185 protein-coding genes and 7 pseudogenes (2 of these 192 only partly in view) are annotated in these 230686 nt (G+C 66.1%); 87 read left to right on the top strand and 105 right to left on the bottom strand.

Annotated elements, in window-relative coordinates; genetic code table 11:
• The 8 genes and pseudogenes from F1640_RS24430 to manD form a co-directional block, all read right to left on the bottom strand.
• Positions 1–720: pseudogene (locus F1640_RS24430) on the bottom strand (IS3 family transposase); its annotated part reaches 448 nt to the left of the window's first position; the annotation flags it as partial.
• A 184-nt stretch (positions 721–904) separates the two neighbouring features.
• Positions 905–2161, bottom strand: a complete 1257-nt coding sequence (locus F1640_RS24425) for a histidine-type phosphatase (RefSeq protein ID WP_194922009.1) — start codon at positions 2159–2161, stop codon at positions 905–907.
• Positions 2162–2172: 11 nt separating this feature from the next.
• Positions 2173–4953 (bottom strand): TonB-dependent receptor, encoded by a 2781-nt coding sequence (locus tag F1640_RS24420; protein ID WP_194922006.1) that lies wholly within the window; start codon positions 4951–4953, stop codon positions 2173–2175.
• 118 nt (positions 4954–5071) lie between these two features.
• Complete coding sequence (locus F1640_RS24415) at positions 5072–6052, bottom strand: FecR family protein (protein WP_194922005.1); 981 nt, start codon at positions 6050–6052, stop codon at positions 5072–5074.
• A complete protein-coding gene (locus F1640_RS24410; RefSeq protein ID WP_309229356.1) occupies positions 6018–6617 on the bottom strand; it encodes an RNA polymerase sigma factor in 600 nt (199 codons plus the stop codon). The genes F1640_RS24415 and F1640_RS24410 overlap by 35 nt, the downstream gene beginning before the upstream one ends.
• Positions 6618–6715: 98 nt before the next feature.
• Positions 6716–9118 (bottom strand): TIM-barrel domain-containing protein, encoded by a 2403-nt coding sequence (locus F1640_RS24405; protein WP_194922003.1) that lies wholly within the window; start codon positions 9116–9118, stop codon positions 6716–6718.
• Between the two features lie 3 nt (positions 9119–9121).
• Positions 9122–10384 carry an MFS transporter gene (locus F1640_RS24400; RefSeq protein WP_194922001.1) on the bottom strand — a complete coding sequence of 421 codons (1263 nt, stop codon included), beginning with the start codon at positions 10382–10384 and terminating at the stop codon, positions 9122–9124.
• Positions 10385–10461: 77 nt separating this feature from the next.
• Entirely contained in the window at positions 10462–11670 is a 1209-nt protein-coding gene (gene manD / locus F1640_RS24395; protein ID WP_124809537.1) for a D-mannonate dehydratase ManD, read from the bottom strand.
• A 99-nt stretch (positions 11671–11769) separates the two neighbouring features.
• Between manD and F1640_RS24390 the strand changes: the two genes are divergently transcribed.
• The 3 genes from F1640_RS24390 to F1640_RS24380 are packed head-to-tail and all read left to right on the top strand — an operon-like array spanning position 11770 to position 15367.
• Positions 11770–12525 carry a FadR/GntR family transcriptional regulator gene (locus tag F1640_RS24390; RefSeq protein WP_124809536.1) on the top strand — a complete coding sequence of 252 codons (756 nt, stop codon included), beginning with the start codon at positions 11770–11772 and terminating at the stop codon, positions 12523–12525.
• A 38-nt stretch (positions 12526–12563) separates the two neighbouring features.
• Entirely contained in the window at positions 12564–13979 is a 1416-nt protein-coding gene (uxaC, locus tag F1640_RS24385) for a glucuronate isomerase (RefSeq protein WP_124809535.1), read from the top strand.
• 17 nt (positions 13980–13996) lie between these two features.
• Complete coding sequence (locus tag F1640_RS24380; protein WP_124809534.1) at positions 13997–15367, top strand: mannitol dehydrogenase family protein; 1371 nt, start codon at positions 13997–13999, stop codon at positions 15365–15367.
• A 17-nt stretch (positions 15368–15384) separates the two neighbouring features.
• On the opposite strand, the gene F1640_RS24375 is transcribed toward F1640_RS24380, so the two are convergent.
• From F1640_RS24375 to F1640_RS24365, 3 genes are all read right to left on the bottom strand, one after another.
• Positions 15385–16470 (bottom strand): LLM class flavin-dependent oxidoreductase, encoded by a 1086-nt coding sequence (locus tag F1640_RS24375; protein ID WP_124809533.1) that lies wholly within the window; start codon positions 16468–16470, stop codon positions 15385–15387.
• A 25-nt stretch (positions 16471–16495) separates the two neighbouring features.
• On the bottom strand, positions 16496–17410 hold the full coding sequence (locus tag F1640_RS24370; protein ID WP_124809531.1) for an aldo/keto reductase family oxidoreductase: 915 nt from the start codon (positions 17408–17410) through the stop codon (positions 16496–16498).
• Between the two features lie 233 nt (positions 17411–17643).
• Positions 17644–18408 carry a phytanoyl-CoA dioxygenase family protein gene (locus F1640_RS24365; RefSeq protein ID WP_124809529.1) on the bottom strand — a complete coding sequence of 255 codons (765 nt, stop codon included), beginning with the start codon at positions 18406–18408 and terminating at the stop codon, positions 17644–17646.
• Positions 18409–18503: 95 nt separating this feature from the next.
• On the opposite strand from F1640_RS24365, the gene F1640_RS24360 reads away from it, so the two are divergent.
• From F1640_RS24360 to F1640_RS24340, 5 genes are all read left to right on the top strand, one after another.
• Positions 18504–19433, top strand: coding sequence for a LysR substrate-binding domain-containing protein (locus F1640_RS24360; protein WP_124809527.1), 930 nt, complete (start codon positions 18504–18506; stop codon positions 19431–19433).
• A 174-nt stretch (positions 19434–19607) separates the two neighbouring features.
• Positions 19608–21929 (top strand): TonB-dependent receptor, encoded by a 2322-nt coding sequence (locus tag F1640_RS24355; protein WP_124809525.1) that lies wholly within the window; start codon positions 19608–19610, stop codon positions 21927–21929.
• 84 nt (positions 21930–22013) lie between these two features.
• Entirely contained in the window at positions 22014–23657 is a 1644-nt protein-coding gene (locus F1640_RS24350) for a long-chain-fatty-acid--CoA ligase (protein ID WP_124809523.1), read from the top strand.
• Positions 23647–25656 carry an alpha-glucosidase gene (locus tag F1640_RS24345; RefSeq protein ID WP_124809521.1) on the top strand — a complete coding sequence of 670 codons (2010 nt, stop codon included), beginning with the start codon at positions 23647–23649 and terminating at the stop codon, positions 25654–25656. Before F1640_RS24350 ends, F1640_RS24345 begins: the two co-directional genes overlap by 11 nt.
• A gap of 694 nt (positions 25657–26350) precedes the next feature.
• Positions 26351–26908, top strand: coding sequence for a hypothetical protein (locus F1640_RS24340; protein ID WP_124809519.1), 558 nt, complete (start codon positions 26351–26353; stop codon positions 26906–26908).
• Here F1640_RS24340 and F1640_RS24335 read toward each other — a convergent pair.
• A complete protein-coding gene (locus tag F1640_RS24335) occupies positions 26899–27525 on the bottom strand; it encodes a TetR/AcrR family transcriptional regulator (protein ID WP_190287245.1) in 627 nt (208 codons plus the stop codon). The genes F1640_RS24340 and F1640_RS24335 overlap by 10 nt on opposite strands.
• Positions 27526–27636: 111 nt before the next feature.
• Here F1640_RS24335 and F1640_RS24330 point away from each other — a divergent pair, with 111 nt between their 5' ends.
• Positions 27637–28908 (top strand): cytochrome P450, encoded by a 1272-nt coding sequence (locus F1640_RS24330; RefSeq protein WP_124809515.1) that lies wholly within the window; start codon positions 27637–27639, stop codon positions 28906–28908.
• A 15-nt stretch (positions 28909–28923) separates the two neighbouring features.
• Complete coding sequence (locus F1640_RS24325; protein ID WP_124809513.1) at positions 28924–29103, top strand: rubredoxin; 180 nt, start codon at positions 28924–28926, stop codon at positions 29101–29103.
• A 41-nt stretch (positions 29104–29144) separates the two neighbouring features.
• On the opposite strand, the pseudogene F1640_RS24320 reads toward F1640_RS24325, so the two are convergent.
• The 3 genes and pseudogenes from F1640_RS24320 to F1640_RS24310 all read right to left on the bottom strand — a co-directional run.
• Positions 29145–29375, bottom strand: a pseudogene (locus F1640_RS24320) (LysR family transcriptional regulator); the annotation flags it as partial.
• Between the two features lie 122 nt (positions 29376–29497).
• The gene (locus F1640_RS24315) at positions 29498–30283 is read right to left on the bottom strand and encodes an SDR family oxidoreductase (protein ID WP_004213209.1); all 786 of its coding nucleotides are present in this window, start codon (positions 30281–30283) and stop codon (positions 29498–29500) included.
• On the bottom strand, positions 30280–30831 hold the full coding sequence (locus F1640_RS24310) for a recombinase family protein (RefSeq protein WP_004213210.1): 552 nt from the start codon (positions 30829–30831) through the stop codon (positions 30280–30282). Before F1640_RS24310 ends, F1640_RS24315 begins: the two co-directional genes overlap by 4 nt.
• Positions 30832–30970: 139 nt before the next feature.
• Between F1640_RS24310 and F1640_RS24305 the strand changes: the two genes are divergently transcribed.
• Complete coding sequence (locus tag F1640_RS24305; RefSeq protein ID WP_031286087.1) at positions 30971–33928, top strand: Tn3 family transposase; 2958 nt, start codon at positions 30971–30973, stop codon at positions 33926–33928.
• Between the two features lie 50 nt (positions 33929–33978).
• Here F1640_RS24305 and F1640_RS24300 read toward each other — a convergent pair whose 3' ends face one another.
• Entirely contained in the window at positions 33979–34650 is a 672-nt protein-coding gene (locus tag F1640_RS24300; protein WP_194921999.1) for a LysR family transcriptional regulator, read from the bottom strand.
• A 106-nt stretch (positions 34651–34756) separates the two neighbouring features.
• Here F1640_RS24300 and F1640_RS24295 point away from each other — a divergent pair, with 106 nt between their 5' ends.
• Positions 34757–35776, top strand: a complete 1020-nt coding sequence (locus tag F1640_RS24295) for an alpha/beta fold hydrolase (RefSeq protein ID WP_124809509.1) — start codon at positions 34757–34759, stop codon at positions 35774–35776.
• Between the two features lie 89 nt (positions 35777–35865).
• Positions 35866–36660 carry a haloacid dehalogenase type II gene (locus F1640_RS24290; protein WP_124809508.1) on the top strand — a complete coding sequence of 265 codons (795 nt, stop codon included), beginning with the start codon at positions 35866–35868 and terminating at the stop codon, positions 36658–36660.
• Positions 36661–36827: 167 nt separating this feature from the next.
• Here the strand turns inward: F1640_RS24290 and F1640_RS24285 are convergent, their stop codons facing one another.
• The gene (locus tag F1640_RS24285) at positions 36828–38021 is read right to left on the bottom strand and encodes a cytochrome P450 (RefSeq protein ID WP_206694949.1); all 1194 of its coding nucleotides are present in this window, start codon (positions 38019–38021) and stop codon (positions 36828–36830) included.
• 149 nt (positions 38022–38170) lie between these two features.
• On the opposite strand from F1640_RS24285, the gene F1640_RS24280 reads away from it, so the two are divergent.
• Positions 38171–39067, top strand: coding sequence for a helix-turn-helix domain-containing protein (locus tag F1640_RS24280; RefSeq protein ID WP_194921998.1), 897 nt, complete (start codon positions 38171–38173; stop codon positions 39065–39067).
• A gap of 21 nt (positions 39068–39088) precedes the next feature.
• Here the strand turns inward: F1640_RS24280 and F1640_RS24275 are convergent, their stop codons facing one another.
• The 9 genes from F1640_RS24275 to F1640_RS24235 form a co-directional block, all read right to left on the bottom strand.
• Positions 39089–40312 (bottom strand): DUF1501 domain-containing protein, encoded by a 1224-nt coding sequence (locus F1640_RS24275; protein ID WP_124809505.1) that lies wholly within the window; start codon positions 40310–40312, stop codon positions 39089–39091.
• A gap of 4 nt (positions 40313–40316) precedes the next feature.
• Complete coding sequence (locus F1640_RS24270) at positions 40317–41930, bottom strand: DUF1800 domain-containing protein (RefSeq protein WP_124809503.1); 1614 nt, start codon at positions 41928–41930, stop codon at positions 40317–40319.
• 196 nt (positions 41931–42126) lie between these two features.
• Complete coding sequence (locus F1640_RS24265) at positions 42127–43707, bottom strand: serine hydrolase (RefSeq protein ID WP_124809501.1); 1581 nt, start codon at positions 43705–43707, stop codon at positions 42127–42129.
• A complete protein-coding gene (locus F1640_RS24260) occupies positions 43704–44837 on the bottom strand; it encodes a hypothetical protein (protein WP_124809499.1) in 1134 nt (377 codons plus the stop codon). Before F1640_RS24260 ends, F1640_RS24265 begins: the two co-directional genes overlap by 4 nt.
• A complete protein-coding gene (locus F1640_RS24255; protein ID WP_370449686.1) occupies positions 44834–45898 on the bottom strand; it encodes a DUF1611 domain-containing protein in 1065 nt (354 codons plus the stop codon). The genes F1640_RS24260 and F1640_RS24255 overlap by 4 nt, the downstream gene beginning before the upstream one ends.
• Positions 45885–48155 carry a TonB-dependent receptor gene (locus tag F1640_RS24250; RefSeq protein ID WP_194921996.1) on the bottom strand — a complete coding sequence of 757 codons (2271 nt, stop codon included), beginning with the start codon at positions 48153–48155 and terminating at the stop codon, positions 45885–45887. Before F1640_RS24250 ends, F1640_RS24255 begins: the two co-directional genes overlap by 14 nt.
• Positions 48156–48288: 133 nt before the next feature.
• Positions 48289–49578 (bottom strand): peptide MFS transporter, encoded by a 1290-nt coding sequence (locus F1640_RS24245; RefSeq protein ID WP_194921994.1) that lies wholly within the window; start codon positions 49576–49578, stop codon positions 48289–48291.
• Positions 49575–50585 carry a dipeptide epimerase gene (locus tag F1640_RS24240; RefSeq protein WP_194921992.1) on the bottom strand — a complete coding sequence of 337 codons (1011 nt, stop codon included), beginning with the start codon at positions 50583–50585 and terminating at the stop codon, positions 49575–49577. Before F1640_RS24240 ends, F1640_RS24245 begins: the two co-directional genes overlap by 4 nt.
• Positions 50585–52582: a serine hydrolase gene (locus F1640_RS24235; protein ID WP_194921991.1), complete on the bottom strand. Its 1998-nt coding sequence runs from the start codon at positions 52580–52582 to the stop codon at positions 50585–50587. Before F1640_RS24235 ends, F1640_RS24240 begins: the two co-directional genes overlap by 1 nt.
• 128 nt (positions 52583–52710) lie before the next feature.
• On the opposite strand from F1640_RS24235, the gene F1640_RS24230 reads away from it, so the two are divergent.
• Entirely contained in the window at positions 52711–53397 is a 687-nt protein-coding gene (locus F1640_RS24230; RefSeq protein ID WP_194921990.1) for a helix-turn-helix domain-containing protein, read from the top strand.
• Between the two features lie 168 nt (positions 53398–53565).
• Here the strand turns inward: F1640_RS24230 and F1640_RS24225 are convergent, their stop codons facing one another.
• Complete coding sequence (locus tag F1640_RS24225) at positions 53566–54915, bottom strand: IS1380 family transposase (RefSeq protein WP_194917264.1); 1350 nt, start codon at positions 54913–54915, stop codon at positions 53566–53568.
• A 349-nt stretch (positions 54916–55264) separates the two neighbouring features.
• The gene (locus F1640_RS24220; protein ID WP_194921989.1) at positions 55265–56656 is read right to left on the bottom strand and encodes an ISNCY family transposase; all 1392 of its coding nucleotides are present in this window, start codon (positions 56654–56656) and stop codon (positions 55265–55267) included.
• 292 nt (positions 56657–56948) lie between these two features.
• Here F1640_RS24220 and F1640_RS24215 point away from each other — a divergent pair, with 292 nt between their 5' ends.
• A complete protein-coding gene (locus F1640_RS24215) occupies positions 56949–57728 on the top strand; it encodes an enoyl-CoA hydratase/isomerase family protein (RefSeq protein ID WP_124809487.1) in 780 nt (259 codons plus the stop codon).
• Between the two features lie 48 nt (positions 57729–57776).
• Here F1640_RS24215 and F1640_RS24210 read toward each other — a convergent pair whose 3' ends face one another.
• From F1640_RS24210 to F1640_RS24190, 5 genes are all read right to left on the bottom strand, one after another.
• Positions 57777–59201 carry an efflux transporter outer membrane subunit gene (locus tag F1640_RS24210; protein ID WP_124809545.1) on the bottom strand — a complete coding sequence of 475 codons (1425 nt, stop codon included), beginning with the start codon at positions 59199–59201 and terminating at the stop codon, positions 57777–57779.
• A 12-nt stretch (positions 59202–59213) separates the two neighbouring features.
• Positions 59214–62402 (bottom strand): efflux RND transporter permease subunit, encoded by a 3189-nt coding sequence (locus F1640_RS24205; RefSeq protein WP_194921988.1) that lies wholly within the window; start codon positions 62400–62402, stop codon positions 59214–59216.
• A gap of 40 nt (positions 62403–62442) precedes the next feature.
• Entirely contained in the window at positions 62443–63726 is a 1284-nt protein-coding gene (locus F1640_RS24200) for an efflux RND transporter periplasmic adaptor subunit (protein WP_124809485.1), read from the bottom strand.
• A 479-nt stretch (positions 63727–64205) separates the two neighbouring features.
• Entirely contained in the window at positions 64206–64814 is a 609-nt protein-coding gene (locus F1640_RS24195; protein WP_124809484.1) for a TetR/AcrR family transcriptional regulator, read from the bottom strand.
• A gap of 53 nt (positions 64815–64867) precedes the next feature.
• Positions 64868–65368, bottom strand: coding sequence for a DUF159 family protein (locus tag F1640_RS24190; RefSeq protein WP_124809483.1), 501 nt, complete (start codon positions 65366–65368; stop codon positions 64868–64870).
• A gap of 168 nt (positions 65369–65536) precedes the next feature.
• On the opposite strand from F1640_RS24190, the gene F1640_RS24185 reads away from it, so the two are divergent.
• Positions 65537–67144 carry a hypothetical protein gene (locus F1640_RS24185; protein ID WP_124809482.1) on the top strand — a complete coding sequence of 536 codons (1608 nt, stop codon included), beginning with the start codon at positions 65537–65539 and terminating at the stop codon, positions 67142–67144.
• Here the strand turns inward: F1640_RS24185 and F1640_RS24180 are convergent.
• From F1640_RS24180 to F1640_RS24170, 3 genes are read right to left on the bottom strand one after another with little or no spacing between them, the layout of a single operon-like run.
• A complete protein-coding gene (locus F1640_RS24180; RefSeq protein WP_124809481.1) occupies positions 67119–68525 on the bottom strand; it encodes an efflux transporter outer membrane subunit in 1407 nt (468 codons plus the stop codon). The two genes, F1640_RS24185 and F1640_RS24180, sit on opposite strands and share 26 nt — an antisense overlap.
• Entirely contained in the window at positions 68525–69646 is a 1122-nt protein-coding gene (locus tag F1640_RS24175; protein WP_124809480.1) for an HlyD family secretion protein, read from the bottom strand. Before F1640_RS24175 ends, F1640_RS24180 begins: the two co-directional genes overlap by 1 nt.
• On the bottom strand, positions 69643–71343 hold the full coding sequence (locus tag F1640_RS24170) for an MFS transporter (protein ID WP_223806633.1): 1701 nt from the start codon (positions 71341–71343) through the stop codon (positions 69643–69645). Before F1640_RS24170 ends, F1640_RS24175 begins: the two co-directional genes overlap by 4 nt.
• Positions 71344–71543: 200 nt before the next feature.
• On the opposite strand from F1640_RS24170, the pseudogene F1640_RS24165 reads away from it, so the two are divergent.
• The 9 genes and pseudogenes from F1640_RS24165 to alr form a co-directional block, all read left to right on the top strand.
• Positions 71544–71696, top strand: a pseudogene (locus F1640_RS24165) (DUF1427 family protein); the annotation flags it as partial.
• A gap of 77 nt (positions 71697–71773) precedes the next feature.
• Positions 71774–73621 carry an amidohydrolase gene (locus F1640_RS24160; RefSeq protein WP_124809478.1) on the top strand — a complete coding sequence of 616 codons (1848 nt, stop codon included), beginning with the start codon at positions 71774–71776 and terminating at the stop codon, positions 73619–73621.
• A 24-nt stretch (positions 73622–73645) separates the two neighbouring features.
• Positions 73646–74542: a glyoxalase gene (locus tag F1640_RS24155; protein WP_124809477.1), complete on the top strand. Its 897-nt coding sequence runs from the start codon at positions 73646–73648 to the stop codon at positions 74540–74542.
• 1 nt (position 74543) lies between these two features.
• Complete coding sequence (locus F1640_RS24150; RefSeq protein WP_124809476.1) at positions 74544–74963, top strand: DoxX family protein; 420 nt, start codon at positions 74544–74546, stop codon at positions 74961–74963.
• 1 nt (position 74964) lies between these two features.
• Entirely contained in the window at positions 74965–76335 is a 1371-nt protein-coding gene (locus tag F1640_RS24145) for an alginate export family protein (RefSeq protein ID WP_194921987.1), read from the top strand.
• A gap of 19 nt (positions 76336–76354) precedes the next feature.
• Positions 76355–77062, top strand: coding sequence for a YoaK family protein (locus F1640_RS24140; RefSeq protein ID WP_124809474.1), 708 nt, complete (start codon positions 76355–76357; stop codon positions 77060–77062).
• A 143-nt stretch (positions 77063–77205) separates the two neighbouring features.
• Positions 77206–78474, top strand: coding sequence for an MFS transporter (locus F1640_RS24135; protein ID WP_124809473.1), 1269 nt, complete (start codon positions 77206–77208; stop codon positions 78472–78474).
• 137 nt (positions 78475–78611) lie between these two features.
• Entirely contained in the window at positions 78612–80150 is a 1539-nt protein-coding gene (locus F1640_RS24130; RefSeq protein WP_124809472.1) for an amidohydrolase family protein, read from the top strand.
• Positions 80150–81424, top strand: a complete 1275-nt coding sequence (alr, locus tag F1640_RS24125) for an alanine racemase (protein WP_124809471.1) — start codon at positions 80150–80152, stop codon at positions 81422–81424. The genes F1640_RS24130 and alr overlap by 1 nt, the downstream gene beginning before the upstream one ends.
• Before the next feature lie 2 nt (positions 81425–81426).
• Here the strand turns inward: alr and F1640_RS24120 are convergent, their stop codons facing one another.
• The 3 genes from F1640_RS24120 to F1640_RS24110 all read right to left on the bottom strand — a co-directional run bounded on the left by F1640_RS24120 (position 81427) and on the right by F1640_RS24110 (position 84869).
• Entirely contained in the window at positions 81427–82011 is a 585-nt protein-coding gene (locus F1640_RS24120) for a TetR/AcrR family transcriptional regulator (RefSeq protein ID WP_124809470.1), read from the bottom strand.
• Between the two features lie 167 nt (positions 82012–82178).
• Positions 82179–83741: an ISL3 family transposase gene (locus F1640_RS24115; protein WP_194917272.1), complete on the bottom strand. Its 1563-nt coding sequence runs from the start codon at positions 83739–83741 to the stop codon at positions 82179–82181.
• Between the two features lie 78 nt (positions 83742–83819).
• On the bottom strand, positions 83820–84869 hold the full coding sequence (locus tag F1640_RS24110) for a sterol desaturase family protein (protein WP_194921986.1): 1050 nt from the start codon (positions 84867–84869) through the stop codon (positions 83820–83822).
• 136 nt (positions 84870–85005) lie between these two features.
• On the opposite strand from F1640_RS24110, the gene F1640_RS24105 reads away from it, so the two are divergent.
• Positions 85006–88362 carry a DUF2339 domain-containing protein gene (locus tag F1640_RS24105; RefSeq protein WP_124809468.1) on the top strand — a complete coding sequence of 1119 codons (3357 nt, stop codon included), beginning with the start codon at positions 85006–85008 and terminating at the stop codon, positions 88360–88362.
• A gap of 2 nt (positions 88363–88364) precedes the next feature.
• Here the strand turns inward: F1640_RS24105 and F1640_RS24100 are convergent, their stop codons facing one another.
• The gene (locus tag F1640_RS24100; protein WP_124809467.1) at positions 88365–89846 is read right to left on the bottom strand and encodes an NAD-dependent succinate-semialdehyde dehydrogenase; all 1482 of its coding nucleotides are present in this window, start codon (positions 89844–89846) and stop codon (positions 88365–88367) included.
• The gene (gene gabT / locus F1640_RS24095) at positions 89846–91129 is read right to left on the bottom strand and encodes a 4-aminobutyrate--2-oxoglutarate transaminase (protein WP_124809466.1); all 1284 of its coding nucleotides are present in this window, start codon (positions 91127–91129) and stop codon (positions 89846–89848) included. The genes F1640_RS24100 and gabT overlap by 1 nt, the downstream gene beginning before the upstream one ends.
• Before the next feature lie 138 nt (positions 91130–91267).
• Here gabT and F1640_RS24090 point away from each other — a divergent pair, with 138 nt between their 5' ends.
• The 3 genes from F1640_RS24090 (at position 91268) to F1640_RS24080 (ending at position 93246) form a co-directional block, all read left to right on the top strand.
• Complete coding sequence (locus tag F1640_RS24090) at positions 91268–92224, top strand: LysR substrate-binding domain-containing protein (protein ID WP_124809465.1); 957 nt, start codon at positions 91268–91270, stop codon at positions 92222–92224.
• A gap of 133 nt (positions 92225–92357) precedes the next feature.
• Positions 92358–92810: a MarR family winged helix-turn-helix transcriptional regulator gene (locus F1640_RS24085; protein ID WP_124809464.1), complete on the top strand. Its 453-nt coding sequence runs from the start codon at positions 92358–92360 to the stop codon at positions 92808–92810.
• 34 nt (positions 92811–92844) lie between these two features.
• The gene (locus F1640_RS24080; protein WP_124809463.1) at positions 92845–93246 is read left to right on the top strand and encodes a DUF1398 domain-containing protein; all 402 of its coding nucleotides are present in this window, start codon (positions 92845–92847) and stop codon (positions 93244–93246) included.
• A 90-nt stretch (positions 93247–93336) separates the two neighbouring features.
• On the opposite strand, the gene F1640_RS24075 is transcribed toward F1640_RS24080, so the two are convergent.
• The 4 genes from F1640_RS24075 to F1640_RS24060 are packed head-to-tail and all read right to left on the bottom strand — an operon-like array spanning position 93337 to position 97922.
• Positions 93337–94608, bottom strand: coding sequence for an MFS transporter (locus F1640_RS24075; protein ID WP_124809462.1), 1272 nt, complete (start codon positions 94606–94608; stop codon positions 93337–93339).
• Positions 94605–95651 carry an amidohydrolase family protein gene (locus tag F1640_RS24070; RefSeq protein ID WP_124809461.1) on the bottom strand — a complete coding sequence of 349 codons (1047 nt, stop codon included), beginning with the start codon at positions 95649–95651 and terminating at the stop codon, positions 94605–94607. The genes F1640_RS24075 and F1640_RS24070 overlap by 4 nt, the downstream gene beginning before the upstream one ends.
• On the bottom strand, positions 95648–96949 hold the full coding sequence (locus F1640_RS24065; protein ID WP_124809460.1) for a fumarylacetoacetate hydrolase family protein: 1302 nt from the start codon (positions 96947–96949) through the stop codon (positions 95648–95650). Before F1640_RS24065 ends, F1640_RS24070 begins: the two co-directional genes overlap by 4 nt.
• A complete protein-coding gene (locus tag F1640_RS24060) occupies positions 96939–97922 on the bottom strand; it encodes an MBL fold metallo-hydrolase (RefSeq protein ID WP_124809459.1) in 984 nt (327 codons plus the stop codon). The genes F1640_RS24065 and F1640_RS24060 overlap by 11 nt, the downstream gene beginning before the upstream one ends.
• A gap of 79 nt (positions 97923–98001) precedes the next feature.
• Between F1640_RS24060 and F1640_RS24055 the strand changes: the two genes are divergently transcribed.
• Positions 98002–98643 (top strand): TetR/AcrR family transcriptional regulator, encoded by a 642-nt coding sequence (locus F1640_RS24055; RefSeq protein ID WP_124809458.1) that lies wholly within the window; start codon positions 98002–98004, stop codon positions 98641–98643.
• Here F1640_RS24055 and F1640_RS24050 read toward each other — a convergent pair.
• Genes F1640_RS24050 through F1640_RS24035 form a run of 4 tightly spaced genes read right to left on the bottom strand, consistent with a single transcriptional unit; the run spans position 98640 to position 104138 of the window.
• Positions 98640–99608, bottom strand: a complete 969-nt coding sequence (locus tag F1640_RS24050; RefSeq protein WP_194921985.1) for a fumarylacetoacetate hydrolase family protein — start codon at positions 99606–99608, stop codon at positions 98640–98642. The genes F1640_RS24055 and F1640_RS24050 overlap by 4 nt on opposite strands.
• 34 nt (positions 99609–99642) lie before the next feature.
• The gene (locus tag F1640_RS24045; protein ID WP_124809456.1) at positions 99643–100758 is read right to left on the bottom strand and encodes an FAD-dependent oxidoreductase; all 1116 of its coding nucleotides are present in this window, start codon (positions 100756–100758) and stop codon (positions 99643–99645) included.
• Complete coding sequence (locus F1640_RS24040) at positions 100755–101663, bottom strand: VOC family protein (RefSeq protein WP_124809455.1); 909 nt, start codon at positions 101661–101663, stop codon at positions 100755–100757. Before F1640_RS24040 ends, F1640_RS24045 begins: the two co-directional genes overlap by 4 nt.
• Before the next feature lie 36 nt (positions 101664–101699).
• The gene (locus F1640_RS24035) at positions 101700–104138 is read right to left on the bottom strand and encodes a TonB-dependent receptor (RefSeq protein WP_124809454.1); all 2439 of its coding nucleotides are present in this window, start codon (positions 104136–104138) and stop codon (positions 101700–101702) included.
• 214 nt (positions 104139–104352) lie between these two features.
• On the opposite strand from F1640_RS24035, the gene F1640_RS24030 reads away from it, so the two are divergent.
• Positions 104353–105624 carry a Rieske 2Fe-2S domain-containing protein gene (locus F1640_RS24030; RefSeq protein WP_190287244.1) on the top strand — a complete coding sequence of 424 codons (1272 nt, stop codon included), beginning with the start codon at positions 104353–104355 and terminating at the stop codon, positions 105622–105624.
• Positions 105625–105734: 110 nt separating this feature from the next.
• On the opposite strand, the gene F1640_RS24025 is transcribed toward F1640_RS24030, so the two are convergent.
• On the bottom strand, positions 105735–106181 hold the full coding sequence (locus tag F1640_RS24025) for a DoxX family protein (RefSeq protein WP_124809452.1): 447 nt from the start codon (positions 106179–106181) through the stop codon (positions 105735–105737).
• 74 nt (positions 106182–106255) lie between these two features.
• Entirely contained in the window at positions 106256–106519 is a 264-nt protein-coding gene (locus F1640_RS24020; protein WP_124809451.1) for a DUF2282 domain-containing protein, read from the bottom strand.
• Between the two features lie 175 nt (positions 106520–106694).
• Between F1640_RS24020 and F1640_RS24015 the strand changes: the two genes are divergently transcribed.
• The 6 genes from F1640_RS24015 (at position 106695) to F1640_RS23990 (ending at position 111330) form a co-directional block, all read left to right on the top strand.
• Positions 106695–107234: a sigma-70 family RNA polymerase sigma factor gene (locus F1640_RS24015; protein ID WP_124809450.1), complete on the top strand. Its 540-nt coding sequence runs from the start codon at positions 106695–106697 to the stop codon at positions 107232–107234.
• A complete protein-coding gene (locus F1640_RS24010) occupies positions 107231–107872 on the top strand; it encodes a DUF1109 domain-containing protein (protein ID WP_124809449.1) in 642 nt (213 codons plus the stop codon). Before F1640_RS24015 ends, F1640_RS24010 begins: the two co-directional genes overlap by 4 nt.
• A gap of 77 nt (positions 107873–107949) precedes the next feature.
• Positions 107950–108219, top strand: a complete 270-nt coding sequence (locus F1640_RS24005; protein WP_124809448.1) for a hypothetical protein — start codon at positions 107950–107952, stop codon at positions 108217–108219.
• Positions 108220–108291: 72 nt separating this feature from the next.
• Positions 108292–109128: a DUF692 domain-containing protein gene (locus tag F1640_RS24000; RefSeq protein ID WP_124809447.1), complete on the top strand. Its 837-nt coding sequence runs from the start codon at positions 108292–108294 to the stop codon at positions 109126–109128.
• Positions 109119–109898: a DNA-binding domain-containing protein gene (locus F1640_RS23995; protein WP_124809446.1), complete on the top strand. Its 780-nt coding sequence runs from the start codon at positions 109119–109121 to the stop codon at positions 109896–109898. Before F1640_RS24000 ends, F1640_RS23995 begins: the two co-directional genes overlap by 10 nt.
• Before the next feature lie 133 nt (positions 109899–110031).
• A complete protein-coding gene (locus F1640_RS23990; protein ID WP_375336211.1) occupies positions 110032–111330 on the top strand; it encodes a chloride channel protein in 1299 nt (432 codons plus the stop codon).
• Here the strand turns inward: F1640_RS23990 and F1640_RS23985 are convergent.
• The 3 genes from F1640_RS23985 to F1640_RS23975 are packed head-to-tail and all read right to left on the bottom strand — an operon-like array spanning position 111327 to position 113994.
• The gene (locus F1640_RS23985) at positions 111327–111644 is read right to left on the bottom strand and encodes a 2Fe-2S iron-sulfur cluster-binding protein (RefSeq protein WP_124809444.1); all 318 of its coding nucleotides are present in this window, start codon (positions 111642–111644) and stop codon (positions 111327–111329) included. The two genes, F1640_RS23990 and F1640_RS23985, sit on opposite strands and share 4 nt — an antisense overlap.
• Before the next feature lie 27 nt (positions 111645–111671).
• The gene (locus F1640_RS23980) at positions 111672–113096 is read right to left on the bottom strand and encodes an aldehyde dehydrogenase family protein (protein WP_124809443.1); all 1425 of its coding nucleotides are present in this window, start codon (positions 113094–113096) and stop codon (positions 111672–111674) included.
• Positions 113097–113103: 7 nt separating this feature from the next.
• On the bottom strand, positions 113104–113994 hold the full coding sequence (locus F1640_RS23975; RefSeq protein WP_124809442.1) for a fumarylacetoacetate hydrolase family protein: 891 nt from the start codon (positions 113992–113994) through the stop codon (positions 113104–113106).
• 123 nt (positions 113995–114117) lie between these two features.
• Between F1640_RS23975 and F1640_RS23970 the strand changes: the two genes are divergently transcribed.
• From F1640_RS23970 to F1640_RS23940, 7 genes are all read left to right on the top strand, one after another.
• Positions 114118–114921 (top strand): acetoacetate decarboxylase family protein, encoded by an 804-nt coding sequence (locus tag F1640_RS23970; RefSeq protein ID WP_124809441.1) that lies wholly within the window; start codon positions 114118–114120, stop codon positions 114919–114921.
• Positions 114922–115377: 456 nt separating this feature from the next.
• Positions 115378–118191 carry a TonB-dependent receptor domain-containing protein gene (locus F1640_RS23965; protein WP_124809440.1) on the top strand — a complete coding sequence of 938 codons (2814 nt, stop codon included), beginning with the start codon at positions 115378–115380 and terminating at the stop codon, positions 118189–118191.
• The gene (locus F1640_RS23960) at positions 118178–119716 is read left to right on the top strand and encodes an MmgE/PrpD family protein (RefSeq protein ID WP_194921983.1); all 1539 of its coding nucleotides are present in this window, start codon (positions 118178–118180) and stop codon (positions 119714–119716) included. The genes F1640_RS23965 and F1640_RS23960 overlap by 14 nt, the downstream gene beginning before the upstream one ends.
• 67 nt (positions 119717–119783) lie before the next feature.
• On the top strand, positions 119784–121244 hold the full coding sequence (locus F1640_RS23955; RefSeq protein WP_124809438.1) for a carotenoid oxygenase family protein: 1461 nt from the start codon (positions 119784–119786) through the stop codon (positions 121242–121244).
• Positions 121234–122562, top strand: a complete 1329-nt coding sequence (locus F1640_RS23950) for an MFS transporter (protein ID WP_190287242.1) — start codon at positions 121234–121236, stop codon at positions 122560–122562. The genes F1640_RS23955 and F1640_RS23950 overlap by 11 nt, the downstream gene beginning before the upstream one ends.
• Positions 122559–123416, top strand: a complete 858-nt coding sequence (locus tag F1640_RS23945) for a hypothetical protein (RefSeq protein ID WP_194921982.1) — start codon at positions 122559–122561, stop codon at positions 123414–123416. Before F1640_RS23950 ends, F1640_RS23945 begins: the two co-directional genes overlap by 4 nt.
• 27 nt (positions 123417–123443) lie before the next feature.
• Positions 123444–124250 carry an alpha/beta fold hydrolase gene (locus F1640_RS23940; RefSeq protein WP_194921979.1) on the top strand — a complete coding sequence of 269 codons (807 nt, stop codon included), beginning with the start codon at positions 123444–123446 and terminating at the stop codon, positions 124248–124250.
• On the opposite strand, the gene F1640_RS23935 is transcribed toward F1640_RS23940, so the two are convergent.
• Positions 124235–124783: a MarR family winged helix-turn-helix transcriptional regulator gene (locus tag F1640_RS23935; RefSeq protein ID WP_255530705.1), complete on the bottom strand. Its 549-nt coding sequence runs from the start codon at positions 124781–124783 to the stop codon at positions 124235–124237. The two genes, F1640_RS23940 and F1640_RS23935, sit on opposite strands and share 16 nt — an antisense overlap.
• On the opposite strand from F1640_RS23935, the gene F1640_RS23930 reads away from it, so the two are divergent.
• Together F1640_RS23930 and F1640_RS23925 are read left to right on the top strand one after the other, a co-directional pair.
• The gene (locus F1640_RS23930; protein ID WP_124809433.1) at positions 124728–125414 is read left to right on the top strand and encodes a DUF3237 domain-containing protein; all 687 of its coding nucleotides are present in this window, start codon (positions 124728–124730) and stop codon (positions 125412–125414) included. The genes F1640_RS23935 and F1640_RS23930 overlap by 56 nt on opposite strands.
• Positions 125414–125866, top strand: coding sequence for a DUF3237 family protein (locus tag F1640_RS23925; protein WP_194921976.1), 453 nt, complete (start codon positions 125414–125416; stop codon positions 125864–125866). The genes F1640_RS23930 and F1640_RS23925 overlap by 1 nt, the downstream gene beginning before the upstream one ends.
• Positions 125867–125898: 32 nt before the next feature.
• Here the strand turns inward: F1640_RS23925 and F1640_RS23920 are convergent, their stop codons facing one another.
• Genes F1640_RS23920 through F1640_RS23910 form a run of 3 tightly spaced genes read right to left on the bottom strand, consistent with a single transcriptional unit; the run spans position 125899 to position 129978 of the window.
• Complete coding sequence (locus tag F1640_RS23920; RefSeq protein WP_124809431.1) at positions 125899–127356, bottom strand: aldehyde dehydrogenase; 1458 nt, start codon at positions 127354–127356, stop codon at positions 125899–125901.
• Between the two features lie 14 nt (positions 127357–127370).
• Positions 127371–128666 (bottom strand): glutamine synthetase family protein, encoded by a 1296-nt coding sequence (locus F1640_RS23915; protein WP_124809430.1) that lies wholly within the window; start codon positions 128664–128666, stop codon positions 127371–127373.
• 43 nt (positions 128667–128709) lie between these two features.
• Positions 128710–129978, bottom strand: a complete 1269-nt coding sequence (locus F1640_RS23910) for a cytochrome P450 (protein WP_124809429.1) — start codon at positions 129976–129978, stop codon at positions 128710–128712.
• Between the two features lie 131 nt (positions 129979–130109).
• On the opposite strand from F1640_RS23910, the gene F1640_RS23905 reads away from it, so the two are divergent.
• The gene (locus F1640_RS23905) at positions 130110–130967 is read left to right on the top strand and encodes a catechol 1,2-dioxygenase (RefSeq protein ID WP_124809428.1); all 858 of its coding nucleotides are present in this window, start codon (positions 130110–130112) and stop codon (positions 130965–130967) included.
• Between the two features lie 66 nt (positions 130968–131033).
• On the opposite strand, the gene F1640_RS23900 is transcribed toward F1640_RS23905, so the two are convergent.
• Both F1640_RS23900 and F1640_RS23895 read right to left on the bottom strand, forming a co-directional pair.
• A complete protein-coding gene (locus F1640_RS23900; RefSeq protein WP_223806632.1) occupies positions 131034–131345 on the bottom strand; it encodes a hypothetical protein in 312 nt (103 codons plus the stop codon).
• A gap of 103 nt (positions 131346–131448) precedes the next feature.
• The gene (locus F1640_RS23895) at positions 131449–131955 is read right to left on the bottom strand and encodes a MarR family winged helix-turn-helix transcriptional regulator (protein ID WP_124809427.1); all 507 of its coding nucleotides are present in this window, start codon (positions 131953–131955) and stop codon (positions 131449–131451) included.
• Positions 131956–132069: 114 nt separating this feature from the next.
• Between F1640_RS23895 and F1640_RS23890 the strand changes: the two genes are divergently transcribed.
• Positions 132070–132243 carry a hypothetical protein gene (locus F1640_RS23890; protein WP_190287240.1) on the top strand — a complete coding sequence of 58 codons (174 nt, stop codon included), beginning with the start codon at positions 132070–132072 and terminating at the stop codon, positions 132241–132243.
• Positions 132244–132245: 2 nt separating this feature from the next.
• On the top strand, positions 132246–133919 hold the full coding sequence (locus tag F1640_RS23885; protein WP_124809426.1) for a CocE/NonD family hydrolase: 1674 nt from the start codon (positions 132246–132248) through the stop codon (positions 133917–133919).
• A gap of 156 nt (positions 133920–134075) precedes the next feature.
• On the opposite strand, the gene F1640_RS23880 is transcribed toward F1640_RS23885, so the two are convergent.
• Positions 134076–136445 carry a TonB-dependent receptor gene (locus F1640_RS23880; RefSeq protein ID WP_124809425.1) on the bottom strand — a complete coding sequence of 790 codons (2370 nt, stop codon included), beginning with the start codon at positions 136443–136445 and terminating at the stop codon, positions 134076–134078.
• A 246-nt stretch (positions 136446–136691) separates the two neighbouring features.
• On the bottom strand, positions 136692–137195 hold the full coding sequence (locus F1640_RS23875; RefSeq protein ID WP_190287239.1) for a MarR family winged helix-turn-helix transcriptional regulator: 504 nt from the start codon (positions 137193–137195) through the stop codon (positions 136692–136694).
• A 180-nt stretch (positions 137196–137375) separates the two neighbouring features.
• Between F1640_RS23875 and F1640_RS23870 the strand changes: the two genes are divergently transcribed.
• The 6 genes from F1640_RS23870 (at position 137376) to F1640_RS23845 (ending at position 146189) form a co-directional block, all read left to right on the top strand.
• On the top strand, positions 137376–138572 hold the full coding sequence (locus tag F1640_RS23870) for a cytochrome P450 (protein ID WP_194921974.1): 1197 nt from the start codon (positions 137376–137378) through the stop codon (positions 138570–138572).
• Between the two features lies 1 nt (position 138573).
• Positions 138574–139911: an MFS transporter gene (locus tag F1640_RS23865; protein ID WP_124808612.1), complete on the top strand. Its 1338-nt coding sequence runs from the start codon at positions 138574–138576 to the stop codon at positions 139909–139911.
• A gap of 22 nt (positions 139912–139933) precedes the next feature.
• Positions 139934–141646: a dihydroxyacetone kinase subunit DhaL gene (gene dhaL, locus F1640_RS23860; protein ID WP_124808611.1), complete on the top strand. Its 1713-nt coding sequence runs from the start codon at positions 139934–139936 to the stop codon at positions 141644–141646.
• A 315-nt stretch (positions 141647–141961) separates the two neighbouring features.
• Positions 141962–143644: an ABC transporter transmembrane domain-containing protein gene (locus F1640_RS23855; RefSeq protein ID WP_124808610.1), complete on the top strand. Its 1683-nt coding sequence runs from the start codon at positions 141962–141964 to the stop codon at positions 143642–143644.
• Positions 143641–144711 carry an HlyD family secretion protein gene (locus F1640_RS23850; RefSeq protein ID WP_124808609.1) on the top strand — a complete coding sequence of 357 codons (1071 nt, stop codon included), beginning with the start codon at positions 143641–143643 and terminating at the stop codon, positions 144709–144711. Before F1640_RS23855 ends, F1640_RS23850 begins: the two co-directional genes overlap by 4 nt.
• Positions 144711–146189, top strand: coding sequence for a TolC family protein (locus F1640_RS23845; RefSeq protein WP_370449671.1), 1479 nt, complete (start codon positions 144711–144713; stop codon positions 146187–146189). Before F1640_RS23850 ends, F1640_RS23845 begins: the two co-directional genes overlap by 1 nt.
• Before the next feature lie 107 nt (positions 146190–146296).
• On the opposite strand, the gene F1640_RS23840 is transcribed toward F1640_RS23845, so the two are convergent.
• From F1640_RS23840 to F1640_RS23825, 4 genes are read right to left on the bottom strand one after another with little or no spacing between them, the layout of a single operon-like run.
• A complete protein-coding gene (locus F1640_RS23840) occupies positions 146297–147439 on the bottom strand; it encodes a hybrid sensor histidine kinase/response regulator (protein ID WP_206694947.1) in 1143 nt (380 codons plus the stop codon).
• Positions 147440–147459: 20 nt separating this feature from the next.
• Positions 147460–148035 (bottom strand): chemotaxis protein CheB, encoded by a 576-nt coding sequence (locus tag F1640_RS23835; RefSeq protein WP_124808607.1) that lies wholly within the window; start codon positions 148033–148035, stop codon positions 147460–147462.
• Entirely contained in the window at positions 148032–148862 is an 831-nt protein-coding gene (locus F1640_RS23830; RefSeq protein ID WP_124808606.1) for a protein-glutamate O-methyltransferase CheR, read from the bottom strand. Before F1640_RS23830 ends, F1640_RS23835 begins: the two co-directional genes overlap by 4 nt.
• A gap of 4 nt (positions 148863–148866) precedes the next feature.
• A complete protein-coding gene (locus F1640_RS23825; RefSeq protein ID WP_194921972.1) occupies positions 148867–152286 on the bottom strand; it encodes a response regulator in 3420 nt (1139 codons plus the stop codon).
• Between the two features lie 594 nt (positions 152287–152880).
• On the opposite strand from F1640_RS23825, the gene F1640_RS23820 reads away from it, so the two are divergent.
• The 3 genes from F1640_RS23820 (at position 152881) to F1640_RS23810 (ending at position 156118) form a co-directional block, all read left to right on the top strand.
• Positions 152881–153447 carry a PilZ domain-containing protein gene (locus F1640_RS23820; protein WP_190287180.1) on the top strand — a complete coding sequence of 189 codons (567 nt, stop codon included), beginning with the start codon at positions 152881–152883 and terminating at the stop codon, positions 153445–153447.
• On the top strand, positions 153401–154483 hold the full coding sequence (locus tag F1640_RS23815; protein WP_124808603.1) for a DUF5694 domain-containing protein: 1083 nt from the start codon (positions 153401–153403) through the stop codon (positions 154481–154483). Before F1640_RS23820 ends, F1640_RS23815 begins: the two co-directional genes overlap by 47 nt.
• 117 nt (positions 154484–154600) lie before the next feature.
• Positions 154601–156118, top strand: coding sequence for a cryptochrome/photolyase family protein (locus F1640_RS23810; RefSeq protein ID WP_124808602.1), 1518 nt, complete (start codon positions 154601–154603; stop codon positions 156116–156118).
• 62 nt (positions 156119–156180) lie between these two features.
• Here F1640_RS23810 and F1640_RS23805 read toward each other — a convergent pair whose 3' ends face one another.
• From F1640_RS23805 to F1640_RS23790, 4 genes are all read right to left on the bottom strand, one after another.
• Positions 156181–156894: an SDR family NAD(P)-dependent oxidoreductase gene (locus F1640_RS23805; protein ID WP_124808601.1), complete on the bottom strand. Its 714-nt coding sequence runs from the start codon at positions 156892–156894 to the stop codon at positions 156181–156183.
• A gap of 407 nt (positions 156895–157301) precedes the next feature.
• Positions 157302–158690 carry an MFS transporter gene (locus F1640_RS23800; protein WP_194921971.1) on the bottom strand — a complete coding sequence of 463 codons (1389 nt, stop codon included), beginning with the start codon at positions 158688–158690 and terminating at the stop codon, positions 157302–157304.
• Positions 158691–158816: 126 nt separating this feature from the next.
• A complete protein-coding gene (locus F1640_RS23795; protein ID WP_206694946.1) occupies positions 158817–159734 on the bottom strand; it encodes a ketopantoate reductase family protein in 918 nt (305 codons plus the stop codon).
• 55 nt (positions 159735–159789) lie between these two features.
• Positions 159790–160737: a LysR family transcriptional regulator gene (locus F1640_RS23790; RefSeq protein ID WP_190287179.1), complete on the bottom strand. Its 948-nt coding sequence runs from the start codon at positions 160735–160737 to the stop codon at positions 159790–159792.
• Between the two features lie 92 nt (positions 160738–160829).
• Between F1640_RS23790 and mdlC the strand changes: the two genes are divergently transcribed.
• The 5 genes from mdlC to F1640_RS23765 all read left to right on the top strand — a co-directional run bounded on the left by mdlC (position 160830) and on the right by F1640_RS23765 (position 167479).
• Positions 160830–162386: a benzoylformate decarboxylase gene (gene mdlC / locus F1640_RS23785; RefSeq protein ID WP_124808598.1), complete on the top strand. Its 1557-nt coding sequence runs from the start codon at positions 160830–160832 to the stop codon at positions 162384–162386.
• A gap of 43 nt (positions 162387–162429) precedes the next feature.
• Complete coding sequence (locus tag F1640_RS23780; RefSeq protein ID WP_124808597.1) at positions 162430–163776, top strand: SRPBCC family protein; 1347 nt, start codon at positions 162430–162432, stop codon at positions 163774–163776.
• Positions 163773–164267, top strand: coding sequence for an aromatic-ring-hydroxylating dioxygenase subunit beta (locus F1640_RS23775; RefSeq protein WP_223806524.1), 495 nt, complete (start codon positions 163773–163775; stop codon positions 164265–164267). The genes F1640_RS23780 and F1640_RS23775 overlap by 4 nt, the downstream gene beginning before the upstream one ends.
• A gap of 165 nt (positions 164268–164432) precedes the next feature.
• Positions 164433–165917, top strand: coding sequence for a DUF4139 domain-containing protein (locus tag F1640_RS23770; RefSeq protein ID WP_124808595.1), 1485 nt, complete (start codon positions 164433–164435; stop codon positions 165915–165917).
• A gap of 5 nt (positions 165918–165922) precedes the next feature.
• Positions 165923–167479 carry a DUF4139 domain-containing protein gene (locus F1640_RS23765; protein WP_124808594.1) on the top strand — a complete coding sequence of 519 codons (1557 nt, stop codon included), beginning with the start codon at positions 165923–165925 and terminating at the stop codon, positions 167477–167479.
• Between the two features lie 61 nt (positions 167480–167540).
• On the opposite strand, the pseudogene F1640_RS23760 reads toward F1640_RS23765, so the two are convergent.
• A pseudogene (locus F1640_RS23760) lies at positions 167541–168621 on the bottom strand (citrate synthase).
• 50 nt (positions 168622–168671) lie between these two features.
• Here F1640_RS23760 and F1640_RS23755 point away from each other — a divergent pair.
• Complete coding sequence (locus tag F1640_RS23755) at positions 168672–169859, top strand: citrate synthase family protein (protein ID WP_206694944.1); 1188 nt, start codon at positions 168672–168674, stop codon at positions 169857–169859.
• A gap of 200 nt (positions 169860–170059) precedes the next feature.
• On the opposite strand, the gene F1640_RS23750 is transcribed toward F1640_RS23755, so the two are convergent.
• Positions 170060–170899: a type 1 glutamine amidotransferase gene (locus F1640_RS23750; protein WP_194921969.1), complete on the bottom strand. Its 840-nt coding sequence runs from the start codon at positions 170897–170899 to the stop codon at positions 170060–170062.
• Positions 170900–170908: 9 nt separating this feature from the next.
• Positions 170909–171910: an AraC family transcriptional regulator gene (locus F1640_RS23745; protein WP_190287178.1), complete on the bottom strand. Its 1002-nt coding sequence runs from the start codon at positions 171908–171910 to the stop codon at positions 170909–170911.
• A gap of 217 nt (positions 171911–172127) precedes the next feature.
• Here F1640_RS23745 and F1640_RS23740 point away from each other — a divergent pair, with 217 nt between their 5' ends.
• The 3 genes from F1640_RS23740 (at position 172128) to F1640_RS23730 (ending at position 177594) form a co-directional block, all read left to right on the top strand.
• The gene (locus F1640_RS23740; protein ID WP_124808591.1) at positions 172128–173285 is read left to right on the top strand and encodes an MFS transporter; all 1158 of its coding nucleotides are present in this window, start codon (positions 172128–172130) and stop codon (positions 173283–173285) included.
• A gap of 149 nt (positions 173286–173434) precedes the next feature.
• Positions 173435–175819 carry a TonB-dependent receptor gene (locus F1640_RS23735; RefSeq protein ID WP_255530702.1) on the top strand — a complete coding sequence of 795 codons (2385 nt, stop codon included), beginning with the start codon at positions 173435–173437 and terminating at the stop codon, positions 175817–175819.
• A gap of 254 nt (positions 175820–176073) precedes the next feature.
• Positions 176074–177594 carry a TonB-dependent receptor gene (locus F1640_RS23730; protein WP_255530701.1) on the top strand — a complete coding sequence of 507 codons (1521 nt, stop codon included), beginning with the start codon at positions 176074–176076 and terminating at the stop codon, positions 177592–177594.
• 22 nt (positions 177595–177616) lie between these two features.
• On the opposite strand, the gene F1640_RS23725 is transcribed toward F1640_RS23730, so the two are convergent.
• Positions 177617–179179 (bottom strand): ISL3 family transposase, encoded by a 1563-nt coding sequence (locus F1640_RS23725; protein ID WP_194917272.1) that lies wholly within the window; start codon positions 179177–179179, stop codon positions 177617–177619.
• A gap of 104 nt (positions 179180–179283) precedes the next feature.
• Here F1640_RS23725 and F1640_RS23720 point away from each other — a divergent pair.
• The 4 genes and pseudogenes from F1640_RS23720 to F1640_RS23705 all read left to right on the top strand — a co-directional run.
• Positions 179284–180123 (top strand): annotated as a pseudogene (locus F1640_RS23720) (TonB-dependent receptor domain-containing protein); the annotation flags it as partial.
• A 46-nt stretch (positions 180124–180169) separates the two neighbouring features.
• The gene (locus F1640_RS23715) at positions 180170–181879 is read left to right on the top strand and encodes an amidohydrolase (RefSeq protein WP_124808590.1); all 1710 of its coding nucleotides are present in this window, start codon (positions 180170–180172) and stop codon (positions 181877–181879) included.
• A 3-nt stretch (positions 181880–181882) separates the two neighbouring features.
• On the top strand, positions 181883–183838 hold the full coding sequence (locus F1640_RS23710) for a pyrroloquinoline quinone-dependent dehydrogenase (RefSeq protein ID WP_124808589.1): 1956 nt from the start codon (positions 181883–181885) through the stop codon (positions 183836–183838).
• A 4-nt stretch (positions 183839–183842) separates the two neighbouring features.
• Positions 183843–184508 carry an HD domain-containing protein gene (locus F1640_RS23705; protein WP_190287177.1) on the top strand — a complete coding sequence of 222 codons (666 nt, stop codon included), beginning with the start codon at positions 183843–183845 and terminating at the stop codon, positions 184506–184508.
• Positions 184509–184680: 172 nt separating this feature from the next.
• On the opposite strand, the gene F1640_RS23700 is transcribed toward F1640_RS23705, so the two are convergent.
• Entirely contained in the window at positions 184681–185139 is a 459-nt protein-coding gene (locus tag F1640_RS23700; protein ID WP_194921967.1) for a hypothetical protein, read from the bottom strand.
• Between the two features lie 198 nt (positions 185140–185337).
• Positions 185338–186348 (bottom strand): AraC family transcriptional regulator, encoded by a 1011-nt coding sequence (locus tag F1640_RS23695; protein ID WP_168196151.1) that lies wholly within the window; start codon positions 186346–186348, stop codon positions 185338–185340.
• A gap of 168 nt (positions 186349–186516) precedes the next feature.
• Here F1640_RS23695 and F1640_RS23690 point away from each other — a divergent pair, with 168 nt between their 5' ends.
• Together F1640_RS23690 and F1640_RS23685 are read left to right on the top strand one after the other, a co-directional pair.
• Positions 186517–188253 carry an amidohydrolase gene (locus tag F1640_RS23690; protein ID WP_223806521.1) on the top strand — a complete coding sequence of 579 codons (1737 nt, stop codon included), beginning with the start codon at positions 186517–186519 and terminating at the stop codon, positions 188251–188253.
• Positions 188250–189362 carry a class II histone deacetylase gene (locus F1640_RS23685; RefSeq protein WP_194921965.1) on the top strand — a complete coding sequence of 371 codons (1113 nt, stop codon included), beginning with the start codon at positions 188250–188252 and terminating at the stop codon, positions 189360–189362. Before F1640_RS23690 ends, F1640_RS23685 begins: the two co-directional genes overlap by 4 nt.
• Positions 189363–189502: 140 nt before the next feature.
• Here the strand turns inward: F1640_RS23685 and F1640_RS25635 are convergent, their stop codons facing one another.
• Positions 189503–189895: an aldo/keto reductase gene (locus F1640_RS25635; RefSeq protein ID WP_124808584.1), complete on the bottom strand. Its 393-nt coding sequence runs from the start codon at positions 189893–189895 to the stop codon at positions 189503–189505.
• On the opposite strand from F1640_RS25635, the gene F1640_RS26120 reads away from it, so the two are divergent.
• Positions 189810–190019 carry a hypothetical protein gene (locus tag F1640_RS26120; protein ID WP_370449670.1) on the top strand — a complete coding sequence of 70 codons (210 nt, stop codon included), beginning with the start codon at positions 189810–189812 and terminating at the stop codon, positions 190017–190019. The two genes, F1640_RS25635 and F1640_RS26120, sit on opposite strands and share 86 nt — an antisense overlap.
• Here the strand turns inward: F1640_RS26120 and F1640_RS23675 are convergent.
• Positions 189929–190840 (bottom strand): LysR family transcriptional regulator, encoded by a 912-nt coding sequence (locus F1640_RS23675; RefSeq protein WP_124808583.1) that lies wholly within the window; start codon positions 190838–190840, stop codon positions 189929–189931. The two genes, F1640_RS26120 and F1640_RS23675, sit on opposite strands and share 91 nt — an antisense overlap.
• Before the next feature lie 96 nt (positions 190841–190936).
• Here F1640_RS23675 and F1640_RS23670 point away from each other — a divergent pair, with 96 nt between their 5' ends.
• Together F1640_RS23670 and F1640_RS23665 are read left to right on the top strand one after the other, a co-directional pair.
• Positions 190937–191266: a nuclear transport factor 2 family protein gene (locus F1640_RS23670; protein ID WP_190287176.1), complete on the top strand. Its 330-nt coding sequence runs from the start codon at positions 190937–190939 to the stop codon at positions 191264–191266.
• Entirely contained in the window at positions 191263–192051 is a 789-nt protein-coding gene (locus F1640_RS23665) for an SDR family oxidoreductase (RefSeq protein ID WP_124808582.1), read from the top strand. The genes F1640_RS23670 and F1640_RS23665 overlap by 4 nt, the downstream gene beginning before the upstream one ends.
• 82 nt (positions 192052–192133) lie before the next feature.
• Here F1640_RS23665 and F1640_RS23660 read toward each other — a convergent pair whose 3' ends face one another.
• Positions 192134–192451 (bottom strand): group 1 truncated hemoglobin, encoded by a 318-nt coding sequence (locus F1640_RS23660; protein WP_124808581.1) that lies wholly within the window; start codon positions 192449–192451, stop codon positions 192134–192136.
• A 265-nt stretch (positions 192452–192716) separates the two neighbouring features.
• Here F1640_RS23660 and F1640_RS23655 point away from each other — a divergent pair, with 265 nt between their 5' ends.
• The 3 genes from F1640_RS23655 (at position 192717) to F1640_RS23645 (ending at position 195815) form a co-directional block, all read left to right on the top strand.
• Positions 192717–193343: a hypothetical protein gene (locus tag F1640_RS23655; RefSeq protein ID WP_124808580.1), complete on the top strand. Its 627-nt coding sequence runs from the start codon at positions 192717–192719 to the stop codon at positions 193341–193343.
• Positions 193344–193477: 134 nt separating this feature from the next.
• Positions 193478–194485, top strand: coding sequence for a LacI family DNA-binding transcriptional regulator (locus F1640_RS23650; RefSeq protein WP_124808579.1), 1008 nt, complete (start codon positions 193478–193480; stop codon positions 194483–194485).
• 88 nt (positions 194486–194573) lie between these two features.
• Entirely contained in the window at positions 194574–195815 is a 1242-nt protein-coding gene (locus F1640_RS23645) for an MFS transporter (protein ID WP_124808578.1), read from the top strand.
• A gap of 30 nt (positions 195816–195845) precedes the next feature.
• On the opposite strand, the gene F1640_RS23640 is transcribed toward F1640_RS23645, so the two are convergent.
• From F1640_RS23640 to F1640_RS23630, 3 genes are all read right to left on the bottom strand, one after another.
• On the bottom strand, positions 195846–196169 hold the full coding sequence (locus F1640_RS23640) for a hypothetical protein (protein ID WP_194921963.1): 324 nt from the start codon (positions 196167–196169) through the stop codon (positions 195846–195848).
• Positions 196170–196368: 199 nt separating this feature from the next.
• Positions 196369–197718 (bottom strand): IS1380 family transposase, encoded by a 1350-nt coding sequence (locus tag F1640_RS23635; protein ID WP_194917264.1) that lies wholly within the window; start codon positions 197716–197718, stop codon positions 196369–196371.
• A gap of 64 nt (positions 197719–197782) precedes the next feature.
• Complete coding sequence (locus F1640_RS23630; protein ID WP_194921962.1) at positions 197783–198820, bottom strand: MFS transporter; 1038 nt, start codon at positions 198818–198820, stop codon at positions 197783–197785.
• A 73-nt stretch (positions 198821–198893) separates the two neighbouring features.
• On the opposite strand from F1640_RS23630, the gene F1640_RS23625 reads away from it, so the two are divergent.
• Positions 198894–199733, top strand: coding sequence for a sugar phosphate isomerase/epimerase (locus F1640_RS23625; RefSeq protein WP_124808576.1), 840 nt, complete (start codon positions 198894–198896; stop codon positions 199731–199733).
• Between the two features lie 21 nt (positions 199734–199754).
• Here F1640_RS23625 and F1640_RS23620 read toward each other — a convergent pair whose 3' ends face one another.
• The 3 genes from F1640_RS23620 to F1640_RS23610 are packed head-to-tail and all read right to left on the bottom strand — an operon-like array spanning position 199755 to position 204201.
• The gene (locus F1640_RS23620) at positions 199755–201185 is read right to left on the bottom strand and encodes an FGGY family carbohydrate kinase (RefSeq protein WP_124808575.1); all 1431 of its coding nucleotides are present in this window, start codon (positions 201183–201185) and stop codon (positions 199755–199757) included.
• The gene (locus tag F1640_RS23615; RefSeq protein ID WP_190287175.1) at positions 201178–202581 is read right to left on the bottom strand and encodes an FAD-binding oxidoreductase; all 1404 of its coding nucleotides are present in this window, start codon (positions 202579–202581) and stop codon (positions 201178–201180) included. Before F1640_RS23615 ends, F1640_RS23620 begins: the two co-directional genes overlap by 8 nt.
• Positions 202582–202620: 39 nt before the next feature.
• The gene (locus F1640_RS23610; RefSeq protein WP_124808573.1) at positions 202621–204201 is read right to left on the bottom strand and encodes a glycerol-3-phosphate dehydrogenase/oxidase; all 1581 of its coding nucleotides are present in this window, start codon (positions 204199–204201) and stop codon (positions 202621–202623) included.
• Between the two features lie 67 nt (positions 204202–204268).
• On the opposite strand from F1640_RS23610, the gene F1640_RS23605 reads away from it, so the two are divergent.
• Positions 204269–205153, top strand: coding sequence for a LysR family transcriptional regulator (locus tag F1640_RS23605; protein WP_124808572.1), 885 nt, complete (start codon positions 204269–204271; stop codon positions 205151–205153).
• Here F1640_RS23605 and F1640_RS25630 read toward each other — a convergent pair.
• From F1640_RS25630 to F1640_RS23555, 11 genes are all read right to left on the bottom strand, one after another.
• Positions 205150–205707, bottom strand: a complete 558-nt coding sequence (locus tag F1640_RS25630; RefSeq protein ID WP_255530698.1) for a hypothetical protein — start codon at positions 205705–205707, stop codon at positions 205150–205152. The two genes, F1640_RS23605 and F1640_RS25630, sit on opposite strands and share 4 nt — an antisense overlap.
• A 39-nt stretch (positions 205708–205746) precedes the next feature.
• Complete coding sequence (locus tag F1640_RS23600; protein WP_255530697.1) at positions 205747–207036, bottom strand: FAD/NAD(P)-binding protein; 1290 nt, start codon at positions 207034–207036, stop codon at positions 205747–205749.
• 87 nt (positions 207037–207123) lie between these two features.
• Positions 207124–207576: a MarR family winged helix-turn-helix transcriptional regulator gene (locus F1640_RS23595; protein ID WP_124808571.1), complete on the bottom strand. Its 453-nt coding sequence runs from the start codon at positions 207574–207576 to the stop codon at positions 207124–207126.
• Positions 207577–207620: 44 nt separating this feature from the next.
• Positions 207621–208316: a L,D-transpeptidase family protein gene (locus tag F1640_RS23590; protein ID WP_124808570.1), complete on the bottom strand. Its 696-nt coding sequence runs from the start codon at positions 208314–208316 to the stop codon at positions 207621–207623.
• A 96-nt stretch (positions 208317–208412) separates the two neighbouring features.
• Positions 208413–209156 carry an SDR family NAD(P)-dependent oxidoreductase gene (locus F1640_RS23585; RefSeq protein WP_223806519.1) on the bottom strand — a complete coding sequence of 248 codons (744 nt, stop codon included), beginning with the start codon at positions 209154–209156 and terminating at the stop codon, positions 208413–208415.
• Positions 209153–209647, bottom strand: a complete 495-nt coding sequence (locus F1640_RS23580) for an aromatic-ring-hydroxylating dioxygenase subunit beta (protein WP_124808569.1) — start codon at positions 209645–209647, stop codon at positions 209153–209155. Before F1640_RS23580 ends, F1640_RS23585 begins: the two co-directional genes overlap by 4 nt.
• A complete protein-coding gene (locus tag F1640_RS23575) occupies positions 209644–210897 on the bottom strand; it encodes a Rieske 2Fe-2S domain-containing protein (RefSeq protein ID WP_124808568.1) in 1254 nt (417 codons plus the stop codon). Before F1640_RS23575 ends, F1640_RS23580 begins: the two co-directional genes overlap by 4 nt.
• 42 nt (positions 210898–210939) lie before the next feature.
• Entirely contained in the window at positions 210940–211299 is a 360-nt protein-coding gene (locus F1640_RS23570; protein ID WP_124808567.1) for a hypothetical protein, read from the bottom strand.
• Between the two features lie 37 nt (positions 211300–211336).
• Positions 211337–212494 carry an acyl-CoA dehydrogenase family protein gene (locus F1640_RS23565; RefSeq protein WP_124808566.1) on the bottom strand — a complete coding sequence of 386 codons (1158 nt, stop codon included), beginning with the start codon at positions 212492–212494 and terminating at the stop codon, positions 211337–211339.
• On the bottom strand, positions 212494–213642 hold the full coding sequence (locus F1640_RS23560) for an amidase (RefSeq protein ID WP_124808565.1): 1149 nt from the start codon (positions 213640–213642) through the stop codon (positions 212494–212496). Before F1640_RS23560 ends, F1640_RS23565 begins: the two co-directional genes overlap by 1 nt.
• Positions 213643–213839: 197 nt before the next feature.
• Entirely contained in the window at positions 213840–215321 is a 1482-nt protein-coding gene (locus tag F1640_RS23555) for an NAD(P)/FAD-dependent oxidoreductase (RefSeq protein ID WP_124808564.1), read from the bottom strand.
• 260 nt (positions 215322–215581) lie between these two features.
• On the opposite strand from F1640_RS23555, the gene F1640_RS23550 reads away from it, so the two are divergent.
• From F1640_RS23550 to F1640_RS25625, 4 genes are all read left to right on the top strand, one after another.
• Positions 215582–217984: a TonB-dependent receptor gene (locus F1640_RS23550; protein WP_124808563.1), complete on the top strand. Its 2403-nt coding sequence runs from the start codon at positions 215582–215584 to the stop codon at positions 217982–217984.
• On the top strand, positions 217972–218784 hold the full coding sequence (locus F1640_RS23545) for an SDR family oxidoreductase (RefSeq protein WP_206694941.1): 813 nt from the start codon (positions 217972–217974) through the stop codon (positions 218782–218784). The genes F1640_RS23550 and F1640_RS23545 overlap by 13 nt, the downstream gene beginning before the upstream one ends.
• A gap of 164 nt (positions 218785–218948) precedes the next feature.
• Entirely contained in the window at positions 218949–219710 is a 762-nt protein-coding gene (locus tag F1640_RS23540; protein ID WP_309229355.1) for a hypothetical protein, read from the top strand.
• Positions 219641–219976, top strand: a complete 336-nt coding sequence (locus F1640_RS25625) for a helix-turn-helix domain-containing protein (protein ID WP_309229354.1) — start codon at positions 219641–219643, stop codon at positions 219974–219976. Before F1640_RS23540 ends, F1640_RS25625 begins: the two co-directional genes overlap by 70 nt.
• Here F1640_RS25625 and pcaD read toward each other — a convergent pair.
• The 5 genes and pseudogenes from pcaD to F1640_RS25735 all read right to left on the bottom strand — a co-directional run.
• Positions 219969–220754 (bottom strand): 3-oxoadipate enol-lactonase, encoded by a 786-nt coding sequence (gene pcaD, locus F1640_RS23535; RefSeq protein ID WP_370449672.1) that lies wholly within the window; start codon positions 220752–220754, stop codon positions 219969–219971. The genes F1640_RS25625 and pcaD overlap by 8 nt on opposite strands.
• A gap of 103 nt (positions 220755–220857) precedes the next feature.
• The gene (gene catA, locus F1640_RS23530; RefSeq protein WP_124808561.1) at positions 220858–221787 is read right to left on the bottom strand and encodes a catechol 1,2-dioxygenase; all 930 of its coding nucleotides are present in this window, start codon (positions 221785–221787) and stop codon (positions 220858–220860) included.
• 27 nt (positions 221788–221814) lie between these two features.
• On the bottom strand, positions 221815–222105 hold the full coding sequence (gene catC / locus F1640_RS23525) for a muconolactone Delta-isomerase (protein ID WP_124808560.1): 291 nt from the start codon (positions 222103–222105) through the stop codon (positions 221815–221817).
• Positions 222106–222233: 128 nt separating this feature from the next.
• Positions 222234–222368: pseudogene (locus F1640_RS25930) on the bottom strand (muconate cycloisomerase); the annotation flags it as partial.
• Positions 222369–222481: 113 nt separating this feature from the next.
• Positions 222482–223195: pseudogene (locus F1640_RS25735) on the bottom strand (enolase C-terminal domain-like protein); the annotation flags it as partial.
• Between the two features lie 174 nt (positions 223196–223369).
• Here F1640_RS25735 and F1640_RS23515 point away from each other — a divergent pair.
• Entirely contained in the window at positions 223370–224266 is an 897-nt protein-coding gene (locus F1640_RS23515; protein ID WP_124808558.1) for a LysR family transcriptional regulator, read from the top strand.
• Between the two features lie 159 nt (positions 224267–224425).
• On the opposite strand, the gene F1640_RS23510 is transcribed toward F1640_RS23515, so the two are convergent.
• The 4 genes in view from F1640_RS23510 to F1640_RS23495 are tightly spaced (at most 19 nt apart) and all read right to left on the bottom strand, a layout consistent with a single transcriptional unit that may run on beyond the window.
• Positions 224426–225865 carry a TolC family protein gene (locus F1640_RS23510; protein WP_206694940.1) on the bottom strand — a complete coding sequence of 480 codons (1440 nt, stop codon included), beginning with the start codon at positions 225863–225865 and terminating at the stop codon, positions 224426–224428.
• 19 nt (positions 225866–225884) lie between these two features.
• Positions 225885–227012, bottom strand: coding sequence for an ABC transporter permease (locus F1640_RS23505; protein ID WP_124808557.1), 1128 nt, complete (start codon positions 227010–227012; stop codon positions 225885–225887).
• Positions 227009–229759, bottom strand: coding sequence for a ribosome-associated ATPase/putative transporter RbbA (rbbA, locus tag F1640_RS23500; protein WP_148092135.1), 2751 nt, complete (start codon positions 229757–229759; stop codon positions 227009–227011). The genes F1640_RS23505 and rbbA overlap by 4 nt, the downstream gene beginning before the upstream one ends.
• A 2-nt stretch (positions 229760–229761) precedes the next feature.
• Positions 229762–230686, bottom strand: partial view of an HlyD family secretion protein gene (locus F1640_RS23495; RefSeq protein WP_124808556.1) — the 3' portion only. 53 nt of this gene lie beyond the right edge of the window; the window shows 925 of its 978 coding nt (coding positions 54–978); its start codon lies beyond the right edge, outside the window — the gene reads right to left on this strand; the stop codon is at positions 229762–229764.

The raw sequence follows: 230686 nt of genomic DNA, 5'->3' as shown, positions 1-230686 counted from the left end.
ATCGACAGGATGCGGAACTTGCGGCCATCGTGCGTGCGCCCTTCGACGAAGTCGTAGGACCACACGTGCCCCGGATACTCGGGCCGCAGTCGGATGCACGATCCGTCGTTGAGCCAGAGCCTTGCCCGCTTCGGTTGCTTCTGCGGCACCTTGAGGCCCTCTCGTCGCCAGATGCGCTCCACCCGCTTGCGGTTCACATGCCAGCCAGCATCGCGCAGCAGGGCTGTCACCCGGCGATAGCCAAAACGGCCATACTGCCTGGCCAAGGCGATGATGTCCTCGGTCAGGGCGGCTTCGTCATCTGCCCCGCGTGGCGGCTTGCGCTGCGTCGATCGATGCTGGCCGAGCACACGGCACACCCGCCGCTCGGAGACAGCCATCATTGCCCGGATGTGATCTATACAGCGCCGCCGCCTTGCAGGGCTCAGAAGTTTAGCTGCGCTGGCCTTCGGCTCCCCGCGCAGCCTCCTGCAGGATCAGCTTGTCGAGCGTCAGATCCGACACCGCCCGACGAAGCCGCGCGTTCTCTTTCTCAAGGTCCTTCATCCGCCGCGCCTGATCCATCTTCAGGCCGCCATACTCCTTGCGCCAACGGTAGTAGCTCTGCTCGGTGACACCGATCCGGCGGCACGCATCCGCCACCGTCCCGCCCTGCGCCAGCACGATCTCGGCCTCACGCAGCTTGCTGATGATCTCTTCCCGCTTGTGCTTCCTCGCCATTCCATTCCTCCTTCGTGGCAAAATCTAAAACAGATTCTAGGCCACTCAGAAGGGGGCAGATCACGCTAATGGTATCCGGTGGTTCAAGACCGCTCCAAATGGGATACCTATACCACAAAAACCCTTAGAAATCCGCCGGTACTGGCACTTCCTGCAACCCTCTGGGAAAGAGAGTTGGTGCCCCCTATTGTCCCTCGATCCGTTTCAGGAACTCATCGAGCGGGCACAAGCCCTTGATCCCGCGCGCTTCGCAGCCCGGAACGGGTAGAATCGGCGCGGATGGCGGCGAAGCCGTGGTCAACGGCCTGGCGTTGCGGATCTGGGAAAGCGATTGCGAGCGATAGCGCACCCGCACGAACAGCGCGCCATCGGCCGCGCGCAACCGTTCCAGCACCAGCGCGCCGCCGGGCGAGGGATCGTCGGCGGCCATGCCGGGCGCCTGCCAGTGGACGTCCAGCAGCCCGCCGAGATTGGCGACGTTGGTATCGTGTCCCGAAATCATCGTGACGCGGGCTTCGCCCGTCAGACCTTCGCGCACGATCGGCGCCAGCCCGGCGAAGTTCGCCGAGGCGACATAGCGGGGACGGGCAAGCAGCCGGAATTCGAGTGCGTGGAACGCCGAAAGGCGGCCGATGTCGGCGGCGCTGGCACGGCCCCAGCCAACCTGCGCCAGCGGCTTGCCTTCGGCATATTCGAGCAGCAGGATTTGGGCTGCCGTCGATGCCCGGTCGAGCGCGCCAGACAGTTTGGGGCGTCCATTCGCCTTTGCCGGCACCAGCGCGGTCGGTTGCGCGGACACGCCACAGGCTGCCCGGCGCGCGCCGCACAGGATCGCGTCCAGACGGGCGAGCAGGGGGCGGTGGGCGGCGGCTATCGCGCCGACGCCGTCGGGGGCGGTAGCGGCCCGCACGGCGGCGTCCGCTTGCGTGGCATCGTAGGGCGAAAGGCCGGCTTCGATCGCGTTGAAGCGCGGGTCCGATTCGTCCTGCGGCCTGTGATCGATCGACAGCCCGCATCCGGGAGCCAGCGCGTCGCTCCAGCTTTGCGCCGTGGCGATCGTACGCTGGTCGCTGTCGGCGACGACGCGGACGGCGGCGGCCCGTGGGCAGCCGTGTGCCGGCATCAGGCCTGCGGCGCGAAGCTGCGCCCCGTCCCATGCCCCGAGACGCAAAACCGCAAGCGCGCCGTGCGGCGTCAGCCAGCCGGGCTGGACCGGCCATTCGGGCCAATGTTCGGGCGTGACATCGGCGGGCATCGCCGGGGCCTTGGTGGGCGGACGCACGCCGTGGCGCATGACCAGTACCACCCGGTCCACCACCAGCGGTGCGGCAGCGGGCGGGCGATGCGCGTGCCGGCGCGGCGCTGCCTCGACCATCGGGGCTAACGCGAGGGCAAGCGTCGTTCCCGCCACCATCGCCAGAACTAACCGCTTCGGGACCATCGGATGCCTCATCAGAAGTGGACCTGCACGCCGCCGCGAAGTTGCGCGCCGTAATGCTCGCGCTCGACGAGGTAGGGCTTGCTGCCGATATAGCGCCGCCAGGGCGCGTCGGTAAGATTGATCGCATCGCCGAACACGGTCACCTGGGGCACGACCTGGTAGCTGACATGAAGATCGAGTTGCCCGTTGGCGTCGGTGTACTGGTCGGTGGCGGCGCTGCCGCCCAGCGTATCGAGATAGGCCGAGCGGTAGTTGAAGGCGAGCCGCGCCGAGAGGCCGTACTTTTCGAAGAACAGTTGCACGTTGCCGAGGTCGCGCGACTGGTAGCCCAGCGGGATGGTGCCGGGGCGGATGGCGTTGGCCGTGGCGTGGCCCCAGACGTGGGTATAGTTGGCCGAAACGCCGAAGCCGCCGAAAAAGCCGGGCAGGCTGGTGAACTGCGTCTGGAGGTTGAATTCCACGCCGCTCACGGTCTCGCGGTCGGTGTTGACCGGCTGGGTCACCGTCGCCGCTGCATAGGTCACGCCGCCGGCGGTGATGTTGGTGCCTTGGCGGAAGGCCGAATAGATCGGGTTGTCGACGTCCTTGTGGAAGAAGCCGGCCGAGAAGATCGCGCCGGCGGTGGGGTAGTATTCGATCGAGAGATCGTAGTTGCGCGCCCGGTAGGGCTTGAGATCGGGGTTGCCCAGCGCGATCGCGGCCAGCGCCGGGTTCGAGGTGTCCACGCTGACGAACGGCGCCAGCGTGCTGTAGTTGGGCCGCCCGATCGACGTGGTCACCGCCCCGCGCAGCACGAGGTTGCGCGCGGCATCGAGGCGCGCGTTGAGGCCGGGAAAGGCATCGGTATAGCTCTTCGCGCCGAAGCTGTTGAAGCCATCGTTGAGCGTCGATGCGGCGTTGACGATCTTGGCCTTGGTCCGATCACGCGTGTGTTCCACGCGCACGCCGGGCACCAGCGTCAGCGCGCCGATGCGCAGCGTGGCCATGGCATAGCCGGCAATGATCTGCTCGCGCACGTCGTAGTCCGAAGCGAGCGTTGCGGAAAGCGAGCCGGCCGCATCGAGTTTGCCCACGGCGGGATTGGCGAGGAAATAGGCCCGCGCCGCGTCGTAGTCGATGCGGTTGCCGAACGTGAACTGGCTGCCATAGAAGCTGGTGTCGCCGGTGGCGGCGACGTTGCCGATCGTCCAGGGGGTGCTGCCCGCGGTGTAGTTGGTGCGGTCGCGGTCGTCCGCCTTGTGCCGGTCGAGCACCTTGAAGCCGACCTTGATCGAGGAATCGTCTCCCAGCGCCAGCGGATGCGTGTAGTCGGCGCGACCCTGCCACAGTTCCTCGTAGGCGTGGCGGGTCTCGAAATTGACCTTGCTGAAGGTCAGCGAAGGGTCGGTGAAGGCCGCCGTCGTCGGGACCAGTGTATAGGGTTCGGTCGACGGGTCGTAGTTGAGCGTCAGCGCGCCCTTCTTGGCGGTGAAGGTGAACTCGCTGCGGATAGGGTCGGTCTTCACCGCCTTGGTCCAGTTGGCCGACAGTTCCAGCGTGCCGCCACCGAGGTTGGAAAACTCGCCGCCCAGCGTGGCCGACTTGGTGTTGTCGTTCTCCTCGCGGTGGCGCACCAGGATCGTGCCGGTGCCTTTCAGCGTCGGGGTATAGGCGGTGACGGCCAGGCGGTTCTGGTCGCGCGTCTCGTGGTCCTCGAACTTCGAATAACTGGTCTTGAGGTAGAGCTTCACGTCGCTGCTCGGGCGCCAGTCGAAATTGCCCACCACGCCCAGCCGCGTGCGCGTCAGGTTGTAATCGCGCAACCCGTTGCCATCGGGCACGCCCGCGCCGTTGTAGTTGGTCGAGCCCTGGAAGTTCTCGCTTTCGATCGGCCGGCGCGAATAGTTGACCGACACGATCGCGCCGAACTGTTCGCCCGCGCCGAAGCGGCCGCCCACGGTGCCGTCGATTTCGTAGGGCGACTTCCCGTTGAGATCGTAGCGGCCCACCGAGGCGCGCCCATCGAGGAAGAACGGCTTCTTGCTGTCGAAGCCGGTGCGCGTGCGGATCGCCACTTCGCCGGCGATGGCGTTGGCGTCCTGGCTTGGCAGCAGCGACTTGGTGACCGCGACCGACTGGATCATCGCCGAGGGCAGGTCGTCCAGCTTCACCTGGCGGCCGTCCGGTTCGGGCGCGGGCAGCGTCTGGCCGTTGAGCGTGACGTTGAGCAGGCCCGGATCGATGCCGCGGATGATCGCGTAGCGGCCTTCGCCCTGGTCGTTGGCGACGGACAGGCCAGGCAGCCGCTTGATCGCTTCGGCCACGTTCTGGTCGGGCAGCTTGCCCACGTCGTTGGCGTGGAGCGTTTCGATGGTGTTGGTCGCCGCCTGCTTTTCGGCGGCAGCCTCGCGCTGCGCCGCGCGCACGCCGGTGACGATGATCTCGGGCTGTGGGCCGCTAGTGCCCGCGCCGGGCTCCCCCGGCACGGTGGGCGCCGTCTCGCCATAGCGGCCCGCCACGATCACGTAGATGCCCTCGCCCGTGCTGCGCGCGGTGAGCCCGGTATCGGCCAGCATGTGCGCCAGCGCCTGGTCGACGGTCATCCGCCCCGCGATGGCGCGGGTGCGGCGACCGCGCGCAACGCTGCCCGAAACCACGATCTGGACGTTGGCCTGCTGGGCGATCTGGCGGACGGCGCTGCCCACGTCCTGCGCGGGGACATCGAAGGTGACCGCCTGCGCCAGCGCGGGAAACGAGACAAGGCCGGCCGCGACGAACGCGACGGCGGAAACCTGACGGAACTTCGGCAGCATTGAGAGACCCCCATCGGCGCCCGGAAAAAGGCGCGTCTGGAGCCCTGACGGGGCAGCACGGCATTTCCTTATCCGTCGCCGCGTTTTTTTGGTGTCGGATTGTTTTGCCGTCCTGACCCTAGGGGGCGGAAATGACGATGCCGTCTTCGTGGATGGTGGCGGTGCCCTCCACGCTGGCCGCGACGGCACGGGCGAAGCCGATCGGATCGTTCAGCCGGAACGCGCCATAGAGCGGTTCGCCGGCCAGGCGGGCCGGATCGGCCAGCCGGACCTGCAGATGGTTGTGCCGGTTCATTTCCGACACGGCCTCCCCGATCGGTTCGCCGTCAAGTTCGAGCTGGCCGCTGGTCCAGCCCAGAGCCCGGTCCATCGCGGCGGCGGACATCGTCTGGATAGGGGAGACAGGTGCCTTGCTTGCGGCGCGGGGAAAGCGGGCGCGGTTTCCGGCGACCAGCCGCGTGCGCGCGCCGCCCGCCTCCACGTCGACCGCCCCTTCGCTCACCAGCACGTCGACGAAGCCGGCCTCGGCATCGTCGGTCACCTGGAAGACCGTACCGATGTCGGTGATGGTCACGTCGCCCACGATCACGCGAAACGGCTTGCCGGGGTCGTGCGCGACATGGAACAGGGCCTTGCCGCGCACGAGGCGGGTGACGCGCGTGTCCTTGCCAATGCGCACGTCCACGCGGCTGCCGGCGTCGACCGAGACGGCCGATCCGTCACGCAGCGCCAGCGCGCGGACTTCGCCCCGATCGGCTTCGAAGGTCTCGTCCCGGGGCAGGTCGAGGAAGGCCAGAGCGGCGAGCGAGGCGGCCAGGCCCACGGCCCCGGCAAGCCAGCGCCAGCGCTTGCGCGGGACGCTCCCCGCATCTTCGGCCGGCTTTGTTGTTTCCGATGGCGCGCGCGTGTCTTCGAGAGAACCGCCGCCCAGCATTGCCAGCGCGGCCTGCGCGCGCAGCAACGCGCCGGCCCGCGCGGGGTCGGCCTTCAGCCATTCTTCCAGTCCGGGATGCGCAGCGGATGGTGCCGCATCGATCCGGGCCGCCCAGGCGGCAGCCTCGTCTTCAACCGTAAACCCCGAATCTCCGCCGCTCGTCAACGTCCGTAAAATCCTTCTCGCGCGGGCTGTCGCCGGGGCCGCATTCGGGTTCCGCGCGCAACGCCCGCTGGATCGCGCGCAGCGCCTTCTGCACGTCGTTCTCCACCACGCTTTCGCTGACGCCAAGCCGTTTCGCGATTTCCCGTTGGGATAACCCTTCCATCCGTTTCAGCGTGAAGATCGTCCGGCACCGGTCGGGCAGGTCCGCCAGCAGCCGGCCCACCAACCGGAGCTGCTCGCGCGCCGCGACCGTCGCTTCGACGCCAACCGCTTCATGCTCGACGAACAGGTTGGCATTTTCCGTAACGTCCTCGAACCGGATGATCCGTTCGCGCCGCAGCCGGTCGCGCCGCAGGTTCTTGACGATCTGCATGAAATAGGCGCCGGGCCGGTCGATATGATCGATGCTGCGCAGGGTGGCGAGCCGGCAATAGGCATCCTGCACCAGATCGTCCGCGTCGGCATCGCACACCCCCGCGCGGCGCAGGGCGGCGCGAATATGCTGTTCCTGCGGCACCACGTAGAGGGCCACCCAGCGAATGATGTGAGACGGAGCTGCTGGCACGGTGCGATCTTTTCCGGATCACCGCGCTATGTTGTATTTGCGTAATCTTCATGACAGCGGCCGGCCGGGCAGGCCGCCGCCTTTCAGATTAAATGCGTTCAGAACAGCAGGCGCTCCACGCCCATGACCGTCTGCCGCACAGGCACGGCGTCCACGCCGTTCAGCCGCACCGTCCGCGCCTCCGCGAGCGGTAGCACGATGCGCAGGCCCGCTGCCGGTTCCGGCGCGGCGCCATCCCACCGCGACACGATGTCCAGCCCGTCCGCGCTGGCTGTGACGGTCACGCGCCACAGCGGCGGGCGGGAAGCGTCGGGCCAGCCTTCGCTTTCGTCGAGGAAGCCTGCCCATTGCAGCGTTCCCGTGGCCGGGGGATAGAGCAGCACCGCCGGTTTCATCGGCCTCGGCGCGAAACCGCCGGGCGCGATGTCGAGGAACACGCCGCTGCCTTCGCGCGCCAGGATCGGCGGCAGGCCTTCCAGCGGCGCGGGCAGGACATGGGACTGGCCACCCGCATGGCGGCGGTCATCGCGCAAGTCGAACCAGTCGGTGCCGGCCGGGCAATAGACCGCGCGCTCGGCCAGGCCCTTGTCCATCGCCGGGGCGACCAGCAGATCGGGGCCGAGCAGGTAGTCGTCGCCATCGGTCCACGCGGCGGGATCGGACGGGAAATCATGCCACAGGGGGCGCGTGACCGGCTCGTAGTGGGCATGATGGCGCCAGAGCAGGTGGCCAAGCTGCGGGATCAGCGCCTGCCGCAGCGCCATCAGCCGCACGATCGCCGGGGTCGTCTCCGGATACATCCACGGTTCATTGACCGTGCGATCGGTGTTCCAGCTGTGGATCGAGAAACGTGGCATGAGGATGCCCGCCTGCACCCAGCGCAGCAGCAGTTCGGGTTCGGGCGCGGGACCCGCGAAGCCGCCGATATCGTGGCCGTGGTTGGATACGCCTGACAGCGCCAGGCCAAGGCCCATCTTCAGGTTGAAGCGCAGCGATTCCCAGCTGGTGTTGTTGTCGCCCGACCATGTCTGCGCATAGCGCTGCATGCCCGCCATGCCCGATCGCGTGACCACGTAGGGCCGGTGCCGCGGATCATGCGCCCGTTGCGCCTGGCGCGAGGCCCGCATCATCAGCAGGGTCTGCACCGGCCGTTCGGCGGCGGCCGGGCGGGGCGCGCCGAAACCGTCGATGCGCGCGCGGCGATCCCATATCTCGTATTCGTTGTTGTCGTTCCAGGTGGAGGCGATGCCGTAGTCGAGCAGTTGCGCCGTCACCTGCCCGCGCCACCACGCGGCCGCATCGGGGTTGGTGAAATCGACGTAGGCGCCCAGCTCGTCCCAGAACTGGCATTCGATCGGATCGCCATCGGCGTCCTTCACGAACCAGCCTTTCGCCGCAAGATCGGCGTAATGCGGGTGATCGCGCAGCAGCGCGGGCTTGATGTTGGGCACCAGCCGCACGCCCGCCTCGGCAAAGCTGCGCACGAAGCCTTTCGCGTCGGGGAACTTGTCGGTGTTCCAGTGGAACACGTAGCGCTTGTCGCCGATCGAGGTGTAGCCCGACGACAGGTGGAACGAGGTGCAGCCGATGTCATGCTCTTCCAGCTTTGCCAGGAATTGCCCCATCTGCCGCTGCGCGTCGGGCGCGTCGGTATAGGTCATCGTCGAACCGGAATAGCCGAGCGCCCAGCCGGGCATCAGCGCCGGGCGACCAGTCAGCCAGGTGAAGCGCCGCGTGACCTCCGCCGCGTCCGGCCCGGCGATCATGTAGTAATCGAGATCACCCGATTCCGCGCGCATCGTGCGATAGGCGCCGTGGTAGTTGTCGTATTCCTGCCCCAGATCGAACACCGGATCGGCGGTGGTGTCATAGAACACGCCGTGCGCGCTGCCGTCTCCGGCGACCACCAGCAGATAGGGGATGGCCTTGTAGAGCGGGTCCGAAGACCGCGCGTCATAGCCCATGGGATCGAGGTTGGTCAGCCGCAGGCGGCGCCCGGCGCGGTCCATCGGGCCGGAGCGTTCGCCCAGGCCAAAATAGCGCTCGCCTGGCTGGCGCGCGACATAGTGATAGGTCGCTTCGTCCCACCACCCGAAATTGTAGGGCTGGGTCGGGCGGTCGGCGCTGATCACCGTCCAGTCCGCACCCGATCGCCGCGACCACGTGCTCAGGAATCCGGTGCGCGTGATCGCAAGCCGCAGGCGGGGCGTCTCGACGACGATGTGGTGCTCGTCCTCGCTTACGCTAAAGCCCGGCGTCGCGAAGCCCGATGTGTCCATGCGGTCGCGCCCGGGTTCGGCCACGTCCTCCTGCCCCGGCGCGACGGCCCAGCTGGGCGGGGACGTGACGGTCCCCTGCGCCAGCAGCAGCACGCGCACGATGTCCTCCTCCAGCACGAAGACATGCGCCACCGCGCCCGTATCGGCGTGCAGCGTCACACGCGTGCTGTCGCGCTCCGCGATCGAGAAGCGGGGAGGGTGGGACAGGCGTGGCTTGGGCATCGATCAGGCCTTTGCGGGGAGGGTGAGGTGGCGGCGCAGCGCGATCAGCCAGATGGCGCCGATCAGGTCGAACAGGCCGAGGCAGGCGAACAGCGGCGCATAGCCGACCGTGTCCGCCAGTTGCCCGATCGCCAGCGAGAACAGCAACCCGCCCGTCCACCCGGCCATGCCGACCAGGCCGTTGGCCTTGGCGACATCGGAGCGGGGAAAGACGTCGGCGGAAAGCGTGTTGATCAGAACCGAGATCATCTGGTGCGCGAAGCCGCCGACCGACAGCAGCGCGATGGCCAGCAGCGGATGCGCGACCAGACCGACCAGGCCAGGCCCGATCATCAGCACCGCACCCAGGCAGATGCCCGCAATGCGCGAAGACTCCAGCGACAGGCCCCAGCGGCGCTGGAACAGCGGCGCCAGGTACCCGCCGATGATGCCGCCCGCGTCCGCCGCCAGAAACGGCAGCCACGCGAACATCGCGATCTGCGTCAGGTCCATGTGCCGCTCATTCGCGAGATAGAGCGGAATCCAGAAGCTGAAAGTCTGCCACGCCGGCTCCGCCAGAAAGCGCGGCACCGCGATGGCCCAGAAGCGCGGCGCGCCGATGATGGCGCGGATCGTAACCTTGGCAGCGTCCGCGTCCACCACGCGCTGCCCGTCCGCGATCAGGCGCCGTTCCTGGTCGGTGAGAACGCGCGATTGCGCCGGCGGGCGATAGAGGCGCCACCACGCGAGCGCCCAGACCAGCCCGATCGCGCCGGTGACGAAGAAGCCGGCCTGCCAGCCCCATTGCTTGGCGATCAGCGCCACCACCACGGGCGCGAGCGCGGCGCCGGCGGCGGTGCCGGCGTTGAACCAGCCGGTCGCGATCGACCGTTCGCGATCGGGAAACCATTCGGCGATGGCTTTCATCCCCGCCGGGATCGTCGCCGCTTCCGCCATGCCCAGCAGGCCGCGGAACACCGCTAGCGAAAACCACCCGCGGGCAAAGGCATGGGCCATGTTGGCCAGCGACCAGGCGATGGCGAACAGCGCGAAGCCAGCGGTCAGACCGATTCGGTCGATAACCATCCCCGCGACCGGTTGCATCACCGTGTAGGCGATCTGGAAAGCGCCGACGATGTAGCTGTACTGCTGCGTCGATATCGACAGTTCCAGCTTCAATTGCGGGGCCAGCACGCCCAGCGAATTGCGCGCGAGATAGTTGATGACGGTTCCGACCATCACCAGCAGCAGGATGCGGACGCGAACGGCGCGCCAGTTGATCGTCATGGGCCTCTCCGGGATTTGCGGACGCGCATTTCTCCGCGCGCCCGCTTCGCATCATCGCGGCAGTATCGGCATGCGTCTCACCAGTTCCACATCGTGCCGTCCGCAAGGCGGGCGACGGGCAGGTAGGCCGGCTTGTAAGGGTATTTTGCGGCGAGATCCTCGTCGATGTCGACGCCATGGCCTGGTGTTTCCCCGCACAGCAGGAAACCATCGGCGAAGGTATAGTCGTGCGGGAAGACCGCGTCGGTTTCCTCGGTGTGGCGCATGTATTCCTGGATGCCGAAGTTGGGCACCCAGGTATCGAAATGCAGCGCGGCGCCCATCGTCACTGGCGACAGATCGGTCGCGCCATGGCAGCCGGTGCGGACCTGGTAGAGCGCGGCGAGATCGGCCAACCGGCGCAGGTGCGTCACCCCGCCCGCGCCGACGATGGTCGCGCGGATGTAGTCGATCAGCTGGTTCTGGATCAGGTCCCGGGCGTCCCAGATCGTGTTGAAGATTTCGCCGACGGCCAGCGGCGTGGTGGTGTGCTGGCGCACCAGCCGGAACGCTTCCTGGTTCTCCGCCGGGGTGCAGTCTTCCAGCCAGAACAGGCTGTAGGGCTCCAGTGCCTTGCCTAGCTGCGCCGCCTCCAGCGGGGTATAGCGGTGGTGGCCATCGTGCAGCAGGTGGTAATCGAAGCCATAGGTTTCGCGCAGCTTGTCGAACAGCTTGGGCACGTAGTTGAGTGCCTTGCGCGTGTCCCATCCGGTCACGGAGGGCAGCGCGGCGTCGGCCGGTTCGTAATAGAGCTTGCCACGCCCCACGCCATAGGCATCCTTGATCCCCGGCACGCCGGTCTGGGCGCGGATCGCCTTGTAGCCGAGGTCGATGTACTGGCCCACGGCATCGACCGTTTCGGCGATATCGGCGCCGTTGGCGTGGCCATAGACCATCACCCCATCGCGGCTGCGCCCGCCCAGAAGCTGATACAGCGGCATCCCCGCCATCTTGGCCTTGATGTCCCACAGCGCGACGTCCACCGCCGCGATCGCGCGCATCGTTACCGGTCCGCCGCGCCAGTACGCGCCGCGATAGAGGTATTGCCAGATGTCTTCGATCCGGCGCGGGTCCATGCCGATCAGGCACGGAATGACGTGGTCTTCCAGATAGGACACGACGGCCAGTTCGCGCCCGTTCAGCGTGGCATCGCCGATGCCGTACACGCCCTGGTCGGTCACGATCTTCAGCGTGACGAAGTTCCGCCCGGGGCAGGTAACAATCACCTTGGCGGCTTCAATTTTCATGGAATCCCTCGCGATATGGCGGCCATATTGGTATGACGACTTGACGGGTCCAATTTGGTCTGTCAAGTTTTTTGAAATTGGTAAAGCCACGGAGGCGGCATGAGTTCGACGGGATCGGCGCAGGAACGGCTTTATCAGGATCTGGCGCGGGCGCTGCTGGATGAACTGGCATCGGGCAAGTACCCCGTTGGCGCGCGCTTGCCGGCCGAGCGCGAACTGGCAGTGCGTTACAACGTCAGCCGGCCGACCGTGCGCGAGGCGATCATCGCGCTGGAAGTGCAGGGACTGGTGGAAGTGCGCGTGGGCTCGGGCGCCTATGTGGTGCGGCTGCCCGGCGGCGATGACATGCCCGGCTTCAACGTCACCGCTTTCGAGCTGACCGAGGCGCGCCTGCTGGTGGAAGGTGAAACCGCCGCGCTGGCGGCAACCCAGATCACCGACGAGGAAATCGCCGAGCTGGAGGAACTGCTGCGGGCCATCGCGCGCGAAAACCTCGATCCCGCCGGATCGGACAAGGCCGATCACAGTTTCCACGTCGCCATCGCCCGGGCCACGCGCAACAACGCCATGATCGAGATCGTCGAGCGGCTGTGGAATCAGCGCTACACCTCGCCCGAAGCCTCGCTGCTGCACGAAAAGGCACGCACCGCGAACATCAAGCCGGTGGTCGACGAACATACCGCCGTGCTGGAGGCGTTGAAGCGCCACGATCCGTCCGCTGCCCGTGCGGCGATGCGCGCGCACTTGTCGGCCGTGCTGGAAAGCCTGCTGTTCGCCACCGAGGAACGCGCCGTGGCCGAAGCCCGCCGCGCGGTGCAGGCCAAGCGCGATCGCTACGCGCGCGCCACTGCCTGAAAATACTGGCTGAAGCCCAGAAAGACATAACGCAACCCATGCCAAGATCGCTTGAACTGCATCCCGACCGCCTGCTGCCGGCCGACCCTTCGGTCCGCGCCCTGGCGCGCGCCCTGTATGCCGATATCGCGGACCTGCCGATCGTCAGCCCGCACGGGCATACCGATCCCCGCTGGTTCGCCGACAACGCGCCGTTCGGCAATGCCACCGATCTGCTGCTGGTGCCCGATCACTACGTGTTCCGCATGCTCTATTCGCAGGGCGTCGCGCTCGAGGATCTGGGCGTGCGCAATCCGGGCGTCGATCCGCGCGCGGCATGGCGGCTGTTCGCCGAACGCTATACCCTGTTCCGGGGTACGCCATCGCGCATGTGGCTCGATTGGGTCTTTGCCGAAGCCTTTGGCATGGGCGTGCAACTGGAGGCCGAGACCGCCGACCTCTATTTCGACACGATCACCGAAATGCTCGCGACCGACAGCTTCCGTCCGCGCGCGCTGTTCGACCGCTATGGCATCGAAGTGATCGCCACCACCGAAAGCCCGCTCGATACGCTGGAGCACCATGCGGCGATCCGCGCCGAGAATGCACGGGCGGGCGGCTGGCAGGGCCGGGTGATTACCGCCTATCGCCCGGACCCGGTGGTCGATCCCGAATTCGAAGGCTTTTCCGCCAACCTCGATGCGCTGTCCGCCCTTACCGGCGAGGACTGCCGCACCTGGCGCGGCTATCTGGCCGCGCATCGCCAGCGCCGCGCCTTCTTCGCGCAGATGGGCGCCACCAGCACCGACCACGGCCATCCCACCGCGCAGACCGCCGATCTTTCGCCGGCCGAGGCCGAAGCGCTGTTTGGCAAGGTCTCGACCGGAGCATTCACCCCGGCCGAGGCGGAACTGTTCCGCGCCCAGATGCTGACCGAAATGGCAGGGATGAGCTGTGACGACGGGCTGGTCATGCAGATTCACCCCGGATCGTTCCGCAACCATAACGCGCAGCTGTTCGAACGCTTCGGCCGCGACAAGGGGGCGGATATCCCGACCCGCACCGACTACGTCCACGCGCTCAAGCCGCTGCTCGACCGCTTCGGCAACGCGCGCGATCTGTCGATTATCCTCTTCACGCTGGATGAAAGCGCCTATGCCCGCGAACTGGCGCCGCTGGCGGGGCATTACCCTTGCCTCAAGCTCGGCCCGGCGTGGTGGTTCCATGACAGCCCGGAAGGGATGCGCCGCTTCCGCCTGATGACCACGGAAACCGCCGGCTTCTACAACACCGTGGGCTTCAACGACGATACCCGCGCGTTCCTGTCGATCCCGGCGCGGCATGACGTGGCCCGTCGCATCGATTGCGGCTTCCTGGCGCAGCTTGTGGCGGAACATCGCATCGAGGACTGGGAAGCCGCGGAGCTGGCGCGCGATCTCACCTACACTCTCGCCAAGCGGGCCTACAAACTCTGACCTGACGGGATCGCTTGATGAGACTTTCCACCACTGCCGCCAGCCGCCTGTCCGCCGATGTCGTCCGTCCCGGCTACGACCGCGCCGCGCAGGCGGTGGGGATCGTCCACTTCGGCATCGGCGCGTTCCACCGCGCGCATCAGGCGTGGTACACCGACCGTGCCATGGGGCAGGGCGATCGCGACTGGATGATCACCGGTGTTTCGCTGCGTTCGGCCGATGTCGCCACGCAGATGAATCCGCAGGATGGCCTTTACACGCTGAGCGAACGGTCCGCCGCAGGCATCGGGGTGCGACTGGTCGGATCGGTGCGGCGCGTGCTGGTGGCCAGCGAGCAGCCGGAGGCGGTGATTGCCGAACTGGCCGCGCCGTCCACGCGGATCGCCAGCTTCACCGTGACGGAGAAGGGCTATTGCCGCGCGGCGGACGGGTCGCTCGACTTCAACCTCGCCCATTCGCAGAGCCTCTATTACTTCGTGACGCAGGGGCTGCGCCGCCGCCGCGATGCCGGATTGCCGGGGCTGACGCTTCTTTCCTGCGACAATCTTGCCGACAACGGGCGTCAGCTGGAGGCGCTCATGCAAGCCTATATCGCGCGGCACGAACCGGACATGGCCGCCTGGTTCGCGGACAACTGCACCTGCCCGGCGACGATGATCGACCGGATCGTGCCCGCCACGACCGACGCCGACCGCAAGGCGGTGGCGGGGGTGTCTGGGCTCGACGATGCCGCCGCCGTCGTCACCGAGCCGTTCAGCCAGTGGGTGATCGAAGACCGCTTCGCCGGGGCGCGTCCGCGCTGGCACGTGGTGGGCGCGGAACTGGTGGCCGATGTCGCCCCCTACGAAACGGCCAAGCTGCGTATGCTCAACGGCGCGCATTCGGCCCTCGCCTATCGCGGGCTTATGGCGGGTTACAGCTATGTCCACGAGGCGATCGGCGATCCCGACCTGCGCGCCATGGTCACGCGCCTGATGCTGGAGGAAGCCGCGCCCACGATCGCCGCAGCGCCGGGGCAGGATTTGTCCGCCTATGCCGCCGCCCTGATCGAGCGCTTCGCCAATCCGGCGCTCAACCACCGGCTGATCCAGATCGCGATGGATGGCAGCCAGAAGATTCCGCAACGCTGGCTGGAAACGCTGGCCGCGAACCAGCGGCAGGGCCGGTCCTGCCCGGCGATCCTGTCCGCGATCAACGCCTGGATGAACCATGTGCGCGGCGACAATGTCGCCGCCTGGGGGCCGGTGGACGATCCGATGGCCGATCGCCTGCGCGCCGTGTGGCAGGCAGGCGATCGCTCCGCTGTCGCGCGGGCGCTGTTCGGCGCGGGCGGACTGTTCGCGCAGACCTGGACCGCCACCGACAACGATCTCGCGGCCCTTTCGTAGACGATCCCTTCCCGACTTCAGATCGCCAGCGGGCCGTGTGCGATATGCGGCAGGACATGGCGCGCGAACAGGTCGGCTTCCTGCGCGTGCGGATAGCCCGAAAGGATGAAGGCCTCGATCCCTTCGGCCTGATAGGCGCGCAGCTTGGCCAGCACCTGATCGGGCGTGCCGACGATGGCCGCGCCGCAACCCGATCGCGCCCGGCCGATCCCGGTCCACAGGTTGTCTTCCACGAAGCCATCGCCGCCGGCCGCGCCGCGCAGCTCGCTTTGGCGCTGGACGCCGTAGTTCGCGGCATCAAGCGACTTTTCACGGATCGCCTTGCCGGCATCGTCATCCAGCTTCGAGAGCAGGCGATCGGCATAGGCGCGCGCCTCTTCCTCCGTCTCGCGCACGACCACATGCGCGCGATAGCCGAAGCGCAGAGTGCGCCCGAAACGGGTTGCGCGCGTCTTCATGTCGGCAATGGTTTCGCGCACCTTGTCCATGGTATCGGGCCACATCAGGTAGACGTCGCAGCCTTCGGCCGCGCATTCGCGCGCGTCTTCGCTCAGTCCGCCGAAATAGAAGGCTGGGCAGCGGCCGGAAAGCGTCGCGATGCGCGGTGGATCGAGCTTGAGCTTGTAGAACTCGCCGTCGAAATCCAGATGCTCCCCGTTCAGCAGGGTGCGGACGATCTTCATCACCTCGGTCGCGCGGCGATAGCGCGGACCCGACGCCAGCGTTTCGCCGGGCATGTCGGACGAGATGATATTGACGTTCAGCCGTCCGCCCGTGCCGGCCGCGTTGGGGCCGAGGATGCGATCGAGCGTGGCGATGCGGCGCGCAAGCTGCGGCGGCCAGTCTTCGCCGATACGGGTCGCCCAGAGCAGCTTGATCTTGCGGACTTGCGTGGCCACCGCGGCGGCAAAGGCGGTCGTGTCCAGCCCGAGCTGATAGCCGGAGGGCAGGAGGATGTTGTCGAAGCCGCCTTCCTCCGCCCGCAACACGATGTTGCGGCAGTGTTCCCAGCTCGATTGCAGATAGGGATCGGGAACGCCCAGGAACTCGTAGTCATCATCGCAAAGGGCGGAAAACCAGGCGATTTCGCATTGCTGGGTCATTGTCTTGCCTCCTCAGCGCTGCCCTTCAGGGCAGTCTCTCTCCACGCGCGGCAACCAGCACCGCGTACCATTCCTCGCGCGTCCAGCGCACATGCGCCGCCTGCGCGGCTTCCCTGATCCGGTCGGCCTGCTGCGATCCCACGATCGGCACGATTCCGGCGGGATGGGCCATCAACCAGGCAAAGGCCGCGACCGTGCGCGACACGCCTTGCGCCTTGGCGACCTTGTCGAGTGCGGCGGCGACGGCGTGCGCGCGTTCGTCGGCCGGCGCGGCCAGGCGTCCCCCGCCCAGTGGCGACCAGGCGAGCGGCACCAGCCCCATCGTCATCGCCTGATCCAGCTCGCCGTTCTCGAAGCAGGCGATGCGCAGGGGGCTGATTTCGGGCTGGGTCGCGACCAGCTTGTGGCCGAGGAAGTGCTGCAGCGCGGCGATCTGGTGGATGGTGAAATTCGATACGCCCAGCGTCCGGATCTTGCCCGCGGCCACGGCGTCGTCCAGCACGCGCGCCACTTCCAGCGGATGGGCGAGGATGTCGGGCCGGTGGACCTGCCACAGATCGATCACATCGGTGCGCAGGCGGCGCAGCGAGGCATCGATCGCCGCGTTCAGGTAGGCCGCGCTCTGGTCATAGGGCAGCGGCGGCAGGATTCCGCCCTTGGTGGCGAGCACCATCCGCGCGCGCAGGCCGGGTTCGGCCGCAAGCACTTCGCCCAGCAGCGCTTCGGCATCGCCGAAACCGCCGGTCCCGTCGAAGCCATAGATGTCCGCCGTGTCCAGCAGGGTGATGCCGGCATCGAGCGCGGCATGGACCAGCCGGGCGGCGTCGGCCGCAGTGCGGCCATCCTCGGCCAGCCGCCACATGCCCCATGCCAGTGGAGAGATGGAAAGGCCGCTATCGCCCAGCGGGCGTGATGCGGCGGGAAGGGGAAGCTGGCTCATGCAGATGTCCTGGGTGCTGCTGCGTCAGGGATGCCGGGACCGGGCCGCGCCCGATCCTCCTCTCGGTATCGATTATTCGATATGACAACGTGAGCCATATACGGACGAATGCGATCGCGCAAGGGGCAGGCTGCCGGATGCCGTGATCGCTCGAACGTTAGACATGCGATTCCGGTTCAAGGTGGCGCCAGACCTAATCGATCTGGCGCCTTGAGCGTCGGTGCGTCGGCGGCTCAGTTGAAAGTGACCTGACGCCCGCCGCGCAGGAACGCGATGGCGTTGCGGCGCAGATGGTTGGAGCCGGGATTGATGATCGGCTCGGGCGAATATTGCGCCAGATAGACGCGGCGCATGTTCGGCGTGGAGTTGGAGCCCGTCGCATGAAGCGCCAGACTGGAGAACGCCACGACGCTGCCCGCCGGCACTTCCAGGGTCACGCCTTCGGCATCGCCGGCGTAGCCAACCAAGTCGTTGCTGCCTTCCTGGCGGATATGCGGCACGATGCCGTCGCGCGTTTCCGGCGCCTGCGAGAACGGCAGGATGCGTACAGTGCCGTTGGCGACGGTGGTGTCGTCCAGCGTGCACCAGCAGGTGAGGTACGGCTTGTGGTCCGCCGGGCCGCCGTTGCCGACGACATAGCCCGAATCCTGGTGCCAGCTGAACGGCATGCCCTTGGAAGCGCCCTTCACGACATACTGGTCATAGAAGAAGTAGGCATCGTCACCCAGCGTCGCGCGACAGATGTCGGCCATGGTTTCGCTGAACAGCATGTCGCGCAGTTCGGGCTGCACGCGCTGGCATTCGCCGGCGAAATAGCGTTTGCCCTTGTGGCTGATGCCATCGACTTCGACGCCAAGCGCATCGAGCCGGGCATCCTCGCGTTCGATCACGCGGGCGCATTCGTTGCGCAGCAGGTCCAGCAGCGGTCCTTCCAGAACCCGCTCGAACACGGCGTATCCCTCGCGCTCGAATTGGGCGCGTTGCTCGGCAAACCTCATTGGACTCTCCCGGTGTCGTGTGGTTGACCCGTTCGTAGAGCGCGATCGGCCATCGCATCCAATCAAATTGCGCTAGCTAATCATACGCCTATACTATGACCATGCGTATGCGACAGGTTGAGGCGTTCCGCGCCGTGATGATGAGCGGGGGCATTACAGCCGCCGCGCAGATGCTCAATGTCAGCCAGCCGTCGGTTAGCCGGCTGATCGCCGATCTGGAGCGGGCGGTGGGATTCCGCCTGTTTGACCGGCGCGGCGCGCGCGTACACCCCACCGAGCAGGCGCAGATGCTGTTCGAGGCGGTGCGGCGCAGCTACACCGGTCTCGACCTGCTGGATCAGGCGGCGCGGCGCATCCGCGCGCATCCCGTCGGCACGGTGCGGATTGCCGCGCTGGCAGCGATCGCGATGTCGATTCTGCCGGCGGTGATCCAGCGCTTTCGTATCCTTTATCCCGACATCAAGGTCACGGTGGAGTCGCTGGGGCAGCGCGGCATCGAGGAACGCGTGTTTCTGGGGCAGGCCGACCTCGGCGTGGGCGTGGACATTCCCCCGCGCGAAGGCATCCGCACGACCAGCGTGGCGCGGGCGGAATATGTCTGCATCCTGCCTTCGGGGCATCCGCTGGCGCAGCGCGGCAGCCTGGCTGTGGCGGATCTTGCCGGCGAGGAATTCATCGGCCCGATGCATGAGGCTGATGCCTTGTGGAATGGCATCGACGCGGCGCTCGCCTCTTCGGGCGTCGCGGTTTCCCGCCGGCTCGAAACGCAGCATTCGCAGATTCTCTATGCCTTTGTCGAAGCGGGCCTGGGCATCTCCATCGCCGAGCCGTTCAGCGCACCCCTGTTTCACCGGGTGGGGGTGGCGATCCGCCCGATCACGCCGCCGGTCTATCTCGATTTCGCCTTGCTCGAGCCGGATATCGGGCCGACACCCGAGATCGTGAGCTGGCTGCATGTTGAAATCATGCGCGAAACGGCGGCCTGTCTCGATCATGTCCACAAGCTCATCGCCACAAGGCCATAGCATTTGGACATAGCATACCGATTTTTCTCGATTGGACTGCAATGACCAAATTGCGCACTCCATGACGTAGACGGTCGACATGCACGCCATCCGACAACGGAGCGGGTGTCGATCTCCAGCCTGCGTCGCTTAATCGGGCGCGGTCCGCTGGATGACTGTTGGGGAGGATTGAGTATGCAAACGAAAGCGAAGCTGTGCCTTGCGTTGTCGACCGCGCTGGGCATGTCCTTGTTCGCCGCGCCGGCTATTGCCGCCGAGGCGCAGTCGCCGGCCGGTGAAGAGAACGGCGGCATCGGCACTGGCGAAATCATCGTTACCGCGCAGAAGCGCGCGCAGAACCTGCAGGATGTGCCGCTGGCGATCTCGGTGGTTTCGGGCGCGCAGCTCGAACGCGCCAACGTCAATTCTGCGGAGCAGCTGTTCCAGCGCGTGCCGACGCTCACCTTCCGCAAGGGCAACACCAACAAGGATTCGGCGCTGTCGATCCGCGGCGTTGGCACCATCTCGTTCGCTTCGGGCGTCGAGCCTTCGGTTTCGACCGTGATCGACGGCGTGGTTTTCGCGCGTACCGGCCAGCAGACCTCTGACTTCCTCGACGTCGAACGCATCGAAGTGCTGCGCGGCCCGCAGGGCAGCCTGTTCGGCAAGAACGCTTCGGCCGGCGTCATCAACATCATCACGCGTGATCCGCCGAAGGCGTTCGGCGGCTATCTGGATGCGGCCTGGTACGAAGGTAACGAATTCCGCGTGCGCGGCAGCGTCGGCGGGGCGCTGGGCGAAGGACTGACGGCCTCGCTGACCGGCTTCTACGCCAAGTATGACGGCAACGGCGTGAACGTGTTCAACGGGCACAAGATCAACGGCTACGAACACTGGGGGCTGCGCGGCAAGGTCGTCTATCAGCCCAACGACACGTTCAAGCTGACCGTGATCGGCGACTACGCGCAGAACAACGACAACGGTTATGCCGACAGCATCGGCCAGGTCTTCCCCGGTGCCTACACCACGGGCGTGTTCATTCCGTCGCTGGCGCCGCTGACGCTGAACGACCGCAACAAGAACATCGACAACGATCTCGATCCGCTAACCAGGGACCGCAACAGCGGCGTTTCCGCGCAGATGGACATCGATCTGGGCAGTGCCACGCTGACCTCGATCACCGCCTACCGCCACTGGTACAACTATCAGCAGCGTGACGGCGATTTCCGTTCGGATGCGCCGAAGTATGTGGCCGCCGGCGCCGCCGCGAGCGACGTGTTGTCGCACGACCGCGGCGATCTGAAGTTCGACCAGTTCACGCAGGAACTGCGCGTCGCCTCGTCGGGCAAGCAGTTCCTCGAATACGTGGCCGGGCTCTATTACTACCACACCAAGGAAGTCGATTTCTTCAATCGCACGGTCAAGGCCTGCACGGCCTCGACACTGGCGCCGGTGAACGGCCTGACGCCATGCGATGCAAGTTCGACCTACCTGACGCAGCAGGGCAACGCGGATTTCACCACCAAGCTGACCAGCTATTCGGCCTTCGGCCAGGCGACCGCCAACTTCACGCCCACGTTCCGCGGCATCATCGGATCGCGCTATACGCATGACAAGGTGGCGTTCGACTTCAGCCGCCGTTCCACTTCCGCCACGGCCTTCCCCGGCGTGAACCCAGCCTTTGCCTCGACCGGGGCCACCGCAAAGGATGGCTGGTCGGGCAATGTCGGCCTGCAGTACGACGTGGACAAGGATGTCATGGCCTATGGCACCTATACCCGAGGGTACAAGGGGCCGGCGATCAACGTGTTCTTCAACATGCTGGCGCGCGATACCGGGCCGATCGCTCCGGAAAAGTCAGACGCCTATGAAATCGGCCTCAAGACGCGGCTGTTCGACCGCCGCCTGACGTTCAACATCGCGGCGTTCTACGCCAAGTACAACAACTACCAGGCGAACTTCCTCGATCTGGTGGCGGGCCAGGTGGTTACGCGCCTGACCAATGCGGGCAGCGTTTCGACGCGCGGTGTGGAAGTCGATTTCAATGCCTCGCTGACCGACAACTTCTCGCTCAACGGTGGTTTCAATTATACCGACGCGCACATCAACAAGTTCAACTGCCCGACTGGCGCGGCAGTGACGTGCGCCGATGCCATCAACGGCAAGCCGCTGCCCTTCGCGCCGAAGTACAAGGGCACCGTCACCGCCGACTGGCGCCTGCCGCTGGGCCTGGAAGCGTTCAACGTCGATCTGAACACGTCGGTGGTCTATCAGAGCAAGACCAGCTTCGACATCAACCAGAACCCCTATGCCATCCAGACCGCCTATGCGCTGTGGGACTTGGGCGTGACGGTGCGGACCAAGGACGACAAGTACAGCGTCTCGTTCATCGCCAAGAACCTGACCGACAAGCACTTTGTCATCCAGCGCATTCCGAACGGCACGGCGTTCATGCGCCAGATCACGCCGCGCGATGCGCAGCGCTATTTCGGCGTCTCGGCGCGCATGAACTTCTGATCGGGTCGCAGAGCCGCCCCGGTTTCGCGCCGGGGCGGCACACCCGTTACGCAAAAGACCGCAACCTCGCGAAAGGCCCATGCGATGCGCGGGTTGATGCAGGACTGGCCGTTGACGGTCGACCGGATCGTCGACCATGCTGCCGACTGGGACGGGGATCGCCCCGTCGTCAGCCGCCAGGCCGACGGCTCTCTCGAACGTACCGACTATGCCGCGATCCGCGCGCGGGCACGGCGCTTGTCCGCCGCGCTCACCGCCCTGGGCATCGGGCGCGGCGACCGGGTCGCCACCATGGCCTGGAACAATGCGCGCCATCTCGAAGCGTGGTTCGCGATCATGGGCATGGGCGCGGTGTGCCACACGCTCAATCCGCGCCTGTTCGCCGACCAGCTCCGCTATATCGTCGACCATGCGGATGACCGTGCGATTCTGGTCGATCCCTGTTTTCAGCCGCTTCTGGCCGAGTTCCTGAACGGAACGGCCTTCAACGGCGCGGTCATCGTGCTGGGCGATGCCGCTGCCGTCGATGCCGGGGTGCTGCCCGGTGCGGTCCCGGTCGAAGCCCTGATCGCGGAAACCCCGGACGACGGGCGCTGGGGCGATTTCGACGAAGAGACCGCCTGCGCGCTCTGCTACACCAGTGGCACCACGGGCAACCCGAAAGGCGTGCTCTATTCGCACCGTTCAACGGTGCTGCACATGCTGCTGACCCTGCAGCCGGACGTGTTCGGCCTTTCGATCAACGACGTGGCCATGCCGATCGTGCCGATGTACCACGCCAATGCCTGGGGCATGCCGCTGTCGACGGCGGCCGTCGGCTGCAAGCTGGTGCTGCCCGGCGCGCAGCTTGATGGCGCGTCGCTTCACGCCCTGATCGAAAGCGAGGGCGTGACGTTCTCCGCCGCCGTGCCGACCGTGTGGCAAGGCCTGCTCCACCATCTCGATACCACCGGCGGCCGTCTGACCAGCCTGCGCCGGGTCATTATCGGTGGCGCCGCGCTACCCGAAAGCCTGGTCCGCCGCCTGCGCGAACACGGGGTGGAGACGGCGCAGGGCTGGGGCATGACCGAAACCTCGCCCATCGGCACGCATGGCAAGCTGACGCCCGAAGTCGCGGCCCTTCCGTTCGAGGAGCAGCTGCCGATCCGGCTCAGGCAGGGCCGCCCGCCCTTCGGCATCGAACTGAAGATCGTGGACGATGCCGGCGCGCACCTGCCGCACGATGGGGTGACGCCGGGCAGGCTGCATGTGCGCGGCCCGACGGTGGCGTCCGGCTATCTCGGCGGCGCGGCGGGCGAGATCCTGGACGGCGAGGGCTTCTTCGATACTGGCGATATCGCGACGATCGACGCGCAAGGCTACATGGCCATCGTCGACCGCGCCAAGGACGTCATCAAGTCCGGCGGCGAATGGATCAGCTCGATCGAGATCGAGAACATTGCGGCCGGCCACCCCAAGGTGGCGCTTTGTGCGGTAATCGGCGTTCCGCATCCGCGCTGGGATGAACGTCCGCTGCTGGTCGCGGCGTTGCATCCCGGCGAAGAGGCGACGGCGGAAGAGCTGCTCGCTACGCTCGAAGGCCGTATCGCCCGCTGGTGGATGCCGGATACGGTGGCCTTCATCGACGCGATGCCGCTGGGGGCGACGGGCAAGATCGACAAGAAGGCATTGCGCGCGCGCTTTGCCGCGATGACAGATAGCAAAAGGACTGCAAACCATGGCGCCTGACGCGCTCGATACCGGCTTCGCGATCCGCCTCGGCGGAACCACCATCCTGTCGCACGCGGCGGGGGCGCCCTGCATCGCGGTGGGGCGGGGGCATGCGCATGTTGCCGCGCGCCGGGGGCATTTCGATGTTTCGCAGAGCGATGTCGAACGGATCGCGCTGACCCACGCCGAGGCCGATGGCGACTGCATCCGGTTGGCGGAGCACGCGGGTGGCCCGTGGCTGCTCGAACTTACCGTTTCCATCACCGGCGACGATGCGGTGATCATGCCCAGGGCGCTCGATCCCACGCTCAACCGGCTGTGGCTGCGCGTGCCGGCCGAAGCGGACGAGCACGTGTGGGGCGGTGGCGAGCAGTTTTCCTATTTCGACCTGCGCGGCCGCCATTTTCCGCTGTGGAGTTCCGAACCCGGCGTCGGCCGCGACCCCGAAGCGACGCTGTTCCAGCAGGTGGAGGTGCTCGCCAAGGGTGGCGGCGGTACCTCTGCCCACACCAACTATCCGCAGCCGACTTACATCAGCTCGCGCCGCTATGCGCTGCACATCGACAGCTATGCCTATGCTGCGTTCGATTTTCGCGATGCTGCCTTCCACGAGGTCGAGGTCTGGGAGATTCCGGCCCGGATCGAACTGTGGGCGCGCCCGCGCTTTGCGGACATAGTAACCGCACTGGCGGATCGCTTCGGCAAGCAGCCGCCCTTGCCCGAATGGCTCTACAAGGGCGCGGTGATCGGGCTGAAGGACGGCGCGGAAAGTTTCACGCGGCTCAAGCGCTATGAGGAGGCCGGCGTCGCCGTCTCGGGCCTGTGGTGCGAGGACTGGGTGGGGCTGCGCATCACCAGCTTCGGCAACCGACTGTTCTGGGACTGGAAGTGGAACACCGAACGCCATCCCGATCTGCCTCGCCATATCGCGGAACTCCGGGAACGTGGCATCCGCTTCCTGGGCTACGTAAATCCTTATCTGGCGGTCGACGGTGAACTTTACGCTCACGCGGCGGAGCACGGCTATCTCGTCATGCGGCCCGATGCGGACGAACCCTATGTCATCGACTTCGGCGAGTTCGATTGCGGCCATGTCGATTTCACCAACCCGGCGGCGGCCGACTGGTTCGCCGAGGCCGTGATCGGCCGCAACATGCTCGATTTCGGGCTGTCGGGCTGGATGGCCGATTTCGGCGAATACCTGCCCGTCGACGTCCGTCTGGCCAATGGCGAAAGCGGGATGACCGCGCACAACCGCTGGCCCGCGCTGTGGGGCGAAGTCAACGCCAAGGGCGTCGCCGGGCGCGGCAGGACCGGCGATGTGATGTTCTTCATGCGATCGGGCGCGGCGGGCGTGCAAAGGCATTGCCCGATGCTGTGGGCCGGGGACCAGGCGGTGGACTTCAGCCGGCATGACGGGATCGGCACGGTGATCTGCGCCGCACTCTCGGCCGGTCTGCTGGGCAACGCGCACCATCACAGCGACACCGGCGGCTATACCAGCCTGTTCGATACCACGCGTTCGCCGGAACTGGCGATGCGCTGGGCGGAAATGGCGGCCTTCACATCGATGATCCGCACGCACGAAGGCAACCGGCCGCGCGCCAATACGCAATACGACGACAGCCCCGAACTGCTCGCCCATTTCGCGCGGATGACGCGCATCTACGCGCATCTCGCGCCCTATCTGCGCACGTTATCGCACGAGGCGGCGGACACGGGCCTGCCAATCCAGCGCCCGCTGTTCCTGCATTTCGAGGACGATCCGAAAACCTATGCCATCCAGACGGCCTATCTGCTCGGCCCCGACCTGCTGGTCGCGCCGGTGATCGAGCAGGGGAGGATGGACTGGACCACCTATCTGCCCGCCGGCACCCGCTGGGTGCATGTGTGGAGCGGCGAACAGTATGAAGGGGGAAGGGACGTGACCGTGCCCGCGCCTTTCGGCCAGCCGCCGGTATTCTATCGTGCGGGCGCGGCAGAGGCCGATCTGTTCGGGGCTCTGGCCGGGCTCTGACTTCACGGAGCTATAGAGAGCATAGGGGTGCGGATTGCCAAATCCCATCCGTTCGTCCTTCGACAGGCTCAGGACGAACGGGGTTTCCGTAAGCTCAACGTTCGCAATCGCATCGTGTCCGGAAAGGCGCGTTCGGCCGGAATGGTGGATTTCCAAACCTTGCAAATCCTCCTCGCCCATCTAAGCTTCTCGGGTGTCACTCTACCGCAGATCGTGGCTATTCATGCTGTGGACCGTGCTGGTCTTCTTCACCTCAGGTTGGTGGCTTTTCGGTCCTTTCATCAAGTGGGGGCCGTTGGCCGCACTGCCCGGCATGGCCTTTTGGCTTGCCCATGGTGTTGCGACTGTATGGGTCTCCGCTGTCCCGAATGCGGATGTTCCGCATTTGCGAGCGGCAAGGGTTGGTTCGCAGTCTACACACCCTGGCCGCACAAGACGTGCCATAACTGCGGCTTAGATCTCCGCGAGGCAAACGTCCGCTAGATTGTCGAATCCGGAAAGACCGTTCTTCAAAAAAGCGTCGGATAGCGGCCGGGCCGTCCGAGCCGAAGTCTGTCCAAGCCGCTAAAGTACCAACAATGTCACTTTACCAAGGTGCTTCGGTAAAGTGACACAGATGGAAAAAGTGCAGTTGTTACAAGGCGCCTGCACTTTCACGATTCACACGGAGTCCGCTTTGTGCTTGATTCGTTCCATGTTGGAATTGCCTTTCAGTTCGGTGCCCAAACCCGTTGCCGTCGCCAGCGAGCGGCCGCTTGACCTGCCCGGCATCATGCGCGCCATCGCCGATCATTCGGCGCGGCCACGTTATACCTTCATGGTGCTCGACTTGATCGCCCGCGCCGCCGGGCGGGGTGGCGCGGCTGGCCCTTATGTGCGCGAAGGGGAGCAGCTCGTGCCGATCCGCGAATGGCTGTCCGCCGCGATCGCACCCACCGCCGCGCGGCACCACTATCGCCGCGTCACGGTGGGCAAGGTGCGCCAGGCGCTGGAGGAGCAGGGGCAGTTGCCCGATGACGCGGCCGCATGCGAGCGCGTGGTGGAGGAGGAAATCGCCAACCGCCTGCGCGCGTCAGGCATGACGGCGGTCAGCCGCGCGGTGTCGGAACTGGTCAAGGCCGGCCTCGTCAAGCGCCACTATCAGGGGTATCGCGTCGATCACGAAAACCGGGGCGCGCAGCGGCTAGCGGTCTATACCGTGCCGCCGTTCGTCCGCGCCGTCCTCGACCGTGGCTATGCTGTTCAGCCCTGATCGCGCGCAACGCCCAGCGCGCCCTTGAGCATTACCGCCAGGTGCGTGCGGATCGGACCGCTCTCCATCTCGGTACCCATCGCCGCCTCGATCGCCAGCCCGGCCTGAAGGCTGCCCACCACATAGGCCGCCGTCAGCGGGTCCAGTGCTGCACTTATTTCGCCGGCCGCCTGGCCTTCGGCGATCATGGCCTGAAGCCTCTCGGCATAGCGGTCCTGCACCTCCTGAAACACCACCCGCGTTTCCAGCCGGTTGGCCAGCATGGCGCTGAACAGTACGAAATAGGCGCGGACGGAGATGTCGGTGGACATCAGGTCGGTGAACCGGTCGATCATCGTCAGCAGTCGGTCGAGCGGGCGGGAGACATCGGCCACGGCCAGATCGAGCTGGGCATGAACATGATCGGACACGCGCCGGATAACGGCTTCGATCAGGCCATCCTTCGATCCGTACTTGCGGCTGGCGAGCGCGCGGCTGAAGCCGGCCCGATCGCCCACGCGCTCCAGCGTGGCGGCCGTATAGCCATCCTCGGCGATGATCGCCGCCGCCGCTGCCAGCAGGCGGTTTTCCGAATCCTCGCTGCGTTCGCGCTGCGTCCGGCGCGCGGGACGTTCCACGTCGTGACTCTCCAATTTATTTGTTGACCAACAACCAACATAAAAATAGCTTCCCGGTCAAGATATACGAGTCTCCGCCCCGACGCGGAAAGGCAAGAGGAGAGGATAGCCATGGCGCTGGAACAGACGCTCGCGGAAACGGTCATCAACGCGCAGGCCTATGCCGACGGAGACAGGGTGGATGCCGCGTTCCGGCGTATCCGCGCCGAAGCGCCGCTCGACGTGGCGGAACTGGAAGGCTTCGATCCGTTCTGGGTGGTCAGCCGCCATGCCGACATCAAGGATATCGAGCGCCAGCCCGACCTGTTCCACAACGGCGATCGGTCAACTTTCATGTCCAGCCGGGAGAACGAGGCCAAGGTCAAGGCGCTGACCGGTGGCGATCCCAACCTGATCCGCAGCCTCGTTTCGCTGGACGGGCAGGAACACAAGGACCTGCGCGGCATCCTGTTTCCGCACCTGACGCCCCGCGCGATCCGCCCGCTGGAGGAACAGGTCCGCAAGATCGCGCGCGAATTCGTCGATCACATGCTGGCGAAGGGCAGCGAATGCGACTTCGCGATGGATGTCGCCTTCCTTTATCCGTTGCGCGTGATCATGACGGTGCTGGGCGTGCCGCAGGAAGACGAACCGTTCATGCTCAAGCTGACGCAGGAGCTGTTCTCGAACGCCGATCCCGAACTGAACCGTTCCGGCAAGGAGCAGACGCCGGAGGAAATCCTCAAGTCGCTGTGGGAAACCACGATGGAGCTGGAAGCCTATTTCGGCGCCGTGACCAAGCGGTTCCGCGAAAGCCCCAGCACGGAAGTGAACAGCCTGATCGCCAACGCGAAAGTGAACGGCGAATACCTCAACCACCGGCAGATCATGGGCTATTACATCATCGCCGCCACGGCGGGGCACGACACCACCTCCAACACCACGGCGGGGGCGATGTGGGCGCTGGCCGAACGGCCGGAACTGCTTGGGCAGATGCAGGCGGATCCCTCGCTCATTCCCGCGTTCGTCGAGGAATCGATCCGCTGGGTCGTCCCGGTAAAGCACTTCATGCGGTCGGCCGTGGCGGATTGCGAGATCGGCGGGAAGCGGATCGCCAAGGGCGACTGGCTGATGCTGTGCTACCAGTCCGGCAACCGCGACGAGACGGTGTTCGACGATCCCTTCGATTTCCGGCTGGACCGCGGCACCAACCCGCAGATCGCCTTCGGTTATGGCGTCCACGTCTGCCTTGGCCAACACCTCGCGCGGATGGAAATGCGCATCCTGTGGGAAGAGCTGTTCACGCGGCTCAAGGCCGTGGAAATGGCCGGCACGCCCTCGCGCACGATTTCCAATTTCGTGTGCGGGCCAAAGCACGTGCCGATCCGCTTCACCGCGCAGTAAGGGAAGGGCAGGCGCATGGGCACCCCTTCACGCCGCTGGCGCTGCCGGAGCTGCGGCTACATCTACGACGAAGCGCTGGGCCTTCCCGAACAGGACATCGCGCCCGGCACGCGGTTCGAGGACGTGCCGGAGGATGCGTTCTACTGCCCCGACTGCGGCACCGAGAAGCAGGACTTCGAACTGATGGATTACTGAGGCGGGCACGCCTCCCCGCTCGGGCCTGCCGAGGATTATCCTTACGTATCCTGCGGTATCCTTGCCCGCAGGCGTGGCGCGGCGAAATCCCAGAACGCGCGCAGCTTCAAGGGCAGGATCGCCTGACCGGTGTGGACCAGGTGAACCGGCGAAGGTTCCGGCTCGAACGCGCCCAGCAGGCGTACCAGCTGCCCGGCCTCTATCGCCTCGCGCACCTGATAGCTCAGCAGCCGGATGATCCCCAGCGCGCCGCACGCCGACGCGATCGCCGCTTCGGCCGAATTGGGGTGACTACACGAAAGTGACGTATCTGCACGCTAAGGGCGAACAAATCCGGTACGATGCCAGCAGATGCTATTCGCAGGCTTTCCTGCCCCTTTTATGTGGTGCCGCCCTACGGGCGCCGATATGGGAGGGCGGCAATCCGATTGACCAACGATCGAGGTAGAACCCTGCTCGCCAAATATGTGAGCTGGTTGCCCATCCCCGGTATGGCGAAGGATTGCCGATAAACCAGAGCGTGGACTGCATGGGCCGCGCACCGGTCAACGTCCATCAAACCCAACCTCCCCCACTTCAAATCGCTGAGGGCAGCCATGTCTGTGTCGATTCCACCGGGTGCAAAAGACCCAACACTCACTCCCGTCCCGGCAAGCTCCACGGAAAGCGCTCGCATGAGGGTGCTCACATAGGCTTTCGACGCGCCGTAGACCGCTTGGAAGGGCACGGATGTTTCGCCCGCCAGGCTCGACACGGCGATTACTGAGGATTCAAACGGCTGCTCCCTGAAAATCGCAATCAGGCGAGCCAGCAAATCCGTGAAACCGAGTATGTTTGTTTCAATTACCTCGGCATAAGTGTCGGCACGGCCTGCATCAAATGAACCAACGCTCGTCATTCCGGCAACCAACAAAGCGGCTGTTACTTGCAATTCTGCAACCTTAGCCGCGATTTTCTCCCTGCCCTCGATTTCACGTTGATCAGCCACTATAATCTCGCACGGCACATTGAACCGCTCGTCAATTTCGGTCTGTAGCTCCCGCAAGTTGTCGAGCCTTCGTCCAACAATCAGGGGCTTGGCCTGGTACGATGCCGCCAAGCGGAGGGCGGACGCTCTGCCCAAACCGGTCGAAGCCCCTGTGACCAGCACCCACGAGTTCTTGATCGCCAGCGGTTTCACGCGTTTTCCAGAGCCTTGTATAGGGCGGTTTTGCCGATCTTGAGCCGGGCCGCCGCCTCACGAACAGTGAGGCCCGCTGCGATATGCGCCCGCGCTTTACGTAGTTTGTCGGGGGTAACGACAGGCCGGCGACCACCCTTGTTGCCCCGCTCGCGTGCGGCCTTGAGGCCGGCATGAGTGCGTTCACGGATCAGGTCACGCTCGAATTGGGCCAGCGAGCCGAAGATGTTGAACACCAGCATGCCGCCCGAAGTGGTGGTGTCGATATTCTCGGTGAGTGAGCGGAACCCGATGCCGCGCGCCGCAAGCTCGCCGACCTTCTCGATCAGGTGGCTCATCGAGCGGCCGAGGCGGTCGAGTTTCCAGACCACCAGCGTGTCGCCGGGGCGCAAATAGGCGAGCGCTTCGGTTAGGCCAGGCCGATCGGCTTTTGCCCCGGATGCGTGATCGTCGAATATACGGTCGCACCCGGCAGTGTTCAGCGCGTCAAGCTGGAGCGACAGCTTCTGGTCTGCGGTCGAGACGCGCGCATAGCCGATCAGCGCCACATGATGCCCGATCCTGTCCGTTTTCCCGTCATTATGCGATCTTGTCCGAATCGCCGTTACAGGTCCAGAGTTAACGGACATATTCCTGTTGGCCGCCAGAGGACCGTCTGACGGACACGCAAAGCGAAGGAGATGATGCTTGGCGAGACGGCGACTGGTGAGCCTGGAAATCTGGGCGAGGCATTATGGCGCGCCGCTCGATGAGCGCGAGATCGCGCGTCATTATACGCTGACCAGCGACGACCTGGAAATTGTCGGCCGCCGTCGCGGCGATGCCACCCGGCTCGGCTATGCGATGCTCATGCTATATATGAGATGGCCTGGCCGTGCGCTGGAAGCGGGCGAAGTCCCGCCCGCTCCTGTGCTCGCCTATGTGGCGCAGCAACTCGGCGTCGCGCCGGCAGCCTTCGCGGATTATGCCCATCGGGACCAGACCCGTCGCGAGCATCTCGTCGAAATCCGACGATCGCACGGGTTCAGGATTTTTGACCGCAACGCTTTCCGTGAAGTTGTCGCCTTCTCGGTCCCAATCGCGCAGACCATCATACACCCCGGCCAGATGGCAGACGTCATCGTCGATGAACTCCGGCGCCTGCAGATCCTCCTGCCTTCTCCGTCGATTCTCGAAGCGGTGCTGCGGCGGGCGCGCCAGCAAGCCGAACAGCTTACCTATGAAGTGCTCACGAATGGCCTGCTGCCTGACACCCTTCAGGGCCTGGACGATTTGCTGGCCCGACGACCGGGGCAGGTCGCGACATGGCTATCCTGGATGCGCAATGCGCCACAATCGCCGGCAGCGCGCAACATCCTGCGCCTGATCGAACGGCTCGCCTATATCCGCGCGCTGGGCCTCGATCGCGCCCGTGCCGACATGATCCCGGCTTTGACTTTTGACAGGCTGGCGGACGAAGGCAGCCGCATCACACCCCAGCACCTTGGCGAACTCAATGCCCTGCGCCGCCATGCGACGCTGGCGGCAACCGGCATCCGGCTTGAGGAAAGCCTGACCGACGCCACCCTGACGATGTTCGACAAGCTGTTGGGCAGCATGGCGCGCCGCGCCGAGAACCGGACCCGCGACAAAGCCCTCAAGACGGTGCGCGAGTTGCAAGGCCACCTCCGGACGCTCACGGGGTCTTGCCGCCTCCTCATCGACGCGCGCAGCAAGGGCGTGGATTCTCTGGCGCAGATCGAGGCGCTGGACTGGCAGCACTTCGCCGTGGCCGTCGAGCAGGCCGAAGTGCTCGGGCGACCGGAAACCGTCGATCGCACCGCCGAATTGATCGAGCGGCATCGGACGGTGAAGCTCTTTGTCGGCGCTTTTCTCAACGCCTTCGAGTTTCGCGGCGCCGGCGCGGTTCAGGGGCTCCTGTCAGCGCTGGCCATCATCGCGGAGCTATATCGGACCGGCAAACGGCGCTTGCCTGATCGCGTGCCGCTACGCTTTGTGCCGCCCGCATGGCGCCCGTTCGTCCTGCGGGATGGCATCGTTGATCGTGCCGCTTATGAACTATGCGCCTTGTCGCAACTACGCGAGCGGTTGCGAGCCGGGGATATATGGGTCGCGGGAAGCCGGCAGTTTCGCGATTTCGACAGCTATCTCATACCGCCGGCGACCTTTGCGGCGCTGCGCGAGAAGGGGCCGTTGCCGCTCGCCATCGAAACGGATTTCGAGCGCCATATCGAGGAACGGCGCACCAGGCTCGACACGGCGATCGAGCAGGTAACGGTCCTTGCACGGCAAGGGGAGCTGCCCCAGGTTAAGCTTGACGAAAACGGTCTCATCATCTCGCCGCTGAAGGCGGCAACACCGCCCGCCACCGAGATTGCCCGTCGCGCCGCCTATGATCGACTGCCGCGCGTGAAGATCACCGATCTTCTGCTGGAGGTCGATGCCTGGACCGGGTTCAGCGAATGCTTCATCCATCGTCGTTCGGGCCGGGAAGCCGACGATCGCAATGCGCTGCTCACGGTCATCCTCGCCGATGGCATCAATCTCGGCCTCACACGCATGGCGGAAACCTGCCGGGGCGCAAGTCTGCGTCAGCTCGCCCATCTTCACGACTGGCACATCAGCGAAGCCGCCTATGGCGAAGCGTTGGGAAGGCTGATCGACGCCCATCGCGCCATGCCGCTCGCCGCGCTGTGGGGAGACGGCACCACTTCGTCGAGCGACGGACAGCAATTTCATGCCGGGGGCCGTGGGGCCGCGATCGGCGACATCAACGCGCGCAGCGGCAACGAACCAGGCGTTGCCTTCTACACCCATGTCTCGGATCGATATGACCCCTTCGCAAGTCGGGTGATCGCGGCGACCGCTGGCGAAGCGCCCTATGTGCTGGATGGCTTGCTGTATCACCAGACCGGCCTGACGATCGAGGAGCACTACACCGATACGGGCGGGGCATCGGACCATGTGTTCGGCCTCATGCCCTTCTTCGGCTACCGCTTCGCGCCGCGCCTGCGCGACATCAAGGAGCGTCGTTTACACCTCCTTCCCGGCCAAGAATCCGGCCCCTTGCTTGCCGGCATGACGGCCGAACCGATCGCATTGGGTCATGTCGCGGCGCATTGGGACGAACTGCTGCGGTTCGCCACGTCGATCCGCACCGGCACCGTCACTGCTTCGGCAATGCTGCGCCGCTTGTCCGCCTATCCGCGACAGAACGGACTGGCCCTCGCACTACGCGAGCTGGGCCGCCTCGAACGCTCCATTTTCATGCTCGACTGGCTGCGCGACATCGACCTGCGCCGGCGCACCCAGGCGGGCCTCAACAAAGGCGAAGCCCGCAACGCGCTCGCCCGCGCGCTCTTCTTCAACCAGCTCGGCGAACTGCGCGATCGTCGGTTCGAGAACCAGACCTATCGCGCCTCCGGCCTCAACCTGCTCGTCGCCGCCATCATCTTGTGGAACACTCGCTATCTCGAAATGGCGCTGGCGGACATCGGCACAGCCGACGAAATCGCACGCCACATCGCGCCATTGGGCTGGGAGCATATCTCGCTGACCGGTGACTATAGCTGGAATGTTGAAGATCAACCCGATCCGGACGCCTTGCGACCGCTGCGCGCCGTCAACTCCCTACTTGCCGCGTGACGTTCGCTATCCGTTCGCCCTTTCCGTGCAGATACGTCACTTTCGTGTAGTCACCCCGAATTGACCGAGAGGCGGGGCTTTACCGTCACGGCCTGAGCATCCTTGCCCCGGCCAAAGCGCCACACGTTCGTTCCATATATGCCGTCAAACAGCACGCAATCGTGCTGTGATACATCCTCGGGCGCGACAGGCGCGCCCCGCGCGGCAATGTAGGCAGGGCTGGCGCAGACCCGCCAGACCACCTCGCCCAGCCGCGTCGCCACCATCGTGCTGTCGGGCAGCGCGCCGATGCGCACGGCGGCATCGACGCGATCATCAATCAGGTTCACCACATAGTCGGCCAGCACCAGCCGCACGTCGATTTCGGGATAGGCCTGCAGGAATTCGCGCACCACGGGTTCGACATGGAGCCGTCCGAACATCAGCGGGGCGGTGATGGTCAGGTGCCCGCGCGGCGCGCGGTATTCGCCCATGGCCAGGCGCTCCGCTTCCTCGACGTCATCGAGAATGCGGCGGGCGCTGGCGACGTAATGCGCCCCGGCCTCGGTAAGCTGCAACCGCCGCGTCGTGCGTACCACCAGGCGCGTGCCGAGATGGCTTTCCAGATCGGAAATCTTGCGGCTGACCGTGGCCAGCGGCATGCCGAGGGCGCGGGACGCGGCGGTCAGGCTCCCGCCTTCGATGGCGGCCAGCAGCGTTCGCATGGCATCGAACCGGTCCATCAAACTCTTCCATAATTTAGAACAATGCTTCCTGAATTGGCAGGATACTCCATCATATCGGGATTACATAGATCATTCCCATCGCCCCTAGCCGATGAGGAATTCCATGTCTGATACTTCCCCGACAGCGTCCCGGATCGCCGGACGCATCGCTGGCGTCGCACTGACCGGCGCGGTTGCCGTGGCCGGCCTTGCCGCGCCCGCGCTGGCCGCCGGAACGCTCGAACACCCGATTACCACCGTCGCCGATCCGGCACAGGTACGCTACGGCACGGTCCCCGTGGACGGGCTGAACATCGCTTACCGCGAAGCCGGAGACGCCAGCCTTCCCAATCTGGTTCTGCTGCATGGCTGGCCGTCGTCCTCGCACCAGTTCCGCGATATGATCCCGCTGCTTGCACGCCGCTTCCATGTAATCGCTCCCGACTACCAGGGCTTCGGCAACAGCGACGCCCCCGATCCCGTGAGCTATGCCTACTCGTTCGAGGGCATTTCCCGCACGATCGAAAAGTTCCTGGCGGCCAAGGGCTTCGACCACTACGGCCTGTTCGTGCAGGATTATGGCGGCCCGGTGGGCTTCCGCATCGTTTCGCGCAATCCGGCGGCGCTGGACTGGCTCGTGGTCCAGAATTCAAACGCTTACGAGGAAGGCTTCTCGCCCGCGTGGGACGGCTTCCGCAATGCGCTGTGGGTCAACCGCAATGCCGAAACAGAAAAGCCGCTCGCCGCGTTCAACACGCCGGAGGGGATCAAGGGCGTCTATCTCGCTGGCGCGGGCCACCCGGAGCTGGTCAGTCCCGATGCCTGGCTCAGTGACAGCGCCTTCGTCGCCCGCCCCAACAACCTGCGTATCCAGCTCGACCTGTTCTACGATTACCGGACGAACCCGCCGCTCTACCCGGCGTGGCAGAAGCTGCTGCGCGACCGCCAGCCGAAGACGGTGATCTTCTGGGGCCAGCACGATCCGTTCTTCCTGCCTGCCGGCGGCGAAGCCTTCCTGCGCGATTTGCCCAAGGCGGAAATGCACCGGCTGAACGCGGGGCATTTCGCGACCGAGGACAACCTCCCCTACATCGCGGGGCACATGATCGATTTCTACGATCGGCAGGTCGCCAAGGCCCGCTGAGGCATCGTCCGGCCTTCGGGCCGGTGGCAGCCGGTGCTCCCCCTCCGCACCGGCTGCCCTGTACCATGCGGAGCGGAGCAGGTCCCGAGATGAGCGATTTCCAACGGTTTCCGAAGCGCCGCCATTTCCTGAGCCTTGCGCTTGGCGGCATGGCCGCCTTTTCCGCCGTGCGCAGGGCCGTCGCGTCTCCCTTGCGAGGCGCGCCCAATGGGGAGGCGCGACCGATCCGTGCCCTTGCATTCGATGGCTTCACGATATTCGACCCGCGCGCCGTCTCCGCGGCGGTGGTGTCGGCCGTGCCGGACCGGGGCGCGGCTTTGGCTGCGGCATGGACGAACAAGCTGTTCGCGCTGTCATGGCTGGAAACGGCGGCAGGCCGCTACAGCGGGTTCGGTCGGTTGGCCGATGCCGCGCTGGATTTCAGCGCGCAAGCCATGGGCATCCCGCTGACGCCAGCGATCCGGCGCGATCTGGTGGCGGTGTTCGGGCAGCTTCCGGCCTGGCCCGATGCGGCAGCCGCGCTTGAACGGTGGCGCAGCGCCGGCATCCGTCTTGCCTTCCTGTCCAATCTCGAAGCCGAAGTGCTGATCGCGAACACGCGCCGGAACGGATTGGGCGGTCTGTTCGAGACGCCATTGAGCACCGACCGGGTCCGGGCATTCAAGCCATCGCCCTGCGCCTATGCGATGGGGCCGGCGCATTTCGGCCTGACGGCGCAGGAGATCGGCTTCGTCGCGTTCGGAGGGTGGGATGCCTTGGGCGCGAGCTGGTTCGGCTACCGTACCGCCTGGATCAACCGCCTGAGCGTGCCGGAAGAAACGCTCTCGCCGCATCCCGACAGCGCCGGACCGGATCTTGAGGCTGTCGACCGGCTCGTCCGATAGCCGAAGTTATCGCTTGCGAAAAAAGAAAGGCCAGCACGAAGGCTGGCCTTGGAAAGTTTGGGAGAGGATGCCTGAAAGGCCCGTTCTCTAAAGCGGTCTGACCACCTTCCTGCAAGTGCGAAGAACGGGGTTCGGCTTGCATGAATTGCAAGTTGCTGACAACGGCGTCAGCCGCGCGTCAGCGGCAGGGCCTTGGGGCTGCGGAAATTGGACGAGGGCACCCAGTCCAGCACGGCTTGCGTCCGGGCAAATTCCGGTATCCGCGCCAGCAGTTCCTCGTAGGCGATCTGCGTCGCCAGGCGGCCGATCATCGAGCCGAGGCAGGCGTGAACGCCGCCGCCGAAACCCAGATGCCGCTTTGCGCGCCGGGCGATGTCATAGACATCGGGGTTATCGAACATGCGTTCGTCGCGGTTGGCGGCGCCATAGGCCAGGATTACGAAATCTCCGGCCTTCATCGTCTGGCCATGCAGATCCACATCGCGCGTCAGGCACCGCTTGAACCGCTGGGCCGATGTATTGAACCGCAGCGATTCCTCGATCGCATCGGGGATCAGCGCCGGATCGGCGACCAGCGCGCGCCGCGCTTCGGGATAGTCCGCCAGGTTCAGCCCGAACATCGCCATGAAGCCGGAAAGGCTTTCGATCCCGGCCATGATCAGCGTCGTCACCGTCAACTGCACTTCCCGGTCGAGCAGCTTCTCGCCGTCGATTTCGGCGGTGATGAAGTTCGACAGCAGATCCTCGCCCGGTGCCTTCTTGCGCGCCTGCACCAGCCGTTCGGCATAGTCGGCCATCCAGCGGAACGCCGAGAGGTGCGCCTCGGTCTTCTGCCGGGTGACGGGATCGGTCTGCACCATCAGCACCGCATTGTCGCGGACCTGGTCCGCCCCTTCGGCCGGAAGCGCGAAAAGGTGGAACAGGAGATCGACCGTTACCTTCCCGGTATAATCGTTGACCAGATCGAACACCGGCCTGCCTTCCAGCGCGGCTAGGTGCTTGCGGCACGAGGCGCGCGTCGGTTCGATGATGTGCTCAAGCGCCCGTTTCGTCACGGCGGACTGGATCAGCGCGCGCAGCCGGTCATGGCGCGGCGGATCGCTGCTGCCCAGCGTGGCCCCGGCACGGCCGGGAAACTCGTTGACCAGGTTTCCCTTGGCCGAACTGTAGGTGCGCCAGTCCTGCAGGGCGTTCAAGACGTCCTGATAGCGCGACAGCACCCACATTCCCGCCTCTTCCGACCAGAAGCAGGGGTATTCGTCGCGCAGCGTCTTGTAGGCGGGAAATGGATCGGCATCGATCGCGGGAGAATAAGGGTCGAAACGGAACGCCGCGCGCTCCATCACCGGGGCATCGTTCATCGCGCTATCCTCTCTCGGCAACTTCTCTCGTGCCTTGTGGCACAGGCCCGCATCATGCCCCGCGCGGATCGCCGCTGCCACGCAGCTTTGCGGCAATTTCTTGCACTTTTCGCGCACTCTGGCCATCTTGGTGAAGGAAGGGGCCTGTCATGCGCGGCAAGGAAGTGAAGCGGTTCACGCTCTATGGCGAGGATGGCCGCACCATCGGTCCGGAGTTTGTCCATATCGAGCGGATTGCCGATCGCTCCAGCCTGCACGATTGGACCATCGCGCCGCACAGCCATCCCGGCATGGCGCAAGTGCTGATGATCGAAACCGGAACTGTCGATGTCGCCAGCGATGGTTCGGCGCGCAAGATCGCGGCGCCGGCCTGCATGATCGTGCCCAGCGGGTGTGTTCACGCCTTTCGCTTTGCTGTCGCGGCTGAAGGCTGGGTCCTTTCCATGGCCATCGCGCTTTTGCACGATCCGCGCATCGCCGGTCTGCTGGAAGGACTGGGTCTCGATGGCGGCGGCCTGCGCGTGATCCCGCTGGAGACGGAAGACCGGCAGCGCGCCCGGCTGAGCTGGCTGCTCGCCGATATGGCAGACCGGCTGGAGCAGGGGCTTCGCGCCACCCCGGCGCTGATCGCGCAGCTTGGCCTCGTTCTCGCCACGCTGGGCGAAACGCTGGCCGCATCCCTGCCGCAGGATGCCGGAAAGGACCGCCGCGCGGTTCTGGTGGGCCGCTATCGTGGAATGATCGAAGCGCAGTATCGCGATCACTGGCCGATCGAGCGGTACGCCTACGCCCTTGGCGTCACCTCATCGACCCTGACGCGAGCGTGCAGGGCTGTCGTGGACAAGTCCCCGGGCGATCTCCTGCACGATCGCCTGGCATTGGAAGCGATGCGCTTTCTGGCCTTTACCGGAATGGGCATGGCGCAGATTGCGCATCGTCTGGGCTTCGAAGATCCCGCCTATTTCGCCCGGTTCTTCAAGAATCGCACCGGCGAAACGGCCAGCGCCTTCCGCGCGCAAAGGGCATGGGAAGGGTTGGAACGGTGATGGAATGGCACGGAATGTCGGTTAAACGAGGCCCAGGTCCACCGGCGGCATTTCCGGAAAAACCGCTGCCACCTGCCGGGCGCTGAGACCATAGAGCCGCGCGAAAATGCCGCCGAGCATCGCCCGGTAATCCGTCAGGACCGGAAAATCGCGCTGTTGGTTGAGCGTGTCGGCCGAAACGCGCACTTGCGGGCCGACCATGCGTCCGCCCCGCACATTGCCGCCCAGCACCCAATAGGTGCTGCCATGCCCGTGATCGGTGCCCTTGTTGCCGTTTTCGCGAAAGGTGCGGCCGAATTCGGAAATGACGATCACCGTGGTATTGGTCCATTGCGGCCCGCTGGCCTCAGCGAAAGCGGCCAGGCCCCGCCCCAGATCGCCGATCCGGTTGGCCAGTGCGCCATCGGCCGCGCCCTGGTTGGTGTGCGTGTCCCACCCGCCGACATCGAGGAACGCGAGGTTGAAGCGGTCCAGCATTAGCGCGGCGATGCGCCGGGCCTGCGCCTCGAAGCCGCGCGGGTTGATCGCTCCGCGACTGGCCTTGGCCATTTCGTCCTGCAACGCGCCATAGGCGTCTTCGCGCACGCTGAACCCTTCGGTCACCGCGACTTGCGGGGCCAGGGCCTGTGCCGTTGGCGTGGCATACATCGCCTCGATCAGCTTTTGCTGCCGCGCGTCGAAGCTGGGCTTGGTGACGGTGTTCACCGCCAGGTTCGGCACTTGGAGACTGGCCGAGTGGAACGCGATGGGCACCTGGTTGCTAAACGCGATCGGATGGCATCCTGCTACCGTGGCCGCAAGCCGCCCGAGAAAGCCCGAACGATAGTCCCGGCTGCCCGCAAGGGGCTGGCCAAGCTCGATGGTATCCTGCGTCTCGAAGTGGCTGCGGCTCATGTCGTCGGTGCCGGCGAAGGGTACGAACGCCAGCTGGCGCTTCTGCCAGAGCGGGTAGAGGCTCTCCGCCAGTGCGGGATGCAGGCCCCAGTCGCCATCGAGCGGCAGTGCGGCCTTGGGATTGGCCGGATCGGGACGGGCGATCGCGATCGTGGGTCGCGCGGCGTAGTAGAAATCGCTCGACACGGGAACGACGATATTGGCGGCATCGTAAGCGCCGCGCAGAAACACCACGAGCAGGCGTTGCGATCCCAGCGCGGGCACCGCCAGAACGCGCGAACTGGCTGCGAGCGCTCCGCCGGCCAGACCGGCAGCGAGCAACGCGCGGCGGGAGAACGGGAATGCGGTCATGGTGCTATCTCCCCATGAAGTCGGGCGAGGCAAGGAACAGGATATTCCATTCCTGCGGGCTGGCGGCCTGATCCAGCGCGGTACGCGTGGCTGGCGACAACTGCTTGTCCAGCCCGCCGTAATAAAGCGCGCCCTGCAGCACCGGAAAGGCCTGGCGCGGGGCGCTCGACGGCGCCTCGCCCTTGAACAGCCCGGCGGAGCCGTTGCCGATCGCCTGCGCGATCTCGAACCGTTGTTCGATCTGCCCCGGGCCGTTCCACGCGGTACGTTCCAGCGGATAGCCGTCCGGGGTGAGATGACCGTAGAAGGGTTGGCCCAGCCGGTTCAGCCAGTTCACGATCGGCTGCGTATTGGCGATCAACCGGTCGTCGTAGGCCATCCGCACCGCCGAGAGCACGAAGTGCTGCGGGTCCTTTAGCAGCGGTCGGGATAGCGAGGCCTGAAATTCGGGGCTGTGGAACAGCAGGTCCAGCACCGCCGCGATGTCGCCCCCGCTTTGCGCCCAGCGCGCCGCCATCCGCTCGATCAGCGCCGGGGGAGGGTTGTCGGCGACGAAATACTGCGCCAGCTGGCGCGAGACATGCCGGGCGGTGGCGGGCTGGGCGCACAGGATATCGAGCGCCTGGCGCACCTCGTCATAGCCCGATCCCTTGATGACATGGCCGAGGAAGACCTTGTCGCCCATGTCGTGGCGGCCGGGATAGAAGGCGAACATTCCATCGCGGATCGCCGCGGGGTTGGTGGGGCTCGGTCGCTCCGGCCGTTCGGGGTTGACGATGCCCACCCCGGTCAGAATGCGCGCGAGTTCCTGCACGTCCTTCTGGGTATAGCCCGAGCCCACGCCCATGGTGTGCAGTTCCATGATTTCGCGCGCGTAGTTCTCGTTGATGCGGCCCTTGGCGTTCTGGGCGTTGTCGAGATATTGCAGCATGGCCGGGGAGCGCAGCGTCGCCTCCAGCAGATCGCGGAAGCGCCCAAGGGCGTGCGGGCGGATGGCCTGATCCTCGTAATCCCGCACGAACAGCCGGATTTCAGCCTTGTCGGTATAGACGTTGAAGTGGTTGAGCCAGAACGCGGTGAGCTGCTCGCGCAGCTGATTGGGCGAATAGAGCGCTCGCAGAATCAGCCTAGTCTGGTCCTGCTTTAAGGCCTCGCCGAGAAAGTCGCGGCGTACGTCCTGCGGGGTGGGCGCAGGCGGTGTCGCCGCGGCACCCAATGGCCCGGCCTGCATCGGGTTCGGAGCGGCCGGACCGTCGGAGGCAACGCCTTGACCCGGCGGCGACATTGTCGCCTGCGCCGCCTTCGCCGCTGTTACCTGTTCGCGGAAATCGCGCACCAGAGCGACGGTGCTTTGGCCGCGCATCGGCAAGGCATCGACCATGGCCTGGGCTGCGGGGGGCAATCGTTCTGAAGCGGGTGGATGCAGCTCCGCCTGCAACCAGGCTTCCGCACCCATCGCCCGCATGCGCTGCACTTCGGCTGAGGTTGCCCCCCAGGTCAGCCGGTTGACCAGGGCCAGGTCGAAATCGGGGGACGGCTTGTCCTCGGCGAGCGCCGGTCTTGCGACCAGCGCCAGGGCAAGGGCGGCCAAATTCTGTCCGAGCAGCGAGCGACGCATCGGGTGGCTCCGTTCCGTATCGTCACGGTTCCATGATCCGTGCGCCCTTGCGCGGAGATGAATAGTGCGGAACGGTCATACCGATGACCGATATTTCATCAAATAGATAATATATTACAATTTGTTACCGCAGCATCTTGAGGTCCGGTCGCCGGTGGGCTAACCGGCTCCGCAGCGACGGAACCGGCTTGTCCGATCACTTGCGCGGTTCGGGCGCGGGGGTGAACAGCAGGTCTTTGTAGTCGAAGCTGAAATCGGCAATCGGCGAGACTGGCTTCGCGGAAATGGACGATACCTTGCCGTCGGCATCGAGCTGGAAGGTGAGATAGGCCTTTTCGATCCCCGGATCGTCGAACTGGGCGATGAACGTATCGTACTGGTAGTGGACGAGGCGCCCGCTCATACCGGCCGTGGGCACGAAGCTGACCGTCAGCCCCTTGGCGTCCGAACCCACCGCGAGCTTGCCATACCAGGGATCGCTGTAGGTCCCGGCATAGCGATCGAGCGGCAGCGAAGGGCCAACCTGCGCCGGCGTGGCCGCCGCCTGCTTCATCGCCGCAACGGCATCGACGATGCGCTTGGCGCGATAGTCGTGGAAGCGCTGCGGCCAGTCCTGCCGGGGCAGGCCCAGGTAATGATCGATCAGTTCGTACATCAGCCCGTGGCGCGGCTCGCTCTCCTCGGCATTCACCTCGATGGCAAAGCCGACGTTCTTTTCGGGAATGAGGCACACGATCGAGGTGAAGCCGAGCAGCCCGCCGGCGTGCCAGACGATGCGCGTGCCGTGGTAGTCACGCACTTCCCAGCCCAGCGCATAGGCATCGAACGTCGGCGTGGTCGCCGCGATCGGTTGGGGCGCCGGGGTGATCGGGATCGGCGTGACCGGCGACCACATCTCCTTGCCGGCCGCCGCGCTGAACAGGCGGCCGCCTTCGGGCAGCGCGCCGCCGGCGAGCTGGATCTGCAACCAGCGCGCCATGTCGTTGGCGCTCATCGCGATCAGGCCCGCCGGGGCCATCGCCCGACCCAGCTGGTCGCGCTCGTCGAGCACCACTTGCGGGCCATCGCCGCGCACCATGCCGACCCGGCCATGCGGCTGCGCGCGATTGGGCGCGGAGGTCTGCGTCCTGAAGTCGGCCGCCGCATCGCGCATCCCGGCCGGCGCGAAGATATGCGCCTTCATGTAATCTTCCCAGGTCTGCCCACTGACGCGCTCGATCAGCAGCCCCGCCACGCCGTAGAGGATGTTGTCGTAGGCATAGCCGCTGCGAAAGCTCGTTGCCGGCTTGATGTAGCGCAGCCGGCGCATCAGGTCGTCGCGCGAGATCGCGCCGCGCGGCACGGTGAGCAGGTCTCCCGCTCCCAGCCCCAGCCCGCTGCGATGCACCAGAAGGTCGCGGATCGTCATCTCGCGCGTGACCCAGGCGTCAAACATCTGGAAATCGGGGATGTGGTCGATGACCTTGTCGTCCCAGCCGATCTTGCCGGCATCGACCAGCGTGGCGAGCGCGGCGGCGGTCAGGGCCTTGCCGGTCGAACCGATCATGAAAATCGTGTCCGCGTCCACTTTCGCGGGCGCGCCAAGCCGGCGTTCGCCATAACCCCTGGCGAGCACGACCTTGCCGTTCTCGACGATGGCGACGGCCATGCCCGGCGTGCCCGAGGACTGGCGGATTGCCTCGATCCGCGCGTCGATGTCTGCCGGTGGCGCGGCAAGGGCAGCGTGGGGAACGGAAGCGGCAAGGCAAAGCCCTGCCAGCAGGGACAGACGTTTCATCGGGCTTCTCCTGGGGCGAGCTGGCCATTGCGGAACCGCCAGAGACCGATCGTCAGCAGCGGCAGGATGTAAAGGGCAAGGAGCACGAAGGCGAGCGCGCGATAGCCGTTGGCAATCAGCGCGATCAGTCCGACGCGGTCGGCCACCACCATGCACAGGACCAGCAGCGCGATCGTGATCGCGGCCCGCCACGGCACCGTCGGCGGGGCGCCGCGGTTGTGCCGCCAGGCTGCGGCGATGCGCTCGTTGATCGCATGGACGGCACCCGTGCCGCTTTCGAGCAGCGCGGAGAAGATCATCAGCTGGAACAGCACATGGAACAGGGGCTGGCCAAGCTGGCGCAGCAGAAAGTCCGAAGGCAGCGCCTCGCCGGCGATGCCGGGCAGGAAGGCGGCCATGCACACGAAGAACATCAACGCGGGCAGCATCGCCAGCGGCCCGGCGATCGCCCCGGCAATCACCGCGTCGCGGTTGCTGGCGAGGTGGCGGGTGACCGGCAGGATCACGATCGCGCCGATGATGTTGTAGCTGGCATATGTCAGCCCGCCCCCGAACCAATCGGCAAACCAGCCGTGACCGGCCGGCGCGCCTTGGGCAAAGGCGGCGGCGATGCGGTCTCCGAAGCTCGACAGCGCGAGGACGAGGAACACCGCATAGACGCCGTAGAGCAGCACCGAAACCCAGGTGAACAGCCGCTCGACCGCCGTGTTGCCGAAGGCGGCGAAGCCGGCGATGCCGGCCATCAGCGCAACCGTGCCGGCCATCGGCGGTAGGCCGGTGGTGTGAACGATCTCGCCCGCCGCCGCGCCGAACACAGCGAGCAGCAGCATCACGAACAGCGCATAGGCGATCTCGAACAGGATCCAGCCACGGCCCAGCAGCACTTTGAAGAAGGCGCGATAATCGCGCGCCCGCGCCGCACGGGCGACAAGGAAGGTCGCCACGCAGACCGCGCTCCAGATCGCCGTTGCCAGCGCGATCGCGGCGATCCCGCCCCAGGCGCCGGCCGGCAGGAAGAACTCGGCGATCTCGCGCCCGGTGGCATAGCCGCCGCCGATCACGACGGCCTTGAACGATAGCCCCGGCAGGAGGAGCCGCTTGAACCAGCTCTCCGGAGCGGCTTGGCTCATCCGGTGCAGGCGTCGAGCAGGCGCTCGAACGCCATGCCGCCGCGGATCGGATCGGCAACGGGCAGGCCTAGACGCGCGGCCACGGCGGCGATTTCCGCTGCCGCCGCGTCCTCGCTCATGCCCGCAGTGTTGAGGCTGACACCGGCGCAGCGGATCGCCGGATTGGTCAGCCGGCCCAGCGCGATCGTCTGCGCGATGACATCCTCGATCGCCGGAACGGCATAGTCGGGCATGCCGAGGATGCGTTCGCGACCAGGCTGGTGGCAGACGACGAAGAGATCGGGTTGGCTGCCGTGAAGCAGGCCGAGCGATACTGCCGCATAGGCGGGGTGATAGAGCGAACCCTGGCCCTCGATGACGTCGATATGCGCCGGATCGGCCGCGGGAGTCAGCGCCTCGGCGGCACCGGCGACGAAATCGGCCACGACCGCGTCGATCGGGATACCCGATCCCGCGATCATGATCCCGGTCTGCCCGGTCGCCCGGAACGTGGCATCCAGCCCGCGCTCCTGCAGCCCCCGGGCGATGGCCAGCGCCGTGTATTTCTTGCCGAGCGCGCAATCAGTGCCAACGGTCAGCAGGCGCCTGCCCGAACGCTTGCGGCCGGTCGCCACACTAACGCCCTCTGGCGGGGTGCGGACATCGACGAGCCGGCGGCCGTTGTTTTCGGCCAGGCTGCGCAGTTCGGGAATGGCGTTCAGCTTCACATGCATGCCGGCGACGATGTCGAGCCCGGCATCCAGCGCGGCGAGCAAGCTCGGCACCCAGTGCGGCGGGATTGCCCCGCCGGGACTGGCGACGCCGATCAGCAATGCACGGGCGCCACGGGCATAGGCCTGCTCCAGCTCGAGCCGTGGAAGGCCGGTGGATACTGCCGCACCCGGCAGCACGAATTCCCCGACGCAGCGGTCTGGCGCCCAGTCACGCAATCCGAACGCGGTCTTGGCAAATCCCGGTTCGGTCGTGTCACCGAGAAAGAGCAGGTAAGGGCCGGGCAGCGTCAGGCTGCCCGACGCCTTGGCGGCCGGTTCGGCGGCCAGTGGAAAATCAGTATTGAGCACTGAGCGAAAGTCCGAATGTGCGCGGGCGGATAACGCCGGTGATGATCGCCCCGCCCGGGTTCAATGGCAAGCCATTCGCGGTCAGCGCGCCGGTCGAGGTCTTGCCTTCCGCATCGGTCAGGTTGCGGACGTAGGCCTCGATGCCGAACTTACCGAAATCCAGGCCCGCGCGCAGATCGACGGTGGCGTAGGAAGGAAGCTGGCGCTGCCGGCCGTTGGCGGCGCGGAAGGCGGCGTCGAAGCTGCCGCTCTGCTTGGAGAGATAGCGCAGCGAACCGCCGATGAAGGCCTTGGTGGTTCCGCCCAGATCCCAGTCGTAATCGCTGTTGAGCGAGATGGCATACTTCGGCGTGAACGGCAGTTGATCACCCTTGCGGCCGCCCACCAGCGCCGGCGCGTCCGCCTTCAGCTTGGCGTCGGTATAGGCGCCGTTGAACGAAACCACGAAGCCCTTGGTCGGCCGCATGGTCAGGGTGAATTCGGCGCCCTGGCTTTTTGCGCCGGCGCCATTGATGTTCACGCCGAAGCCGTTGACCACCGTCAGGAGCTGGATCTTGTCCCAGTCGATATGGAACACCGCCAGGTCCAGCCCGAGGCTGCGATCCGCCGTCTCGCCCTTGAAGCCTACTTCGTAGCTGACGGCCGTGTCCGGATCGAAGCTGGACGGCGTTCCCGCTGGGGCGTTCGGCGCGATCACGTTGGGGCCGCCCGGACGATAGCCCTTGGCGACGCGGGCATAGAGCGTCGCGCGCTCGCTGATCTTGAACTTGGGCGCCACCGAATAGGTGAAGACGTTGTCGGACGAGCGCAGGTTGCTGTTGACCGGCACATTGCCGGCAAGGACGCCGCTCGCCGCCTGGCTGGCGACCTGCTTGTTGTGGCTATAGCGCCCGCCGAAATCGATATCGAACATGGTGCCGAGATGCAGGGTCAGGTTGGCGAAGCCCGCATATTCCTTGTACTTGGATTGCAGGTCGACATGGCCCAGCACGAAGGGGAAGACGATCGGCGTCGTCGTGCCCGGCGTATAGGCGGTGTAGTCCTGCAGCAGCAGGCCCTTTTCATCGTTGTAATAGCCGCCGATCAACCAATCGAGGCTGTTCCCGACCGCACCGGCGAGCCGCAATTCCTGCGTCCACTTGCGCGTGTTGACCTTCTGGTTGAGCACGAAATCGTTGGCCGGCGCGCCCAGCAATGCCTGCACGATGCCGCTGAGATTGAACGTCGCGTCGTCGCGGAAGGTCTGCTTCTGCGTCGCGTAGCTGGTCGCGCTGGTCAGGGTGGCGAAACCGAGGTCGGCGGTGATCGTGCCGCTGTAGACCCGATAATTGACATTGGTGAATTCGGGCGAGAACTGCGACTGGGTGGGGCGGCCATAGAGCGTGCGCAGCGTGGCCGGATCGCTCTCCACCGACGAGTCCGCATTGGCGCGGATGTTCTGGAGATAGGCCGTTAGACGGACGTCGAACATCTCGTTCGGCTTGAACAGCAGCGAAGCGCGGCCGCCATAGACCTTGGAGTCGTTGATGTTGCTGGCGACGTCTGAGGTGACCGGGCTGGCGAACGACGTGCCCGATGTGCCGATGGAATCGATCCATCCGCCGTTCTTGTGGTAGAAGCCCGATGCGCGGAACGCGAGCGTCTCGCCCAGTGGCAGGTTGATCATGGCGTTGCCGTGGTACGACATCGCGCCGCCCTTGGTCGCCTCAGCCGCGCCGCGCACCGCGCCTTCGGTGGCGCCGAGCTTGGGCGCGTTGGTGACGTACTTGATCAGGCCGCCCAGCGTGGAGGCGCCATAGAGCGTGCCCTGCGGCCCGCGCAGCACTTCGACGCGCGCGATGTCGAAAGTATCGAAATCGCCGGCCAGCACCGCGCCGTTGGCGAGGGCCGTCGACGAGCCGAACGGCGTTTCGTCGACATAGACACCCACCGTCGAGGCGACGCCGCCGGTGTTGAGGCCACGCAGCACCAGACGGCCCGCGCCGGGTGTGGCCTGATTGAGCTGAAGGCCCGGGACGTGGTTGAGAAAGTCCTGGAAGTTGTTGGCCTGCGATCGTTCGAGGAGGTCGCCCGAAACCACCGAGATCGATTGCGGCACGTCGATCAGGGTCTGTTCTCGCTTCTGCGCGGTCACGACGATTTCATCGTCGCCGAACGTGCCCTTGTCGGAATCGGTCGCCGACTGCGCCAGGGCAGGGCCGGATGCGATGGCCGCCAGGCAAGCGGTCATCAGCAAGGTGGTGCGAGCTGGTCTCATGGTATTCCTCCCGAATTCGGGTCCGTTGGGACAAGGCGTGCCGGAAGGGCCCTATGTGAACCCCAAACCCGTCCGGAACGCCGCGTGACATTATTATCCTGATAAGGACGTTATTGTCTCAATAGGAAAACTGTCAATCCATTTCGGCCGATTTGTGCACATTCTGCGCTGTCCGTTGTTCGATCGTCTCTGTCGGGGCGCTCAGAAGGCGCAGGAGCAGGGCGGACAGGCAGGCCAGCCCGGCAAGGACGAGAAAGAACGGCGCGGGAGCGAGGCGGCTCCACAACGTGCCGACCATGCCGGCGCTGAGGCTGCCGGTGAAGGTGATGAAAAACCACGCCGCGACGGTGGTCGCGCCAAGGCTCAGGGGCGCCAGGCGCGCGAACAGGCCCAGACCGGTCGGCAGGATGAACAGTTCGCCGAAGGTGAAAATCAGGAAGAACGCGGCAAGCCACATCCAGTTGGCCCGCGCCGGTCCGGTCGTCCAGGCGATGGTGGCGAGCATCGCGTAGGCACCGGCGACGATCAATGCGCCCATCGCCATGCGGTGCAGCGGCGCGGTATCGCCCGCGGCTTCCGCCCGGCGGCGCCAGAAGTGGAGAAGGGGCGGGGTCAGCAGCATGACGAACAGCGGATTGAGCGACTGGAACCACGTCATCGGTATGGCAAGGCTGCCCGCGCTCCGATCGATCCCGCTGTCGGCCCACAGGGCAACGGTGTTGCCCACCTGTTCGTAGGCGGAGCGGAACAGCGTTACCGCCAGACCGATGCCGAGCAGGACGGCGGCCACTTTCGGATCGAATGCGAGCGGCCGCGTCTCGGTGGCGCGGGCGGGCTTGCGTTCGGGGGGCAGGTGGCGCTGGCCGGACAGGTAGATCACCAGCCCCAGTCCCATCCCGATCCCAGCCACGCCGAAACCGTAATGCCAGCCATAGACTTCGCCCAGCGTGCCGCAGATCAGCGGCGCCAGGAAGCCGCCGATGTTGATGCCGACGTAATAGACGTTGTACGCCCAGCCACGGCGTTGATCGTCGGGCTTGTAGAGATCGCCGACCTGGCTTGGCAGGCAGGGCAGAAACAGGCCGTTCCCGATCGCGATCGTGGCGAGCGCGGCATAGAACAGCGGCTCGAAGGTCATCATGAAGTGCCCGGCGCACATGATCGCGCCGCCCAGCACGATGGCGCGGCGCTTGCCGAGCAGCCGGTCGGCGATCAACCCGCCAAGGATCGGGGTGAAATAGGCGCCGGCGGTGTACGTGCCGTAGATGAACGACGCGTGCGCCTGGCCCAGCAGGAGCTGCTTGGTCATGTAATAGACCAGCAGCGCCCGCATGCCGTAGTACGAGAACTGCTCCCACATGTTGGTCAGGAACAAGACGGTCAGCCCGCGCGGCTGCCCGAACCAGGTCTGTTCCGGCATCATGCGGCGACGGGCGCGCCCGATCCCCACACGGCCGGGTCGGCGAAAATGTCGCCGTTGGCATAGGTGACGCCCGGCACCCGGTCGCGGGCGAGGAAGGTCGGTCCGTCGAGGTCGACGACGTCGCAAAGCTGGCCCAGCACGAAGCCCGGCGCCATCGCCAGGCTGGTGCCGACCATGTTGCCCACCATCACGTCGAGACCGAGCGCGCGCGCTTTTTCCGCCATGAGCAGGCCTTCGGTAAGCCCGCCGCACTTGTCGAGCTTGATGTTCACGACCTGATAGCGCCCGACGGCGCCCGGGATGTCCTCGAGCGAGAGAATGCTCTCGTCACCGGCGATCGGGATGGGCGAGGCGAGCCCCTCCAGATCGGCCTCGCGTCCGCGCGCCACCGGTTGTTCGAGCAGCGAAACCCCCTCGGCGACCAGCACTTCGATCAGCGGTCCGAGATCGGCCGCCGCAAAGCCCTGGTTCCCGTCCACTCCCAGCCAGACATCCGGCCGCGCGGCCCGGATGGCCCGTACCCGCGCGCTATCGAGGTCCAGATCGCCGGTGAGCTTGACCTTGATCGCGCGCGCTTCCGCATAGTTCACCGCGCCTTGCGCCATGACCGCGGGCGTATCCGCGCCGAGCGTGAAGGTTGTCCGCAAGGCCCGCGGGCTGGACTGCCCGGCAAGCTGCCACACCGGCACGCCCGCCCGGTTCGCTTCGAGTTCCCACAGCGCGCAATCCACCGCGTTGCGCGCGCCGCCCGGTGGCATGATCGCGCGCAGTTCCTCGCGCCCGATCCCGCTTTCGATAGCGGACCGCGCCGCCGCGATTCCGGCAAGCATATGCGGAACGTCATCGCCCAGGAAGAACACGCCGCCGCCTTCGCCGCGCCCGGTGTGATCGCCATCGTCCAGGGTTACGACAATCACCTCGGAGCATTCGAACACGTGGCCCGCAATGCGGAAGGGTTGCGCCAGCCGCAGCGTCTCGGTCGCGACCGTGAGCGTGAGGGCGGCCATCAGTAGGCCACCGTCATCGCCACCAGCCCGAAGGTGACCGCGAAGTAGAGCACCATCAGCGAGGCGAGCAGCAAAAGAACGGCCCACAGCTTGCTGAACCAGCCGCGTTTGCCCTTCCACGCTTGCCAGGCATTCCAGGCGGCGATCGGCACCGCGCCGAAGAACGCGATCAGGCCAAGGATCTGCAATACCCACAGCCAGGGATCGAGCCCGCCCGCCAGGAAACTGGCGCTTTCCAGCAGGAGCGAGAAGGCCACGACCCAGCCGATCAACACGGCAACGGATACGGCACTGACGACGCGCACCGCCCGGTATGCCTTGAGAGCACCGCGTTCGAGGCCAAAGGCCGCCTTGTAGCGCCGCCGCGTGAACCAGCCCCATGGCCAGGCGATGAGCGTCAGCACGAGTACGCCAAGGCTGGCGTAGAGCGCCGGCAGGATCCACGTGGTCGACCGGCTGGCGGGCACGCGATCGAACACTTCGAACGGGGAAAAGAAGTCCATCGACCAGCGGACGACCTTGCCGTCCACCACCTTGGCGGCCAGGCGATCATGGCCGAACTTGTCGCGCCAGAGGAAGGGCGCGATCTCGACCCATTCGCGCGGGCGGCCGTTCGGACCCTTCAGGCCGGGGATGACCAGCTCGCCCTTGTCATCGGTGGCGACCTTGAACTGGCCGAGCAGGTTCACCACGGAGAAATAGTTGGTCTGCCACCGGCGGCTCGCATCCCAGCTGCCCGCCATCATCTTCGCGTGTTCTTTCGCCGTTGCGGCATCGACACGTCCGTCGGCCGGGCCGGCATAGGGCAGGTAGCGATCGGCGAAATCCATGAACAGCGCGTTGCGCAGGTCGCCCGAAGCGCCCTGCCGCCCGCCGCTGTTGAACGAGACGTAGAAGCCGATCCCGTCCTTCATGAACAGGTGCAGCGAGGTGTGGAAGGCCTCGGTATCGCCCAGATGCCCGATGACCTCGCGCCCGTTGACGTTGGTTTCGAAGAACCCGAGTTCCATACGGTTGAGCGGCGGGACCAGCGAGAAGGGGTCCACCTTGGCGAGCGGGCTGTTGTGCATCATGTCCGCCGTTTCCGGTTTCAGGACGCGCTGGCCGTCGATCTCGCCCCGCTGCAGGTGGGCGATCATGAAGCGGCCCATGTCCGTGCCCGATGCGGACAGGGAACCCGCCGGCCACGGCCCCAGAATCTCGAAGCCCTCGGTCGGCTTGCCATCCTTGTAGCCAATCGACATGTCGGGCACGAGCCGCTGGGGCAAGGGCTGGCGCATCGACGACTGGCGCATCCCGATCGGACCCAGAACGTGCCTTTCGGTATAGGCGAAGAAGTCCTCGCCCGAGGTGCGTTGCACGATATAGCCGGCGAGGGCGGTGCCCCAGTTCGAATAGGCGGGGGTCGAACCGGGCGCGAAGATGCGCACGGGGATGGCGCGCTTCAGGTAATCCCCCAGCGGCATGTCCCACTTCTTGTCGTAGAAGATGATGCCCTTGCCGGTTTCCTCGAAGCCACCGGTATGCGTCATCAGCTGGCGCATCGTCACCGGCTTGCCCTGGTACGGCGGAATCCGGAAATCGAGATAGGCGTTGACGTCGCGGTCCAGGTCGATCTTGCCCTGTTCGACCTGCTGCATCACCGCGGTCCAGGTGACCAGCTTCGATACCGAGCCGGGCCGGAACAGCGTGCGTTCGGGATCCACCGGCTTGCGCGTGGCGACATCGGCATAGCCGAACCCGCGCGCGGTCAGGATCTTGCCGTCCTTGACCACGGTGACCACCGCGCCGGGAATATCCCCGCTGCGCAGCGCTTGCGGCATATAGCCATCGAGCCAGGTATCCACATCCGATTTGGTGAGCACGGCCGGCGCCGGCTGCGCCGTGGGTTGGGGTGCCGCGCCAGCGACAGTGGGAGAGGGGGCCTGTCCCTGGATCAACCCACCGCCGCACAGCAACAAAAGTCCGCCGACTATGGCCTTGCGCCATGTTCGCATGATCCTGAACTCCCTTGATGCTCACCGGGATTGCTCTGGCCACGCCAGACCAGTACAGTGTGCAAATGCTCCAATTGGGATTACTTTATCCTGATTGGAAAATCAGTCAACGAATAAGGATCGTCCGGATGTCCGCAGCTACTCCCACACTCGGCGCGCTGGTACGCGGATTGCGCAGCCGTAACGGGTGGACGCTCAAGCAAATGAGCGAGAAGGCGGGCATTCCGGTCTCCACCTTGTCGAAGGTCGAACACGATCGGCTTACGCTGACCTACGACAAGCTGCAGCAGATCAGCCAGCGGCTTGGCTTGCGGATGTCCGAACTGTTCGCCGAAAGCAGCCGCGAGGAAACGCCGGCCGCGCAGGTCACCGCCCGGCGCAGCAAAGGTCTCCTGAACGAAGCGCTGCGCGTCGAAACGCCCAATTACGACTACTATTATCTCTGCACCGAGCTGCGGCGGAAGCGCATGATCCCGGCGATCACCAAGATCCGTGCCAAGACGCTGGAACAGTTCGGCGATCTCGTGCGCCACGCGGGCGAAGAGTTCGTCTATGTGGTCAGTGGCAGCGTGGTGGTCGTGACGGAGTTCTATGACGCGATGGTGCTTAACGAGGGGGAATCGCTCTACATCGATTCCAGCATGGGCCATGCCTATCTCGCCGCGGAAGGCTGTGATGAGGCCGAGGTGCTTGGCGTGATGTCGAGTAGCGATGCCGAGCTGCTGGATTCCCTGCTCGACATTCACGAGGAACAGCTCGGTGGCGCGCCCGAGAAGCGGCAATCCCGCAAGGCCATGGCTTTGCCGCGCCTCTAGCCCGGCCTATTCATGAGACTGAGGTTCCGGGCTTGTTGGGTGGCGATGCGTTTTCGGTGATGTGATCCGGACGAGCGCCTCTGGCGGTGTTTTTCACCGCGGTGGGATCGATGGGCTTTTCGGGGTTAATGGAGGGGGGCTTGCGGTTCGGCGGCACGGCCGCGCGGGCTATGTAGGAGCAGGCCGAAGGTTGGTGGCGACGGCCTTGAACGTGGCGGCATCGGGGCATGCTGACGCGAAGGCGATGCGGATGCGCGTTGCGGATTCAATGACGCGGGCGGCGACCTTGAGCAACCGGAGGCGGATCGTTGCGAACTCGGCGACGGCAAGCGCGGCAGATTTTGGGATTTCTTGCTGGATCCGCCACAGGAGCCAGTAGGCGGCGGTGTGCAGAATGAGGCGCATCTGGTTGGCATTGGCCGAGCGGCACGAGGTGCGATCGCTGGCGAGCTGGGTCTTGTGCCGCTTGATCAGGTTTTCGGCCTGGCCGCGGGCACAGTAGAGCGTGTCGTAGATGTGCTCGGCCGAGCCTTGGGTCAGCGAAGTGACGACATAGCGGATGTCCATGCCCAGCGTGCTGGCCTCGATCCGGGCGACGACGCGGCGCTGGCCCTTCCAGCTTTTGGCGCCGTAGCGGGTCTCGGCATAGTTTCGCAGGATCACACGCTGCTCCTCGGCCCGCTTGACCGCGCAGGTATCGGCGACGGCGACGATGGCGGGATCGGCCCGCAGCGCAGCGTTGGTTGGCAGGCCGAACACGTAATCGATGCCGTACGCCTCGCAGAACGCCATGACCTCGGGGCGGCCATAGTGCCCGTCACCGCGGATGGTGAGGTGGGTATCGGGCCAGTGCCGGCGGATGTGACGCACCAGACGCCGGATGTGGCCAGCAGCTTCGGCGCCAGATGGCGTCTTGCCGGTGCGAAGCAGCATCGCCACCGGCCGGCCACTGGCGGTGTCGTAGACGTGGATCGGCAGGAAGCAGCGCTCGCCATGGTGCCCGTTCCAGAACGAGAGCTGCTGATAGCCGTGGACGACATCGCAGGTGTCATCGATATCCAACGTCACCGCCGCCGGCGAAGTGGGATAGCTGGCGCAGTAGATATCGATCATGGCGGCCATCAACTTCGCCAGTTCGCGCGTGGTCGGCGCGTTCTCCCAGCGGCTCATCGTGGGTTGGCTCGCAAGCCCGGCACCGGAGCCCGGCAGCTTGCCCAGCGCCAGGCGGAAGCCGGGATCGTCGCGAAGGGCGTCGAGATCGTCGGCATCCTCGTATCCGCAAGCGATCGCGAACACCCGGGCGCGCAGGATGTCGGGCAGCGCATGGATCACCCGGCCAGGGTCACGCGGGTCGGCTATGCAAGCGGCAAGCCGACGGCAGATGCCCATCGCGCGCTCAGCCTGTGCCAGTAGCAGGACGCCGCCGTCCGAGGTCAGCCGACCACCATCAAAGGCGGCTGTGACTTTCCGGCTGCGCACTGCTGGGAATCGGAATGGGTTTGCAGTATCGTCGGTCATGGCGGGGTGGCCTGTGGCATCTTCTGCCCTGCGGCAGGTTCGGCTTAGACACCCAGTTCCTAATTCAGATCAGAGGCTTATGCCACTCCCGCCAACCCTCTCGGCCCAACGCGGTGAATAAGCCGGGATAGAGGTTTCGGCCGCATGGAAACGGGCCTTGGCGCCGGTCCCGGAAGGCGTTCATGTTCTAGCTATTTAGAGAAGACACTATTTTCGCCAGATAGAGATGACACTGTCCGAGGCAGCAGGGGCTGTGCGGAACCCTTCGGGCTTGTGCAGCACAGCCCCTGCTGGTGCGCCGATCTCGGGGTGATGGCGCCCGGACCCACTGCGACAGCAGTGGGCTTTCTCAGCATGTCTCGAGGCGGTGAGCTGAGTCCGCCGGTTTGATCCGGCGAAGGGGAGGGCGTCCGCGTGGGCGCTTGATCGGGGTCCCGTCCGGCCCGATCGGGGCAGGAAACAGGTGCGTGGGTTGCGACCTTCGGCACGGCTCGTTGTTGTTTCGTTTCCTCGGCGTCAACTGCTCCTGCATCAGCCTGGCCATCAGCAGTGCCGCATCGAGGTGCTTGTTCTCGACAATCGCCGCCTGGTTCACTTGCCGGATCTTGTCGTGCATCCGGTAGGGGAGGGTATGGTCCCCGTGGCGGATCTCGAAAGAGCCATCGGGGTACTCGCAGACCTCGACCCGTTTGCCGACCAGTTCCTCGCTGATGGCGTTCGGCTCAAGCAGGAAGAGCGCCTTGTTGTAATGCAGCGCCAGCGCCTTCGACACCGTCCGCCATTCGCGCCAGACCAGTTCGGTGCGCAGGTCCTCGTGCGCCGCCAGGGGACGATGCAGGTCGCGCGGATCGAACGCCGGCTTTGCGAACCGGTGGTTGTGCCGCTCCATGTACCCCGGCAGGAACGCGTTCGCTTCAGCAATCGTCGCGATCCCCGCAAGCCGCATCGCCTTCACCAGGCGGTCCTGCAGCGTCAGGTTGGCCCGCTCGACCCGACCCTTGGCCTGAGGGGAATTGGCGCAGATGATTTCAATGTTGAGCGCCTCCATCGCCCGTCCAAAGTGGGTCATGCCATCGCCGTTGGCGCTGGCGCGGTTGTTGCGGAACACCGAGTGCTTGTCCGAGTAGAACGCCACCGGCTTGCCATGCCGCTCGATGTACTCGCGCGTCGCATCCATGTAGGCAAAGGCGTTCTCGCTCTCGACCATCTTCAGGTGCATTAGTTCGCTGGTGGCATCGTCGATATAGACCAGCAGCGTGCACTGCGGGCCGCGATCCTCGAACCACCAATGCTTCGAGCCATCGATCTGGATCAGCTCGCCGCGGCAGTCACGGCGATACCGAGGCTGATAAGGTCGTGGCCGCCGGGCATCGCGGTCCTTCCACAAGCCGGCCGCGATCATGATCTGGCGAAGCGTCTCGCACGCGACCGTGATGCCATGACGTTCGATCAGGTACTCACGTGCCAACGTCGGTCCGAAATCCGCGTAGTGCTCGCGCAAGATCGCAATGATCTGCTCGCGCATCGCATCGCTGTACCGCCGGTTACTCGGCCGGCCGCGCTTGCGCGAGACCAAGCCAGCGGCACCATCCGATCGCAACCGGTCCAGCAACCGGAATACCTGCCGGCGCCTCAATCCCAGCACCGCCGCTGCATCATCGACCCGCAGTTCGCCGCGCTCCACCCGCATCAACGTATCGAACCGCGAAAGCTCTTCATGGCTCATCGCCAACACCGTCATAAGCGCGTCCTCCCGACCGACGGGAGAACCATGCCACCTTTGCTCCGCAAACAACGCCAGACAGTGTCATCTCTATCTAGCGGAGGGGTGTCATTTCTATCTGGCGCTTACAGTTCATAACGGTGATAATAGAGATTATGTAAAATCTCCATCCGCGCGAGTGCGTGCCTGTCATTGCGCGATACGCTTGTATCCGCCATCGTTGCCGGCAACGGACGAAGGCCGCGCGGTTTGCGGTGGCCAGGATCCGCAGAAGTCCGGCCACCACGCCTGGAAAGCGAGAGGAAAACGCATGAAGACCGTGTTCGATGGCGTCACCATCACCAGGCAGGATGCCGTCGCGATCGTCAGCTTTTCGCGCCCGCCGCTCAACTATTTCGATGTCGATCTGATCAATGCGCTGGCCGATGCGCTGGAAGAAATCGATCGTACCGACGATCTGCGCGCGGTCCTGCTGCGTTCCGAAGGCAAGGTCTTCTGCGCCGGCGCGAGCTTTTCCGGCCGCGAAGGGTCTGGCCAGGGCGAACTGGCCGATCCGGGCGACCTCTATCGTCAGGCGGTCCGCTTGTTCCGGACGCGCAAACCCATCGTTGTCGCGGTTCAGGGCGCCGCCATTGGCGGAGGGCTTGGCCTCGCCATGGTGGGTGACTTCCGGATCGCCGCGGAAGACGCCCGGTTCGCGGGGAATTTCGTCAAGATCGGCATCCATCCCGGCTTCGGGCTGACCCATATCCTGCCGCGCGTGATCGGCCATCAGAACACCGCGAAGCTGTTCTACACCGGCCGCCGATACACCGGAGCCGAAGCCGCGGCCATGGGCCTGGTGGACGAGGTGGTGCCCGCCGAGCACCTGGCGCAAGCCGCCCTCGCCTTTGCCACCGAGATCGCCGAAGGCGCGCCTCTCGCGGTCGAAGCCACGCGCGCCACGCTGCGCCACGGGCTTGCCGATGCGGTGGCCGCGCAGACGGAACGGGAATGCCGCGAACAGATCGCGCTGTTCGCCAGCGCGGACTTCAAGGAAGGCGTACAGGCGGTCGCCGAACGCCGGCCGGGGCGCTGGCAGCGGCGTTAGGGGCCTGACCCCAAAGCCGCAGTGTCGGCGCTGTCCGGATTGCCTGTCTCAAGCGCGGGGCGGTGAAGCCGCTTCCCAGCCACCGCCCAGAGCGCGGAACACGTCCACTTGCGCGAAGGCCACAGCGCGCTTGGCCGCTGCGAGATCGGCGTCGGCGCTTGCGAGTGTGCGCTGCGCATCGAGCAGCGTCAGGAAATCGATCCGCCCTTCCCGCTGCCGCGCGACGCTGATCGCCGCCGCGCGGGCCGCCGCATCGCGCGCCGCTGTCAGGGTTTGTTCGCGTTCCAGCGCGTGGCTGTAGGATGCCAGCGCCCGCTCGGTTTCCTCCAGCGCGCGCAGCACGGTGCCATCGAATTGCGCCAGCGAGGCCGCGCTGTCGGCCTTGGCCGCCGCGATCCGCGCCCGCACCGGTTCCTGGTTGGGGAACGACCAGTTGATCAGCGGCCCCAGCAGCCAGCGGAACGGTCCGCCGGTGAACGGGTTCGCGCTGCCCAGCGCCGTCGCGCCGATCGATCCGCCCAGCGTGATCCGGGGATAGAGGTCGGCGGTGGCTACGCCCACACGCGCCGCATCGGCCGACAACCGCCGTTCCGCCGCCTTGACGTCGGGCCGGCGCGCCAGCAGCGCCGCGCCGTCGCCCACCGGGATCGGCTGCGCCAATGCAGGCGTGACCGTGCCGGCATTGGCGATCTCGGTCGGCAGCGCCTGCGGCGTCCGGCCGGTCAGCGTCGCCAGCCGGAACAGCGCGGCATCGCGGTCCGCCTGAAGCGCAGGAATCTGCGCCTGCTGCTGATCGCGCAGCGCGGTCACGCGGATCACGTCGAGCCGGTCCGACCGGCCCACCTCGAACCGTGCGGAGGTGATGCGGATCGACCGATCGAGCAGCGCGACGGTCTGCTGCGCCACGGCCAGCCGCTCGGCGGACGTGGTCACATCGAAATAGGCGCGCACCGTATCCGCGATCACCGCCACGCGCACGGCGGCGGCATCCGCTTCGGCGGCTTCCAGATCGCCGCGCGCGGCGGTGATCCCGCTTTTCACGCGGCCGAAGAGATCGACTTCGTAGGAGACATCGAGACCGCCATCGAACGTCCAGCTTTCGCGGTCCACGCCAACGGGCGTCTGCGCGGCGGCCGAGCGGCCATAGTCGGCCGAGGTGGTGACGCCGGTTTGCGGCAGCCTTTGCGAGCGCGCGCCGCGCAGCTGCGCCCGCGCCCGCTCGATCCGTGCCACGGCCACGCGCACGTCGGTATTCTGCGCCAGCGTATCCTCGACCAGGCGATCCAGCCGGGCATCATGATACAGCGTCCACCAGCGGTCCGCCGTCGCCGTCGTGCTGACGGTTGGCGAGGCGCTGCCCAGGAACGGCCCGGCGGCCGCCTGCGGCGCGGCGGGGGGCGTGTAGGCCGGCACCGTGGCGCAGGCGCTGAGCGCCGTGGCGCCCAGCAACAGGGGGAGAAGTTTCCGGATCATCATCGCAGTTCCTTATTCGGCCGGCTGCGGCGCATAGGCGGCAGCGGCGCGGCGGCCACGGCCCAGGCGTTCGCCCAGGCCCCGGCAGACCACGTAGAAAGTGGGCGTGAACAGCAGCCCGAACGCGGTGACCCCGGTCATGCCGAAGAATACCGCCGTGCCCAGCGCCTGCCGCAGTTCCGCCCCTGCCCCGCTCGCCACCACCAGCGGCACCGCGCCGAGGATGAAGGCGAAGCTCGTCATCAGGATCGGGCGCAGCCGCGCGCGGGCGGCGTGGACCGCCGCTTCCACGGGCGACAAGCCGCGTTCCTCTTCCGCCTGCTTGGCGAACTCGACCACCAGGATCGCGTTCTTGGCGGCCAGCGCGATCAGCACGACAAGGCCGATCTGGGTCAGGATGTTGTTGTCCATCCCCCGCAGGTTCACGCCCAGCATCGCCGCGAACAGGCACATCGGCACGATCAGGATGATCGCCAGCGGCAGCGTCAGGCTTTCATACTGCGCCGCGAGCACGAGGAAGACAAAGAACACGGCCATGGCGAAGACCACGCCGGCGGTATTCCCGGCGGTCTTCTGCTGAAAGGCGATGTCGGTCCATTCGCCGCCATAGCCGGCGGGCACGGTCGATGCGGCGAGCTTCTCCATCGTCGTCAGCGATTGCCCGGTCGAATAGCCCGGCGCGGTGCTGCCGTCGATTTCGACCGCCGGCATCAGGTTGTAACGGACCACGCGATAGGGTCCGGTCTTGTCGCGGAAGGTGGAGACCGATCCGATCGGCACCATCTGCCCGGAGTTCGAACGGGTCTTGAGGTTGGCGATGTCCGCCACCGAGCCGCGATGGTCCGCATCAGCCTGAGCCGTTACGCGATAAGTCCGCCCCAGAAGATTGAAATCGTTGACGAATGCGGAGCCGAGATAGACCTGCATCGCTTCGAACACCCGTTCGGGCGGCACGCCCAGCAGATCGGCCTTGCGGCGGTCGACATCCGCGAACACGCGCGGGGTGCCGACATCGAACAGCGTATAGACCTGGCTGAGGCCGGGCTTCTGATTGGCCTTGGCGATCACGTCGCCGGCCACCTTGTTCAGCGCGTCGTAGCCCCGGCCTTCGCGATCCTGCAGCATGTAGCGATAGCCGCCGGCCGCGCCGATGCCCTGGATGACCGGCGGCGGCACCAGCAGGATGCGCGCCTTGTCATAGCCTTCGACGGCCTTGCCCGCCTGCTCCATGATGCCGGCATAAGTCACGCCTTCCGCGCCGCGTTCGGCAAAGCTCTTGAACGGGAAGTAGATCGCGGCCGAATTGGGAGCGGACGTCTGCGACGGGCCGTGGAAGCCGGCGAACATCACCGCGCCGCGCAGGCCCTTGATCGGCAGGATCTTGGCCGCGACCTCGCGCGTCACCGCGTCGGTGCGCTCCAGCGAGGCTCCGGGGGGCAGTTGCACCACCGCCAGGAAGTAGCCCTGATCCTGCGCCGGAATGAACCCGCCGGGCGTCGCCCAGAACAGGCCGATCGTGGCGACGATCAGCGCGGCATAGGTCGCGAGCACCTTCTTGCGGCGGGCCAGCAGCCAGCGCGTGAGGCGGCCATAGCGATCGGACAGGCGATCGAAGCCGGCGTTGAAGCGATCGCCGGCTTGGGCCAGCACGCGCTTCCACTTGGGGGCGGTGGGATCGTCGGCGGCAGACCCGTGCTTGGGGCGCAGCAGCAGCGCGGCGGCGGCCGGAGACAGGGTCAGCGACAGCAGCAGCGAGATCACCGTCGCGGTAGAGATCGTCACGGCGAACTGCTGGTAGAACGCGCCCGAAATGCCGGTGATGAACAGCGTCGGCACGAACACGGCGCACAGCACCAGCACGATCGCGACCAGCGCGGCCGCGACCTCGTCCATCGAGGTGCGCGCGGCCTCCAGCGGGCTCATGCCGTGCTCGATGTTGCGTTCCACGTTCTCCACCACGACGATGGCATCGTCGACGACGATGCCGATCGCCAGGACGAGCCCGAACAGCGAGAGGGAATTGAGCGAATAGCCCACGGCGGCCAGCATCGTTGCCGTGCCGATCAGCGAGACCGGGATGGCGATGATCGGGATGACCGCCGCGCGCCAGTTCTGCAGGAACACCAGGATGACGATGACGACCAGGATCACCGCTTCGAACAGCGTGTGATAGACCGCGTCGATCGACTGGCTGATGAACTCGGTGGGGTTGTAGATCACGCTGTATTCCAGCCCCTTGGGGAACTGCTTGGACAGCGTGTCCATCTCCGCCTTGACCTTGTTGGCGGCATTCAGCGCGTTGGAGCCGGGGCGCTGCATCACCGCCACAACGACGGTGGGCTTGTTCGACAGGTAGGTGTTGATGCCATAGTCCTGCGCGCCAAGCTCCACGCGCGCCACATCACGCACGCGGACCTGATGGCCATCGGCGTCGCTGCGGATGACGACATCGGCGAACTGCTGCGGATCGGTGAGCCGGCCCTGCATCTCCACGCCGATCTGGAAGGCTTCACCACGATTGTAGGGCGGCTGGCCGATAGAACCGGAGGAAACCTGCACGTTCTGCGCGCGCAGCGCCGCGACGATCTCGCCAGCCGTCAGATTGAGTTCGGCCGCGCGACCGGGATCGATCCAGATCCGCATGGCATAGTCGCGCGCGCCGAAAAGCTGCACGTCGCCCACGCCGTCCAGCCGGGCCAGCCGGTCGCGCACTTGAGTCAGCGCATAGTTCGACAGGTAATCGCGGTCGAACGTGCCGTCGGGCGACTGAAGGTTGACCACCATCAGGAAGTTCGGCGTGGTCTTGCGCGTCACCACGCCCAGCCGCTGCACTTCCTCGGGCAGGCGCGGCGTCGCCACGGCGACGCGGTTCTGCACGAGCACCTGCGCGGCATCGAGATCGGTGCCGATCTTGAACGTGACGGTGATCGTAACCTTGCCGTCGCCGGTCGACTGGCTGCTCATGTAGAGCATGTTGTCGACGCCGTTGATCTCCTGCTCGATTGGCGCGGCCACGGTCTGGGCGACGGTTTCGGCGGAGGCGCCGGGGTACTGCGCCGCGACGGTCACCGTCGGCGGCACGATGTCGGGATACTGGCTGACGGGCAGGCCGATGAACGCCAGCGCGCCGACGACCGAGATGATCACCGCGATCACCGCCGCGAAGATCGGCCGGTCGATGAAGAAGCGCGAGAAACGCATGGAATGGGATTCCTGGGAAAGGAGAAACGGGGCGCGCGGATCAGCGGGCGAACGTCGCCTGCGACGCGGCCGGCGGCGGCGAGCCCCCGGCCTGTGCGGCGGGCGCTTTCGCGGCCTTGATCGGCGCGGCACGGGTCAGGACCTTGGTGCCCGTCGCGGCCGCCTGGGTGTTGGAAACGATCACCCGGTCGGTAGGCGCCAAGCCGGAACGGATCACGCGCAGGCCATCGACCACGGGGCCGAGTTCCACCGGCTTGGCCGCCACGACGCCGTCGGTTCCAGCCACCAGCACGACCTTGCGCGCCTGATCGGACTGGATCGCCTCGTCGGGGACCAGCAGGGCATCGACCTCACCCCCGTTCGACAGGCGCATGTTGCCGAACATGCCGGCGGTCAGGAACAGGTCCGGGTTGGACAGCACGGCGCGGCCGCGAATGGTGCCGGAGCGCGGATCGAGGCCGTTGTCGGTGAAATCGAGCCGGCCCTTCCAGCGGAAATCGCCTTCGTCCTGAAGGCGGATCTCCACCTCGCCGCCGCCCTTGCCTTCAGCGCGATCGCGCTGGGTCTTCAGGAACAGCGCTTCCGAGGCATCAAAGGTGAAGTAAATCGGATCGAGCGCGTTGATCGTGGTCAGCAGCGTGGCATTGGCCGCGTCCGCTCCCGAAACCAGGTTGCCGACATCGATCCGGCGGTCCGAAACCCGCCCGGTGATCGGTGCGCGCACCACGGTGAATTCCACGTTGAGCGCCAGCTGCCGCACCCGCGCGTCGGCGGCGGCCAGCGCGGCCTGCGCGGCCTGCAGCCGGGCGCGCAGCGAATCGACTTCGGCGGCGGAGACGGCCTCGTCGCCACTCAGGCGGCTGACGCGCCCGTAGTCGGCCTGCGCCAGCCGCAGGGCGCTGCGCGCGCTGGCGGCGTTGGCGCGCGCTTCGGCCAGCGCGGCCAGGAACGGGCGCTGGTCGATGGTGAACAGCGGCTGCCCCTTGCGCACGATATCGCCGTCATGGAAATGCAGCGCCACGATCTGCCCGGACACGCGCGGGCGGACTTCCACCGCCTGGCTGGGCGCGAAACGGCCGACGTAATCGTCCCACAGCACCACCTTGCGCACCAGCGGCACGGCAACGCCGACGGTCGGCTGCGGCATCACGGCGGCCTCGGCCTGAGGCCGGTCGAACGCCTTCCAGCCGGCACCACCCGCCAGCGCCAGCCCGATCGCGACCAGCGCAGCCGTCCGCCAGCGGCGGCGGGGGCGGCGTTCCTTGCCGGGCGCTTCCACGGGGATGGTCGGCATTTCGGCCTGGATGCGTGAGACCATGTTCATTGCAAGACTCCGTCATTGGCAGACGCGCCCGCGCAACGCCGGATGCGCCCTGCACCGGCTTGACGGACACGAAAATGGGAACGCCGTTCGCACGCGGGCGAAGCGGACGGGGCTGCGCGGCTCGCGCCACGCAAAGGATGCAGCCGGCTCCGGCACGTGGGCGGCATGCGCACGCGCTCGCGACGCCGGAACCGGCTGCGGGAGGAGCGGAAGGGCACGCCGACCGGGGTGAGATTCGGCGGGCGTCTTCCGCAGGGGCTGATGGGCACGCCCCGCCCCAGAGAGCGAAGTGTGCGGCTATTCTAGAAAATCGGGCTCAACAGATCGGTTGGACACAACCCCCTCCCGGATGCCTCTGCTTTATTCCATACCATGCGGTATATAATATGGAGCGATGGGGCGCCAACCGGAATTTTGTACCGATTAGTAGATTAAATGAGGGAATGCAAAAAGATTTGCTTTTCCAGCGGGTTGATCACCTATCGACCGGGCCACACAGCCAGCGTCATATCCACCAGTTGCGCCAGTTGCTCGGGCGTGGCGCCCGCGCCCGCCTGGACGCCCATGCCCTGCATCACGGCATTGAGATAGGCTGCCAGAGCTGCCGGATCGATGCTTTCGGGAAAGTCCCCTTCCGTCTTCGCGCGCTCCAACCGTTCCACCAACGCCTGTTCCGACGAGGCGCGGCGCGCGATCACTTCTTCCTTGATCGTATCGGCGTGAGTCGTGCAGGCCACCATGCTGATCACGCCGAGGCAAGCGCGCGGATCGGGCTCGCCCGTCTGCAGGGCCAGCGCGCCGCGCAGCAGCTTTTCCGCCACTGCCTTTGCCGTAGGCTCCTGAAGCGCGGATTTCACGTAGCAGAGCTTGTCCCGCTCGTAGAGATCGAGCGCCTTGCGGAACAACGCCTCCTTGTTGCCGAAGCAGGCGTAGAGGCTGGGCTTGGTAATGCCCATCGCCTCGGTCAGCTCGGCCATGGACGCGCCTTCGTATCCGCGCAGCCAGAACACCTGGAGCGCGGCGGCCAGCGCTTCTTCGGGATCGAACTCCCGGGGGCGGCCCCTGCCGGATTGAACTGCCATTTCCATACCGGGCGGTATATAGATACGGGAAGCGGTCTCGTCCAGAGGCCGGCCGAGATTCAGCGCAGAGACTCCTCGATCAGGAGACGGGCAATCTTGATGTCGGCCCGCAGCCAGACGTCGTATGTTTCGGGCCGCAGGATGACGGGCAGCGGGGCGGGCGTGCCCGAAGTCAGGATGGCAAAGCTTGGAATTTCGGAATCCCGCCATATGCCGGCCACGGCAAGCAGCGGCGCCGCGGGATCGGTGAACCAGCTATCGCCCTGGCGATAATGCGTCATGGGAACAAGGCAGCGAAACTGCGTGTGCCGCAGCGTGCCTATCCAGAACGGGCTGTCCAGGTTGCGGACGAAAGGGATCAGGTGTTCGCCGCGTGGAGGAGGCGGGACACCCCACTGACGCGGGACGAGGTGGCGCCCTTTCTCCCGGGTGGTCACGATCACCGGCGCGTAGCCGCCGGGTTCGACCATACCACCCTGCCAAACGTCTCCGTCGATATCGGCACCCAGATCCTTTGCGATCTGCTGCGCCGAAGCATCGATACGATAGGCCGGCGCCATCGCGGCTAGCCCAGCCTCAGTCCGAGTTCGGCAATCAGTTGCCCGGCCGTCAGTGCGACTATATCGACGCGCGCCAGCCTTACTCGATCAGCCGTCCCGACGGGGTCTGTGTTGGAAATCATCATTCCTGATAGGACTTTGTTCCGATCTTGGTAAAGACGCCGCACCATGACAATGACGCACCGATGGCAGGCTTGGCGGAGATTTTCCGAGCGTAGAAGCAGCCATGCCGACGGTCGTTCCACCGCCAAGTGGTTCGGCACCTGGCTCGACTGGCTCCTGATCCCGGTCTTCCTCCTGTTCTTCACGACCCGTCTCGTGCCCGAACCCGTGGCGGACCGGTCGCTCTATCAGTCCGTTGCCGAGCGGATGCTGGCCGGCGATCGGCTCTATGTCGATGTGATCGATAACAAGGACCCGCTGTTCTACTACGCCATCGCGGTGCAGCGCCTGATCGGTCCTCTTGCGGAATACGGCTTCGAGCTGGCTTGCGTGGGCGGGGCCGCGCTGATCGCTGCGGCCCTGGCGCGGCGTTTCCATCCCGGATGCGTTCTGGGCCAGCGACTGGTCCTCGTGGCATCGGCCTTCATGCTGACCGGGCCGATGTACGATCGGGGCGGCAGCATTCCGCCGGGAATCGTGCTGACGCTGGCGACCATCGGCCTTGCCACGTCAGGACGCAGCATCGCCACCGGCGTGGCGCTGGCGGCCCTGCTGCTCACCAAGCTGATCTACGCGCCGATCGCGCTGGCGTTTGTGCTGGTTCACGCGATTGCCCGATACACCCCGCGCGAACCGGCCGCCGGGTTCCTGTGGCGATGCGGATCGGCCTGCGCGCTCGCTTCGGCCATCGTTCTGGCGGGTCTGGCCATGCGCGGGGAACTGCACGGCTATCTGGCAGCCCAGCAGGCGAATCTGTTCTATTCGCAAAGCAACGTCTTTTCCGCGCCGACGCTGATCGGCAACATCGGGAATCACGCGCTTACCGCGCTGTATTTCGGCAAGGCGATACTGGCGCTGTCGCTCGCGGCGTTCCTGTTCCTGCTGGTCCGGTTCCTGCGCGCGCCGGCAGGTGACGCGCTGCGCCCGTTTCTGGCGGGATGCCTCGCGATCTACCCCGTTTCGCTTGCCGTGATCGGCCTGACGGCCATCTGGGGGCCGCACCTCGCCGTGCTCCATGTCTTTCTGGCGCTGGCGGCGGCAGTGGCGATCCCGGACCTGCTGGCCAGCTACGGCCCGCTCATCGCCTTGCCGGTGATCCTCGGGGCGGCAGGGGTGCTGTCCTTTGCCGGCGCGGAGACTTGGACAGACGACAGCCCGCTGGACTTCTTCGACCGCCTGGAGGAACTCGATGCCGACCCGCCCGAAGCCATCGCGCTTCACCAGGTGGCGGGGCCGGCTCCGGTCCGCTACGCGCGGCTGGGCTCCGACAATGATCTACATCATGCTTCGGGCACGCGGTCGGACCGGCTCGTCTGCCCGCGCTTCTTCCAGTACCGGTTCACCGACGCCAAGGTGCTCGATGGCATATTGGCCTGCGCCGTGAAGGCGGATTACCTCATCGTGGATTTTCCCGAGGATCAGCCGCTGGTACCGGGCACTTTCGTGACGCCCGTTGCCGATTTTGCCGAACTCAACCGGCGCTGGCAGGGCTTCACCGCGGCCGCCGAAGCGATGCTGCAACGCGGGTTCCACTGCGTGAGCGCAGGCGATACCATCCGGATATGCCGGCGCACGAACCGTCCTGCGGTCACTTCCGGTTCTGGGGATCGGTAGCCGCTCTTTCGGGCATCCATCCCCCACCCAGTGCCTGGAACAAGGCCACGCGCGCCGTCAGCGCGTCGGATTGGGACTGGATCAAGGCCAGTTCCGCGGCGAGCAGGCCGCGCTGGGCATCGAGCTGTTCGAGATAGGGCGAATAGCCGGACGCATAGCGCGCGCTGGCATGCCGGTATGCCCGTGCCAGCGCATCGCGTTGCGCGGTCAGGATGGCGGCCTGCTCGTCGGTGCGAACAACGGTAACCAGCGCATCGTTGACTTCGCGGAAGGCGTTGAGCGCGACCTTGCGATAGGCGAACGCGGCCGCATCGCGCTGCGCCGCCGCACTTTCCGCGCCGGCGCGCAGGCGGCCGCCTTCGAACAGCGGCGCCAGCACGCTGCCCCCTGCCGCCCAGATCGTGATCGGATCGGCGAGCAGTGTCGACAACGCCGCTCCCGCCGAAGCCGAAAGCCGCACTTGTGGCAGGAAGCGCTTGCGCGCCGCCGCCAGAGCATGATCGGCCCCGGCCAGCTGCCATTCCGCCTGTGCGACATCGGGACGGCGGCGCAGCAGGTCGGACGGCAGCGCCTCGGGGATTGCCGGCTCGTGCAGCGCGGCCAGCGTGGTGCCGCGCGCGACATCGCCGGGAAGATCGCCCGCCAGCACGCGCAATCCGTTTTCCTGCCGGGCAATGCCCTGTTCGATCGCCGGGATGATCTGCGCGGCAGACTGGTATTCGGCTTCGGCCTGCGCCAGTTCCAGCCGCGAGGCATAGCCGGCGTCGGTCCGGCGCCGGATCAGGCCCAGCGCCTGTTCGCGCGCGGCGAGCGTCGCCCGCGCAACCTCAAGCCGGGCATCCAGCGCGCGCAGCGTGATATACCCGCTCGCCACCGCCGACGCGATCGACAGATGCACGGCATCACGCGCCGCCTCGCTGGCGAACCACGCGGACCGGGCCGCCGACGCCTGATCGGACAGGCGGCCGAACAGATCGACTTCCCATGCCACCTGCAGCTGCGGTTGCGCGGCGGTCTGCTCGGCCGGCTTGCCGAAGGCATTGACGCTGCGCGATTGGGCCGCCGCGCCGGTGGCGTCCAGGGTGGGCAGCAAGGCGGCGCGCGCCGCCATCTCCTGCGCCTTCGCATCGCGCACGCGCGCGGCGGCGATGGCGATATCGGGATTGCCGGCCAGGGCATGATCGATCAGCCCCGTCATCACCGGGTCCCCGAATGCCTGCCACCAGGCCGGTTCGACCAGGCCGGACTGCGCGGTATCGACCCGCCATTCCGCCGGCGGCACCACGGGCGCCACCTGAGCCGTCTCGATACGCGGGCCGGCGCAGGCTGCCAGCGCGGCACAGAGCGCCACGGGAAGCGGATGGATCGCGGTGCGGCGCATCAGTGCCTCGTCGCCACGCGCACTTCGACCGACATGCCCGGCCGCAGGTGGGCCGCCGCTGCCTGCCCGGGATCGATGCGGATGCGCACCGCGATCCGCTGGGGAATCTTGACGAAGTTGCCGGTGGCGTTGTCGGGCTTGAGCACCGCGAATTCGGACCCCGCCGCCGGCGAGAGGTTCTCCACCTTGCCCGTCAGCTTCGTTCCGTTCAGCGCGTCGACACGGAACGTCACCGGCTGGCCGATCCGCATCCCGCTGGTCTGCGCCTCCTTGAAATTGGCGATGATCCAGAAGTCGTTGGGCACCAGGAACATGAGCTGCGTGCCCGCCGTGACAAAGGCCCCGTTGCGCACCCCGATCTCCGAAAGCTGGCCGTCCGACGGCGCGCGGATCACGGTGTTGTCGAGATCGACCTGCGCCAGCCGGAGCTGCGCCTTCGCCCCTTCCACCGCCGCTTCCAGCCCGCCCCGGCCGACCAGCACCGAACGGACGTCCTGCTGGCCGACCTGCTGCGTTGCCGATGCCTGCCGCACGCCCGCCTGCGCCGCCAGCAACGCGGCGCGCGTCTGGTCGCGCTCGCGTTCGGAAATCGATCCATCGGCCACCAGCGCGTTCGCGCGCTTCATGTCAGCCTCGGCCCGCACGAGCTGCGCTTGCGCATTGGCGATCCCGGCTTCCTGCCCGGTCAGCGCCGCTTCGCGCGCGCGCTGGCTCTGCTGCGAATTGGCGAGCGCGGCCAGTTGCGCGGCTAGGTTCGCCTTGGCCTGTTCGACCCGCGCCGCATAGATGCGGTCATCGATCGTGGCCAGCACCTGCCCGGCCTTCACCTGCGCGAAGTCGCGAACCGGCACGGACGTCACATAGCCGCTCACCTGCGGGCTGATCACGGTGACCCTGCCCCGCACATAGGCGTTGTCCGTGCCCTCGCTCCAGCCCGCGAACGGGGGCAATTGCCAAGCGTAAAGGATCGCCAGCGCCGCCGCCACGGCGATCGTGGCGATGACGATCACGGTCAGGCGGCTCTTGGCCGGCGGCCTCCAGCCGTTGGGCACGGGGTTGACCTGTGGATCGGCCGGGGCCGGTTCCGCCCTGATCGTTTCGCTTGGCCCCTGATCCGTCATGCGCTTTCCCCGTTTCGCCCCGTGGCGGGACTCGTCATCGCGGCCGCCTGCTCGGCCATCTTCTGTTGCAGGAGAATCACCGGCGAAATCTCGTGCCGTCGCAGGATCGCGCGGCGGATCGCCACGCCCCACAGGGCCGCTGCCACGGCCAGCACGCAGACCACCAGAAAGAGATCGTTGAAGGCAAGAATATGCGCCTCGCGCGTGGTCTGCTGCGAAAGCAGGGCAACGCCTTCCGCGCTCCGCAGCGCCGGATCGCCGATCACCGGCGCGACCGCGCCCGAACCTGCCCGCACGCGCAAGGCCACCTGCGGATCGGTCATGACCACGTCCTGCACCAGTTCGTGCGAATGGTACTTCTCCCGCACCGTCTCGAACGTGCCGAGGGCGGCGGTGCCGACAAGACCGCCGATGCTCTGGCTCAGGCTGAACAGAACCACGAAGCTGATGAAATTGCGCGGTCCGGCCAGCAGCGTCCGGGCCATGCCGATGACCATCGCCTGCGCCATGAACAGCAGCGAGGCGAACCCGATCAGCGCCTGGCTGAAATAGAACATCTCCGGCCGGCTGAGGTTGGTCGATCCCGCATCGATGAAAGCCCCGATCGCGATAAGCACGGCCGACAGCGTGATCGGGCGCGTAAGATTCTCGGGATTGAAGGTCAGCACCGCCACGGTCATGCCTGCGATCGAGGCCAGCACGATCACGAGGTTCAACGTGACCATCTGGTCGTTGATCATGCCCACCACGTTGAGCAGGCCTACCGACCCGAACGCCTGTTCCGACAGCAGAATGCGCACGGAGGCCGCCACGGCCATCAGCCGCAGCATCTCGCGCGTGCCCAGCCAGCGCGTGTTGATCAGTGGGTTCTCGCGGAAATGCTCGATCAGCAGCGCCCCCGCAATCATCACCATGCTGCCGGCCAGCGCCCATCCGATCCACGTACGGTCGGTCCACCATTCGATGCGGCCCTGCGTCAGCGCCGCAATCAGCAGCCACAGGCCCGGCCCGAGCAACGCAAAGGTGAGGAAATCGGAGCGCTCGAACACCTTGAACCGCTCGCTCGGCGGCAGGGGCAGCATCATGATCGCCGCCAGCATGGCCAGCGCCAGCCCCAGCTCGAACCAATAGAGCATGTGCCAGTCGCCCCATTCCAGCAGGCCTGGCGAAAGCACGCGCGCCAGCGGCGTCGCCAGCTGCGGAATGGAGATGCCCAGCATCACCCCGACCAGCCGCTTTGGCGCGGGCATGGCCTGCATCAGATAGAGGATGGTCAGCGACGTGAGCGCCGCCGCCGCCATGCCGCTGGCCGCGCGCACCAGCACCGACGACCAGAAGCCGTGGACGAACAGGTGCAGCAGCGTCGCCAGCGCATAGGCGCCCAGCATGTACCGGACGAAACTCTGCAGGCCGAACTGTTGCCGGAACTTCACCAGCAGCAGGTTCGCCGTGGTGTTGGTCATGAGATAGGCCGCCGTCAGCCAGGCCGCCTCGTTGGAATAGAGGCCGAGCGTGCCCTGCGCGAAGTTGAGATTGACCGCCACCAGCGCATTGCCCAAGCCTGCGGTCACGCCAATCAGCACGCCGACCGCGAAATAGCCCACGCGCCGCCGCGCGGGATGATCGGGATTGGCGGGCGACCCTGGCAGGGTGGGCCGTTCATGCGGTTTGAACTGATAGACGTCCTGTCCGTCCACGCCGCCCCCAGCCGCCAGAATGGCAACGATCCGAACACTATAGGGCGCGTCGCAGGGACAGGCAACGCGGTCTGCGGCTTTTTCAAACTTTTCTATTTTTCGGAAAAGCTTGAACCAATTTATCCTGATTTTCGGAAAATCCCCGCCGCGTATTCTGCCGCTCGAAATCACGGAAACCTTCCAGGCACGGGGAAGCCGCCATGAAGAACCACCTGCTCTCGCTGGGCGCCGGCACATTGATCGGCATCCTTTATGCCCTGCTGGGCGTACATTCGCCAGCGCCTCCGGTCATCGCCCTGGTCGGCTTGCTGGGGATGCTGGCCGGAGAACGGGCCGGGTCCTTCGCCCGGCGGACCGCGCTCCACCGCGATCTTCCAACCGACTGAACCGCATCCGGGCCGGCACGTCGGCCCACCCGAGGGGAAAGCCCATGTCCGATCTTATTCTCGTGAACGCGCAGGTAACGACGCTTGATCGCGCCAATCCGGTGGCGGAGGCTGTTGCGGTGCGCGATGGGAGGTTTCTGGTGGTGGGGAGCGAGGCGGAAGTCCGCGCCGCGGCCTTGCCCGATGCGCGGGTGATCGATGCCGGGGGCCGCCGCGTCATTCCGGGGCTGATCGACAGCCACATGCACATCATCCGCGGTGGCCTGAACTTCAACATGGAACTGCGCTGGGACGGCGTGCCCTCGCTGGCCGAGGCGATGGCCATGCTGAAGCAGCAGGTCGATCGCACCCCCGCGCCGCAATGGGTGCGCGTGGTCGGCGGCTTCACCGAGCACCAGTTCGCCGAGAAGCGCCTGCCGACGATCGCCGAGCTCAACGCCGTTGCGCCCGATACGCCGGTGTTCATCCTGCACCTCTACGACCGCGCGCTGCTCAACGCCGCCGCGCTGCGGGTGGTGGGCTACACGAAGGACACGCCCAATCCGCCCGGTGGCGAGATCGTGCGCGATGCGGCCGGCAACCCGACCGGCCTGCTGCTGGCCCAGCCCAACGCCACGATCCTCTATTCGACGCTGGCCAAGGGGCCCAAACTTCCCGAGGACTATCAGATCAATTCCACCCGTCACTTCATGCGCGATGTGAACAGTCTGGGCGTGACCGGCGTGATCGATGCCGGCGGCGGCTTCCAGAACTATCCCGACGACTACCGGATCATCGAGAAGCTGCACCAGGACGGCGAACTGACCGTGCGCGTCAGCTACAACCTGTTCACGCAGAAGCCCAAGGAGGAACTCGCCGACTTCAGCGGCTGGGTGAAGCAGGTCAGCCCGGGCCAGGGCGACGACAGCTACCGCCACAACGGCGCGGGCGAGATGCTGGTCTATTCGGCCGCCGACTTCGAGGACTTCCGCGTCGCCCGGCCCGACATGCCGCCGAGCATGGAAGGCGATCTCGAACCGGTGATCCGCCTGCTGGCCGAACACCGCTGGCCCTGGCGCCTCCACGCCACCTACGACCAGACCATCGGCCGCGCGCTCGACGTGTTCGAGAAGGTCCACCGCGATATCCCGCTGACCGGGATCAACTGGTTCTTCGACCATGCCGAGACGATCAGCGACCGCAACATCGACCGCATCGCCGCGCTGGGCGGCGGCATCGCCGTGCAGCACCGCATGGCCTATCAGGGCGAATACTTCGTCGAACGCTATGGCGCCAGGGCGGCCGAGCGCACCCCGCCGATCACGAGGATGATCGCCGCGGGCATCCCGGTGGGCGCGGGCACGGATGCCACGCGCGTCGCCAGCTACAACCCGTGGGTGTCGCTGGCCTGGCTGGTCACCGGGCGCACGGTGGGCGGGCTCGCGCTCTATCCCGGCGCCAACCGCGTCAGCCGGGAAAAGGCGCTGGCGATGTGGACCTACGAGAATACGTGGTTTTCCAACGAAGTGGGGAAGAAAGGTCAGATCAAGGCGGAGCAGCTTGCCGATCTGGCGGTGCTGTCGGACGATTACTTCAGCGTGCCCGAGCACGCGATCGTCCACATCCGCTCGGTCCTGACGCTGCTGGGCGGCAAGGTCGTCCATGGCGAGGGGGACTATGCGCCGCTCGCCCCGGCCCTGCCGCGCCCGATGCCCGACTGGTCGCCGGTCGCGACCTTCGGCGGCTACCACAAGACGCCCGAGGCGCGGGCCAGGCTCGCTTCGGCCTGCGGTTGCCACTCCGCCTGCGGCGTCCATGGCCACGATCACGCCGCCGCGCTGGGCGCGTCCGTGCCGGCGGCCGACGTGCAGACCTTCTGGGGCGCGCTCGGCTGCGGCTGCTGGGCGGTCTGATCCCGGGAACACAGGAGAAATCACATGAGAAAGCTTGCCTATCTTGCTGCTGTCAGTCTGGTTCTGTCCGCACCGGCAGCGTTCGCGCGCGATGCCGCCGCCGCCGCCGCCGACTACGCCGTGGGGCCGCAGTACGACACGACCCATGTCTACGTGCCCGAAGACGCCTTCGACACCTTCGTCGCCAGCTTCGTCGCCACCTTCGGCGGCAGCACCAGCAAGCAGGGCGAATTCCAGGTCACGCCCACCAGGAGCCTGACCAAGTCGCAGCTTGCGCTGACGCCCGCCGGCACGGTGTCCGCCTTCGGCTTCAAGACGCCGATCCCCTACCCCTTCGGCGACGAGCGCACCGGCTATCTGGTGACCGACATGGACGCCGCCATCGCTTCCGCGGTGAAGCATGGCGCGGTGCGCCGGCTCGATGCCTTTCCCGATCCGATCGGGCGCGACGTGGTGATCCAGTGGCCGGGCGGCGTGAACATGCAGCTCTACTGGCACACCGCCAAGCCGAGCTACGCGCCGCTCGCCACCGTGCCCGAGAACCGCATCTACCTGACGGCCGATGCCGCCGACCGCTTCATCGCGAGCTGGACCGGCTTCGCGCACGGCCGGGTCACGGCGGACAACCGCGCCGCATCGGGGGCCGAGGTGGGCCAGCCCGGCAAGACGATCCGCCGCGTCGCCATCGACAGCGGCTATGGCCGGATGGTCGTCTTCGTCACCGACGGGCAGCTTCCCTGGCCCTATGGCCGCGACATGACCGGCTACGAGACGGCGGATCTGGCCGCCACGCTGACGCGGGCCAAGGCCGCCGGTGTCGAGACGCTGGTCGCCCCGTTCACCGCCAACGCCCGCCAGAGCGCGATCGTGCGCTTCCCCGGCGGCTATATCGCCGAAATCCACGCCGCGGCGGCGCAGTGACATGGCCGCCGATGCCCCGCCCCGCTTCGTGGACCAGCTGCTCGGCTGGACGCCGACGTGGTTCGCCGCCCGCCTGCTACTGGTCAGCGCCTACCTTCTGGGCGGCGTGACCAAGCTGGCGGACTGGCCGGGCGCGCTGGCGGAGCAGGCGCATTTTGGATTGCATCCCGCTGGCTTATGGGCCGCTCTTACCATTCTTGTCGAGATCACCGGTCCGCTGCTGATCCTTGCCGGCCGCCTCGTCTGGCTGGGCGCCGGCATGCTCGGCGTGTTCACGCTTCTGGCGGCCACGCTGGCCAACGCCTTCTGGACCCTGCCCGCCGGCGCGGACCGGTTCATGGCGACCAACGCCTTCTTCGAGCACCTCGGGCTGGCGGGCGGCTTCGTGCTGGTGGCGCTGGTGGCGCGACAGGCGCGGTGACATGGCGCGCCGTGTCCTCCTCGCGCTGCTGCTCGCCGTGCCGTCCTCGCTACGGCCCGCCCCGGCGGCCGCCCAGACCGCCGAAGCCTGGCAGGCGCCGACGCTGAGCATCACGCGCTATGACGAGGACTGGTCGGACCTGGCCGACGCGGCAAAGCGCGCCCACCACTGGACCGGCCCCTTCAAGTACATGCCGCTGGGCGATGATGCCTGGCTGTCCACGGGCATCGAGGTGCGCCTGCGCAACGAGAACAACCGCAACGCGCTGTGGGGCGGCGCGCAGGCGCCCGACGACAGCTTCCTGTGGGTGCGCGCGCTGCCCTATGCCGATCTCCATGCCGGGCCGGTGCGCCTGTTCGCCCAGCCCATCGTCGCCTATGCCGCCGGCGTCGCCCCCGCCCCCGGGCCGGTCGACCGCACCGGGATCGACCTGCTGCAAGGCTTCGCCGAAGTGGGCACGGGGCCGGTCACCCTGCGCGCCGGGCGCCAGATGCTCTCGCTCGGCACCGAACGGCTCGTCGGCACGCGCTATGGCCCGAACGTGCCGCTGGCCTTCGACGGCGTGCGCGCCATCGTTACCCACGGGCCGGCGCAGCTCAGCCTGCTGGCGGTGAAGCCGGTGGTCTCGGGCCCCGGCAACTTCGACGATCGCACGTCCCCCGCCAAGGCGCTGTGGGGCGCTTACGCGACGGTGCCGGGCGTCGACCTCTACTATCTCGGCTATTACAACCGCGATGCCCGCTTCGGCGGGGCATCCGGCCAGGAACGGCGCCACACGATCGGCGCGCGGCTCCACGGCGCGCGCGCCGACTGGCACTGGAACGTCGAGGGTGTCTACCAGTTCGGGAATTTTGCGGGGCGGCCGATCGCCGCCTGGACGCTGGGCAGCGAGGTGGGCCGCGCCGTGCCGCTGGGCCACCTCTCGCCCGACGTGACCGTGCGCTTCAACGTGGTCAGCGGCGACCGCAATCCGCGCGATAATCATCTCGGCACGTTCAACGCGCTGTTCCCCAAGGGCAAGTACTTCGGCGAGCTTTCTCCCGTGGGGCCGACCAACATCGTCAGCCTCAATCCCCGGATCAGCGCGCCGCTGGGCCAGGGCTGGTCCGCCAGCATCGCCGCCATGGCCTATTGGCGCTACACGGCGGGCGACGGCGTCTATGACATTCCCGGCAACCTGATCCGCGCGCCCGGCACCAGCCGCGCCCGCTTCATCGGCAAGGAAGCCGAAGCCACGCTGGCCTGGCAAACCACGGCCGAACTGGAACTGTCCGGCTCCCTCTCGGTCTTCACACCAGGCACCTTCATCCGCGAAACCGGCCCCGCACACACCATCACCATGATCGGCTTCGAAAGCAATTTCCGTTTTTAGGACCAAGGAAGAACAAGCAATGTCTGAATCCGGCAAACCGTCGACCTCGCCCCTTCCGGGCCTGCTGCTGCTGTTGTCGGTCACCACCGGGCTGGTCGATGCGGTCAGCGTGCTGGGGCTTGGCAAGGTGTTCACCGCCAACATGACCGGGAACATCGTCTTCCTGGGCTTCGCCGCCGCCGGCACCCCCGGCTTCCGCATTGCGCCCTATCTCGTCGCGCTGCTCGCCTTCTTCGGCGGTGCGCTGTTGGCGGGCCGGGTCGGCCAGCGGTTCGGCCGCGAGCCGCTGCGCCGCTGGCTGACCATCTCCGCCCTGATCGAGACCATCGCCTTGTGGCTGGCGGCGGCGGTGGCGCTGACCTTCCGCGTGCCGGCACAGGAGCCGGAGGCCGCATTGTTCGCGATCATCGCGTTGACCGCCATCGCCATGGGTTTCCGCAACGCCACCGTCCGCCAGCTCAAGGTGCCGGACCTCACTACTACCGTCCTGACGCTCACCATCACCGGCATCGCCGCCGATTCCCATCTGGCGGGGGGCGGCAACCCCAATCTTTCCCGCAGGCTCGGCGCGATCCTGGCCATTTTCGCGGGCGCGGCCGGGGGCGCGTTGATGGTCATCCATGCCGGTCTTGTCCTGCCGTTGTGCGTGGCGGGAGCGATCATCATGAGCGGTACGCTCGCCTGCGTGCGCCATCCCGCCGCCGCCATGCCTCATACGGGCGGATAACGCCCGAAATGCCAACCCATCGATGGCGCAAATAGAGAATTCATTGGCGCAAATTCAAAAGAAACTATTCTGGGCCTGAACTAGGAAGAACACAGCGGCATCATGCCGGCCAGATTATCAGCCCCAACGGTGGAATGTTCTGAATGGCGCACGCGGCCGTCGCGATCGATCAGCCCGGCCCGGAGCGGACGAGCGCCTATGGCTGGATCGTGTTCGCGCTGAGCTTCGGGCTGCTGATGTCCGATCACATGGCCCGGCAGGTGCTCAACGCGGTCAACCCTCTGCTCAAGGCCGAATGGAACCTGGGCGATGCCGAGGTCGCCTCGCTGTCCAGCGTGGTCGCGCTGGCGGTGGGCCTGCTCACCTTCCCGCTGTCGCTGGCGGCCGACCGGTTCGGTCGCGTGCGCAGCCTGTTCGCGATGGCAACGCTGTGGAGCCTCGCCACGCTGGGCGGCGCGCTGGCGCAGAGCTATCACCAGATGCTGTTCGCCCGGCTGCTCGTGGGCGTGGGCGAGGCGGCCTATGGCAGCGTGGGCATCGCCGTGGTGCTGGCGGTGTTTCCGGTGGGCCTGCGTTCGACGCTGTCTTCCTCGTTTCTCGCCGGCTCGGTCGTCGGGCAGATGGTCGGCGTGGCGGTCGGCGGCCAGATCGCGGCCGCGCACGGCTGGCGCAGCGCGTTCGAGGCGATCGGCGGAGCCGGCCTGGTGCTGGCGGCGCTCTATCTGCTGATCGTGCGCGAAAGCCGCCTCGGCCCCGCCCCGTCGCGCGAGAAGCTGGATTGGCGCGTGCTGGGGCGCCAGCTGTTCGGACGACGCCTGCTGTGGCTGACCTATTTCGCCAGCGGCAGCCAGTTGTTCTGCGCCGGCGCGCTTTCCGTGTTCCTGCCGCTGCTGCTGACCCGGTACTATGCCATGCCGATCGATCGCGCGGGCCGGACGACCGCGCTGTTCCTGCTGGTCTGCGCGATCGGCATGGTTGCCTGCGGCGTGGTGGGCGATCGCCTCGCCCGGCGCGATCCGGCGATCAAGCCGCGTATCGCGCTGGTTTATGCGCTGATGGCAGCCGCGTTCTTTGCCGGTGCCTTTCTTTCGCCGCCCGGCACGGTGCAACTCATGCTGATCGGGTGCGCGCTGCTGGTCGTTGCCGGCGTGGCGGGGATTGCCGGGGCGATGGCGGCGAACCTCACGCCGCGCGCGATCCATGGCACGGTGATGGCCGTCCTGGCGCTCAGCAACAACCTGCTCGGCCTGGCGCCGGGGCCGTTCGTGACCGGGCTGATCGCCGACCGGATCGGGCTGGACAAGGCGCTGCTGATCCTGCCGGTGCCCTGCCTGCTGTGCGCGCTCAGCCTTGTCCTCGCCCGCGGGGACTATGCGCTGGAGATGGGGAGCGGGGCTTCCCGGGCGGCATAGCGCACACCTTTGTTCGCATCGCCGTTCCTAAGGGCGTGACAAGCGCAAACCGGCGCGAATAGGATCACCACGGGGGTTTGTCGGGTGTCTTGCGGCCGCATCGCGGGCACCGCGCACCCCCGGCAGCAGGGGGTGATATGGGCGGACTGATTTCAAGGCAATCCCGGACGGTCGTTCTGGCGCTGGCGAGCGCGCTGGCTTTCGCCGGACCGGCCGGCGCTTCGACGCTGATTACCGGGGCGACGGTTTACGACGGGTCCGGCGCGGCGGGGCAGAAGGTCTCCGTCCGCGTGGATGGCGACAGGATCGTGGCGGTCGGCGATCTGCCGGCCACGCCCGCCGACACGGTGATCCGGGGCGATGGCCTGGCGCTGGCGCCCGGCTTCATCGACAGCCACAGCCATCATGACCGGGGCGACTATGCCGATCGCGCGATGCCGGTGTTGTTGGCGCAGGGCGTGACCACCGTGGTCGTCGGGCAGGACGGGGGCAGCGACGGCCCCTTCGCCGAAACCGCCGCCCGCTTCGCCGCGCGGCCCGCCGCGGTCAACGTCACCGCCTATACCGGGCACGGCTACTTGCGCGAAAAGGTGATGGGCGAGGACTACAAGCGCATCGCCACGCCCGCCGAAGTTACCCAGATGCAGGCGCTGCTCGACGCCGATCTCAAGGCCGGATCGCTGGGCCTGTCCACCGGACTCGAATACGATCCCGGCATCTATTCGGACCATGGCGAACTGCTCGCGCTCGCCCGCACCACGCAGGCGGATCACGGGCGCTACATCAGCCACATGCGCAACGAGGACCTGACGTTCGACGCCGCGCTCGACGAACTGCTCGACCTGGGCGAGAAGACCGGTGTTCCCGTGCAGATCTCGCACCTCAAGCTGGGCCTCGTTGATCGCTGGGGCGATGCCGGAAAGGTGCTGGCCAAGCTCGATGCCGCGCGGGCGCGCGGGATCAAGGTCACGGCGGATGTCTATCCTTACGAATACTGGCAATCGACGCTGACCGTGCTGTTCCCCAAGCGCGATTTCACCGATATCGCCGCCGCGCGCTTCGCGCTGACGCACCTGACCACGCCCGCCGGCATGCTGCTCGGCTTCTATGCGCCCAACCCGGCCTATGTCGGCCACACCATCGCCGACATCGCCGCCGAACGGCACGAGGAACCGGCCGCGACCTATCTCTGGCTGATCCAGACGGCCCAGGCCTGGCGCAAGGCCCATCCCGATGCCGAGCGCGTGGAAGCGGTGATCGGCACCGCGATGTCGCCCGCCGACGTCGCCGATTTCATCGCCTGGCCCAACAGCAACATCTGTTCGGACGGCATGGTCGGATCGCGGCACCCGCGCGGAGCCGGCGCTTTCGCCAAGGTGCTGCGGCTCTACGTGCGCGAACAGCACCGGCTGACGCTGCCGGAAGCGATCCACAAGATGACCGCGCTTTCGGCCGAGCACATCGGGCTGGAAGGGCGCGGCCTGATCAAGCCCGGCTACAAGGCCGATCTGGTGCTGTTCAACCCCGATACTATCGCCGATCACGCCACGGTGGAGAACCCCGGCGCGCTGGCCACGGGCGTTTCCGACGTGATGGTCAACGGCGTGATGGTCTATCGCGAGGGCAAGCCGACCGGCAGCTATCCGGGCCAGTTCCTCAAGCGGGGTAGCCTCTGATGCAGCGGCGCGGCTTTCTGAAGGCCGGCGCCGGACTGGCCGCCTTCGGGGCTGGCCGCGCCTTTGCCGCGCCGATTCTGTCGGCCGGCAATTTCGGCCTGACCGCGGCGCGCGCCGCGCGGCGCAATGGCTGGATCGAAGTGGATGCCGGCGCGTTCGAGGCCAATATCGACGCGGTGCGCCAATGGACCGGCGGCACGCGCTTGTGCGCGGTGATGAAGGCCGATGCCTATGGCAACGGCATCGCGCTGCTGATCCCCTCTATCCTGCGCAAGCGCGTGGCCGACGTGGCGATCACCTCGAACGACGAGGCCCGCGTGGCGCGCCAGCTCGGCTTTCGCGGCCGGCTGATCCGCATCCGCACCGCCACGCCCGAGGAGATGGAGGACGGCTTCGCCCATGGCATCACCGAACTGATCGCCAATCCGATCGCGGCCGAGCGGCTGCAAACGCTGTGGCACGCGCGCAAGCCGAAGGGGGCGCTTGCGGTCCACCTCGCGCTCAATGCCGGGGGCATGAGCCGCAACGGCGTGGAGCTTTCAAGCCTCTATGGCCAGGCCGATGCGCGCGCGCTGCTCGCGCTCAAGAGCCTGCGCATTACGGGCGCGATGACGCACTATCCCAGCGAGGAAGCCGCCGACATCCTCGGCCAGTTCGCGCGCTTTCAGGACGACGTCCGCTGGCTGGCCTCGGCGGGCCTCGATACCCGCCCGCTGCTGCGCCACACCGCCAACACCTTCGCCACGCTGGAGCATCCCGAAACCCGGCTCGACATGGTGCGCGTGGGCGGCGCGATCTATGGCGATCCGGGCAGCACAAAGACCGATAAATTCCAGCCGACGATGGCGATCAAGTCGCGCGTGGCGGCGGTGAACCATTATCCCGCCGGGCAGACCGTCAATTACGACCGCACCTATCGGCTCGACCGCGAAAGCTGGCTCGCCAACATTCCGATCGGCTATTCCGATGGCTACCGGCGCGGGTTCAGCCACGCCAACCGGCCGGAGTTCGAGGCGGAAAGCCGCAACCGCACCGAAGTGCTGATCGGCGGCCGGCGCTTCCCCGTGGTCGGCCGGGTGACGATGAACACGATGATGGCGGACGTCACTGGCTGGCAGGACAAGGTCCGGCTCGATGACGAGGTCGTGCTGTTCGGCGCGCAAGGGGCGGAACGGATCACGCAGGCGGAATTCGAACGCAACGGCAGCGTGTATGGACCCGAAGCGCTCACCGTAATGGGCGCGACATTGCCGCGCGTGCTGAAGGCTCGCTGAGCCTATCCCCTCACCGCTTCGCGCACGCGGGCGAGCGCCGCGGCCAGCGGATCGGTTTCGCCCAGAATGCGGAACGTGCCGTTCATGGTGAAGAAGCAGTGCCCGTGGACGGTCGCCAGCAGCGATCGCGCCAGCGCCGGCGCTTCCCCGCCGCGCTCCGGCGGCAGCACCGCGACGAGTTCGGCCACCACGATCTCGAAGATCGCCGTCACCTGCCGGGCATAGCTTTCCGGCGGTTCCATGTCGTCGGGCAGGCGAAAGTCATAGAGCGCCGCCCAGGCATGGCGGTTGACGACGGCGAATTCGAAATAGGCATCGACCGCCCGCTTCAGCCGGTCGCCATGCTCGCCCGCCAGCCGGGTCTCCAGATAGTCGCGCCACAGGTCCAGCGTGCGGCCGTTGATCGCCAGGATCAGCCCTTCATAGGTGCCGAATACGTTGTAGATCGTGCCGATCGAATAGCCGATCCGTTTCGCGACCTCCCGCGCCGAGAAGCGGGCGAAGCCCACTTCCAGCATCTGGCGATGCCCTTCCGCGACGATCATTTCGCGCAGTTCGGGGCGGGAGTGGTCGGATCGGCGGCCCATGTCAGTTTTGCGTGCTCATTTCTGCCTGCTCATCCCCGTTGACGGACGAACGGATACTTCATCTGCGCCAGATAGCCGTTGGGCACGCGCTCGGGAACGCCGTATCCGGTGGGCCACTCGCTGTCGGGGAAATAATGGGGTCTGACTCAAATTCCGTGCAATCCAGGTCACGCTGGCGCCATAACTCTGGCTTTGAGAAGGTCGATTTTGGCGCGCCCGTACATCTGGCGCTTGATGGCCTTGAGGCGGTTGACTTTGCCCTCGACTTGACCGCTGGACCACGGCGTCGAGATCGCGGCGGCAACGGCGTCCTTGTCGGCTTCGACGCCGGCAGCGAACCCAGCAAGCTTGGTCTCGGCCGCCATGGCGATCCAAGGATCGAGCCGGGCCTTGTCCTTTGAGCGCATCATGGCGTGGAAGCAATCGAGAGCCTCGCGTGCGCTGATTAGCGCTGGCACGGCCTTTTCGATCACCGCGTTTATCAGGGCGGTCTGCGCTGATCCGGTGTCGCGCTCGGTGGTCATGCTGCGCGCGATGGTCCGTGCACTCAGCCCCGCACCGCCGGTGTGGCCAAGTTTTTCGTCGCGACGACGACGGGTCGCCCATTCGCTGACTACGCGCAGCGAACCGCCAAAACCGGAAGCCTTCAGCCGCCGCCACAGTTCAGCCCCAATCCGGCAGCCTGCATTCCACTCCGCCTCGAGGGTCAGCGACCAGACATCGAGCGAACTCTGGCGCGTGCGGAAGGTGTCGTGACGCTGGCCGCGCAGGACCTTGCGGATGGTCTTGCGCGACACGCCGGTCGTGCGTGCCATGACCCTGATCGGCACGCCTTGCCCGGCCAGATCGATAATCTGGCGGTTGAGGGCCTCGCGCAATTGGTAGCCATCCCACTGGATGCGCTCGGCACGGGTCAGGGTCGCCGGATCGACCGGCCCCGTCGGCGCCAGCGCGCGCCGCAAACATGGCATTTCCGAACGCACTGCCGCCAGAAATGCTGCCGAGGCGTTCTCGAACAGGTGCCAGCGGTCGGCCACCTGCTGTGCCTGCGGCGCCGCCTCGCTTGCGGCCGCACCATAACCCGGACCACGGTCGCGACAGATGATTTCGACTTGCGGGTTCTGGCGCAGCCAGGCGATGACCGTGTCGCGCTGACGATCGGGAAGCAGGTCGATCACCTCGCGTCGTTCGAGATCGACCACGATGCTCCCGTAGCTGTGGCCGCGGCGCCAAGCGAAGTCGTCGATGCCAACCACCCGCGCAGGTGGCGGCGGCACGGAGGCAGGATCGCTGCGTCTCAGAACTCGAAGCATCGTGTCGCGCGACCAAGGCGCCGACAGACGCGCCATCATGCGCGAGCCCGGCCTACCACCCAGCGCGACCGCCACCGCGCGCACTAGCGCGTCGCAACGACCCACCCTGCGGCCATATCGCCGGCCAACCGGCGGCGCCAGCGGCTCGCTGAACGTGCGCCTTGGACAAAGGGTATGCGTGCACCGAAACCGTCGAACCGACAGTCTCAGCCTGACGATGCTGCCGCTGACCGGCAAATCCGAAAGCATGCGGTCATATCGACTGTGGAGAGACGTCGATGGCATCGCGCAATCCGGGCAATCCGCTCCCACGGCCGCCAATCGGCCCGACATCTCGACGATTCCGTCGATCACAGTCCGGCTTTCCACGATTAATCCCGGTAACTGCAGGCTACTGTCCCATGCTTTCGAGGCCATCGACGTGTGCTCCTTGCTGACCCCCAATCCAGTTGGCCGCACACAGCGCAGAAATGTCAAATCTGCACGGAATTTGAGTCAGACCCAATAATGCGTGCCGAACAGCCGGTCGAGGATGGGGAAGTGGATGGCGAAGTTCTTGTCCACGCCTTCCGCCTCGATCGCGTGGTGCCAGTGGTGGAAGCGCGGCACCACCACGAACTTGCCCAGCACGTTGAAATCGCCGCGCAGGTTGGCGTGGACCAGCGAGGCATAGACATAGACCATCCCGACATAGGCCTGCATCACCGACGGCGCGAACCCCAGCGTCAGCAGCGGCAGCGACGTCACCCCGCGCAGCAGCACGATCTCCACGAAATGCATCCGCGCGCCGGCCAGCCAGTCCATCGCCTTCGCGCTGTGGTGCACGGCGTGGAAGCCCCACAGGAACGGCACGCGGTGGAACAGGCGATGGAACCAGTACTGCGCCAGATCGGTCAGGATCATGGCTAGCAGGAACTGCACCGGCCATGGCAGGCTGCCCACGGCCGAACGGGTATGGTCGAGCCAGCCGACATGCGTGTTGACATAGCTCGACGGGGCCAGCGCTAGGAAGGTGATGAACTGCACCAGCATCGAGCTGACAAGGTAGTAGAACAGGTCTTCGCGCCATTCCGTGCGGAACAGGCGCTGTTTGGAAAGGTGCGGGAAGATGCGCTCGATCGGCGCGAACATCAGGCCGGTGGCGATCATGTTGACCGCGAAGAAATCGACGCCGAAGAACACGCCCCAGTCATGCGTTTCGCGCGGCTGAACCGCCGCCCCGCCCAGGATCGAGGCGGCCAGCGCCAGCACCAGCGCGGTGCCGCCCAGCGCCTTGCGCGGGCGCAGCAGCAGGCTGAGCAAGGCCAGCGCATAGGCGCTCAGCAGGGTCAGGTGCACGAATGGACGGAAGCCCTCCATGTCGCGCAGCTTCGCCAGCTCGGGCATGGCGAACCATTCGGGCCAGCGCAGCGCCGCCACGAAGCACAGGCCGGCCACCGCCAGCACGATCGCGAAAAACCCCGCGAACCAGCCCGTGCCGAACCGGCGCGCCTCGATCGGCGCTTCCAGATCGCGTTTCAGGCTTTTCCAGTACCCTCTGCTCATCGCAGGCATCCCTCTTGCGGACGCGCCGATTCCATGCGGCGCAGACGATACGATAGCACTGAATTATACACTGTCTATTATTAAATTGAACAATGATAATTTTTAGGGTAGCATCCGGTCCCAAGGAGAACCGGTGATGGGATTGATCCTCGCGCTGATCGTGTTCGCGGGCGGGGCGCTGCTGCTGGGCGCCCGGTCGCGGATTACCGAGCTTGAGCGCCGCCTGCGGCTGGTGGAGGACGAACTGCGCCGGCGCATCGCGGCAGGCACGATGCCGCGTATCGAATCGGTCGCGCCGCCCGTGGAAGCGCCCGCGCCGATGGTGGCCGAGGTCCTTGCGCCGCAGCCGGAAGCACCGGCGGAAGCGGCACCCGAACCCGAAATCGAAACGGCCCCTCCCTCTCCCGAACCGGCAGTCGAAACGCTACCGGCGATGGCCTGGGAAATGCCGGCCGAACCCGCGGTGGAATCGCCGGACGAGCCTGAGGCTGCTCCGGAGCCGGAACCCGCCCCGGCCATGCGCCGCGCGGCGATCAACTTCGAGGAACTGTTCGGGCGCAAGCTGCCGATCTGGGCCGGCGGGATCACGCTCGCCATCGCCGGCGTGCTGATCGTCAAATACGCCATCGACCAAGGCTTTTTCGGACGGATATTCACGCCGGGCGTGCAGGCAGTCTGCGGTATGCTGTTCGGCTTCGGCCTGATCGGTGCGGCCGAATGGGCGTGGCGCGCGCGCGAAAGGGTGGCCGATCCGCGCGTCAGCCAGGCGCTGTCGGGCGCCGGGATTTCCACGCTCTATGCGGCGCTGCTGGTGGCCGCCAACCTCTATCACCTGATCCCTCCGCTCGCGGCGTTCGCCGGCCTCGCGCTGGTGACAGGCGGAGCCTTGTGGCTCTCGCTGCGCCACGGGATGCCCAGCGCCGTGCTGGGGCTGGCCGGCGGCCTCGCCGCGCCGGCCCTCACGGTGGGGCTGGACGCCAACGTGCCGATGCTCGCCGTCTATCTCGGCTTCACCATCGCCGGCCTTGCAGGCGTGGCGCGGGCGCAGCGCTGGCCGTGGCTAGCCCTTCTTGCCCTGCTCGGTGGCGCGGGGTGGAGCTTGTGGCTGATCCTGGCCGGCAAGGCGCTGGAAACGGTCGGGGCGCTGTCGATCGGCGGCTTCGTGGTGCTGCTGGCGCTTGTCCTGCCGCTGTTCGCCTTCGCCGGCGCGGCGCAACGCCTGCTGCGGTCCGCCGCCGCCGTAATCGGCGCCGCGCAGCTTGGCCTGCTGGTCGCGCTCGGCGGGTTCATGCCGCTGCACTGGGGCCTGTTCGCGCTGATCGCCGCCGCCGGCCAGTTCCTTGCCTGGCGCGAACGCGAACTGGCGATCGTGCCCACGCTGAGCGCGGCGCTGTCGTTCCTCCTGCTGATGCTCTGGCCGCATCCGGCAACCGGCTGGCTGCTGACCATGGGGCTGGCGCTCGCCGCGATTCACGCGGGGCCGCTGCTGGCAAGGCTGTGGCAAGCGCCGGCACGCCTGCAACGCGCGGTCGAGCTGGCGGGTATCGCCGTGGCCGCGCCGCTGCTCGGGCTGCGCCATGCGGAGCATGTGTGGACGGGCTACAGCCTTCCCGTAGCCTTGTGCGCGCTCGGCGGAGCGCTGCTGACGCTGGGCGCGGACGCGTTCGGTTGGCGTGCGCCCGACCGGCGCGGAGACCGGCGCTTCGCCCTGTTGCTGGCAACCGGTGGCGGCCTGCTCATCATCGCCGCGTGGTTCGCATTCGCCCATTGGCAGGCTCCGTTGTGGACGATGCTGGTGGCGCTGGCCGTGCTGGGCCTTTCCGCGAGAGCCGACGACCGCCGGCTAGAGCCGATCGCCGCCACGTTGGGGGGGCTGGCGCTGGTGCAGCTTGCAGCCACTTTCGTCCCCGCCCCACTGGCCGAACCGAACGCGCTGGTCGAAGGCCTCGGCGCGGGAGCGGGCCTGACCTCGCTGCTGCGCTGGGCCGGGCTGGCGCTGGGTTTCGCCCTGTTCGCGTGGAAGGCGGGGAGCGGCAACCTGCGGCGGTGCGCCTGGTTGCTCACGGGCCTGTTCGCCTATGGTGCGCTGGCGCAGCGCGTGCCGGGCTGGACCCTGCCGATCATCGCCTCGGCCGTCGCTGTTGCCCTGTTCGCGGCGCTCAGCCGGCGGGAACAGGCGCGTGACGAGGCGCTGATGCTGCCGTTCGCGGCAGCGGCGGTGCTGCTGCTGGGGATGACCGGAACGCGCCCGCTCGACGAATGGGGGCGGCTGACCGGAGGTAGCGAGGCCGCCGCCAGCGTGCTTGCCCTGATGCGCTGGGGCGCGCTGCTGGCGCCCGGGCTCCTGCTCGCGCTGCGCGCACGGATCGGGGCCTTGCGCTGGACCGGAGAGGTCGCGGCGGTGCTAGCCGGATATGGCGCGCTGGCGCAGGTCGTGCCGTCGATTGCTCTGCCTCTGGTGCCATCGCTGGGCCTGATCGCCCTTGCCGGATCGAGCCGTGCGCTCCCTTGGCCGGCCTTGCGCGCGGCAGGCGTTACGCTGGTCGGCCTTGTTCTCGGCTGGGCTTTCCTGCCGCTGGTGCAGTGGTCGGACCACGCGCTCCGTTCGCTGGCCGGCTTTCCGATGCGGCTCGATCACCCCGATCTTGCAACGCTGGCGCTCGTCCGGCGGCTCGCCATCCCCGCGCTGCTGTTGGGTGGCGCGGCCTGGCTGCAGCGCACGCGCCTGCCCCGCATCCCGCTGGTCAATCTGACTGTGATCGGCGGCGTCATCGGAGGCGTGGCGTTGCACGGGCTCTATCGCCACCTGTTTGCGGCGCTGTTTGGGTCGGACTTCATTGCAACCGGCCTCCTCGAACGGCTGGTCTGGTCTGGCATGCTGCTCGGCGCTGGCGGGCTCCTGCTACGCGGCCGGCGCGATCCGGCCGAGCAGGCCGTGCCGGCCGCCGTGTTGACGGTCGCCGCCGGCCTGCATGGCCTGTGGTACAGCCTGCTGCTCCACAACCCGCTGTGGAGCGCGCAGCACGTTGGCGCGCTTCCCGCGCTCAACCTGCTGATCCCGCTGTTCGTCCTTCTGCCGCTGGCGCTCTACCAGCTCGCGCAGGCCCTGCCCGCCGCCGTCAGGATCATCGACCGCGCGATGCAGCCCGTGCTGATGCTGACAGTGGCCGGCTTCGCCTGGGCGAGCCTGCGGCAGGCGTTCCACGGCACTTCGCTGGTCGAACCCGGAGTCAGCCCGGCGGAGGACATCCTCCGCTCGATCCTCGGCATCGCGCTCGCCATCGGCTTCCTGCTGTGGGGCATCCGCCGCAAGCGGCACGACTGGCGGATCGCCTCCCTGGTGCTGATGCTGGCCGCCGTGGTGAAGGTCTTCCTGTTCGATGCCTCGGGCCTCGAAGGGCTGCTCCGCATTGCCAGCTTCGTCGCGCTCGGCTTCAGCCTGATCGGGATTGGTTGGCTCTACAGCCGCCAGCTGCGCCGGGGGGATGGCTGAACTCAAATCCCCAGGCAGGTCAGCTTGATGTCGAGATAGTCGTCCATCCCGAACGACGATCCTTCGCGCCCGATGCCGGATTCCTTGACCCCGCCGAACGGGGCGGCCTCGGTGGAGATGAGGCCCGTGTTCAGCCCCACCATGCCATAGGCCAGCGCCTCGGGAACGCGCCAGCTCCGGCCAAGATCGCGCGTGAACACGTAGGCCGCCAGCCCCGCGTCGGTGTCGTTGGCGAGCGCGATGGCCTCTTCCTCGGTTTCGAACCGCACCAGCCCGGCCACCGGGCCGAACGTTTCCTCGCGGCACAGCAGCGCCCCGGCGGGAACGTCCGCAATCACCGTCGGCGCGAAGAACGTGCCGCCCGCGTGGGCGTCGTCGGTCAGCGGAGCGCCCCCCGTCAGAATCCGGCCGCCGCGCGATACCGCGTCCTCGACATGCGCCTGCGCCTTGGCAACGGCGCGTGCATCGATCAGCGGCCCCTGATCGGTGCGCCCGGCCAGACCGGGGCCGACCACGAACGTCGCCACCCGCTCCGCCAGCCGCGCGGCAAAGGCATCGTAGATGCCGGACTGGACCAGCAGCCGGTTGGCGCAAACGCAGGTCTGCCCGGCGTTGCGGAACTTCGACGCCAGCGCGCCTTCTACTGCTGCCTCAAGATCGGCATCGTCGAACACGATGAACGGCGCGTTGCCGCCCAGTTCCAGCGAAACGCGCTTCACCGTGTTCATGCAGCGCGCGGCCAGCATCTTGCCCACTGCCGTGCTGCCCGTGAAGGTGAACTTGCGCACCCGCTTGTCGCCGGTCAGCACTTCGCCGATGGCGACGGCATCGCCCATCACCACGTTGAACACGCCTGCGGGAACGCCGGCCAGCTCCGCCAGCCGTGCCAGCGCGAGCGCCGACAGCGGCGTGAGCTCCGATGGCTTGAGCACGAACGTGCAGCCGGCGGCGAGCGCCGGCCCGGCCTTGCGCGTGATCATCGCCAGCGGGAAGTTCCAGGGCGTCACCGCGGCGACCACGCCGACCGGTTCCTTGCGGACGATCAGGCGCCGGTCCGTGGCGTGGGGCGTCAGGAGCGCGCCGTTGACGCGCCGCGCTTCCTCCGCGAACCATTCGAGAAAGCTGGCCGCATAGGCCACCTCGCCCGCCGCTTCCGCCAGCGGCTTGCCCTGCTCGGCCGTCATCAGGCGCGCCAGCGCGTCCCTGTTCTCCAGCATCAGGCCGGCCCAGCGCCGCAGGATTGCGCCCCGCGCCTGTCCGGTCAGCCGCGCCCACGCCGGGTGCGCGCGCGCGGCCGCGTCGACCGCCAGCGTCGCTTCAGCCGCGCCCAGCGACGGCACCGTACCGACGAGCGAGCCATCGGCGGGGTTCGTCACGTCGAACGTGCGTTCGCCCGTCACCCAGGCGCCATCGATGAACGCCGCATCGCGCAGCAGTCCACGTTCGTCGCTTGCGAGCACCGGCGCGACCTTGTCGGCGAGCATCACGCGGCTTCCTTCGCGGCGACGAGCGCGTCGGTCAGCACGGCCAGCCCTTCGTCGAGCACGGCATCGCTGGCGGTCAGCGGCACCAGGATGCGGATGGTCTGGCCCAGCGTGCCGCAGGTCAGCACCACCAGCCCGCGTTCGAGTGCGGCGCCGGTCACCCGCTTGGCGGCCGCGCCGTCCGGGTTGCCGTCCTGGTCCATCACATCGAAGGCGATCATCGCGCCGGGGCCGCGCAAATTGGCGATCCGGACGGTATCGTTGCGCGTTGCCGCCACGGTGATCGCCGCGCGGATGCGTTCGCCGATGGCGTTGGCGCGGTCGTTGAGCTTTTCCTCCTCGATCACGTCAAGCACGGCGAGCGCGGCCGCCACCGCCACCGGTGAGCCGGCATAGGTGCCGCCCAGCCCGCCGGGGCCGATTGCGTCCATCACCTCGGCACGGCCGATCACGCCGGAAAGCGGGAAACCGCCGGCAAGCGACTTGGCCACGGTCAGCAGATCGGGTTTTACAGGCTGGTGTTCGATGCCGAACATCTTGCCCGTGCGCGCGAAACCGGTCTGCACCTCGTCCGCGATGATGAGAATGCCGTAGGTCTGGCGCAGCTTGTCCAGCGCCTCGAACAGGCCGGGATCGGCCATGTGGAACCCGCCCTCGCCCTGCACCGGCTCGATGATGAAGGCCGCGATGCGTTCCGGCTCGATGTCCGCCGCGAACAGGAAGTCCAGCGCCTTGAGCGTCTGGTCCAGCGTGACGCCGCTCGATTCCGAGGGCAGCGGGATATGGTAGATTTCGGCGGGGAAAGGACCGAGACCCTTCTTGTAGGGATTGACCTTGCCCGTCATCGCCGAAGACAGCAGGGTGCGGCCATGGAAGCCGCCGGCAAAGGCGATGATGCCGGGCCGCCCCGTCGCAGCGCGCGCGATCTTCACCGCGTTCTCGGTCGCTTCCGCGCCGGTGGTGAAGAAGATGGTCTTGGCTTCGCCTTCCACCGGGGCGATCGCGTTCAGCTTCTCGGCCAGCTCGACGTAAGGTTCATAGGCCATGACCTGAAACGCCGTGTGCGTATAGGCATCAAGCTGTTCGGCAACGGCCGCCATCACGCGGGGATGGCGGTGCCCCACGTTGAGCACCGCTATGCCGCCCGCGAAATCGACGTAGCGCTTGCCCTCGACGTCCCAGATCTCGGCATTCTCGGCACGGGCCGCGAAGACCGGCGTGGCCGTGGCAACGCCACGCGGCACAGCGCGTTCGCGGCGTTCGAGAATGGACTGGTTCGTCATGAGGCAACTCCTGCTGCGCGGGTGGGATACGCGCGCGGGAAAGGCCGGCGCGGATCACGATAGCGACCGGCCTAAGGCCCTCCACCAACGCGCGGAAGGCGCCTTGTGTGGTTGCAGTGGTAACGCTAGGTTACCACCATGAGCACCGGAACCCTTCCGCCGTTTGCCGTGCTGCGCGCGTTCGACAGGGTCGGTCGCCTGGGTGGCATCCGCAAGGCGGCCCTTTCGTTGCAGATCAGCCACGCCATCGTCAGCCGCCACATGGCCGCGCTGGAAACCTTCCTGGGCGTCACGCTCTACAATCGCCGGACGGGCGAACTGACCGAAGCCGGGCGCCGGTATCACGCGCGAATCTCTGCCGCTATTTCCGACATGGAAGCGGCGACGAGCGCGGTGAAGGGAGCGCACGCGCGTCCGCTTACCATCTGGTGTTCCGCAGGCTTTTCGCTGCACTGGCTGGCGCAACGCCTCCCGGACTTTCGCACCGGCGCGCGCGACCGCAGCGGACCGCTGGTCGATCTTCACTCCACCGACACGGAACCATCGTTCCGGCACGATGAAGCGGACGGCGATATCCGCTATCTGTTCGACGAAGATGCCAAGACCTTGCCCGATGACATGCGCGCGGAGGAAATTGCCCGGCCTGTGGTGTTTCCTGTCGCCGCGCCGTCTTTCAGGATCGGCCGGCACGGCGCCTTGCGAAAACGCGAGGACATTCTGGACCTGCCGATGATTCAGGAACGGTCCGATGCGGAATGGGCCAGCTGGCTTTCGCTACAAGGCCTTAGCCCCAAAGTAAGCCAGCCCGTCGCGCGGTACGGGCAGGCGCACCTGGCGCTCGTCGCGGCGCGATCGGGGCAAGGCGTGGCGCTGGCCAACCATTACCTGGTTGCCGACGATCTGGCCAGCGGCAGACTGGTCAAGCTGACGCCCGATGACGGCCCGTGGGAACCTGTTCGGCTGGGAGCCTACTATTTCCGGTGTAGCCGGCCACGCTGGAACGAGCCGCTTGTCGCCCGCTTCCGGCGCTGGCTGCACAAGGCCGTGGCGCAAGACGAACAGGCGCGGTCCGTGCCGGACGGCAGCGCAACCTGAAGTGGACGCCGTCGCAAAGACGCCCTTGCCATAGCCACTGTTCGCGCTCTCGATCATGCTCGATACCCATAATTCATGCATGTTGACTAGGAAACATTTTCGCATAGTTTCCTAGTCAACAAACTGGATTGACATGGCTGCTGTTTCCGACCTTACCGCCCATACCGGCTATCTTTTACGCATGGTGTCGAACGCGGTCTCGCAGGAGTTCGCGCGCAAGATGGCGGGCGAAGGTGTGACGGTGGCTGAATGGGTGATGCTCCGCTCACTCTATGGTGGCGAAGCTGTCGCACCGTCGGCTCTGGCCGGCAGGATGGGTATGACCAGGGGGGCCATAAGCAAGCTCGCCGACCGGTTAGAGGCGAAAGGACTGATCGAGCGTGCCGGCAACCCGGATGACAAGCGCGCGCAACGCCTTTCACTGTCTACCGTCGGGGCGGAGAAGGTGCCGGCGCTTGCTCACCTTGCCGATGAGAACGACGCCGTCTTTCTCGCTGCCCTGACCGGTAAGGAGCAGGAAAGCCTGCGCGCACTGCTGCACACCCTGATCGACAAGCACAAGCTGTCGGCCATGCCCGTCGATTGACCGACTTCCATATCATCGAAGAAAGGAACTGCGCATGGACGCGGAACGGATTGCTGTGGCCAAAGCCTGCCTCGATGCGGCCTGTGATGGCAGCCTGAGCTTCCCGGAAATCATCCACAGGCTGATCGATGCCGGGTTCGAAGGCTATGCGGTCGACTATCGTCGCAACAGCCAGACCTGCTATCTGCCCGATGGCGATTGCATAGCACTCGATCTGCCGCATTCGGCGGGCGCCGTCGCTGCCACGTTCGACAACGCGGGCGTGGAAGCGCTGGTGCGCTGGGCTCAGGCCGCCGGTCCCGATTATAGCTATGCCGCCTTCAGCGAAAAGGTGAAAGACAAGGGCTGCGCCGGCTATATCGTTTCGTTCCTGGGGCGCCGCGTCGTTTACTACGGCCGAACCGCTGAAACCCATGTCGAGTTATTCCCGCAATGATCCCTGCGGCATCGTAAGCAGCGAGGGCGAGGACAGGAGGCGACGTCGGGGAAGGCCAACTTCCGCAGCAGGCCGGCAATCGGGCGCGGTTCAGATCCTGACGTCGCCCGTTCTCAGCACGGACGCGATGATCCACCCGGCGATGATCGGGGAAACCAGCATTGCCGCCAGCCCGTAGCGGAGCGCCTGCGCGCCGTGTTCGGCCTGCCACCCGTCGCTGATCGCGCCGACGACAGCGGGGCCGAGCGCGCCCCCGACGAGGCCCATCAGGATGATCACGACGGTCGCGGTGATCCCGCGCTCGCGCGGTCCGACCAGCCCGATCGCGTAGTTCATGATCGGGGGGATGGCCGCGCTGAGCAGAAGGTTCATGACGCCGGCGCACACCAGGGCAAGCTGGATTTCCCGCACGAAGACGAAGCCGGCCATGAACGGCAGCGAGAGCAGGACCGCCACCAGCGAAACCCGCAGCATGGCATCGCGCCGCCCGGTGCGGCGCACCACGCCGTCGGCGAGAAAACCCGACGCGACGGTCCCGACGATGCCGCCAAGTCCTACCGGCGGACCGATCAAAATCCCCACCTGCCCCAGTTCGATCCCGTGCAGCCGGATCAGGAAAGCCGGCCCCCATGCTCCCAGCACGGAACCCATCATGGCGGTGAAGCCAAGGCCCACCGAAAGGTACAATACCTCCCTTATGCGCAGCACCGCGCGAAAGCCGGTCACGAGATCGGTCCAGTAGGCCACGGGGGACTCGTCGTCGGCGCGAGCGCGGGCGGGTTCCCGCACGGTGAGGGCCAGAAGCGCGGCCACCGCCAGGCCCGCTGCGCCGCACACGATGAACATGCTGCGCCACCCCATCAGGGCGGCAAGAACCCCGGCCAGTATCGTGCCGCCGACGATTCCGGCGAAATTGCTCGACTGATAGATCGATACGGCCCGGCCGCGCGCTTCGGTCCGGAAAAGATCGGGGATCATCGACATGGCCACCGGAAAAGCCGTCGCCTCGCCAATGCCGACGAGAATCCGGGCCAGAGACAGGGTGAGGTAGCCGTGGGCAAGCCCGGTCCAGGCTGTCGCCAACGACCACAGCACGATGCCCGCCGCCAGTATCCTGACGCGGTTGCCCCGGTCCACGTGCCGGGCGATGAACACGCCCCCGAGCAGGCTGAAAAGCACGAAGAACAGACCGCTGACCAGAGCAAGCTGCGTATCGCTCAATCCAAGGTCGTTGCGTAGCGGTTCGGCCACCACACCGAACAGCATCCTGTCGCCCTGGTTGAGAACGTTGGTCAGGAAAAGGACGGCGAGCGCCCAGTACGACGACAGGCCCTGCCGCGGCGCCGGCTCGACCGGCGTCATGCGCGTTTCAGGCCCAGCAGATCGGCGGCATTGAGGCCAAGGATGCGCGCCTTGTCCTCCTCCGCCAACCGCGCGTGGAAACCGACGGGATCGGGCTCCGCCATGTCGAAGGGGTAATCGGTGCCCAGGCACAGCCGATCCGCGCCATGCGTGCGGACCAAGCTTTCGAGCTGATCCTGATCGAACACAAGCGTATCGAGCCAGAGCTTGCGCAGATAGCTTGAGGGCGCGTGCTGGCAATGCTCGCTGCAATCCCCCCTTGCCCGCCAGCCATGGTCCATGCGGCCCCAATAGCCAGGCAGATAGCCGCCGCCGTGCGCCACGCAGATTTTCAGTCCCGGGTGCCGGTCCAGCGTGCCGCTGAAAATCAGGTGTCCGATCGCAAGGGTGGACTCCAGTGGATTGCCGATCAGGTTGTTGAAGTAATACTCGCTCATCCGCTGTCCCTGCGTGAAACCCAGGGGGTGCAGGAAGATCAGCACGCCCAGCTCCTCGGCCGCCGCCCAGAACGGGCGCAGCCGTTCGGCGTGAAGGTCTTCGCCGTTGACATTCGAACTGATCTCGATGCCGCGCAGATCAAGCTCGGCCACGCAGCGGCGCATCTCGGCAATCGCCATTTCCGCGTTCTGCAGCGGAACCGTGCCCATGCCCACGAACCGGTCGGGCTGGCTGGCGACCGCCGCCGCCATCCCGTCGTTCACCGCCCGCGCGGCATCCCGGCCGGTCTCCGCATCGGCATAGTAGAAGTATTGTCCGGGGCTGGGCGACAGCGCCTGCACATCGATGCCCAGCCGGTCCATGTCGGCAAGGCGCGTATCGAGCGTGTTGAGCGTGCGGCCCATCGCCGCGAACATCGCGCGGTTGACCTCGCCGGTCTTGGCGCTGGTGAAATCGTTGATGCCCGGCGGCGGCCCGGGATAGCGCGCCTGTACGATGGCATCGGCAGCCGGAATGCCGAGATGGCAGTGGATGTCGACAACCAGATGCTGGCCGCGTGCGCGAACCGGGATCGGCGCACGATCGCCGCAGGTAAACAGGCTCATGCAAGGCTCCGCGCAGGTTGGATGGCCCCGGCGCATTCGCCGAAGCCGATCGGGACGAAGCCATCGCGCGTGGCGCGGCCGCGTATGGTCAGAATGTCGCCGTCCTCCAGCATCGTGCGCGTGCTGCCATCGGGCAGCGTGATCGGCACGCCGCTGCCCAGCGTGATTTCGGCAAGGCAGGCCCGGCTTTCGTCTTCTGGACCGGAAACGGTCCCGGTGGCGATAAGATCGCCGGTATCGATCGGCGTGCCGTTGGAGGTCTGGTGGGCAACCATCTGCGCCAGCGTCCAGTACAGGTCGCGCGTGTTGGTGCGTACGATCCGCTGGGGGGAAAGGCCGGGCGCGGCGAGCTCTGCGGTCAGCTCGATGGCAAGCCCTCCCCCGGCGATGTCGGCGGGATCGCTAAGATGTGCGGCAAGCGCGGGCTCGCCTTCGTCGCGGCCCCGCGCCGCGACGCGGAACGGCGCCAGCGCTTCCATCGTGACGATCCATGGGCTGACCGTCGTCAGGAACGATTTGCCCAGATACGGCCCGAGCACGGATTCGAAGAACTGGATGGCCCGCGCCGACCAGTCGTTGACAAGGCAGCATCCGAACAGGGCCTGCTCTGCTTCCGCCATGGTCAGCGGCTCGCCCGGAGGGTTTCCGCCGCGCAGCCAGGCGCCGAACTCCAGTTCGAAATCGAGCATCGGTTCCGCGCCGAAGCGCACTTCGCCGCTGCCGGGCGCGGTTTCGAACTGCCCTAGCGGCCGCTGCACCGGCGTTCCGCTCACCGCCACCGAGCTCGCCCGGCCATTGTAGGCGACGGGCAGCGACAGGGCCGCAAGGCCGGGCGTCTTCCGGCCCATCCGCGCGATGTGATCGTAAGACGTGCAGAAATCGGTGAACGCCGGCGGACGGACCGGCAGGCGCATCGTCACGTCCGACAGCGGCACGAGCATCGGCTCCAGCACCGATCGGTCGGCTCCGCCACCCTCGCGGAACAGCTGCGAAAGCTCCGCGCGCAAGGCGCTTACGTCGGCCGGCGCGCAGGCCAGCAGCGGCGCCAGCGTTTCCCCGCTGGCCGCCTTTGCGGCCGCAAGCGCCCCGTCGCCACAGAGCAATCCGCTGGCGCCGAGCGCTGCCAGATCGATCACGCAATCGCCAAGCGCCACCCCGCCCCGCACCCGGCCGCCGTGTTCGAACAGCCCGAACGGCAGGTTCTGGATGGGGAAGTCCGTCTCGGGCAGGTTGGCCGAAGCGAGCCACGACCGCGCGACGGGATCGTGCGTGGCGTTGAGCGGCGCATCAATGGTCATGGCCACACCCTTCGTGCGCTGCCAGTTCGCTGGCATAGCGGCCCATTTCGCCGAACAGGTCGGCCCCGTCCTCCGGCGCGAGCGGCGCGCCCCACTGCCGGTACAGCGCGAAGACGTTGGCCACGATGCGCTCCGGGTCGGTCCAGCCGCGATACTCGGCCATGTTGATGTCGCGCCCAGCCTCCTTCCAGCCCATCCCGGCTTCGAACCGCCGGCGCGCTTCGTCCCGGACATAGCCGAAGTAGTCGCGCAGGTTGGCGACTGCCACGGTATCCGTGATCGGGCCGTGGCCGGGCACGACCACTTCGGGATCGAGCGCGATGATGTGTTCGCAGGCGGCGATCCAGTTTTCGATCGGGCCATCCCACATGATCGGATGCCCTTCGTTGAACAGCAGATCCCCGGTGAAAACCACGCGCTGCTGCGGCAGCCAGGCAATCGTGTCGGAGGCGGTGTGCGCGGGGCCAAGGTCGATCAGCTCGACCGCGGTATCGCCGACGCTCAGCTGCAACGACTGTTCGAAGGTACGGTTGGGCATGGCGACGGAATCGAGGTCGCTCCAGTCGAACTTGCGGCCCATGGTTTCGTAGAGAAAGGCGCCGGCATCGCCCATCGCCTGCCAGTTATCGGCCAGGCTGGCGAAGCGCACCGGATCGAACCCGCCCATCTCTCGCGCGGTTTCGACCGTGGCGATGATCTCGGCCCCTTCGACCAGCCCGTTGCCCACGAAATGATCGGGGTTCGCGTGCGTGTTCACGAGACGATCGATATGATCGCCGCCATCGACGCGCGCAAAGTCCGCCAGCATCGTTCTGGTCAGGCTCCGGCTCATCAGCGTATCGACCAGCAGGGTTTCTCCCCGCGATACGATCAGCCCGGCGTTCGACCATCCCCATGTGCCATCAGGCTGAACGTAACCGTAAACGCCATTGCCGATATCGTGGACGCCCTGCGTGAAGGCCCAATTCGCCATTCCCGTCTCCTTCTCCCGCCACAACCCTAACGCTTTTATTCCTGTTCTCAAGAATTAAGTCGCGCGCTAAGGGTGAAAAATGAGCAGCAGCAAACAGCCGCGCAGGGGCAAGGGACGACCGGTCGGTTCGGGGGATGGCGTCGGCAAGGAAACGCTGATTGCCGCGGCCAAGAAGCTGCTGCAGGAATTGACTCCGGCGCAAGTGACGATCGCCGCCATCGCGCGCGAGGCCGGGGCCGACCCTGCCCTTGTTCGGTACTATTTTGGTTCGCGCGAGGCCCTGCTGCTGGAAGTCACGCAACAGATCGCGCTTCAGGCCGAGGTCGAAAGCCGTTCGGAAGACCTTACGCCCGAGGCGGGGCTGGAAGACCTGATCCACCGCACGTTCCGCTTCACCCGCTCGGCCCGATACATGCAACGGCTGATGGCGGAGGAATTGAGCAGCGTCCGCTCGCCCGAAGTGCGCGAGAAGCTGCGCAAGTGGCAGAGCATGCCGGTCGAGGCCTACCAGGCCTTGCTCGATGCCGATCACGACAAGCAACTGACCGATTTCTCTCCTCTGTTCGTTCATCTGGCCGTGATCGGGATCAGCGATTTCTTCCACTCCGGCGAGGAAGTGGTGAAGATGCTCGTGCCCGAAGGAACCGATCTTGCCGCGCTGGAGCAGGAATACGAGGCGTTCGTCCCGAAACTCCTGCTGGACGGGCTTCGCCGGCGTTAACCGGCGACGCTTTCCTTCACGCAAGGATTGCGCTGCTGCCCCAGGCCGGTGATTTCTCCTTCCATCACATCGCCATCCTGCAGGTAAACCCCGAAGGCCGATCCGTTGCCGTAGGGCGAACCGGTGCAGATCAAGTCGCCGGGCTGCAGCTCCACGATGCTCGACAGGAACGCGATCTGCCGTTCGATGCCGATCATCATGTCGGACGTGGATTCGTCCTGATAAACCTTGCCGTTCACCGAAAGCCGGATATTCAGCGCATAGGGATCGGCCACGTTCTGGCGCGGCACCAGCAAGGGGCCGAACGGCAGGAACGTGGGAAAACTCTTGCCCGCCAGCCAGTCCGGCCCCACAGCCGAGCCGTCCTTGCGAAATATCAGTTCGCGCGCGGTCACGTCGTTCACCACGGCGTAGGCGGCGACGTGATCCATGGCCTGTTCGGGCGACACATGGCGGCAGCGCTTGCCGATGACGACGCCCAGTTCCAGTTCCCAATCGGGCTTTTCGACCTGCCGCGGCAGGACAACCGTGTCGTTCGGCCCGATCACGGCGGACGGCAGCTTGATGAAGCAGAAGGGGGTCGATGTCTTCGCCTTCTCGTCCATCACGCGTTCGGCATGGGCGCGCAGTTCCTCGGGCGACTTGCCTTCCATGTCGGCGGTGCGCATCGACGGATCGCCCATCATCAGGCCGATCACGTGCTTGCGATAGTTCGCCCCCGTGCAGAACACCTGCCGGGGCACGTAAGGAATCAGCGCGGCCGCCATGTCGAACGGCACGGCCTGCGCCCAGGCATCCTCGCCGAGCCCGGCGATGGCCGTGCACGTTTCTTCCCACGCCTCAACAAGCCGCAAGGCATCGTTCGCCAGGCCAACCCGCGCGAGTGGCAAGGCCTTGCCCGCGCGCACGGCCACCGCCGCAGGCGCGCCATCGACCTTGATCGTTGCGATACCGGTAAAGTCCACGTTCGGTTGCCCCTTCTTCAACAGGCTTCTGGCTTCAATAGGGCTTCTGGAGGGCCGCCAGCGTGCCGCCCAGCATACGATTGGCTTCCACCTGGTCCCCCCCGGTCATCTCGATCGTGCCGATCCGCACCGAGTTCTCCACCACGATCCGCGCGCGTTCGAAGCGGTGCGCCATGAACGAGGCCAGCGCGGCATCGACGCTGTCATGCGCGGCAAGCTCGCGCCCCAGCACGAGCGCGTCCTCGATCGCCATGCCCGCGCCCGACGCCATGTGGGGTGTGGTGGCGTGGGCGGCATCGCCGACCAGCACGACGCGCCCCTTGTACCAGGGATCGGCCAGCAGTTGCCATTCCAGCGGCCGGTAGTTCACCAGCGAATGATCGCCCAGGCCATCGCGCACATCGGCGACATAACTTCCGAAGCCCGCCAGCAGGTCCTTGAGGCGGCCGACCATGTCCTCCGACGCATAGCGTGGATTGTCGGGCACGTGCTCCAGCGCGAACAGGTACATGTGCGTGGGCGAAACGGGATTGAAGCCCAGCTTCACCGGCCCGCCGAAGAACATCTCCGTCCCGGTCATGCCCTCTGGCCGCGGTGCTATCGCTCTCCAGCAGCCCTGCCCGGTGAAAACCGGGGCGGGGGCATCGGGGAATAGAGCGCCGCGGGTCTGCGAATAGATGCCGTCCGCTCCGATCACCAGATCGAAGCGCCCCCGTGATCCATCCGAGAATGCGACGTCGACGCCATCGCCCGTATCATCGAGCGCGGCGACCGTCGTGCCGAGCCGCACGGTCGCCGGCGAGGCCTTGACCCGCGCGGAAAGGATCTCGTGCAGTTCGGGCCGCATGATGCCGCCGCTGCAGTTGATCGGGGCGGCATCCGGCACCGGCGGCGCTTCGAACAGGATGCCGCCATCGGGCGAGCGCCCCTTGAAGCCCGAGCCGACGTGCCCGCGCCGGCGCACTTCATCGAGCAAGCCGAGATCGTCGAGCGCGCGCAGCGAGGTGCCGGTCACGCTGATGCCCGCGCCATAGGTGCGCCATTCGGGATCGGCATCGATCAGATCGACCGTCACGCCCTGCCCGCTTAGCACGAGCGCGGCGCTCATCCCCGCGATGCCGCCACCGATCACCAGTGCCGAGGCGATCATGCCGGCACCTGCCACAGCGCCGGATCGGGCGCCATTTCGGCATGAGGCTTGTTTCCGGGAATGATCCGCCCGGTGCCCCACTGGTCCATCGTCTCGAGCCCCGGCGTGTGGACCTTCGGCTGCCATGTCGCCTCGTCAACTTCCTCGAGGTCCGACGTGTATTCCACCGTGTTGCCGTTGGGCGTGGTGTAATAGGTGAACGTGTTGTTGCCCGCCGTATGGCGCCCTGGCCCCCATTGCAGTTCGATCCCCGCGCCGTTCATCCGGGCCAGGCCGCGCATCAGGGCATCGATCGAGGCGACGTCGAACGCGATGTGGTTGAGCGCGGGCGGTCCCGGCAGGATCGCCAGGCGGTGGTGGGCCGGATTGCAGCGCAGGAACACCATGAAATCGCCCAGCCAGTCCGAAAGCCGGAAGCCCAGGACGTCGCGATACCATTGCTCCAGCGCCTTGTGCGCCGGCGAATGGAGCACGACGTGGCTGATGCGCAAGGGAGCCGCCAGCGCGGGCGGCAGGTCGCCCACCGTGCGCTGTGCGCTGCCGGTGACCACTTCGAAGGCGTGACCGTCCGGATCGAAGGCCCGGAAGCCGTAGCCCCCCGCTGGGCCGTCCAGTTCGACGGGCTCGCTGATGATCTTCGCGCCCGAACCCCGCACTTGCGCGAACAGGGCATCGACATCGGACCGGCTCGCCGCCGAATAGCCGATCAGATCGGTCTTGCGGACCTCGTCCTGGCGCAGGCGGATCACGTAAGGGTGCGAAGACCCTACCGCAGCGAGGTACACCATCCCGTTCTGCTCGAACCCGGGTTCGAGCTTCCAGACATCGCGGAAGAAATCGCTTTCCGCCGCAATGTCGGGAACCGCGAGGGCGACGTACTGAAGGTCGGTAACCGAAACTGTCATGTTGATATGGCTCCAGTTCGCTGGTGCTGGCTCGTGCTAGAACTTGAATGCCGCCCGGACGCCATAGGTGCGGGGCTGCTCCGCGTTGGCGACGATCAGGTTGGCGCTGTTGGTAAAGGGGTTCACGATGCGCTGGTTGTTTTCCACGTTGAAGACATAGCCCGTGATCGACCAGCGATCGCTTTCCTCCGCCAGTGTCACCGAAAGCGTGGTGACGAAATTGGCCGGAGCCTTCAGGTACGAAAGGTAATCGGCGCTGACGAAGCTGGAACTGCGGAACCGGGTATTGGCCTGGAGCACCAGCTTGAGCGTATCGACGTGGAACGTTTGCTGCCCGTTGAGCGTGACGGACCACTTCGGGGCGTTGAATGCGGGCCGGCCCGAACAGTCGATCGCGAAGACGTTGATCGTGCCGCCCGGCGTCGTCTGCGTGGTCGGCGCGAAGGGGCAGGCCGTGTTGGGCGGCAGTCCCTGGTTCGGCACGTAATAGACGAAGCTGTCATAGCTCGTGTCGAGATACTGCACCGAGCCGGACAGCAGGGTATCCGTCGCGGCAAGGAGTTCGACATCGAGATCGAAGCCCTTGATCGTGCTGTTGCCGATGTTGCGCGTCAGGAACACCGTCGATGGCGGATTGCCGAGGTCATAGCCGAACTGGCTGAACTGCTGGTTGCGATACTTCCAGATAAAGCCTTCGAGATTGACCTGCAGCTTGTTGCCGAAGAACCGGTTCTTTGAACCGATAGTGTAGGCATCGAGCGTTTCCGGCGCATAGGATTCCAGTCCGCGGGCAAACGTGAAGCCCCCCGCGTGGTATCCCGTTTCAAAGCTGGCATAGACCATGTTGCGCGGCGAAAAATCGTACTGCGCGGCAAGGCGATAGGTAAACTTGTTGTTCCGCAGGCCGGAATTGACCGGGATCGGCGAGCGCAGCACGAACGGCGCCGTGGTCGAACCGCCAGCAACCGGCGGCAGGGCGAACAGCGGCACGTTGGTGATGGGCACACCGTTGGCGGTGTAGAACGCTTCCACATCGGCGGCGGTCTGCACGCGGGGGATAAGCGGCGTGTTCGGACAGACATTGCCTATTCCGGGCTGGCCGCAGAACAGCAGATAGACCTGCGACGTGCCGTTGAAGGTCTTGCGGTCCGACGTGTAGCGCCCGGCTGCCGTCAGGCTCAGCTTCTCCACCGGCTTGAAGGTAACCTTGCCGAAGCCCGCCCACGATTCCGTGCTGGTCTTGAAGTTCTGGAATGGCGAAAGCGTCCACTGGTTGTACCACGCGCTCGCCGAAATCCGCTCGTCGTAATAGATGCCGCCGATCAGGTAATCCAGCTGCTTGCCCAAGCTGCCTGCCCACCGCGCCTCGACGCTGGCCTGCCGGTCCTTTTCCTTCGACCCGGATTCACGGAAGATGTTGGTGAAGACGTAATCGAGGTTTGCCTCGCGCCAGGCCGGCTGGATCGTCAGCGTCCCGGCATCGGTCTTGTAGTTCAGTTCGGCGGTGACGCCCCAGTAGCTGTTGTCGTTGGAAGGACGGCCGTCCTGCACCGCGCCGGCACGCCCCGCCTGCGTCAGAAAGCGCGAGGCCAGCAAGCCCTGCGACGCGGGATCGCCGGTTCCCTGCTGCGTGGAAAAGCCCGAGGGCACGAAGTTGTATCCGGCGAAACCCGTCGGGCCGAAGGTCGGGTTCACCGCGCCAACGTAATACCCAGAGGCACTGGCGCCGCCCTGGTGGGCGTAGTCGAACGCCAGCCGCAGATCGAGCGCTGCGCTCGGCTCCGCATAGATCTGGACCCTGGCGCCGGCTTCCCGCTGGTTCCCGGTGCCATCGCTGAGAAAGGCATCATGGCGGGAGAGATTGCCCGCCGCGCGGATCGCCACGTTCTCGCCCAGAGGCAGGTTCACCGCCCCCTGCAGCGTCAACCAGTTGTAGTTGCCATAGCCGGCGCTGACCTCGCCCGCGGTGCTGTTCAGTTTCGGACGGTTGGGAATGACGTTGATCGCGCCGCCCGTGGCATTGCGCCCGTAGAGCGTGCCTTGCGGCCCCTTGAGCACTTCCACGCGGGCCAGGTCATAGAACATGCCGGAGGTTGAGGTGGGGCGCCCGATGTAAACCCCATCGAAATTGAAGGCGATGGCGGGGTCGGAATAGGCGTTGACCGTATTGTTGCCCACGCCGCGCAGATAGAACGTGGTCGTGCCACCGGAGCCACCGATGGTCGCTAGCGCGGGGGAGGTGCGGGAAAGGTCTTCCGCGCGCGTGACGCGCTGTATCGCCAGATCATCCGCCGTTACCACGTCGATCGCCAGGGGTGTCTTTTGCTGGCTCTGGCTCACCCTTTCGGCGGTCACAATGATCTCGCCCAACTGCCCTGCCTGCGGGTCGGCATCACCAGCTTCGGCATAGGCCGTGGCCGGCAACGTTCCGAGCGCGATGGCCATCACACACGCATTGCCATGGAATCGCTTCATGGTCCCTCTCCCGTTAAGCGCCCATTATTCTTGGGCGGCTGAATTATTAATTCCGGCTATCATGAAATATAGGGCTCCGCAAGCGGGTGCGTGGGCCTCGCGCCCCTCCCGCATGAATTATTTCTTGCCAACAGGAATTATCGTCCTAGCCTTGGGGGAAATCCGCAAGGCGGCCTTTGCGGCCGACCTTGGCACCGCGATTGGGAGATCGAACATGCTGAACGCCGCCGACAACACCCTGCTTACCCGGATCGGGCCAGGCACGCCGATGGGCACCATGCTTCGGGAATACTGGGTGCCGGCGTGCCGCTCGGCCAAGCTGGAAGCCGATGGCGCGCCGGAGAAGGTCCGCCTTTTCGGCGAGAACTTCGTCGCCTTCCGCGCGACCGACGGACGAGTCGGCTTTCTGCAGGAAGCGTGCCCGCATCGTTGCGCGAGCCTGCGCCTGGCGCGCAACGAAGGGAACGGCCTGCGCTGCATTTTCCATGGCTGGAAGTTCAGCGTCGACGGCGAATGCGTCGATGCCCCCACGGAACCGCGCGGCCAGCGGGAACGGTTTGCGCAAAGCGTGCCCGTCCGCAGCCATCCCACGCGCGAGGCCGGCGGGCTCGTGTGGGTCTACATGGGCGCGCAAGAGACGCCCCCGCCCTTCCCCGACTTCGAGTTCACGCAACTGCCCGATGCGCACGTGTTCCCCTTGCGCGGGATCATCAAGACCAACTGGCTGCAGGGTCTCGAAGCCCTGCTCGACAGCGCGCACGTGACATTCCTGCACGCCACCAATCTCGACAGCGCGGTCGGCCGGTCGCTCTTTCTGGAAGAGAGCGACATGATGCTGGGTGACGGCGCGCCGGTGTTCGAGTTCGACGAAAAGCCCTATGGCTTCACCGAAGGAGCGATCCGCACGGAACTGGGCGATCAGGACTATGCCCGGGTGCGCGAGGTCGCCCTGCCCTTCTTCAGCTTCATCCCCGCCGCCCCCACCGGCGCGCGGATCGTGTGCTGCTCGATTCCGATCGACGACGAAACCACCGCGCAATGGTACATATCCTATGACGCCGACGCGCCCGTCGATGGCAGCAACCTGACGCTGATGGGCAACTGGAGCGGTGATCCCGACCATTTCAATTCGGACATGGGCGATGAATCCAACCTCTGGCATCAGAACCGCGAAGCGATGAAGGCCGGCCACTGGTCCGGCATCGTCAACCGCGGCAACCCCTACGAGGATTTCGCCGTGCAGGAATCGATGGGGACCATCGTGGACCGCAGCCGCGAATACCTCGGCACGTGCGACCGCGTAATCTACCGTGCGCGCCGCATGTTGCTCGATGCGGTCCGGTCTTATGAATCGACGTCGACCGTACCGTTCACCGGTCCCCAGGCGGAACTGCGAACCATCCGCGCGCTAAGCTTCGCCTACCCCAAGACAGAAAACTGGCGCGATGTCCGGCAAGCCCTGCTCGCCGGACACGAAAGCGCTTAGGGCGGAACCCGTCGCTCTGCGCCCCCGATCTGGCGCCCCACAAATTTGCGCGTGGATCGGCGCAAAATGTTCTGACGACAGGCACCGCGCGAAACGGCGAGCGGTGCCTTTTAGCGTGCGGCCCGCGATCTGGTGAGCACGGCATCAAGCGAGAAGCGGCCACCGCCACGCAGCACCAGCGGCAGCAGCAGCGCGGCCCAGGTCAGGTGCGTGGGCCAGGCGTCGGGATAGACGAAGATCTCGATCACCGCCGTCATGCCCAGCAGGCCGAATGCGGCGATGCGCGTGCCGAGGCCAAGGACGAGCATGGTCGAGAACAGGTGTTCGGCGATCGTGGCCATCCACGCCGCCAGCACCGGCGGCAGCAATGGCAGCGCATATTCGCTGCGGAACAGCTCGAACGTGCCGTCGGTGATCGTGAACAGGCCTTCCACTTTCGATCGGCCCGACAGGAAGAAGACCGGCGCGATGGCGATCCGGTCGAGCAGGAGCAGCACGTCGTCGCTGCCGATCCGCGCGACAAGGACGCCTAAACCGGATTTGCGTTCAGGGTTCATGAGCCGTCTCCCAGGCAAAAGGAAGGGCCCGGCCGGTGAGGAACGGGGGCAAGTCAACCGGCCGGGCAGGAGCTTCAGGTACGGGGGGTTAGCGACCCGAAGCCCTTTGGCGTGCGGATGTGCGTGCAGGTGCCGGCCTTCACCAGCTTCCAGGCATCGCCCTGGTAGTCGACGCGCGAGGTTCCGGCGCAGCTGGTGCCGGCGCCGGCCTTGCAGTCGTTCTTGCCGGCCTTGGCCACGCCGTAGCACTTTTCCATTTGCGGCGCGTCCGCCGCGCTGACAGCGGTGCTGGCGCCGATGGCGATGGCGGCAGCCAGCGCCGCGTGCGTGATTTTCATGATCCATTCTCCTTTGCGGGTTTCGTTGATCCACCGGCCGTATCAGGTCCGACCACCGCATTTCGATCAGGGGCGCGGTCCGGTTACGGACATCGACCGGTAAAATTTTTGCCGGATTGCCTGTCCGGCTGTAACCATCGGCCCTTCGGCCCCGAAACGGCTTCGGGAAATGCACATGCAGGCAAGCGAAGATCAACTGAAGGCGTGGATGACACGCGGGCTGGACGGCGATGCGGCCGCGCACCAGTTGCTGTTGCGCGGGCTGCTGCCGGTGCTGCGCCAGTTCTATCGCCGCCGGATGAGCGGGCGCGAGGACGATGTGGAAGACCTTGTCCAGGAAACACTGATCGCGGTTCACCAGCGGCGCATCACATACGATCCCGCGCGGCCGCTGATGGCCTGGGTTTTCGCGATCGCGCGCTACAAGATGATCGACAGCTTCAGGCGTACTGGGCGGACGTGCGCGATCGAGGGATTGGAGGACATTCTCGTCGTCGAAGGCTTCGAGGACGCCAGCAACGCCCGTTCGGACGTCTCCCGCCTGCTCGATACGATCCCGGCCAAACAGGCGGCCGCCATCCGGGCCACGCGGATAGACGGACTCAGCACGGCCGAAGCCGCCGCTCGGCACGCCATGGGCGAATCCGACGTTAAAGTATCCGTGCATCGCGGGCTGAAAGCGCTCGCCGCACGGGTCAGGGACACATTGAAATGAACACCGACGACCTCATCGACAGCCTGACGAAGGACGTCAAACCCATGCCGCGCCATGCCTTGCGCCGGAGGCTGATCGCCGGCTTGATCCTTGGGGGCGGAGGGACTCTGCTTGCCGTCGGCGTATGGCTGGGCTTCCGGCCCGATCTGTGGATCGCCATGCATGGTGGCGCGTTCTGGATGAAGTGGCTCTACACCGCGTCCCTGGCCCTCTGCGCGACACTGGCGACCGCGCGGCTCGGCAGGCCCGATGGCGGCGCGCTCGGCTGGCTGTGGATCATGGCCTTGCCGGTGGCTGGCCTTGCGGCGATCAGCATCGCGGAAATGGCCAAGACGCCCTCGTCCGAATGGATGGCGATGTGGCTGGGCGCGAGCTGGAAGATCTGTTCGCGCAACGTATTCCTGCTGGCGATCCCGATTTTCGGAGGGCTGCTGTGGTCGTTCCGGCGGCTGGCCCCCACGCGGCTGCGCGCCGCGGGCGCCACCGCCGGCCTCACGGCGGGCGCCTGGGCGGCCACGCTCTATTGCCTGCATTGCCCGGAAGTCTCGGCGATTTTCGTGTTGACGTGGTATTCGCTCGGCATCGCGCTGGCAGCGTTGACGGGCGCGATGCTGGGGCCGAAATTACTGCGGTGGTGACTCGCAAAAATCTGTAACCGTCGCAGCCGGTCGCCCGAAGTACCAATGCCACTCAGGCAAGTCTTCAGGAGAATACCATGAAAGCGTCCACCAAGAGCATCAGCTTCGCCGCCACCGCCGCCCTGATCGCCGCCGCTTCGATGGCCGGCAGCACGCCCGCGCTGGCCAAGCATCACGAAGCGCCCAAGGTCGCCTGCTATGGCATCAACGCCTGCAAGGGCCAGTCCGATTGCAAGTCGGGCAACCATGACTGCAAGGGCATGAACGACTGCAAGGGTCAGGGTTTCAAGGACACGACCGCGGCCGAATGCACCAAGGCCGGCGGCAGCCTGACCGCTCCGCGCTGATTTGCGGCCTGTGCCGGTCGCGCGTCCGCGCGCGGCCGGCGGGTCCGCACCAACCCTGCCGGAGCGCCCCTCATGACATCTCCCCTCGCTCCCCGTTTCGGGCTGGGTTTGCGCAAGCCGCACTACCATGACTTTCTGGAAGGCGACGTTCCGGTCGATTTTGTCGAGGTCATCTCCGAAAACTTCATGGTCCCTGGCGGGCGCCCGCGCGACGTGCTGCGCCGGGTGCGCGAAAAGCATCCCGTGGCGCTGCACGGCGTCTCGATGTCGATCGGTTCCGCCGACGGCATCGATCGCGACTATCTGCTGCGGCTCAGGGCGCTGGCGGACGAGGTGGAGCCGATGCTTGTTTCGGATCACCTGTGCTGGACGCGCACCGGCGGGTTCAATTCGCACGACCTGCTGCCCCTGCCCTATACGGAAGAGGCGCTGGACGTGGTGTGCCGCAACGTCGATCGGGCGCAGGACATTCTGCGGCGGGCGCTGGTGATCGAGAACCCGTCCAGCTACCTCGCCTTTACCGGCGCGGAGATGACCGAGTGGGAATTCATCGCCGCGCTGTGCCAGCGTACCGGCTGCGGCCTGCTGCTCGATGTGAACAACATTCACGTCAGTGCGGTGAACCACGGCTTCGATGCGCACGCCTATGTCGCCGGTGTGCCGCTGGAGCAGGTCCGCCAGATCCATCTCGCCGGCCACACGCAGGGCCGCGAACTGCTGATCGACACGCACGACCAGCCCGTGCCCGATCCGGTCTGGGCCTTGTTCGGCACGGTGATGCGCAAGCTCGGCACCGACGTCGCCGTGATGATCGAGCGCGACGACAACATCCCGCCGCTGGCCGATCTGCTCGACGAACTGGACGTCGCTCGCTCGATTGCGCGCAACGGAAGCCCGGCATGGGCCTGAACACGACCAAGCCGCACGCGAACAGCCTCGGCGCGATGCAAGCCGACTTCCGCCGGTGGCTGGCCGAAGCGGACGAAAGCGCGGCCGAGCGCCTGCCGCTCGCCGACCGGCGCGGTCTTTCGGTTTACCAGAACAATTATCGCGCGCAGTTGATGGACTGCCTGGAAGCGAGCTATCCTCAGACGCTGGCCCTGATCGGCGCAGACGCTTTCCGCAGCGCCGCCGCCCATCATGTCGATGCCGTGCCGCCGCACAGCTGGACACTTGACGAATATGCCGAAGGCCTGCCGGGGACGCTGGCGGCGCTGTTTCCGGACCAGCCCGAAGCGGCGGACCTCGCCCGGCTGGAACTGGCGCTGGCCGAAGCCTTCGTCGCGCCCGACGCCCCTGCCCTGTCGCTGGCCGACATTCCCGACGTGGCCTGGGATACCGCCACGCTGCGGCTCGTCCCCTCGGCAACCTTCCTCGCTCTTTCCACCAACGCTGCCGACATATGGGCCGCGTTGAACCGCGAGGAAACACCACCCGCCGCCGATCATGACGGCGGGGTGCGCGCGCTGATCCTGTGGCGGCACGATTTCACCTGCTGCTTTCAGCTGATGGACGCGCAGGAAGCGGCCCTGCTGCCCCGCCTCGCCACCGGCTTGCGTTTCGAGACGATGTGCGAGGAACTGGTCGAGGCGCTGGGGCCAGACCACGGCATCGCGCTGGCGGGTGAACTGCTCGCGCGTTGGAGTCAGGCGGGCCTGCTGCGGCACCCCGATCGCTGAAGCCAAAGCCCTGTAGAATCACGCCATGCCAACCTGCCGGGTGGACATTCCCCCGCCATCGCCCGCATAGAGCGATGCGAATGCAAGGCGGCTCCACCAGTTGATGGCCGCCGGCACCGGAAAGGCCCTTGTCGTGAATCCCCTCCAGCGCTTTCTTCCCCGGCGGGTCCGCATTCTGCTGCGCCGCCACGGGCCGGAAGCGTTCATCTGGCGGCGGCGCGTGGCGCTGCTGGGCGGCGGCACCCTCATCGGGCTGGTCGCGCTGCTGTTCGCCACCCTGGCCGACAGGGCGAACGAGGGCTTTCAGGACATCGTCGCGCACTGGTGGTGGATGCCGCTGGTGCTGACGCCCGCCGGGTTCGTCGCCTTCGCCTGGCTGACCCTGCGCCTTGCACCGGCGGCCAAGGGATCGGGCATTCCGCAGGTGATGGCCGCGACCAAAGACCCCGAAGCGGCGCTCGGCGGTCTCGTGTCGGGGCGGACCGCGATCGTGAAATTCTTCCTGACCATTGGGGCGCTGCTGTTCGGGGCTTCCGTGGGACGCGAAGGGCCGACCGTACAGATCGCCGCCGCGATCATGGGCTATTCCCACCGGCTGATGCGGGTGCCGCTGCGCGCTTCGGTCTATATTGCCGGCGGTGCGGCGGGCGTGGCCGCGGCTTTCAACACGCCACTGGCGGGCGTGGCCTTCGCCATCGAGGAACTCGCCGCCGCCTATGAACAGCGCACCACGCTGCTGGTCATGGCGACCGTGCTGATCGCGGGCATGGTTAGCCTGGGCCTTGCCGGCGACTACGTCTATTTCGGCGAGATGCGCCAGACGCTGAACGTCACGCAAGCGCTCGTCGCGACGCCGGTGGCGGGCGTGCTGGGCGGCCTTGCCGGCGGCTGCTTCTCGCACCTGATGCTGTCGGCCGGCACGACGCGCTTCGCGCCGATGGCCTGGTTACGGGCACGGCCGCTGCTGCTGGCGCTCGGCTGCGGGCTGGTCGTCGCCGGTCTCGGCGTCGCGACCGGCCTGACGTGGGGCACCGGCTATCAGGCGGCGCGCAGCGTGATCGAGGGGCGCGATGTGCCGCTGTGGTTCGGCGCGGCCAAATTTGCGGCAACGCTGGCCACGGTCGTTTCCGGCCTGCCCGGCGGCATCTTCGCGCCCTCGCTCTCGATCGGGGCGGGGATCGGCGACATGCTGCGCAGCCTGCTACCCGGCTATCCGGCAGGCGCGGTGGTGCTGCTGGGCATGGTCGCCTATTTCAGCGGCGTGGTGCGCGCCCCGCTGACGTCGGTGATCATCATTTCGGAGACGACCGCCAGCCGGGGCCTGATGATGCCGCTGCTGGCCGCCGCGCTGATCGGCGATTTCGCGGCCAGCACGATCAGCCACGAAAAGCTCTACCACGGCCTGTCGCTGCGCTTCCTGCCCAGGGACTAGCCTTCCGGAACAAGCCTCACGCGGATGCCGTCGAGCGCTGGCACCAGCGGAATCTGGCACGAAAGGCGCGACCCGGAAGCGCGGTCGTCCACGCTGTCGAGCAGGTCGTTCTCGTCAGGCGACAGGGTGGGCAACAACCCCACGTAGGCATCGTCGATCACGACATGGCACGTTGCGCAGGAACAGCACCCGCCACACAGCGCCATGACCTCGTCGAAACCGTTTTCGCGCAGGGCCTCCATTAGCGACAGGCCTTCGCCCGCGTCGATGGTCCGGACCTCGCCGGCGAGGTTTTCCACGATCACTCCAATCATATCCCGCTCTTCCCGTATCGGTTCCGATCAGGCCGCTCCGCCATAGACCGATTTGACTTCCAGAAATTCGCGCAGTCCGTAAACGCCCCATTCGCGGCCATTGCCGGACATCTTGTACCCGCCGAACGGGGCTGCGCTGTCGAGCGAAGCGCCGTTGAGGTGGACCATGCCCGTGCGCAGTCGCGCGACGACGTCGCGGCACGCGTCGAGGTCGGCGCCCCAGACGTAGCCGGACAGGCCATAGGGCGTGTCGTTGGCGATCTGCACCGCCTGCTCCACCGTATCGTAGGCGATGATCGACAGGACTGGGCCGAACACTTCCTCGCGCGCGACGGTCATCGCGGGCGTGACATCGCCCAGCACGGTCGGCCGCACGAACAGACCCGGCTTCAGCGCCTCCGGGCATTCCGGGCCACCCGCAAGCAGCGTCGCACCTTCCGCGACCGCCTGCTCGATCATGCCCACCACGCGGCGGTACTGCGGCGCGTTGGCGATCGGCCCCATGAACGGGTCATCGGCGGGCAACCCGACGCTGAGCGCATCGGCCGCCTGTGCCGCCAGCGCGTGTACCTCCGCAAGGCGCGCACGCGGGACCAGCAGGCGCGTCGGCGCGTTGCAGCTCTGCCCGCTGTTGCCCATGCAGCCGCGCACGCTGGCCGGGATGGCCTTCGCCAGATCGGCATCGGGCAGCACGATATTGGCGGATTTTCCGCCCAGTTCCAGCGCCACGCGCTTGACCGTGGGGGCGGCATTCACCGAAATCGCCACGCCCGCGCGCGTCGATCCGGTGAACGAGACCATGTCCACGTCCGGGTGCCGCGTCAGCGCGTCGCCAATGCCCGGCCCGGTGCCATGGACGAGGTTGAACACGCCGGGTGGCACGCCCACGCTGTCGATCACTTCGGCCAGGATCGCGGCGTCGATCGGCGCGAGTTCGCTGGGCTTGAGCACCATCGTACAGCCGGCGGCCAGCGCCGGGGCGACCTTGGTCGCAATCTGGTTCATCGGCCAGTTCCACGGCGTGATCAGCACGCAGACGCCGATCGGTTCGTGCCGTAGCAGCGTGGTGCCGAGCGGCTCCTCGAACGCGAACGTCTCCATCACGCGGATGATCTCGCCGAAGTGCTGCGGTCCCGAAGGGGCCTGCGCCCGCCGGGCAAGACCTTTCGGCGCACCCATTTCGGCCGAGATTGCATCCGCGATCTCGTCGTTGCGGGCGATCAGCGCTTCGTTGATCGCCCGGATCAGCGACAGCCGTTCGGCGGGCCGCACCTGCGACCACGAGGAAAACGCCGCGCGGGCCGCCGCGATCGCGGCTTCGGCATCGTCGGCATCGCCCAGCGCGACTTCGGCGACGGTGGAAAGGTCCGCCGGGTTTATGACGGGCGCGCGGTCCGCCCCGTGCGGCGCGATCCAGCGGCCGCCGATGTAGAACCGGGTGGTATCGGCCATCGCGCGCCTACTTCTTCTCGTCCAGACGGGATTCGTAGAACTGCGCGCCCTGTCCGCCGGCCGCGCGCTTGCCCCGGAACTCCCAGTCGCCGCCCATCGCGGTGGAGATGACTTCCTCGGATTCGGTCGGCTGCGCGCCGCAATCGTCGCGGATCGGCGTGGGGCCATGGACGATGCGGTTGGCCAGCCGCCCCAGCCCCTCGACTTCGACTTCCACCAGATCGCCGGGCTGCACAGGCCGGCTGTTGGCCGGCGTGCCCGAAAGCAGCACGTCGCCCGGCTCCAGCGTGATCGTCCGCGCGATATCGGCGACCAGATAGTGCATGTCCCATTCCATGTTGGCGGTGGTATCGTCCTGGCGCAGCTCGCCGTTGACGTAAGTGCGGATGCGCTTGTTGCGGAAATCCCATCCGGTCACGAGGCCGGGGCCGATCGGGCAAAGCGTGTCCGATCCCTTCACGCGCAGCATCGAGCCAGCGTCGGTATCGCGGAAATCGTGGAGACCGTAGTCGTTCGCCACGCTGTAGCCGGCGATGTAGTCGGCCGCCTCGGACGGCGCGATATTGCGGCAGGTGCGGCCGATGACGATCGCGATCTCGCCTTCGTAGTTCAGCCACTTGCAGCGTTCGGGGCGCACCACATCACCCTTGTGCGTGTTCAGCGCCGTCGGCGGCTTGTGGAAATAGGTGGGCGCGGGCGGCAGCTTGGTGATGAACTCGTCGACCCGGCTGTGGTAGTTCAGGTGGACGCAGACGATCTTGCTGGGGTTGCACGGCGGCAGGTGCACCGCATCGTCCACACCGATCGAGCGGCCATCGCGCGTCACCAGCAGATCGCCTTCGCGGGTGGTGAGGATCGGATAGCCATCCAGAAGGATGCGGCGGTACTCGACGGTCATGAGAAACTCCCTGGCTGTTGCCGCCAGTCCTAGCGGTGCCGCGGCGCACGGGATTGGCCGAGTTGGCCAAGTTGCGTCGGGCGGCACCGCCTAGAACCGCCGCAATTGCCACGGGGAGTCATCATGTCCGATCTCAAGGGTCTGTTCTATCCGCGCACGCCGTCGGGCAAGGCGTCGATCGTGCCGCCGGTGCCCTGGCACTATTCGGGCGAACTGATCACGCTCGAATACCGGACCGACCCCGCCCGGGTTGCGGCGCTGCTGCCCAATGGCTTCGAGCCGGCCGACGAGGACCCCGGCGCCGTCGCCGCGATCTGGGCCGACTGGCAAAGCGTGAGCGAGGAACCCGGCCACCTGCTCGATCCCGTGCGCGTGCAGTACAAGGAGATGTTCTTCGTCGTCCGCTGCAAGTTCGAGGGCAAGCATTATTCGCGCTGCATCTATATCTGGGTGGACAAGGAATTCGCGGTGCTGCGCGGCCAGCACCAGGGCTATCCCAAGAAGCTCGGCTCGATCCACATGAGCCGCCCTGTCGTGGTCGGCAAGGCCGGCCCCCGGCTGGAGCCGGGCGGCACCTTCGGCGTGACGCTGGCGGCCTTCGACCGGCGCCTGGCGGAAGGCCGCTTCACCATCACCGATACGGCGGAGAAGCCCGGGTTCGTCAACGGCCTGCCGATGGCGCACAACCGCTGGATGCCCTCGATCGAGACCGACGGCACCGACAGCCTTGACGAAGTGGTGACGATGGCAAGCTACGACGTCGACTTCGGCCGCTGCTTCAAGGGCGATTTCGACCTGTCGCTGTTCGATTCCCCGGTGGAGGAACTGCTCGATATCGCCCCGCAGGAAAAGATCGCCGGGTACTGGCACGAAGTGGGCGTTTCGTGGAAGGCGGGAACCACGCTGCGCCGGCGCAACCGCGTGTAATGCGCCGCGCCCGCCGCGCGGATTGAACCAGTAGACTTGTTCTTGCCCATGCGGGCTTGCGAAATCGGGCGGTGATCATGCCGTACCTCCCGACCTCCGGTCACGCCGGCATGTCGTCGATATAAATGCCGGCGGTGGGGAGCGCTCACCGCCGAATCGACGCCATGGATCGAAGCGCGCATGCAGGCGACGCTCACCGGCACGGCACCTTCAGAACCAACTCCGAGCACCGCATAGCGGTCATGGCGATCGTATCCGTACCCCCGCTCGTGCGGGCGTCGACGGCTTGCGCCATCACGTCTGTTCGGGCGGTCAATGCTCGCAACGCGTTGAGGCGCTTGCCCCGTCGATTCGGTGCCGCGTTCCGGCCTCGTGCCGCGGCACTTGACAGTCATGCTGAAAACAGAATAGTTCTATGTTCAGAACTAATAATTCCAACGACTGGGGAGAGTGATAATGACGCTTGGATCAGGCGAGCGCCGTCTGCGGGCAGCCTTGTGCGCCGGATGCGCACTGGCGCTGGCGATACCGGCTGGAGCGATGGCGCAGGCCACGCCTCAGAACACCGACACAGCCACAGACGAAGCACCGGACGCCGCCGCCATCGTGGTGACCGCGTCGCGCGCAGCACCCAACGGCGCGGATGCCCCCACGCCGACGACGGTGCTGGGTGCCGGCGCGATCGATGCGCGCCAAGTGTCCAACGTGGCCGCCCTGCTCAACGAGCAGCCGGCCTTCCGCGCCACGACCAGCCCGAGCGCCAACGCCATCCGCACCCAGACCCCGGGCGCGTCGACGGCGGATCTGCGTGGCCTTGGCGCCGCGCGCACGCTCGTCCTCGTCAACGGTGCGCGCGTGCCCCCTCTCGCCCCGGCCAGCAACGGCACGGGCACCACGCCGAGCGCGCCGGACCTCAACACCATCCCCACGCTCATGGTCGAACGCGTCGAAGTCGTGACCGGCGGCGCATCGGCGCAGTGGGGATCGGACGCCGTGGCCGGTGTCGTCAACATCATCCTCAAGAACCGCTTCAAGGGTCTGGAACTGCGCGGCCAGGCCGGCGTGAGCACGTATGGCGATGCCGGCAATTATCGCCTGGCCGCACTGGGCGGTGTCGAATTCGGCGAGGGCGGCCACATCGTCGCTGGTGTCGACTATGTGAAAAACAACGAGGTGGGCGACATCTATTCGCGGCCGTGGGGCGCCAACGAATATGGCCGTGTCGCCAACGCGGCCTTCGCCACCAACGGCCAGCCGGCCAACATCATCGCCAGCAACGTTCACGCGGGCTCCTCGCCCGGCGGGCTGATCACCGGCCCGGCGGGCTTCGCGCTGCGCAACTACGAGTTCACCTCGGCCACCACGGTTGCGCCTTTCGATGGCGGCGGCATCCGCAATGCCTCGCTGCAGGTCGGTGGACAGGGCAAGTCGCTGGCGCAGGGCGTTTCGCTGGCGCCGAGCGTCGAGCGCTTCAATCCCTATCTGCACGCCGAATACGAGTTCAGCGACGCGCTCACCGTCATGGCGGAGGCATCCTACTCGCAGACCACCGCCCATCTCACGGCGCTGCCACCGCGCGATTCGTCCGTCACCATTCTGGCCAGCAATCCCTTCATCCCGGACGTCGTGCGCACGGCGATGGGCGCGTTGCCCAGCTTCACCATTTCGCGCCTCGATTACGATATCGGCCTGTTCAAGGTGAACGTCACCAACAAGACGCCGCGTCTGATGGCCGGCGCCTCGGGCAAGCTGGGCGGCGGGTGGTCGTGGGATGCGCATGTTACCTGGGCGCAGAATGACTACAGGCAGACCGTTCCCAACAACCGCAACCTGACCAAGTTCCGTTTCGCCACCGATGCCGTTCGTTCGGGCAACGATATCGTGTGTCGCGCCACGGTTCCCGGTCCATCCTTCAACGCCGCCGCTGCTGGCTGCGTACCGATCAACCTTTTCGGCAACGGGACGCCGTCGGCCGCAGCGATCAACTACATTCTGGATACCTCGGTCGCGACCGCCAAGTATGAGCAGGTGACGGCAGCGGCGAACCTGCGCGGTTCGCCCTTCTCGACGTGGGCTGGCCCTGTCTCGATCGCGCTCGGCGCCGAATATCGCCGCGAGAAGGAAGTCGTCGGTGCCGATGCCGTGGCCGCCGCCGGTCTCTATGAAACGTCGAACGCCGCGCCTTACAGCGGCCGCTTCAACGTCAAGGAAGGTTATGTGGAGGCGCTCGTCCCGCTCGCCCGCGATCTGCCGGGCCTGCGCTCGCTCGATCTCAACGGCGCCGTGCGCGTGGCCGGCTACAGCACCGCCGGCACGCAGACGACGTGGAAGGGCGGGGCGGTCTGGGAGCCGTTCGACGGCCTGCGCCTGCGCGGCACCCGTTCGCGCGACATCCGGGCGCCCGCCATCTTCGAAACCTCTTCGGCCGGCGCGGTCACCAACCTGTCCGCCACGGTGAACGGGGTAACCGCCGCACTCATCCCGCAGAACGCCACGATCGGCAATGCGGCGCTCCGACCGGAAAAGGCGGACACGCTAACGATCGGCGCCGTCATCAATCCCCGCTTCGCGCCGCGCTTCACGCTGTCGGTCGACTATTACAACATCAACCTGAAGGACGCGGTCACCACCGTTTCCGGCACGGTGGCGGGCAATCTCTGCTCGGCGGGGCAGACCTATTTCTGCTCGCTCTTCACGTTCGCGGGCACCACGCCGACGGCCTACAACGCCCGCTATCTGAACGCCGCCTCGCTGCGCACGAATGGCCTCGACATCGCCGGCAACTACCGCCTGCCGCTCGATACGATCCATGACGGGTGGAAGGGATCGCTGACACTGAGCTTCAGCGGAACCTACGTGTTCCACTACTACAGCAACCTCGGCAACGGATCGGCGACGATCGACTATGTCCGGGACAACAGCCCGGCCGGTTTGCCGCGCTTCCGCTCCAACACGTCTCTTACCTATCAGCGCGGCGGCTTCTCGCTGACCGGGCAGGTCACCACCATCTCGGCGGGCAACATCGACAATACGGCAAACCTGAATGCCGCCACCTCGATCAACACCAACCGCGTGCCCGCCTATCAATACCTGAACCTGCAGATCAGCCAGGAGGTCGGGGAAAGGTTCCGCCTGTTCGCGGGTGTGAACAACGTCTTCAACACCGCCCCGCCGGCGCTGCCTTCGACGACTGTCTTCACGCTGACGAACGGGATCTACTATGACACGATCGGTCGGGCTTTCACGCTGGGCGCCAATGTCCGCTTCTGATCCGCTGGCGGTCGGCCGCCGTTCCGTCCTTGCCGGCGCGGCGCTGGCGATCCCGGCGGCGTCGCTGGCGGCAGCATCGGCTCCGCCTCCGGCGCCCGCCACCACCCGGGCGCCAAGGCAGCGGCCCGCGCCGAGCGTCGCCGATGGCGGCCTCAGCGGCCTCATCGCCAACCACGTCGCCACCGCCACGTTCGCGCAGTTGGACGCGGGCGCGTTGGAGCGCGCCAAGCTTCGCCTGCTCGACGTGATCGGCTGCACCATCGGTGGCGTGCGCGGCGAAGGGCAGGCGGCCGTGTCGGGGATGCTCGCCAGCGCCAGCGGCGGCGAGGCGAGCGTCTTCGGCACCGGCCGCAAGGCTTCGGTGGCGGACGCGGCGATGGCCAATGCCATGCTCGCCCGCGCCTTCGACTTCGAGGTGATGACGGTGAAGGTGCGCGACGTGATCTCGCCTTCGCACAACGCCCCGACCTCGGTGATGACGGCGCTGGCGCTGGCCGAAGCCGCGCATTCTGACGGGCGCAAGTTCATCACCACGATGGCGATCGGGGATGATTTCTCGGCCCGTTCGATCGCGGCGTCGGGGCTCGATTTCAACGATGGCTGGGATGGCGTGCCGCTGCATGTCACCATGGCTGCCGCCGCGATCGCGGCCAATGCGCGCGGGCTTTCGCCGGAAAAGACTCGGCAGGCGCTGGGCATTGCCGCGGATCAGATCGGCGGAACGGTCCAGAACGTCTGGGACGGTGCCAACAGCTGGAAGATCCTCCAGGGCACGGCTGCCCGGAACGGCATCGTCGCCGCGCATTTCGCCGAGATAGGCTGGAGCGGCATGACCGACCCGTTGCTGTCCCCGTGCGGCTTCTACGCCCAGTTCACCGCGGGCTGCGCGCGGCCCGATCTGCTGACCGGCGGATTGGGGCAGGAATGGAATGGCGAGATCTATTTCAAGCCCTGGCCATCCTGCGCGGCCAACCATCCGGCGATCGAAAGCGCGCTCACCCTGCGCGCGCGCGAAAAACTCGATCCCCAGGCGATCGACTCCGTCACGATCCAGGTCGAGCCGCGCATCCTGGGCCTGTTCATCGCCAAGCCGCTGCTGCCGGGGCCGTCGCTGCATTCGCAGGCCAATTTCAACCTGCGTTTCGCCTGCTCCGTCGCGCTGCTGCGCGGCGATCTGCGGCAGGAAGACTATGCACCTTCCGCCATCGCCGATCCGGCACTGACCAGCCTGATCGAGCGCACGACGCTCGCCGCGTTGCCGGCCGGTGAGAAGGGAATCGTCCTGACCGTGCGCCGCCGCGATGGCAAGGTGTTGACGGAAACGCTTCGCGGGCGTCCGCGCCACTATGCGGGCAGCACGGCACAGGAAGTCGAAGCCAAGTTCCATCAACAGGTCGCCTTCGTCGGCAACGTGCCGGAATCCGTCGCCAACGAGCTGCGGCAGCGGATCGGCGCGATCGAGAAGGAAACCGACATGACGTCCTTCGCGGCGCTGCTCGCCAACGCCACGCGGTTCCCTGCCTGAACCGCCATCCCGACAACGCTTTTGAACCTCGCCCACACGTCTACCGGATCAGAGAGTCCCTTTCTCCATGTCACAAACATCAGACTTTTTTGCGCCGCAGTCGTTCGAGGCGGAGGTTCCCGATTGCCAGATAGAAGGGACCATCCCTGACGGGCTGAACGGCGCCTTCATTCGCGTAGGCGGCGATGGCGCCTATCCCCTGCTCCACAAGGACGATACGCCGTTCAACACGGACGGCTACGTCAGCCGGTTCCGGTTCCGCAACGGCAAGGTCGATTACAAGGGGCGGTGGATCAGGACCGAGCGCTACCTGAACAACCAGGCGGCGGGACGGCAGCTCTATGGCTACTACCGCAATCCCTTCGACACCGACCCCTCGGTCAGCCATGTCGACGAGCCCTGGCGCAACACCGTTGCCAACACCAGCCCGGAAGTCCACGCTGGCAGGCTGTTCGCGCTGAAGGAGGACGCGCCGCCGACCGAGATCGACCCGGTCACGCTCGACACCAAGGGCTTTCACGATTTTGGCGGCGAATACCGCAGCCAGACCTTCACCGCGCACCCGAAGATCGATCCGGTCACGGGCGAGATGGTGACGTTCGGCTACGAGGCCACCGGTCTCGCGACCAATGACGTGTTTCTCTACACGATCGCCCGCGATGGCACGGTAACCCGCGAAACGCGGCTCAAAATGCCCTATGTCAGCATGATCCATGACTTTGCGATCACCGAACGGCACGTAATCTTCCCGGTGTTCGGCTATGTCACCGACATGGAGCGGCTGAAGGCAGGCAAGGTGCACTGGCATTGGGATGGGACGAAGCCCACCTGGTACGGGATCATGCCGCGCGATGGCGAGGCCGGCGATCTGCGCTGGTTCCAAGGCCCGACGCGCGCCGTCATCCACACGTTCAATGCCTGGGCCGACGGCGACAAGGTGATCCTCGACGCGCCGATGTTCGAGGACAACCCCTTCCCCTTCTTCCCCTTCGCGGACGGTTCCCAATGGGATCCGGTCAAGAGCCGTGCGCTGATCCGCCGGCTGACCTTCGATCTCGGTTCGAAGGATGATCGCGTACAAGAGGACGTGCTGTTCCCCGACCTGCCCGTGATCGATCTGGGCCGGGTCGACGAACGGTTCATGGGGCGCGAGACGCGCTATGCCTACACCTCGTTCAACGACGCGACCAAGCCGCTCGACCGCGACCGGATCGGCACCGGCGCGCGCCGAGTGACGAACAGCTATGGCGTGTTCGACATGAGAGACCGCACCATGCGCTCGTTCTTCGCCGGCCCCACCCACGCCTTGCAGGAAGTGACGTTCGTGCCCCGCCATAAAGGCGCCGAGGAGGGCGATGGCTGGCTGATCGGAACGGCCAGCAACTATGCCGAGATGCGCACCGAACTGGTGGTGGCGGATGCCCTTCATCCCGAGGACGGCGCCGTCGGCAGGGTGATCCTGCCGTTCCGTTCCAACGTGCAGGTCCATGGCCGCTGGTACAGCGACGAGCAGCTCCATGTCTGGTGAGCCCGCCCGGCCATCCGCCCCCGACGGCTCCGGCGCTGGCAGCGACTGGACGCCAATGTCCGTCTACACGCTCGCCGTCGTCACCGTGATCTATGCGCTGAGCTTCCTCGATCGCAGCATCCTCAGCATCGTTCTGCCGCTGATCAAGAAGGAGCTGCACATCTCCGACACGATGCTGGGCCTGATCACCGGCTTTGCATTCGTGCTGCTCTATTCCGGCCTCGGCGTGCCCATCGCGCGCTTCGCCGATCGCGGCAACCGGCGGAACATCCTCGCGCTCGGCTGCGCGGCCTGGAGCCTGATGACGGTGCTGACCGGCGCCGTGGCCAATGTCGTGCAACTGGCGCTGACCCGCTTCCTGATGGGCGCGGCGGAAGCGGCCGGGATTGCGCCGACCACGGCCCTGCTGTCGGACCGCTTCGGCCCGAAGGGGCGGCCGCTGGCCTTGTCGATCATGACCTCCGGCTCCGGCCTCGCCGCGCTGCTCATGCTGCCCGCCGCCGGCTTCATCGCCCAGCATTACGGATGGCGCTCCGCCTATTTCGTGGCCGGCGCGTTCGGCATGGGCATGGCCACGCTGCTTTTCCTGACCGTTCCCGAGCCGGTGCGGCAGGACAAGGCCGGCAAGGCGGAAGCGCCTTCGTTCGCGACGGTGTGGACATGGCTGCGCACGCGCCGCAGCTTCGGCCTGATGTGCGCCGCCGGGGCCTTCCTTGCCGTCACCACCTATGCGACCATCACCTGGACGCCGACGTTCCTGATGAGGGTCCACGGCCTAACGCCGGGCGAGGCGGCGACCGCCTACGGCCCCATTCGCGGGCTTTCGAGCATCATCGGCGTGATCGGCGGGGGCGCGCTCGCGGGTTGGGCGGCACGGCGCGATCCGCGCTGGCTGCTGCTGCTGCCGGCGATCGGCGCGGCGATCTCGGTGCCGGCCGAACTGCTGTTCCTGCTCTCCGACAATCTGCCGCTCGCGCTTTCCGGCCTCGCCTTGGCGTCGCTTGCCGGGGCCATGCATTTCGGCCCCAGCTATGCCGCGATGGCCGCGATCGTGCCGCCCTCCATGCGCGCGACCACCGCGGCGATTTTCCTGTTCTGCGTCAACATGGTCGGCCAGATCGTGGGGCCGCTGGCGATCGGCTGGCTGAACGATCGCTGGGCCGGCCTCTATGGCGACGAAGCGGTGCGCTATTCCATGATTCTCGCCACCTTCTGCGTCGCGATCGCCGCCGTCCTGATGGTCCTGGCGTCGCTCCGCCTGCGCGAGGATCTCGACGCTGCGAAAACGTTTGCTCCCCAGGAAGGACCCACGCCATGACCGATACCGTCGAAGCGGGTCTGCGCCGCATTGCCGACCAGTATCGCGCGGCCTACGCCGCCCGCAATCCGTCGCTGGCGCCGATCTCCACGCGCGTGCGCTTCAGCGAGAACAGCGTTGCCCTGCCGTTTCCGGACGGCACATGGGACAGCATCGCCGAGGAACTTGGCCCGGCGTTGACGCTGGTGGATACGGTGCAGAACAGCATCGGCATCTCCACCGCGATCCGCACGCTCGACGTGACCGGCTTCCTCGCCATCCGCCTGCGCGTGGAGGCGGGCGAGATCGTTGAGGCGGAGCATGTCTTTTCGACCCCGCGCAACCTCTCCGGCCCGCCCACGCCGATCGGCCCGGTCGAGGAGTTCGATCACGATCCTGACCTGACCGCCCTGGTCACGCCGGACGAGCGCATGGACCGGGCCACGCTGATTTCCATCGCGAACGGCTATTTCGAGACGCTGGAGAACAATACCGGCGAAATCCGCAACACCGCCTTCACCGAGGATTGCGTCCGCTACGAAAACGGCAAGGCCTATGCCGATGTCGAGAAGCTGTTCCGCCTGGGCCGCTACCGGTTCAACGAGCGGGTACGGGATCGCGATTACGTGGTGGTCGACGAAGCCAGGGGCCTCGTGATGGCGCGCGGCTTTATCGACCACAAGGGCGTGCTGGACACCTATGAACTGACCGACGGCACGGAGATGAAGGCGATCTTCCGCGAACCGCACAGCTGGCACCTGCTGGAGCTGTTCAAGATCAAGGCCGGCAGAATCACCGGGGTCGAAGCCACCTTCATCGCCGTGCCCTATTACATGGAAACCCCGTGGGCGCCCGCCGCGCGCTGGGGCCACTGACTCTCACCGGACCAGGAGCTGCTTCCCATGCCCTTCATCGCCAGCGGCGATTGCCGCCTCAACGTGCTTGTCGAAGGCCCCGAGGATGGCCTGCCGGTCATCCTCTCCCATCACCTTGGCGGCAACATCGCCTGTTTCGACGCGCAGATGCCGGCGCTGGCCCATCGCCGCGTGGTACGGTTCGATACGCGCGGACACGGGGCTAGCGATGCGCCGGAAGGCAGCTATTCCGTCGAAACGCTGGGTCAGGATGTCCTCGCGATTCTGGATGCGCTGGGCATGGAGCGCGCCGATTACGTCGGCGTCTCGCAAGGGGGAATGACCGGTATGTGGCTGGCCGCGAACCATCCCGGCCGCATCCGCCGCCTCGTGCTCGCCAATTCGACGCCGTTCATCCCGAACAAGCCTGTGTGGGACGAACTGGCCGCAAAGGCACGGGCCGAAGGCATGGCCGGAATAGCACGCAGCACCATCGAGAGCTGGCTGAGCGATGGCTTCCGCGCCGGGCACAAGGATGCGGTCGAACGGCTGGTCGCGGCGATGGCGGGCATGGCGCCGGTCGGCTATGCCGGCAATACCAGCGTGCTGCGCGACGTCGATCTGCGCGCGGCGCTGGCTTCCATTTCGGCGCCGACGCTCGTGATCGGCGGTGCCGAGGACGGCCCGCGTGGCGCCTCGGTGCCGGTGATGACGCAGGGCGTCCAGAACGGCCGCAGCGTGATCCTGCCGAATGCGGCCCATCTCGGCTACGTGGAGAATCCGGCGGCCTTCAACGATGCGCTGCTTGCGCATCTGGACGCCCCCGCGTCCGCTGCCGATCAGCCGCCGCAGTAAAGCGTCAGCAAACGGAGAAATTCCGCGACTTGCCCATGCCCCATGCGTTCTTCCAACTTGGCCTGGATGGCTTCATGCCGTGCCACCAGCGCGGCGCAGAGTTCCTGTCCGCGCGGGGTGAGCCGCAGGTGCCGGACACGCCGGTCGGTGGTGCTCAGCGTGCGGCGGATATAACCCCGCGCCGTGAGGCTATCGAGCAGGGGTACGAGATTGTTGGGCGTGATGCCGAGCAGGCTTCCCGCCGTCGACGTGCGACAACCCGGATTGTGACGCACCACCATCAGGATCGCATACTGGGCAGCGGTGATTTCCATCTCGCCGAACGTTTCGGAAAACAGCGCATCCGCCACGCCCGTGGCACGCCGGATCTGGAATCCCACCGCGCTGCCAAGCTCGGGCGGGAGACTGACGTCGCTACGCGGCGCCGCGGTCGACCGGTCGGCGCGCTCGGGCTGGCTGCTGTCGTCAATCGCACGAATGCTGGTCGGTCTCGCGTTGGCCATGGCCTGTGCATGGTCTGTTGATCGATGCATGTCGAGTGCCACTTTCGCAAAAAATGGCGGTCCGGCAACGGATAGATACAATCCCGATCCACTCTCAAGAGGATGTCATGCAATGACGGAACACCTTTCTTCACCGGCGGAGCCACCCGTCCAGACAATGGGCGGCATATCCTATCGCTGGGCCTTTTCGGTGAGCGTGTTCTTCCGCGAGCGCGTGATGATCGAAGCGCCCTATCGCCGCGCGTTCGTGCCCACGATCGGCGGAGATATCTGGGGCCCCCGCCTGCAAGGCACGGTCGTTCCTTATGGCGGAGCCGACTTCGGCGGCGGCGGCGGTCCGCTGGATGCGCATTACATGTTCGAAGCGAGCGACGGCCACCAGATCTACATCAACAACCGCGGCTATATGCGCCGGGTCGGCTGGGATCCCGCCGCGGCGCTGGACCGCCGCCTGCCGCCGCGCGCGCCCGGCGAGGCCATCAACCAGGACTTCGTCGCGCCGCCGGACAACGAAGTGCCGCTGCGCATGCGCACGTCGCCCTTCTTCGACGCGCCCCGGAACAGCCCGCACGACTGGCTGAACCACACGCTGATCATCGGTCATGGCCTGCGCCGGACCGATCCCGACCGTACCGTATTCACCTATTACGAGGTGCTGTGATGACCGAACTGTCCATTCCGCTTGATCGCGAACCTCGTTTCGTGGCCCCTATCGACTTCGAGCCCGCGTTCGAAGTCCGGCTGGATTTCGAGCCCGTGCGCAGCGAGCAGACGCCGCACGGGGAACGCCGGATGCGCAAGATCATCGGCGGCAGCATCACCGGAAAGATCGCGGGCAGCGTCTATCCCAACGGCGGCGGGGATTACTCGCTCGGCCGCAGCGATGGCGTAACCGACCTGCACACGCATATCGTCCTTCGGGATGACAAGGGCGAATGGCTCTACATCCGCAATATCGGCTATGCGCGGATGGACGGGTACCAGCGCGTGACGAGCTGGGTCGATGCCGATGTGCGCAGCGATCACAACTGGGTGCTGGGCCTGTTCTTCGTCGGCGTGATCGAACCGCTGGGCGAGGACTCCGTTCTTATCCGCTATGCCGAAGTTCTCTAAACCGGGAACGCCGCGACCAGACCGCCTGGGCCTCAGACGCTGCCCTCCAGGATCTGCAGCGTCTTGAGGTCGGAGTGGAAATCGAGCGCGTAGTCGCCGCCTTCGCGTCCCAGGCCCGATATGCCGATGCCGCCGAACGGCGCGGTCAGATCGCGCACCAGGAAGGTGTTGACCCAGACCGTGCCGCCGCGCACCGCGCGGCCGACGCGTTCGGCGCGGGCAGCATCGCCGGTATAGACGATGCCGGACAGGCCATAGGCGGTGGAATTGGCCAGCGCGACGCCTTCCTCCTCGGTCTTGAAGGTCTGGAATGTCAGCACCGGGCCGAACACTTCGTTCTGCACCACTTCGCTATCGTTGGAACGCGGCACGATCAGCGTCGGTTCGATGAAGTTCGCGCCTTCGCGCCACAGCTTGCCGCCGCGCACGATTGTATCGCCGGCCGCGCGCGCACGGTCGATAAAGCCCATCACCCGCGCGACATGATCGGGGTGGATCAGCGCCGACATCGTCGTCGTCGGATCGCGGCTGTCGCCGAGGACATGAGCGTCGGCATAGGCGTGGAAGCGTTCTAGGAACTCCTCGCGCACGCTCTCCTCCACGATGATGCGTGTGCCGGCCATGCAGACTTGGCCGCTGTCATCGTATTGTCCCGCCGCCTTCTTCGCCGCCGCGTCAATGTCGGCGTCGGCGAACACCAGCAGCGGCGACTTGCCGCCAAGCTCGGCGGTGAACGGCACGATGTTGTCCGCCGCCGCGCGGCCGATCACCCGCGCGGTGGGAACCGAGCCGGTAAAGCTGATGCGCTTGACGCGCGGATCGCTGACCAGCGCCATGCCCAGATCGCGGCCGAAGCCCTGCACGATGTTGAACACGCCCGGCGGAAAGCCCGCCTGCTCGATCAGGTCCGCAAGTACCGATGCCGAAAGCGGCGACCATTCGGCGGGTTTCAGGATCACCGTGTTGCCCGCCGCCAGCGCCGGCGCGCACTTCCACGTGGACAGCATGAACGGCGCGTTCCACGGCGTGATGATCACCGAAGGGCCGGACGGCATCCGGATCACCCGGTTGGCCGTGCCGCGCGAGGACCACACGCGCTCGCGATAATCGCTGGCGAGATCGGCGTAGTTGCGGAAATTGAGCGCGCCGCGCGCGATCACGCGCAGGCGCAGACTTTCGTGGAGCATGGCCATGTCCATGCATTCCACGATCGCCAGCCGTTCGATGTTGGCGTCGATCAGATCGGCCAGGCGATGCAGGATCGCCCCGCGCTCCGCCGCCGCCATCGCTGACCAGACCGGAAAGGCGCGCGTCGCGGCCTCGACCGCCAAGGCGGCGGTTCCGGCATCGCCGCGCGATACGTCCGCCAGCTTGCGGTCCCAGTCGAACGGGCAGCGCGTTTCGAAGGTTTCGGCCGACGCAACCCGGCGGCCATCGATAAAGTGATCGGGCGAGACATCCACGCCCTCGATCGAAACGCGCTCACGCATGGTCGGCAGGACCCTCAGATGAAGTGCAGGTAGTAGGCGATCTGTTCGGCTTCGGACTTGCCTTCGAGTTCGAGCACTTCCTGCCGCTTGATCGCGATGAAATTGGCTACGAGTTCGGTCCCGAGCGTTTCGGTCAGAACCGTATCGGCTTCCAGCGCATCGAGCGCTTCGGGCAGCGAATGCGGCGTGTGCCGGTCGGTGACCGTGGTTTCCAGCCCGTCGTTGGTCTCGCGCGCCGGCAGTTCATAGCCCTTCTCGTAGCCCAGCAACGCCGCCTGGAGGGCCGCTGCCAGCGCGAAATAGGGACTGGCCGCGCAATCGGCCAGGCGATGCTCGATCCGCGCCGCCGCGCCGGTTTCCGCCGAAACGCGCACGGTGACCGAGCGGTGATCAATGCCCCAGTTCGCCCAGTAGCCCGAAAGGCTGGCCGGTTGCAGCCGCGCATAGCTGTTGGTGAGCGGCGCCATGATCGCCGCCAGCGCCTCGTGGTGCTGCAACATGCCCGCGATGCAGCCGGCCATCAGCTTCGAAGGCGCCCCGTTGGCGACATCGTCGGCAAAGGCGTTGCGGCCCGAATGCTCGGTGAAGCTGATGTTGAAGTGCAGTCCGCTGCCGCTCTTTTCGGCGAAGGGCTTGGGCAGGAACGACAACAGGTAGCCGCGCCGGATCAGCAGTTCGCGCGCCATCTGGCGGAACAGGAACACGTCATCCGCGGCGCGCAGCGCGTCGGCATAGCGCAGCGTCAGTTCGAACTGCGGCGCATCGAATTCGGCGTTGATCGATTCGATCGGCAACCCGCAGCGCGCGGCCATGGCCCAGATATCGTCGATCAGCCCGGCGGGATCGGTGAACGGGCCGGTGCCATAGACGAAGGCGCCCGGCGTTTCATAGGGCACCCATTCGCCGTTCGGGCCGCGCTGGAAGATATAGGCTTCCAGTTCCATGCCGACCATCGGCTCCAGCCCGTGCTGACGCCAGCCGTCGATCGCGCGCTTGAGCGCGCTGCGCCCGCACAGCGGGAACGGTTCCCCCTGGAAATGGAGGTCGGCCAGCGCGATCTGCGTGCCGGCTTCCCAGCCCGGGCGCAGATCGTTGGCATCGAACCGCGCTTCCATGTCGGGCAGCCCATCGAGCAGGCCGCCGCCGGGCGCTGGTACAAGAGCCTTACTATATGTAACCGCATAGGTTCCAACACACAGGCGCGCGTGGCCCTTGCGCGCCTCGCTGGAAGGAACGTACTTGCCGCGCGCCAGGTTGAGCTGGTCGGCGAACAGGATTCTTACGCGATCGCCGGCGGCGAGTTCGGTCATGGCTGCAATCTCCCCAGGCACTATTCTGTTCACGCAGGTGCCCTCATTTTCTTTCGACCCTGACCGGCAGGTATTTGATTCCGTGAATGAAGTTGGACCGCAGATAGCGGTGATCGGCGGTCTGCCCGATCACCTTCACCCGCCGCGCCAGTTCCTGCAGCACGATCTTCACTTCCAGCTTGGCCAGCCACATGCCGAGGCAGATGTGCGGCCCGCCCTGCCCGAACGAAAGGAACGGGTTACGCGGCCGGGTCAGATCGAGCCGGTAGGGATCGGGGATCGCGGTCTCGTCGCGGTTGCCCGAAAGGAACCACATAATCACCTTGTCCCCGGCTTTCACCGGCTTGCCGTGGAAATCGAAATCACGCGTGGCGGTGCGGCGGAAGTGCGAGGTGGGCGAGGCCCAGCGGATCATCTCGTCGGTCGCTTCGTCCCACAGCGCGAAATCGGGCTGCTGGATCTGCGCCAGCAAGACCGGATTGTTCGCCAGCGCATGCAGCGTCGCCGCGATCGAATAGCGGGTGGTGTCGTTCCCCGCCGCGACCAGCAGGCAGAAGAAGTTGCGGAACTCGTCGCGCGGCATCCGCGTGCCGTGGCTGGTTTCCTCGCGCACCAGGTTCAGCACACCGATCTGTTCGCCCGCGTCCATCCGGTCGAGCAGATCGTTGGCGTAGTCGAACAGTTCCACCGCCGCCGGCGAACGGAACGGCAGCAGCCGGTATTCGTCGGTATCGACCTTGTCGATCACGAAGTCGGTATAGTCGGGGTCCGAATTGGAAATGAGCGCATCGCCCTTTTCCACCAGCCAGGCGGCATCGTCGGCGGGTACGCCCATGATCTGCGCCAGCATCTGCATCGGCAGTCGCCGGGCGATGGAATCGACCGCGTCGAATTCGCCGGCTTCCAGCGCCTCGTCGAGCAGTTCGGTCACGATGCGGCGGATCGCTTCCTCGTACCCTGCCACGGTCGAGCGCGAAAAGGCCTTGGAAACCAGCGCGCGGAAAGCGCGATGCTGCGGCGGATCGGTTTCCTGGAAGGTCTTGCGCGCTTCGTATTCCTCGGGCGACTGATCCTCCATGCGGATGCCGCTGGCCGACGAAAGGAGATCGGGCTGCCGGTTCAGTTCCAGCAGATCGGCGTGGCGCACCACGTTCCAGAAGCCCTTCCCGCCATCGGACATGTCCGTCCACGCGAACGGGTCTTCCCGGCGCAGCCGGTCGAAGGTGGCGAAAGGCGCGCCTTCGTTGAAGGCATCCTGCGATGACAGGTCGACGAAGGCATCTTGCGAGCGGGAGAACGGATAAGTTTCCATGCTCCTGACGATAGGAACGGTCCCCCGCCCCGACTTGGCCAAAACGGCCAAGCTGCGCGGGCCTGATTGCCGGAAAGAAGCATGGTGATTTGACGCGCGGAACGGCGCGTTCATACGGAAAGGATTGCCCCATGGGAGAAATCGTCGGTGCCGCGCTGCTGGCCCACGCCCCCACCATCATGTTGTCGCAGGAAGACCGCTACGAACTGAACGAGGGCAAGGAGATCAGCCTCGTTCCCGGCCTGCACCGCTTCCGCAGCGAAGTGATGGACGCGATCCGGCCGGACACGGTGATCGTGCTCGATTCCCACTGGTTCACCACCGTGGAATTCTGCGTCAGCGGGCAGGAGCACCGCACCGGCCTGTTTACCTCGGACGAACTGCCGCGCGGGATGAGCCAGGTGCCCTATGACCTGAAAGGCAATCCCGCTCTCGCCGGTGCCATCGCGGAACGCGCCACCGCCTGCGGCGTGCGCACCAACGCGATCGCCGATCCCTGCCTGCCGATCCATTATCCCACGGTGAACCTCGCCCACTATCTGCACGCGGGCGAGGAATGGCTTTCGGTAAGCTGCGCGCAGACCGGCGAAACGCCCGATTTCCTTGCCGTCGGCCAGGGCATCGGCCAGGCCATCGCCGCGTCGGACCGCCGCGTGCTGCTGCTGGCCAGCGGATCGATGAGCCACCGCTTCTGGCCGCTGTCCGTACTCCATCTCCACGAGGCCTCCGACCCGATCCACATCAGCCGCCCGGAAGCGCGCGAGGCCGATCTCGAACGGCTGGAATGGTTCTACAGGGGCGATCACGCCTCGGTCATCGACACCATGCCCGAATTCCTCAAGCACGTGCCCGAAGCGCGCTTTGGCCATTACCTGATGATGGCGGGCGCCTGTGGCGGCCGCGAATGGACCTGGCCGGGCGTGCGTTATTCCGACTACGAGAACGCCACCGGCACCAGCCAGGTCCACGTGTGGTTCGCCCGACCGTGATGCGTGCGGTTCGAAAGAGACGGCATCAGGCGATCACGGATCAGCGCCAGGGCAGAATCGGGGGCCTCAGACGACCTGGATGCTGAAGGCGAACCACGCGCCTGCCGAATGGTCGTACAGTTGCACCACCTGATCCGTGACCGTCAGCGAATAATGGCTGGATGACGCGCGATCAAAGCCACGCGCGTTCCGGCCGTCGATCTCCAGCGACACGAACGCGTTGTCGGCGGCATCATGGATTTCGGACCGCGTCCCGCCGAACGTCGACGATCGATCGCCATCCCTGCCCTGAATTCTATCGCCCCGCACTTCCGCAGCGATACGCAGATCCTGTCCGGATTCGTTGTCATGCACGCCTGCAACCTTGTGGCCGAACATGAAGGCGTGGGCCGTTGCGGCGACGATTGCTCGTGTGTGGGGAAGCATCCCGCCTTGTGCCACCGACGGCCGGAAAGCACCAGACCGTGGCGCCTTGTTCGCGTCAGAGAATATCCGGGTTGGCGAGAACGACCCGGCGCATGACCTTGCGCAGCTCGATATCGAGCTGTCGGCGCTCGTCGGCCGAAAGATCGCCAAGCCAGTCCTCGTACATGCCGCTGCGCTCCTCGCGCACGGAGGCGTAGATTCGCTTGCCTTCCTCGGTCAGCGAAATCAGGCTGCTCTTGCGGTTGCGCGGGTGGGGTTCGCGCTGGATCAGGCCCCGCCCTTCCAGCACGCCCACGGCCCGGCTGACCTCGGCCCGGTCGACGAAAGCGGCGTCAGCAATTTCGCTGGCGCTGCACTGGCCCATCAGTTCGACGTGCGAAATCACGCGCCATTCGGCCAGCGACATCGCCGCCCTTTCGCGCACGTGCTGCGAGGTGACCCGGTCGATCATCTTGGCCAGCAACAGGATGCGATAGGGAAGATGGCTTTGCCCGAACAGCTTCCATCGCCGTTCGGAAGCGCGAAGCGTCGGATCGTCATCCGGCGGAGTGGCCCTGTCCATGACACGACCAATACCCGACTGAAACCGTCTTGTCACGCGCAGGTTGTAGATATATCAACAACTGTCAGCGGTGATTAATCAATAACTTAATGTAGCCCGCAGGAGAGGACGAGCGTGACCGCCCCACACCAATGTGCGCCGCAGTGCGAATATGCCTTCACCATCTCGATTGAACTGGACCGGCTGCGCGGGATCGCACCTTCCGTGCCGGGCGACACCCGGGCGGTGATCTACGAGCAGAACCCCGTCTATCGCTGGGCCCGCAGCCAAGACATCGTGGCGCTGTGATCGTGACCGGCACCGGTTTCGCCCCGATCATGCGCCCCGGAGTCGATCCGCACACCGCGCCGAACAAGCCGCCGCTGCCGCCGATCGATTATGCGCTGCGCCACGAGGCGGGTCTGGTGATCGAGCGCAATGTCGCCATCCCGTTGCGCGATGGCGTGCGCATCTACGCCGATGTCTATCGGCCGGAAGGTCCGCGCGGCGAAGCCGACCTGCCGGTGCTGCTGTCATGGAGCCCCTATGGCAAGCACGCCCAGTCCAACCAGGTGTTCTGGCCGCGGTCGGGCGTCAATCCGGAATGGCTTTCGCCGCTGACGCCGTTCGAAGGCGCGGACCCGGTCAAATGGGGCGCGCTGGGCTATGCCGTGGTCGTGGTCGATCCGCGCGGGGCGTGGCTTTCGGAAGGCGACTTCCATCACAACGGCGCGGTCGAGGCTCAGGATTGCGCCGATACGATCAACTGGCTGGCAGACCAGCCCTGGTCGAACGGCAAGGTCGGCATGACCGGCGTTTCCTATCTGGCGGCGATCCAGTTCTGGGTCGCGGCGCTGAACCCGCCCGCGCTGGCGGCGATCAACCCGTGGGAAGGCTTCACCGACTGGTATCGCGAATTCGCCTATCACGGCGGCATTCTCGAAACCGGCTTTCTGCCGCGCGCGTCCGACAACATCCGCTTCTCGCTGAACCAGACCGAAGATACGTGGGAAAACGCGCAGGCCCATCCGCTGATGGATGCCTTCTGGCATTCGAAGGAGATCGACCTGGCCGCGATCCGCACGCCGGCGTGGGTTGTCGCCAGCTGGTCGGACCAGGGGCTGCACACGCGCGGCACGCTGGAAGCGTTCAAGGCGATGTCCAGTCCGCGAAAATGGCTCGACGTGCATGGTCAGAAGAAGTGGGCGCACTATTATCTGGCGCAGAGCCAGGCCCGGCGCGAAGCGTTCTTCGATCACTTCCTGAAGGACCGGCAGACCGCCTTGGCCGCGTGGCCGCCGGTCCGCATCGAAGTGCGCGAACGGCACGGCGAGGCGGTGGAGCGCGCCGAACGGGAATGGCCCCTCGCCCGAACGGTGCCCACGCCGCTGTGGCTGCATGCCGACGGCACACTGGACGCGGATCGCCCAGATAGTCCTGCCGCGATCGCTTATGATGCCACAGAAGGCGAAGCCGTGTTCGACCATCGTTTCGAACAGGACACGGAACTTACCGGCCACGCCAGCCTGCGCCTGTGGGTGGAGGCCGAAGGGTCCGACGACATGGACCTGTTCGTGGCGTTGCAGAAACTCGATCGCGATGGCCAGCCGCTTGGCCAGACCTTCTATGCGTTCTTCGAAGATGGACCGGTCGCGCTCGGCTGGCTTCGGGCCAGCCACCGCGAAACCGACCCGGTCCGAAGCACGCCGCTGCAACCGTTCCACACCCACGTTCGCGAACAGCGGCTGGCGCCGGGCGAAATCGTGCCGGTGGACATCGAAATCTGGCCATCCTCCACGCTTTTTCACGCAGGAGAAACTCTAAGGATCGTGATCAAGGGCGCGGATATCTACGCCGAAGGCGCGCCGTTCCTGCCGTTTGCGCGCCACGAGGCGACGCGCAACGCCGGTCGCCACATCATCCACATCGGGCCGGAGCACAACTCGCACCTGCTGCTGCCGGTAATCCCGAAGGCGGAGGGCTGACCGACAACCTGTCGGCAACCGCCAGCCAAAGGCCGCAGGGCCGAAAAGGCACTGGCATAGCGGGCATCCGGCCATCGCGGGACTACTGAAACCTGGCGATGGGGTACGTCTTGATTTTTTGCAGGGCGGTGCCTTTCCAGCACCGCCCTGTCCTGTTCAGAAATTGCGACGAACGCTGACTTTCCATTCGCGCGGCAGGGCCGGCTGCCCCACGACGATGCCAATCGGGTAACGGATCTTGTTCAGGTAATAGAACTTGTTGAACATGTTGGTGACCGAAACCGAAAACTGCCAGTCGCGCGATGCGTCCTCGAAGGTCAAACGGCCGTTGGCGACCGCATAGCCATCGACCTTGGCCAGCGGATTGTTGTCGATATTGGAGAAGAACGAGGACTGGTAATTCACGTCCACGCGCGGAGTGATCGTCCCCGCATCTCCCACTGCGAAGGCGTACTGGACGCCGGCGCCGAATTTCCATTCCGGCGCATAGGGTGCCTTGTTGCCAAGCGTGATGCCGCGGATGGTTGCCCCGGTGGCGCCAATCCGGGTCAGCTGGAAGTCGAGCCAGCTGCCCGAAGCGTCGATGGTCAACCCTTCGACCGGGCGGGCGGTCACTTCGACCTCGACGCCCTTCATGTCCGCGTCACCCGCATTGACCGGCGTGGCGTTGGTCACGCTGTTGACCGTGGGGGAAACGTTGGTGAAAACGATGTCCTTGTATTTGTTGATGAACGCGGAAATGTTCACGCGGAGCGCGCGGTCGAAGAAATCGGTCTTGGCGCCGATTTCCCAGGCCGTGAGCGTTTCGGGATTGAACGAGACGGCCTGTTCCGGCGCGAACGGACGCGGATTGACGCCGCCACCCTTGTAGCCGGTGGAGAACTGCGCGTAGGTCATCACGTTATGCGACCAGCGGTAATCCACGTTGGCGCGGTAATCCCAGCGGGTCTTGGCAAACCGGCCGGTGACGCCATTGATCGCGCCAGCCACGGTATAGGCGGGCTGAGACACGTCGTAGGGATTGAGGCGGCCGTAGGTATAGGTCTTCTTGTCGTCGGTATAGCGGATGCCGCCCGTCACCGTCAGCGCGTCGGTCAGCTTGTACGAAGCATGCGCGAAGGCCGAAACGCTACGGGCGGGAATGCGGTCGCGCGTAACATAGAAGTTCTGGGTCGCCGTGCCGGGCGCGATGAACGTCACACCGCCAAATTTGCTCGTCGCCTTGTAGTAGAAGCCGCCAACGGTCCATTCCAGTTTGTCCTGGAAAGACGATCCGCTGAGGCGCAACTCCTGGGTGAACTGCTCGTGATCGTAGATGTAGTTGGCGGAATTGGTGGAGTATGGCGTGAGATCGAGGTCGGAACCATAGCTGCCCTTGTAGCGCTGGTAGGCCGAGATCGCCTTGAGCGCGAGACCATCGCCGAACTTGTAATCGATCGTGCCATAGACTTCGCGGCCGCTGACCTTGCTGACCGGCGGGATGTAGGTGGCGCCGTGGCTGCCGGTGGCATCGGTGAAGGGCAGATTCAGATAGGTGGCGTAGTTGGTATAGGAATTGGGGCCGGTGATGAACTGGGCGGGATTCGTGCCCGCAGGCATCGAGGCGGTGGTGGTCAGCGACAGCAGCTTGCTGGCACCGATTTCCGAATGGTCTTCGGTTACCATGCCCACCAGGTTCACCTCGAGCTTATCGGTGGCGAGCCAGCGCAGGGCGAGACGCCCCGCCTGCATGTTCTGGCCCCCTTCCTTGCCGAGCTTGCAATCCGCGCCGGTGGTCGCCGCCGGAACGCCGCTGGCCGGGTTGAGGCAGCCGTAGTCCAGACGGGTCAGATAGCCGTCCCGCGTCTTCGAAACGCCCGATACGCGGACGAACAGCTTGTCGGGCACCAGCGCGAAATCGGCGCTGCCCTTCAGTTCGATGCGGTTGAAGGCCCCGTATCCCGCCTCGACATAGCCGGTGCCGCTGCCGGTGGGCTTTGCCGAATAGAGTTTTACCGCGCCGCCGATCGAATTCTTGCCCGCCAGTGTACCCTGCGGGCCGCGCAGGATTTCCACACGGTCAAGGTCGAGCAGGTCGAAGATCGAACCCAGCAAGGTGCCGTGGAACACGTCATCGACGTACATGCCCACGCCCGGTTCGAACGCGAAGCTGCTGTCGTACTGGCCGATACCGCGAATATAGACTTGCGCGGCCGGGCCAAAGGCGGAGCCGCCGGGGCGGATGTTCACGTTGGGCGCTGCCGCTGCCACGTCCACGACGCTGCCAAGGTTACGGTTCTGGATCGAAGCGGCATCCACGGCCGTGATAGCCAGTGGAGTGTCCTGGAGATTCTGGGCGCGGAACTGCGCCGTCACCACGATTTCACCCGTCGTTTCGGGCGAGGTGGACGGATCGGCAGTGCCTTGTTGTTCGGCGGCTTCCTGGGCCGAAGCCGCTGGCGTCCAGCCGACAAGAGCGACCGCCGCGAGGCTGGCATTTGCCAAAACATGCGCGCGCCGCGCACGCGAGCTGAAATTGCGAAACATTGATGTTCTCCCTGGACTTGCGGAGCATGCGGCGTCGCCGTCGGACACGCCGATCCGCCGGCACCCGAGCGGCGCCGTTGTTTGAACCGGATCATGAGATGGATGGAGCGGAGGCGCCTGCCGGCGAGCTCCGGAATGTGGTCAGTCTATCGATCACGCATACATGCAATTCCCCTCCACATCGCTCTCATGGCGAATTGTCGGGAGTGCTATTGGTTTATATAGCAACCTATGTCAAGGCGATTGTCATGCTGTCGGGCGGATCTCTCGCTCGACTTCCAGGGGGTCGATGGCGTTGGCCAGCTCCATGTTGTTGAACATGCGCGCGAGATAGCCCAGCACGATGGTTTTCTCGTTCGGAGAGAAGCCGTCGAGCATCAGTTTCTCACGAGCCAGCGAAACCGCGACAATCCGGTCGTGAAGGGCATAGCCCTCGTCCGTCAGCTGGATCGGCCGCGATCGCTTCGAATCGCCGATGCTAACCAGTCCCTTGCCTTCGAGAACTTGCATGGATCGGCTCGTAATAGACTTGTTCATCACGAGAATTTCAGAAATCTCCGCAGCGGTGAGCGGGCCGCTGTGCGCGATGACGGTGATGATTCGCGCTTCGTTGATGCCGATTCCGAAATGCTTCAGATAGATGCGCGACTGTCCGCGTTCCATGCCGTTGGCCAGAACAACGAGGTAGTGCGGAACATAAAGATGACGGTCGATTACCTTGCGCGAGGAAGGTTTGGAGGACTGGTTCATGCCATCTCTTTTGGGGGCTTCCGCCGCTGAGCACAAGCCGGTCCGCATCCGACGCGATTGACAATCATAAGTTGCTATGTAAACTAAATGGGAAGAGGATGTCGTGTCGGAGCCGTTTGCGCACTGTGCTCGCAGGCCATCGGCATGGCATCCGGCCACGAAACTCTCGACAGGATGTCCATGACCGACGCCTCCAGCGCGCCGACGCTCGATTTCGACTTGTTCTCCGCCGACGCGATGGCGGCGCCCGATCAATACGACGATCTGGTTCGGGAAACGGCGCCCGCCGTCTATCTTGCGCGGCACGGCGTGTGGGCCGTGGGCCGACACGCCGATGTTCACGCGGTGTTTTCGGATTGGGAGACGTTCTCCTCGGCTTCGGGCACCGGTTTCACCAACATCCGGAAACAGGGCAACTGGAGGCAACCGAGCCTCATTCTCGAGAACGATCCGCCGGAGCACGGCAAATATCGCCGGTTGCTGAGCCGTATTCTGTCCCCCGCCGTACTCCGCAAACTCAAGGCGGACTTCGTGGCGACGGCCGAAAGCATTGTGGATGCGGCGCTCGATCGCGGCGAGGTCGACCTCGTCGCCGATCTGGCGGAAGCCTTCCCATTCGCGGCGCTGCCCGACGCGGTGGGCTTCCGCAAGGAAAACCGCCGCAATCTGCTCATCTATTCCGAGCTCAACTTCAATGCGATGGGTGAGAAGAACGACCTGTATCGCGCCGCGCTGGAGCGGGCGACACCGATCCTCGATTGGGTTGTCGAGAATTGCCGGCGCGATGCCGTCGCCCCGGATACGCTGGGATCCGCGATCTTCGATGCGGTCGATACGGGCGAAATCACCGAGGAAGAAGCCGGCCTGCTCGTCCGCATTTTCATCTCGGCCGGCATGGACACCACGATCAACGGGATCGGCTTTACGCTGGAGGCGCTCGCCCGCCACCCCGAGGCGTGGGCGCAATTGCGCGCCGACCCGACCCGCGCGCGCGCGGCATTCGACGAGGGCCTGCGCTACCGGGCACCCAGCCCCTATATCGGCCGCACGACCACGCGAGAGGTGGATATAGGCGGCGTGCGGATCGGAGCGGAAGAAAAGGTGATCCTGTTCCTTTCCGCCGCCAATCGCGATCCCCGTCAGTGGTCGGACCCCGAACGCTTCGATATCGAACGCAAGACATCGGGGCATCTGGCCTTCGGGTTTGGCATTCATGCCTGTGTGGGGCAAATGATGGCCCGACTGGAGGCCGATGTTCTGATGTCGACGATTGCCAGCAAGGTTGCCCGCATCGAACTGGCCGGCAAGCCCTCGTACCAGCGCATCAACTGGTTGCGCGGGCTGTCCAGCCTGCCGGTTCGCCTTGAGCGCGCCTGACATGGCCGCGCGGGGCGCCGGGCGGGCCGAGGATAGCGGCTATCCCGCCCCGCTGCGCGCGTGGCTGGTAATAGCCGTCCTGCTGCTCGCTTACACGATCGCGTTCGTGGATCGGCAGATATTGAGCCTGATGGTCCAGCCCATCCGGGCAGACCTGCAACTGAGCGACACCGCCATCAGCCTGTTGCACGGCTTCGCCTTTGCGATCTTCTACACGTTCCTTGGCATGTTCCTGGGGCGGTGGGCAGACCGTGGCAGCCGCAAGGCCATGATAGCGGGTGGCATGGTGTTGTGGTGTCTTGCCACCGTCGCTTGTGGCTTCGCGCAAACCTTCCACCAGCTTTTCGCCGCGCGCATCATGGTCGGCGTGGGCGAAGCGACGCTTTCCCCGGCTGCTTATTCGCTGATATCGGACTACTTCGCCCCCGCTCGTCGCGGCCGGGCGATGAGCGCCTATACGATGGGCATCTTCGTCGGTTCGGGCGTAGCGCTGATTCTGGGCGGGCTTGCGGTCACCGCCGCCTCGCAGGAAGCTGCGGTGACCCTGCCGCTCGCCGGCACGGTAAGGCCTTGGCAGGCCGCCTTCATGATCGTCGGAATTCCGGGGCTGGCCGTGGCCGGGCTCATGCTGCTTGTCCGCGAACCGAAACGCCAGGAGCGCCGAAAGGGCGATCACCATTTGCCCGATATGGCCGAGACGTTCGCCTTCTTTCGCGCCCAGGCGGGAATCCTGTTCGCGATCGTGACTGGCTTCGGCGTCAACGCCATCATCAGCTACGGCCTTTCGGCTTGGGTACCTTCCCTGTTTATTCGCGTCCACCACTGGAGCGCCGGGGACATCGCCTTTGCCTATGGCGTGATCCTGCTGACTTCGGGATGCGCCGGCATTCTTTGCGGTGGCTGGCTGGCCGACCGGATGACCACTTCGGGAAAGCCGGATGGCGCCTTGCGCGCTTCGCTTCTGGGAATGGCGGCGGTCATTCCGGTAGTGCCATTCGTCGGCCTCGCCTCCTCGCCAGCCTTGGCGCTTGCCGCACTCGCCTGGACCAGCTTTTTCCTGGGCGTGCCGACCGGCATAGCGCCGGCAGCCCTTCACGCCATCACCCCCAACGAGTTCCGCGGGCAGGTTACCGCCCTCTATCTCTTTGCCATCAACCTGATCGGCATGGGCTTCGGCCCGACATTCGTGGCGCTCGCGACCGATCGCGTTTTCCAGTCTGACCTTGCCGTGGGCCGTTCCCTGGCGCTGGTTACCGGCCTGGCCGCAATCGTTGCGTTTGCGCTGATCGCCACCGCCCGGCGCGGTTACGGCGCCGCGGTTGCCGCCGCCCACCGCTGAGACACTTCAAACAGGATCCGTCATGAAGAAACTGATCAACGATCCCGCACGCGTCGTCGATGATATGGTCGAAGGGCTGGCTCTTGCCGATCGCCGGCTGATGCTGCTGCCGGATGAAACCGTGGTGCTTCGCGCCGATTACGAAGAACTGCGCGCCGCCGGCAAGGTTGCGATCATTTCCGGCGGCGGTTCCGGCCATGAGCCCGCCCATGCCGGCTACGTGGGCCAGGGCATGCTGACGGCGGCGGTCGCCGGTCCGGTCTTCACCTCGCCCAGCGTTGACGCGGTGCTCAAGGCGATCCTGACCGTCGGCGGCCCGGCGGGCGTGCTGGTCATTGTCAAGAATTACACCGGCGACAAGCTGAACTTCGGGCTTGCGGCGGAGATCGCGCGGACGCACGGCATCCCGGTCGATGTGGTGATCGTCGGCGACGATGTGGCGCTTGGAGACGAGAATCGCGCCGTCGGTCGACGGGGAATTGCCGGGACGGTGTTCGTGCACAAAGTGGCTGGAGCTGCGGCGGAAGCGGGACGGCCGTTGGAGGAAGTCCGTCTCGAGGCGCAGGCGGCGGCCGACAATGTGTTCTCGATGGGGCTGGGCCTCACGTCTTGCACGGTTCCAGCCGCTGGCCGCCCGGGATTTGAGCTGGGCGAGGATGAGGTGGAATTCGGCCTCGGCATCCATGGTGAAAGCGGTGTGCGCAGAACGGCAATCGCTCCCGTCGATACGATGCTGGGCGAAATGTTGTCGGTCATCATGCGGCACGGTGATCTCAAGGCAGGTGACGAGGTCGCCCTGATGGTCAATGGCCTTGGCGGTACGCCCGCGTTGGAACTTGCGATAGCAGCGCGAGGTGCCTTGCGACACCTGGCCGCAGCCGGAATATCCGTAAAGGCGGTGAGTTCCGGTACGTTCCTGAGTGCGCTGGAAATGGCGGGGTGCTCTCTTTCCGTCATGCGCCTTGACCCTTTGCGCATCCATCGTTTGCTGAGCCCCACCGCCGCTCCGGCATGGATAGCGCCGACGGCGCCGGTGAGCGCGGTCCAGGTCGCTTCGGCGGTTTCGATCGCCGGCGTGCAGCCGATTACAGGCCAGTCGTGGTCCGATGGCGAGCATGGCATCCGCTTCGGGGAGGCGATCCGCGCGGTGATCCAGGCGCTGCAAGCTGCCGAACCGGAACTCACCCGGCTGGATAGCGCCGTCGGCGATGGCGATCTCGGCATCAGCCTTGCGCGCGGCGCGACGAGCGTCGAACAGGCATTCGATTCCCTGGCCCTGGACGATCCCGCGAAGGCACTGGCGCAGATATCGGGGATTTTGCGTCGCTCTCTGGGAGGGACATCCGGCCCGCTCTATTCCATTTTCGTCCTGCGCGCGGCCACGGCCATGGCGGCTGAAGCGAATCCCGCAGATCCCATGGCATGGGCGCATGCCATGCAGGCCGGTTGTGAGGGCGTCATGGCACTCGGTGGGGCTCAACCGGGTGACCGCACCATGCTCGACGCGCTCTTGCCCGCAGCGGACGCACTTGCTTCGGCAGAGGGCAATGCCGCGGAGCGAAGCGCCCGCATGCTTGCGGCAGCGACAGCCGGCGCCGATGCAACGCGCGACATGGCGCCACGCCGCGGGCGCGCAAGCTATATCGGCGAGCGGGCAATTGGCCATCCGGACCCAGGCGCGGTCGCGGTCGCGACATGGGTGGATGCCCTTCACCGCTGGGCACGAGCCGCCTGAACCGGACCGGCAGGCGGACAGCGGCGTCACAATTCGCGGCAATTCCAGGGGGCGGGAAGCCATAGACTGACCATCGGCGTGATGGGTCAGGCCATCCGCGCGCGCCGGAATTGCCGACGCGTGTTCCCATCCGAATGAGGCAGCGCCGGATGCCGCGCTGCGCCCGTTCCCGAGCGGCCAGACAGATTCTGCCCGGCAGCAATATATTGCAATGCAACATCCCTAGGCCAGAAAAGTTTGCTCGCTAGTTGGCCCTCTCTGACAATGGATTGTCATCCGTCATGGGAACGAAACGGTTCGTGACAGGGGGTGAAATTGGCTGGTGAACGTATCGGTCTGCGGCAGGCAGCTGCATGGCTGGCGGAAATTGTCGGTCCTGACCGAAGCTATGTGAACGTCGGTATCGTCTATACCGTGGCGATCAGCCTGTTGTCGCTGGCAACGCCAATCTCGGTGCAGCTTCTCATCAACTCGGTGGCGCGCACCGCGCAGGTTGCGCCCCTGTGGATCCTCTCGGGTGTGCTGCTGGTGCTGCTGCTGGTAGTCGCGGGGCTTAGCGCGCTGCGGATCTATCTGCTCGCCATCTTCGAGCGTCGCATCTTCGCGCGCGTGGTGGCCGAGATCACGGTGCGCGCGGTCCATGCCCGCAACCCGTTCTTCGCCGACGCAAGCTCCGGCAGCCTGTTCAACCGCTATTTCGACATGGCCATCATCCAGAAGTCGGTGCCCAGCCTTGTCATCGGGGCGTTCACGATCATCCTGCAGGGCGCGGTCGGCCTGCTGGTGACGAGCTTCTACCACCCCTTCTTCCTGGCGTTCAATCTGGTGCTGGTCCTGGTCTGCCTCGCGATCTGGCTGATCTGGCGCCACGGCGCGATCAGCGGCGCGGTCGGCGTCAGCCACGCCAAGCATGATGCCGCGCACTGGCTGGAAAGCGTCGGCGCGTCGAACGGCTTCTACCAGTCCGCGCGCCATCTGGACTTCGCGATGGACCGCTCGGAGGCGGTGACGGCGGACTACATCAAGGCCCACCGCCGCTACTTCCGATACAGCTTCGCCCAGACCCTCGGTTATTTCCTCGTCTATGCCTTCGCGGCCGCAGCCCTGCTGGCGCTCGGCGGCAGCCTGATCCTTGCCGGACAGCTCTCGATCGGGCAGCTGGTCGCTGCCGAACTGATCCTGTCCGGCGTGTTTTACGGCATCTACCAGCTCGGCTGGTATCTCGACACCTTCTACGATCTCGTCGCGAGCAGCGAGGAACTATCGCTGGTCTTCGCCATCCCGCAGGAGCGTCCCGGCCAGCGGGGCGAGGCGCCGCGCGATGGCTCGGTGCGCTTTCGCGATGTCGATTTCGACGGCGTCCACCTCGATTTCGCGATCGCCGGCGGCGAACAGGCGGTCATTCTGGCCGAGCCCGGCGTGGAGAACACCCTCGCCCTGCTGCTCAAGCGCCATATCACTCCCACGGGTGGCATCGTCTCGATCGGCGGCAGCGAACTGGGCAGCTTCAACATGTACCTTCTGCGATCGGCGGTCATGGTGCTCAACCGGCCGACGATCGTCGATGTCACCTTGCGCGAATACCTGACGCTTGCCGAGGGACGAAACGGGGACGGGGCGACGACCATGCGGGCGCTGGAGCGGGTTGGCCTGCTCGCCCGCCTCGCCAGTCTGCCCAACGGTCTGGACACCCAGCTCGCCAGCTCGGGCTCGCCGCTCTCGATCGTCGAGGTGATGCAGCTCAAGCTGGCCAACGCCCTGCTCAGCAGACCCCGGGTGCTGTTGATGTCGCAGCTTTTCGACATGATGCCATTGGGCGTCCTCAAGGCGACGCTGGCCGAACTGCGGCAGAACGGCACCACCGTCCTGCTCAGCAGCGGACGGCCCGAGGCGCTCGACCTCGACGCTTGGTACTGGCTTGGCGCGCGAGAGCAGCGCCGCTTCGCCGACAAGGACGCGTTCTTGCGCTTCGTCGCGGAACGGGAGGTACAGCCATGACGCTGGACAACACCCAGATGGAGCATTTCCCCTCGCTGGCACGGCTGCGCCCGCCCCGCGTGGTGACGACCGTCGCATGGCTCATCCTCGTGGGCATCTTACTTGCCGTCGCGATCCTGTTCGTGCCCTGGCTGCAAACTGCCCAGGGCGGCGGTCAGGTCACCACGCTGAACGCCGAAGACCGCGCCCGAGACGTCTCTTCGCTGGTCGGCGGCCGCGTCGAGGAATTCTACGTGAAGGATGGCGATTTCGTCCATGCGGGCGATCCGATCGTTCGCGTGGTCGATGTCGATCCCGACTTCCTCGAACGGCTCGCCGGCGAGAAAGCGCAAGTCGAGGCACAGATCGCCGCCGTCCAGCAGGCGCGCGCCACCGCCGCAATCGATGTGGGGCGCACGGGCCAGCTCTATACCGAAGGTCTCGCCGCCCGACGCGACTACGAACAGACGCAGATCAAGGTTTCGGAAGCCGACGCCAAACTGGCCGAAGCCCGCGCCAAGCTGAAGCAGATCGAGATCAAGCTGGCGCAAAGCTCGGCGCAGATCGTCACCGCGCCGCGCGACGGGCGCGTCCAGAACCTCAACGCGGCCGCGGGCGGATCGCTGATCTCCTCCGGCACGGTGCTGGCGACGATCGCGCCCGAGCGCATCGCCCGCGCGGTAGAGCTGTACATCGACGGTCGGGATATCCCGCTGGTCGCGCCGGGCCGCCCGGTGCGGCTCGAATTCGAAGGCTTCCCGGCTTTCCAGTTCAGCGGATGGCCGGCCTTCGCCGTGGGCATTTACGATGGTCGTGTGCGCTCGGTCGATCCCACCCCGCGCAGCGACGGGCTGTTTCGCGTCCTCGTCGAACAGGCGCCGAACAAGACCGCCTGGCCCGAGCGCCGCTTCGTGCGCCAGGGCAGCAAGGTGCTCGGCTGGATTCAGGGCGACACCGTCCCCGTCTGGTACGAGCTGTGGCGTCAGCTCAACGACTTCCCGCTCAATTTCGGCGTAGCCAGTAAGGTCGGCGAACAGGAGGCGAAAGCCGCGAAGGAGGACAAGAGCTCGATCGAGAAGAAGAAGTGATGATGCGCCGGCTCCTTGCGATCAATGCGCTGCTTCTCGCCGCAACGGCCGGCACGGCGGCCAGCGCAGCCGACCCCGTCGCCGTCCGCCCGGTGCCGATGGCGGTTATGCCCGCCCACGGAGACGATCAACCGTCCACGCCGCTCACGCTGGACGAGGTCCTGCGCTCCTCGGCGCGCGCGGCGCCCGACATCGTTGCGGCGCTGGCGCGCGTGCGCCAGGCCGAGGGGCGGGCACTGAGCGCCGAGGGCGCGTTCGACACGGTCTTCTCGGTCGATGCCCGCAGCCGCCTTGCCGGCTATTACGACGGTTCGGAAGTCACCGGCAAGGCGGAGCGCCCCCTCACCGGCAACGGCGGATACCTCTACGGCCAGTATCGCAATTCGCGCGGCGATTTCCCGATCTATGAGGACAAGGCCTATACCAACCGGCTCGGCGAGGTGAAGATCGGTGCACTCTACGCCCTGCTGCGGGATCGCATGATCGACGCCCGGCGTTCGACGGCGCAGCTTGCCGGAAACGACATCGACATCGCCCGCTTCGAGACGCGCGCCACCGCCATCGGCGTGCAGTCCCGCGCGATCGAGTCCTATCAGAAGTGGGTGGAAAGCGGGCTGAAGCTGCAGGCCTATCAGTCGCTTTACGACATCGCGGTCGAGCGCGGCAATGGCATCCGCCGGCAGGTGCAACTGGGCGCGAAGCCGGAAATCCTGCTCACCGAGAACGAAGCCAACATGGTCAAGCGGGAAGCCTTGGTCGCGCAGGCACGGCAGGAATTCCGGGCAGCGGCGAACAAGCTCTCGCTTTACTACCGCGATGCAGCGGGCCTTCCGGTCCTGGTCGATGCCGACCGGCTGCCGCCTTCGGCCGCGGCCTTCGATGGCATGAACGTGGATCCATTTTTCGAAATCGAGGAACGGCCCGATTTCGGCATCCTGCTCGAAGAGATCGAGCAGGCATCGGTCAAGCTGGCTTTGGCCGAGAACGACCTGCGGCCCAGGCTCGATCTCAAGGGCGAAATCGCCAAGGACATCGGATCGGCAGGTGCGGGCGGCTACAGCCGCTCGCCGCTGGAGGTAGTCTTCGGCGTGTCGCTCACAGTGCCGCTGCAAAACCGCAAGGCGCGGGGCAAGCTGACCGAAAGCCGCGCCAAGCTCGACGAACTGTCGGTCAAGCAGCGATACCTGGCCGAGAAGATCCGCGCCGAAGTGGCCGGGATCGGCATCGAGGTCGACACCGCGCGCGAACTGGCGGATGCCACCCGCCGGCAGGTCGCTCTCGCCGGTCGGCTTGCCGAGGCCGAACGCCGCCGCTTCGCGTTGGGATCGAGTGATTTCTTTCTCGTCAACAGCCGCGAGGAAGCCGCCACCGATGCCGCCGTGAAGCTGATCGAAGCCCGTGCGCGCATCGCCGCCGCGCGGGCGCAGCTCGCTGCGGCGACGGCCGATGAAAGCGCCCTCAAGCTGGACGCACGTTAAGCTGCGGCGCGCTGGATTGGTCGCAGCGAACATCTCTGCGGCTAGCCGATGGACGACGTGGATTTACCAAGAATGGGTGAGGGTCAGGACCCATTACTGGCCGACAATTACTCGGCCGGGGCGCCCGCAACCGGGAGTTCGATGCGGAAAGTGCTTCCCATGCCCGGCGCGCTTTTGACCAGGGTCACCTCTCCAGCGTGAAGTTCGACCAGCTGGCGGACCAAGGCGAGACCGATGCCGAGACCGTCCCGAGCCGCGCGCGACGTCCCGTCAATCTGCCTGAACAGCTCGAAGATGTGTTCTTGGGCCTCGATCGGGATCCCGATGCCGGAATCACTGACCTCGATGTGTACGCTATCCTCGACCCGTCTGGCCGTCATCAGAATCTGTCCCGGCTCAGGCGTGTACCGGGCAGCGTTGCTGACAAGGTTGATGACGGCTTGGGCGATCCGCACTTCGTCGCCATGTATCCAGATCGGCTCTGGCGGGATGTCGGCAACCAGCGTGTGACCGTCCGCATCGAGCAGGGACTGGCACGATTCGACAACGTAACGGAGCGCATCCTGCAGCACGAAGGGCCTGATCTTCAGGGAAATCTTGCCCTCGTTGATCCTGGCGATGTTCAGCAGGTCCTCGACAAGCCGCGTCAGATGGTTGAGGCTTCGCTGCATCTGATCGCGGATGTCCTGCTTGGGCCCGCTGTCGTCGCGCTTGCCCAAAAGGTTCAACCCCGCGTTCAAGGCTGCGATCGGGTTGCGCAGCTCGTGGCCCAGGATGGCAAGGAAGCGATCCTTGTGCTGGTCGGCAAGCTGGAGCGCAGAGGTCAGTCCTTCAAGCTTGTCGCGCTGGCGCGCAATGCGCCGCTGTTGGGCGTGGAGGTCGAAGAACACAGCGGCCTTCGAACGCAAGATGTCAGGCTCGATCGGCTTCTGGATGAAGTCGACCGCGCCGGCCTCGTAGCCGCGAAAGCGGCGCTGGTGATCCGCGGTGCCGGCGGTGAGGAAAATGATCGGGATATGGCGCGTGCGCTCGCTCCCCCGCATGAACTCAGCCAGCTGGAACCCGTCCATTTCCGGCATCTGCACGTCGAGCAGCGCCAGCGCAATGTCGTGCACCAGCAGCAATTCGAGGGCTTCCTCGCCACTTGCCGCCTTGTGGCAGACCAGACCGTCCCGCTGGAGCAGCGCTTCGAGCGCGAGCAGGTTCTCTGGCAGGTCGTCGACCAGAAGGAAGTGGACCGACTCGCCCATTTCGATATCGTCTGTGCGGTTCATGCGGAGACCAGACCGGCTAGAAACGCCGTGATGCCATCAAGCGTTTCCACTCGGGCATCGGGGCAAAGAGCCAGCGCCGCCGCCGGCATGGCCCCGGACATGGCGCTTTGCGGGTCCTCCACCAACGCAATGCCGCCGGCGGCCGTTACCGCGCGCAGGCCTTCGGCGCCATCGTGATTGGAGCCGGTGAGCACGATGGCGGCCAACTCGTGTCCGTAGGCTTCGGCCGCGCTTTCCAGAAGGACGTCGATCGCGGGGCGGCTGTAGTTGACGGGCTCGTCGGACGACAGCGCAAGTGTTCGGTCCTTTTCCACCAGCAAATGGTAGTCGGACGGCGCAAAGTAGACCGTGCCCGGCTTGAGTGGCTCCTTGTCCTCAGCCTCCTTGACGTCCAGCGCGCAGCGCTTCTTCAGCAGTGGCACGAGCATGTTGTCGCGATCCGGGGGGACGTGCACCACGATCATGACCGGGACGGGCAACCCGGCCGGCAGCGGCGGCAGGATGTGCAGCAGCGCCTGAACCGCGCCGGCAGAGGCGCCGATGGCTACGGCGCTGACCTTTGCGACGGTCATCCTTGCGCCCTCTGGTAGATTTTCTCTTCCGGCACGAACGGCGAAAACGATGCGGCATGGCGCGTGAAGCGCAGGCTTTCCTTAGAGCCGAGGCCAAGGAAGCCTTTACGCGCCAGCGAATCGCGAAACAGCGCCACGACCCGGTCCTGCAATTCGCGATCGAAATAGATCAGCACGTTGCGGCAGGAGATGAGCTGCATCTCGCCGAACGAGGAATCCGTGACAAGGCTGTGGTCGGAGAACACGACCCGCTCGCGCAGGGTCTTGTCGAAGATGACGCCGCCGTGGGCCGCGCGGTAATAGTCGGAAAGAGAGGTGCGCGCGCCCGATTTCTGATGGTTGGCGGTGTACCCCCTTATCTGGTCGAGTGGATAAACCGCCTTCTCCGCAGCGTCGAGCGCATCGGGGTTGATGTCGGTCGCATAGAACAGGGTGCGGTCGTACAGGCCCTCCTCGCGGAACAGGATGGCCAGCGAATAGAGCTCCTCGCCGCGGCTGCACCCCGCCACCCACACCTTGAGCGAAGGATACGTGGCAAGGTGTGGCAAGACCCGTTGTCGCAGTGCGCGAAAATAGGATGGGTCGCGGAACATTTCGCTCACCTGCACGGTCAGGTAGTTGAGCAGCCGCGGCAGCACGCTCTCGTCGTGTAGCACTGCCTCCTGAATGGCAGACAGGCTGGTGTAGCCGAGCTGGACCCGCGCCTGTACCAGCCGTCGCTTGATCGAGGCCTGGGCGTAGTGGCGGAAATCATAGTGATAGCGCCGGTGCAGCGCTTCCAGAAAAAGCTGGATTTCGATGTCCTCGATCTCGTCGCCCGCCGTCATGGGATCACCGGGGCATCCACACGCGGACCAGGCTGAGCAGCTTGTCCACGTCGATCGGCTTCGCCATGTAGTCGTTCGCCCCTGCCGCCAGGCACTTTTCCTGGTCGTCCGGCATCGCCTTTGCCGTCAGCATCACGATCGGCAGGTTCTTCCAGCGCGGATCGCTACGAATTTCCCGCGCCGCCGAGAGCCCGTCCATCACCGGCATCATCACGTCCATCAGAACGAGATCGATCGCGTCGGCGAGGTTGGCCGCGCTGGCATCGAGCGCCTCGATCGCTTCGCGTCCGTTGCGCGCAATCGCGATCTTCGCGCCGCGCGGCTCCAGCACGCTGCTCAGCGAGTAGATGTTTCGCACATCGTCTTCGACGATCAAGATCCGCCGGCCTTCCAGCACCGCGTCACGGAAGCGGGCCTTCTGCAGCATGCGTTGCTGTTCCGGCGGCAGTTCGGAAACCACCTTGTGCAGGAAGAGGGTTACTTCGTCGAGCAACCGCTCGGGCGACTTGGCGCCCTTGATGATGATCGAGCTGGACAAGCGCCGCAGCCGCTGTTCCTCCTCAACCGACAGATCGTGCCCGGTGTAGACGATCACGGGCGGGAAGCTTTTCTCCTCGTTGCGGCTCAGGGTCTCGAGCAGCTCCATCCCTGACCGGTCCGGCAAGGTCAGGTCGAGCACCATGCAATCGAACGTCTCCTGGTCGAGCTTTTCAAGACATTCGGCAGCCGTACCCACTCCGACCGTCTCGACATCGCCGGTCCACAGCAGCCTGCTCACCGCATCACGCTGCACCGCGTCATCCTCCACGATCAGCACCCGGCGAAGCCGGGTCGCCAACTGGTCCTGGAGCTTGCTCAGCACATCGGCGAGGTCTTCCCGGCGGATCGGCTTGACATGGTAGCCGACCGCACCAAGCGCCAGCGCCGTCTGCGCGTGATCGCTGGCCGAGATCACGTGGATCGGGATGTGTCGCGTCTGGTCTTCGTGCTTGAGGCGGTCAAGCACGGTCAGTCCGGACTGGTCCGGCAGGCCGAGATCCAGCACGATGGCGCTCGGCCGATGCAGGGCGGCCAGGTGGATCGCCTCTTCCGCGCTGCCAGCCACTATGCACTGGAAGTTCATTTCCTGGGAGAGGTCGCGCACGATCTGGGCGAACGGCACGTCGTCCTCCACCACCAGCAAAAGCCGTCGGCTCCGGTCCAGCCTGTCGCGATCGTCCGCCACCGCGTTCGATACCCGCCGCGGGGCAAGACGAGGATCATCCGGCGTCACCGCGGCAGCGTCCGCCGTCCGCGGCGTGGCCGGCAGTGCCGCCGCGGGAACAACGGCAGCGGCATCGTAGAACTCGGGCAGCGTCAGCGTGAACGTGCTGCCCTTGCCCACCGTGCTGACCAGCGCGATCGTGCCGCCCAGCAGCCGCGCCAGTTCCCGCGAGATCGACAGACCAAGCCCGGTTCCGCCGTATTTGCGGCTGATCGCGCTGTCGGCCTGCTGGAAGGCGCCGAAGATCGCCTCTTGCTGTTCGGGGGAAATGCCGATCCCGGTGTCGGTAACCGCAAAGGCGACCCGCCCTTCGCCGGCCGGTGCGATTTCCAGGCAGACAGTGCCGCTCTCGGTGAACTTGAAAGCGTTGGACAGCAGGTTGCGCAGGACTTGCTCCAGACGCAGCCGGTCAGTCTCGATCGCGGCCGGCACGCCGGGCCGTACCACGAATTCCAGCTCGACGCCGCGCTGATCCGCCACCGGCGCGAAAATCTGCCTGAGATCGCCCACCAGCCGTTGGAGCGCCAACGGTTCCGACTGGATCTTCACGTGCCCCGCCTCGATCTTCGAGAGATCAAGGATATCGTTGATCAGCATGAGCAGGTCATTGCCCGAGGACTGGATCGTCCGCGCGAACTGGACCTGATCGGGCGACAGGTTGCCGTCGGCATTGTCGCCCAGAAGCTTTGACAGGATCAGCAGCGAATTGAGCGGAGTGCGCAGTTCATGGCTCATGTTGGCAAGGAAATCGGACTTGTACTGACTTGCCTGCGCCAGTTCCTGCGCCTTGCTTTCCAGCGACGCGGCGGATTGCTCCAGCAAGGTGCGCTGCATCTCCAGCGTTTGGGCCTGTTCTTCCAGTTCGCTGTTGGTCTGCTCGAGCTCCACCTGCTGCTGTTCGAGGCGAACCTGCGATTCTTTCAGGGCACGCCCCTGCTCCTCCAGCTCTTCGTTCGACACGCGGAGCTCTTCGCTTTGCGCCTGAAGCTCGGCCTTCTGCCGCTGGGTCTCTTCCAGCGCATCCTGCAAACGGGTGCGAAAGCGGGCCGATCGCAAGGCAATACCCAGACTATCCGCGGATCCAGCCAGGAACTCGAGCACACGCGCCGGAACGGGATCGAAGAAGCCCAGCTCGATCACGCCGTTGACCAAGCCGTCCGCGGTCGTCGGCGCGATCACCAGATGGCGGGGCTGCGAGCGCCCGAACGCTGATCCGATGGTAAGGTATTCGTCGGGCAGGTCGTTGATGACGATTGGCGCGCCCGAGTTTGCCACCTGGCCAAGCAGCCCATCACCGAGGGAAAAACTGTGGGGCATTGCGCCGTCTGCCGGCACGCCCAGCGTTGCAATGCGTCGGAAATGGCCACCATCTCCCTTGAACAGGGCACCCGCCTGAAAGCCGAGATAGGCGGCCAGGAATGCCATCGCTTCCTCACCGATCTGTTCGACGCCCTTGTCGCCACGGATCACATCGGCGAGTTCCAGCTGGCCAGTGCGCAGCCAGTCCTGCCGCGCCTTGATTGCTGCGTTGCGCTGAACAAGCAGGAAAATGGCGATGGTCAGGATCGAACCGATCAGCCCAGCGATAATGCTGCTGCTGACTGCCCCGCGGGAAGCGGATGCCATCTCCTCCAGCCGCAAAGAGCGCTGTCGAACTTCCTCGGAGTTCATGACTTCGATCTGCCGCCGGATCGCGGCCATTTCCTGCTGCCCCACGTCCGTGGAAACCGCCGTAACCGCCGGTCCGAACCCCTTGGCCTGGCGCAGTTCTATGGTCCGTGTAAGCTCGGCCAGCTTTGCGATCACATGCGGGCGCAAATCCCGCAAGTTGTTGGATTGCACCGGGTCGTTGACCGTCAAATCCTGTACCGCATCAAGCCGGTCACGGACGTCGGACACGGCCTGATGGTAGGGCTGCAGGTAGGTCTCCTTGCCAGTCAGGATATAGCCGCGCTGGCCGGTTTCGGCATCCTGCAGCGTGGAGAGGAGCCGGTTGAGCGCCACCAGCATATTGTGCGTATCGCGTACCGAAGCGTCGGCGTTCCCAACCGCCTGGATGTTCGAGTAGGATACGTAGCTGCTCGCGGCGAAGAACGCCAACCCCGCGATGAGGCCGATGAGCGTCCCGATGCGGACGCGAGCGGCGTCGAGCCTACGCATCAAGGCATCCTCGCAGCGGCAACGAGTTCGGGAAGATGCCCGACAAGACAACCAGTTTTGGTGATCGAAGCCCCCTAGGATCGAGTTGCAAGCAAGGCTGCTGCAACGCGCCCGCGAACAACAACCAATTCACGTCCGCGGGATTACGCTCAATTTACCAAAAGGTTCCGAGCGCCGCAGCCGCCATGGTACAGAACCACGCGAACGATCATGTGATCGGACAAACAGGACCGCAGATGCCGCTGATGCTTTGTCACGCGCTTCAAATCGCGTGACAAAGCATCAAGCGCGAAAGGCGGAGCAGGGTTGAGCAAACCAGCCCTTTTTCATCCGCTGACGATCCGAACATCGCGCTCGATGGCTGCCCCCTGCGCATCCGCCGGGAGCGCGGAAACACTGATATAGAGCCAGGTCGTGAGCATAGCCTATCACGTGGATCACGGTTTGGTGGGCGCTCATAGTCTCCCCGGTTCATCCGGGCCATGGCAATCCCCGTCCGCTTTATGGTTGCTGAAATATCACCCGCCACCGCCGTAGATTTGTCAGCTACATGCGCGACTTTGTGTCTGCCGTCCTCGTCGCAGGAGGATGAACATGATCGGCTCAAATCAGCTAGTCCATCTCGAAGAAACCACTGTATCGGACGAAGCGCCGCCGGCGCCCCGCAAACGTCGTCGATCGCCCCGCTTCCGCACCGTCTTTCGGGTCGCGCGGGTCTCGGCGCGCGACGATCAAGGTGTGGCGCGCATTCAGAACATCTCCAATGAAGGTCTGTTGATCACGACCTCGATGAAGTTGAGTCCCGGCGACGCCATCCAGATCGACTTGTCGGATGAGTGCAGTCTCACCGGGCTTGTCGTGTGGTATGATCGGCACCGGTGCGGTGTCCGATTACTGCGCCCTGTCAACAGCCCCGCGCTCCTGGGGCGATCTCTCATTTGGGAAACGCCGCCGCGAGATGGTCAATCAATGCCCATAAAGCGGTTGCGAGATAATCAGGGAACGTCTGAAGTGGGCCAATTGCGCCGCTCATTGCTTGCGTTCGAAGCGAAGGCCGCAGACAGTCGCCCTACTTGGCAACGGGGTGCAAATCATGGCGCTTTCTGGATTTCTGTTGGCTGCGGCAGCAGCGCTGGCCGGGCCAACCGCTCCGGCCCGTGAGGTCAACCCGCCCACGCCGGTGGCTCGGGCGGTCTGGCTGGCGGACTCCGCCCTGCGCGAGCCAAAGACCGAAGTCCTGGTGCTGGGCACTCCCCACCTCAGCATGCTTCCGCCCGATTTTGATCGCGCTCAGTTCGAGCCGCTTCTAGCCCGTCTGCAGGCCTGGCGCCCCCGCATGATCATGATCGAGGCAGTAGGCGGTGCGCAGTGCGACTATCTGCGAGCGTTCGCCGCCTTTTACCCGGGCGTTGCGGAGGATTATTGCCCCGACGCCAGCGCGGCGCGGGCCGCGCTGCACCTCGATCAGGCCGGCGCCGAGGCAGAAATTGCGCGGCTGCTGGCAACCGACCGGGCCGACCGCCCCGCAGCCGAACGGCGCCGGCTGGCCGTGCTGTTTCTCGCGGCCGGGGATCCGGCTTCGGCCAGGGTGCAGTGGTTGCGTCTGGCCGAACCGGAGCGCGTCGCGGCGGACGGCCTGACCGACGCCTTGTTGGGAACGATAGCCGCGATCGGCAAGCGGCCGAATGAAAATCGCGAAGTGGCGGCCGTGGTGGCCGCGCGTCTTGGGCTGGAACGCGTGTGGCCAGTGGACGATCACACCGGCGATCGCGCCTCCGGCCCCAGCAACGCGGAGATGGAGGCGACGATCCAGCGGCTGTGGGACAACCGCTGGTCGCACGAACGCAGACCGCTGCTCGAACAGGTTCCGGCACGACTCAAGAACGGAGCGGTGCTCTCGGTCTATCGCGACGAGAGCAGCCTCGCTGCAACCCGGTACGCCGTGGCGTCCGATTTTGCCGCCACGGCCGCCGATCCCTCCGAACAGCGCTATGGCCGGCGCTATCTGGCCTATTGGGAAACGCGCAACCTGCGCATGGTTGCGAACATGCGCGAGGCCATGGGACCAACGCCCGGGACGCGGGTACTGGCCATCGTCGGCTCATCGCACAAGCCCTATTACGAACGCTATCTCGGGGTCCTGAGCGAAATCCGCCTGGTCAGTACCGACGAGGTTCTTGCGGACAAGCCGCGTTAGCGGCAGCGGCCCTCTCGCCGGGCAGGACTGAGTTCCTATCCGCTAAAGGGCACGGCATCGCGCCTCTGCCCCAAGAGGCAGGATTGCAGCGCGTCCCTGCGCGGATAACAGCTTGCCATGACACGGCTTATCCTCGTTCTGGGCGATCAGTTGACGCCCTCGCTTTCGTCCTTGCGCGCGGCCGATCCGGCGAGCGACGTCGTGCTGATGGCCGAAGTGGCGGCGGAAACGACCTATGTTCGACACCACAAGAAGAAGATTGCTCTGGTCCTGTCGGCGATGCGCCATTTCGCCGCGGAGCTTCGCACCCTTGGCTGGAAGGTGGACTACGTCCGGCTCGACGATCCGGAAAACACAGGCAGCCTGCGCGGCGAAGCGCATCGGGCCATGGCACGGCATGGTGCCAGCGGCATCCTTGCGACCGAGCCCGGCGAATGGCGGTTGATGGAAGAGATGAGCGCCTGGGCCGAACTGTTGCCCGATACGCGCTTTCTGGCCGACCGCCACGGCTTCGTCCGCTGGGCCGAGGCGCGCAAGAGCCTGCGCATGGAACATTTCTATCGCCTGATGCGGCGCAAGACGGGCCTGTTGATGGACGGCGAGCAGCCCGCCGGGGGGCAGTGGAATTTCGATCATGACAACCGGTCTCCACCGCCGGGGGCATTGGGTCTGCCCCAGCCCGCGCGCTTTGATCCCGATGCGATCACGCGGGAGGTACTGGAGCTGGTAGCACAGCGCTTCTCCGATCACTTCGGCGATCTCGAGCCATTCTGGTTCGCCACGACCCGATCCGATGCCAAGGCCGCCTTTGACCATTTCCTGCGCCATGGCTTGCGCGATTTTGGTCGGTATCAGGACGCCATGCTGAGCGGGCACCGATTTTTGTGCCACGCCGTGGTCTCGATCTACCTCAATCTGGGGTTGCTCGATCCGCTGGAAATGTGCCGGGCGGTCGAGGAAGAATGGCGCGCTGGCCGCGTGCCGCTGAACAGCGCGGAAGGTTTCATCCGGCAGATCATCGGTTGGCGTGAATTCGTGCGGGGCATTTACTGGTGGCAAGGCCCCGATTACGCGAGAGTCAACGCGCTGGATGCGCGGCGCCGGTTGCCACGGTTCTACTGGAGCGGCGAAACAGCCATGGCCTGCCTGCGCGCCTGCATCACCCAGACCCGCGAGGAGGCCTATGCCCACCACATTCAGCGGCTGATGGTGACAGGCACGTTTGCCTTGCTCGCCGGCGTCGATCCCCACGCGTTGCACGAATGGTATCTGGCGGTTTATGCTGATGCGTTCGAATGGGTCGAGCTACCCAATACCATCGGCATGAGCCAGTTTGCCGACGGCGGTTTGCTGGCCAGCAAACCCTATGCCGCGAGCGGTGCCTACATTCAGCGGATGAGCGACTATTGCGGCGCCTGCGCCTACAACGTCAAGGCACGGGTGGGGCCGCAGGCGTGCCCGTTCAACTTCCTGTATTGGCGCTTCATCGCCACCCATGCCGCCAGGTTACGCGGCAACGGCCGCATGGCGCAGATGGTGCGCGTATGGGACAAATTCCCGCCCGATCATCGGCGCGAATTGCTAGCTCAGGCAGATGCCTTTCTGGCCAGCCCCGCGCTTGCGCCCGCTCCATAGACCTTCCTTGCCTCGCCATTTAAGGGGGCACACACGCTGGCCGATCAGCCGTACTCGCGCGCTCACCATGGTATGCGTGTGCCGTCCCAGGCAAAAAAGCCGCCGCTGTCCTCAGGCGTGAGGCGGTCGATCACGTCAAGCAGATGCACGGCGGATATTTCCGGCGAAAACAGCTTGCCCGCCGCTACACCGGACTGAAACGGTCGGGAAAGGCCGGTGGCCACGGTGCCGGGATGCAACGCGACGATGACCGCCAGGGGATGGGTGCGCCGCATCTCGATGGCGAAATTGGCAATCAGCATGTTGAGCGCGGCTTTGCTGGCGCGATAGCCATGCCATCCCCCCAGCCGGTTGTCGCCAATCGAACCCACGCGCGCGGAAAGAACTCCAAAAACCGCGCGCCGGTCCTTGGGCAGCCTGGGCAACAAGTGTTTGGCGATCAGCGCCGGACCGATCGTGTTGACCGCGAACATCCGCGCCATGGCTTCGGGTTGTAGCGCCCGCAGCGTCTTTTCAGGCATGACCGCTCCGGATTGGTCGTGAAGCAGACCGCTTGCTACCAGCACCAGATCGGGCGGTGTCTCCAGGATCGAGCAGGCATTGATGATGCTGCTTTCATCGGTCAGGTCATAAAGGAAAGAGACCTGTTGCGGTCGAGGCGGCAGGGGGCGGCGCGATCCCGCATGAATATGTGCGTAGCGGCCGCAAGCGCCCAAACGATCCGCCAGAGCGCCGCCGACCCCGCCACCGGCGCCGAACACAACCGCGCAGGTCATCGCGCGATGCCTTCCAGAATAGGCCGCTCCCGCACCCACAGGACCGCGCGGTTGCGATCGCGTTGGCCACGCCAGACCATGCTGGCCATGGCCGCAGTGGCCTTGTTCGCAGGCTGATTGCGCACAGGGTTCACCTTTCCAACAAGCACCATGTCAATCGTCCACGTCGTGGTGGCCCAAATCATTCGTCTGATTGGCCCCTGCCATAGACACGAGAGCGCCTGAGACGGGCAATATGCACGACAGTGCAAAGCGGGCCTGTCTTCCCGCGCAAAGGCGCGTGCGCACCTCTTCCACGATCCGCGCGCGGCCCGCGCTGGAAGATCACGTCATCCGCGTAATGGGGCGCGAGGCCGGCGAAGCGTTGCGGCTGCGCGCATCGGCCACGGCCGCAGCGCCTTGCGCGCTCATGCCGCCGCCTCTTCCGCTACGAAGTAATCGCGGCGCAGCGTGCGCGCGGCCAGCAGGAACATCGCCCCGGCGATGAAGAACACACACACCGCCGACATCAGCGCCGACCGCACGCCCGTTGCCGCCGCCGCCGCGCAGGTGTGCTGGAGGGCGCCTACCGCCTGCGCGCCGGCTTTCAGCGCGCGGCACTGCGTCAGATAATCCCCACCCTGGAAAGCGGAGGAGGCGAAGCGATCGCTCATCCAGCCGACGAAGGTCGGTCCGCCGCCATAGCCGACCAGCGTGTAGAACATGCCGAACACGGCCGCCCCGGTCGCCCGCATGCGCGGTTCCAGCAGATTCTGGATCATACCGATGGTGGGGCCGTAGTACAGCAGCAGGAAGCAGCCGGAAATCACCAGCAACACGGTGCCCAGCGCGGGCGATGCCGCGCTGAACGCGATCCAGTAGGAGAACGGCGCAATGAACAGGCCGATCGCAGCGCCCCACGCCGGCCAGCGCCCATCGCCCCGCCGTGCGAGCCAATCGGTGCCGAACGAGCCGATAAGCAGGCCGCTGCCCAGTGCCAGCGCCGAGATCTTGCCATAGAGCGCGCCCGCAGACCGCGCCGGCAGGTCGTAGACACGGCTGAGATAGACGGCGAGGAATTGCGAGATCGAACTCATGCCGAAGCCGGCGAGCGCCCCGCCCGCGATGACGAACATCAGGGCTGGCTTGCTGGCAACCACTGTCAGGAACGCCCGGAAATCAGGCGCCGGCGTCTTCACCGGCGGCATGTTGTCCGCCAGCCCCCGGCGCGGTTCGCGCACCAGCAGGATGAACAGCAGGCCGATCACCACGCCCGGCAGTCCCATCACGATGAAGGCCGCGCGCCATCCCCAAAGGCCCGTCACGGCACCGCCGACCGAGGCGCCGATAAAGCTGCCGATCGGCGATCCCAGGAGGATCAGGCCCATCACCGAAGCCCGGCGTTCGCGTGGGAAAAGGTCGCCCACCAGCGATGACGTGGCCGGTTGCGATCCGGCCTCGCCCATGCCCACGCCCACACGGCACAGCATCATCTGCGCGAAATTGCCCACGGCCGAACAGGCCATCGTCATGGTCGACCAGAACAGGATCGCGGCGGTGATGATCCGCACGCGCGACATGCGTTCGGCCAGCCGGCCGATCGGCACGCCCAACACCGCGTAAAGCAGCGCGAACGCCAGCCCCTGAAGAATGCCGAGCTGGAAATCGGTCAATTGCAGATCGACCTTGATCTGCTGCGCGGTGACGGCAAACACCGACCGATCGGCGAAATTGAACGTCGCGACCAGGAAGCTCATGGTGATGAAAGTGCGACGATAGCCCGTCGACAACATCCGTTCGTCATCACCTGTCCGCATTGCTCTCCTCCGGGCGGCGCTTTACCGCTTTCGCTTGTTCCGCACCCGTACCGTCTGCCGGCACGCCGTTTGTGCCCCCGTGTGTGGCGGATGGTTGGTGATTTATCAATACGATTTGCAAAAAAGTCAGACCGGCTCGTTCAGCCTCACCAGATCCGCCAACGTGGCAGTGACGGGCACCTCCACCCCCAGACGTTCCGCTTCGCGCGCAACGGCACCGTTGATCGCCTCGATCTCGGTGCGGCGGCCGGCGAGTCGATCCTGCAGCATCGACGCCTTGTGCTGGCGATGATGCGTCAGGGCGAAATCGATCTTCGCCTCGATCCGCGCGATATCGATCGACAGGCCCTTTGCCGTGGCGGTCGCCGCCACTTCGCGCGCGATGGCGAAAGCCACCCGGCGCCCGGCCGGGGTATCCATGCCGCCCACGGTCAGCCCGGTGACGGTCGCGATCGAATTGAGCGCGGCGTTGAAGGCGACCTTTTCCCAGACCCCGCCTTCGATCGCCGCATCGTGATGGGCATCGATGCCGGCCCCCCGCAGCAGGGCGACGGCCGCCTGCGCGCCATCATCGCCCTGCGGCCGGTAGCTGCCCAGCCGGACGGTGCCATGGCCGTGCGAAGATACCCGGGCAGGCCCTTCCAGATCGGCCGGCATGTCGGTCACGCCCAGCAATACCTGCCCCGCCGGAAAGACCCCGGCGATCGCCTCGGCATTGCCGATGCCGTTCTGCAGCGTGAGCGCGAAGGCGGATGCCTGCACGAGATGCGCCACCGATGCGATCGCGGAACGGCTGTGCATGGACTTGGTGAACAACAGCACCAGATCGACCGGCCCGGCCACGTCCGAGGCCAGCTTTGCCGCGATCGGGATTCGCCGCTCGCCATCGTCGTCGGCCAGCGTGATGCCATCGCGGGCCAGCGCTTCCAGCCGTGCCCGATCCACGTCCACCAGCGTGACGGAAACACCCGATTCCGCCAGCTTCGCCGCGAACAGGCAGCCCATCGCGCCGGCACCAACGATCACCACTTCGCGCATCCGCATTCTCCCGCATCCTTGGCCCGCGCACCCGTGGTCAGGCCGCGGCAATCGCGGCCAGCTAACCAGTGGGCGCCGTTCTAGCAAGCCGCGTCGCCTGCCCCTTTGCTGCGGCTTGCGCCAGCGGCAGAAGTTCGAACAGGCGGCGCGCGGCGGCGATCAGGCTGCCCCGGCGGCGCGTGTAGACATAGAAGCGCCGCTCGATTTCCAGCGCCTTCACCGGGATCGGCACCACGGTGCCGCGCTCCATTTCCGCACGGAGCAGCGGCATGGGCAGCCAGCCGAGCAAGGTACTGGCCGCAACGGTCGCCAGCATCGTGCCGATCGAGGCGGTTTCGAGCGCCACGTCGGGCAGGGCTTCTCCCTGCGCAGTCACGAGCCGGTGGAACAGCATGCGCGGCGTGCTGCCGATCTCCGGCATGACCCAGCGCTGGCCCAGCGCGGCATTGAGCGGCACCTCCTTCGCCCCGGCCAGCGCGTGCCGGGCGGCGGCGAAAGCGGTATAGGTATCGGTATAGGCCAGTTCCGCCATCGGCCAGATATCGGCATGCGGCGCCAGTTCCGGGGCGATCACCACGTCGATCTCGCGCCCGGCCAGCGCCTGGACCAGGCGGTCCTCGGGCGCATCCAGCAGGTCGATGTGCAGGCCCGGCGCCATGTCCAGCAAGGCGGCGACGGCGCCAGGCAACACCGTCCGTGCCACCGCCGCCACCGCGCCCACGCGCAGGCGCCCGCGCCCCAGGCCGCGCAAGGCATCCAGCGCGGATGTCGCCTGTTCCATCTCGAACAGCAGCAGGCGGGCATGGGGAATCAGCGTTTCCCCGGCCGCCGTGGGCGCCATCCCCTTGCTGTGCCGATCGAACAGCGGCTGGCCGAAGCGCCGTTCCATCTCGCCGATCAGGCGGCTGAGCGCCGGCTGCGTCATGAACGCCGCTTCGGCCGCACGCCCCAGGCTGCCCCGGTCCACCACGGCCAGGAATGCCCGCAATTCTCGCTGATCAAAAGCCATGCACATTTGTTATGCCTTTTGCGCAATTCCGCAATGGTGGCGATTGCCCCGACGGCCGATAAGGCCGGCGGAGAATGGAGAGGAGCACGATCATGCACACGGTTCGCGATGCAACGCTCTCGCTGCTGCGCAAGCTGGGCATGACCACGGTGTTCGGCAATCCGGGATCGACCGAGCTGCCGATGTTCCGGGATTTCCCGGACGATTTCCGCTATATCCTGGGATTGCAGGAATCGATCGTGATGGGGATGGCCGATGGCTTCGCCCAGGCGACCGGCAATGCCGCGCTTATCAACCTGCACTCCGCCGCCGGCGTCGGCCATTCGCTCGGCAACCTGTTCACGGCGTTCAAGAACCAGACCCCGCTGGTCGTGACGGCGGGCCAGCAGGCGCGATCGATCCTGCCGTTCGAACCGTTCCTCTTCGCCGAACGCCCCACCGAATTTCCGCGCCCTTACGTGAAGTGGGCGATCGAGCCCGCGCGCGCGCAGGACGTGCCGGCCGCGATCGCGCGCGCCTATTACGTCGCGATGGAGCCGCCCTGCGGCCCGACGTTCGTTTCGGTGCCCGTGGACGACTGGGACCAGCCATGCGATCCCATCGCGCCGCGCCGCGTGATTGCACGCAATCCCGGCGACCCGCAGCTGCTGGACGAGATCGCGGGCGCGCTGGCGCAGGCCAGCGCCCCCGCCTTCGTGCTGGGCGCCGGCATCGCGCGCGACGGCGCATGGCAGGAAGCGATCGCGCTGGCGGAACGCCATTCGGCAAAGGTCTGGGCCGCGCCGTTCGCCGCGCGCGAGGTCTTTCCCGAGCGGCACCCGCTGTTCGCGGGTTTCCTCAACCCGGGTCGCGAGGCGATCGTCCGCGACCTTTCCGGGCACGACCTGATCCTGGTCGTGGGCGGCCCCTTGTCGCTTTACCATACCGAAGGCTTCGGCCCACACCTTCCCGATGGCGCGCAGCTCTACCACATCGTCGATTCCATCGCGGTGGCAAGCTGGGCGCCCGATGGCACGGCCGTGATCGCCGATGCCGGAAGCGCGCTGGCGCACCTGCTGCAAGGGCCGCCGCCGGTGGCTCGCGCGCGGCCGGCGGGTCGTACGATTCCCCCGGCACTCGCCGCCACCGGCCTGACCGATGCCTACCTGCTCCAGCAGATCGCCCGCCTGCGGCCTGCCGGATCGGTGATCGTGGAGGAAGCGCCATCCAGCCGTGGCGCCATGCACGATCATCTCCCGATCCTGGATGCGGGCGGCTTCTTCACCTGCGCCAGCGGAGGGCTTGGCCACGGACTGCCAGCCTCGATCGGCGTCGCGCTGGGTCGCCCCGATGCCAAGGTCATCGCCATTCTGGGCGATGGATCGAGCATGTATGCCATTCAAGGGCTGTGGTCGGCCGCGCAACTGGGCCTGCCGATCAGCTTCGTGATCGTGAACAACCGGCGCTACGAGGCGCTGATCAACTTCGGCCGCCACTTCGGCTTGCAGCAGACGCTGGGGACCGCGCTCGACGATATCGATTTCTGCGCGCTCGCCCGGGGCCAGGGCGTTTCGGCCACGCGCATCGATACGGTAGAAGCGCTTGACGGCGCGCTTGCCGCTTCCTTCGCGGCACAAGGGCCAACGCTGGTCGAAGTGCTGGTCGATTGACGGGAACTGCCATGAGCGGGACACCATGAACGGGACAAGGACAATGTTCACCGGACGCCTTTCGGACCTGATCGACGACCGCCCCGACGAAGGCATCTTCCGCGTCAGCCGGGCAATCTTCGACGATCCCGGCGTGTTCGATCTGGAAATGCGGCGAATCTTCGAAAGCGGGTGGGTGTTCCTCGGCATCGCCGATCAGGCGCGCGATCCGCACGACTTCTTCACCACCGATATCGGCCGCGTGCCCGTGCTGGTCAGCCGCGATGGCAACGGCGCGCTCGGGGCCTTCGTCAATTCCTGCCCGCATCGCGGATCGCGCGTGGCGCAGACGCTGGCCGGCAATGCGCGCCTGCACGTCTGCCCCTATCATAGCTGGACCTTCGACAGCGCGGGCCGCAACAAGAGCGTGAAACTGAAGCGCGCCGGCTGCTATGCCGAGAACTTCGATGCGCAGAGCCACGACCTGCCCGCCCTGCCCGCGTTCGGCGAATATCGCGGCTTCCTGTTCGGCAGCCTCGATGCCGGCGTACCGCCGCTCGAAACGCATCTGGGCGAAGCGGCGAAGCTGCTGGACCTCGTTGCCGACCAGGGCCCGGACGGCTTCGAACTGGTGCCGGGCGCCGTCACGTTCACGTTCCAGGCCAACTGGAAGCTGCAGCTCGAAAACTGCTCCGACGCCTATCACTTCACCTCGACGCACCCTTCCTACATCCGCATCCTCGAACAGCGGCAGACCGCCAACACCGGCGTCGCGGTGAAATCGGTGTGGGAAAGCAGCGATTACTGGCGCGAGGACGCGCAGGGCGTGGCTGGCGGCAGCTTCAGCTTCCCGCACGGCCACGTGCTGAACTGGGGCATTTTCGGCGTAACCGAGGCGCTGCCGCTGTTCGAACAGGCCGAAGCGCTGGCCGAACGCCACGGCGCCGCCAAGCGCGACTGGATGTTCAACATGCGCAACCTGTCGATCTTCCCCAACCTGCAGATCGCCGAAAACGCATCGAGCCAGTTGCGCGTCATCCGCCCGCTGGCACCCGACCTCACGGAAATGCGGACATGGTGCATCGCCCCCAAGGGCGAAAGCGCGCAGGCGCGGCGCCAGCGGATCCGCCAGTACGAGGATTTCTTCAACCCCAGCGGCATGGCCACGCCCGACGACACCGTAAGCTACGAGAACTGCCAGCGCGGCTTCGCCAGCCGCGTCGAGCCCTGGCTGCAAGGCTATTCCCGGGGCACCACCGCCAGCAAGGCCGGGGGCAACCCCTTCTCGGACCTGATCGACATGAAGCCGGCGCGCAGCGTGCTGGCCGATGCGCAGCTTGGCGACGAGACGCTGTTCCAGAGCTACTATCGCGAATGGGCGCGCCGCATGGCGGGAGTGATCGGACAATGACCCTGTCGCTGAAAGACGCCGAAGCCATTCTCTATCACGAGGCGGAATGCCTCGATGAAAGCCGCTGGGACGATTGGCTGGATCTCTATGCGGAAGATGCCTGCTTCTGGATGCCGGCATGGAAGAGCGAGACCGAGACGACCACCGATCCCGAGGCCGAGCTTTCGCTGATCTATTACAAGGGGCGCAACAACCTGGCTGATCGCGTCTGGCGGGTGCGCTCCGGGCAATCGGTGGCCTCCACTCCGCGCATCCGAGCCGTCCACATGATAACCAACGTCAGGCTGGTGGGGGCCGACGAAGCGAGCGCGCAAGTCGCGGCGAATTTCGCGGTCAATCTGTTCGACAAGCGATCAGGCCGGACGCATACCTTTTTCGGGCACTACCGGCACGCGTTGCGGCGCGAGGGCGAGCGCTGGCTGATCGCTGGCAAGACGATCGTGCTGCTCAACGATACCATCCCCACCGTGCTGGACTTCTACTGCATCTGATCGAGGCGATGCCGGCCAAACTCATACCGGACCTGCGCTGCCGAAGGCATCTGCCGCTTGCCAACCTTTGCGTGGCAGGACAGGCTAGAAGTTAATCCCGCCCGATCCAACTGGATTACCGGCCCCAACGTGTTATCACGGTCTGGGTTGGTGGAGAGATTGACCATGAGACTGCAGCGAAACCTCACGACGATATTTCTTCTGGCATCGTCGACTGTGGCCATGGCCGAAAATCCTTCGCAGGCCGGCGCACAGGGCGACGTTTCGGTCACGATCTACAACAATGACCTCGCGCTAGTGCAGGATATTCGCAATGTTACCTTGCCTGCAGGGCGGTCTCGCCAGGAATTTCCTGATGTTTCCGCACAGATCCGGCCCGAAACGGTGACCCTGGCTGGCGAAGGTTTCGGCATCGTCGAGCAGAACTTCGACTTCGACCTGCTTTCACCATCGGCGCTGATGGAAAAGGCCGTCGGCCAGCAGGTAACGCTGCTGCGCACAAATCCCGCAACGGGCGCGGAAACGCGCGAGCGCGCCACCGTGCTCGCCGCCAATGGCGGGGTGGTGCTGCGGATCGCGGATCGCATCGAGGTGCTGCGTGACGATGGCCTGCCGGTGCGCGTCATCTTCGATACGATCCCGCCCAACCTGCGCGCCCGCCCCACCCTGAGCGTCACGCTCGACAGCGCCCGCGCTGGCGCCCGCCCGCTGACACTGAGTTACCTTACGCCGGGCATCGGCTGGAAATCCGACTACGTCGCCCTGTTCGACGAGACGGCCGGAAAGATCGACGTGCAGGGCTGGATCACGTTGACCAACGCCACTGGCACGACCTTTGCCAACGCCAGAACCCTGCTGGTCGCCGGCGATGTCGGATCAGTGCAGCAGAGGCCCCGCTTCCCCGAGCGGCGTCCCAACGGAAACGTGTCAGGCACGGAAAGCGGCGGCGCGCAACTTGGCGATCTTCACGTCTATCCGATCGAGGGGCGCACCACGATCGCCAACGCCCAGACCAAGCAGGTCAGCTTCCTCGATGCATCGGGCGTTCCGGCGCGCAAGGGCTACGAATACCGGAACTCGTGGCTGGGCAGCCAATCGGACGCCGAGAGCGCCGCGTCGATCCTGAAGTTCTCGAGCGCCAGGGCCAACGGCATCGGCGCGGCTCTTCCAGCCGGAACGGTGCGCGTCTATATGCGCGACAGCAAGGGCCAGGCCCAGTTCATCGGCGAAAGCCAGATCCCGCACACGCCGGGCGGATCGTCGCTGGCACTCCGCACAGGCGATGCGTTCGATGTGAAAGTACAGCCCGTGCTGGTCAAGCGCGACACGCTTACCACGGCTGAATGGGAGAGCTTCGCCCGCTGGCGGATCGTCCGCGCTGATGGAACTGCCGACATGGTCTATGGAGAGCGCCCCAAAACCTTCTTCCGCACCCAGATGCGCTACATCGTCACCAATGCCCGACCGGTGCCCGTGACCGTGGACGTGATCCAGAACGGACTGGCGCAATGGTGGTGGTGGCGCGACATCCGCATCCCGGAAGAGAGCCTGCCCGGTATTCAGGACAACGCCGACCAGCGGCGATGGGAAGTGCCCGTGCCCGCCAACGGCAAGACCGAACTGACGGTCACCTTCCTGACGCCCTGGTAAGGGCGATGCGCCATCTTCTGACCACGGCCCTGCTGGCCGTTGCGGCAGGACAGGCCCAGGCAGCGCCTCCGGTGGTGATCTCCGCCAGGCCCGACGCCGTCGCCGTGACGATCTATCGCGACCCTGAGCGCGGGGACAACGCGATCGACCGGGATGCCCCCGGCGCCTTCGCGCTGATCGCCGAGACCCGCACGGTGGAACTGCCCCCCGGTGTGGCGACCGTGCGCTTCGAAGGTGTGGCCGGAGGGATCGTCCCCCAGTCGGCCATCCTGTTTGGCACCAACCCGCGCGAGCGCAACCGCGACGCGGCGCTGCTTTCGCAGAAGGGGCTGGTCGATGCTTTCACCGGCCAGCAGGTGCTGGTGCGGCGCACCGATCCCGCGACTGGCAAGGTAACCGAGGAGCGGGCGACCATCCTTTCAAGCGCCGATCGCCTGGTGATCCAGACGCCGCGTGGCGCCGAGGCCGTCTATTGCTCAGGCTTGGCCCAGACCCTGATCTATCCGAATGCCCCCGCCGCGCTGTCCGCCAAGCCCGTCCTGACGATGACGACGAAGGAGCAGCCGGGCGGCAAGGCAACGATCACGCTGGCCTACATCGCCACCGGCTTCGACTGGGACGCCACCTATGTCGGAACCCTGGCGCCGGACGGGAAATCCCTTGGCCTGTTCGCCTGGCTGACAATGGCAAGCGCGGACGAAACGAGCTTCGTCGATGCGAACGCGTCGGCCGTGGCCGGCAGGATCAACCGCTCGCAGGACACCCGTGATGATACCGGTCGGCAGGCCCGCGAGGACGCTGGAAACCTTGACCGCCAGTCTGAATGCTGGCCGGCTGGAACCACCAGCGACCTCTCCGTACCGTCGCCCGTGGTCATGGCTCCCCCGGCGCCAATGGCCATGGCAATGCTGGGCGATGATATAGATAATATAATAGTGACGGCGCAACGCCGGCAGGAGCGCTTGGCGAACGTGCCGATCGCGGTAACGGCGGTCGCCGAGAATCTCGGTGACCTCAAGCTTTATCGCGTCCCGCTGCCCGTCACGGTTGCCGCGCGATCGCAGAAGCAGGTCGCTTTCCTGAACAAGCCGGAAATCAAGGGCGATCTGATCTACCGCTCGATCGTGCCGGACGATGATCCCGAGCTTCCGCAAACGGTGTACCGCTTCGTCAACCGCAAGGCGGACGGTCTGGGCGAGCCGTTTCCGGCCGGGAAAGTGATCCTCTATCAGGACAGCCCCTGGGGCCGGCAACTGATTGGTCAGACGACGCTGGCCGACAAGACCACCAACGAAGAAGTGGAACTCGTGCTCGGCGAAGCATCGGGCGTGACCGTGGAGACCACGGACACGCGCCTGAAAAAGGGGACGCGCTACAATCTGGTCATGCGCAACGCCAACCCGTTCCCGGTGCGCTTCGAGCTGGATTTCCGCAACCCGCCACGCATTCTTGCGCGGCCATCGGCGGGACGCGTGATCCGGAAGCCCGGCAAGATGATCTGGCAAACCACCCTACCGCCAAACAGCGAGCAGAATACCGCCTACGAAACCGCAGATCGCTAGTGATCGCCCTGGCTGCAGCCGTTGAAAGCTGCATTGGCGCCTCGCAAAACCCGCGTTTCGTTCAGGCGGCGATCCTTGGTTCCGGCCCGACGTAGTTGGACGCGGGCCGTATCAGCCTGCCATTGGCAACCTGTTCGCGCGCATGGGCGAGCCATCCCAGCGTTCGGCCCATCGCGAACACGCAGGTGAATTCGCTAGCGTCGAAGCCCAGCGCTTCGAGCAACAGCGCGGTGTAAAACTCGACGTTTGTTTGGAGCGATCGGTCCGGCTTGCGCTCGTGCAGGATCTGAAGGGCTGCCTGCTCCACCGCCTCGGCCAATGCCAGCCGGCCCGCATCGGGAGAGAGCCCTTTCAGCGCGCGCTTGAGCGCGTCCGCTCTTGGATCGCGCACCCGGTAGATGCGATGGCCAAAGCCCATCAGCCTGTCCCCCCCGGTCGAGGGCACTCTCGATCCAGCGCCGTGCGTTGGACGCTCCACCGATCGCGTCGAGCATTTCGATAACCGGCCCGGGTGCGCCGCCGTGCAGGGGGCCTTTCAAGGTGCTGAGCCCCGTCAGCACCGCCGACGTCAGTCCGGCCAGTGTCGAGGCCGTGACGCGCGCGGCAAAGGTGGAGGCGTTGAGGCCGTGATCGCAGACGGTGACCAAATAGGTGTCGAGCGCCGCGGCTTCTTCCAGCGTCGCCGTGGTTCCCCGCACCATCCGCAGCACGTCGGCGGCGTGGTCCGCCGCCGGATCGGGTGGCACCAGATCCTGATGCTGGCGCCGGCGCGCGACAGCGGCGGTGAACACCGATACTCCCGCCAGCAGCCGTAGGGCGGTCCGCAGATCATCGCCCTCGGGTATCCGCGCCAGCAAGGCACGGACGGTTTCGACCGGGTTCAGGCCAGGGGGCATGGAATGAGGCACCACAACATGCGCGAAGGCTTCAACCCGCGCCTCGCCCAACATCCTTTCCAGTCCGTCCAAGTCGGGCAAATCATCAAGGAACCCGTCGAGCAGCAGATGCGCCGCTTCCGCGAAACGCGTGCGCCCCGCCAGCTGGCCTAGTTCGAAGCCGCGGATCACCAGCCGTCCAGCGACACCATCGACATCGGACAGAACTGTGCGCGCGGCCACGACGCCTTCCAAACCTTCCGCCATCTTCTGCATCTCCTGGACTTGACGGGCACAGGATTCCGGCGGAAGTTGATTTGGTCAATCTTGATCAACTTAATCAATGTCTTGGCTTAAGCATGGCTGGCTGGTTGACCGCAGAAGAAGTGATGGCGCGGCTCGGCCTCCGGGCGCAGACGCTTTACGCCTACGTCAGTCGCGGACGGATCGAGGCGCGGCGGGACGCGGACGATCCGCGGCGCAGCCTCTATCGCGCCTCGGACGTCGACCGGTTGCAGAAGCGGCGTGCCCGTGGCCGGGGACAAGCCGCCGTGGCCGAAGAAGCCATCGCCTGGGGAGAGCCGGTGCTGGCATCGGCGATCACGACGATTGCAGACGGCAAGCTCTGGTACCGGGGCAGGAACGCCGCGTCGCTTGCCGAGACCGCAAGCCTCGAAGGCGTCGCGCGCCTGTTGTGGGACTGTGGCAATGAGCGGTTCCCGACACAAACCAACACGATCGCGCCGGGCCGTGCGCATGACCGGATGTTTCAAGCCCTTGCCTGGCGCGCTGCGACAAGCCCCGCCATGCGGGGACGAAGGCCCGAGGCGCTATACTTCGAAGCGGCAGCGCTGCTCGACCTTCTCGTGGATGCGGTGGCCGGAGGCTCGGGCGAAGGTCCGATGGATCAGCGGCTCGGCCGCGCGTGGGGGTGCGACGACGTCGGTACGGACCTTATCCGGCGGGCCTTGGTCCTGCTGGCGGACCACGAGTTGAATGCTTCAACTTTTGCAGCGCGCGTCACGGCTTCCACGGGAGCATCGCTGGCGGCCTGCGCGCTCGCCGGACTTGCCGCCCTGTCCGGCCCGCTCCATGGGGGGATCGCGACGCGCGTGCGCAGTTTCCTGACCGAAGCCGGCAAGGCTGACCCGTATGGAGCCGTGTCGGCACGTCTTGCTGCCGGCGCGGCACTGCCCGGCTTTGGACATCCCCTTTATCCTGATGGAGACCCGCGCGCAAAAGCGTTGCTGGCGGCCTTTGATCCGCTGCCAGAGCATCGCGCTCTCGCGGCGGCCGTGCTGGAGGCCACGGGCGAACTCCCCAACATCGATTTTGCCCTGACCGCGCTCACCGAGCTTGCCCATCTTCCCGAAGATGCACCGTTCCAGATTTTCGCGACCGCCCGGTGCACCGGCTGGATCGCACACGCCCTGGAGCAATCCCGCGCCGGGAAGCTGATACGGCCGCGAGCCAGATATGTCGGTGTGGCGCCCGATACGGCGTGAAGCACCGCGATGCGCTGGCGGGGCGGCGGCATGTGCTGCTTCGCGCCGGTCGCGCCGGCCAACGGTGTCGAAACGCCGCAGCAGACCGAACTCGCCAAGAAAATCCTGGGCAAGCCGGCGGGCCAGCCCCAATGTCCGCGCCTTTCTCGGTTTCATCTGCGAGGTATTTGCCGAGGCAAACCCGTGAGCGTTGCAGAAGTTCAAACGCCGGGAACGAAGGCCTTGATCCAGTTGAGGATTTCCGCACGGCGGCGGCTATCGTCGGTGATGTCCTCGTCCACCCCCAGTTGCCAGGCGAGGCCGGCATCCTGTGGCGCGGCGGCAAGGCCGGTCAGCACTTTGACATAGGCATCGAGCGCGGCGCGATCAGAGAAGAAGCCCTGCGCGATCATGTCGTCGGCATAAAGCGTGTAGAGCTGGACGAGCTGCGCAATGTCGAATTCCGGGTGGTACTGCACCGCCCAGACCTCGCTGCGCCCCACCGGCACGACCGCTGCCTGTACCACGCTGTGCGCGTTGGACGCGAGCAGCGTGGCGTTGTCCGGCAGGCGCGTGACTTCGTCGTAATGGATGCAGGGCGCATCGAACACCGCGCCCTTGCCCGCGAACATCGGGTGATCGGCACCCGCCGCCGTGCGCACGATCTTGCGCGCGAAGCCGACCTCGCGCCCGCGCGGGTTGTATTCGACCTGCCCCCCGGCGGCCATGACGGCGATCTGCAGGCCCCAGCAGCTTCCGAACACCGGCAGACCCGCTTCGGCCGCATCGCGCAAAATGGCGATCTGGTTGGTGACGGCGAATTCCTTGTCATAGGCATGAAGCGACGAACCGGTGACGTCGAAGCCGTCGTAATCGGCGAACGAGCGGCCACCGGGGATAGCCCAATCCGCATCGGCCGCGTTGACCACGTCCAGATCGAAATCGGGAAAATGCGCCAAAATCGCCAGCGCGTAGATCTCGCTGGACGAACGCACGCCCAGCTCGGCGGCGCGCGCGCGCTTGTCGGCGGTATTGCCTTCCATCAGAAGCAGTCGTGTCATCGGGTATCTCTAGTGTTGCGATGGCAAGGTATCCGCGCGGTAACGCTGCGGCGGCACGCCCACCCAGCGGGTGAAGGCGCGCGTGAAATTGGAATGCTCGGCGTAACCCAGCCGCAGCGCGACCTGCGCGATCGAGCATTCGGGACGGGTGCGGAATTCCAGCATCGCCTGACGCATCCGGCATTCGTCGAGCAGTTGCTGGAAGGTCAGTTGGGCCTCGGCCAGCCGGCGCCGCATGGTGCGGCTCGACATGCCGATCTCGCTGGCGAGTTCATCCTGGTTGATCTCGCCCTGCGACATGCGCGCGAAGATCATCGCGGCCAGGCGATCGCGCGCGGGTTCGGCGCGGCGCTTGCGCGCGATCTGCGTCGACAGGTCCTTGAGATTGCTCCTGGCGTCCGATGGCGGCATCGCCGCATCGAGCATGGCAACCGGCAGGCTCAGCGAATTGACCTCGCCGCCAAAGCTCAGGCGGCTGAGCGGCATGGCAAGCCCGGTATCGCGGCGCGCGCATTCGAACCCCAGCTCGATTTCGTCCATCGCGTCGGGCACGGCCATGCGCACGATGCGGGCGACGATGCCAAGGCTGAACATGGCGTCATGGTGGCGCGGCCAGATGTCGGGATCGAGGATGCGGTAATTGACCGTTGCCGTCCCGTCCTTGACCTGAAAGTCCAGCGTGGTCGAATCCTGGAGCAGTTCGAAATGATCGGCAAAGCGGCGCAGGGCCGCGCCGAGCGTCTGTGCCGAGGTGATCGCGGTGCCGATCTCCCCCAATTGCGCAAGATCGTAGTTGAGGCCGATCGTCCATGTCGCGGCCGGATGATTGGCCCGCTCGCCAACGGATTCCGCCATGCGCGCGAAACGCTTGAGCGAGATGCGATTCGACGTGGCAACGTCGCCGTTGTCGAGACCTGCCCGGGCAAGGGCTTCGTCGGGTTCGATACCGAAAGCGGGCATGGAGTCGGTCCACCCGCAAAGCGCTTCGGCCTGTACTGCCGGTTGGCTCATGGCTACTCCCCTATACGATAGTCGGAATGCGATTCCCGATCTTGACAGGAGCGTAACGCAGCCCCGCCATTCCAAATTATCCGAAACAGTCATTGGATTGATACTTTCGATCAAATCCGGAGCTTGCTTTGATCGGGAATGCCACTTGGCCAGTCCTGCCAAGTGAACCTGCGGCCGCTGTCCTAGGAACTGGCACCTTCAAGGGGAGGGACTCGCATTGGCCCAGCAATACGACGTCGACAGTCCGGCAGCCGTTGTCAGCGCAATCGTGCTGGGCACGCTGGGCGTTCTTTCGTTCATCGTCCAGCCCGCGCTGGTTCAAGGCTTCGTCACCCACCTGCATGTCGGCGAACCGGAAGCGCTGAACCTTGCCGGCATCGAGATGCTGGGTGTCGCCATCTCCTCGATCGCCATGGCGCTGGGTTCGCACCGGTACGACTGGCGGCGAGTCATGGCGGCGGCGCTGCTCGTCGCGGCGCTGGGCAACGGCCTTTCGGCCATGGCATCCGGTGGCGGCACGCTGTGGACTGCACGCTTCATTGCCGGACTGGGGCACGGCGCGATCATCACACTGAGCTTCACCTTCGTCGGCCTGACGCGCAAGGTGGACCGCAACATCGCCTTGTATCTGGCTCTGCTGCTGACCTACGGCGCGATCGGCGTGTGGCGGATGCCGGCGTTTCTCGATCGGTTCGGCCTGCCGGCCCTGTTCTGGCTGTTCGCCGCCCTTCTCGTTCTCGGGCTAGCCACCGTGCGCAACGTGCCCCGCACGCACGAGGCGCGGGCCGAAATTCCTGAAGGCGCGCGTGATCTGCCGCATGGCATGGTTGCGGTCGCGCTGGCGGGCGTGCTCGCGTACAACATCGCGCAGGGCATCGCCTGGGCCGTGCTGTTCCTCGTCGGCATCGCGGCCGGTCTTGGCGAACAATCCGTGGCCGACGCGCTGTTCGCCTCGCAGGTGCTGGCGATCGGCGGGGCGCTCGCCTCGGTGTTTCTGGCCGGGGCACTGGCGCGCGACCGGGCGATCATGATCGGCATTCTCGGCGGCGGGGCGTGCATCGGGCTGCTGCTGGCCCATCCCGGCATCGTGCTGTTCGCGATCAGCGTCTGCGGCTTCAACGTGCTGTGGAATTTCGTCCTGCCGTTCATCCTCGGCACCGTGGGCGAGTTCGACACGCGCGGGCGCATGATCGGCCGTGCCGTGGCGATGCAGATGCTCGGCCTTGGCACCGGGCCGTTCCTGGCCGGGCTGCTGACCAACGGATCGAGCTATGCCCTGGTCGAACTGGCCTGCATCTTCTTCTTCCTTGCCAGTTTCGCGCTGCTGCTTCTGCCGATGCAGGCGCACCGCCGCCTGCTCGCGCCGCAGGGCTGAGCGATACCGCACGCAAGGCGCGGGCGGCATCTGCAAAACGGAAATGTCCCGATCTGCCAAGCGTGACGGGACGCATCGGTATCTCCTGCAATCGACACCGGCGCGTCAGCCGCATGGCGACGGTCCGGGCGACACAGGGAGACTACGCAATGACGCAGCCGTATCATCGACTGTTCCAGGCTTCGCCGATGGCCATCGCGGCGGCCATCGCGGTCATCAGCGCCACACCGGCCTTCGCCGAGACGCAGCCGGCCGCGGAAGCGACCGAAGCGCCGCAGCAGGGCTTCGGCGATATCGTCGTCACCGCCAACAAGCGCAGCGAGAACCTGCAGAAAGTCGGCATCTCGGTCTCGGCCTATTCGGGTGACCAGCTCAAGGCGCTGGGCATCACCGATACCACGCAGATCACGCAGCAGATCCCGGCGTTCCAGTTGAACGCGTGGTCACCCAACGTTACGATCTTCAACCTGCGCGGCATTTCGCAGAACAACTTCACCGATTACCTCGAAGCGCCCGTCGCGGTGTATATGGACGATGCCTACATGGGCTCGATCAACGGCATTTCCGGCCAGTTGTTCGATACCAAGCGCGTGGAAGTGCTGCGCGGCCCGCAAGGCACCCTGTTCGGCCGCAACGCCACCGGCGGCCTGGTCCACTACATCAGCAACGATGCCAGCCAGGCCGATTTCAATGGCTATGCCGAAGCCAGCTATGAACGCTTCAACCGGCGCGCGCTGGAAGGCGCGGTCGGCGGATCGATCACGCCGGGGCTGCGCTTCCGCGTGGCCGGGCGCGTGGTCAAGGCGGATGGCTATATCAAGTCCGCCGCCGCCCTGCCCGGCACTTTCGACGGCAACGGGCAGGATCTGGGCGGCGAAAACGCCTGGGCCTTGCGCGGCACCGTGCAGGCCGACATCGGCAGCGACGGCAAGCTGGACCTGTGGTTTAAGCACAGCGAGGACAACCACGTCGCCACCGGCGGCTATGTCTTCGACAACTGCGATCTGCTCGCCAACGGCTATTGCCACGTCAATCCGGCCGGCCTCAGCGACGGCACCGGCGGCGTCATCAACGGCATCACCGGCGCCAAGGCCAGCCCTTACCAGAACTTCTCCAACGATCGCGGCAACTTCGATCGCCGGACCGACATCTATCAGGGCAAGCTGGTCAAGAAGTTCGGCGGCGTGGAACTGACCGCCATCACCAACTACACCGATCTCAAGAAGTCCTATGCCGAGGATGGCGATGCCCTTCCCGTCACCGTCATCCAGTTCCTCACCACCGCGCGTTACAAGCAATTCAGCCACGAATTGCGCCTTTCGGGCGACAGCGGCCCCTTCCGTTGGCAGGCGGGCGCCTATTACCTCAACATGAAGATCGCCGGCTCGCTCACCACCATCGGCGCGCCGGTGCTGGGCGCCGCCTTCGCCATCAACGGCGCGGCCAACGATCCGCGCGTGGTCGAGGACTATAAGCTGCGGTCGAAGAACTGGTCGTTGTTCGGCCAGGGCGAATACGATCTGTCCGACAAGCTGACCGTGATCGCCGGGGTGCGCTATTCCAAGGACAACAAGTCGATCGACTATACATCGCGCCTGATCGACACGGGCTTCCCGACCGTGGTGCGCGCCACGGACGAAGCGTTTGCGGCCGTCGTTCCCGGCATCAACCGCATCAAGTATGGCGACTGGGCGGCCCGCGTTGGCCTGAACTACAAGCCCAATCCCGATACCCTGCTGTTCGTATCGTGGAACCGCGGCATCAAGGGCGGCAACTGGACGCTGAGCGCGGACGTGACGCCCGCCAACTTCCGCCACGATCCCGAACGGCTCAATTCGTTCGAGGGCGGCGTGAAGTGGTCCAACGCCGATCGCACGCTGCGCGCCAACCTGACGGCCTATCACTATATCTACGACAACTATCAGGCGTTCTCGGTACTGGGCGGCCTGCCTCAGGTGAGCAACAGCGATGCGCGGGCCACGGGCACGGAGCTGGAAGTGTTCTGGCAGCCGGTCAAGCGGCTCAACGTGAACCTTGGCGCGACGTGGGAAACCACCAAGGTCAAGCAGATCCTGGGGCCGGGCAGCCAGATCGGCCCCGAATTCTTCCCCGGCGCGCCCGATGCCCAGTATTGCGCCAATCAGCGTGACGGCACCTTCCTGTGCACCTATCCGCAGAAGGCGATCACGGACGCCAAGCTGCCCAACGCGCCGAAGTTCAGCATCAATTACCTGTTGCGCTACAATATCGACGCTTTCGGCGGCAACCTGGCGGCGCAGTTCGATGGCGTGTGGTACGATGACCAGTATCTGGAAGTCACCAACGGCGCTTCCTCGCTGCAGAAGGCCTACAACGTCTCGAACGCGTCGCTGACCTGGACCACCGCCAACGACCGCCTGTCGGTCCAGGTGTTCGGGCGCAACGTGTTCGACAAGGCCTACCGCGCCTACACGCTCAACCTCGGCATTCTCGGCACCACGTCGGTCTATGCCAAGCCCGCCACGTATGGGGCGAGCGTGACGGTGCGCTGGTAACACCCGACATGAGGGCGACGCCGGGCCGGGTTTTCCGGTCCGGCGCTGCCCCCTGCCGGCCGCCCCGGACTATCGGGCGCTTTGCAATTCTGGCCATTCACCCCTCAGCGCAAAAGGAATTGATCCTAAGCATCATGCTGCGCTGCAACTGCGGCCTTCGATCAATTGCATTTTCGGGACGGGCCATAGCTTTCGTTTCGTGAACAGAAGCCGGCCGCGACGATTCAGCGGCGGCATGAACAGGGGAGTTCATCATGGGGGTCCACCGCACATTGGGACGCAGGTTCGGCCTGCTCGGTACGTCGATGCTGGGGGCGATGATCGTCGCCGCGCCGGCCTTCGCGCAGGAAGCGCCGCAATCCGCCACGGAAGGCACGAACGACGCCAGCGGCGAAATCATCGTCACCGCCACGCGCAAGTCCGAAGCATTGAGCAAGGTTCCGCTGAGCGTCAGCGCCTTTTCGACCGAAACGCTCGACAAGCGCGGCGTGCGCGATTTCAGCGACGTGATCCGCCAGACGCCGGGTGTGGTGTTCGAAGCCACCAACACCACCACCAACATCGCGATCCGCGGCATCAATTCCACCGTCGGCGCGGCGACCACCGGCGTCTACATCGACGATACGCCGATCCAGGTCCGCGCGCTCGGCTACAGCGGCGGCAACGCCTATCCGGTGATCTTCGATCTGGAACGCATCGAAGTGCTGCGCGGCCCGCAGGGCACGCTGTTCGGCGCGGGTTCGGAAGGCGGCACGATCCGCTTCATCTCGCCCCAGCCGAGCGCCACCACCACCTCTGGCCGTATCCGCTCGGAACTCTCCTTCACCGAAGGCGGCGCGCCCAGCTATGAAATCGGCGCGGCGTTCGGCACGCCGATCGTGCAGGACAAGCTGGCGATCCGCGCCAGCGGGTACTACCGCCGCGATGGCGGCTACATCGACCGGGTGCGCTTCGAGGACAAGTCCGTCGTCCAGAAGAACGCCAACTGGAACGAATCCTACGTAGGCCGCGTGGCGCTGGCATGGACACCCACGCCGCAACTGACGATCACGCCCTCGGTCGTGTTCCAGAAGCTCAACACCAACGACAGCGGCGAATCCTGGGACAACATCGCGGCCGACCAGACCCAGCCGAGCGTGCCCTTCTCCGACTATGCGAACAACAAGCTGCTCAACGGCAACCGCGTCCGCGAATGGAGCAAGGACCGCTTCGTGCTGCCCTCGCTCAACATCCGCTATGACCTGGGCGGCGCGGACCTGATCGCGATCGGTTCCTATTTCGACCGCAAGCAGACGTTCGTGTCGGACTACACCACCTTCGACCAGAGCCTGTTCACCGGCATCACTCTGCCGATCTTCCCCAACCAGTCCGCATTCAGCGACTTCGTGAACACCCAGAAGAACTGGACCGGGGAACTGCGCCTGCAATCGACCGCCAAGGATTCGAAGATCTCGTGGGTCATCGGCACGTTCTACCAGCAGGCCAAGCAGACCTCTATCCAGCAGGTCAACGACACGTTCTTCTACCAGTACGCGCCGTTCCTCGCCGGCATCCTCCCGCCCTTGGTCAACGGCAAGCTGATCTATGATCAGGCCACCACGTCGAAGGACACGCAATACGCGGTCTATGGCCAGGTCAATTACAAGCCGGTCGACCGGCTGACGCTGACGGTCGGCCTGCGCTATGGCGAAACCAAGTTCGCGATCAACTCCTTCGCGCAAGGGCCGGTGGTCGGCCCGTCGGTCACCGACGTCGGCACGCAAAAGGGGGTCTGACTCAAATTCCGTGCAATCCAGGTCACGCTGGCGCCATAACTCTGGCTTTGAGAAGGTCGATTTTGGCGCGCCCGTACATCTGGCGCTTGATGGCCTTGAGGCGGTTGACTTTGCCCTCGACTTGACCGCTGGACCACGGCGTCGAGATCGCGGCGGCAACGGCGTCCTTGTCGGCTTCGACGCCGGCAGCGAACCCAGCAAGCTTGGTCTCGGCCGCCATGGCGATCCAAGGATCGAGCCGGGCCTTGTCCTTTGAGCGCATCATGGCGTGGAAGCAATCGAGAGCCTCGCGTGCGCTGATTAGCGCTGGCACGGCCTTTTCGATCACCGCGTTTATCAGGGCGGTCTGCGCTGATCCGGTGTCGCGCTCGGTGGTCATGCTGCGCGCGATGGTCCGTGCACTCAGCCCCGCACCGCCGGTGTGGCCAAGTTTTTCGTCGCGACGACGACGGGTCGCCCATTCGCTGACTACGCGCAGCGAACCGCCAAAACCGGAAGCCTTCAGCCGCCGCCACAGTTCAGCCCCAATCCGGCAGCCTGCATTCCACTCCGCCTCGAGGGTCAGCGACCAGACATCGAGCGAACTCTGGCGCGTGCGGAAGGTGTCGTGACGCTGGCCGCGCAGGACCTTGCGGATGGTCTTGCGCGACACGCCGGTCGTGCGTGCCATGACCCTGATCGGCACGCCTTGCCCGGCCAGATCGATAATCTGGCGGTTGAGGGCCTCGCGCAATTGGTAGCCATCCCACTGGATGCGCTCGGCACGGGTCAGGGTCGCCGGATCGACCGGCCCCGTCGGCGCCAGCGCGCGCCGCAAACATGGCATTTCCGAACGCACTGCCGCCAGAAATGCTGCCGAGGCGTTCTCGAACAGGTGCCAGCGGTCGGCCACCTGCTGTGCCTGCGGCGCCGCCTCGCTTGCGGCCGCACCATAACCCGGACCACGGTCGCGACAGATGATTTCGACTTGCGGGTTCTGGCGCAGCCAGGCGATGACCGTGTCGCGCTGACGATCGGGAAGCAGGTCGATCACCTCGCGTCGTTCGAGATCGACCACGATGCTCCCGTAGCTGTGGCCGCGGCGCCAAGCGAAGTCGTCGATGCCAACCACCCGCGCAGGTGGCGGCGGCACGGAGGCAGGATCGCTGCGTCTCAGAACTCGAAGCATCGTGTCGCGCGACCAAGGCGCCGACAGACGCGCCATCATGCGCGAGCCCGGCCTACCACCCAGCGCGACCGCCACCGCGCGCACTAGCGCGTCGCAACGACCCACCCTGCGGCCATATCGCCGGCCAACCGGCGGCGCCAGCGGCTCGCTGAACGTGCGCCTTGGACAAAGGGTATGCGTGCACCGAAACCGTCGAACCGACAGTCTCAGCCTGACGATGCTGCCGCTGACCGGCAAATCCGAAAGCATGCGGTCATATCGACTGTGGAGAGACGTCGATGGCATCGCGCAATCCGGGCAATCCGCTCCCACGGCCGCCAATCGGCCCGACATCTCGACGATTCCGTCGATCACAGTCCGGCTTTCCACGATTAATCCCGGTAACTGCAGGCTACTGTCCCATGCTTTCGAGGCCATCGACGTGTGCTCCTTGCTGACCCCCAATCCAGTTGGCCGCACACAGCGCAGAAATGTCAAATCTGCACGGAATTTGAGTCAGACCCCAAAAGGAACATCCGTTCACGCCCAAGTTCGGCATCGATTTCCAGGTGACCGACCGCACGCTGATCTACGGCTCGGTGTCCAAGGGCTTCCGTCCAGGTGGCTACAACCCGCAGGTCGGTTCGCCCTGCGGACCCGAACTCGCCTCGCTCGGCTATCCCGGCGGTCGCCCCAAGCTTTACAATTCGGACTCGGTGTGGAGCTACGAACTGGGCCTCAAGACGCGCGTTGCGGACGGGCGGCTGGGCATCCAGGGCAGCGCCTACCAGATCGACTGGAAGAACATCCAGCAGTCGGTTGCGCTCAATTCCTGCGGCTTCCAGTTCACCGGCAACCTTGGCAACGCGCGCAGCCGCGGCTTCGACCTGCAGCTTGACCTGAAGGTCAGCGAGCAGTTCTCGCTCCAGGCCGAAGTCGGCTATACCGACGCCAAGTTCCTCAACACCTTCCTGGGCGGCCCCAGCGCGACGGTGCCTTCGGTGACCAAGGGCAACCACATCGCCTCGCCGCCGTGGACCGTGTCGGTGCATGGCCAGTACGACATCCCGCTCGGCGAGAACAAGGCCTACGTCCGGACCGACTTCGACTACCGCGCCTATCAGAGCGCGCTGACGCCGGGCATCGATCCGCGCAACGGCGGGTCCGACCCGACGCTGTCCAACCCGCCGGCGGTGAAATCGTGGTCGATGCGCGCAGGCTACCGCTTCAGCGGCGTTGATGTCTCGGTGTTCGTGAACAACCTGCTCAACCAGCACATCTGGGCCGGGCGGCGTTCGCGCGACAACGGCTTGTCCACGATCTACCGTTCGAACATCGTGCGTCCGCGCACGTTCGGCCTGACCGCCGCCTACAGCTTCTGAGGCGACGGCCAGCAAATCGAAAAGACGACAAGGGGGAATACCGACGATGGCTGCTCACTGGAAACACCTGCTTGCGGCGACCAGCCTCGTCGGCCTCCTTGCAACGGGCGGCGCAGCCGCCGCGCGTGCGCCCGCGAAAGCCGCTGCACCGCGAACGGCGGACATCCGTTTCATCAACGGCCACATCTACACACCCACCGGCTGGAAGACCGCCATGGCGGTGCGTGACGGCAAGATCGTTTCGCTCGATACGCGCACGCCCGCGCGGCAGGTGATCGATCTCAAGGGCCAGACCGTGCTGCCGGGCCTGTACGACATGCACGTCCACCCGATCCTGCAGGCCAAAGGCGGCGAGGGCCGCTGCCGCGTCCCGCAGGATGCCAACGCGGCCAAGCTGCTCGAACTCGTTACCGCCTGCATCAAGCAGGCGAAGCCGGGCGAATGGGTGACCGGCGGCCAGTGGCAGGCCTCGCTGCTCGAAGGCACGCCGATCACCGCCGCGACGCTCGACGCCATTTCGCCTGACAACCCGCTGATGCTGTTCGATGTCAGCGGCCATAGCGTGTGGGCCAATTCCAAAGCGCTTGCCGCCGCCGGCATCACCGACACCACGCCCAACCCCGAAGGCGGGATCATAGAGCGCGATGCGGCGGGCAAGCCAACCGGCGTGCTGCGCGAAACGGCGGGGCGGCTGGTTACCGGCAAGGTGCCGGCGCAATCGCGCGAGGAAACCGGGAAAGTCCTGCGCGAACACCTCGCGATGCTCGCGTCCTATGGCGTCGTTGGCTATGTCGAGGCGATGGCCTTCCGCGACGATCTGGAAGTCTATGCGGACCTGGCCGACAAGGGGCTGCTGAAGCAGCGCGTGCAGGCCTGCATCGCCTATTCCGAAGCTGGACAGGCCAATCCCGATTTCGACCGGACCGTGGCCGACCGCGCCAAATACGCCCGGCAGCTGTTCAACGCCAACTGCATCAAGGTCTTCGCCGACGGCGTGCCGACCGAAAGCCACACCGGCGCCATGCTGGGCGACTATCAGGCCGGCCAACCCAACGCCCCGGCCCGCGGACTGCTGCTGTTCGATCCGGCACAGATGGCGGCCAATCTGGTCAAGTGGGACAAGCTGGGCGTGACCGTGCTGTTCCACGCCGCCGGCGACCGGGCGGTGCGCTCCGCGCTCGATGCCATCGCCGCCGCGCGCAAGGCCAACGGCATGGGCGGCCCGATCCACCAGGTTGGCCATTCCACCTTCGTCGACCCGGCCGACCTTCCCCGCTTCAAGGCGCTCAAGGCGGCGGTCGAATATTCCCCCTACCTGTGGGACCCGCAGCCGATCAACGACGACATCACCAGCGCCGTAGGCGAACCGCGCATCGATCGCGTCTGGCCGATCCGCGAAGGGTTCGAGGCGGGCGCACTGGTCATCGCCGGGTCCGACTGGGCGGTCGTGCCCAAGCCCGATCCGTGGATCGGCATCGAAACCGCCGTCACGCGCCGCAATCCCGGCGGCGGCACGCGCAGCTTCGGCCTGAAGGAAGCGATCACCCTGCCCCAGGCGATCACGATGTTCTCGATCGATGCCGCCACCCGGCTCGGCACCGCCGCCACCGCCGGATCGCTGGAAACGGGCAAGGTCGCGGATTTCATCGTGCTGGACCGCGATCCCTTCGCCGGTCCGCCCACCGCGATCCATGACACCCGCGTGCTCGAAACCTGGGTGGGCGGCACGCGCATCTACCAGCGCGCGAAACCCTGATCGATGCGCCGGCTGGCGATCGCCCTCACCCTTGGCGTGCTGGCGATCGCCGGTTGCGGGCGCGCGCCCGACCAGCCACCCGCGCAGGCGGCGGCCGCGATCGCGGCGGTCGAACACGACGCGACCGGATGGCCGAGCTATGGCGGGCAGCCTTCGGGCACCAAATATTCCGCGCTCGACCAGATCAACCGCGGCAACGTCGGCTCGCTGCAAGTGGCCTGGACGTATCACACCGGCGAAATCTCGTCCGGCACGAACGATACCGACGCCACCGTCAGCGAACTGACGCCGGTCTATGCCAACGGGCATCTCTATATCTGCACGCCGTTCGGGCGCGTCGCCTCGCTCGATCCGGCAAGCGGCCGGCAGGTCTGGTCGTTCGATCCGAAGAAGCCGCGCAGCGGCAACATGTATGCCGAGAACTACTGCCGGGGCGTCGCCTACTGGGAAGCACCGGACCCGCAGGCCCGCGCCGCCGAGTGCGGCAAGCGCGTGCTACTGGCCGGGCAGACGGGCATGCTCCTGGCGATCGACGCCGACCGGGGCCGCGTGTGCCCCGGCTTCGGCCAGGGCGGGCGCATCAACCTCGCCGCGCTGGACTACAAGGGCGAAGGACCGCTCGCCAACACCTCGCCCCCGGCGATCTATCGCAACGTGGTGATCGTCGGCGCTTCGGTCACCGACAACAAGTTCCGCAACTCGCTCGACGGTATCGTCCGCGCGTTCGACGTCGTCACGGGGCGCGAGCTGTGGAGTTGGAACCCGATCCCGCCCGGACTGTCGGACCGGACCGGCGCGGCCAACACCTGGGCGCCGATCTCCATCGACGCGCAGCGCGGCTGGGTGTTCCTGCCCACCGGCAGCGCCAGCTGGGACACGCTGGGCATCAACCGCATCAACGCGATACCGGACGCGAACGCCGTCGTCGTGCTGGATGCGCAGACCGGCCGGCGAGTGTGGTCCTATCAGACGATCCATCACGATCTGTGGGACTACGATCTGCCCGCCATGCCCACGCTGGCCACGATCGAACACCAGGGCCGCCCGGTCGATGCCGTGATCCAGGGCACCAAGACCGGCAATATCTTCGTGCTCGATCGCCAGACCGGCAAGCCGCTGTTCCCGGTGCGCGAAATGCCGGTGCCCCGAAGCGACGTGCCCGGCGAACGAGCGTCACCAACCCAGCCGATGCCGATGTTGCCACACCCCGTCACCTCGCAGGCGCTCACCGCCGATCACGCCTGGGGCGCGATCGGGTTCGACAGGTGGCGCTGCAAGACGAAGCTGGCAGCGTTCCGCAACGAAGGCATGTTCACCCCGCCAAGCATCAAGGGCTCGCTCCTGCACCCCAGCTTCCTCGGCGGCACCAACTGGGGTGGCATTGCCTACGATCCCAACACCGGGCTGGCCGTGGTCAATTCTTCCAACCTCGTCTCCTCGGTAATCCTCAAGCCGCGCGCCGAATACGATGAAAAGCGCGACAAGCGGCCGGGCGTCTCGGTCTATGAAATGCGCGGTTCGCCCTACGTCATGCTGCGCGAAGTGCTGCTCTCCCCGCTGGGCGCGCCGTGCAATCCGCCGCCGTGGGGCCAGCTGACCGCGATCGACATGAGGACCGGGCAGACGCGCTGGCAGATCCCGTTCGGCCGCATCCGCTTCTCGTCCGGCCTTTCCTCCCCCGCCTCGTGGGGCGCGCCCAACCAGGGTGGCCCGATCGTGACGCGCGGCGGCCTGATCTTCATCGGCGCCAGCCTCGACAGCCGTTTCCGCGCCTATGATATCCAGACCGGGCGCGAGGTGTGGAGCGCGCGGGTTCCCGCACCCGCCACGGCTACGCCGATGACATTCCGCCATACCGACGGGCGGCAGTACGTGGTCGTCGCCGCCGGCGGCCATGGCGGATTTGGCACACCGCTCGGCGATGCGCTAATCGCCTATGCCCTGCCTCGAAAGGATTGATCCGATGCCCCGTATCGTTCCTGCCCTGATCGCGCTTGCGGTGGCGTGCATGCCACTGGCGGCCAACGCCGGCCCGCCCGCGTGGCGCGCCAAAGTCGAAACCTTCGCCGCCACCCATTTCAAGCACACCGCGTGGGGCTTCGCCCATTCGCGGCGCGACTATGCGCTGGCATCGGCGCTGGCGGCCGAGGACCATGCCACGGTCGATGACGATGTGCTTTATGCTGCAGCCATGCTGCACGATATTGCAGCCTTCGCACCATGGGAAGACGCCAAGAAGGACCATGCCGATCGCGCGGTCGAGCTCCTGCCCGCCGTGCTACGCGATGCGGGCTTTCCGGAGGCGAAGATACCGGCGGTGCTGGAAGCCACCCGCACGCACATGTTCGACCGCAAGCCGGTCGCGCCCGAAGCCGTCTATCTGCACGATGCCGATGCACTCGACTGGCTCGGCGCGATTGGCGTCTATCGGCTTGTTTCGCTGGTCGATGCGAACGGCGGACAGCCCGATGGAGCGGCCACCGTCGCGCAACTGCGCACCTTTCTCGCGGCGGTTCCGGCAGGCGTGGTCAGCCCCGCCGCCAAGCGGGCGCTACCGGGGCGCGAAGCCTGGCTCAAATCATTTCTGGAAACGCTCGGCGCGGAAAGCGATGGGATGAAGCAGCTTTAGGCGGTATGGACAAATTCCGGCCTGGCCGGAACGGCAGCTATCCGAGAATTTTCCGTGGGGTAGGCCTTTCCGAAAACGACAAATACATGTCATTCCGATGCCGCCCTGGGACGAAACCTGCCAATTTCCGCCATTCAAAATGTCGTTCAAGGCCCGCTGACTTTGCGGAGAATTAGTCGCTTGCGCCCCCCGTCTGAAAACCGTCGCTGGTAAATGTTGGCTGCGTTGTGCCCGCGAGAGGAATAATTCGATTGGCGATGTAGGCTGCCGCGAGGGCGACTGCCCCTACAAAAAGAGCGCCTACCCATTTGGGCGTTGCGAACGGCAGCAAGTCGAAAACAACTTGCATAGCGGGACCGGCGATTGCTCCCATCAGAATGGCCCGTTTCAGATTGATCCAGCTTTTCCAGCGACCGATTGTGAGCCTCACCGCAAAGACCAACAGAATCGCCCAACTGACGACGGAGATGGCGAGCAAGGTTAGGCTGCGATTTGAAGCCGCAATCCGGATGTCGAGCACCCTTCCATCGCTGAGCCAGATCAGGAATAGAACCAAAACCAGCATCGCAATGAATAACGCAGCTTTGAGCGTAGACAGAAACTTGGACTTGAATTGGTGCATAAGGCTCACATTAGCAAGCCTGTGAGTATTCACAATATAGAACGATGCGGGCGAAATCGCGCAAATGCAGTTGCATGAACGTCCGCATTCCGCGACGCGACAACTAAAACTGGACTGTTCGCTCCCCCTAACCCCGTTGCCGTTCCGTCCCTTGCCGGCGATTCCCGATAGCTGTCGGCCCTCCTGAGCAGGATTTGTCCACGTGCCCTATGCAACATCGCTTTCGCGATAGCGCTTTGGCGTGGTGCCGAAATAGCGGTTGAAACTGCGCACGAAGCTGGCGCTTTCGGAATAGCCGACGGCCAGCGCGATTTCGGCCACGCCGCGCTGGCTCTGGCGCAGCAGGCGCGCGGCGGCGTTCATGCGCCGGTCCTGCACGATCTGCCGCCAGCTAACGCCTTCCGAACGCAGCCGGCGGTTCAGCGTGGCGACCGAGATGCCCAGCGTCTCGGCCGCCTCCTCCAGCGTGGGCGTCGTATCCAGCGGGCTGGTCTCCAGCAGGCGCATCAGATAGCCCGAAGGGCATAGCGCGTTCTCGGTATCGGCGGCGCGGCGGCGCAGGTGCTCCTCGATGATGGGGAACAGCGCCGCATCCAGTACCCCTCCGCGCTTGTCGAGAAAGCGGTCCTCGAACGAGAACGAATTGGTGTCCTGGTCGAAATAGACATCGCACCGGAAGAAATCGCGATAGGCGCGATAATCCCCGTCGCGCGCGTGTTCGAAGCGCACTTCCACCAGTTCGAAATCGGACCCCACATAGTTGCGAGCGAAGGTGTGCATCGCGGCGACGGAAAATTCCGCATCCTGCCGCCGCTTCTGCAAGGTCTGGTCGGTGATGACGTATTCGAACGTGGCAATGCCGTCTTCTTCGACAAAGCCGTTGCGCGCGGCCTGCTGCATCGTTTCCAGCAGCGAGGTGAAGCCCCGGAATGCCGCGCGCAGCGTGGGCGCGCTGAGGAACAGGAAGCCCAGCGGACCAAGGCTGTCCGATCCCGCAAGCCGCCCGGCATAGAGCCCGAAATGCGGGTTGTTGGCCCTGATCGCCGCGATCTCGAAGAAGGAGAGGAAGTCCTCCAGCGCGATGACGCCCTTGGGATCGTCAAGATCATCGCGGCGCAGGTTGTACATAGCCAGCAGCGGTTCCGGGCTGCATCCGGTGAGGACAAGGCAGTTGGCGACGTGGCGCAGCACCTGAATCGAAATCGTCGGCTTGCTCATGCCACGGTTGCCTCCCTCCGGCGGGATCATTCCATAGCATCGCCCCGGAGGACAGGGGCATGCGCTGTTTGGCCGATATTGCCAAATCGGCGCGCCTGCAAACTTGGCCGATGATGCAAAGACAGCGGTCGGGCGGCGCAGTCTGCTGCGCGGCGAAAGGAATCCCGGATGACAAGCCGATCCCGCTCCCTACCCCTTCTGGCCATGGCGCTGGCCAGCGTGGCGCCAACAACCGCCAAGGCGGCCGAAGCCCCAGCCAAAACCGACGCCAATCTCCTGTTCGTGAATGGCACGGTCCTGACGCCGCAAGGCACCGCCGAGGCGATCGCCGTGCGCGATGGTGCGATCGTCGCGGTCGGCTCCAGCGCCGATGTGCTCAAGCTGCCCCATGCCGGCGCCACCACCGTCGATCTGCAGGGCCGCACGCTGATGCCCGGCCTCTACGACATGCACGTCCACGTCTATCCGGCGGGACAGGCCAAGCTCGCGTGCAAGATTCCGCAAGGCGCGGGTGCGCCGGTCATCTTCGCCACGGTCAAGGCCTGCGCCGCCAAGGCAAAGCCGGGCGCATGGATCACGGGCGGAAGCTGGGTCGCCGCGGCGCTGAAGCCCGGCGAACAGACGCGGCAACTGCTGGACAGGGCCGCGCCCGATAACCCGGTCATGCTCGATGATGAAAGCCTCCACAGCGTCTGGGTCAATTCCCGCGCGCTGCAACTGGGCGGCATCACGCGCGCCACGGCCAATCCTGCCGGCGGCGTAATCGATCGCGATGCGAAGGGCGAGCCGACCGGCGTCCTGCGCGAAGCGGCCGCGCGCAACCTGCTGGCGGTGCTGCCGCCGGTTCCGATCGACCAGCAGGTCGCGGCGATCAAGGCCGCGACGGACGAGATGCTGTCCTATGGCATCATCGGCTTCACCGATGCCGCGATCCGGCGCGACGGGGCCGAGGCCTATGCCCGTTTCGCCGCCACCGGCGGCCTCCGGCAATATGCGCGCGGGTGTGCGGTGTGGGGGCCGAATTCGGGCGGGAGCGAAGGCCTTGTCGCCGCGCGGCAGGACTATTCGAAAGGCCGCTTCCAGCTCGATTGCGTGAAGATGTTCCTCGATGGCGTGCCGCTGGAAGGCCGCACGGCGGTGATGCTGCAACCCTATGAACCCCGCCACGGGGAACATGGTTCGGATGGTACGGGTGGTGAAAAGGGCTTGATGATGGTGCCGCCCGACAAGCTTAATGCCGCCGTCACCGACTTCGATCGGCAGGGCCTGCTCGTAAAGTTCCATGCTGCCGGCGATGGCGCGGTGCGCGAAGCCGCCGATGCCATCGCCGCCGCGCGCAAGGCCAACGGCTGGGGCGGACAACACCACGAGGTGGGGCACAATACCTTCATCGATCCCGCCGACGTACCGCGCGGGCGCGAACTGCACTTCACCTGGGAGCTTTCGCCCTACATCTGGTGGCCGACGCCGATCACCTCGGTCGATATCGCCGCCGCGGTCGGGCCTGAACGGATGAAGCGGTTGTGGCCGGCGCGCGATGTCATCGAAAGCGGCGCCAACGTCGTGACCGGGTCGGACTGGCCGGTGGTGCCATCGGTCAATCCGTGGCTGGCGCTGGAAACGCTGGTCACGCGGCAAGTGCCGGGCGCCACCGGCGCACCGATCAACGAAGGGCAGCGCATCACGCGCGAACAGGCGCTGGCGCTGATGACGCGCAACGCCGCCGCCGAAATGGGCCGGCTCGATCGTGGCGGCACGATCGAGGTCGGCAAACTGGCCGACGTGATCATCGTCGACCGTAATCCGCTGACCGCGCCGGTCGGCACGATCCACCAGGCCCGGGTAATCCGCACCTACATCGCGGGCGAACTCGTCTGGTCCAGCGAAGGGAATGCCAAGCCGTGACCACTCAACCCCTGTTCCTGACAGACGAACGCACGTTCTGGCACAGCACCGGCGTACAAGCGCTGTTCCTGCCGATCGGCGACTGGGTGGAGCCGCCCTCGGGCAGCTATGGCGCTGACACGCCGGGATCGAAGCGGCGGCTGGTCAACCTCGTCCGCGCCGCCGGGTTCGATACGAAGCTGACCGTGTCGAGCGCACCGTCCGCCACGCGCGACGACCTGCTGCGCGTTCATCCCGCCAGCTATGTCGATGCCTTCAAGACGCTAAGCGCCGCGGGCGGCGGGGAACTGGGCCTGTTCGCGCCGTTCTCGAAGGGCGGCTATGAAATCGCCACGCTGTCGGCGGGCCTGGCCATCGATGCGCTCGACGCGGTGCTGACGGGCCGCGCCCGCAACGCCTATGCGCTGTGCCGGCCCGCCGGGCATCACTGCCTGGCCGATCAGTCCATGGGCTTCTGCCTGCTCGCCAACATCCCGATCGCCATCGAAACGGCGAAAGCGCGGCATGGCCTTGGCAAGGTCGCGGTGCTCGACTGGGACGTCCATCACGGCAACGGCACGCAATCGATCTTCTACGATCGCGACGACGTGCTGACGATCTCGATCCACCAGGATCGCTGCTTCCCGCCGGGCTATTCGGGTTTCGAGGAGCGTGGCGAAGGCAAGGGTGCGGGCTTCAACCTCAACGTGCCCTTGCCGGCGGGCAGCGGGCACGAGACCTATCTCTACGCGCTGGAGCAGGTGGTGATCCCGGCACTGCGCGATTACGCGCCCGATATGATCGTCGTCGCCAGCGGGCTGGACGCCAACGCGGTCGATCCGCTGGCGCGCCAGCTGCTGCACAGCGACAGCTTCCGTGACATGACGGCGCGTATCGTCGCGCTGGCCGACGAACTGTGCGGCGGGCGCCTCGCGGTCATTCATGAAGGTGGCTATGCCGAAGCCTACGTGCCGTTCTGCGGCCTCGCCATTCTCGAGGCCCTGGCCGGCGAGCGCAGCGCCGTGATCGATCCGGAACTGGATTTCTTCCAGGCCCAGCAGCCTGACGAACGCATGATCGCGTTCCACAAGGTGCTGATCGACGAAATGCGCGGGCAACTGGGTTTCTGACCTTTCCCGCCGCCGCTCCCCTCGTAGCGGAGCGGAAGGACCGCCCGCCCTCGCCCGCCGAGGGCGCACTGTGCAAGGACGGTTGCGGCATGGATCGTTCCCCGATCCTTGCACGCCTCCGTCCGCGCACGCGGTTCGGATCAACCGGCCGAAGCGTTCAGCGCAGCTTTAGCCTCCTCGGTCAGAGTAAGTTCCGCCGCCCCGCAGTTCTCCGCTAAATGCGCGGTGCTGGACGTCCCTGGGATCAGCAGCAGGTTCGGTGATCGCGCCAGCAGCCACGTCAGGGCCACCTGCAGCATCGCACTGACCGAAGCTGGCACGCGTCTTTTCGCAAGGCTCTCTCCGGCGATTGCGGAGAACGAGGCCGCCGTCGATACCGCGCAGGCCGCCAGCGACCAGCCCTCCGGTAGGCTGCGGCTGAACGCGCCCGCGAATGTCGCGCGGACGGTGTTGCCGGCGATTGTGCCGCCTTTCCTGAAGACGCATCCCCGGGTCCGTATCGAGGTGACGGTGGAAGACGGCTTCGTCGACATTCTCGCTTCCGGCGCGGCCGCTTATCCGCAGGCTCAGGATTGTTCGAGCCTTCCCGCCGCGAAGTCGCGCGCGAGCGCGATAAAGGCCTGGAAGGCCGCAGAGGAATTGCGCCGATTGGAATAATAGAGGCACAGCGGCACGAGCGGCGGCGTCCAGTCTTCGAGAATGCGCACGAGCCGCCCCGCTACAATGTCATCGCGTATATCGGCTTCCATGAAATAGCCGATCCCGGTGCCGTTGGTTGCCGCGATCCGGGCCAGGGAGGCCTCGTCGAGGGTGATCGGGCCCTCGACATCGAGCTGCAATTCTTCGCCGTCCTTTTCAAACCGCCATCGGAACAAGGCGCCATTGGAAAGCCGCACGCGAAGACAGGGATAAGCGAGCAACTCCTGCGGCGCCCGGGGAATAACCCTGCTTTCGAAAAAGGCAGGAGATGCGACCACCGCCATGCGTCGCATTTGACCCAGCGGTATTGCGATCGCGTCGCTGGGCACCAGATCCGCGCTGCGCACGCCCATATCGAAGCCTGCCGCAACGACATCGACAAGCCGGCCCTCGGTGACAAGGTCGATATGAACCTGCGGATAGCGCTGCAGATAGCTGAGGACCAGCGGCGCCATGATTTCACGCGCGGCCGTCGCGAAGGCATTGATGCGCAAGGTGCCGGACGGCGTCTCCTGCTGGGCGCGCACCGTATTCATCGCTTTCTGGATCTCCTCCAGCGCAGGCTTGATCTGAGCGACGAATATCCGGCCCGCATAGGTGAGCGAGACGCTGCGCGTGGTGCGATTGAACAATCGCACGGCAAGCTCCCGCTCGAGCTTGCCCACCGCGTTGCTGATGGCCGTGGTCGACATGCCAAGATCGAGCGCTGCCGCTCGAAACGAGCCGCACCGAACGATGGCCAGGACAGCCTCGAGCTCAATCAGCGAATGGCGAGTCATTGATCCGATTTTCGTGATACTTCATGCCAATTTGTCTCGATTATCAGGCGAAAAGTCCATCGCTAAATAGGCCTCGTCACTATCGAGGAGATCAACATGTCAATGGACCTACCCAAGCCGATCGCCGACTATGTCGAGGCAAATGCCCGTCTCGACATCGATGGCATGTTGAAGCCCTTCCTCAGCAACGCCGTGTTTATCGATAACGGTAAGCACTTCGAGGGCGAGGCCGCGATCCGCCAGCTGTTTGAGGAAGAAGTGATGCCGGTGAAGGCGATCTTCACGCCCGATACCGTTCGGGAAGACGGCGGCGACGTGGTCGTCGAAGGCCCCGCCCATGGTGAGTTCCCGGGCAGCCCGCTCCGCTTCACCTACCGCTTCACGCTGGAGCGCGGCGCCATCAGGACGCTGGAGACCACGGTATGAACATCAAGACCGATCCCACCGAGTTCGCCGGCAAGCGCGTTCTCGTCAGCGGTGGCACCAAAGGCTTGGGCCGCGCCACCGTCGAACGCTTCCTGGCCGGCGGAGCCCGTGTGGTCACCGCCGCCCGCTCGATCACGGATTCCATAGAAGGCGTCGAATATGTGCAGGCCGACCTGACGACCGCGGAGGGCGGCGAAGCCTTCGCCAAGGCGGCACTCGAGCGGCTGGGTGGCATCGACATTCTCGCCCATGTCATCGGTGGCTCGGCTTCGCCAGCGGGTGGCTTCGCCGCGCTGACCGACGACCACTGGCTCGCCGAGCTGAATCTCAATCTGCTGGCGACGGTCCGGCTCGATCGCCTGCTGATCCCGCAGATGCTGGAGCGGCACGGCGGCGTTGTGGTGCACGTCACCTCGATCCAGTCCGTCCTGCCGCTGCCCGAATCCACGACAGGCTATGCTGCCGCCAAAGCTGCGTTGAGAACTTACAGCAAGTCGATCTCGAAGGAACTCGGCCCCAAGGGCGTGAGGGTCAACTCCGTCTCGCCCGGCTGGATCATGACGGAGGGCGCTGACGACTTTCTCGAAACACTGCGGGCCGCCAGTGGCGGCACGATCGAGGATGCGCGTCAGTCCGTGCTCGATGCCCTGGGTGGCATCTCGATCGGGCGGGGAGCCGCGCCCGAAGAGGTGGCCGACCTCATCGCCTATCTCGCTTCAGACCGTGCCGCCGCAATCCATGGCGCCGAGTTCGTCATAGACGGCGGGACGATCCGCACCGTTTAAGGGCCGGCTGGCACTCGTCTCGCTCAGGGGAGTTCGCCGCCTTCAATACGGCTGATGTCCGACCCTGGCCTCCTGGCTGCAGTCAACGCTCGGTCACATCGCGGTCCATCGGTGCCAGCTTGGCCAGCACCCGGTTCTGCGCGGCGAAGGAAACATGCGCTTCGCGCATTGCGCGTTGCAGGTTTTCGACCAGCGTGCGCTGTAGCCGCACGAGGTCGTGCTCGGCGAAGATCGCCTTGATCCGGGGATCGGCCACGTTGAGTTCGACGAAACGTGCGGTGATGCGGCGGATACCCGCCTGCCCGCCCAAGGCCCGCGCCATGCCTTCGCCGGCAAATGGCTTCGCCCCGGCGTTGGCATCGCTCTGCGGGTAGGGATCGACCGGAAGCTCCTCCGCCACGCTGGCCGCCCCTTGTCGCCACCGAACCCACGTCGACGTAGGCTGCGGTCAGTGATACATGGCGGGCCACCGCCCAGGCCGTCCTCGCGCAGACCATCGTGCAGGCCCTCGCCGCCGCGGGGCTTCCGGCCGCCCGGCTCGAACCACGCATTGCAGACTGTCCGGCCCCGCTCGGTTGCCGTCATGTGCGCTTACCGGCTGGCGACTTACCCCCGAAGTCGAGCGTTTGCGTGCGACCGGCCGGCTCTATGGCGCTCCTATGTAAGTGAAAGCTCCCCAGAAAGCGGGGTGCGACTGGCGCGCGCGTATCGCGATCCGCAAGCTCTCCCGAACGCGAGCGAGCGCGCAAAGCCTCTTCGGTGGCGGCATCGTAAAGAAGCACATCACCCGGCCCGGCCGCGAAGGCCTGCTGTATCTCGGCAGCCTCGAGGCGCGTTCCGGGATGAATGCGACACGCACCTATGTGCACTACAGACCGTCGACGGCGCTCGCCGGACAACTTGACCCGGCGCGGGCCATCGATACGCTCCTGGCTAAGGCAAGGTCCGCACTGTTACCCGCGATGGTGGTGCTGATTGCCGTCTTCGCGCGGGAAGCGATCGCGTCAACCTTGCGCGTCAGCGGCATGATATTGCCGATCCTCGTTTCGTCTCTCTCGCTCGTCATCTTTTTCTCCGGCTTCGTGCTGGATATCATCGAGGGCGTAAGGGGGATCGAGGAAGCCGCGCGCGCAGGCCGGCAGGTGGACCTTGTCACCCCCGCCATCCTGACAGGACTCGACCTTTACCGCGAACTTGCGAATTCGCTCATGAAGCTGTTCGAGTCTTGGATCGTGGCGCTCATAACGGCGCCCACCAGGGCGATCCGCTGGGTCGGGGCACAACTTCTCTGACGAGAACCTGCGCAAGGCGTCGGCATTGCCAGCGGGCGCGCATCTGTGCCAGACGGAGCTTCCCGACAACGATCCGATCCGGTTGCGACGTTCGGGGCCGGGGGATGCAAGCACAAGAGAAGCGCCGCACACGCATGAGCCGCGTCACCATCAAGGATGTCTCCAAAGCCGCCCGTGTCTCGATCAAGACGGTTTCCCGCGTTCTCAACAAGGAACGCTACGTCAGCGAGGAAACGCGCATCCGCGTCGAGGAAGCCGTCGCGCAGCTCAACTATCATCCCAATCTGGCGGCGCGCACGCTGGCCGGGCACCGGTCGTTCCAGATCGGCCTGATCCACGACAATCCCAGTCCGTTCTACATCTACAACATGCAGGCAGGGGTCGGGCAGCGCTGCCGCGAATCCGGCTATCGCATGATCGTGCAGCCTTGCGACATCGCCGCGCCGGGCCTGCTGGGCGATATCGGCGCGCTGGTCGATCAGGTGCAGCTGGACGGCATCATCGTGACACCGCCGGTAAGCGATTCCGTGGAGGTCCTCGCGGAACTCGAAAGGCGGCGCATCCCGATCGTGCGCGTGCAGCCCGGCACGGACCTGACCGCCACCTCCGCGGCCAGCATCGATAACGTGCAGGCCGCCGATGACATGACCTCGTACCTCATTTCGCTCGGTCATCGCCGCATCGGCTTCGTCAGCGGCCACGCGGGGTATGCCGCCAGCACCCAGCGCTTGACCGGTTACCGGCAGGCGCTGCTGCGCGCTGGCCTTGGCTATGACGCGGCGCTGGTTTCTCCTGGCCGGTTTGACTTCCAGTCGGGCGTGGAAGCGGCGGAAGCGCTGCTCGCAATGGACCATCCGCCCACCGCAATCTTCGCCAGCAGCGACGAGATCGCGGCCGGCGTGCTTGCCGCCGCGCACCGCAAGGGCATCGCCGTGCCGCGCGATCTTTCCGTGGCGGGCTTCGACGACAACGATCTGGCGCAAGTCGTCTGGCCGCCGCTCACCACCATCCGCCAGCCCGTCCAAGCTCTCGGCTATGCGGCGGCGGACCTCCTGATCGGCGCCGCCGACCGGATCGAGCGCCGGCTCCTGGCGCACGAACTCATCGTGCGCGGATCGACCTCAGCGCCCGGCGAAGGGTAATTGCTTCCGGGGACGATTATCCTTGTCTTTCTGCGTATGACAACGTTGTCCTATACGCGATAAAGAGTGACGTTGGGGAGAATGCAGGATGTCGCAGGTCAGCGATCGACGCCGATGGCTTGTCGTGGGACTCGTTTTTGTCGCCATCGTGCTCAATTACGTCGACCGCCAGATTCTCGCGCTGCTGAAGCCCACGCTCCAGGCAGAGTTCCACTGGTCGGACCGCGATTACAGCCACATGGCCTCGGCTTTCCAGTTCGCTGCCGCGATCGCCTTTCTCGGCACCGGCTGGTTCATCGACAAGGTCGGGCTGCGACCCGGTTTCGCGCTGGGCGTCGGCGTGTGGAGCCTGGCCGGCATGGCCCATGCCTTTGTCTCCTCCGTCGGCGGGTTCGTGGGCGTACGCGCCGTGCTGGGCGTGGCGGAATCGATCGGCACGCCGGCCGCGGTAAAGACGGCGGCCACCTATTTCGAGCCGCGCGAACGTTCGATCGCGCTGGGGCTTGGGGGGATCGCGCCCAACGTCGGCGCGATCCTCACGCCGCTGCTCATCCCGCTGATGGCGCTGATGATGGGCTGGAAGGCGACCTTCCTGATCGCCGGCGGCCTGGGTCTGGTGTGGGTCGTGGTCTGGCTGGCGGTGCGCCTGCCCGAACAGCCGCAATCCGATGCCGAAGCGCCGACGATGGCGTGGAGCGCGCTGCTCACCGACCGCCGCCAGTGGGCCATCATCCTTGGCAAGGCGCTGACCGATCAGGTCTGGTGGTTCCTGCTGTTCTTCCTGCCCGACCTGTTCCACCGCGTGTTCGGGCTGGACCAGAGCGCGCTGGGGCTGCCCGTGGCGCTGGTCTATGCCATGGCCGCTGTCGGCGGCATCACTGCCGGGTTCCTGCCGGCCGCACTGATGGGGCGCGGCTGGAGCGTCAACGCGGCGCGCAAGGTCACGATGCTGATCTACGCCGTGATGGTGCTGCCCGTGCCGCTGCTTATCCATGCGCAGAGCCCGTGGCTTGCCGCATTCATCGTCGGCGTCGCGCTGTTCGCCCACCAGGGCTTTTCCACGAGCCTGTTCGGCCTCACGACCGATGTGTTTCCCGCGCGCGTGGTCGGCTCGGCGATCGGCATCGGAGCGTTTGCCGGAAACCTTTCGGGCATGGCGATGATCGAGTTCACCGGCTGGTCGCTCGATGCGGGGCATGGCTATCTGCCGATGCTGCTGATCTGCGCCGTCACCTATCTGGCGGCGCTGGGCGTCATCCACCTGCTGCTGCCGCGCTTTACCGCGATCGGCGGCGAACAGGAGGGCGCGTCCCCCGTCCTTGCCCACTGACGCCGCGCGCACGGCAAGGCAGGGGTTGGCTCAGCTTACCATCTCTTCGCGGATCGAGCCGCGCGCCATCCAGAACAGCGCCGACGCCACCGCGCCGAACAGCACGAAGATGAGCAGCGACCAGCGCACGCCTTCCGCTGGCCCAAGCCCGAACGTATTGCCGATCAGATCGCTCACCGCGCCGACGCCCAGCGGCCCCAGGCCCAGCCCGATCAGGTTGACGAGGAACAGCAGCACGGCAGCGGCCGTCGCCCGTGTCTGCGGCTGGACCAGACCCTGCACGGCGGCATAGCTCGGGCCGTACCACAGCGTGTTCAGCACGGGCGGGAACGCGAACATGAAGAGGGCGAACACTGCCGATTCCGTGAGCAGCCCGATGATATAGCCCGGCCTATTCATGAGACTGAGGTTCCGGGCTTGTTGGGTGGCGATGCGTTTTCGGTGATGTGATCCGGACGAGCGCCTCTGGCGGTGTTTTTCACCGCGGTGGGATCGATGGGCTTTTCGGGGTTAATGGAGGGGGGCTTGCGGTTCGGCGGCACGGCCGCGCGGGCTATGTAGGAGCAGGCCGAAGGTTGGTGGCGACGGCCTTGAACGTGGCGGCATCGGGGCATGCTGACGCGAAGGCGATGCGGATGCGCGTTGCGGATTCAATGACGCGGGCGGCGACCTTGAGCAACCGGAGGCGGATCGTTGCGAACTCGGCGACGGCAAGCGCGGCAGATTTTGGGATTTCTTGCTGGATCCGCCACAGGAGCCAGTAGGCGGCGGTGTGCAGAATGAGGCGCATCTGGTTGGCATTGGCCGAGCGGCACGAGGTGCGATCGCTGGCGAGCTGGGTCTTGTGCCGCTTGATCAGGTTTTCGGCCTGGCCGCGGGCACAGTAGAGCGTGTCGTAGATGTGCTCGGCCGAGCCTTGGGTCAGCGAAGTGACGACATAGCGGATGTCCATGCCCAGCGTGCTGGCCTCGATCCGGGCGACGACGCGGCGCTGGCCCTTCCAGCTTTTGGCGCCGTAGCGGGTCTCGGCATAGTTTCGCAGGATCACACGCTGCTCCTCGGCCCGCTTGACCGCGCAGGTATCGGCGACGGCGACGATGGCGGGATCGGCCCGCAGCGCAGCGTTGGTTGGCAGGCCGAACACGTAATCGATGCCGTACGCCTCGCAGAACGCCATGACCTCGGGGCGGCCATAGTGCCCGTCACCGCGGATGGTGAGGTGGGTATCGGGCCAGTGCCGGCGGATGTGACGCACCAGACGCCGGATGTGGCCAGCAGCTTCGGCGCCAGATGGCGTCTTGCCGGTGCGAAGCAGCATCGCCACCGGCCGGCCACTGGCGGTGTCGTAGACGTGGATCGGCAGGAAGCAGCGCTCGCCATGGTGCCCGTTCCAGAACGAGAGCTGCTGATAGCCGTGGACGACATCGCAGGTGTCATCGATATCCAACGTCACCGCCGCCGGCGAAGTGGGATAGCTGGCGCAGTAGATATCGATCATGGCGGCCATCAACTTCGCCAGTTCGCGCGTGGTCGGCGCGTTCTCCCAGCGGCTCATCGTGGGTTGGCTCGCAAGCCCGGCACCGGAGCCCGGCAGCTTGCCCAGCGCCAGGCGGAAGCCGGGATCGTCGCGAAGGGCGTCGAGATCGTCGGCATCCTCGTATCCGCAAGCGATCGCGAACACCCGGGCGCGCAGGATGTCGGGCAGCGCATGGATCACCCGGCCAGGGTCACGCGGGTCGGCTATGCAAGCGGCAAGCCGACGGCAGATGCCCATCGCGCGCTCAGCCTGTGCCAGTAGCAGGACGCCGCCGTCCGAGGTCAGCCGACCACCATCAAAGGCGGCTGTGACTTTCCGGCTGCGCACTGCTGGGAATCGGAATGGGTTTGCAGTATCGTCGGTCATGGCGGGGTGGCCTGTGGCATCTTCTGCCCTGCGGCAGGTTCGGCTTAGACACCCAGTTCCTAATTCAGATCAGAGGCTTATGCCACTCCCGCCAACCCTCTCGGCCCAACGCGGTGAATAAGCCGGGATAGAAAGGAATGCCCAGCAGCGTGGACACTGCCGGGATCGCCACATAGGCGCGCAAGTCGCGCGCGCCGTGGCGATCCGCCAGAAAGCCGCCCAGCCAGGTGCCAGCCGCGCCGGTCAGGCCCAGCACGATCCCCAGCGTGACCCCGAGAAAGCCGGTCAGCCCCAGGCCGAAGCCATCGGCCAGCGGGATCAGCTCGGCGGCGTGGTTGCGGAAGAAGAACGGCGCCAGAAATGTCGCCGCACCATAGCCGATAAAGGCCTTGATCGCGCCGGCGAAAGCGATCAGCCAGAACGTCCGCTTCCCCCTGATTTCGGCGATAGCGTCGCGGAAGGGAATGCGCGCCACGGCCGTTGCGATCATGTCGGCGCGCAACCGGCTACGCGGCTCGATCAGCGTAAAGCGCGCCACCAGCGCCATCAGCAGGCCGGGCACGCCCGCCAGCAGGAACGCCGCGCGCCAGCCGTGCGCATCCGCCACCATTCCGCCCAGCGCCATGCCGAACAGACCGCCCAGCGGTGTGCCCAGCGCATAGAAGGCCAGGGCGGACGCGCGCTTTTCGCGCGGGGTGTAATCGGTGATCAGCGAATGGGCCGGCGGGGTGCAGCCCGCCTCCCCCACGCCCACGCCAACCCGGCACAACACGAGCTGGGCGAAGTTCTGCGCAAAGCCGCAGGCCATGGTGAACAGGCTCCACACCCCGGCCGCCGCCGCGATGATCCGAGGGCGATTGCCGGTTTCCGCCAGCCGCGCGATCGGAATACCCAGAACGGTGTAGAACAGGGCGAAGGCCAGCCCGTTCATCACCCCCAGTTGCCAGTCGGCCAGATGGAGATCGTGCTTGATCGGCTCCGCCAGGATCGAAACGATCTGCCGATCAAGGAAGTTGAGGATGTAGATCACCAGCAGAACCCACAGGGCATAGCGCCGATAGCGCTCCGGGACGGGCGACGGGGCCGTGGGCTGTTCAGTCATGGGATCCTCTCGCAACGGGTTGACACGTCGCTCCCTGCCGTTCTTATGACAACGTTATCAGGGAGAGAACACAATGGCGCGCCTGCTGGTCTTGCAGTCTGTCTGGGGTTTGGACAAATGCCCGGGCTTCGACATCGAGAACGACCTCGACACCGCGCTGGAGCGGGTGATCGACGCCGGGTTCGACGGCGTTGGCGTGAATATCGTGCGCGCGGCCCGGACCGCGGGCGTCGTCCGGGCGATGAACCCGCGCGGGCTGGCGTGGGAAGGGCAGGTCCTGGTCCATTCGGCGGATCAGCTCGCCGCCGCCATTGCCGAAGCGCACCGGCTGGGCGCACACCATCTCAACGTGCAGATCGCGGGGCCGGTGGCCCACCTGTCCGATGCGCTCGCGCTGGTCGATAGCCTCGTTCCGCTGGCGCAAAGCGCCCCGCTGCCGGTGTGGTTCGAAACGCACCGGGGCCGGCTGACCAACGACCTGCTGTTCACGCTGCGCCTGCTGGAAGCGCGGCCCGACCTGCCGCTGACGGGCGATCTTTCGCACTATCCCGTGGCGGGCGAAATGGAGCTGCCGCTGCGCGCGGACCAGCTGGCAGCGATCGAGCGCATCCTGCGCAATTGCCGCAACTTCCACGGCCGCATCTCCACAACGCATCAGGTGCAGGTCACCTTCGACGCCCCGCAGCACCATGCCTGGCGCGACCAGCATCGCGCATGGTGGCGCCGGGGCTTCGAGCTGTGGCTGGAACGGGCCGGATCGGATGAGGCGCTCCCTTTCATGTGCGAACTGGGGCCGCCGCCCTACGCGATCACCGCGCCCGACGGGTCGGAGCTTGGCAACCGCTGGGACGAAGCGCAACGGATGAAGGACATGGTGCGCACGCTCTGGCGCGAGGTCAACGGCGCACCCTGATCCGGTAGCGAAGGCCATCCGTCACGCGTCGACGTCGACCGCCGCCCGCCATGCGGCGTAAGCGGCATCGGCCTCATCCCGCGTAACCGCAGGGTGGAATTCACGGCCATACCGCACGACGGCCGACAGGTCGGCCGCGTCGAGCAGCCCCGCCCCCAGCCCGGCCGCCAGCGCTGCCCCATAGGCCGTGCCCTCCGGCACGGCATGGCGGCGCACCGGGCGCTGGAGCGTGTCCGCCTGCAACTGCAGCAAGGTATCGCTGGCGGAAAGCCCGCCATCGGCGGGCAGCGCTTCGGGCACCGGCAGCGCCTTTTCGATCACGTCGACAATATCGCGAAAGCGATGCGCGATTCCGTGCAGCGCGGCGCGCGCGACTTGCGCCGGGCCGCTGCCAAGGTTCAACCCCGCGATCATCCCGCGCGCATCGAAGCGCCCGTGGGGTGCGCCCATGCCCGCCAGCGAAGGCCGCACGATCACGCCGCCGCTATCCGCGACCGAGGCCGCGGCGGCCTCCAGGACGGAGGGGGATGCGAACAGCCCCAGCGCACCGCACATCCATTCCACAAGCGATCCCGCCGTGATGACCATCCCCTCGATGCAGAACAGCCGCTCGCCTCCGGCAAAAGCCAGTGCTTCGGCCGGCATGCTGAAGTGGGGCGCCATCGGTTGATCGCCGGCGTTCGCCATCAGCACGCCGGACGTGCCATAGGTTACCTTCCACGCGCCGCGTTCGAGCGCGCCATGCGCGACCATGCCTGCCTGCTGGTCGGCAATCAGCGCGGTGATCGGCACCACTGCGCCCAGCGCGGCGGGCGCGGTCCACGCGATCGGCCCCCAGCTTTCGACCAGCGCCGGAAACATGCTTTCGGGCAGCCGCTGATACTCCAGCAGGGCCGGGTTCCAGCCCCCGCCGCCGGCGTAGTCAAAATAGCCCGTCATCCAGCCGCAGGAAATGTCGGTCACATGCGCCGCGCCGCCGCTGAGGCAATAAACCAGCCAGCTATCGAGCGTTCCCCACTGGAGATCGGCCGCAGGCTTGCCGGAAAGCGCGATGGCGGCGGGAAGCTTGGCGGAGGGCACCTGCGGCCAGGCGGTGAAGCCGGCCGCGCGCAGATCGCGATAGGCGTCCATGCCGCGCAGGTCGCTCCACACCAGCATCGGCGCGGCCGGCTGGCCGGTGTGCCGGTCCCACACCACCACGCTGGCGCGCTGCGAGGTGACGCCGAGGACCGCGACATCCGCCATCGTGCGGCCCGCCGCCACCAGCGCTCCCGCGATCACGGCGCGGCATATGTCCCACACGCCGGCCGGGTCCTGTTCGACCAGGCCCGGGGCGGGATAGGTGCTGGCGATCGGCCGCTTGTCGACGCCCAGCACTGTGCCGGCCGGATCGACCAGCATGGCGCGGGCGCCGGTGGTGCCCGCGTCGAGCGCCAGCAACAGTTCAGGCATCGGGGATCAGGTTGCCGGGATTCATGATGCCCTGCGGATCGAGCGCCGCCTTGATGCGCCGCAACAGCGCCACGCCTTCATCCCCCAGATCATGGTGCAGGTAGGGCTTGCGCAACCGTCCCGCACCATGATGGTGCGCCACGCCGCCGCCATGCCGTGCCGTCGCTTCCATGATCGCGCGCCAGCCAGCGAAATAGGCAGGCTCCATCTGCGCCGTATCGTCGAAGGTCGCGGCGAAGCTGAAATAGAGGTTGATGCCCGAACGATAGACATGGGAGCTGTGCGCCGACGCGTTCACAACCCCCGGAAGCGCGTTCAGCGCGGCGATCGCATCGTCATAGATCGCGCCGATTTCGCTCCAGCGGCCTGAAATCTCGACCGTGTCGGCGATGTAGCCGCGCTCGAACATCTCGCGCCAGCTCGGCACATGGTTGCGCCGTTCGATCCATTGCCGCGCAGCGGCGGGATCGCCCGCCTCCAGCCCGGACGCGGCCGCGATCTCGTGCATCGCCGCCAGTTCGGCGTCGATCCGCGCCTGCGGGCCTTCGTGCACCATCAGCAGCATGGCCTTGCCGCCGCGTTCGTAGTCGCGGAACAGGCGGCGGACTTCGCGGCCATCGTACTGGCGCATGACGGGCGGACGCCAGTCGGCGCGGATGATCCGGCGCTGCGCCTCGAAACCGGCCTGCATGTCATCGGCATAGAAGATGCTGTAGCCGCGTTGTTCGGGCTTGGCACGCAACGAAAGCGTGACCCCCGTAACCACGCCCATCGTGCCTTCCGCGCCCATCAGCAGGTGCCGGAGATCCGGCCCCGCCGCCGCGCGCACCGCCTTGCCCAGCGTGACCAGCTCGCCCGTGGGCAACACCGCCTCGATCGAATGAATGATGTCCTCGATATTGCCATAGGCGGTCGAGAATTGGCCCGAAGCGCGCGTGGAAACCCAGCCGCCCACGCTGCTGATCGCGATGGACTGCGGCCAATGGCCGATGGTGAGGCCCTGCGCCGCCACGGCCTCCTCGGCCTCCATCCCGTTCAGCCCGGCATCGAAGCTCGCTAGCAGATCGTCGCTGTCGATGAAGCGAACCTTGTTCATCGCGCCCATGTCGAGCAGGATCGCATCCGGCGACGGCTCGATCCCGCCGCAGACGCCGCTGCCCAGGCCATAGGGGATCAGTGGCACGCGGTGTTCGTTCGCCAGGCGCACGACCTTCTGGACGTCCTCGACCGATTGGGGCCGCACGATCCAGCCCGGCGCGGGCACCGCTTCCCCACGCCAGTCGCGCAGATGCTTGACCGCCCACTGATCGTACCGGCGCGCGTTCCGCGCATCGCCATCGCTGGCCACCTTGTCGCCGCCCAGCGCGCTCACCAGCGCTTCTCCGATAGCCTTCATTGCCTGCATTCTCCCTGTACCTTGGCCACGCGATGCGTGTCAGGCTTGTATTTCCATCCCCGGCGTCGCTTCCAGCAGACGCCGGCTGTCCCGTTCGAGCGCGCGGCACCGGGCGACCTGATCCGCATGCTCCTGCGCGCTCCACCCCAACAGCAACCCCATCGCGGCCGCCGCCGGCTCCAGCGCATCCAGCCCCGCGCCGTGATCGAACCACGCGCGCGCGCTGCGGCGCACCCAGTAGTCCTCCAGCGTCGCCGCGCCTTCGTGCGTGACCGCGCGGCGGGCTTCGGCCGCGACATCGCCGCCATCGGCGACGATTTCCGGCGCCTCGCTGCCGTAAAGTCCCGCCAGCCGCTCGGCGGCGACCGGGGCGATGCCCGCCAGATCGGGAGCCGCCTCCCCACCGGGCAACGGCACATCCGCCGTCGCGCAGGCGCGGGCAGCGGCGCCGGTACGTTCGACCACCAGATCGACCACCCGCTCGGCCATCGCGCGATAGGCGCTGAGCTTGCCGCCCGCGATCGAGACCAGCCCGCCGGGCGACGTCCAGATTTCGTCCTTGCGCGAAACCTCGTTGGCCTTCTTGCCGGGCTGCGCGATCAGGGGCCGCACGCCGGACCACAACGCCTCGATCTCGCCATCCCTGATAGGCGCGATGTCGAGCGCCTTCTCCGTCGCGCGCAGCAGATAGTCGATGTCGGACCGTTCGGGCGCAGGCCAGTAATCCGATCCCGTGTGGAACACATCGGTCGTGCCAAGGTACGTGAACGCGCCACGCGGCACGGCGAAGATGCTCCGCTTGTCCGGCGCGCGCAGGATCAGCGTGGCGTTGACAGGGACGCGCGCGCGGGGCAGCACCAGATGGATGCCGCGGCTGAGCGAAAGGCGCGTATCGCCCTCCCCCGCTTCCAGCGCCCGCACGCGATCGACCCACGCGCCCGCCGCGTTGACGACCAGCTTCGCGCGGACCCGTGCCCCCAGCGCCTCGCCCTCCAGCGTGGAGCGCGCCACGAGGCCGTTACCGGTCAGTTCCGCCGCCGCCGCATAGTTGAGGACCACCGCGCCCGCCGCCTGCGCGGCGCGGATATTGGCCAGCACCAGCCGCGCGTCGTCGGTCAGGAACTCGGGATAGAGGATAGCGCCATTGAGGCCATCGGTGCGCATCAGCGGTTCGCGCCGGCGCAATTCCGCGAGGCCGATCGCCTCGTGCCGTTCGGCTTCGGGTACGCCGCCCAGCTTTTCGAACGTCCACAGCCCGGCGCGCAGCTTGGCCGCCATCGCCATCGACACGGTGGGGATCAGGAACGGCGTCAGCCGCGCGAGATGCGGCGCGATGCGGCGCAGGATCTGCCGCTCCGAAGCCGCCTCCTTGACCAGCGCCACATCGCCCTGCGCCAGATAGCGCAGCCCGCCATGAATCATCTTGGAACTGCGGCTGCTGGTGCCGCTGGCGTAATCGCGCGCTTCCACCAGCGCCACCGAAAGGCCCCGCATCGCGGCATCGCGGGCAATGCCGGCGCCGGTGATCCCGCCACCGATCACCGCAAGATCGAACACGCCGGCTTCCAGCCGCGCGAAAGTGGCGCGCCGGGTCCGCGAGTCAAGGAAAGTGCCGTTCATGCGCTGTACGCTACGCGAATGTCCGATGGCTTGGTAATGCAAAACAGGAATGATATGGTGACTGTTGATGAACCTGCGCCGGCTCCGCCATTTCGAAACGCTCTACCGCATCGGCAATTTCGCGCGGGCGGCGGACGAGCTTGGCCTCACCCAGTCCGCCCTGACGCGGTCGATCCAGAAGCTGGAAGGCGAACTGGATGCCCCGTTGTTCGACCGCTCGACGCACTATGTCCGGCCGACCGGCGCCGCCGAACGCCTGATCCGTTCCGCGCGCGACGTGATCGCCGCCGCCGCCAATCTCGAACAGGAAGCGCGCGGCCTGAAGCAACCGACCACCGGCACCGTCCGCATCGGCGCCGGCCCCTATCCCCTACAACCCCTGCTGACTGACGCCATCATCCGTTTCGCGCGCGATCACCCGGCGGTGCGGATAACCGTGACCGGCGGGCCGTCGGAGCAACTGCTGGAAACGCTGGTGGACCGGCGCCTCGATCTGGTGGTGTGCGATCGCGCCAAGTTCGCGACATCAGGCCATGCCGACGAGGTGCTATGCATTCCCCTGCCGTCCGAGCCGCTGGTGGTGGTCTGCCGCGCGGATCATCCCCTGCTGGCCGCCGAAGGACGCCCCGACACGGCGGCCTGGCGCTGGGCCTTGCCCCGCCCGGCACCGGGCAGCAACTTTCCGCGTGCCCTGCGCGCGCGCTTCGCCGCCGGCCTGTTCCCCGATTACGAGCTGGATTCCACCGCCGCCTGCCTCGACATGGCGCGCAGCGGCCTGGCCATCACCGTCGTGCCGCGATCGCTGGCGGCGCGCGCCTGCGCCGACGGCACGCTCGCCACGCTACCGCTGCCGGAGGGCGAACAGACGCGCGATGCCATCCACCTTCTACGTAACCGCAGCCGCAGCGCGCTGGTATCGGCCTTCGTGACCATCCTGCGGGGTACGGCCTAGGTCAGCCCCCGGCTGACGAGGCATTCCTGCACCGCGCGCTCCGCCTCGTCGATCGCGACATTGGTGAACGCCGCCGCGCCCGCATCGGCGTTGGCAATGGCGATGCGCCCAAGCGGGCGGCGACCGATCACATGCGGGCGCTGCGCATCGGGCATGTCCGGATCGCCCAGCGTGTCATACGTATAGGCATAGCCATGCGGCCAGCGGTTGACCGTGATCGCCAGGATATCGCGCCGCGCGTCGAACCCGCCCGCGCCAAGCATCCGCTGGAGTTGGGCGCGGATTTCGCGCTCGATCGTTTCGAACGGCGTCGCCAGCATGTCGGCGCGACCGGCGCGATTCTGGTCCTTGCGCGAAAGGCCGGGCTGGTTGGGATTGCGCACCATGTGCACCACCACCGGTTCGGCCGGGTCCATCGCGCTGGCATAGCCGCCGATCGCCATCGCCGTGTCGAGCGAGGCCGAGGTGTGATAGCCATTGGGCGCGCTGATCGAGCGCACGCCCAGCGCCTTCCACGCCTTCCAGTCGCGCAGCAGGACATTGGTGTACTGCATCGGCACCTTGGACGGATAGCGCAGCGCAGCTTTCTGCTCCTACGGCAGTTCGGGCACGATATGGGGGATGATGTTGTTGAAGCAGGCCAGGATTACGTTCGCGCCGGTGACCGAACGGGGCTTGCCGTCCCGCATGTAGACGACCCGTACCGCCTTCTCGGTCAGCACGATGGGCGCGCCGAGATGCTCGACGCGGATCGCCGTGCTGCTCAACCGCACGCGCGTCGCGTTGTCAGGCCGGTCGAGCGCCGCATAGTCGGCCGGCGCGCGTACGATCGTCTCCTGATCGAGCGCGGCGGGGCCGAACACGCCGGGCACCAGACGGTTGACCAGCAGGCGCGCGATCGAGGCGTTGCCATCGGGAAAGTGGAAATGCTCCGCCTCCGCCTCGATCGGATGCGGTAGCGCCATCCCCGCGAAGCCGGGCGACCGGCCACCGCGCGCGGCGGTATAGGCGGGGCAGGTATCGACGCGCATGTTGTTGCGAAACGCCATACCCGCAAACCAGGGCAGACTTTCGGGCCGCAGCCGCGCGTGCTTCAGCAGGAAATCGGCATAGCTCATGCGCTGGAGCGCGGCGACTTTCGCCTCGGGCGCGAGGGCCGGCAGGTAATCGACCTTGTCGGTATAGAGCCGCGTCAGGTCCGCGCGCACCGCCGGGGTCAGCGGCGCGGCGGCGAAGAACTCCGCCCACGGGCGGCGGTTCATGCCTGCAACGGTGCGATCCGCGCCGAAGTGCTCCTTATCGAAGAACGCCCCCTGCCCCAGCCCGGCATAGACCTGCGCCGAGCGGTCGTAGCGCGCATACGTCGATGGCACCACGCCAAGGTCCGCCAGCAGCGCCTTGGACGAATGGCTGTAGGGGAACGGCGTCTCGATGCTCATCGTGCCGCCGTAAGCCAGGATCGTGCGCCCCTCGTGGCGGAACTCGTTGCGCTTGGCATGGCCGCCGAAGTCGTCGTGGTTGTCCAGCACCAGTACGCGCACGTCCGGCCCCAGCGCCTTGCGATAGAACCACGCGGCGGAAAGGCCCGATATGCCGCCGCCGACCACCACCAGGTCGTAATGCTCGCCGGTATCGTCCGCCGCGACGGGGCCGGTGAAACCGCCGTCGCGCGCCAGGTGTGCTACCTCGAACGAGCCCGGATACTGTCCGCGCAGGCCGGTGCGCAAAGGCGGATAGGATGCCGCGTCCGGCGCGAGGCCAACCTGTCCGGAGGCGGCGGCCGGCATCGCGCCCACCGCCGTCGCCACGGCCATTCCCTGCATGAAATCCCGGCGCGCGATGGGTAGATCCATCCCCAGCCGCCGCGCTTCGCCGTCGCCCATCGCCATACCCCCCGCACGCTCTGCGGGGATCAAGCCTGCTTAATCCGCTTCGGGCAAGTTCTTATCGGGCGATCGGGTTTGGCGCGGCTATCCCAGCCGCTCGAACACCCGTTTCAGCACATCGTTGAGATGGGCTTCGTCCTCGGCGGGGATGTCGTGAAACACGGTCTGGTAGATCGCGTTGGCCACGGTCCAGGCCCGATCGCACGCTTCCTGCCCCGCCGGCGTCAGCGACACGTCGGTATAGCGCGCGTCCGATGCGCGCGGGGCGCATTGCACCAAGCCATCCGCTTCCATGCGCTGGATCAGCTTGAGCATCGTCGGCAGCTTGACGATGGCGAGGTCGGCGATCTCGCTCACGCCAAGCTGGCGGTTGCCGACCGACATCAGCACGCGCCAGCGCGCGACATCCAGCCCCTCACGCTTCAGGTGCTGTTCCAGCTTGCGCAGGTAGCGGCCCACCGCCTGCGTCATCCAGAAGAACGGCCAGCCGCGCGGATCGAAGTGCGCGGGGCGCGAAGCAGGCGAACTCTCGGTCATGTCCGCGCGTTTGCCGCCCGGCGCGCCGGATTGCAACGACCGCCTCAATAGAGGTTGTAGATGCCGGGATCGACGGCAAGGATCGGGGCTATCCGTTCCATCGGAATGCGCGAATCATAGGTGTCCGACGCGAAGCGGAAGGTGACCTCTCCGTCAGCACCGAAATCGAACGCGGCCGGATCGACCGCCAGCGCCGGCGCCAGATCGTCCATCGTCACGCGAACCTGCGAGCCGATCCGCGTCAGATCGTACAACTCGCGGGCAAAGGCATAGGGCATACGGATGCACCCATGGCTGGCGGGGTGGCCGGGATTGTGTCCGGCATGCAGCGCGATGCCGGTCCAGGTCAGCCGCTGCATGAACGGCATGGGCGCGTTGCTGTAGAGGTTGGAGCGGTGCCATTTCTGCTTCTGCAGAATCGCGTAAACTCCTTCCGGCGTGCTGTGCCCCTTCCTGCCCGTCGATACGGACGCCATGCCGATCAACCGGTCGCCCGCATAGACCGCCAGCGTCTGCCGCCGCAGACCGACGACGATGCGAACCGGATCGCTCCACGGCCCTTCGTCCAGCCAATAGGAGCCGGGCGCGGGCGGCGGCGCGGTAACCACGATAGCGCTGGATGACGAGGGCGGCGGCGGGGAGGATGGCTGTGCGGACTGCGGCGCGGTCTGGGCAATACAAGGCGCCGCGCAGGCGAGCGCGATCAGCCCCAGCGCCGCAACAGATCGGAAGCCCGTCATGACCATGGGATTCGTGTTAACCATGCCGGTGACCGGAGTCACCAGCAGGTTGTCATTGCCACCGCCGCGGAATGAAATTCCCCGGCGACGCGATCCTCACCGCATGTAAAGGCCCCCGTTGATGTCGATGGTCGCGCCGGTGATGAAGGTGGCATCGCGCGCGCAAAGCCGGACCGCCATCGAGGCAATGAAGGCGGGATCGCCGATCTGGCCGACGGGCACGTTGGTCAGGAACTGCGCCATGCGGTCCGCCGGCACCGTGCGATGCACCATCGGCGTATCGAGCGGCCCCGGCGCGATCGCGTTGACCGTGATCCCGAACGGCGCCAGATCGCGCGCGAAGACCTTGGTCATCGTGATGATGCCGCCTTTCGACACCGCGTAATGCGCGCCCGTCGCCGTGCCCCCGTTCTGCCCGGCCAGCGAGGCCAGATTGACGATCCGGCCATAGCCCGCCGCCTTGAACGCGCGCGCGAAGACCTGGCTGCCGACGAACGTGCCGCGCAGGTTGACCGCGAGCACGGCGTCGAACTCGTCGGGCGTGATATCCAGCACCGGGCGCGCGGCAGTGAGCGCGGCGTTGTTCACCAGCGCTTCCACGCTGCCCCAGCGCGCGACGAGCAGGCCATGCGCCGCCTCGAACGCGGCCTGATCACGCACGTCCAGCGCGATGCCCGTCGCGGTCTCGCCGCTGGCGTCGAGATCGCGCGCCAGCGCCACCGCGCCGTCCGCGTCTATATCGCCTATCCCCACATTGAAGCCGGCGGCGTGGAAGGCCCGGGCGATCGCCGCGCCAAGGCCGCTCGCCCCCCCGGTGACCAGTACGGTATCGCGCTTCACAGCAGGTATCCTATGCCGAACAGATCCTCGTCGGAATTGAGCAGCAGGATGGTCTTGCCCGCCATCCTGAGCCCCGCATCGGTACGGACGAGCCGGTAGGTCACGTCCGCTGCCAGCGTGCGGGTGCGGCCATACTTGTATTCGACAAGAATCTGCGCGCAACGCACCGTCAGCGCGCCGGGCGCGCTGTCCTCCACCACGAATCGCGAGGCGGCGCGCACCGTCCGCGCCGGCGGGGCCGACGACATCGAGAAGCCCGAAAGCAGGCGCTTGACCCGCGCTTCGCGCATCGTCGCGTCGTCATAGGCGATGTTCAGCGCATCGGCCGGGTCGCTGGCCTCGCGGTCGATCGGGATCACATAGTGCCCGCCCGCCCACAGCGGCAGCCATTCCCTGTAGGCCAGCCGGTCAAGCAGTTCGCCTTCCGCCCAGATGAAGACGGCGGCCTCGTCCAGGCCGATCGCGGCTGTGATCGTTGCCGGAGCGCTCATGCTTCCATCATCCTCTTCCACATGCGGTAAGCCGCGCGCATTCCCGTTTCGGAGGACACGTCGCCCGCGTTATGGCCCGGCTCGGCCACGCCATCGGGCGCGGCGACGCCGCGATTGACCATGATCCACACATCCTGCCCGGCCTGCGCGCCACGCTGGACGCGCTCCCAGCCTTCGGCGTCGTCGGGCGTGCCGAAACCCATCGGCCCCTGGAAGTGCTCGTGCAGCCGCAGGCGCATCCGGTTCGCCGGCGCGGGGCCGCCGTCCATGCCGATGGCGATGTGCTGGATCTCGGTCTCGTCCACGCTGACAGGCCGCAGCACGCGGAAGAACGCCATCGAACAGGCAATGTTGGGAAACATGTTGAGGTTGAACCCGGTGCCGCCCACGGCGCGCACGACCTTGCGTACCAGCGCCTCGTCATGCCCCTCGGCGCGCAGTTCATCGGCCAGCGCGGCGAAGCGTTCGGGTATCGGCGCGTCGAGGTTGTCCTCGAGATCGATGAGATCGGGGATCATGACCATGACCGAGTGGCCATTGCCCAGGTCCTCGACCCAGCCGCCCTGCCCCAGCACGTCGAACACGTCCTCGGTCTCCTCGTCCAGGCTGTCGAGGAAGGTCTTGTGGACGATCGGGAAGTGATAGGCGTCCGTCGTGTTCTCGAGCTGGATCTTCCAGTTGCCGGGGAAGCGGAACTTGTGTTCGCCCAGCGCCTTCACGCCGAAGCCCGCGCCCTGCTTCATGAACAGGTCGATCCACTTGCGCGCCGGGCCAAGCCATTCCTCCAGCGGCATGATGTCGTCGCGGAAGGTCGCGTAGATCATGCCGTTGTAGCTTTCGGTGCGCAGCGACAGCAGCGGAAACTCGTCCTTGTCGAAATCGGCGGGATAGCCCTTGGCGTGCGGCACCATGCGCAACGCGCCGTCGGGGGCATAGCTCCAGCCGTGGTATGGGCAGACGAAGACCGAGGCCTTGCCTTTCTTCTTCTCGCACACGCTGGCCGCGCGATGGCGGCAGCGGTTGAGCAGCACGTGGACTTCGCCCGCCTTGTCGCGCGTGACGATCACCGGCTCCAGCCCGACATGCGCGGTCTTGAACGTATTTGGGCCGGGCAGTTCGCTGGCGTGTGCCACCCAGACCCAGCTGTTCTTGAAAATCCGGTCCATCTCCGCGTCGAACAGCGCGGGATCGGTATAGAGGCTGGTGTGCACGCGGTCTTCGCGCACCAATGTGTTCGCTGGATCAGTCATGCAGACCTCCTTGCGGGCTGGAACAAAGGATCGATCGAAAGGTCACGCCGGGATCACCAGCTCGCGCCCGATCCGCGCTTCGACGCGCATGTAGCGCCACAGGCGATGTTCCCCGACCTCGATCGTGCGGAACAGGTTGCAGGCGGCAACGACCGTATCGCGATCGGGCACTTCGGCGAGGATATAGAACGTCCACGGCCAGCCGTTGGGTGATGTGCCGACCATGGTCTGATCGTCGTCGATCGTGCCGAGCACGGTCACACCCGGCAAATCACGGATGCCCTTCAGCATCTCGCCGGTCGCCTGCCAGACCTTGCCGATCTCGGCGGCGGGAAGGTCGAAGAAGTTCTGGAGCACGGCGCCGCAGAACAGAACGCGAAGCGGAGGCTTGGTATCGGTCATTTCGGGGATCCTTGCTGAAGGTCTGGAGTGCGGGTGCTCATGGGAAGCCGGCGGGGGCGTCGAGGCCCAGCAGCACGCGGCCGGCGTTCTGCCAGGTGCCGTCCGAGAGGAACGCGTGCTGGGGCACGACCATCGCGTCCTGCAGGTGGCGGGCGATCGGGTGGTTCGTGGCGATGCCGGTAGTGCCGCTCAGGCGATAGACCGCCTGCGCCACGTCGGCGCCCACCCGCGCCGCCTGCGTCGAGGCAAGGCGGAGCAGGGCGCGTGTTTCGATGCTGAGATCGTCGCCGGCGACCAGCGTATCGTAGGCTTCCTCGGTGATCTCGTAGAAGAACGCCCGCGCGGAGCGCAGCGCGGCTTCGGCCTTGGCCACGTCGGTCTGCAGATAGGCCCGGTCCGCCAGCGTGGGCGCGCCGGTGATCGAGGTGCGCCCGCCCGCCATCTCGATCAGGCAATCGAGCGCGCCCCGCGCGGTGCCGAGCGCGACCACGGACAGCACCTGCGCCGCCAGCGGCATCGAGGGATAGCGGTAGAGCGGCGTATCGAGGCTCGAAGCCCCGCCGCGCACGAACGTCCATTCCTCCGGCACGACCACCTTGTCGACCACCATGTCATGGCTGCCGGTGCCCTTGAGGCCGTTGACGTCCCAGTTGCGCTCGATCGTGACCTTGCCCGCCGGCATCACCGCGATCAGTGGAAGCCCCGCATAAGGGCCGCTGTTCGCGCCGTTTTCGACCTTGATGCCCACGCCGATCAGGTCCGCCCCGGTCGAGCCGCTGCCCCATGACCAGCGGCCCGAGACTTCCAGCCCGCCAGCGACCGGCACCGCGCGCTGCGGCGGATAGATGCCGCCGGCGAAGATCACGTCCGGCCCGTTGGCGTACATCTTTTCGAGCGTCGGCAGCGGCAGCGCGGACAGATAGACCGCCGAAAAGCCGAAGCTCGCGACCCAGCCCGACGAGCCATCGACCTGGCTGATCGTTTCGATCAGGCGCAGGAAGCTGGCCGGCGACATCTCGTCCCCGCCAAAGCGCTTTGCCACCATGGCGCGATAGATGCCGGCCTCGCGCATCAGGCGGACCACGTCCGCGCTGACCTGCTGGCTTTCGGAAAACGTCTCGCGCTGTTCGCGCACCGCGAGCAAGAGGCGGTCCAGCGCGTTTACGTCCTTGCGGACATCGAGTGCCACGTTCATCAGGCCTGCTCCTCTCGTTGCAGATAGGTTGGAATATCCAGCGACGGCGCCAGCGCGCGCGCCACGGCACACAGCGCGGCGTCGCCACCGATGCGGCCAACCAGCTGGATACCGATCGGAAGTCCGGTAGGCGTCGCCACGGGGATCGACAGCGCGGGATGGCCGGACAGGTTGAACTGCCGCACCAGCGCGGTCAGCTTGAGCATCGCGGCCGCGTCGGCGGCGTCCTCCAGCGTGGGCACGAACACCGGCATGGTCGGTAGCACCAGCGCGTCGACGCCTTCCAGCGCGGCATCGACTTCGGCCCGGAACCGCGCGCGCACGTCCTCCGCCTTCGCCAGATCGTCAGCCGTCACCTTGCTGGCGTTGAGCAGGCGCTGGCGCACGTCCTCACCCATGTCTGGCGATGCCGTAAGCGAACCGAACGCCGCCCAGGTCTCCGCGCCGATGATGGCGATATTGGCGGCAAACGCCGCGTCCATGCCCGGCAGCATTCTTTCCGTGAGATGTGCGGCGGAGCCAGCGAGCGCCGCATCGAACGCCTGCGCGACCGCCGGGTCAGTGGCGCAGGCCACACGCCCGAGCCGAATGGTCACGGGCTTTTCCGCGATCTCGAACGTGGGATCGATGATCGCCATCGCCCGCTCCAGCATCGCCACGCTGCCGGCAAACGGCCCGACGCAATCGAGCGAGGAGACCGCCGGGTGCGCGCCCTGCCGGCTGACCCGGCCGAATGTGGGCTTGAGGCCGAACACGCCGCAGCAGGCGGCCGGTGTGCGGATCGATCCGCCGGTGTCGGTGCCCAGCGCGAAATCGCACAGCCCGGCCGCGACCGCCGCCGCCGAACCGCTGGAGGAACCGCCAGGGACGTGGCCGGGATACAAGGGATTGACGGGCGTCCCGGTCCAGCCGTTTACGCCGGTCACGCCATAGGCCAGCTCGTGCATGTTGGCCTTGCCGATGATCCGGCAACCGGCATCGAGCACGGCCTGCACCACATCAGCATGGCGCGCGGCCGGGGGCGCATCCGCCAGCGCGGCGCTGCCGCCCCGCGTGGGATAGCCCGCGATGTCGAGCGAATCCTTGACCGCGACCCGCAGTCCGTCGCCGCCAAGCGACATCGCCTGAATGATGATGGCGTCCGCCATGTCCGTCGGTTTCTCCCCGTTATGACGAAGAGCTTACCCTAGATACTTGAATATTCAAGTATCTTAATATGCATTAGATTCAGTGCTATAGTGAAAAGGGTGCGATCCGCACGAATCATCGTTTCGATGTGTCGGTATCTTCCCGCGCGACCGGCGGATGAGACGCGCCAGGACGGACGAACGCCTCGCGGGCAGACCTAAACGCCCGCCCGGAAACGCCGCCCGACGCTCGCGAAGTCAGACGCGCGAACCGTCCGCATCCATTGGGCCAAGCGGACGGAGCGTGGCAGTTCCAGACCAAGGTCGACCAGCAGTTCGTCGACATGGTGGATCGAGAACGGCACGATATTGGTGCCCTTGCAATGGCGGCCGCCGGTGCGCGCGTCCATCCACGCCAGCCGCCGGTCGATATCGGCAACCTGCGCCGGTTCATCGGGCAAGGTGAGCCGGCCGGTCAGCAGCGCGGCGATCCAGATCGCGCCCATTTCGGCGTTGAGCTGGCAGAAGAACGACGAATTGTAGCCGTTGAACAGCAGGCGCGGCACGCCCAGCGGCACCATCGAGCGGTACAGACGGAAATTGCCCTGACGGTCGGTCACCCTGGCGCGCGTCGCATCGGGCAGGAAATCGACGCGCTGATGCCAGCCCGTGCCGCAGATCACCAGATCGGCGGGCAGGTCGCGGCCGTTAGACAGCGTCGCGCGGCCGGGCGCCAAAAGGACGATCTCGGCATCGCGCTCGAACCCGAGCTGGCCGCTGGCCACCTTGTCGTAGAAGCCGTCGCTGACGAGGCTGACCGTGCTGCGCGCGATGGTTTCCAGCGGCGTTCCGGGGTCCAGCCCGATCCGCTTGAGGCCAAGCTGGCGGCCGATCACGCCCTGCACCGTGGCCAGCAAGGCATTGCGGATGAATTTTCCGAACCCGAGCAGGCCGGAGCCGTGCAGGAACGCCTCGAACCCCTTGAGCTCCATCCACGGAAAGAGCCCCTCGCCCAGCCGGTTTAGGAACAGGTGCTTGAAATTGAGGACATTGCCGATGCGCTTCGGTATCTTCCAGATCAGATGGCGCACCACCATCGTGGTGCTGGCGCTGCGCGCGGCGATGGCGTTGGCGACATCGCACGAAGACTTGCCGTAGCCCACCACCAGAACATGGCGACCGCTGGCTTGGGCGGGATCGGTGAACTGGCTGGTATGCAGCACCCGGCCCCCCGCCGCCTCGAACGCGTCCGTACCCGGAAACGGCGGCACTGCGGGGATCGAAAAGATCCCGTTGCACAGGATCAGCCAGTCGAACGACTGTTCCGTCTCGCCGCCGGGGCCGGCAAGCTTCAGGGTCCAGCCCGGCGCATCCGCGCGTTCGCGCGTCGCCAGGACAGTGTGCGAAAAGCGGATGCGGGGCGTTACTCCGAAATGATCGGCATAGCTCGCCAGATAGGCCTGCATCTGCGCGCCCGACGGCCATTCCGGATAGTCATCAGGCATCGGCCAGTCGGAAAAGGCGTAAGTCTCGCGCGGGTTCTGCGTGGTCAGGCCCGGATAACGGCGCGAGGATGACCATACCCCGCCGAGATCCGGCTCCTTTTCGAACACCGTCACCTCGAACCCGAGCGCGGCCAGCGTCTTGGCGGTGCACAGCCCGGCAATGCCCGCACCCACGATCGCGATTGTTCCTGCCATCCTGTCTATCCCCTATGCGACAGGACATCGGGTAGGGTTTCGCGGCGCGGGCGGCCTATGCGCCCAGTGCGTGGATTGTGCGCGGGCGGCAGCATTTGCACGGCACGCCCGCGCCGCCTGCGGCAAACGCATGCAAAGTCGCACTGGACGCACATTGCCTGCAGCCGCTGAATATTCCCCCGTGCCAACCCGTGACGAGATGCACCCCACTCCGTCGACCGAACGGATCAAGCGATCTTCCGTGATCCCTGGGGGGAAATATGACTGCTCTGTTCAATGGCCCGCGCCTTGCGGGATTGCTCGTATCCCTTTCCACATCCGTTGCCCTGCCCGGCATCGCCATGGCGCAGGCGGCCGCACCTGCCACCGAAAGCGCGTCCGCGGCCGATCCGCTGGCCGGCGACATCGTGGTCACGGCCCGCAAGCGCGAGGAAAGCGCGCAATCCGTCCCGCTGGCCATCTCCGCCTTCTCGGGCGCGGCGATCGAGGCGCGCGGCGTGCAGAAGATCGATGGCCTTGCCAGCTTCACCCCGAACATGACCTTGCAGAACAACCCCAGCTTCGGCGGTGCGGGATCGTCGGCGGCGATCTACATTCGCGGGATCGGGCAGAAGGAATTCCTGCCCACCACCGAACCCGGCGTGGGCGTCTATGTTGATGGCGTCTATGTCGCCCGTTCGGTCGGCGCACTGCTCGATCTGGTCGACGTCGAACGTGTCGAGATCCTGCGCGGGCCGCAAGGCACGCTGTTCGGCCGCAATACTATCGGCGGCGCGATCAGCATCACCACGAAAAAGCCGGATGAAACGCCATCGGGCAACCTGCAGGTCACGACCGGCCGCTTCAGCCGCATCGACGTGAAGGCGAGCACCAACATCCCGCTTTCGGACACGCTGTTCTCCAAGGTCACCGTCGCCACCTTCAACCGCGATGGCTACGTCAGGCACCTCGTCGATGGCCGCGAGTTGGGCGATGTCGGCACGCTGACCGGCCGGTTCGACCTGCGCTGGAAGCCAAGCAGCACGTTCGAGGTCAATCTTGCGGTGGAAGGAACGCGCGATCGCACCAACGGCCCGGCTTTCGTGCTCTCGGGCGTCACGTACAAGTCCGCCATCTTCAACCCGCAGAACCTGCCGATGCTGCCACCCGGCAGCCCGGCCACGGCGGGCGCCTATGTGCTGAATCCTCCGTTCGATGCGCCCACCGACAACTTTACGCTGCTGCACAACTATTTCGCCACGCTGCTGGGCGGGCAGCCGTGCTTCGCGTTCGCGCCCTACAGCCCACAAGGCAATGCCGCGGCCTGCTTCAGCGATCGCTTCATCGTGGGCGACAGTGCCGATGCCGGCACCGGCCCGCAATATGCGAGGAACGACCTGTGGGGAGCGCAGGCCGTGATCGACTGGGATCTCGGCCCGGTGCAGTTGAAGTCGATCACCGCCTATCGCCATGTCAGCGGCGACTATGCCCGCGACGGCGATCATTCGCCGTTCACGATCCTGCACCTGGCGGACATCCTCAAACAGCACCAGTTCAGCCAGGAACTGCAGGTGCTCGGCAATACCGCCGACGACAAGCTGAAATACGTGGTCGGACTCTATTACTTCAACGAGAACGGCAACAATATCAACAATCTGGACTTCACGCCGGTGACCTTCCGGTCAGGCGGCAAGTTCGCCACGAAAAGCTATGCCGCATTCGGCCAGGCGACCTGGACCCCGATCCCGCTCATTGATCTGACGTTCGGTTTGCGCTACACCAAGGACCAGAAGTCGTTCCTTCCCGATCAGGAAATCCTGGTGGACAAGACTGGCGGCGCGCTGATCGCGGCCAGCCCGAACACCCCGCAGACGCGCGTGCTGCCCTATGTCACCGCCTATCGCAACGAGGATGCGGTAACGCCCAGCGCCAATATCGCGTTCCATGTGGCCGACAACGTGCTGGCCTATGCCTCGTTCTCGAAGGGGTTCAAGAGCGGCGGCTTCGTGCAGCGCGTGTTCCCGCCGCAGGCGAACATTCCCCAGTTCGGCGCAGAAAAGGCCACAGCCTATGAAATCGGCTTCAAGTCGAAGCTGTTCAACCGCCGCCTGACGCTGAACGGCGCCCTGTTCCTGACCAAATACGATGAACTGCAGGTGCAGGTCTTCACCGGCATCGCTCCGGTCACCAAGAACGCGGCTTCGGCCGAAATCAAGGGGCTGGAACTGGAGGGCCGCCTCGACGCTGGGGCCGGCTGGTTCCTGGAAGGCAGCCTTGGCTATCTCCACCCCCGTTTCACCGCGATCGATCCCGCCGCCGCCGAAATCACGCTGGCGTCGAAGTTCGAACGCGTTTCCAACTGGAGCTTGAGCGGCGCTGTCTCCAAGAGCGTGGAACTCGCAAACGGCGGCAACGTCCGTGCGCGGATCGACTGGTCGTACCGTTCGGGCGCCTACATGGACGCGCTCAATTCGCCCGAACTCTACCAACCGGGCTACAGCCTGTTCAACGCCAACGTGACCTACACTTTCCCCGGCGAAAAGGTTTCGGTCTTCGCCGGCGTGACCAACCTGACCGACAAGCAGTACCTTCAGACGGGGGTCTATGGCGCATCGTTCGGGCTCTACGAAAAGCTTTACGCACGGCCGCGCGAATGGTCGGCCGGCCTCAAGTGGTCGTTCTGACCATGGCGCGGTACGAAGAACTGGCGGGCCGTACCGCCATCATCGCCGGGGGCGCCACCCTGATCGGGGTGGCGGTCGCCCGCGCCTTCCTCGCGCAAGGTGTGCGGGTGGTCATCGCGGATATAGACCGCACAGGCGGCGAGCGCGCCGAAGCCGATCTCGGCTCCGAATCCCTGTTCGTCGAAACCGACGTCACGTCCGACGCGGCGATCGCAGCCTGCATCGCCAGCACGATCGCGCGGTTCGGGCGGCTGGACTTCCTCGTCAACGTGACGACCTCCTACCTCGACGACGGACTGGCGACGGAGCGCGAGACCTGGCTCAAGGCGCTCGACATCGGCCTGGTCGGTGGCGCGATGTTCGCGCAACTGGCGCAGGAACACCTTGCCGCCCATGCCGGCGCGATCGTCAACTTTTCCAGCGTCAGCGGCCATCGCGCGCAAAAGGGGCGCTTCGTCTATCCGGCGATCAAGGCCGCCGTGGCGCAGCTTACGCGCAGCCAGGCGCTGGAATTCGCGCGCCGTGGCGTGCGCGTCAACGCGGTGACGCCGGCGTGGACGTGGTCCAACGCCATCCTTGCCATGAGCGCGGACGATCGGGCGAAAGCCGATGCGGTGGGTGGGGTGTTCCACATGCCCGGCCGGATCGCCGACGCGGCGGAAGTGGCGGACGTGGTGATCTTTCTCTGCTCGGACGCGGCGCGCTTCATGAACGGCGCGGAAGTGGCCGTGGATGGCGGCTATCTGGCGCTGGGGCCGGAACAGCGCGAGGATCCGATCGACCGGTTGATGACCGCATAATCCCCGATCCGCGCCACACCTGTCGCATCGGTGACATGCCAGCGCGGAAAGCAGCCTTCGGGCGCAGGATTCAGGGGTTCGCGCCTCGTCCCTGCCCATTGACTCTCCACGGTGCCCGTATGATCCTGACTGTCAAAACAGGGAGCAAAATCACGGGGGGAACAGTGGGCAGCGGTTCCATTTCAGGCCTTGCCGGCCAGATTGCCATGATGACAGGCGGCAATGCCTGCGAGACATTGCCGGGCTTTGCCGTCTTTTCGTCCAACAGCCTCAGCGAAGTGCGCGAGCACATCGCGCGGACCTATTGCCCGCACCACCTCTCGGTGGCGCGGCGCGGCGAGCGGCTCGACGCCTGGCTCAACCACAAGCGCCTCAACGACATCGGCATCGGGGCGATGACCTATGGCGCGGAAGTCTCGATCGAAGGGATCGAGGACGAGGACATGCTGCTGCTGATGCAGCCGCTCGCGGGGATGGCCGAGATCGGTACACGCCAGGGAACCGTCCTGAGCACTCCGGCGATCGCTTCGGTGGTGAACACGCGCGATCTCAAACGGATGCACTGGTCCGCCGACTGCACGCAGCGCGTGGTCCAGATCAGCAACCGGGCGCTCGACCATCACGCCACGATGATGATCGGCCGTCCGCTCAGCCGCGAACTCGAATTCGCGCAGGAGATGCCGGTCAGTGCCGAGAACGCGCACTGGTGGCACTATGCCTCATTGCTCAGCATGGAACTTTCCGCCGCATCGGGAAGCGAAAGCCGCGCGGTGCTGGGAAGCCTTGAAACGCTGCTGATCCTGAAACTGCTGGAAAGCCACCCCAACAACTATTCGGAGCATCTGCGCCCGCAGCCGTGCAAGATCGCCCCGCACCACGTCCGCCGCGTGGGCAGTTCATCATCACCCATGCCGCCGAACCGGTGACGCTGGACCAGTTGGTCGATGTGAGCGGTGTCAGCGCCCGTGCGCTGTTCGATGGCTTCCGCCGCTTTCGCGGCACCTCGCCGATGGCTTTCCTCAAGGCCGTGCGGCTGGAACGTGCACGGGACGATCTGCGCCAGGCAGAGCCGGGCACATCGGTTACGTCGGTCGCCTGCAAATGGGGCTTTTACCAGTTCGGCCGCTTTTCCGCGCAGTATCGCAAGATGTTCGGCGAGCTGCCTTCGGAAACGCTGCGCAACCTCAACTGAGGAAATCGAGCAGCGCGGCGTTGAACGCCGCGGGTTGTTCGATATTCGACAGATGCGCGGCGTCGAGCGTGACCAGTTGCGATCCCGCAATCCGGGCGGCAAGGACTTCGGCGTCGGCCGACGGCGTGGCCGGATCGCGGGCGCCGGCGATCAGCTGCGTGGGCAGGTCGATCAGGCCGATGATCGGGCGCATGTCCATGTCGCGGATCGCGGCGCAGCACCCGGCATAGCCCGCAGGCGATGTCGCCAGCAGTCCTTCGCGCACCGGCGCGATGCCGCCGAGCGCGGCGGCGCGGAATTCGGGCGTGAACCAGCGTTCGAGAATGGCCGAGGTCATCCCCGCCATGCCGTTCTCCAGTACGCTGGCAATGCGCGACTGCCATCCCGAAGGCGGCCCCATGTAGGCGGCGGTGTTGGCCAGCACGAGCCGGTCGAACCGGTCGGGCGCATGAACGCCGAGCCACTGGCCGGTCATCCCGCCGAGCGACAGTCCGCAGAAATGCGCGCGTGCGATGCCAAGCGCATCCATCAGATCGAGAACGTCGCGGCCCAGTCGGTCCAGCCCGTAGGCGCCGGCCGGAACGTCGGAGCGGCCATGGCCGCGCGTGTCATAGCGCAGCACCCGGAAGCGGGCGGCCAGCGCCGCCACCTGCGCCGACCACATGTCCATCGCGGTGCCGAGCGAGTTGGACAGGACGACGACCGGCGCATCTCCCGCTCCGTCCTCCGGACCGTCCATGCGCCACGCGATCGCGCAGCCATCGCCTACCGTCGCCATTCCCGTTTCGATCATGCCGCTCGTCTCCGTCCTTGCCAAAGGCGCAGGGACCACGCGCCGTCCCCACGGCGCATGGTCCCGGCAATGCGATCGTTGCGCGGGATCAGGCCGCTACCGCCGGCGCGCGATGGCGAGCCATGAGTTCGGTTTCGGCGGTATCGACGGCCGGGTGCAGCACGAAGTCGAAAGCGATTTCACTGAACGGGCCGTTGAGGTTCTCGGCATGGATCGCTTCCGGTTCCTCGCGGCGCACGATCTCGGGGATGAGATCATCGTGCGTGGCGAAGGCGAAATCGTCGTGCAGATAGGGATCGCCGTTGATGTTGATCTGCGTGGTCAGATGGCGATGGCCCGGCGCGGACACGAAGAAATGGATATGCGCCGGACGGTTGCCATGGCGACCGATCGCCGACAGGAGGCGGTCCGTGCCGCCCTGCGGCGGAACCGAATAGCCCGATGGCACGATGCTGCGGAACTTGTAGCTGCCATCGGCGCCGGTCTCGATGCGGCGGCGGTTGTTGTAGGCCGTCTGCGAGGGATCGAACACCGAATAGCCGCCCTTGGTATTGGCATGCCAGACATCGACGATCGCGCCGGCCACAGGCTTGCCATCAAGGTCGAAGACGCGCCCGTGCATGATCAGCGTCTCGCCCGTGTCGGTGCCATCGTCCAGCCGCGCAAAGCTCTTGGCCAGCGGCGCGCCGGGAACGTAGAGCGGGCCTTCGATCGTGCGCGGGGTGCCGCCCGCGATGCCGGCGGCCTTGTCGGCGCGGTCCATCCGGATGTCGAGGAAGTGATCGAAGCCGAGACCCGGCGCGATCAGCCCGAATTCCGGCGCGGCTTCCTGCAGGAAGTGCAGCGCGTGCCAGAATTCCTCGGCCGTCACATCGAAATCATCGATGGTGGTGAACAGGTCGGACACGATGCGCCGCACGATCGCCTTGGTGCGCGCGTCACCGCCAGCCTGGTCCACGCCGGCAATGCGGGCGAGATAGCTCTGCACGCCGGATTCCTGCACGAGTTGTGATGCCATGAAACCTCTCCTTGAGCTTGCGCGACCTCAGCGGTCGTCGCTGTGGATTGACGAAGGGTGGCGGCACAGCGCCGTCACCGTGATGTCCATGAAAGGGAACAGCGGCAGGCCAGTGAGGATGGCGTGAAGCTCCTCGTTGCTCGCCACGTCGAAGATGCTGGTGTTGGCATAGGCGCCGACGTGCCGCCACAGATGTCGCCATGTGCCGGCCCGCTGCAGGTCTTCGGCCCGCGCCTTTTCCTCGGCCTTGAGCCGGTCGAACTCGGCCGGATCGAGATGCGCCGGCACCTTGACGAGCATTTCCACCTGAAAGAGCATGATTACCTCGCGACCTGGTTGAGCATGACGACGGTGCGCTCCGGCGCATCGCGGCGGAAGTGGCGGACCTTGTCCTCGTCAAGCTCGATCCCGAGCCCCGGACCCTTCGGCACCGTCAGCGCGAAGTCCGCGTATTCGAGCGGCGTGGCGAGAATTTCCTCGGTCTGGAGCAGCGGCCCGAACAGTTCGGTGCCCCAGGCCAGCGTGGCGAACGTCGAACACAGGTGCGCCGCCGCCGCCGTACCCACGCTGCCTTCCAGCATGGTGCCGCCATAGAGGCCGATATGCGCCGCCTCCGCGATCGCCGCGACCTTCCCGCCGCGATCAACCCGCCGGCCTGCGCCGCCTTGATCGAGAAGGCATCGCCCGCGCGGATCGCCGCAAGATCGAACGCGTCGTGCGTGCCGCGCAAGGCTTCATCCGCCATGATCGCGATGGGGGCGCTGGCGGCAAGGCGCGCCATGCCCGCCCGGTCGGCGCGCGGCAGCGGCTGTTCGATCAGATCGATGCCCGCGTCCGCCAGCATCCGCGCACCCTTCCGCGCGGTCTGTTCGTCCCATGCCTGGTTGACGTCCACCCGCACCGAGGCGCTGGCGCCCAGCGCCCGCTTGATCGCCCCGGCATGGGCGACGTCATCGGCCAGGGGGCGCTTGCCGATCTTGAGCTTGAACACATTGTGCCGCCGGGCCTCGATCATCGCTTCGGCTTCGGCGATGTCCTGCGCGGTATTGCCGCTGGCCAGCGTCCACAGCACCGGCAGGCGATCGTGCTGGCGCCCGCCCAGCAGATCGGACAGCGGCACGCCGGCACGCCGCGCGATGCAATCGAGCAGCGCGGTCTCCACCGCGTTCTTGGCGAAGTGATTGCCCACGACGTTCTGCCGCAGCCGCGTCATCAGCGCGGCGGGCATCGTGGAATCCGCTCCGACCAGCAGCGGCGCGAAATAGGTGTCGATGGTGAGCTTGATGCTCTCGGGGCTTTCGTCGCCATAGGCAAGTCCGCCGATCGTCGTCCCTTCGCCCAGCCCGGACACCCCGTCCGAACAGCGCACGCGCACAAGCACCATCGACTGCCGACTGATCGAGGTCATCGACAACACATGCGGGCGGATCGTCGGGACATCGACGATCCAGGTATCAATTGTATCTATGGTCGCCAAAGGCCGAATCCTTTCCCAACCGCCATATATTGCGGCTCTTCTATTGACTCCCCCCGCGTTCGTGAAAGATCGTCTCGGTACGGATCGATACCTTTTGGATATGATATGGAACTGAGGCACCTCCGCTATTTCGTCGCCGTAGCCAACGAACAGAACTTCACGCGCGCGGCGGAACTGCTCAACGTGGCGCAGCCGCCGCTCAGCCGGCAGATCCGGCAACTGGAGGAGGAAATCGGCGCCGACCTGTTCGACCGCGATTCCCGCCCGGTGCGGCTGACCGAGGCCGGGCGGCTGCTTTACGAACATGCCGTGCCGCTGCTGGCGGGCGTCGACCAGTTGCGCGACATGATGCGCCGCTTCACCGGGCACGGGCAGCGGCGGTTCGTGATCGGCTTCGTCGGTTCCATCCTGTTCGGCCCGCTTCCCGAAGTGATCCGCCTGTTCCGCGACCGCGCGACCAATGTGGAGGTCTCTGTCCTCGAATGCACCACGACCGAACAGATCGCGGCGCTTAAGGAAGGACGCATCGACGCCGGCTTCGGACGATTGCGCTTCGAGGACCCGGCCATCCGCCGGATCGTGCTGGCCGAGGAGAAGCTGCTGGCGGCCGTTCCAGCCGATCACCCCCTCGCCCTGGCACGGCGCCCTGTCCATCTGGAAGACCTGGTCGGGCAGACCCTGATCGCCTATCCGCGGCCGGCCCGCCCCAGCTATGCCGACCAGGTCTTCAGCATCTTCCACGACGCCGGCCTGCAACCAAGCGGCGTGCAGGAAGTGCGCGAGCTCCAGACCGCGATCGGCCTTGTCGCCGCCCATGCCGGCTTCACCATCGTTCCGGAATCGGTGCAACGCTTCCGGCGTGACGACGTGGCCTATCTCCCCATCGCCGACAACACCGCGCGCTCGCCGATCATGATGATCCATCGCATGGGCGACATTTCGGCCGAACTCGCCCAGCTCATCGCGATCAGCCGCGACGTGCACGGGGTGCCGCGAGACTGAACCGACGCAGCGGAGTTCCGGGCGTGGGATACCCGGTCATCCGACGCCCGCGTGCTCATGCCAAGCTGCTGAGATGCTGACGCATCACAGCTTGGAAATGCTCAAGCGCCGCACGGGCTTAACCCCAATGCGGTGAGCCATGCTCGCCGCATTGGGGTGTCACTCCTGCCATCCACCGCCCAGCGCGCGAAAGAGCTGGACCGTTGCCGTGGCCTGCGCCATGCGCGCCTGCTCCACCGCATCCTGGTCCGACAGCGCGGAAAGGCGCGCCTGCAACACATCGCCCAGCGTCATGCGGCCGGCACGGTAGAGCGCGTCGGCCTGGTCCGCGCGTTGCGTCGAAGTCGCCAGCGCCTGCTGCAATCCCGCAAGCCGCCCATCGAATCCCGTGCGCAGGCCGTAAGCGCCTTCCACTTCCTCCAGCGCGGTAACCACCGCCTTGTCATGGCTAGCCATCGCCGCAACGAGTTCCGCATCGCCCATCGCCACGCGCGCCCTGAGGCGGCCGGCGTTGAACACCGGCACCCAGGCGGAGATGCCCGCCAGCCCGCCGGTGCCGCCGAAGCCGGGCAGCCCGCCGAGGTCGATCCGCCCGTTCTGGCCAAGGAACTGGATGCCGAAGCGCGGCAGAAGATCGGCCTTCGCGCTGCGCAGCCTCGCCGCGCGCGCCGTAACCGCGAAGGCGGCGGCGCGCACGTCCGGGCGGCGGTCCAGCACGGTCGAGGGCAATTGCCCGCCGGGCGGCGGCGGCACGGTCAGGCCATCGGCAGGGCCGGTCTCCACCGCCTGTTCGGGCGTCCCTCCGGCCAGCACTGCCAGTCGGCGACGGCGCACGTCGATCAAGGCCTCGATCGGGGCACGGCCGGCGCGCAAGGTCTCCAGCGCGGCACGGGCCTTGCTGACATCGGCGGCGGTCGCCGACCCCGAACGCATTCTCGCCCCGGCATAGGCGACAAGGCGCCCGGCGGTCGCCACGCTGGCATCCAGCAGCGCCAGCCGTCGACGCAGGCCCTGCAACTGCTGGTAGTTCTCGACGACATCGCCGACCACCAGCAGCCGCGCGCCGGCCTCGGTCTCGGCCGTACCCAGCGCAAGCGCGCGCGCCGCGGCGACATCGGCGTGGCGTCCGCCGAACACGTCCGGTTCCCAGCTCGCGCCAAGGCCGATGGCGTACCCTCCGCCGGTCACGCCGTTGTCGGCGCCGGGCAGCGACGACACCAGCGTCCCCAGCGCCCCATCCAGCCCACCGTCGCTGACGGTTCCGAACGCGGCGCCATGCGCGGCCACCGTCGGATAGAGCGCGGATTCGGCGACGGCAACCATCGCCCGCGCCGCCGCGACATTGGCGCGCGCAATGCGGATGTCGTGATTGGTGGTCAGCGCGCGTTCCACCAGCCGATCGAGCGCGGGATCGCCCCAGGCCGTCCACCAGCGCCGCACGTCTTCAGCCCGCGCATCGGCATCGCCTTCCCCGTTCGCCCGCGGGGCATCGAACCGCGCGGGCGCGGCCACGGGAGCGACGGGCGGCGAAGCCGGCGGCGGGGCCACGCACGCCGCCAGCGGCAGCATCGCAAGCAGCGGAAGTGCAAGCGCCTTCATTTTCGATCGTCCCCGCATTTCATCCCTGCCGCGCCAGCATCGCGCGGAAGCGCTGCACGGCCAGCGTTACGAACAACGCACCCCAGCCGCAGATCAGCGCCAGTTCCGGCCAGATCACGTCGATGCCCGCACCACGATAGAGGATCGCCTTGGACAGCGTGACGAACTGCGTCGTCGGCAGACACTCCGCCAGCGCCTTGATCGTCGGCGGCATGCTTTCCAATGGCGTGGCCGCTCCGGACAGCAGATAGGCGATCGCATAGACCGGCACCGCGAAAAGGCCGAACTGCGGCATGCTCGGCGCCATCGTGGCCATCCACATGCCAAGCGCGGTCACCGAGAACAGATAGATCAGCATCGAGCCGGCGAACAAGGCCAGCGACCCCGCCAGCGGAACGTCCAGTGCGCCATGGACCACGAACCACAGCGAGGCGACCGACGCAACGAGAATGACGAAACCGTTGGCCAGGATCTTGGCGAAGGCGATCTCGCTGGCGCGGACCGGCATGACCAGCAAATGCTCGATCGTACCGTGTTCCCGCTCGCGGATCACCGCCGCCCCGACGAGGATGATCGCCAGCACGGTGACGTCGGTGACGATCTGCATGACCGAGGTGTACCATGCGGAGGTCGCGTTGGGATTGAAGCGGATGCGGCTCGTCACGCGCAGCGGCAACTGTTCCATCAACCCCCGCGCGCGGAGGAACTCCAGCGTCTCCTGCGCGAAAATCTGCTGGAAATACGATGCGCCGAGCCCGGCCTGCGTCATCGCCGTGGCATCGACGAGCAGTTGCACCGTTGGCGCGCGACCGGCCAGGACATCGGCCTGGAAGCGTTCGGGAATCTCGATCACGAAGATATAGCGGCTGGCGTCCATCGCCGGCACCACGTCGGCGCGGGCGATGTCTTCGGGCGGCTTGAAATAGGGCGCCCGCACCGCATCGCGCAACTGGCGCGAAAGTTCGGAGCGATCGTTGTCGATGATCGCGACCGAGGCGTTGGAGACTTCGGCCTTCACCCCGTTGGCGACGACGACGATGGCCCCCGTGAAGGCGAACACGATCAGCAGGACCAGCGTCACGTCCTTCATCAGGCTGCGCAGTTCCTTCGCGCCGAGCAGCCAGACATTGAGAATCCAGCGCCTCATACGTCCTGCTCGCGCAGCATCAGGCGGGCGGCGGCGACATAGGCAAGCGCGAAGCCGCCCAGCGCAAGATAAGGTTCGGCGAAACTCGCCAGGCCCAGCCCCTTGGTGAACGTGCCCAGGCTGACGATCTGGAACCACGACGAGGGGAAACCGACGCCGATCCAGTAGCTCCCCCCGTCCAGGGTCGAAACCGGATAGAGCAGGCCGGAGAAATTGACCGACGGAATCAGGCAGATCAGCGAGGTCGCGAAAATGGCGGAAACCTGCGAGCGCACGAACGTGGAGATCATCAGGCCCAGCCCCGTCGCGGCAAGCAGGAACAGCAGCCCGCCGATGGTCAGGGCCAGCAGCGAGCCACGGAGCGGAACGCCCAGCACGGTGACGATGGTCGTCACCAGCAGGCCGAAGCTGACCATCGCCAGCGCCACGTATGGCGCCTGCTTGCCAAGCAGGAAGGCCCCGCCGCTCGCGGGCGAGGCATAGAAGTTGGTGATCGAGCCGATCTCCTTCTCCCGCACGATGCCCAGCGCAGTCAGCATCGCCGGGATCAGGATCAGCGTGAGCATCAGCACGCCCGGCGTGATCGCGTAGATGCTGCGGAATTCCTGGTTGTAGATGAAACGCGGCTCGATCCCGAGCGGCAGCCCGGTTATCGGCGCGCCCGGCGTCGCGGCAAGTACGTCGGCGATATAACCGGTCAGGATCGCTTCACCGTAAGCGCGGGCATTGGACGCCGGAAACGGGCTTCCGCCGTCGATGAGCAAGCCCACCTCCGGCCGCCGCCCCGCGGCGAGGTCGCGGCCGAACCCCGGCGGAATGTCGAGCACGAGTTGCACCGTCCCGTCGCGCAGCCCCCGCTCCGCATCGGCATCGCCCTGTGGCGGCGGCATCTCCCGGAAATAGCGCGAACCCTGGAAGTGCCGAACGAGATCGCGGCTGGTCGCGGTGCGATCGTGGTCGAGCACGGCGAGGCGGATGTCCTGCACATCGAACGAGATGCTGAACGCGGCGATGCAGAGAAGCGCCATCGGACCAGCCAGCGCGAAGACGAGCCGGGTCCGGTCGCGGAGCAGTTCCAGCGCCTCGCGCCGCGCGAAGGCCCAGGCGTAGGCGAACCAGCGGCCAACGCCACCGGCGCGCGGCGCTTCAGGCGGTGCTCCGGCGACATCGGCCGGCTGCAATGCCGGCGGATTGCCCGCATCGCCGTCAAGCACCGCGATGAACGCATCTTCCAGCCGCGTCACCCCCTGTTCGCGAACGAGGTCGGCCGGCGCGCCGACCGCCAGCACTCTCCCGCGATGCATCAGCGAGATGCGATCGCACCGCTCGGCTTCGTTCATGAAATGGGTCGAGACGAAGATGGTCACGCCCTCTTCGCGCGAAAGGCGGATCAGGTGGCGCCAGAACATGTCGCGGGCCGCCGGGTCGACGCCCGAGGTCGGCTCATCGAGGATCAGCACTTCCGGACGGTGGAGGCAGGCCGCGGCAAGCTGAAGGCGCTGCCGGATACCCAGCGGCAGCGAGGAAGGCGGCGTATCGGCATGGTCGGCCAGCGCGAACTCCGCCATTGCCCGTTCCACCAGCGGTCCCGCCTCCGCGCGCGGCACCCGGTAGAGCCGCGCGTGCAGCGCCAGATTCTGCCGCACCGTCAACTCCTCGTAGAGCGAGAAGGCCTGCGACATATAGCCCACCCGCATCCGCGTCGTCATGTCGCCGGGCGTGATCGTCTTGCCGAACAGCCGGGCAGCCCCGCTGGTCGCGTCGAGCAGGCCGGTCAGCATCTTCATCGTGGTGGTCTTGCCGCAGCCGTTCGAGCCGAGGAAACCGAAGATTTCGCCCTTGCCGATGCGGAAGTTGACGTGATCGACCGCGACGAAATCCCCGAATTGACGGACGAGATCGTGCGCCTCGATCGCGGGAGCGCCGCCCTCGTCACGCCACGGCGGCACCACCAGCGCTTCCTGCGAGGGCCGCCGCGCCTCGGGCAGCAGCCGAATATAGGCTTCCTCCAGCGTATCCGCGCCAGCTTGCTCCATGATCGCGCGCGTGCGCCCCTGTGCGATCACGCGGCCCGCGTCCATGGCGACGAGATGGTCGAAGCGTTCGGCTTCCTCCATATAGGCGGTCGACACCAGCACGGTGAGCGCGGGCCGCTCGGCGCGCAGCGCATCGACCAGCTCCCAGAACTGGCGGCGCGACAGGGGGTCGACCCCGGTCGTCGGCTCGTCGAGGACAAGCAGGTCGGGATCGTGGACCAGCGCGCAGCACAGCCCCAGCTTCTGCTTCATGCCGCCGGAAAGTTTGCCCGCGGGCCGGTCAGGAAAGGGCGCCAGACCGGTCGCATCGAGCAGCCGCCGCATATGCGCGGCGCGCTCGGCGGCATTCAGCCCGAACAGGCGGCCGAAGAAATCGATGTTCTCGGCCACGGTCAGCGTCGGATAGAGGTTCCGCCCCAGCCCTTGCGGCATATAGGCCACGCGTGACAGGAACCGGTCGCGTCCTGCCGCCTGCGAAAGGTCCAGTCCCAGCACCGACAGGCGCCCCTGCTGCAACTTCCGGACCCCGGCTACCAACCCCAGCAACGACGACTTGCCCACGCCGTCGGGGCCAACCAGCGCGATCGCCTCCCCCTTGGGCAGGCACAGGGATACGTCGTCGAGCGCCAGTACCGCGCCATAGCGATGCGTCACTCCGACGACGTCGATAGCCGCCGGCTCCCGCTCGTCCGGGGCGCGGTCGACCGCCACGATCACGGTTTCCGGGGCTTGAACGATGGCCAGGCCTGGCGGGGATCGGTCCTGACGAAGCCATCGGCGGTCATCCCCGCCTTGAGCCTGCCATCGAGACCGCGCGCCACGTCCGCCGGGATGCGCAGCTTGACGCGATAGGACAGCTTCTCGCGCTCGCTCTTCGTTTCGACGAACTTGGGCGTGAACTGCGCATCGGGCGCGATGAAGCCGATCCGCGCCGGGATCGCCGTGTCGAAACCTTCCGGCAGCACCCGCGCCTCGTCACCGATCCTGAGCCGCGCCACGGTTTCGGCGGGCAGGAAGATCGTGAGGTAGACGTCCTCGGGATTGACCAGCGAGACGATCTTGCCCCCGGCCGGCAGCACGGTTCCCGGCTCGACGATGCGGTATTCGACACGGCCCGGCCCCGGCGCCCTGATCTTCAGGTCGGCAAGGACAGTGTCGATCTGGGCGATCTGCGCGTCGGCCTGCGCGATCGCGGTGCGCGCTTCGTTCACGCCGCCGCCCGCGGCCGTGACGCCCGCGCTCGCGGTATCATACGCCACGCGGCGCTGCTCCAGTTCCACCGGCGAGACCATCGCCTGATCGCGCAGCTTCGCCGTTTCGCGCAGATCGATTCCCGCCAGACGGGCCTGGCCGGCGCGAACCGCGCGTTCCCCTTCCGCCCTCTCCACCGCGGCGGCCGCGCGATCACGCGCCGCCCGCGCGCCGCGCAACTGCGCCAGCGTGTCCGCCGCGTCTTCCTCGGCGATCACCTCGCCCGCGCGGACGAGGTCACCCTCCTGCACGCGCAGGGCCAGGAGGCGCCCCGGATACTTCACCGCCACATCGGTCCGCGTCATTTCGATGCGCCCGTTGCCCCGCACGATGCCATCGGGAAGATCGCTGCCGCGCGTCGCCTGCCACCACGCGAAAAAGCCCGCC

Source organism: Novosphingobium sp. NBM11 (assembly GCF_015390225.1).
Lineage (GTDB): Bacteria > Pseudomonadota > Alphaproteobacteria > Sphingomonadales > Sphingomonadaceae > Novosphingobium.
This window is presented reverse-complemented; position numbering and strand designations above follow the sequence as displayed.

Excerpts from the sequence above, each read along its gene's own strand:
- F1640_RS24425 (WP_194922009.1), bottom strand. The coding sequence starts at position 2,161 with ATGGTCCCGAAGCGGTTAGTTCTGGCGATGGTGGCGGGAACGACGCTT.
- F1640_RS24420 (WP_194922006.1), bottom strand. The coding sequence starts at position 4,953 with ATGCTGCCGAAGTTCCGTCAGGTTTCCGCCGTCGCGTTCGTCGCGGCC.
- F1640_RS24405 (WP_194922003.1), bottom strand. The coding sequence starts at position 9,118 with ATGCCCAAGCCACGCCTGTCCCACCCTCCCCGCTTCTCGATCGCGGAG.
- F1640_RS24400 (WP_194922001.1), bottom strand. The coding sequence starts at position 10,384 with ATGACGATCAACTGGCGCGCCGTTCGCGTCCGCATCCTGCTGCTGGTG.
- manD (WP_124809537.1), bottom strand. The coding sequence starts at position 11,670 with ATGAAAATTGAAGCCGCCAAGGTGATTGTTACCTGCCCCGGGCGGAAC.
- F1640_RS24390 (WP_124809536.1), top strand. The coding sequence starts at position 11,770 with ATGAGTTCGACGGGATCGGCGCAGGAACGGCTTTATCAGGATCTGGCG.
- uxaC (WP_124809535.1), top strand. The coding sequence starts at position 12,564 with ATGCCAAGATCGCTTGAACTGCATCCCGACCGCCTGCTGCCGGCCGAC.
- F1640_RS24380 (WP_124809534.1), top strand. The coding sequence starts at position 13,997 with ATGAGACTTTCCACCACTGCCGCCAGCCGCCTGTCCGCCGATGTCGTC.
- F1640_RS24375 (WP_124809533.1), bottom strand. The coding sequence starts at position 16,470 with ATGACCCAGCAATGCGAAATCGCCTGGTTTTCCGCCCTTTGCGATGAT.
- F1640_RS24370 (WP_124809531.1), bottom strand. The coding sequence starts at position 17,410 with ATGAGCCAGCTTCCCCTTCCCGCCGCATCACGCCCGCTGGGCGATAGC.
- F1640_RS24365 (WP_124809529.1), bottom strand. The coding sequence starts at position 18,408 with ATGAGGTTTGCCGAGCAACGCGCCCAATTCGAGCGCGAGGGATACGCC.
- F1640_RS24360 (WP_124809527.1), top strand. The coding sequence starts at position 18,504 with ATGACCATGCGTATGCGACAGGTTGAGGCGTTCCGCGCCGTGATGATG.
- F1640_RS24355 (WP_124809525.1), top strand. The coding sequence starts at position 19,608 with ATGCAAACGAAAGCGAAGCTGTGCCTTGCGTTGTCGACCGCGCTGGGC.
- F1640_RS24350 (WP_124809523.1), top strand. The coding sequence starts at position 22,014 with ATGCGCGGGTTGATGCAGGACTGGCCGTTGACGGTCGACCGGATCGTC.
- F1640_RS24345 (WP_124809521.1), top strand. The coding sequence starts at position 23,647 with ATGGCGCCTGACGCGCTCGATACCGGCTTCGCGATCCGCCTCGGCGGA.
- F1640_RS24340 (WP_124809519.1), top strand. The coding sequence starts at position 26,351 with ATGTTGGAATTGCCTTTCAGTTCGGTGCCCAAACCCGTTGCCGTCGCC.
- F1640_RS24330 (WP_124809515.1), top strand. The coding sequence starts at position 27,637 with ATGGCGCTGGAACAGACGCTCGCGGAAACGGTCATCAACGCGCAGGCC.
- F1640_RS24325 (WP_124809513.1), top strand. The coding sequence starts at position 28,924 with ATGGGCACCCCTTCACGCCGCTGGCGCTGCCGGAGCTGCGGCTACATC.
- F1640_RS24300 (WP_194921999.1), bottom strand. The coding sequence starts at position 34,650 with ATGGACCGGTTCGATGCCATGCGAACGCTGCTGGCCGCCATCGAAGGC.
- F1640_RS24295 (WP_124809509.1), top strand. The coding sequence starts at position 34,757 with ATGTCTGATACTTCCCCGACAGCGTCCCGGATCGCCGGACGCATCGCT.
- F1640_RS24290 (WP_124809508.1), top strand. The coding sequence starts at position 35,866 with ATGAGCGATTTCCAACGGTTTCCGAAGCGCCGCCATTTCCTGAGCCTT.
- F1640_RS24285 (WP_206694949.1), bottom strand. The coding sequence starts at position 38,021 with ATGAACGATGCCCCGGTGATGGAGCGCGCGGCGTTCCGTTTCGACCCT.
- F1640_RS24280 (WP_194921998.1), top strand. The coding sequence starts at position 38,171 with ATGCGCGGCAAGGAAGTGAAGCGGTTCACGCTCTATGGCGAGGATGGC.
- F1640_RS24275 (WP_124809505.1), bottom strand. The coding sequence starts at position 40,312 with ATGACCGCATTCCCGTTCTCCCGCCGCGCGTTGCTCGCTGCCGGTCTG.
- F1640_RS24270 (WP_124809503.1), bottom strand. The coding sequence starts at position 41,930 with ATGCGTCGCTCGCTGCTCGGACAGAATTTGGCCGCCCTTGCCCTGGCG.
- F1640_RS24265 (WP_124809501.1), bottom strand. The coding sequence starts at position 43,707 with ATGAAACGTCTGTCCCTGCTGGCAGGGCTTTGCCTTGCCGCTTCCGTT.
- F1640_RS24260 (WP_124809499.1), bottom strand. The coding sequence starts at position 44,837 with ATGAGCCAAGCCGCTCCGGAGAGCTGGTTCAAGCGGCTCCTCCTGCCG.
- F1640_RS24250 (WP_194921996.1), bottom strand. The coding sequence starts at position 48,155 with ATGAGACCAGCTCGCACCACCTTGCTGATGACCGCTTGCCTGGCGGCC.
- F1640_RS24245 (WP_194921994.1), bottom strand. The coding sequence starts at position 49,578 with ATGATGCCGGAACAGACCTGGTTCGGGCAGCCGCGCGGGCTGACCGTC.
- F1640_RS24240 (WP_194921992.1), bottom strand. The coding sequence starts at position 50,585 with ATGGCCGCCCTCACGCTCACGGTCGCGACCGAGACGCTGCGGCTGGCG.
- F1640_RS24235 (WP_194921991.1), bottom strand. The coding sequence starts at position 52,582 with ATGCGAACATGGCGCAAGGCCATAGTCGGCGGACTTTTGTTGCTGTGC.
- F1640_RS24230 (WP_194921990.1), top strand. The coding sequence starts at position 52,711 with ATGTCCGCAGCTACTCCCACACTCGGCGCGCTGGTACGCGGATTGCGC.
- F1640_RS24225 (WP_194917264.1), bottom strand. The coding sequence starts at position 54,915 with ATGACCGACGATACTGCAAACCCATTCCGATTCCCAGCAGTGCGCAGC.
- F1640_RS24220 (WP_194921989.1), bottom strand. The coding sequence starts at position 56,656 with ATGACGGTGTTGGCGATGAGCCATGAAGAGCTTTCGCGGTTCGATACG.
- F1640_RS24215 (WP_124809487.1), top strand. The coding sequence starts at position 56,949 with ATGAAGACCGTGTTCGATGGCGTCACCATCACCAGGCAGGATGCCGTC.
- F1640_RS24210 (WP_124809545.1), bottom strand. The coding sequence starts at position 59,201 with ATGATCCGGAAACTTCTCCCCCTGTTGCTGGGCGCCACGGCGCTCAGC.
- F1640_RS24205 (WP_194921988.1), bottom strand. The coding sequence starts at position 62,402 with ATGCGTTTCTCGCGCTTCTTCATCGACCGGCCGATCTTCGCGGCGGTG.
- F1640_RS24200 (WP_124809485.1), bottom strand. The coding sequence starts at position 63,726 with ATGAACATGGTCTCACGCATCCAGGCCGAAATGCCGACCATCCCCGTG.
- F1640_RS24195 (WP_124809484.1), bottom strand. The coding sequence starts at position 64,814 with ATGGAAATGGCAGTTCAATCCGGCAGGGGCCGCCCCCGGGAGTTCGAT.
- F1640_RS24190 (WP_124809483.1), bottom strand. The coding sequence starts at position 65,368 with ATGGCGCCGGCCTATCGTATCGATGCTTCGGCGCAGCAGATCGCAAAG.
- F1640_RS24185 (WP_124809482.1), top strand. The coding sequence starts at position 65,537 with ATGACAATGACGCACCGATGGCAGGCTTGGCGGAGATTTTCCGAGCGT.
- F1640_RS24180 (WP_124809481.1), bottom strand. The coding sequence starts at position 68,525 with ATGCGCCGCACCGCGATCCATCCGCTTCCCGTGGCGCTCTGTGCCGCG.
- F1640_RS24175 (WP_124809480.1), bottom strand. The coding sequence starts at position 69,646 with ATGACGGATCAGGGGCCAAGCGAAACGATCAGGGCGGAACCGGCCCCG.
- F1640_RS24160 (WP_124809478.1), top strand. The coding sequence starts at position 71,774 with ATGTCCGATCTTATTCTCGTGAACGCGCAGGTAACGACGCTTGATCGC.
- F1640_RS24155 (WP_124809477.1), top strand. The coding sequence starts at position 73,646 with ATGAGAAAGCTTGCCTATCTTGCTGCTGTCAGTCTGGTTCTGTCCGCA.
- F1640_RS24150 (WP_124809476.1), top strand. The coding sequence starts at position 74,544 with ATGGCCGCCGATGCCCCGCCCCGCTTCGTGGACCAGCTGCTCGGCTGG.
- F1640_RS24145 (WP_194921987.1), top strand. The coding sequence starts at position 74,965 with ATGGCGCGCCGTGTCCTCCTCGCGCTGCTGCTCGCCGTGCCGTCCTCG.
- F1640_RS24140 (WP_124809474.1), top strand. The coding sequence starts at position 76,355 with ATGTCTGAATCCGGCAAACCGTCGACCTCGCCCCTTCCGGGCCTGCTG.
- F1640_RS24135 (WP_124809473.1), top strand. The coding sequence starts at position 77,206 with ATGGCGCACGCGGCCGTCGCGATCGATCAGCCCGGCCCGGAGCGGACG.
- F1640_RS24130 (WP_124809472.1), top strand. The coding sequence starts at position 78,612 with ATGGGCGGACTGATTTCAAGGCAATCCCGGACGGTCGTTCTGGCGCTG.
- alr (WP_124809471.1), top strand. The coding sequence starts at position 80,150 with ATGCAGCGGCGCGGCTTTCTGAAGGCCGGCGCCGGACTGGCCGCCTTC.
- F1640_RS24120 (WP_124809470.1), bottom strand. The coding sequence starts at position 82,011 with ATGGGCCGCCGATCCGACCACTCCCGCCCCGAACTGCGCGAAATGATC.
- F1640_RS24115 (WP_194917272.1), bottom strand. The coding sequence starts at position 83,741 with ATGGCCTCGAAAGCATGGGACAGTAGCCTGCAGTTACCGGGATTAATC.
- F1640_RS24110 (WP_194921986.1), bottom strand. The coding sequence starts at position 84,869 with ATGAGCAGAGGGTACTGGAAAAGCCTGAAACGCGATCTGGAAGCGCCG.
- F1640_RS24105 (WP_124809468.1), top strand. The coding sequence starts at position 85,006 with ATGGGATTGATCCTCGCGCTGATCGTGTTCGCGGGCGGGGCGCTGCTG.
- F1640_RS24100 (WP_124809467.1), bottom strand. The coding sequence starts at position 89,846 with ATGCTCGCCGACAAGGTCGCGCCGGTGCTCGCAAGCGACGAACGTGGA.
- gabT (WP_124809466.1), bottom strand. The coding sequence starts at position 91,129 with ATGACGAACCAGTCCATTCTCGAACGCCGCGAACGCGCTGTGCCGCGT.
- F1640_RS24090 (WP_124809465.1), top strand. The coding sequence starts at position 91,268 with ATGAGCACCGGAACCCTTCCGCCGTTTGCCGTGCTGCGCGCGTTCGAC.
- F1640_RS24085 (WP_124809464.1), top strand. The coding sequence starts at position 92,358 with ATGGCTGCTGTTTCCGACCTTACCGCCCATACCGGCTATCTTTTACGC.
- F1640_RS24080 (WP_124809463.1), top strand. The coding sequence starts at position 92,845 with ATGGACGCGGAACGGATTGCTGTGGCCAAAGCCTGCCTCGATGCGGCC.
- F1640_RS24075 (WP_124809462.1), bottom strand. The coding sequence starts at position 94,608 with ATGACGCCGGTCGAGCCGGCGCCGCGGCAGGGCCTGTCGTCGTACTGG.
- F1640_RS24070 (WP_124809461.1), bottom strand. The coding sequence starts at position 95,651 with ATGAGCCTGTTTACCTGCGGCGATCGTGCGCCGATCCCGGTTCGCGCA.
- F1640_RS24065 (WP_124809460.1), bottom strand. The coding sequence starts at position 96,949 with ATGACCATTGATGCGCCGCTCAACGCCACGCACGATCCCGTCGCGCGG.
- F1640_RS24060 (WP_124809459.1), bottom strand. The coding sequence starts at position 97,922 with ATGGCGAATTGGGCCTTCACGCAGGGCGTCCACGATATCGGCAATGGC.
- F1640_RS24055 (WP_124809458.1), top strand. The coding sequence starts at position 98,002 with ATGAGCAGCAGCAAACAGCCGCGCAGGGGCAAGGGACGACCGGTCGGT.
- F1640_RS24045 (WP_124809456.1), bottom strand. The coding sequence starts at position 100,758 with ATGATCGCCTCGGCACTGGTGATCGGTGGCGGCATCGCGGGGATGAGC.
- F1640_RS24040 (WP_124809455.1), bottom strand. The coding sequence starts at position 101,663 with ATGACAGTTTCGGTTACCGACCTTCAGTACGTCGCCCTCGCGGTTCCC.
- F1640_RS24035 (WP_124809454.1), bottom strand. The coding sequence starts at position 104,138 with ATGAAGCGATTCCATGGCAATGCGTGTGTGATGGCCATCGCGCTCGGA.
- F1640_RS24030 (WP_190287244.1), top strand. The coding sequence starts at position 104,353 with ATGCTGAACGCCGCCGACAACACCCTGCTTACCCGGATCGGGCCAGGC.
- F1640_RS24025 (WP_124809452.1), bottom strand. The coding sequence starts at position 106,181 with ATGAACCCTGAACGCAAATCCGGTTTAGGCGTCCTTGTCGCGCGGATC.
- F1640_RS24020 (WP_124809451.1), bottom strand. The coding sequence starts at position 106,519 with ATGAAAATCACGCACGCGGCGCTGGCTGCCGCCATCGCCATCGGCGCC.
- F1640_RS24015 (WP_124809450.1), top strand. The coding sequence starts at position 106,695 with ATGCAGGCAAGCGAAGATCAACTGAAGGCGTGGATGACACGCGGGCTG.
- F1640_RS24010 (WP_124809449.1), top strand. The coding sequence starts at position 107,231 with ATGAACACCGACGACCTCATCGACAGCCTGACGAAGGACGTCAAACCC.
- F1640_RS24005 (WP_124809448.1), top strand. The coding sequence starts at position 107,950 with ATGAAAGCGTCCACCAAGAGCATCAGCTTCGCCGCCACCGCCGCCCTG.
- F1640_RS24000 (WP_124809447.1), top strand. The coding sequence starts at position 108,292 with ATGACATCTCCCCTCGCTCCCCGTTTCGGGCTGGGTTTGCGCAAGCCG.
- F1640_RS23995 (WP_124809446.1), top strand. The coding sequence starts at position 109,119 with ATGGGCCTGAACACGACCAAGCCGCACGCGAACAGCCTCGGCGCGATG.
- F1640_RS23985 (WP_124809444.1), bottom strand. The coding sequence starts at position 111,644 with ATGATTGGAGTGATCGTGGAAAACCTCGCCGGCGAGGTCCGGACCATC.
- F1640_RS23980 (WP_124809443.1), bottom strand. The coding sequence starts at position 113,096 with ATGGCCGATACCACCCGGTTCTACATCGGCGGCCGCTGGATCGCGCCG.
- F1640_RS23975 (WP_124809442.1), bottom strand. The coding sequence starts at position 113,994 with ATGACCGTCGAGTACCGCCGCATCCTTCTGGATGGCTATCCGATCCTC.
- F1640_RS23970 (WP_124809441.1), top strand. The coding sequence starts at position 114,118 with ATGTCCGATCTCAAGGGTCTGTTCTATCCGCGCACGCCGTCGGGCAAG.
- F1640_RS23965 (WP_124809440.1), top strand. The coding sequence starts at position 115,378 with ATGACGCTTGGATCAGGCGAGCGCCGTCTGCGGGCAGCCTTGTGCGCC.
- F1640_RS23960 (WP_194921983.1), top strand. The coding sequence starts at position 118,178 with ATGTCCGCTTCTGATCCGCTGGCGGTCGGCCGCCGTTCCGTCCTTGCC.
- F1640_RS23955 (WP_124809438.1), top strand. The coding sequence starts at position 119,784 with ATGTCACAAACATCAGACTTTTTTGCGCCGCAGTCGTTCGAGGCGGAG.
- F1640_RS23950 (WP_190287242.1), top strand. The coding sequence starts at position 121,234 with ATGTCTGGTGAGCCCGCCCGGCCATCCGCCCCCGACGGCTCCGGCGCT.
- F1640_RS23945 (WP_194921982.1), top strand. The coding sequence starts at position 122,559 with ATGACCGATACCGTCGAAGCGGGTCTGCGCCGCATTGCCGACCAGTAT.
- F1640_RS23940 (WP_194921979.1), top strand. The coding sequence starts at position 123,444 with ATGCCCTTCATCGCCAGCGGCGATTGCCGCCTCAACGTGCTTGTCGAA.
- F1640_RS23930 (WP_124809433.1), top strand. The coding sequence starts at position 124,728 with ATGCTGGTCGGTCTCGCGTTGGCCATGGCCTGTGCATGGTCTGTTGAT.
- F1640_RS23935 (WP_255530705.1), bottom strand. The coding sequence starts at position 124,783 with ATGCATCGATCAACAGACCATGCACAGGCCATGGCCAACGCGAGACCG.
- F1640_RS23925 (WP_194921976.1), top strand. The coding sequence starts at position 125,414 with ATGACCGAACTGTCCATTCCGCTTGATCGCGAACCTCGTTTCGTGGCC.
- F1640_RS23920 (WP_124809431.1), bottom strand. The coding sequence starts at position 127,356 with ATGCGTGAGCGCGTTTCGATCGAGGGCGTGGATGTCTCGCCCGATCAC.
- F1640_RS23915 (WP_124809430.1), bottom strand. The coding sequence starts at position 128,666 with ATGACCGAACTCGCCGCCGGCGATCGCGTAAGAATCCTGTTCGCCGAC.
- F1640_RS23910 (WP_124809429.1), bottom strand. The coding sequence starts at position 129,978 with ATGGAAACTTATCCGTTCTCCCGCTCGCAAGATGCCTTCGTCGACCTG.
- F1640_RS23905 (WP_124809428.1), top strand. The coding sequence starts at position 130,110 with ATGGGAGAAATCGTCGGTGCCGCGCTGCTGGCCCACGCCCCCACCATC.
- F1640_RS23900 (WP_223806632.1), bottom strand. The coding sequence starts at position 131,345 with ATGTTCGGCCACAAGGTTGCAGGCGTGCATGACAACGAATCCGGACAG.
- F1640_RS23895 (WP_124809427.1), bottom strand. The coding sequence starts at position 131,955 with ATGGACAGGGCCACTCCGCCGGATGACGATCCGACGCTTCGCGCTTCC.
- F1640_RS23880 (WP_124809425.1), bottom strand. The coding sequence starts at position 136,445 with ATGTTTCGCAATTTCAGCTCGCGTGCGCGGCGCGCGCATGTTTTGGCA.
- F1640_RS23875 (WP_190287239.1), bottom strand. The coding sequence starts at position 137,195 with ATGAACCAGTCCTCCAAACCTTCCTCGCGCAAGGTAATCGACCGTCAT.
- F1640_RS23870 (WP_194921974.1), top strand. The coding sequence starts at position 137,376 with ATGACCGACGCCTCCAGCGCGCCGACGCTCGATTTCGACTTGTTCTCC.
- F1640_RS23865 (WP_124808612.1), top strand. The coding sequence starts at position 138,574 with ATGGCCGCGCGGGGCGCCGGGCGGGCCGAGGATAGCGGCTATCCCGCC.
- dhaL (WP_124808611.1), top strand. The coding sequence starts at position 139,934 with ATGAAGAAACTGATCAACGATCCCGCACGCGTCGTCGATGATATGGTC.
- F1640_RS23850 (WP_124808609.1), top strand. The coding sequence starts at position 143,641 with ATGACGCTGGACAACACCCAGATGGAGCATTTCCCCTCGCTGGCACGG.
- F1640_RS23845 (WP_370449671.1), top strand. The coding sequence starts at position 144,711 with ATGATGCGCCGGCTCCTTGCGATCAATGCGCTGCTTCTCGCCGCAACG.
- F1640_RS23840 (WP_206694947.1), bottom strand. The coding sequence starts at position 147,439 with ATGGGCGAGTCGGTCCACTTCCTTCTGGTCGACGACCTGCCAGAGAAC.
- F1640_RS23835 (WP_124808607.1), bottom strand. The coding sequence starts at position 148,035 with ATGACCGTCGCAAAGGTCAGCGCCGTAGCCATCGGCGCCTCTGCCGGC.
- F1640_RS23830 (WP_124808606.1), bottom strand. The coding sequence starts at position 148,862 with ATGACGGCGGGCGACGAGATCGAGGACATCGAAATCCAGCTTTTTCTG.
- F1640_RS23825 (WP_194921972.1), bottom strand. The coding sequence starts at position 152,286 with ATGCGTAGGCTCGACGCCGCTCGCGTCCGCATCGGGACGCTCATCGGC.
- F1640_RS23820 (WP_190287180.1), top strand. The coding sequence starts at position 152,881 with ATGATCGGCTCAAATCAGCTAGTCCATCTCGAAGAAACCACTGTATCG.
- F1640_RS23810 (WP_124808602.1), top strand. The coding sequence starts at position 154,601 with ATGACACGGCTTATCCTCGTTCTGGGCGATCAGTTGACGCCCTCGCTT.
- F1640_RS23805 (WP_124808601.1), bottom strand. The coding sequence starts at position 156,894 with ATGACCTGCGCGGTTGTGTTCGGCGCCGGTGGCGGGGTCGGCGGCGCT.
- F1640_RS23800 (WP_194921971.1), bottom strand. The coding sequence starts at position 158,690 with ATGCGGACAGGTGATGACGAACGGATGTTGTCGACGGGCTATCGTCGC.
- F1640_RS23795 (WP_206694946.1), bottom strand. The coding sequence starts at position 159,734 with ATGCGGATGCGCGAAGTGGTGATCGTTGGTGCCGGCGCGATGGGCTGC.
- F1640_RS23790 (WP_190287179.1), bottom strand. The coding sequence starts at position 160,737 with ATGGCTTTTGATCAGCGAGAATTGCGGGCATTCCTGGCCGTGGTGGAC.
- mdlC (WP_124808598.1), top strand. The coding sequence starts at position 160,830 with ATGCACACGGTTCGCGATGCAACGCTCTCGCTGCTGCGCAAGCTGGGC.
- F1640_RS23780 (WP_124808597.1), top strand. The coding sequence starts at position 162,430 with ATGTTCACCGGACGCCTTTCGGACCTGATCGACGACCGCCCCGACGAA.
- F1640_RS23775 (WP_223806524.1), top strand. The coding sequence starts at position 163,773 with ATGACCCTGTCGCTGAAAGACGCCGAAGCCATTCTCTATCACGAGGCG.
- F1640_RS23770 (WP_124808595.1), top strand. The coding sequence starts at position 164,433 with ATGAGACTGCAGCGAAACCTCACGACGATATTTCTTCTGGCATCGTCG.
- F1640_RS23765 (WP_124808594.1), top strand. The coding sequence starts at position 165,923 with ATGCGCCATCTTCTGACCACGGCCCTGCTGGCCGTTGCGGCAGGACAG.
- F1640_RS23750 (WP_194921969.1), bottom strand. The coding sequence starts at position 170,899 with ATGACACGACTGCTTCTGATGGAAGGCAATACCGCCGACAAGCGCGCG.
- F1640_RS23745 (WP_190287178.1), bottom strand. The coding sequence starts at position 171,910 with ATGAGCCAACCGGCAGTACAGGCCGAAGCGCTTTGCGGGTGGACCGAC.
- F1640_RS23735 (WP_255530702.1), top strand. The coding sequence starts at position 173,435 with ATGACGCAGCCGTATCATCGACTGTTCCAGGCTTCGCCGATGGCCATC.
- F1640_RS23730 (WP_255530701.1), top strand. The coding sequence starts at position 176,074 with ATGGGGGTCCACCGCACATTGGGACGCAGGTTCGGCCTGCTCGGTACG.
- F1640_RS23725 (WP_194917272.1), bottom strand. The coding sequence starts at position 179,179 with ATGGCCTCGAAAGCATGGGACAGTAGCCTGCAGTTACCGGGATTAATC.
- F1640_RS23715 (WP_124808590.1), top strand. The coding sequence starts at position 180,170 with ATGGCTGCTCACTGGAAACACCTGCTTGCGGCGACCAGCCTCGTCGGC.
- F1640_RS23710 (WP_124808589.1), top strand. The coding sequence starts at position 181,883 with ATGCGCCGGCTGGCGATCGCCCTCACCCTTGGCGTGCTGGCGATCGCC.
- F1640_RS23705 (WP_190287177.1), top strand. The coding sequence starts at position 183,843 with ATGCCCCGTATCGTTCCTGCCCTGATCGCGCTTGCGGTGGCGTGCATG.
- F1640_RS23695 (WP_168196151.1), bottom strand. The coding sequence starts at position 186,348 with ATGAGCAAGCCGACGATTTCGATTCAGGTGCTGCGCCACGTCGCCAAC.
- F1640_RS23690 (WP_223806521.1), top strand. The coding sequence starts at position 186,517 with ATGACAAGCCGATCCCGCTCCCTACCCCTTCTGGCCATGGCGCTGGCC.
- F1640_RS25635 (WP_124808584.1), bottom strand. The coding sequence starts at position 189,895 with ATGTCGACGAAGCCGTCTTCCACCGTCACCTCGATACGGACCCGGGGA.
- F1640_RS23675 (WP_124808583.1), bottom strand. The coding sequence starts at position 190,840 with ATGACTCGCCATTCGCTGATTGAGCTCGAGGCTGTCCTGGCCATCGTT.
- F1640_RS23670 (WP_190287176.1), top strand. The coding sequence starts at position 190,937 with ATGTCAATGGACCTACCCAAGCCGATCGCCGACTATGTCGAGGCAAAT.
- F1640_RS23665 (WP_124808582.1), top strand. The coding sequence starts at position 191,263 with ATGAACATCAAGACCGATCCCACCGAGTTCGCCGGCAAGCGCGTTCTC.
- F1640_RS23650 (WP_124808579.1), top strand. The coding sequence starts at position 193,478 with ATGAGCCGCGTCACCATCAAGGATGTCTCCAAAGCCGCCCGTGTCTCG.
- F1640_RS23645 (WP_124808578.1), top strand. The coding sequence starts at position 194,574 with ATGTCGCAGGTCAGCGATCGACGCCGATGGCTTGTCGTGGGACTCGTT.
- F1640_RS23635 (WP_194917264.1), bottom strand. The coding sequence starts at position 197,718 with ATGACCGACGATACTGCAAACCCATTCCGATTCCCAGCAGTGCGCAGC.
- F1640_RS23630 (WP_194921962.1), bottom strand. The coding sequence starts at position 198,820 with ATGACTGAACAGCCCACGGCCCCGTCGCCCGTCCCGGAGCGCTATCGG.
- F1640_RS23625 (WP_124808576.1), top strand. The coding sequence starts at position 198,894 with ATGGCGCGCCTGCTGGTCTTGCAGTCTGTCTGGGGTTTGGACAAATGC.
- F1640_RS23620 (WP_124808575.1), bottom strand. The coding sequence starts at position 201,185 with ATGCCTGAACTGTTGCTGGCGCTCGACGCGGGCACCACCGGCGCCCGC.
- F1640_RS23615 (WP_190287175.1), bottom strand. The coding sequence starts at position 202,581 with ATGAAGGCTATCGGAGAAGCGCTGGTGAGCGCGCTGGGCGGCGACAAG.
- F1640_RS23610 (WP_124808573.1), bottom strand. The coding sequence starts at position 204,201 with ATGAACGGCACTTTCCTTGACTCGCGGACCCGGCGCGCCACTTTCGCG.
- F1640_RS23605 (WP_124808572.1), top strand. The coding sequence starts at position 204,269 with ATGAACCTGCGCCGGCTCCGCCATTTCGAAACGCTCTACCGCATCGGC.
- F1640_RS25630 (WP_255530698.1), bottom strand. The coding sequence starts at position 205,707 with ATGCAGTACACCAATGTCCTGCTGCGCGACTGGAAGGCGTGGAAGGCG.
- F1640_RS23600 (WP_255530697.1), bottom strand. The coding sequence starts at position 207,036 with ATGGGCGACGGCGAAGCGCGGCGGCTGGGGATGGATCTACCCATCGCG.
- F1640_RS23595 (WP_124808571.1), bottom strand. The coding sequence starts at position 207,576 with ATGACCGAGAGTTCGCCTGCTTCGCGCCCCGCGCACTTCGATCCGCGC.
- F1640_RS23590 (WP_124808570.1), bottom strand. The coding sequence starts at position 208,316 with ATGACGGGCTTCCGATCTGTTGCGGCGCTGGGGCTGATCGCGCTCGCC.
- F1640_RS23580 (WP_124808569.1), bottom strand. The coding sequence starts at position 209,647 with ATGAGCGCTCCGGCAACGATCACAGCCGCGATCGGCCTGGACGAGGCC.
- F1640_RS23575 (WP_124808568.1), bottom strand. The coding sequence starts at position 210,897 with ATGACTGATCCAGCGAACACATTGGTGCGCGAAGACCGCGTGCACACC.
- F1640_RS23570 (WP_124808567.1), bottom strand. The coding sequence starts at position 211,299 with ATGACCGATACCAAGCCTCCGCTTCGCGTTCTGTTCTGCGGCGCCGTG.
- F1640_RS23565 (WP_124808566.1), bottom strand. The coding sequence starts at position 212,494 with ATGAACGTGGCACTCGATGTCCGCAAGGACGTAAACGCGCTGGACCGC.
- F1640_RS23560 (WP_124808565.1), bottom strand. The coding sequence starts at position 213,642 with ATGGCGGACGCCATCATCATTCAGGCGATGTCGCTTGGCGGCGACGGA.
- F1640_RS23555 (WP_124808564.1), bottom strand. The coding sequence starts at position 215,321 with ATGGCAGGAACAATCGCGATCGTGGGTGCGGGCATTGCCGGGCTGTGC.
- F1640_RS23550 (WP_124808563.1), top strand. The coding sequence starts at position 215,582 with ATGACTGCTCTGTTCAATGGCCCGCGCCTTGCGGGATTGCTCGTATCC.
- pcaD (WP_370449672.1), bottom strand. The coding sequence starts at position 220,754 with ATGGCGACGGTAGGCGATGGCTGCGCGATCGCGTGGCGCATGGACGGT.
- catA (WP_124808561.1), bottom strand. The coding sequence starts at position 221,787 with ATGGCATCACAACTCGTGCAGGAATCCGGCGTGCAGAGCTATCTCGCC.
- catC (WP_124808560.1), bottom strand. The coding sequence starts at position 222,105 with ATGCTCTTTCAGGTGGAAATGCTCGTCAAGGTGCCGGCGCATCTCGAT.
- F1640_RS23515 (WP_124808558.1), top strand. The coding sequence starts at position 223,370 with ATGGAACTGAGGCACCTCCGCTATTTCGTCGCCGTAGCCAACGAACAG.
- F1640_RS23510 (WP_206694940.1), bottom strand. The coding sequence starts at position 225,865 with ATGAAGGCGCTTGCACTTCCGCTGCTTGCGATGCTGCCGCTGGCGGCG.
- F1640_RS23505 (WP_124808557.1), bottom strand. The coding sequence starts at position 227,012 with ATGAGGCGCTGGATTCTCAATGTCTGGCTGCTCGGCGCGAAGGAACTG.